Genomic DNA, 230,686 nt, shown 5'->3' with positions numbered 1-230,686 from the left:
AAGCCAACCCCGGCCAGCAGCGCAAGGCCGACGACGTCGATCCAGGCCAGACCGTCGTCGAGCTTGGCCTTGGTGGTCTTTGTGACTAGCCAGGTGGCACCAAAGACGCCAATGAACTTTCCAGCAATCAAGGCCACCACAATGCCGATGGCCACCGAATCAGTGAAGGCGCTCTTGAGGCCGGCCACCCCGCCCAGTGCAACGCCGGCGGAGAAGAATGCGAACACGGGTACGGCCAAACCGGCTGAAACGGGGCGGATGGCATGCTCAAACTTCTCGGCCATGCCAGGTCCGTTTTCAGGCGTTTTGTCCTTGCGGAGCACGGGAACCATGAAGCCCAGCAGCACACCAGCCACTGTGGCGTGAACGCCGGAGGCATGGACAAGCGCCCAAGTGGCGAACGCCAGAGGCAGCAGGAAGTACCAGGCGCTGATGCGTTTTTGCACCAACCAGGCGAAGACCAGCAGCGGCAGCAAGGCTAGGGCCAGGAACTGGAACTGCATTTCACCTGGGTAGAACACAGCAATGATGGCGATGGCGATGAGGTCATCCACCACGGCCAATGTCAGCAAGAAGGTGCGCAGGGCGCTGGGCAGGTGGGTGCTGATGACAGCCAGGACCGCCAGTGCAAAGGCAATGTCGGTGGCTGTGGGGATGGCCCAACCTCTGAGTACTTCCGGCCCGGCTTGGAGGTTGATGAGGACGAAAAGCACGGCGGGCATGATCACGCCGCCCACGGCGGCAGCAATGGGAACGAGCGCGCGGGAGGGGCTGCGCAGATCGCCGGCAACGAATTCGCGCTTGAGTTCAAGCCCGGCAACAAAGAAGAAGATTGCCAGCAGGCCGTCGGACGCCCAGCCGCCCAGGCTGAGGTTCAGGTGCAGGCTTTCCGGGCCGATCCGGAAGTCCCGCAAATCAAAGTAGCCGTTGGCCCACGGTGAATTGGCCCAAATTAGGGCGACCACCGTGGCGATGAGCAAAAGGGCTCCGCCGACTGTTTCGGAGCGGAGAATGGTGCTGATGCGCACGGATTCGGAATAGCTTCCCCGGCTGAAGATGCGGGAGTTCTTTGTGGATTTCATGGGTGCGGCGGCCTTCCGTTGGGTCCAGCAGTGGCGGGACCACTTTTGGGTTCATCAAAGTCATTGCCGACCAGACTTCCCGGCGCACCTGATTCCCAGTCTACCTTGGCCCGGCACTGGGGTGGTCCTGTAGTTGTGAAGGGCCATCCCTGCCCAAAGGGATAGGACTAGCCGAAAGGATGGGATTAATTAGCCGCTTGGCGGTTGGAAATAGCCGTTTGGGATCTGATTGTCCGTGTGGTCTTGGGTTTAGATGAGAATACTGCCTACTGGGGGCGTGAATTTTGGGGGAGGAAATACTCGTGAAAAAAGTTATGAAGGCAGCCGTCGCGGCTGGTGCAGCAGGTGCATTGATGTTGGGTGGAGCTGGGACGTTTGCCCTGTGGAACGCAACTGATGACCTTGACGATGCAGGCACCGTCACCACAGGGCACTTGACCATGACGACAGTTCCGGCATCGGGCGCTTGGGAGGACATCAGTGTTCCCGCCACTCCTGTTGCTTTCGACGCCATTTCCGAGACGATTGTTCCCGGTGACACTGTGAAGTTCACTCGGGATGTCACCATCTCTGCAGAGGGCAAGAACCTCTCGGGCGAATTGGTAATTGGCAACACAGCCGCGGCAATTCCGGCTGACCTGGCTGGTCACGTGACGGTCGCGGTTGCGGCTACTACATCAGGCCCGAACATCTCTGTGGTTGGAAATACCATTACGTTTTCCAAGCCCGGTACCTACACCGTGCCTGTGACCATCACGGTGGCTTTTGCCAAGGGCAATCTCACAGATGCGAAGACGCCTGCTGTCACCATGGACGAGGCAATCGACCTGCCGGCGCTTTCGCTGACATTGAACCAGACCCGGGCATAGTCGGGTCGAGTAACCCGTTTTTGTCACTTGCGTAAAACTCTGCTGACAGCCTTGGCTGCGGCCGTGCTGGTGGTGCTCCTTGCAAGCGCCCAAGGCACGGCCGCGCTCTTGCGCGCCGAAAGCCAGCTCACACCCGGAACCATCACCACCGGAAAGCTCGCTCTACAAGCCGGCAACGGGAACAGCAGCTCCACAGACTTTGTATTCGCGGATTTGAGCACCAAACCCCTGGTGCCCGGGGGATACCTGCAGGCCCCGCTGACCATCAGCAACACTGGCACCGTAGACCTCAACTTCAGTCTTGCCGGTGCAATTTCAGCACCTTCTTCGCCCACACCGGCTGACACCGCTCTGGCCTCCGCCGTGGACTTGACCATCCATGCGGTGGCTGACACTGCAGCATGCCAGCCCGACGCACTCACCCCTGGTCCAGCCTTGTACCAAGGCAAGCTGAGCCCAACGGCATCGTTCTCGCCCAGGCACCTGGCGGCGCAGGGCGCCAGCTCGGAGCAGACACTGTGCGTGCGCATCAGCCTGCCCTCAGGCACTGACTCCAGTGCCGCTGGGGGGAAACTGAAGCTGGTACTTTCCTGGCGGGGTGATCAAGCATGAGCGGCCGACGCAGGGCCACCGCCCCAGAACGCACGGGCGTGCTGTGGTGGTCCGGGCAGATTGCAGCATGGCTGATCCTGCTGACCATCCTGAGTGTTGCGGCCATGATGATAGTGATTCCCCGCATTGCCGGGGCCACGGCTTACACAGTCCTCACAGCATCCATGGAGCCGGGGTTGCCGCCGGGAAGCCTGGCTGTGATCCGGCCACAGGATCCGGCCACACTGCGCACCGGTGACGTGATTACCTTTCAAGCCGAATCGGGAAAGGCATCAGTCATTACGCACAGGATTGTAGGCGTGGGGTCCACGCTGGGTGGAGAACTGCGCTTCACCACCCGCGGCGATGCCAACTCCGCCAACGATCCGCAGGTGCTGCCCGAGCAAGTCCGTGGCAGTCTCTGGTACAAAGTGCCGCTGCTGGGCCACGTCAATAGTGCGCTGAACGGTTCGCAACGCCAGTGGCTGACGATCTCCGCCATTGCCGGACTGCTGGGCTACTCCACTTTTATGGCCGTCAGTGCCTTGCGTGATCGCTTCCAAAGGAGCAGGACTCTATGACCTCCACCCGTGATTCACCCGGCCGTCTTGACTTGACTGGGCCCGCCCGCAGGACGGTACTGGCAACAGCTGTGGCGCTCGCCGCGACCATCTGCACCCTAGGTTCGCCAGCGTCTGCGCAGGACCCACGCGACGCCGTCGTACCTGCTGTGATGCCGGCCAGCCAGAAGACCAACCTTGCCTATAGCTCCGACGGGGTGGAATATTCGGCGAGTTTTCCCGTGCTGTTCACCGCGGCGACCAAGCTGGTGCCGGGGGAGGGTGTTGCCGAAAGCCTGTGGATCCGCAATGACAACGCCATGGCCGTCAAAGTGTGGCTGGCTGTCCCTGCTTCCGACGGAATTGAGCAGGTCCACCTGCGGGTTGGGCTGAAGCCGCAGCCAGTGGTGACGTTGGAGCCCGGTGCGAGCAGTGAATTGCAAGCGCACGTGTGGCTGCCGGAATCGGCTGGCAATGATGCTCAGGCCCGGCTGCTGCCTGTCCGTTTACAAGTGAATGTTGGCGAGGTGGCTGAGACTGTCTTGGGCGAGGCCGTCTTGGGTGAGACCGGAGCAACCTCAAGCATTTGGCCTGTGGGGCTGGCAGTGCTGATGGGTGGCGTGGGTGCGCTGGTGGCGTCCCGGAAACGATCGGACCGTCCCGTGGCTCTCACCGCTCCCACTGGTTCCTCGGCTCCCGCAGCGGGAGGAAGCTCATGAGCCGGGGGACCGTTGAGCAATCTGGCTGGTCGGTGCGGGTGAAGGCGTTGCTCTCCTTGGGGCTGCTGGCCGGCGTCGGGGCTGTTTCCACCTTGGCCGCCTGGACAGGCACTGCAACCGCCACCTCCGACATAACAGCCGCCACCGTCTTCATTGCTGCGGGGGCAGACCCGAACGCTACTAGCGCCAGTTACACGATCCCGATCGCCACAGCCAACTGGTTCCCGGGAATGAGCCAAGCAGCCATGGTGACAGTGAAAAACACCGGTACCTCGAATGTCAGCTACAACGTGCAGGGGGCTGCACCCGGTGCATTCGGAACTGCGATGGCAGTTGGAGTATCTGTTGGCGGCACCTTAGTCAATGGTTCAGCGACAGGCGGGACTTGTTCTGTGGCGTCGGCCTACACAAAGGCTGGGGGATCGAATTTCCCGACCTCGGCCCCGCACCCCCTGGGCAACCTTAGTGCCGGGGGGTGGGCCACGTTCTGCGTATCTACCCTGTTACCACTGGGCTCCGGTTCAATATTGCAGGGTCAGTCCACCGCCATCACACTAACTTTCACAGCAAGTACGGTGCCCTGACATGACCAGACAAGTATTACGAGTTTCTGCCTGGGAACGCTGCCTGCTGAATGCTGGCGCGGCGCTGGGCCTGCTGTGCCTGGTGCTGGCCGGGCTGGCACTGGTTCTGGGACTCAAGCCGTTGATTGCTATCTCCGGATCCATGAGCCCGGGCATTCCTGTTGGCTCGCTGGCACTTGCCGTACCCACGCCAGCAGCAGAAGTTGCGCCGGGGCAAGTGGTTTCAGTTGTTGCGTCCAACGGAACCCGCATCACCCACCGCGTGGTCTCCGCAGATCCTGTGACTGGGCTGGTGCTCAAGGGGGACGCCAACCCCGTGGCAGACTTGCAGCCGTATTCCTTTGGACCTGCGGACCGGGTGGTGTTTTCCGTTCCGTTCCTTGGCTACGTGGCCAGCTGGCTCAGCTCACCATGGGTGTTTGGCGTGGGCGGGCTGCTGTGTGCGTATCTTCTATATGTGGCTTTCTTCAGGTCCGACGCCGGACGGTCCAGGAACTTGCCTGCGGAGGGCTCAGCTTCGGACAGCGTTCCGGTTGCCGGGGCGGGCGGGCCGGGAACGCGGCGCAGTAAATGGCTGGGCGCCGGGGCGATCGTTGCGGCGCTCGCCGTAGTGATCCCGCTGGGTGTGGTGAACCGAGTTGAAGCTACACAGGCGGCGTGGACGGCTAGTGCCGTGGCAAGTGCCGGGCTGTCCGCAGCGACAGTAGTGCCCGTGGGCAACGTGCACTGTGGGAATCCACCGACGGACATTGCCACACTTCGGTTTACTTGGGCGCCCTCAGCCCCATTGCCCACCGGCTACAAGATTGAGGCCATCGAAACGAACAGCAGTGGCGTGGTCAAGGCCGGTGGCATGTACAAGGAGATGTCCATCGGCGCCACTGAATCGTCGTTTGAAACGACGATTGGTCAAGGTACTACCGGGTTGTTGGGAACATTGCTCGGTGCCCTTCTTGGAATGACCAGCTACTTCACCATCAAGATAACAACACAATATGGCAGCGAATGGGAGGGAGCGCCTGTCTCGTTCACCAAGATCAAGGCGACAACTCCCATAGTGCTTGGATTGATCGGAGAATACAGGCTGACGTGTTCCCCTAACCCGGGGTGAAGTGGTGCTTAGACATACTCGCGTGGCAACGCAGAAACCCCATGATCCCATTTTCGCCACTCCTCGGCAGTGGGCGAGCAAGGGAACGTGGGCAAACTATGCCTATGACACGTGGTCCGGTCAATCCTTAGTGTGTTGGTCCGTACTTGCGCCGGACATAAAGGGGTCCTCCCAAGTGTTTGAGAGGACCCCTTCAGTGCGCCACTCTCCGGGGACAGCCGTTGGTGGCGGGCTTTTCTTGGCGGCTAGTGCCGTCCGGCTACCCTGCGGTTTCGCCAGAGCGCTACGCCGCCGAGTCCAAGGAACATGATCGCCACGGCGAGTGTGGGAACCACCACTAGGCCGGTGTATGCCAAACCGCCCTGAGCCTTGGCCACTTTGTTGGTCACAGCCTTTGCGGGGGTGGTGACGCGAGTGGTGGCCGGTTTGGTGACGCTAGTGTTGGCAGGTTTGGTTGCCACGGTTGTCGCTGGACTTGTTGCAGGTGTAGTTGCGACTGTTGTGGCGGGTGTAGTCGCCGCTGTTGTCGCGGTGGTTGTGGCCGGCGTTGTTGCCACCGTGGTCGCCGGTGTGGTTGCCGAGGTCGTTGCCGGCGTAGTTGCGGGGGTTGTGGCTGGCGTGGTCGCTGCGGTCGTCGCGGGAGTTGTGGCTGGCGTGGTTGTCGCCGGGGTGGTTGATGGCGGCGCAGTGGTGGCCTGGCTGGTGGGGCACACCACCGTCTCCAGGACCACTGTGAATGTTGCCGTGCCAATGCCCGCATTGGGCGTCCAGCCGGGAGCTGCGCCGAGCTGAGTATCCGCGCCCGGAGCTGCTGTAACAATCACTGTGGCTCCGTTGGCCGCCACGCCCTGGACCGTGTAGACGATCCCCGAGGTGCTGGCCGGGGTGACGGAAGGGATGCTCAGCTGGCCAAACTGGTCGCAAACGGCCTGGACAACCACCGGCGCAACTGGCAACGCCGTCACAATGGTGGGTTGGATTGTGCAGTCAGGGACTGTGAGGACCACCGTGTACAAACCCAGCCCGGTACCGGCGTCAACCACCCAGCCGTTGCCCGCCAACAAGACGGTTCCAACGGAGGGAGTTGCCACCACTGTGACGGTGCTGCCAGCAGCAATGGCACCCTGATATGAGTAGCTGATGGCGGCAGTGTTGGCGGGCAGCTGCAGCGCAGGCAGGGTGGCAACGCCCGGAGCGCTGCACACCGCCTGCACAACGATCGGGACAGCAGGGGCCATGGAGACCTTGCCAGGAATGACGCAGCCGTTATTGAAAACAGCCTGACCCTCAACCGTCCAGTTCTGGCCTGCAGGGTTGTAGTCATTCGGCGGGTAGATGTCTCCCCACCTTCCGGCGGGATTCGTGGCGGGGTAGATGGGTCCCACATCGTCGATGTGTCCGGAATTGAAGAAACCGTTCACGCTGGTCTCCAAGGACTCGTACGGGTTGCCTGTGCTCGCCGAGGCATGACAGAAGGCAACTTTCTTCTCGTCATTGGGTGCGGCGGCAGCTCCGGCTGCCATGACTCCCAAGCCGGCAAGGCCCAGCGCAATGATGGCCGCGGAGGACATGATCTTGGTCCACAGTTTGGGCGTGCTTGAACGCTGATCCGTGGCAGGTTGACGTGGTTGCGAGTTGTTCTTCATGGCTCCCCAGCTCTCCGATGACGCTCGTGGCACCACTCGACTGCGGCGTTATCAGGGAATGAATCTGCCTGCAGTCCCAAAGCCAAATCAGCATCGTAGGTGGTGGGGAAGTCGTGTCCCCGTCCGGAAAATGAATCAATGTGGAGGCAATCTGCCCCCAGATCTTCATTGATGTTTTCTGGCCCCAACGCTGAAATCTCTCCAGATGTGGAATTCGAAGACTATGGTTCGGTAAAACCACGGGCTAGAGTGGCCGCCACTCTAAGGCTGGCCACGGATTACTTGGTTTTTGCGGCAGCACTCGCTTCTTGGCTGCAACCACTTGGGTTCCAGAGACCGGATTGCCTGCAAACCGGGGAACTTTCCTTGCTGGGGTACTTGCAAGCCATCTGAGTAGCCTGCTGAGCAGGCTGTTTGGCCCGCACAAAAAAGGGCACTTAAACAGCCACGGCGCACAACTTTCGTTGTGCGCCGTGGCTGCCAAGGGCCGTTTCTGCCGGTGAAGGTGCAGAAGTCCTCTAGATTTCTTAGGCGTGCGTGTCCAGCCATTCCTGGGCGAGGTTCGCCTGCAGGTTCAGGGCCCGGCCAATCACGGGCTCGGCAGCCGAGGCAATCTTTGCACCCAGGAACGGGACACCTGACGTGACCTCGCCGGTGAGCTCCACCACTGTGGAAGTGCCGCTGGCCGTCAGCTTCTGCAAGGCCGTAACATCGACGGGGGCACCGGCAACGGTGAGCTTAATGGTGTTGGTGCGGGCGCCGTCGGACGCCGGAGCGCTCCAGGACTCCTCCTGCGTCACAGTCAACGTTGCGCCAACAAACTTCTTGACGATGTCCGGCATGCGCGTGGTGGGCAGGGTGCGCACGGTCTTGGTGGTGAACGCAGCCGAGGTGGGGCCGCTGATGGTGAACGACTTCAGCTCCCCGCCCACGGTCTCGCTGACATGCTTGACGAAATCGGCGTTGGTAAAGACATCTGTCACGCTCTGGGCGGTGGCAGAAAGAGTTGTTGAGGCGGCAAGCGCCATGGTTCCTCCAAAGGTGGGGGTGCGTAGGGCAGCTCCTAGGATAGCAAGCGTTGCTTTGGGATTCCTGCGCGCACCCGGCCCGGAGTAAGCTGGAGTGGTCCCTGGAACTTTTGCTAAATTCTGGGCCTTTGTGCTGTTCCCCGCCTGATTTGGGGCCGTCAAAGCGCGGCGGTTGCTGTCCATCCGCCATTCGTCAATCCGCCAATAGTCAAGGAGAAAATCACCCATGAGTCTTGCAGGGTTGCGAAGCGCGCTGTCCCAGGATCCACTGTTCGCCCGAGTGCGCAGCTACGCCGCCAGCGACCCCGCCACGCGCAGCACCGACATCGCATTCAGCGCCCCCGCCGGCATGCGGGCAGTGCTACTGGCCGAAGTGGCGGACGGCTTAGCCTCCCTTGCCGACTCCGACGGCGTGGTCCTTGCCGTGACAGCCACCGGGCGCGAGGCCGGAGACACCGTGGCCGCCCTGAACTCCTACCTCCCGGCCGGTGCCGTGGCAGAATTCCCCAGCTGGGAGACGCTCCCGCACGAACGCCTCTCACCGCGCTCAGACACCGTGGGCCGCCGTCTAGCCGTGCTGCGCCGTCTTGCCCATCCCGAGCTCGACGCCGGACCCGCCTTGCGCGTGGTGGTGGCGCCCATCCGTGCGGTTGTGCAACCCTTGGTGGCTGGCTTGGGCGAGCTGGTTCCCGTACATGTGCGCGTGGGCGAGGACGTGCCCTTCACCGAGCTGATCAGACGGCTTGCCGACGCCGCCTACGCCCGCGTGGACATGGTCACGCACCGCGGCGAGTTTGCCGTGCGCGGCGGCATTTTGGATGTTTTCCCGCCCACCGAAAACCACCCCATCCGCATTGAATTCTTTGGCGATGAGGTGGAGGCCATGCGCTGGTTCAGCGTGGCCGACCAGCGCTCCCTGACCTCCGTCAAGGGCGATGTCAGCCACCCCACCGAGCTCTACGCCCCACCCTGCCGGGAAATCCTCATCACCCCGGCCGTCATGAGCCGGGCCGCGAAACTCAAGGACAGCATGCCGGGCGCGGCCGCCATGTTGGAGAAGATTGCCGGCGGCATTGCCGTGGAAGGCATGGAATCCCTGGCCCCGGCCTTGGTGGATGGCATGGTGCCGCTGACCTCGCTGCTGCCTGCTGACTCGATCACCGTAGTGCTGGATCCGGAAAAGGTCAGTGCCCGAGCCCACGACCTCGAATCCACCAATGAGGAATTCCTCGAGGCCGCCTGGTCCACCGCATCCGACGGCGGGAACGCGCCCCTGGACCTGGGCTCGGCCGATCTGGGTGCGCACGGCGTTGACCTGGCCCAGGCCGGCTTCAAGTCGCTGGCGCAAACCCGCAGCGGCGCCCTGGACCACGGGGTGAGCTGGTGGTCCATCAGTGCCCTGGCTCAGGATGAAGAACTTGACGTGTCCACGGACGTGCTCAACTTGCACGCGCGAGAACCGCGCGGCTACCGCGGCGACGTGGCGGAAATGATGGAGTTCCTTGGCGCCCGCGTGAAGGACCAGTGGCGGGTTGTGGTGGCCACCCAGGGCCCCGGGCCGGCCCAACGCCTGGCCGAGCTATTCCACGAAGCCAACATCCCGGCGTCGCGCGTTGATTCCTTGGATCACGAACCCCAGCCGGGCATCATCGAGGTGACAACCGCTGATACCGGGCGCGGCTTTGTGCTGGATTCGCTCAAGCTGGGCCTGCTGACAGAGGCGGACCTGCTGGGGCGGGCGTCGGCCGTGTCCACGAGGGACATGCGCAAGCTGCCCTCCAAACGGCGCAACGCCGTGGACCCGCTGCAGCTGAGCGCTGGCGACTACGTGGTCCACGAGCAGCACGGTGTGGGCAAGTTTGTGGAGCTGATCCAACGCAAGGTGGCAGGTGCCGGCGTTGGCGGTTCGGCGGGGCTGCGCGAATACTTGGTGCTTGAGTATGCGCCGTCCAAGCGCGGGGCACCGGGGGACAAGCTGTTTGTGCCCACAGACCAGCTGGACCAGGTAACGGCATATGTTGGCGGGGACGCTCCGGCGCTGTCCAAGATGGGCGGCTCTGACTGGGCTGCCACCAAGTCCAAGGCCCGCAAGGCAGTCAAGGAAATTGCCGGTGAGCTGATCAGGCTGTACTCGGCGCGCATGGCCTCCAAGGGGCATGCGTTTGGGCCGGACACGCCCTGGCAGGCCGAGCTGGAGGAGGCGTTCCCGTATGTTGAGACGCCTGACCAGCTGGTGGCCATCAATGAGGTGAAGGCCGACATGGAGAAGGAAGTTCCCATGGACCGGCTCATCTCCGGTGACGTGGGCTACGGCAAGACCGAGATCGCGGTGCGGGCCGCGTTCAAGGCTGTGCAGGACGGCAAGCAGGTGGCTGTTCTAGTGCCCACCACCTTGTTGGCGCAGCAGCACTTCGAAACATTCAACGAGCGCTTCTCCGGCTTCCCCGTGCGTGTTGCTGCGCTTTCCCGCTTCCAAACAGCCAAGGAATCGAAGGAGATCGTGGAAGGCGTCCGCACCGGTTCGGTGGACGTGGTCATTGGTACACACCGGCTGCTTTCCAAGGACTTTGGCTTCAAGGACCTGGGCCTGGTGATTGTTGATGAGGAACAGCGCTTTGGTGTGGAGCACAAGGAAGCGCTGAAGAAGATGCGCACCAACGTGGATGTGCTGGCCATGAGTGCCACGCCCATTCCGCGAACACTGGAAATGTCCATGACGGGCATTCGTGAGACCTCCACATTGGCCACCCCGCCGGAGGAGCGCCACCCCGTGCTCACCTACGTTGGCGGCTACACGGACAAGCAGGTGGGTGCTGCCATTCGGCGCGAGCTCATGCGCGAAGGCCAGGTCTTTTATGTGCACAACCGGGTTAAATCGATTGAGCGCACGGCAGCCCACATTCAGCAACTGGTGCCGGATGCCCGCGTGGCTGTGGCGCACGGGCAGATGAGTGAATCCCGGCTTGAACAAATCATTGTTGACTTCTGGGAGAAGCGCTTTGACGTGCTGGTGTGCACCACCATCATTGAAACCGGCCTGGACATCTCCAATGCCAACACGCTGATTGTGGAGCAGGCCGAAAACTACGGCCTGTCCCAGCTGCACCAGCTGCGCGGCCGCGTGGGTCGTGGCAGGGAGCGGGCCTATGCTTACTTCCTGTACCCGGCAGACAAACCGCTGGGTGAGGTTGCCCTGGAGCGGCTCAAAGCCGTTGCCGCGCACAACGAGTTGGGTGCCGGCATGGCTCTGGCCATGAAAGACCTGGAGATTCGCGGCGCCGGAAACCTGCTGGGCGGGGAACAATCCGGTCATATTCAAGGTGTTGGCTTTGACCTGTACATCCGCCTGGTGGGCGAGGCTGTGGCTGATTACCGCGGCGATGGCGAGGAGCGGGTGGCGGAGATGAAGATTGAGCTGCCCGTCAACGCCCACCTGCCGCACGACTACGTGCCGGGGGAGCGGCTTCGTCTGGAGGCCTACCGGAAGCTTGCCGCGGCCGTGACGCTTGAGGCCATCGCCGAGGTTGAGGCCGAACTCATTGACAGGTACGGCGACTTGCCGCCAGCGGCCGTCAACCTCATTGCCGTGGCACATTTCAAGGTCCTGGCACGGGCTGCCGGGCTCACCGACGTGGCGCTGCAGGGCAACTTCATCAAGTTTGCCCCGGCGGATCTGCCCGAGTCCAAGGAGATGCGCCTGACCCGCATGTACCCGGGATCCATGGTGAAGCCGGCGCTGAACTCGATCCTGATCCCCAAGCCGAAGACTGCACGCATTGGCGGCCGGGATCTGGCCGACGCCGAGGTCCTCAAGTGGGCGCAAGGGGTGTTGGAGGCGATCTTCGAGACGGTGCCGGCGGCATAGCTCTTTTCAACTGGCCCGCGGCTTTTGCTATGCGCCCCGTCAACCCTTGGGCGGGCGCATAACTGGACAACGCCGCGGCAGGTGAGGTCCGCCGTCGTTCCTTAAAAAACTGACCCGCAGTAGTGGTCGAAAAACACCGCGAAATCGCGATTTTTCGACCACTACTGCGGGTCAGTTGAAAGCAGTTACTCTCCGGCGGAGTCGGAACGGCCCAAAAAGGTCTGCGGGATGACCAAGGACAAGAAGCACAGGCCGATGCCCACTCCAGCCGGTACGAACGCGTGGGCAAAGCTTTCCAGGCTCCAGAAGGAGAAGGCAAAGATTCCGCCAAGGAACAAGGCGAAGAAGATGACGAACAAGACGACTGACTGCACGGTGCTGTTCTCACCGCGGTAACGGGTGTTGGACACGTTTCCTCCTGACCCCAAAATGGGGAACTGAGTGGATGCACCGGCTGTCCGGTGCGCTGATCTACCCACGATCTTAGTACGGATTAGTACGAAGCAGTGCTTGCCCCACCGGTGACGATCGCAATACCGGAGCTGGTGCCAATGCGGGTGGCGCCGGCGGCAATCATTTCCAGTGCCTTTTCACGGGTGCGGACCCCGCCGGAGGCCTTCACTCCCAGGTCCGGGCCCACTGTTTGGCGCATGAGGGCGACGTCGGATGCGGAGGCACCGCCGCCGTTGAACCCTGTGGAGGTTTTCACGAAATCGGCACCAGCCTCAACGGCTGCTTCGCACGCGAGGATCTTCTCGGCGTCGCTGAGCAATGAGGTTTCAATGATGACCTTCAGCAGTGAATCCTCGGCATGGACCACCTCGGCAACAGCTGAAATGTCCGAGACCAGCGCATCCTTGTCCAGGGCCCTGGCCGAGGCGATGTTGATGACCATGTCCACCTCTTCGGCGCCATCCATGGTGGCTCCGCGGGCCTCAAAAACCTTGACGTCCGTGTTGTGTGTGCCCAGCGGGAAGCCCACCACGGTGCACGTCAAAACACCTGTGCCCAGCAGAGCCTTCTTGGCTGTTTCCACCCAGACCGGGTTGACGCAGACGGACTTGAAGTGGTGCTCTGCCGCCTCCTTGCACAGCCGCAGAATATCCGCGCGGCTGGCCTCGGGCGCCAAGAGGGTGTGGTCAATGTACCGGGCCAAATCGTCTGTGGCGTTGGGTTCTGCCAAGGGGCTGGTGGCTGTCATGATGCAAACCTTCCTACGTGCTGGGTGATTACCCAATGGTGCCACATTCGAGGCTCAATGGCTGCTGACTGCCCGGGGCCGCGCGTGCTCAGCGCAGCCGGTAGCCGCGCTTGACCACTGTCTCCACAATGGTGGGGTCGGGCAAGGCTGCGCGCAGGCGGCTGATGGTCATGTGAAGGGCGTGTTCGGCGTCTCCCAGTCCCAGCTCTGCCGCCAAATCAGCCTGCGAGAGCACGGCCCCGCTGGCACTCATGAGTGAGCGCAGCAGTTGCAGCGGGGCCGGGGCCAGTGGGATGGGGATTCCGTCCACGGTGAGTGACTGCCCGCGCACCTCCAGCACCGTCCCCTCGCTCTCCCGGCGCAGCACAGCAGTTTGCTCCAAATGGTCACAGACGGTCTTGATCAGGGCACCCATCCGGAACCTTTCCGGCACCAGGGGAGTGATGCCGGCCTGTTGGAGGGGCGCTGCAGTGACTGGCCCGACGGCGGCACTGACCACGTGCCCCAGCCCGGTCCTGTCCCCGCGCAGGGCCGCGAGGAACTCCGGGGCCCGCCCCAATTGTTCGGCGGTGCTCAGCACGGCGTCCACGGCGGGAGCGCTGGTGAACGTAATGACATCGAGTTCCCGGTTGATCACGGCCTCGATGAGTTGGGGAAGCTTGTCCCCGTCCTCGGCATTGACCCACCGGTAGGGAGTCACCGTGAGCACTGTTGCACCGGCGTCGCGCAGGCGTGCAAGGGCGGCAACATCCGTGTAGCCGTGCACCTGCACGGCCACTGTTTTGCCCCTGACGCCGTCGGAAATCACCAGTTCGGTGAGGGTTGCCGTGGTTTCGTCCGCGCTGATGCCTTGATCATCCAGGCCGGCAGCACGGACAGCGCCGCGGGCCTTGGGTCCGCGCACGTAGATGGCGGCCTTGGCCAGGGCGGCCAGGAGCTCCTCGCCCTGCCCGGCGGCGTCGGCGGCCTCGCACCAGCGGCGCATCCCATAAGCAGTGGTGACCATGACAATGTCCGGGGCCGCCTCAATCACGGCAGACGTTTCCGCGCGCAGGGCGTCGTCGTCCTCCACCGGGGCAATCTTGAGGGCCGGGGCGTGCAACACCTGCGCGCCCCGGCGCTCCAAGGCCTCGATCAGGTCCCCGGCGCGGCGATGTGCTGTGACGCCGATCCGGAATCCGCGCAATGGCTGGGCGGGGCGGGTCTGCGGTGTTTGGCTCATGGGTTCCTTAGAAGCTGCTGGCCAATGGGCATTGGCGGGGAAGTCTTAGCAATGGTACCGAGAGTGGCATTTATTGCGGTCTGTATAACGCCGTGTTTGCAAGCGGCACAGCTCACCGGGATACAGTGAAGGCACTACTAACAGTTGGGCGATCTGGGCCCGGCCGAACCCGGGGGAGTTCTCTTGGCCGTCGAGCCTGCAGTGGAGCCACGCCTCCAGACAAAACCACGCAACGCCGCCCTTGACGGCATACGCGGCCTCGCCATCAGCGCAGTGATCGCATCGCACTTTGTTCCGGGCGGATTCAAGGGCGGCGCATACGGTGTTCTGGTCTTCTTTGTACTCAGCGGATACCTCATCACCACCTTGCTCCTGAAGGAACATGAGCGCAGCGGCCGGATTGACCTCAAGGCGTTCTACGCCCGGCGCGCGTTGCGGCTGCTTCCGGCCCTGTACGTTTTTTTGGTGGTGGCCCTGGGCATGTCCCTGCTGTTTGGCAGGGAACTGCGCATGGATCCGGGCGGTTCCCTGGTGGGCTCCGTGCTGGCGTTCTTCTACGTCTTCAACTGGGTGGATTTTGCCGGCCTTCAGATTCCGCATTCGATGACCCCGCTCTGGACGTTGTCCGTGGAAGAACAGTTTTACTTGGTGTGGCCGCTGCTGCTGGTCTTGATGCTCGGGGCGCCATTGTTGAAGAAGCACCTGCAGGGCATAGTCCTGGCGGCCGCCGTGCTCTTTACAGGACTGGGCATTGCGGCGTACCTGGTGTTCGGCCTCATGTCCTACTACCGAAGCTGGACCTGGATTGCCCCGCTGCTTCTTGGCGTGTCCCTGGCCATCGCCCAACACCGCACCCAAGGCCGCCTTGGCACCGAGCTGGCCCGGCTGGCACCCATCGCCTGGGCCCTGCTGATCCTGGTGGCGGCATACCCGCCCACACTGGACAGCGTGGTGACCCACGCCGTGGTGGTCCCGCTGTTGAGCGTGGCCAGCTGCATCATCATTGCCCGCAGCGTGGACGGCGCCACCAGCCTCTCCACGCGGGTTCTGTCCTTGCCGGTGCTGGGCTATTTGGGCAGGCGCTCCTACGGGCTGTACCTGTGGAACCTGATTGCCCTGGAAACGCTGGAACACTTCATCCACCACCCCGCCCTGCTCATTGCCTGCGCGCTCGCAGCCACCTTTGCCGTTGCTGAGGCGTCCTACCGTTGGGTAGAGATGCCGGCCCTGCGCCTCAAGCACAGATTTGAGCGCGTGCAACTGGCCTAACGTGCCCGGGGGACGGACCTCAGGCCGACTGCAAACTGGCATCTTCGAGAAAATCCGAGACTGCCAAGCCGTTGCTCTGGGCAAGGTCCACCACATCGCCAATGACGATCACCGCCGGGTTGCTGCACGCCGAGGACGCACTCACAATTCTGCCCAGTGTTGCGATGGTGGTGCGCTGGGTGTGGCTGAATCCGCGTTCGACGACGGCCACCGGAGTGCCGGAGGCCAGCCCGGCCATGCGCAAACCCGCCACCAGGGAGGGCAGTGTGCCGATCCCCATGAGCACCACAATGGTCCCGCCCAAGCCAGCCAAATGCCTGTATTCCTTGCCCGTCAGGGGCGCGTGGCCGGACACCACTGTAAACAAATGGCTGACATTGCGGTGCGTCACGGGGATGCCTGCCGCTCCGGGAACGGCAATGGCGCTGGACACCCCGGGGACCACCGTGACGGGGATGCCCGCAGCCACGGCTGCTGACATTTCCTCACCGCCGCGGCCAAACACAAACGGGTCCCCGCCCTTGAGCCGCACCACGTGCAGGCCGCCCCGGGCGCCGTCGATCATCCTCGCCGTGATGTCCTCCTGGGAAACTTTGTGGTGTCCCGGCGTCTTGCCCACGTCCACAAAGGTGGCGCGCGGCGCCAAGGTTGCCAGATCCTCCGTGGGTCCCAGCCTGTCAAAATAGACCACATCCGCCTCAGCCAGCACCTTGGCTGCACGGAGCGTGAGCAGATCTGCGGGGCCGGGGCCGCCGCCAACGAGGGTGATGCGTCCAGTACGCCGTGTGCGTGGCATGGGCCCTGCCTTCAATTGGTGAGCGCGTCTGCGCCGCGGACGGGAATGTGGGTGGCTATCAACACCGGACCGTTTTCTTGAGTTTTCTCCAGTTCGGTGGCGGGGCGGATCTGGCCACGTTCCGGGACAAACACAATGGATTCGTCCAGGGACTCCGGGGCGTTGACAAAGGAGCGGAAGCGGCGCAAACGCTCGGGGTCCGCCAAGGTGGCTGCCCATTCGTCCTGGTAGTTGTCCACGTGGGCCGCCATGGCCGCCTCGAGGTCTGCTGCGATGCCGAGGGAATCATTGACCACCACGTCCACCACATGGGCCAGGCCGCCCGGGAGCTCCTCCTGCCAGCGGGCAGTGCGCTGGAGCCTGTCCGCCGTGCGGATGTAATACATGAGGTACCGATCGATGTAGCGCACCAGGGTGTCCCCGTCCAGGTCCTTGGCCAGCAGCTGGGCGTGCGCCGGGGTGGCCCCGCCGTTGCCGCCAACGTACAGGTTCCAGCCGTCGGCTGTGGCGATGATGCCCACATCCTTGCCGCGTGCCTCGGCGCATTCGCGGGCACAGCCGGAGACGCCCAGCTTGATCTTGTGCGGGCTGCGCAGGCCCCGGTACCGCAGTTCCAACTCGATGGCCATGGCCACCGAATCCTGCACCCCGAACCGGCACCAGGTGGAACCGACACAGGATTTCACTGTGCGCAGGGACTTCCCGTACGCCTGCCCGGACTCCATGCCGGCGTCGATCAGGATCTTCCAAATCTGTGGCAGCTGCTCCAGCCGGGCCCCGAACAGGTCGATCCGCTGCCCGCCGGTGATTTTGGTGTACAGACCAAAGTCCTGGGCCACCTTGGCGATCACGGCCAGCTTGTCCGGGGTGATCTCACCGCCGGGAATGCGCGGCACCACCGAGTAGCTGCCGTCCTTTTGCATGTTGGCCAGCGCGCGGTCGTTGGTGTCCTGGAGGGTGCCGCGGCCGGCGTCGAGCACGTATTCGCCGTGCTGGCTGGCCAGAATGTTGGCCACTGTAGGCTTGCAAATGTCACAGCCGCGGCCTGCTTGGGCGGTTTCATCGATGCCGAAGCGGGCCAAAATCTCGGGGAAGCTCTTGAGCTCCAGGGCACGGACGGCCTCAAAGAGTTCCGGTCGGGACATGGCAAAGTGCTCGCACAGGGCCTTGGAGACCGCGATTCCGGACTTGGCCAGCTCGCCCTCCATGAGCTTTTTCAGCAGGGGCACGCAGGAACCGCATTGGGTGCCGGCCCGCGTGCAGGCCTTCAGGCCGGGCAGGTCCTGAACCGGGTCCTGCCCCTGGCACGTGCCGCAGCCGTTGACGGCGTCGCGGATGCCACCGGCCGTGACGTTGTTGCACGAACACAGGATGGCGTCGTCGGGAAGTTCGACGACGGGTGCGTCGCCTCCGCCTGCCGCCGACAGGAACGCTCCGGGTTCCGCCGGCAGCTCCCGGCCCAGCAGGGGGCGCAGGCTGGTGTAGGGGCTGGCGTCGCCAACAAAGATGCCGCCCAACAGGATCTTCGCATCGGAGCTGGTGACAATCTTTTGGTAGACGCCGCGGGCGGGATCGGCGTACACCACCTCCAGGCTGCCTTCGGAGCGGGCAAACGCGTCACCAAAACTGGCCACGTCCACGCCGGAGAGCTTGAGCTTGGTGGCAGTGTCAAAGCCGGGGAAGGTGGCGTCGCCGCCGTGCAGCCTGTCCGCCACGATCTCCGCCATGGTGTTGGCCGGGGCCACCAGGCCAAGGCACATGCCGCCAAAGTTGGCCACCTCACCGATCGCCCAAACGCGGGGGACTGTGGTTTTGCAACCGTCGGAAATGACCACTCCGCCGCGTGGGCCCAGCTCAAAACCGTGGTGGGCGGTGCCGTCATCCCCCCGGGCCAATTCGTCGCGGGGGCGCACGCCCACGGCCACCACCACCAGATCGGCGGGCACCACCGAGTCGTCGGCCATCAGAACACCGGTGACCTGGCCGCCGTCGTCCGTCTGAATCGCCTCCGGGTACACCCCGGCCGTGGTGTTCATGCCCTTGGCCGCCACCAAACGGCCCAAGGCCTGGCCGGCGCCCTCATCCAGCTGGGCGTTCATGAGCCACTTGCCGCCGTTGATGACCACCGAGGCGGCGCCAAGCTTGATGAGCCCCGCGGCGGCCTCCAACCCCAGCAGGCCGCCGCCAATGACGGCCGTGTTCACGGTACGGCCCAGCTTCGCACCGAGCAGGGCCAGCTGTTGGTTGAGGGTCCACACATCCTCAAGGGTGCGGTAAACATGGGTGTGTTCGGCGCCCGGAATGCTCAAACGGGTGGCGTCGGAGCCCGTGGCCAGGACCAGTTCGTCGTAGGGGTAGTGGGTCAGCACGCCGCCCGCCATGGTCTTCACCGTCTGGGTCTCCGGATCGATGGCGGCAACCTCAGCACCGCGAACCAAGGTCACGGCGGGGTGCTCCCACAGGGCAGGATCGCCCAGGGTCAGGTCCGTGTCCACGGCTGTCAGTGCCTGGCTAAGGGCCACCCGGTCATAGGGGGCGTGTGCCTCCTCGGTCAGGACCGTGAGATGCCAACCGGACAGTCCGCGGGCATGCATGGCTTCGGCAAAACGATGGGCGGCCGGGCCGCCGCCAACAACTACTATCCTGCGAAAAGCGTTTGCTGCCTGGGGGCTCGGGGTGTTCTGCGCGTTGGGCTGCGTCATGGCTGTGGCCTTTCCTCGGTTGGCCTAGTGCTGGCACCAACGTGTAGTCCCATGGTAGAAAACCGGCATTGCCTCGCCGTTTCGCTTATGTAACAGACAGTTAACGTCCACCTACCGGCCACCCCAAGCAGGCGGTGACACGGGATTTACGTCCCCGTCATGTGCGCGGCGGCGCGGCGAAACATGGCCTCCCTAGTGTGAAAGCTACGCAGTTTGGCCCTCCCAGCGAAGGAACGCTCATGGAAACAGTCATGGAAATGCCAGCCACCGGCTACGCGCCGCTTGCGGCTGACCCCGCGTGGGTCCGGGTCTGCCGGCTCGATGATCTGGCCGATTCCTGGGGCGAGGCAGCCCTGGTCAAGGGGCAGCAGCTAGCCCTGTTCCGGGTGGGTCGCGGGGACGTCTTTGCCGTGTCTCAGGCCGATCCGGCCACCCGCGCCCACGTCATGTCCCGCGGGATGGTGGGCTCGCGCGGGCGTACCCACACCATTGCCTCCCCGCTGCACAAGGAGGTCTACTCCCTGGCCACGGGGGAGTGCTTTGGCCGCCCCGAGCTGCACCTTGGCACGTATCCCGTGCGGGTGGTGGACGGCGTGGTTGAGGTTTCGGTTTAGAGCGGTTCCAGCCCCAGCTCCACGGTCGCCATGGTGAAGTGTGGGGCTCGGTCCCGCAGCGAACCGGCGATTTTGGCTCTCCTGGTACTTCGGCGAGGGCGAAAATCCCGAGTCCAGGTCAATGCTGTGGGCTTTTCGGATTCCAAACAGCAGCTAATGCGATTTCCTGATTCCAAACAGCAGCTAATGCGGGTTGCGGACCGTCACACCCGCATTAGCTGCCGATTGGAACCGAGATGATGCTCATCCCCCACCACCATCCCGGGAGGCGGATTCTTCGATTGACCACGCCGTGGGTCTCGTTCAAGGACGCTGACGGGACACACCTGGTGTCGTTCTTGGCGAGCTGCGTCAAGAACTGACCCAGGCTAAGGTGTCGGTTTAGAGCGGTTCCAGCCCCAGCGACGCCTTGACATCGCGGACGACGGCGGCCAGCGCACGTTCAGCTTCCTGCTGGGCTGCCGGGAGCTGATCACGCCCGGCGACGGGCACAATGACCTCCAGGTAGCACTTGAGCTTTGGCTCGGTGCCGCTGGGCCGCACGATGACCCGGGTGCCGTTCTCGCTCAGGTAACTCACGCCGTCGGTCGCGGGAAGTTGGGGTGTCCCCACTGACAGATCGGTGAACTGGGCAATGGCCGAGCCGTCAAAGCTGGCCGGCGGCTGGGCCCGGAGCCTGGCCATCATGCTCTCAATCTCGGCAGGATCCTCCACCCGGATGCTGATTTGGTTGCTGGCGTGCAGGCCGTGGGCCAGGGCCAGATCATCCAGTACGTCCAAGAGCGTCCTGCCAACAGCCTTGAGTCCGGCGGCCATTTCAGCCACCAGCAGCCCGGCGGAGATGCCGTCCTTGTCTCGGACCACCTCCGGCGCCACACAGTAACCCAGGGCTTCCTCGTAGCCGTAGCTCAGGCCCGGCACGCGGGAAATCCACTTGAAACCGGTCAAGGTCTCGACGTGCTCATAGCCTGCTTCGCCAGCAATCCTGGCCAGGAGCCGTGAGGAAACAATGGAATTCGCAAACACGGGGGTTGCCGCGCCTGTGCCCTCGTCTCCGGCAATTCCTGTGCTCCCAACATGGCCGCCGCGGGCCACCACATGGGCGCCAAGCAGTGCGCCCACCTGGTCGCCATGCAGCTGACGCCACTGACCGCTGGAGGGGTCCTTGACTCCCACGGAAACCCTGTCGGCGTCGGGATCGTTGGCCAGAACCACATCCGCACCCACCTTTTCCGCCAGCGCAAAAGCCAAATCCATGGCGCCTGGCTCCTCCGGGTTGGGGAAGGAGACGGTGGGGAAGAAGGGGTCGGGTGCGGATTGCTCGGCCACGGCATGAATGTCCGTGAAGCCGGCACCGCGCAGCACCGCCAGCGCGGTCTCATGCCCCACCCCGTGCAGGGAGGTGTGCACTATGCGCAGTTCACGGTGCGGGAATGCGTCGCGGTCGGTAAATGCGGTGATGGTGTGCTCGTAGCTTTCCAGCAGCTGATGCGCCACCACGGTCCAGCCGCTTTCTGCCAACTCAATGGCTGAGGTGTCGCCCATCTCGGCCGTGTTTGACGCCGCGTCGATGTGCGCTGCGATTTGCGAATCGTGGGGCGCCACGATCTGGACGCCGCGGGCCTCCGGGGCCACCGCACGCCCACCCAGGTACACCTTGTAGCCGTTGTCCGCCGGCGGGTTGTGGCTGGCCGTAACCATGACGCCGGCCTCGCAGTCCATAGCCCGCACAGCATAGGCGAGGACGGGCGTTGGCAGGGCGGCGGGCAGCAGGAACGTTTCGATACCTGCGGCGGTAAAAATGGCCGCCGTCTCCTGGGCAAACACTTCCGAGTTGTGGCGGGCGTCAAATCCCACAACAGCCCTGGGCTGGTAGGCGGTCGGCTGGGAGGCGGGCTCGCCCGCGGAGGAGGTTCCGGCGTCGTCCATCTCAGCCTGGGACATCTCAGCCTGGGCCAGCTCAGCCTGGGCCAGGGACAGCAGGTGGGCCGCCACCCCGGCAGCAGCCCGGCGCACTACAATCCGGTTCATCCGGTTCGGGCCCGGACCCATGGCGGCCCGCAGCCCGGCCGTGCCAAATTGCAGATGGCCGGTAAAGCTGTCCGCCAGTTCCAGGGGCTCCTCGGCGATCCAGCTGTGCAGCTGGGCCGTCGTGGCGGGATCGGGATCGTGGCTGGCCCACTGCAGCGCAGCAGCCTTCAGGGCCTGCGTCTCGAGTGCGGCTTTGGACGTCGAGGTGGTGTCATCTACATGTCTCACCCCATAAATGTAGCCGCACTCGTTGGGGATGACGCTACATTTTGGCGATAATGTCTGCCAGCAAGGCCGAAATTCGGGGGCCAGCCGCCGCGCCAGCCTCGATAACTTCCGCATGGCTCAAGGGAACCGGGCTGATGCCGGCCGCCAGATTGGTCACCAAGGAGATGCCAAACACTTCCATGCCCGCTGCGCGCGCGGCGATGGCCTCCAACGCGGTGGACATGCCCACCAAATCAGCACCAATGCGCTTGGCGTACTGGACCTCAGCCGGAGTTTCGTAGTGCGGGCCGGTGAACTGTGCGTACACGCCCTCGGCCAGCGAGGGATCCACTTCACGGGCCAGTGCTCGCAGGCGCGTGGAGTAAAGGTCGGTCAGGTCCACAAACGTGGCGCCTTCCAGCGGTGAGGACGCCGTGAGGTTGATGTGGTCGCTGATCAACACGGGAGTGCCCGGCGTCCAATCCTCATTGAGCCCGCCGCAACCGTTGGTCAGCACCAAGGTGGTGGCGCCGCAGGCAGCCGCCGTGCGCACGCCATGGACCACCGCGCGCACACCCTTGCCCTCATAGAAATGGGTCCGGGCGCCCAGCACCAGCACGTTTTTGCCGGCCGGGGTGCGGATGGAGGTCAGCGTGGCCACATGGCCCACGACGGCGGGCGCCGAGAAACCGGGCACCTCTGCGGCGTCCACGGCGGCTGTTACTTCGCCGATGAGTCCTGCCGCCTCACCCCAGCCTGAACCCAGTACTACGGCGATGTCGTGGTGGGTAACGCCCGTGTGTTCGGCAATGTACGCTGCGGCCTCGCGGGCCAGTTCGGTGGGATCTGTGTCCGCCGGAAAAAGTTGATTAGTCACGAAACCAACATACCGGCACCGCGGGCCTCCGTACACAAGCTCGAATAACTTGGTGCATGGCGCAAGCTAGGGAAGAATGAACAATTGTGACGAGCCAACAAGATGTCTTTCAGCCCTTTGCCCTTCCCAGCCTAGCCATCCTCGGTGGTGGACCAGGCGGTTATGAAGCCGCGATGGTGGCCGCCTCGATGGGTGCAACCGTGACCATTGTGGAGCGCGCCGGATTGGGTGGTGCGGCAGTCCTCACCGATGTGGTCCCGTCCAAGTCGCTGATTGCCGTGGCCGAGGCCATGAACCGCAGCGTGGATTCCACCGAGCTGGGTGTGAGCTTCGAGACACCCGAGGGCAACCCGAAGACCGTCATGCGTGCGGATCTGAAGAACATCAACGAACGCGTCATGCGTCTTGCCCGGGAACAGTCAACGGACATCCGCAACGGGCTCGAGGCCTTGGGCGTGAAGATTGTGATCGGCACCGGCCGGCTGTTGGACAACCGCACCATTGAAGTTGACCGCGGCGAGTCCAAGGAAATCATCAAGGCCGACGCCATCCTGGTCTCTGTGGGCGCCCACCCGCGTGAACTTGCCACGGCCCAGCCCGACGGCGAACGCATCCTGAACTGGACCCAGATTTACGATCTGGAAGAGCTCCCCGAAGAACTCATTGTGGTGGGCTCCGGCGTCACGGGTGCCGAGTTCGCCTCAGCCTTCAACGGCCTGGGCTCCAAGGTCACCTTGATTTCCAGCCGTGAGCAGGTGCTGCCGGGTGAGGACTCGGACGCCGCCGCCGTGCTGGAGGACGTTTTTGCCCGCCGCGGCCTGCGCGTGCTGTCCCAGTCCCGCGCCGAGGCTGTGGAACGCACGGCCGACGGCGTGGTGGTCACCCTGGGCGACGGCAGCAAGGTCACCGGATCGCACTGCCTGGTCTGCGTGGGGTCCATCCCGAACACCACCGACATTGGTTTGGAGGCCGCCGGGGTTGAAGTCACCTCCAGCGGCCACATCAAGGTCGACGGCGTTTCCCGCACCAGTGCGCCCAACGTTTACGCGGCCGGCGACTGCACGGGCGTGTTCGCCTTGGCCTCGGTTGCTGCCATGCAGGGCCGCATCGCCGTGGCCCACTTGGGCGGCGACGGTGTGCGCCCCCTGAAACTGACGCAGGTTTCCTCCAACATTTTCACATCCCCCGAAATTGCCTCGGTGGGAGTCTCGGAAGCCGATCTGGCCTCCGGCAAGTACCAGGGAGACGTCATCAAGCTCTCCCTGCATACCAACGCCCGGGCCAAGATGCGCGGCGTCAACGACGGATTCATCAAGATCATTGCGCGCAAGGGCTCCGGCACAGTCATTGGTGGCGTTGTGGTGGGCGCTGGCGCGTGTGAGCTGATCTTCCCGATCGCCCTGGCCGTCACGCAAAAGCTGCACGTGGACGACGTCGCCAACACCTTCACGGTGTACCCGTCGCTTTCGGGCTCCATCGCCGAAGCGGCCCGCCGCCTCCACGTCCACATGTAACGTCCTTCCCAACCTCGCAAGCTCGGCCAGGGTTTGATCTAAGCTCCCCGCCTCAACTGACCCGCAGTGGTGGTCGAAAAACACCGCGAAATCGCGTTTTTTCGACCACTACTGCGGGTCAGTTGCGATTTTTACACGGGGCGTGAACTGCCCGTTTTTGCGCCTAGAACATGTGGTTTGTGGCACAAGTGGGCTAGCGTAGCTTCATGACTAAATCACCCATAGCTGGGGCCGGGGCAGCTGCCCCGGCCCGGCGAGAGACCTTCTCTTCGCGCAAGCTCTTCATACTCTCGGCGATCGGCTCCGCCGTCGGGCTGGGCAATATCTGGCGCTTCCCTTATGTCGCCTACGAAAACGGTGGGGGCGCCTTCCTGGTTCCCTACCTGGTTGCACTGCTGTGCGCCGGCATACCCCTGCTGTTCCTGGACTACTCGATTGGGCACCGCTTCCGCGGCTCAGCCCCGCTGTCGTACCGCAGGCTGCACCGTGCCGCCGAGCCGCTGGGCTGGTGGCAGGTGCTGATCTGCTTCGTCATCGCCATCTACTATGCGGCGATCATTGCCTGGGCAGCCATGTACACCTGGTTTTCCGTGACCCAGGCTTGGGGGGATGACGCAGAGGGGTTCTTCTTCACCAACTACCTCCAGTCAGCCCCCGAGGCTGGCTTGTCCTTTGACTACGTATCCAATGTCTTCTTCCCGATGCTGGCCGTGTGGATCGTGGCCATTGTGATCATGGTGGCCGGTGTTAACAAGGGCATCTCACGCGCCAATGCCGTGTTCCTGCCGCTGCTGGTGGTCATGTTCGTGATCCTCGTGGTGCAGTCACTCTTCCTCGAAGGCGCCATGGAAGGCCTCAACGCTTTCTTCACCCCGGAATGGGCTGCTCTGAAGAACCCGAGTGTGTGGGCCGCGGCCTTCGGGCACATCTTCTTCTCCCTCTCAGTGGCCTTTGGCATCATGGTCACCTACTCCTCGTACCTCAAGCGCAAGACCGACCTGACCGGATCGGGCATGGTGGTGGCCTTCGCCAACTCCGGCTTTGAAATCCTTGCCGGCATTGGCGTTTTTGCTGCCCTTGGCTTCATGGCCGTGGCATCCGGAACGGCCGTGGACGAGGTCGCCTCCGGCGGCATCGGACTGGCGTTCGTGGCCTTCCCCACCATTGTTTCCGAAGCACCCTTCGGTGCAGTGTTGGGAGTCCTGTTCTTCGGCTCACTGGTCTTTGCCGGCTTGACCTCGTTGATCTCCATCCTGGAAGTCATCGTGGCGGCGTTCCAGGACAAGCTCGGGTGGAGCCGCAAGGTAGCCACTTTGGCCGTCACCATTCCGATCGCCCTGATTTCGCTGATTCTTTTCCCGACCACCACGGGCATCCACTTGCTGGACACCTCGGACGCGTTCGTGAACCAGTTCGGCATCCTCGCCTGTGCCCTGGTCACAGTTATCGTCGTCTCGGCCGGGCTCAGTAGCCTCCCGCGCCTGCAGAAGCACCTGAACAAGACCTCAACCATCAAGATGGGCGTCGGCTGGCGCGTTGTGGTTGGCGGCATTGTGCCGGTGGCCCTGGGCTACATGCTCATCAACGAGATCCAGACCAAGAGCACCGAGCAGTACTCGGGCTATCCGGCCTGGTTCAACGGGGTGTTCGGTTGGGGCATGGCGGGTGCGCTGATTGTGGGTGCAGTGCTTCTCTCCTTGATTCCCTGGAGCGAGAAGTCCAGGCTCCACGATGCCGAGTACGACGAGTTCAACGAAGCCGCCGAACGTGACGGCGACGTTGACAACAACCGAGAGAAGGTTCAATCATGACCCCGGTAGCCATCACCATGATGATCATTGCCTTGTTGACGATTTGGGGCGGGCTGGCCTTGGCCATGTGGAACTTGGCCCGCCACCCGGAAGATGAGGATCAGCTTCCGGCCCCCGAGGAAATGCCGCACGAGCTCTAGCGGCGACGACCGCGCCAACTGACCCGCAGAAAACGCCGAAAATCACGGTAAAACCGTGAATTTTCGGCGTTTTCTGCGGGTCAGTTGTGAAGTTGTGAAGTTGTGAAGTTGTGAAGTTGGTTTTAGGCGGGGGCGAAGTGCTTCTCGATCAGCTCCTTGAGCTCTCCGTGGCAACCACCACAACCCGTTCCTGCCCGGGTAACCGCAGAGACTTCCGCAACGGTCGAGCAGCCGCGGGCGGCGGCGGCCGTGATGGTTTCCTCCGCCACACCGGCGCACCGGCACACTGTCCGGGCCGGATCCGCCGTGGCCGCAGTGTCCCTGTCGGGGCCGTCCAGACGCAGCAGGGCCGACCTGTCTGCCGGGAGTTCGGAGCCGCGTTCAAAGAGCAGCGTGAGCTCGGCGCCCGTGCGGGGCATGCCCACGCTGATGAAGCCGGCCAGCACCCCGTCGCGGGTGCTCATTTTCACGTATTTTCCGTGCTCGGGGTCAGCCCACTGGCTCACGGACAGGCCCGGAACGGGATCGAACGGCCCGGCCTGCACTTCCCCGGCGGCCGCTACATCCACGCCCCGCGCCTTGAGCATCATGACCGGGGCACGCTCGGCCGGCAGCGGCACTGCCAAAGATCCCGTCAGGAAGTCCGCGAGCCATTCGGCCTGCCGCCAGCCGGGGCCAATCAGCCCCAGCGGCCCATCACTGGCAGCACAGTCGGCGCAGTCGGAGTCCAGGCAGCGGACCTGCGCGCAGTCGCCCATGGCAAAAACGTTCGGATCGTGCAGGGCAGCGAGCCGGTGGTCCACCAGAATGCCCCGGTCCGTGGCCAGTCCAGCCCCGGCCGCCACCTCAACGCGAGGCCGCACGCCACAGGAAAGCACCAGCAGATCACCCTCAACGGGAGCACCACTTTCCTGCAGCAGGGCAGAGAACCGAAGTTCGCCGTCGTGCCCGGGGCTCAGCTGCACCCCCACAGAGCGGGCGTTCGAGATGACGGTGATGCCGCTGCTGCGCAGGGCTGCTGCCAGGGTGTGCCCGGCCCCGGCGTCGATGCTCCGCGCCAATGCGTGCGTGCCGTGGTGAACGACAGTCACGCTGGCGCCCTCATCCTGCGCCGCCAGCGCCGCCTCCAGGCCCAGAATGCCACCCCCCAACACCACCACTTTTGCCTTGCGGTCGACGGCGTCGCTCAGCTGGGCGGCGTCGGCCAGATCCCGCAGCGCCGTGACGCCCCGGGGCAGCGCAACCCGGGCGGCCGGGTCAGGGTTGAGACCGTGCAGGGGTGGCACCACGGGGCGCGCGCCGGTGGCGAACACCAATTTGCTGTAGCGAAGGGAGGTGCCGTCCGCCAACCGCACCTGTTGGCGGGCCCGGTCCAGGCGCAGCACCCGCGTGCCCAGGTGAACGTTGACGCCCGCCGCCACGAGTTCCGCGGCATCCGAGAGCGCAATGGCTGCAGCGGTGGTGCGCCCCACGCCAAGATCGGCCACCAGCACGCGGTTATAGGCGGCGGCAGATTCCTCGCCGATGACGGTGAGCGCCACAGCGCCGCTGCGGACGGCGGGGAGCAGCTGGTCTACGAACCTGGCGGCAACAGGCCCATAGCCCACAACAACTATGTGCAGGGGTGTGTTCGTCATGGCTCCTCCTTCAGTAGTGCTTCGGTGGTGCTTCAGTTTTGCGACAGTGCTGTGACGGTGACTGCGCTTGCCTTGAATTCGGGCATCCCCGACATGGGGTCGGTGGCCTGGCTGGTCAACAAATTCGCGTTCTCGTCCTGGGCAAAATGAAAGGGCAAAAAAACGGTGTCGGAGCGGATGGCAGTGCTGTGTTTGGCCTGGCACCGCACCGTTCCGCGGGTGTTGGCAACGGTGACCATGCCGCCGTCGGAAATTCCACGGGACGCCGCAGCCAGGGGATGGATGAGCAGTTGGGCGCGGGGCACGGCGCCGGCCAGCTCGGCCACGCGGCGGGTCTGGGCCCCGGATTGGTAGTGCTCCAGTAGCCGCCCCGTCACCAGGGCCAGCGTTGCACCGGTGAAAAGCGGGTCCCGCGCCGGGTTCGCGGAGGGGGAGACCGGCGTCAGCACCGCGCGGCCGTCCGGGTGGGCAAAGGCGTCCAAAAATAGCCGGGGCGTGCCCGTGCTGCCGGCGGGGTAGGGCCAGTAGGCAGGCTCACCGGAATCGAGCAGCGCATAGTCAATGCCGGAGTAGTCGGCCAGACCCCCGGCGGAAGCGGCCCGCAACTCGGTGAAGACGGTTTCGGGGTCGGCGCTGAAGATGGACGGCGCGTTGAGCCTGCAGGCCAGTTCAGCCATGATCCACAGCTCCGAACGCGCCCCCAGGGGCGGGGTCAGCGCGGCCCGACGGCGCAGCACCCGGCCCTCCAGATTGGTCATGGTGCCCTCCTCCTCGGCCCATTGCAGTACCGGCAGCACCAGATCCGCCTCCTGCGCCGTCTCCGACATGAAGAAATCACACACCACCAAAAAATCCAGGGCACGCAAGCCTTTCAGCACCTGGCTGGCGTTGGGGGCCGACACAGCCACATTGGCCCCGTGAATGAAGAAGGTGCGCACCCCGTTTGGCTTGCCCAGCGACGCCAAGAGTTCGACGGCGGGAAGTCCCGGCCCCGGGATCAGCGCCGGATCCACGCCCCACACCTTCGCCACATGCTTCCGGGCTGCGGGATCGGTGATCTTGCGGTAGCCGGGGAGCTGGTCGGCCTTTTGGCCATGTTCCCGGCCGCCCTGTCCATTGCCCTGACCCGTCAGCGTGCCGTAACCGCTGTTGGCGGAGCCGGGCAGTCCCAGGATCAGGGCCAGATTGATGGCAGCCGTGGCGGTGTCCGTGCCGTCGACGTGCTGCTCCACGCCGCGCCCGGTCAGGATGTAGCTGCCGCCGCCGCGTGCCCCTTGTGCCAACAGGCGTACTGTTTCGCGCAGCAGGTGCACGGGAACGCCGGTGATCGATTGGACTCGTTCCGGCCACCACTGGGCCACGCTGCGGGCCACGGCCTGGTAGCCCGCAGTTCTGCTGGCAACGAAGCCTGCATCCGCAAAACCGTCGTGGATGGCGATGTGGCTCAGGCCTAGCAGCAGGACCAGGTCCGTGGCCGGGACGGGCGCCAGGTGCAGGCCGGCGCCGTCGGCCGTGAAATCGGCAGTGGCCGTGCGCCGGGGGTCCACCACCACCAAGCCGCCGGCAGCGCGGGCACCCTGGAGGTGCTGGATGAACGGGGGCATGGTCTCGGCAACATTTGAACCAAGCAGCAATACGGCGTCGGCCCTGTCCAAGTCCTCGAGCGGAAACGGCAAGCCCCTGTCCAGGCCAAAGGCCCTGTTGCCGGCGGCGGCAGCCGAGGACATGCAAAACCGGCCGTTGTAGTCGATCCTTGAGGTGCCCAGGGCCAGCCGGGCAAACTTGCCCAACTGGTAGGCCTTCTCATTGGTCAGCCCGCCACCGCCAAACACACCCACGGCATCCGGGCCATGGCTTGCGCGGGTCCGCTGCACCTGGTCCGCAATCAGGTCCAGTGCCAGTGTCCACGGCACCGGGCGGTGAATTCCGTCCCGGCCCCGGAGCAGGGGAGTGGTGACCCGTTCGGGATGGCCCAGCAGGGCTGCCGCTGTCCACCCCTTGCGGCACAGCCCGCCGCGGTTGGTGGGGAAATCACGGCCCGTGATGACGGGCTCCGGCGTGGCTGGTGCCGGAGCGCCCGCTCTTGCTGGTCCTGTCGCGGCCGGCGTCACCGTCATGGCGCACTGCAGTGCGCAATAGGGACAGTGGGTGTCCGTGGCGTTCGAGGGCACCGTCACTAGACGCTTCCCAGCTTGGCGGCGGAGGAGGGGCGCAGGTACACGGCCCAGGTCACTGCCATGAGCACCAGATACCCGGCCACAAAGGCGAGGAAGGCGTTCTCGTAACCACCTGTGGCCTGGCGGGAGGCGTTGAGGACCTGCGGAACCAGGAATCCGCCGTAAGCGCCAATCGCGGAGATGATGCCCAGCGCGGCCGACGCCTTGCGGGCGGCACTCATTTTGCCGCCGTCGTCCGACTTGGACCGCAGCGCGAACACCATGGGGATCATGCGGTACGTGGAGCCGTTGCCGGCGCCTGCTGCGGCGAAGAGCACCAGGAACAGGATCAGGAACAGCCCGAAACTGCCCAGCGGGAGGGTGAGGAGCTGGGCCAGTGCCGTGAGGGCCAGGACGCCGAAGCAGGCCACTGTGACCCGGGCACCGCCCCAGCGATCGGCCAGTTTCCCGCCAAAGGGACGGGCCAGGGAACCCACCAGTGCGCCCAGGAAGGCCAACGAGATGATGGCCGGGCCAATGGGGATGCCCACGCCGGAGCCAAAGGAATCCACAATCAGTTTCGGGAAAACGGCCGCAAAGCCAATGAACGAGCCAAACGTGCCAATGTACAGCAGTGCCAGAATCCACAGGTGCGGTTCGCGCAAGGAGGCCAGCGAACCGGCAATGTCCGACTTGGCGCTGGCCAGATTGTCCATGTACCTCCAGGCACCCCACGCAGCGATCAGGATCAGCGGCACCCACATGAGCCCGGCCAGCGGGAGTCCAAGGGTGCCGGCGGCGAGGAAGGTGACTGCCAGCGGGACCATGAATTGTGCGACGGCGGCGCCCAAGTTCCCGCCCGCAGCGTTCAGTCCCAGCGCCCAACCCTTTTCACGGGCCGGGAAGAAGTAGGTGATGTTCGCCATCGAGGAGGCGAAGTTGCCCCCGCCCAGCCCGGCCAGTGCCGCAACGGCCAGCATGGTGCCAAACGGAGTGGTGGGATCGCTGAGGCACCAGGCCATGCCCAGTGTGGGTATGAGCAGGAGCAATGCCGAGATGATGGTCCAGTTGCGCCCGCCAAACTTCGCCACCATGAACGTGTACGGGATGCGCAGGGTGGCTCCCACCAGGGATGGGATGGAGATGAGCCAGAACAGTTCTGCAGAGCTGAAGGTGAAGCCTGCACCGGGCAGGAACACCACCACTATGGACCACAGCTGCCACACCACGAAGCCCAGGAACTCGCAGGCGATGGACCACCAAAGATTGCGCCTGGCAATGGCCCGGCCCGAGGTTTCCCATTGCGCCGTGTCCTCGGCGTCCCAACCGTGCAGCCACCGTCCCGGTGTGCCCGTCAGTGCCGCGCCGGTGGTTCCGGCGCTGGTTCCGGCCTGAACCATTGAGCCGTTCATGTTCTCTACAGACATGACATGCCTCCCTCTTCGCTTCGCTGTGTGATCGTCGCTGTGTTTCCAACCCTGTGTGATCAACGTTAGGGAGGCGGCGTTTCGGGGGCCGTCACCGGGTGTGAAATCGTTGTGACATTTCCCTATCCACGCGCGGCCCGGCGTTGTTAGGCTGCGTCTGCAACGCACCCGAATGTCCAAATAGTGGCGCTAGTTGTCCAATGGGTGGACGCTACCTATAGAGTTGACGGTCGCACAAAGTATCGCCAACGCCTTGTATCGGTTCACAAATGTCTGACAGGGCCCTTAGAGAAAGCCGAACCATGAGCACTCCCCAAAAAGCGGAGACAGTGGAGATTCCACAAGCGAATAGCCGAGGACGGGTCATCGTGGCCAGCCTTATTGGCACCACTGTTGAGTTCTACGACTTTTATGTTTATGCCACAGCAGCGGTCTTGGTCTTCCCGGCCCTGTTCTTCCCCAATGCCGAGGGCTCCGTTGCCCTGCTGAGCTCCTTCGCCATCTTCGGTGTGGCGTTCATTGCCAGGCCGCTGGGATCCATTGTGTTTGGCCACTTCGGTGACAAGTTTGGCCGCAAGGGCACGCTGGTGGCGTCCCTGCTGACCATGGGCATTGCCACCTTCCTCATTGGCTGTCTGCCCACGGCTTCGGTGCCGGGTTGGACTTTCTGGGCACCGGCCCTGCTGGTGGTCATGCGATTCATGCAGGGCCTGGCCCTTGGCGGCGAGTGGAGCGGTGCAGCGCTGCTGGCCACCGAAAACGCCCCCGCGGGCAAGCGAGCCATCTACGGCACGTTCCCGCAGCTGGGCGCACCCATTGGCTTCATCCTGGCCAACGGCATCTTCTTGGCCCTGAGCCTTGGCCTGACCACTGAACAGTTCACCTCGTGGGGCTGGCGCATTCCGTTCCTGCTCAGCGCCGTCATGGTCATCATTGGCCTGTACGTCCGCCTGAAGCTGGTTGAAACCCCGGCCTTCCAGAACGTGATCGACGCCGGCGAAGTGTCCAAGCTGCCCGTTGGCCGGGTCTTCAAGACCAGCTGGCGCCCCCTGATCATTGGCACCTTCGTCATGCTCGCCACGTACGTGTTGTTCTACCTCATGACAACCTTCACGCTTTCCTACGGCACAGCTCCCGCCACCCTTGAGGCCGCCAAGGCCAAGGCCCAGGCAGCCGGCAAGCCCATGAGCGCCGACGCCATCGCCGCCTGGGTTCCCGGCCTGGGCTACACCCGCAACGAGTTCCTGATCATGCTCATCATTGGCGTGGTATTCTTCGGCATCTTCACCCTGGTTTCGGGCCCGTTGGCTGAGAAGTTTGGCCGCCGCAAGACCCTGCTCTGGGTCACCGGAGGCATCCTGGTCTTCGGTCTGACCTTTGTGCCGCTGTTCGGTGCCGGCATGGTGGGCGTCATGGCCCTGTTGATCATCGGCTTCACCTTGATGGGACTCACCTTTGGCCCCATGGGTGCCCTGTTGCCTGAACTCTTCCCCACCAATGTGCGCTACACGGGATCGGCCATCAGCTACAACATGGCCAGCATCCTGGGTGCGGCCGTGGCCCCGTTCATCGCCGTTGCCTTGTGGCAGAGCGCCGATGGCAGCCCCGTGCTGGTAGGCGTGTACCTCTCCTCCATGGCAGTGCTGACCTTGATAGCCCTGTTCATCATGAAGGAAACCCGCGACCTGGACTACACCACCAACGTCAGCTGACCCCTCCTCCGATTCCAACGCTCCTGCAGTAGTGGTTGTGTTTTGGCGGACGCTCCTTCAGCAAAGGGGCACAAATGCGAAACGCTCGCTCACCAATTTCCATTGGTGAGCGAGCGTTTCGCATTTACGCCCCATATGTGAGCGAGGGTTAGTCTTGTTAGTCCTCGATGGTGGCCAGGACTGCTCCTGCGGCGACGGTGTCACCGGCTGCTGCACTGAGCCCGGTCACGGTACCTGCCTTGTGGGCCGTGAGGGGCTGCTCCATCTTCATGGCCTCCAGCACCACAATAAGGTCACCCTCGGCCACGACGTCCCCATCAGCGACAGCCACCTTCACGATGGTGCCCTGCATGGGGGAGGCCAGCGCGTTGCCGTTGGCGGCCACCGGGCCAGCACTGCGGTTGCGACCGGCCTTCTTGGCCTTCTTGGCGCCACCACCGTTGGAAACGCTGCCCACAGCGAACTGTGCCGGCAACGTCACTTCAAGCCGCTTGCCACCCACCTCGACGGTGACGCTTTGGCGCGTTCCGGCGTCGTCCGCGGCAGCGGAAACACCTGAGAGGTCGAAGGCGGGGATGGTGTTGTTGAACTCGGTCTCGATCCAGCGGGTGTGCGTGGTGAACGCGGCGCCGTTGGCCGGGGCGAAGGCGGGGTCAACGACCACTGCGCGGTGGAAGGGCAGCACGGTGGGCAGGCCGCCGACCTGCATTTCCTCCAGTGCCCGGCTGGAACGCTGGAGCGCCTGCTCGCGGGTGGCCCCGGTGACAATGAGCTTGGCCAGCATGGAGTCGAAGTTGCCGCCGATGACCTCGCCGGCGGTGATGCCGGAATCGACGCGGACACCGGGGCCCGTGGGCAGTGTCAGCGTGGTGACGGTGCCGGGGGCCGGCATGAAGCCGCGGCCCGGATCTTCGCCGTTGATGCGGAACTCGAAGGAGTGGCCGCGGACTTCGGGGTCGCCGTAGCCCAGTTCCTCGCCGCGGGCGATGCGGAACTGCTCGCGCACCAGGTCAATGCCGGTGACCTCTTCGGAGATGGTGTGCTCCACCTGGAGGCGGGTGTTGACCTCGAGGAAGGAGATGGTGCCGTCGGTGCCCACGAGGAATTCGCAGGTGCCGGCGCCAACGTAATTGGCTTCCTTCATGATGGCCTTGGACGCTTCATAAAGGCGCTTGTTCTGGTCATCGGTAAGGAACGGTGCGGGGGCTTCCTCCACCAGTTTCTGGTTGCGGCGCTGCAGGGAGCAATCCCTGGTGGAGACGACGACGACGTTGCCCGCCGCATCTGCCAGGCACTGGGTTTCCACGTGGCGGGGGGCGTCGAGGAAGCGCTCCACGAAGCACTCGCCGCGGCCAAAGGCTGCGACGGCTTCGCGGACTGCCGACTCGTACAGTTCGGGGATTTCTTCACGGGTGCGGACAACTTTAATGCCGCGTCCGCCGCCGCCATAGGCTGCCTTGATGGCCAAGGGCAGGCCGAACTCTTCAGCGAAGTCCAGGACTTCCTGGGTGGAGGCCACCGGGTTCTTGGTGCCGGGCACCAGGGGTGCGCCAACCTTTTCGGCAATGTGGCGGGCCTGGACCTTGTCACCCAGCGCGGCGATGGCTGCGGGGGAGGGGCCAATCCAAATCAGGCCGGCGTCGATAACCTTCTGGGCGAAATCGGCGTTTTCGGCCAGGAAGCCGTAGCCGGGGTGGACGGAGTCGGCACCCGACTGCTTTGCGGCGTCGAGGATCTTCTCCATGACCAGGTAGGAGTCTGCTGCGGTTGACCCGCCGAGCGCGAAGGCTTCATCGGCCATGCGCACGTGCAGTGCGTCCCGGTCCGGCTCAGCGTAGACAGCAACGGAGGTGATGCCTTCGTCGCGGGCCGCCCGGATGATGCGGACGGCAATTTCACCGCGGTTGGCGATCAGGACTTTGCTCAGCTTTTGCGCACTGGCGGACTGTGAAATGCTCACACGAGACTCCTTCTATTCTTCACAGAGCCTAGCGTGACTATGTGGAATTTCCTCACACATCATGCCTATTATGCGTGTGCGTGACGGTTCTTTTGTGGAGAACCTACAAAATGCTCTTAGTTAGTCCCCGGCCATTAGTCCCCGGCAATGAGGCGCAGTGTGGCCATGTGGTGTTCCCATGCCTGATGCCCGACGGCGGTCAGCTTCACCGAGGTGCGGGGAAACTTGCCCACAAAGGCCTTCTTGACCTCAATGAAGCCAGCCTTTTCAAGCGTGGAGAGCTGCTTGCTGAGCACGGAGCCGCTTACCTGGATGGTGTTGCGCAGGTCCTTGAAATCCATGGTTTCGGTCCTGGCCAGGGCCGCGGCAATGGAAAACCTGACGGGCTGGTGCAGCACTTCACTGAGTTCGTGGCGGGGGTGCTGGGTTCCCTGCTGTTCCTGCGGGGCTGGGCTCTCTGCTTGGGCTGGCTGCTTACTCATGCGCGCAACTCGCGGAATGCTGCGGCGACGCCGGTTGCCGCGAGGATGACTGCGGCACTGATGTAGTAGACCAGGCTGCCGTTGGCGAACGCCAGGGCTCCCGTGGCGATGGCGGCTACGTAGAGCACGAAGTACGCGATGAGCGATGTGGCGAATCGCTTGGAGAAGCCGGCCTTGGTGGTGCGCAGCATAAACGTCCAGGTAAAGGCTGTGATCATGGCCCAGGCGGCCACGCTCATGGCCAGCAGCGGTGCTCCGTAGCCGGTGTGGGCAACAATGTGAAAGCCGATCATCATCATGGAGCCGATGATGGCCAGCGAATTGAACACCATGGCGGTTGGCCAGCCGGCGGCACTGGTGGCCGTGCTGCCGATGCCTTCGGCCCGGGCGAGGAGCTCGCGGGCTTCTGCGGCCGAGGGGGAGCTGTTCTGCCGAGTCATGGACATGCCTTTCGCTGACGTTGTGTTGCCTGATGACACAACTATATGAAAGTACTTTCTATTCCGTCAAGTAGTTTCTGTGGCGTCCCTGAAATTATGCGTGAAACCCGCTGTGGGTTCTGCGCATAAATGCGTATGCGCAGAACTCACGGTGGGTTCCACGCATACGTTCATGATTTTGGCCGCTCAGGCCCACAACTCTGTGATGGAAACGCCCGTTTTGGCCAGCAGCCGCCGCAGCGTGGAAATGGACAGCCCAACCACCGTATGTGGGTCACCATCCACGCCGCTGATGAACGCCCCGGCCAGACCGTCAATCGTGAATCCGCCCGCCACCTGCAGGGGTTCGCCCGTGGCAACATAGGCGAGAATTTCGGCGTCGGACACGTCCTCAAAGTGGACCACGGCGCTGTTGATCTCGCCGTGGGCAACTGATTCGCCGCCGGCAGCGTTGATGAGCCAGTGGCCGGTGTGGAGCACACCCGACTTGCCGCGCATGAGCTGCCAGCGTTCAAGGGCGACGGCGGCCTCCCAGGGTTTGCCGTACGGCTCGCCGTCGAACTCAAAGACCGAATCGCAGCCCACCACGAGTCCGTCGGACATGTCGGCGGCTACGGCCTCGGCCTTGGCCCGGGCCAGGAGCAGCGCTGTTTCGGCGGGGGTCAACGGGCCGGCGGCGGCACTGACGGCGTCCTCATCCACGTCCGAGACAAGAATGCTGTGCGCAATTCCGGCGTCGGAGAGCAGTTTGGTGCGGGCGGGGGACTTGGAGGCCAGAACAAGGCGTGCGGGTGTGGTCATGATTCAAGCTTAGGCTCGGTTGTTGCGCGGAACGTTTGAAAGAGCGCCTGGCACTGATTTTGGCGGTTCAACAGCTGTGCCACAGATCGGAGTTACTGCTGGGAGGCGGGCACGAAGCCGTCCACCAGCCGGGAGCGGATCAGGAAACGTTTGCCCTCCGGCGCCTCGACGGAGAACCCGCTGCCCCGGCCGGCCACCACATCCACCGTCAAGTGGGTGTGCGACCAATAGTTGAACTGTTCCTTCGACATCCAAAACTCCACGGGCCCGCACCCGGGGAGCTCAAAGAGGCCCAGCAGGATGTCAGCTTCTGCCGTGATGAACTCGCCCGCCGGGTAGCACATGGGGGAAGAGCCGTCACAGCAGCCGCCGGACTGGTGGAACATGAGCGGGCCGTGGATGCCCCACAGTTTTTGCAGCAGTTCCACGGCCATGCCGCTCAGGGCAACCCGGGACTGTGTTTCGCCCGGGATGGTGATGGCGGCATCCAAAACTTGGCTCATGGTGTGGCTCGATTCGGCAATTGCATTCGACGGGCAAACTGGGACAAATGGGTGCGCCGGGCACCTGCGGAAGGTGCCCGGCGTCGTGCTTGGTAAGGCCCTAAGACGAGGCAGCTCGCTTAGTAGGCGATGACCACTCGACCGTCAATCGCACCGGCCTTCATCTCCTCCAGCACCTCGTTGATTTCGCCTAAGCTGCGGGTGGAGACGGTGGGGTGGATCAGGCCGCGGGCGTAGAAGTCGATGGCCTCGGTCATGTCCTGGCGGGTGCCCACGATGGAGCCGCGGATGGTCAGGCCCTTGAGTACCACTTCAAAGATGGGCGCCGGGAAATCGCCCGGCGGCAGACCGTTGAACACGATGGTGCCGCCGCGGCGGGTCATGCCGATGGCCTGGCCAAACGCTGCCGGGTGGACCGCCGTGACCAGCACGCCGTGGACGCCGCCGGTTTGGCGCTGGATGGCCTCCACCGGGTCCTCATCCCGGGCATTGACGGTGATTTCGGCGCCGTGCTTGCGGGCCAAGGCCAGCTTGTCCTCGGCAATGTCCACGGCTGCAACACGCAGGCCCATGGCCACGGCGTACTGGACGGCAATGTGCCCCAGCCCGCCAATGCCGGAGATGACAACCCACTGGCCCGGGCGGGCCTCAGTCATCTTCAAGCCCTTATAGACAGTGACGCCGGCACACAGTACTGGCGCAATCTCCACGGGGTCGGCGCCCTCGGGGATGCGCGGGGCGAACTCGGCATCGACCAGCATGTACTCGCCAAAGGAGCCGTCCACGCTGTAACCTCCGTTTTGCTGGGACTCGCACAGAGTTTCCCAGCCGGTGCGGCAGAATTCACAGTCGCCGCACGCGCTCCACAGCCAGGCGTTGCCCACACGGTCGCCAACCGCCAAGGAGGTGACGCCGTCGCCCAAGGCAACCACTTCACCCACGCCCTCGTGGCCGGGTACGAACGGCGGGCTGGGCTTGACGGGCCAGTCGCCCTCGGCAGCGTGCAGATCCGTGTGGCAGACGCCGCTGGCGATCAACTTCACTAGAGCTTGGCCCGGCCCGGGGGTGGGCAGCGGGTATTCCTCAATTCTGAGGGGTGCGCCGAATTCCTTGACAACTGCTGCATGCATCGTGGTCATGTGGTTCTCCAATGAACGTGGTGATGACGGGCGTGCGCCGGGCACCTAGGGCAGGTGCCCGGCGTCGAGCGTGGAAAAGGTGCAGGAGCGTTCCCGAAAAACGCCCCGTTAGTGAGCGAGCGTCGGTGAAAACAGCCCCGTTAGTGAGCGAGCGCTGGGAGGGGGTTTTAGAAGAAGCCGAGTTTGTCCTCGCTGTAGCTGACCAGCAGGTTCTTGGTCTGCTGGTAGTGGTCCAGCATCATGGCGTGGTTTTCGCGGCCGATGCCGGAGGACTTGTAACCGCCAAACGCTGCACCGGCGGGGTAGGCATGGTAGTTGTTGACCCAGACGCGCCCGGCCTGGATCTCACGGCCCGCCCGGTAGGCCACATTGCCGTTGCGTGACCAGACACCGGCGCCCAGGCCGTAGAGGGTGTCGTTGGCGATGTGCAGCGCGTCGGCGTAGTCGTCGAACTTGGTCACCGCGAGCACCGGGCCAAAGATCTCCTCCTGGAAGATGCGCATGTCATTGGTGCCTTCGAAGATGGTGGGTTTGACGTAGTAGCCGCCGGCCAGATCTCCGGGCAGGATGTTGCGCTCGCCGCCGGTGAGCAGCGTGGCGCCTTCCTGCTTGCCAATGTCCATGTAGGAGAGGATTTTCTCCATCTGGTCGTTGGAGGCCTGGGCGCCGATCTGGGTGTCGGTGTCCAGTGGGTTCCCCTGGATGATGGCCTCGGTGCGGGCCACGGCGTCGGCCATGAACGCCTCATACATGGAGGCCTGGACCAGGGCGCGTGAGGGACAGGTGCAGACCTCGCCCTGGTTGAAGGCGTAGAGCGTGAAGCCTTCAAGGGCCTTGTCGTAGAACGCGTCGTTCTTGTCCATGACGTCGTCGAAGAAGATGTTGGGGCTCTTGCCGCCGAGCTCCAGCGTGACAGGGATCAGGTTCTGCGACGCGTACTGGCTGATGAGCCGGCCCGTGGTGGTCTCACCGGTGAACGCGATTTTGCGGATGCGCTTGCTGGAGGCGAGCGGCTTGCCGGCCTCCACACCGAAGCCGTTGACCACGTTGATGACGCCGGCGGGCAGGATGTCGGAGAGGAGTTCCATCAGGACCAGGATGGAGGCGGGTGTTTGCTCCGCTGGTTTAAGCACGACGGCGTTTCCCGCTGCGAGTGCCGGGGCCAGCTTCCATACGGCCATCAGGATGGGGAAGTTCCAGGGGATGATCTGGCCCACCACACCGAGCGGCTCATGGAAGTGGTAGGCCGTGGTGTTGTCATCGAGCTGGGTCAGGCGGCCCTCCTGGGCGCGGACCACAGAGGCGAAGTAGCGGAAGTGGTCTGCCGCGAGCGGGATGTCGGCGTTGAGGGTTTCGCGCACGGCCTTGCCGTTGTCCCACGATTCGGCCACGGCCAGGAGCTCAACGTTTTCATCGATCCGGTCTGCCACCTTGTTCAGGATGGCTGCACGTTCGGCGGCCGATGTCTGCCCCCAACTCGGGGCCACCTTGTGGGCTGCGTCCAGGGCGAGTTCAATGTCCTCGGCCGTACCGCGGGCCACCTCGCAGAACACCTTGCCGGTGACGGGTGTGATGTTTTCAAAGTATTCACCCTTGACGGGGGCAACCCATTCGCCGCCAATCCAGTTTTCGTAACGGTCCTTGAAGGTGACCTTTGAGCCTGGCTGGCCGGGCTGTGCATAAACAGTCATTGTCTAAACTCCTCTGCGTGGGGGACGTCGATGTCCTTGCCCAGAACAGTACGGGGAGTCACGTTGCAAGCACGTTGCAAGGTCCGGGGCCCACTAGTCTGGGATGCTTCTATAACTGTCAAGGGTTGACCGGGTCATGCCATAGGGGACTAGCCCGGTAGCCGGCTACTGATCCCGGGAGTTTAAAGAAGAAGTGGCCAACCAATCAAGGCGGTTAGCCACCTCCCAGAAAAGAGAATACACACACGCGCTGACACGCAACATATACCCACCGTTCGCGGCCACCACCAGACAACCCCAGTGAAAGGTTCCCTGACCGCGTGACACCACCAACTCACCCGGCCCGGCTCCCGGACAACCAAATATCTCCTCACAAGAACCACCGCGGCCTAGAGGCACACACAAAAATTTGCACCAGATCCCCAGCAACTTCTTAAGCGCCGCGTGTCCGGCCAGCAGCGATCACTAAGGCAGATGACTACGATGACGTGCCGCTAAACCAATGCGAGCCACAAGGTAGATCCCGAGCCAACCGCAAAAGGCGACCAAACTCAACCGTCCGAAGACGACTTGACGAGATTTCAGAGAGTGGCTATATTTTTTCTCGTAAGAAAAAGAGAACGGAAGTTCCCCCGCCCAAAGTAGTTGAAGTTGCTTGTCTAGGGGGAAGCGCCGTTGCAGCAAATCTGGCCGTCAAGCAGTAGGAGACGGACACAAGCAACACCAGCAGTATGTGGTTGTCGACAGTTTGAGATGACCACGGCAGTACCAGCAGTACCGGACCGTCAGGCAGTAGGAGACGGACACAGCAACACCAGCAGTATGTGGTTGTCGACAGCTTGAGACGACCACAGCAGTACCAGCAGTACCGGACCGTCAAGCAGTAGGAGACGGACACAGCAACACCAGCAGTATGTGGTTGTCGACAGCTTGAGATGACCACAGCAGGACCCGGAAAGCGTGGTTGTCGACAGCTTGAGACGACCACAGCAGTACCAGCAGTACCGGACCGTCAGGCAGTAGGAGACGGACACAGCAACACCAGCAGTATGTGGTTGTCGACAGCTTGAGAAGACCACAGCAACACAAGTAATGGCAATACCAGCATTATGAGAAGTGCCCGTAGTACCGGACCGTCAAGCAGTAGGAGACGGACACAAGCAACACCAGCAGTACGTGGTTGTCGACAGCTTGAGACGACCACAGCAGTACCAGCAGTACCGGACCGTCAGGCAGTGGGAGACGGACACAGCAACACCAGCAGTATGTGGTTGTCGACAGCTTGAGACGACCACAGTAACGCACCTTATGGGGCGGGCAAAGCAAGTGCATCGGTATGCATTCCTTGCCCGCCCCGCACCTTTTTGCTATGGGTTGCGTCGCTACTCGGTCGGCCTTCTCAACAGGGGTGGGTAGGAACTGAACCCCCAATTATGGGCGTTGCCAAAGCCGCTACCTGGCGCTTGAACAGGTCCAGAGCAACGATGCTCATGTCTCCTCCAATATCGACGGTTACTGTCAGTCATGTGACGCATCGAAAGGGTTACCGCTTGGCAGGTCTGTAATGAGCCACGCCAGTGTTCATGGCGGGCAGGCTTCTTATCAAGCCAGGGCAGTAGACAGAACCGATGCTGAACCTAGCCCGGGCGGACATATCCAAGACAGCGCACTCACCCCAAGCGGAGGAGGCAATTCCATGGGTGAGTCACACCCGAACCGAGCCACAACATCAGACTGCCAGTCACTCGCAGAGCGACCAACAAAATACTTAGAGTCCATGGGGAATGAGTCTGTTGTTCTGGTGTTGGGTTCCATCGTGGCAACTGTGGTGGTCTTGGTGGCCGGCTGCGTGCTGCTGAAGAAGATGGCCGACGTCCGCACCTGGCGGATGTAGCTGGCCGTGGTTCCGGTGGCGACGGCACTCATGCTGTGGGCCAGCCTGAAGCGCTGGTGGATGTGGGACTTGAGCCGGGCGCCCGCGAAGGACCGTGCCGCGCAGATGCAGCCCGCCATCCCATCAAACTGACCCGCAGAAAACGGCGAAAAAAGCCGATTTGGTGGTGATTATCGGCGTTTTCTGCGGGTCAGTTGGAAAAAGGGAGGCTACCGCGCCAGGGCTTCCAAATGAGCCACGACGGCGGAGCGCTTGGGTGAGCGCGGCGGCAGGACACGCAGGGCGCAGCGCCAGGCTTCGACGTCGTCCGCTGCCTCGGGAAGCTGCAGGTACGTCAGCAGGACTTCGGGGCTGGCGTCGTTGAGAATGGCTTCGCGGAGCTGGATGGCCAGCCGGGTGCGCAGGCCCTCGATCTCCGGGGCCGCCGAACGCGGCATGACCTCGCCGCGGTAAATGTTCAGCGCCAGCCGGTGCGCGCCGCGGTCCAAGTAGTTGTGCACCTGCTCGGCATCCACCACGAGCGTCCGGGGCAGCCGGTACGGGCGGGATTCCGGCACAAGCGTGGGGGCCTCCGCCGCCAAAAGCTTGCGCAGGCGCACCATCTCGGCCCGGATGCTGGTCAGCGAGGTGCCCTCGGGGTAGACCTTGTCGGAGAGTTCCTCAGCGCTGAGACCCTCGGGATGCAAGGCCAGCACGGCAAGGATTTCGGTGTGGCGTTCGCTGAGGGTCAGTGCCTGGCCGGAAACATGCAACAGGCCCTGGTCGCGACCCAGGACCTGCAAGCTGTCCCGGTAGAGCGGCTTGTTGAAACTGCCGTGCTTAGGAGTCGGATGCTGCACCCGCTGTTCCAGCCGCTCGATGCGCAGCTGCGCCTGTGCTGCAGCCACGGTTGCCTGCACCAGGGACAGCGTGTTGGCACCCACGGCGTCGGGCCCGCCCGTGATGTCCACGATGCCCAAAATGGCCCCCGAATCCGGGTCGTGGACGGGAACTGCGGTGCAACTCCAGGAGTGGACGGCGGGATTGAAGTGTTCCTGGCCAACAATTTGCACGCTCCGGCCCAGCACCAGGGCCGTGCCCGGGGCGCTGGTGCCAACAACTGTTTCTGACCAGTCGGCGCCCATGGCGAAGTTGATGTGCTCGCCCTGGCGGCGGGCTGAGGGATCGCCTTCCACCCACAGCAGCCGCCCGTGCTCGTCGCCCACGGCGATCAGCAGGCCGGTGTCGCGGCTGGGTTGGACCAGCAATTTGGAGATGACGGGCATGATCGCGGCCAGCGGGTGATCGCGGCGGAATTCGGCAAGCTCCCGGCTCTCCCACACCACCGGAGGAGTGAGGCCGGCGGGCGTGCTCAGGGCATCCATGGAGCGCTGCCACGACTCGCGCACCAAGGGCCGCAAGGCTGGCAGATCGGCAAGCAGGGGGTGCGTCGGGGGCATCAACTCTCCAAAACCACAGCGTCATTGGTAGGAACAGCGTCATTGGTGGGAACAGCGCCATTGATGGGATACGGCCCGCAGATTTGCGAAGATGTGCCGCAGATCACCAGTCTAGACCAGCTGGCTGGGGACGGGTCCGCCGTCGCATCGTCACTGGACAGATAATGCCGCTTCCACGGTGGGAAGCGGCATTATCTGTCCAGTGACGCGTTGCGGTGCCAGCTAGCTAGCGCGAGGGTTCCCGATCCCCGCTCAGTTCCCGCGCATCGGCAGGGGCGTCGGTGAGCGTGGCCAGCTTGGCGCCCTCCACATCCACATCCGGCAGGATCTTATCCAGCCAGGCCGGGATCCACCAGGCAGTTTTGCCCAGCAGGTGCATGGCGGCCGGAACAATGGTCATGCGCACCACGAACGCGTCAATCAGCACGCCAAACGCCAGCGCAAAGCCCAGCGGCCGCACCATGGTCAGGTGGCTGAAAATGAAACCGGAGAACACACTGATCATGATGATCGCGGCCGCCGTCACCACCGGGGCAGCATGCTTGAACCCGGTGCGGACAGCCTGCTTGGCGTCCTGGCCGTGGACGTACGCCTCACGCATGCCGGAGGCAATAAACACCTGGTAATCCATGGCCAGCCCGAACAGCACGCCAATCAAAATAATCGGCAGGAAGCTCAGCACGGCTCCCGGGTTCTCCACACCAAAGACGCCAGAGAGCCAGCCCCACTGGTACACGGCCACCACGCCACCAAACGCAGCAACGAGCGAAAGCAGGAAACCGGCGGTTGCCAGCAGCGGCACCAGGATGGAGCGGAACACCAGGATCAGCAGAATCAAGGAAAGTCCGACGACGATGGCCAGGTAAGGCGGTAGCGCCGCTCCCAGCTTCTCCGAGACATCAACGTTGGCGGCCGTCTGGCCGGTCAGGCCAATGGTCACGTCAAGGTCGGACTTGATGGTGGAGCCCTGCTCACGCAGTTCATGGATCACCTGGACGGTGCCTTCACTGGCAGGACCCTCGGCCGGGATGACCTGGTACACGGCCGTGCGCAGGTCCTCGCTGAGCATGACTGGAACGGCGGCCTTCACATTGGGAACCTGGCGCAGCTGATCGGCAACATCGAGGTTCAGCGTGGTGGCGCTGGTCCTGTCCAAGCCCGCTGGCAAAGAGCCGACCACAATGATGGGCCCGTTCATGCCTTCGCCAAAGTTCTTGCCGGTGATGGAGTACGCCTGGTAGGCGCTGGAATCTACGGGCTCCGAACCGCCGTCGGGCAGGGCCAAGCGCAGACCTGTAGCCGGTATGGCTATGACAGCCAAGGCCAGCACAGCGCTGATGAGGGCAACCACGGGGTGCTTGGTGACCAGGCCACCCCAACCGCGGGCGCTGCGGGCAACATCTACGGCTTCATCGGCGGCAGCCTTGCCACTGGCATCCAAACCTGCCAGCTTGGCGTCGTGCGCAGCAGTAGCGGCCGCATTCTTGACCCAAACACGCTTGGAGATGAGGCGGGTGCCAATCAAGGAGAGCAAGGCAGGCGTCAGGGTCAAGGCGATGAGGACTGAAACGGCAACGGTTGCGGCCGCGGCCAAGCCCAGAATGGCAAGGAAGGGCAGTCCCGTGACCGAGAGTGCCGCCAAGGCAATGACAACCGTCAAGCCAGCAAAGGTCACTGCGTTGCCTGAGGTGCCGGTGGCCTTGGCGATGGATTCACGCATTGCCAAGCCGGCGAGGAGCTGCTGGCGGTGCCTGTTCACGATGAACAGCGAGTAGTCAATGCCAACAGCCAAGCCAAGCATCAGGGCCAGCATGGGGGAGATGGAGGACATTTCAATGACTGTTGTCAGGGCCATGGTGCCGCCCACACCAATGCCCACGCCAATAACGGCCATGAGCAGCGGCAGGCCGGCGGCAACAAAGGTGCCCAGCATGATCAACAGGACCGCTGCTGCCACGGCAATGCCCACAACCTCTGAGACTCCGAACAGCGAGGAGACGTCCTCGACAATTTCCTTGCTGTAGGAGACAGTGATTCCGCTGGAATCCAGGGTGTTGAGCTTTTCCTGGACCAGTTCACGGTTTGCAGGTGTCACGGCGTTCATTGACTCGGAGAACTGGATCTGGCCGATGGCGGCCTTGTTGTTTTCAGAAACAAAGAGCACTCCCGCTGCTGCGTCTGCCATGCGCTGGCCAGCCGTGAGCTCGGCCTTCGTGGCGGCCAGGGTGGCCTGCCCGGCGTCGAACTTGGCCTTTCCAGCCAGGTAGGCATCTTGGCCGGCCTGCCACTGGGTTTTTTGGGCGTCCAGCTGGGCCTGGCCCGCGGCGATTTGCGCGGCGGCACCGGCTGCTTCCGGAGAGCCGGCCGGCAGTGCTGCGGCTTGGGCCTTCTGCGTGTCCAACTGGGTCTGGGCTGCGTCCAGCTGGGCCTTGCCGGCGGCCAACTCCGCGGCTGCGGCATCCAGTTTGGGCTTTTCGGCAGCGGCCTGCGCCTCGCCGGCAGCCAACTGCTTGGCGCCGTCGGCCAGCTGTGCAGCGCCTTCAGCCTTCTGGGCGGTGGTCAGGAAAGGGTCAATGACGCCCTTGACGGTTGGCACGGTTGTCACTGTTTCCAGTGCCCCCGTGATGGCTTCTTCCTGGGCCTGGGTGAACGGTTCGCCGTTGGTGGTGGTGAACACCACCGCGCCGGTGCCCCCGGATGCCTCCGGCAGGTCAGCCTGCAGCTTATCTGCCATCTGCTGAGTTTCGGTGCCGGGAATCTGGAAGTTGTTGGACATGGGGCCCATGAACAGGGCCGCGGCACCGCCCACCATTCCCATGATGAGAGCCCAGGCGGCAATCACCAGCCAAGCGCGGCGGGCGGAGAACCGTCCAAGTTTATAGAGCCAGAGGGCCATGATCGTTCCATTCTCTAAGGGTGCCGGCGCGGGCGGGGCGCAGGCTGTTGTGCTGTGCGGAGCGCAGAAAAGACTAGCTGCTGAAGCCGTTGCGGATGTGGGAAATGGTGCTGTCCAAGAAGGCACGCAAATCAGCCAACGATTCGTCGGTGATGTTGGTTCCATGCTTCTGGAACCAGACTTGGAACGCCGCCCGGCAGCTGCCGGTAACGGCGCCCACTAGGGCGTAAAGGTAAAGTTCATCGGTATCCGGGGGCAGGCGGTGCCTGGCAACTTCAGTGATTTTGAGGCTGCATTCCTCCCAGGCCTGGAGCTGGAAGCGGCCCAGCTGGGGGTCCTGAGTGAGGGCGAAAGTCTCGGCCAGAATGGCCAGGTTGCGGGCGCTGCCCACGGCTGACAGGGCGATCTGGGCGGATTCGAGCACCGGTTCGTCGGCTGGCCGGGCTTCCAATTCCAAAATGACCTGGTCCAGGTAATTTTGGGTGAAGCTGGCAACGGCCGCTTCCACGGAGGAAAAGTAGTTGAAAAAGGTGCGCCGGGAGACACCGGCTGCCACGGCAACGTCGTCAACGGTGAAGGAGCTGAGGTCGCCGCTGCGCAGGAACTCGAGGGCGGCATTGGCAATCGCGTCCCGGGAGGCGGCCTTGTTCAGTTCGCGGCGGGAAGGTTGCGGATCAGCCAGCGGCTGTTGGGTGGGAAGTGCAGAAGAACTCACATCTCTACACTAAGTGCAAGTTTGCACTTAGTGCAAACTGTTTGGCGGGCGGTCGGCAGGAACCTGTCCGACACACAGTCTTCGGCGAACACAAAAATCCCGCCCAGGTGACGATCTGTTGATCGGCTCCGGGACGGGAGTTCTGTACTGCCAGCTAGCGAGCTGTTACACATCAGGTGCTGCTGCCAAACGGTTAGGCGTTGGCAGCCTGACGCTTGGGATCGACCTCGTCGGCGCTGTTGGCTGCGTTCAAGTCGGCCAGCAGGTCATCGCTGTCGTCGGCAAAGGGGTTGCCGTTGCGGGGGGCGTTGTACAGTTCCTCATTCAGGATGCCCTGGCGCTTGGAGACGATGGTGGGGACCAGCGCCTGACCGGCCACGTTCACTGCCGTGCGGCCCATGTCCAGGATGGGGTCAACGGCAAGGAGAAGTCCGACGCCGGCCAGCGGCAGTCCCAGCGTTGACAGCGTCAGCGTGAGCATGACGACGGCGCCGGTGGTGCCTGCTGTTGCCGCTGAGCCCAAAACGGAGACCAGAACAATGAGCAGGTACTGGCCCAAGTCCAACTGGATGCCGAAGAATTGTGCCACGAACACGGCCGCGATGGCCGGGTAGATTGCCGCGCAACCGTCCATCTTGGTGGTGGCGCCCAACGGCACCGCGAAGGAAGCGTAGGCGCGGGGCACGCCCAGGTTGCGTTCTGTCACGCGCTGGGTCAGCGGCAGCGTGCCGATGGAGGAGCGGGAGACGAAGGCCAGCTGAACTGCCGGCCAAACACCTGAGAAGTATTGCTTGATGGACAGGCCGTGGGTCTTGATCAGCACCGGGTAAACCACGAACAGCACCAGGGCCAGGCCCACATAGATGGCCAGGGTGAACTTGCCCAGCGAGCCAATGGTGGTCCAGCCGTAGGTGGCCACCGCTGTTCCGATCAATCCGACCGTGCCGATGGGAGCCAGGCGGATGATCCACCACAGCACCTTCTGGATGACGGCCAAGGCTGAACCGTTGAGCTTGAGGAACGGATCCGCTGCCTTGCCAACCTTCAGTGCCGCAATGCCAACCACAATGGCAATGACAAGGATTTGCAGGACGTTGAAGCTGACGCTGGTGGTCAGGGCGCCCGATTCGGCGGCCTTCGTGGACGCGCTCAGGCCCAGGAAGTTGGAGGGGAACAAGCCGATGAGGAAGGCCCACCAGTCGCCGGACTTGCCGGTGTATTCCTTGGGCGTTGCCGTTCCAGTGCCGGCACCGGGCTGGAAAAGCACTCCGAGGGCGATGCCGATGGTCACGGCAATCAAGGAGGTGATGGCGAACCAGAGCAGGGTGTTCCATGCCAAGCGGGCGGCGTTGGTGACTTCACGCAAATTGGCAATGGAGGAAACCACTGCCGTAAAGATCAACGGCACAACGGCCGCCTTGAGGATGGAGACGTAGCTGTTGCCAACGGTGCTCAGCGTTGTGACCAGGCCGTTGGGATCCGTTTTGGGATCCCCGCCGAGCTGGCGGGCAATCAAGCCCAGGATGAGGCCGGCGAGGAGGCCGGCAATGATTTGAACGCCGAAGGAGCTGGCCCACCTGGGCAGCTTCGACACTTTGTTGGTGCTCGCTGTGGAAGTCATGGTCCAACGGTAGGCGCGGGACAATATCACTATGAAATTTGTGTGTCCTCTTGTTACGCATAGCAATTTCAATTGTTACGCGCGTTACCCACGTTGCCCGAACGCCGTCCTTTTTGGCCCAAGGTCGCGGCTAGCCGTGAAGCAGCGCCATCTTGAGGGTGTCCAAACCCACTGAGCCAAGATTCAAGGCTTGGGTGTGGAAGTCGCGCAGGGAGAAGGAAGCGCCGTCGCGCTGGGCACGGGCGTCGCGGATGTCCTCCCAGAGGCGCTGGCCAATCTTGTACGACGGCGCCTGGCCGGGCCAGCCGAGGTACCTGTTGAACTCAAAGTCCAGCTGGCCGGCGGAGATGTCGAGGTTTGCGCGCAGGAACTCCAGCCCCTTCTCAGGGGTCCAGTTCCCGGTTCCCCACGGGGCAGGAATGGGCAGTTCCAGGTGGACGCCAATGTCAAAGACCACCCGTGCGGCGCGCATCCGCTGGCCATCGAGCATGCCCATCTTGTCGCCCGGATCGGCCAGGTAGCCCAAGTCATCCATGAGTCTTTCGGCGTACAGCGCCCAGCCTTCGCCGTGGCCGGACACCCAGCACACGTTCCGCCGCCACTCGTTGAGAAGCCCCGACTGGTAGATGGCCGTGGCCACCTGGAGGTGGTGGCCGGGAACGCCCTCATGATAAACAGTGGTTGTTTCGGCCCAGGTGGTGAAGGAATCCTCGCCAACGGGGACCGACCACCACATCCTGCCCGGACGGGAGAAATCTTCCGACGGGCCCGTGTAGTAAATGCCGCCGTCCTGGGTGGGTGCAATGCGGCATTCCAGGGTGCGCATGATGTCCGGGATGCTGAACTGTGTGCCGGCCAGCTCAGCCATGGCCGTGTCGGAGAGTTTCTGCATCCACGCAGTCAATGCCTCGGTGCCCTGGAGCGCGCGGGCGGGGTCGGAATTCAGTACCGCCTTGGCTTCCTCGATCGAGGCGCCCGGCTTGATCTGCTCCGCAACGGCTTCCTGTTCGGCGATGACGCGTGCCAGCTCCGCCACACCCCACGCGTACGTTTCCTCAAGGTCAATGCTTGCACCCAAGAATTGCCGGGAGGCCAGTGCATAGCGTGCCCGCCCCACGGCATCGGCCACGGGTGCCGACGGGAGCAGTTCCTCACGCAGGAAATCCACCAAAGTTCCGTAGGCGGTTCGCGCCAATTCCGCGTTGGCGAGCAGCGCGGTGGCGAGACTGGCAGGGAGGGAAGGTCCGGCGTCGTGCGGGGATGCAGAGTCCGGGGATGGGGTATTCGGGCCCGCGGGATCGAGGGCAGCCTCACGGGCCAGGGCAGCAAAGTAGCCCTCGGTCCCGGCATGCCGCTCACACTGCTCAATGACTGTCAACACCTGCCGCCGGGCGGCCACCAAACCGCGCCGTGCACCGGCCCGCAGGGATGCAAGGTAACCGTCAACGGCGCCCTGAACATTGGCCAGGCGGGCGGAAATATGCTCCCAATCGGCCACAGTGGCAGTGGGCATCAGGTCAAAAATGGCCCGAATCTCCTGCGCAGGGGAAGCAATATTGTTCAAATCCGCCAGCAACCAGCCGCTGCTGTGGAGCTCCAAATCCAGGCCCAGACGCTCATTCATGGCGTGCAGTGTCACCTGGTCCACGGAATCGGCCGGTTCCAGCGCTGCCAACGACGCCAGGGCAGCCCGCGTTGCCTGCTCAGCCGCCGCCAAACCGGCGGGGGAGTGGTCGCGATACTCACTTTCACGCCCCGGCCGGCCCAACGAGGTGGCAAAGCCCGGGTCGAGCTCCAGCAGCGTCTCGGTGTAGGCGTTGGCAAGCTGGTCAATGGCAGTGGCGGCCCTGGTGACGGGCTGTGCGGGCAAAGTCATGCCCCGAGCCTACCGCCTTGTTGCTTATCAGCTGGCAGTTAGCGCCCCGAGCGACGCCAGGCACCAGCGCCGGGTTTGGGCGGCAACTTCAGGAGTGTCCGCCGGGCCCAATGCCGACTGGGAGTTTTGGCTTCCGACTCGCCGGCGCCAGCCTGCAAGGCAAGCACGACGGCGGTAACGGCGGCGAGTTCCTCGGGCGTGGGATCGCCTTTGGTGACGGTAAGCAACGGCTCGGCCGGGATCACAGCGGGATGTTCCCGTGCTTCTTGGCGGGCAGGCTGGCACGCTTGTCACGCAGCGCGCGCAGGCCCTTGATGAGCTGGATCCGGGTGTCGGAGGGGGCGATGACGGCGTCCACGTAGCCAAGCTCGGCGGCCTGGTACGGGTTCAACAGCTCGTCCTCGTAGTTGCGCACAATCTCGGCACGGCGGGCTTCAACATCGCCACCCTCTGCTGCCACTGCTGCCAGGTCGCGGCGGTACAGGATGTTGACGGCGCCCTGGGCGCCCATGACGCCGATCTGGGCTGTGGGCCAGGCCAGGTTGAGGTCTGCGCCGAGCTTCTTGGAGCCCATCACAATGTACGCTCCGCCGTAGGCCTTGCGGGTGATGACGGTCAGCTTGGGCACGGTGGCTTCGGCGTAGGCGTAGAGCAGTTTGGCGCCGCGGCGGATGATGCCCTGGAATTCCTGGTCCTTGCCGGGCAGGAAGCCCGGCACATCCACCAAGGTGATGATGGGGATGTTGAAGGCGTCACAATTGCGGACAAAGCGGGCCGCCTTTTCCGAGGCGTTGATATCCAAGGTGCCGGCGAACTGCATGGGCTGGTTGGCCACGATGCCCACGGTGTGGCCCTCGATGCGGCCGTAGCCGATCATGACGTTGGGCGCGTACAGGGCCTGCATTTCCAGGAAATGGGCGTCGTCCACGATCTGCTCAATCACTGCACGCATGTTGTACGGGTGGTTGGCCGAGTCAGGGATCATCGAATCCAGGGCGAGGTCGCCGGCGTCGAGCTCCAATTCCTGCTCATGCTCGGTGACAGGGGCCTCTGCGAGGTTGTTGGAGGGCAGGAAGTCAAGGAGTTCGCGGACAAACTCAATAGCGTCGGCCTCGTCGGTGGCCAGGTAGGTGGAGGTGCCCGTGGTGCTGTTGTGCTGGCGCGCGCCGCCCAGGGTTTCCATGTCCACGTCCTCGCCCGTGACGGTCTTGATGACGTCGGGGCCGGTGATGAACATGTGGGAGGTCTTATCCACCATGACAACGTAGTCGGTCAGGGCGGGGGAGTACGCTGCACCGCCGGCGCACGGGCCCATGATGAGGGAGATCTGCGGGACAACGCCCGAGGCGTGCACGTTGTTGCGGAAGATGTCGGCAAACATGGCCAGCGAGGCCACGCCTTCCTGGATGCGGGCGCCGCCGCCGTCGTTGATACCAACTACCGGGCAGCCGTTGCGCAGGGCAAATTCTTGGACCTTGACAATCTTTTCGCCATTGACCTGGCTCAGCGAGCCGCCGTAGACACTGAAGTCCTGGCTGTAGACGGCGATGAGGCGGCCATCCACTGTGCCGTAACCGGAGACGACGCCGTCGCCCAGGGGCTTCTTCTTCTCCATGCCAAACGCCGTGGAGCGATGCACGGCCAGGGCGTCGAACTCGACAAAGGAGTCCGGGTCAAGGAGCAGGTCAATGCGTTCCCGGGCAGTGTTGCGGCCCTTGGCGTGCTGCTTCTCAATGGCAGCTTCCCCTGAGGGCTTTTCCGATTGGGCCATCCGGTCGCGGAAATCGGCAATTTTGCCTGCTGTCGTTGAAAGGTCGTGGCTCATTGGTACTCCGGCTCAGTAGGTGGAAGCTGGCAGCCCTCGCAGTAGGAACCGCACAAAAGGGCAAACTCTTAGTTCATTCTAGTAACGTATTCCGGCCTTGCGTGTGTAGGAACCCTACAAAGTCGACAGTTAGCAATGGCAGGTTCCTCCACCCCATGGCACCTTGCACCCCGTGATGCCTTGGCGTCTGCCCGCCAGCTGTCCGCAGCTCTCCTACAGGCTGCCAACCGCGCAGACATGAATGTCAGTGGTGCCGGATAAGATTGAGGCCATGACCGGCGCGCCACAAGCACTTAACCAGCCTGCACTGAAGGCTGCTTTGTTGCGCCCCCAGGGATCCTTCGGGCGGGTGGAGATTGTGGGCACCACCGGATCCACCAACACCGACCTGGCCGGCAGTGCTGGCGACCCACATCAGCTGTGGCCGGATTTGAGCGTTTTGATAGCCGACGCCCAAGAAGCCGGCAAGGGCCGGTTGGGCCGGACATGGGTGGTCCCAGCCGGGGCGGCCATGATTTCAAGCGTGTTCCTGCGCCCGGGTGACCGGGCGCCGTCAGCTGCGGGCAGACCCGGATCAGGCGCAGGCAGTGCACCCACTTCTGATGCACCCACTTTTGGTGCACCTGCCGCTGGCCAACCCGCAGGCGGTGCGCTCCCCTTTGACGCACATACTTCTGGCGCATCGGCTTTCGCCCTCACCGGCTACGCCTGGCTATCCATCCTGGCCGGCGTGGCACTGTGTGAAGCGCTGCGGGTGCACACCTCCGTCCCCGCGGCACTGAAGTGGCCCAATGATGTTGTGGTGAACGGGCGTAAACTTGCCGGCATTCTTGCCCAGCTGGTTCCGTTCACCACGGGTGGGCCCGGCGTGGTGGTTGGCGCAGGTGTGAATGTCAGTGCCGACGCCCACCAGCTCCCAACGGATCGTGCCACCTCGCTGCTTCTGGAAGGCGCCATCCCGGAAGCCCTGGACAGGAATGTGCTGCTTCCGGCGTATCTGAACACTTTTGCCGCCCTGTACAACGAATTTGTTGCGGCAGCCGGTGATGCGGCAGCGCCCCTTATTGGCGGTGTGGGGGGTGGGCGCAGTCTGCTGGAACTGGCAGCACAGCACATGAGCACCTTGGGCCAGGAAGTTCGGGCGGAACTGCCAGGTGGCGCAATGCTGCACGGTACTGCGACGGGGCTGGGCAACGACGGCAGTTTGTTGATCCGTGACGCCGCAGGAACATTTCATACTGTCAGCGCCGGTGACGTTATTCATCTGCGCCGCACAGAAACCGATGGCACGCTGAACTATGCGTAGTAGCTGGTTGGAGCAGGGGGAGCAGGTTCTCATCGACACCCGGCCCCATTCCCGGGTTCTGCTCTGGCCCATCACGGTGGGGTTGATGATGATCCTTGGCGCGTCCGCCACTCTGGCCAAGTTGCAGCCGGGGCCCTTCGCCGATTGGGCTCCGCAGTCCGGGCCGGCGCGCGAACCAGCCATTGTGCTGCTGGTGACGGCTGTGGTCCTGCTGTTGTTGGCCTATCCGGTGCGGCGCACGCTGAGGTGGGCCTCCACACATATTGTCCTCACCAATCAGCGGCTGGTGGTTCGCCATGGACCGCGGCGCCGAAAGGCCCACTTCCATGTCTTGGCACACATTCAGGAAGTGCGTCCCGTGCAAAATTGGCGGCAGCGGCTGGTGGGCTCGGGGGACCTGCAACTGCATATGTACCGCGGTCAGATGCGGACAATAAAGGAAGTACCTGTCGTCAAAGAGTTCAATAGTGAAACTCAACAGGCCTGGACGGCAGTATTTAGGGCATCCATTCAGCAAACACCCCAGCAAGGGGACTAGGCTATTGACGAACTTACAAGAGAAAAGGAGCTGCGCCAGCTTGGAAGAGACCACTGACCGGCCCGAGCCGCTGTTGCCTCCTGCCTCACGCAACCAAACCAAAGCCCTGGAAACTCAGCTGTTGGGCGGCGAGCGGACACTCAAACGCCGCGACGTTGCTGCCGGAGTTGGCGTATCACTGCTTTCTGCACGCAAAATTTGGCGTGCCATGGGCTTCCCCAATATTGGCGATGAAGACGTGGCCTTCACCGAGCGCGATCAAGAGGCGCTGCAGATCGTTGTCACCATGGTCCGTGAAGGCTTGTTGACGGAAGAAACAGCCATCTCCGTCACCCGTTCCATCGGTCAAATGACTGACAGGATGGCTGTCTGGCAGATTGAGGCGCTGGTTGAGGATTTGGTGGCGGAGCATGGCGTCAGTGACGCCGAGGCCCGACGCGCAGTGGTGTCCGAACTGCCAAGCCTGATTGCCCCGCTGGAAGAACTCTTGATTTATTCCTACCGACGCCAGCTCAACGCAGGCGTTCAGCGCCTGGCCGTGCGTGCCGAGTCGGGCCTGGCTGCCAGCGAGTTGGGGCGCGACGGCGATGAAGACGACGCGCCGCTGCCCCTGGCCCGAGCCGTGGGTTTTGCCGACCTGGTCAGCTACACCTCACTGTCTCGGCGCATGAATGAAAAAACCCTGGCCAAGCTGGTGCAGCGTTTTGAGAACGTTTGTGCCGAGATCATCAGTGTTGGTGGCGGCCGGCTGGTGAAGACCATTGGCGATGAGGTCCTGTTCAACTGTGAAACACCCGTTGCAGGCGCCCAAATTTCCTTGGCTCTGGCCGAGGCCATGGCGGCTGATGACTTCCTGCCCGAAGCCCGTGTGGCCATGGTCTGGGGCCGCGTCCTGTCACGCCTCGGCGATATTTATGGCCCCACCGTGAACCTCGCTGCCCGCCTGACGTCGTTGGCTGAACCGGGCACCGTGTTGGTTGACTCCGTGACAGCCTCGGCGCTGACCAACGACGACAGGTTCATCCTGACCCAGCTGCCCGTGGAGAACGTGCGCGGTTTTGGTGAAATTGCCCCCGTGCTGCTCCAGCGTGGCAAGGGCCAGGGCCTAGTAGTCGACTAAGCAGCCTTCTCCGGCGGCTCAGATGGCCCATTCCGCGACAGCCCGTGGTGGTAGTTGTTGCGGCGGGCGCGCTGAGTGGGGTCGAGCCGAAAGCTGGGGATGTACCACGGCACACCCTCGTGAAACTCGATGGTCCAGTGGCCGCGGTGCACAAGCTGGTGATGCAGGCTGCACAGAAGGGTGCCATTAGCCACTATTTGTTAGTCTGACCCCTATGAAGACACCTCGATCGGCCGCGATCTATGCCCGTATCTCGTCTGACCAGTCCGGGGAAGGCTTGGGCGTCACCCGCCAGTTGGAGGACTGCCGTGAGCTCGCCGCGAACCATGGATGGACGGTCGGGGACGAGTATGTCGATAACGACATCAGCGCCTATAAGGGCAAGCCGAGGCCCCAGTATCAGCGAATGCTCGATGATCTTGCCGAGGGCTACCGGGACGCAGTGATCGTTTACAACATGGATAGGCTTACCCGGCAGCCAATGGAGCTCGAACAGTTCTCTCGATTGTGCGAGCAAGCAGGGGTGACGCAGGTAAAGTCTGTGACGGCTGACATAGACCTCGGAAATGACGATGGTCTCTTCATGGCACGTATCCTCGCGGCCATCGCCTCCAAGGAATCTGGCCGGAAGTCTGAGCGTCTTCAGCGCAAGGCGCGCCAATTGGCGGAGCAAGGCCTGCCCAACGGCGGCCACCATCGCCCGTTTGGATACGAACAAGATCGCATGACAGTGAACGAGGCTGAGGCCGAGGTTCTACGTCAAGCAGTGGGCCGGTTCCTGGCCGGGGAATCTTCACGTTCGATCTGCGTGTGGCTCAACAATGAAGGCGTTCAGACGACGGCCGGGGGTCCCTGGCAGACGGTGACCCTTAACGCGATCTTCAAGTCCGGGCGCATTGCAGGGTTGCGGGAACACAAAGGAGTCGTGGTTGCTGACGCTCAATGGCCAGGGATTATCACGCCAGCGCAGAGGCAGCAGATTCTTGGTCACTTTGAAACGAAGAAGCGGACGAATACGCGCGCACCACGTCGATATGTGCTGTCCGGCCTATTGCGCTGCGGCAAGTGCGGAAACAAGCTGTTTTCCTCAATCCGTGTCGACACTCGCCGCTATGTTTGCCTTGCAGGTCCGGACCATGGAGGTTGTGGGCGCCTAACGATCGTGGCGTCACCGGTGGAGGAGTTCATTTGCGCTGCTGTCCTCATGCGGCTCGATACTCCCGAGATGGCAGATGCATTGACCGGCCGCCGTGCAGTGGACGAGCGGCAAAGCAGCCTGTTGGAAACTTTAGAGGCAGACCGTAGCCAGATGCAGGAGCTATCCGAGATGTGGGCAGCCAAGGATATTTCAAGCGTTGAGTGGAAGGCGGCCCGTGACCCCATTGAGGCGAGAATTAGGTCGACCGAGCGACAGCTGGCGCAGGCATCCAGTTCAAGTGCCCTGGACGGCCTGATCGGTACAGGGGAGCAGCTAATGACCGCGTGGTCGATGCTGAACCTCGACCGGCAGGCCGCGATTATCAAGGCGGTCCTGGACTACGCAACGATTCTGCCGGGTACGCTCGGAGCACGAACGATGGACCCGGCACGGATTCAGCCCGTCTGGCAACTATGACGCCGCGGCGGTACTCCGGCCGCTGTCGCGTCCGTCCGTTCCGGGCGCGGCACCCAAAAGCACGCCAACCCGCCCGAGAACACCGGGGTCGGTCACATGCACTGGGATACCCTGAGCAGCACAGCTGGCATTTAGCCATTCAGCAATCGTCATCTGATCGAACATCAGATACCCCACTGCGCCCAAATCGCAGGAGCCCCGGCCCAGTCCTCCACAGAAGAGGACGACCACTGAGTTTGCGGTGGCCCGTTGAGATAGTCCGACGCCTGTGCCAGTACATCACCTGGAGAAACACCACTTAGAGCGAGTTTGACCGGCTGGAAGCCCTGGGCGACATCATAGCGATGAAGCCCGAACACCTGAGAGGTCGGTTCCGTAAACGTTTTGGACACGTATTTCGACAGATAACCGGCAGCCTTGCGGGCCTCGGACAATGCCCCCGAACCCACAGGCAAGTCACCCAGCAGCTTAATATGAACGTGCCCACGGCCCCAAACTTCTTTGATCAGTCGGCGGTGGATGAAACGTCCGACGGCGAAATGGGCATGTAGTCCATGGTCCGTCTTATGCCATTCCGGAACCCACGCATACGGCAAGGGCGCTCCGCCAAGGTCCGCCCGAATATCTCGGAAGAATGCGCCCAAATGGGTTCGCAATTCCTGTGGGTCATGGCAGCCGGTACCGGCATAGGTCAGTGTCCCGAGACGGTTAAGTTGGTTTGCGGCACAGTAGCGTCGTAGTTTGGACCCAGCGCGCCGACCGGCTTCGGCCGCGGCGCGCTCAGGATTGGCTGCTGAACCCTTGGCAACGAACGACCGGTTGGGCTTGTACGAGGAGCGGAACCCGCCTCCGCCCTCACCGGCGTCCGGATAGAGAGAAAAGAACCAGCCGGCATCCGGAGCGATGAGCCGGCCAAGTGAAGTACTGACAGCAGAAGTGGACATTGGGACCCCAAGGAACGAAACCGACAAGGAATCGCTGAAGTCACCGCCAAGGAGAAGAAAGAGAATAGCGCTACGACGGGGCTTCAACATCCGGTCTCACTCCGGATGGGCCCTCTCTGTCTAAAACCATGAGCATATTTAGGAACGCGGGCCTACCACGCTGCTCGACCCCTCAGGAAGGCCACCTGCAATTAATGTATTCCGGCCCTGAGTTGGTCCCGCCGGGTACAGCAATGCCCCTATCTTGCCATACGAATTACACAGCTGTCACTAGCTGCCGCACGACCGTTCGTCCTCGGACGCGGAGCGTCCTGCGGGCGCTGCGTCCCTTGCCACATCCCACCCGCTACTCTGAGCACATGTACACAAGTCACCTCCCCAATGGAGAACCCGGCCCAGACCTTCTAATCGTCGACACCCCGGGAGGCATCCAACCCCACCTTGCGCTACTTGATGAACCCCGGATGACATTCTGCGGTGTGGAGACCGCCGGACCATCGAGAACCTGGTTCGGACTGACCGGATGCAAACGCTGCAGCAAGTCGGCCCGCAAAAAGGGGTTCGCAGCAGTCACTGATGTCGACGGCGACATGTGCCTTATCTAGTGTCCGAGTTATGTTGCTATTTCAAGTAAAGTCCCCGCCGCAGCTTCGCTGCGACGGGGTTGCCTCTGGTCGCGACTACTGCTTGTCGTCGGAGGTGGCCGACGCAGCATTTTCCTCACCTTCTTGTATTGTGGCCTCTGGATCTTCTTCTGCCACCAAATTGTCGCCACCAGTGTTATTGGAAAACGTAGCTTTGACCATTCTTTTCAATATGCTTTTTCCGTAGGACGAAAGCGACCAATATTCACTATCATCGGTAACGGGATGCTTACGCTTAGACGGTTGAACTAAGTCAAGTGCCATGAGATCGGCGATGAGGCTTCTAAGTTGGTTATGGGCCACCGTATTCCATTGTTTGTCTTTATCGGTTCTAATATGCATTGCGAGCGTGTTGGCCATGTCGCGAATATCCGATTCAACAATCAATTCTTTGCCCAGCCAGTGAAATGCATCAAAAAGTGTCACTGTCGCATCATCTTGCCATGCGTTGTCACCTTCATATCGATATGATGGTTTACGAGTTGTATCGAACATGGTTTGGAGCGTCTGCTGTTCCAAGTCCAGCTGATCTTTTACCGAGGCCGCTTTTGCGTCTGCGAGTTGCTGTCGAAGAGTAGCGTTCTCGGAGCTCAACCGAACGACTTCGGCTGTGACCGCCGGGCCTCCTTCGGCGCTCGATGCTCGAACCCACCCCTCGCGAGGGTTGGCTGTAATTGCCTTCATTAGGGCGACTAGGAACTTGCCGTACAAGTCCTCAGCGTTCGACCAGAAGCCAACTGGCTTTTCCTTGACCAAATTTTTGAATTCGATTAGTGCCTTTTTCGTGCCGGTACTTGTGTCAACCCTGTTCGCTGGCCAGCTTGCATTATCGTTAAGTACAAATCCAAGAATTGGAATTCCCTTGGAGGCAGCAAATTCATATTCCTTACGTGTGTAGCTGAGCCCGCCATCCGCCAATGACCCGAGTCGATGGGCAATGATCACGGCATAATAATCACTTTCCTCAATGTGCCGGGCAATTATCTTCCATTGCTGATCATCGGCGGCGCTGAACATCTCCATGCCGACCGGGATGTGCCCCATTTCAAGAACTGCTCGAATTACTTGGTCGCGTTCGTCTTTCAAATCCTCGTAAGTAGAGCTGACAAAAACCTGATACTTTGCTGAGGTGGCCAAGAATTCTCTCGTCCTTAATCGATTCACGAGGCATAAATCCTCGACCCGCAAATGGCGAATTATTAGCCAGAATACCGCATCGCCGATTCAATTCATATCGGCAGGATGAATTGGACGAACGAAGATCGTGGGTGTCCTGGTACTTGTGGGCCAGATGAGCCAGGTCATTCGGCCCCACCCAGGCAGGGTGACAAGTTGCAGGTACACAAGATGGCGATCCCAGAGCAGTCGAAGCCTGTTTGGAAAGGAATGATGGAATGGGGTAAGCATCGAGAAGGCAACCTCCTGACCTAAGGTCGCCTGAGGGGTCATATTTACAATTTGCCCCGTTGGCGATGCTGGTCTCGCCGCCGTCCTGCCACGGGATGATGTGGTGGGCGTCGCACCAACAGGCGGGGGCTGTGCAGTCAGGGAAGGTGCAGCCCATGTCGCGGGCCAGCAGGATCTTGCGTTGCGCCGCAGTGAATAAGCGTTGGGTGCGCCCCACATTGAGGATGTCCTGGCCGTTGCCCAGGACCATGGTGGTGACATCGGCGTCGCAGAGTTCCACCTTGAAGAGTTCCAGCGGCTGGGGCCCGCCATAGGGCAGAAACGCTATTCCGCCTGCACCGCCAGCTGCGGTTCGTCGCTGAAGATCGGCCTCGGTGGTGCTGATGAAAAGTTGGGATTTCAGACCGCCGTTCAGCGGCAGTTTCCCCGTGCGGGCTGCCAGTTTGACGCAGTCGATCAGCCCATCGAGGAGTTTTTGCCCGTGGCTGCGCCTGTCCGCCACCGCCGAGTCGGTGCTGTTGGGATCGATCGGGTCCAGCCCGGGGAGGTCTTGCTCGTAGCCGGGCTCGGGCACAGGGATCCCGTTGACAAGGTGCGGCCACGATTCCGGAGGGGTGCCATCCGCGCTGGCAGTTTCGCCTGACGCCCAGGCGGGGACTGGGCCCTGCGGTGGTGGCCAGTTAATGGACGGAGGTGCCTGTCCGCCTCCAAACGCCGCGGACATGGTAGAGATGAAGTCCTGCAGTTCCATTTGGCCGGGCAGCTCCTGCACGCCAGTTGTCCTGGCCGAGCCGCTGGCCGCACCGCTGTCCGCGCCAACCCCGCCGGCCGCACCGCTGGCTGCGCCAACCCCGTTGGCCGCACCGCTGGTTGCACCAACCCCGCTGTCCGCGCCACTCCCGCTGCCTGCGCCACCTCCGTTGGCGGGGGCGCTGGCAGCACCACCCGCCGCGCCCGCCGCTTCAGCTTGATCCATGAGCGGGTCCACAGTGCTGATGTCCACGGTGTTTATGTCCACGGTGTTCGTGTTCACAGAGTTGATGTCCCCATGGGTGTTGGGGTTGGTGGCCCAGCCTATGGCGGACATCAGGGTTTCGTATTGGGGGACGCTCAGGTGCCCGTCAAAGTGGACCAAACCGCGGCGGGGATGCCGGAAGAAGATGCCCTGCTTGGCCAGGAGTTCACCGTCGCTGGGTTGCTGTCCATCCGGGTCCAGAAGGTTCACTGCCCTGGTGCCGATGCGGCGCAGGAAATCCGGTGGCTCATCCTTGGCGTAGTTGGTGAGGGTGGTTTCGAGGTCGTGGGCGCTTTCCTCGGGAATTAGACCGGCAGCCGAGAGATGGCGGGCGTCGTCGGCGAAACCGGAAACCACCAGGGCCTGCTCCACGGAGAGCTCCCCGCTGAAGAACGCCGATCCCAAGATGGGCTGAGTGGGTGGGGTGATCACCGTGGTGAGGACATCTGTGACAGGAAGAAAGTGCTCGGCCAAGCGCAGGCGGCGCGAGGCCTCGGCGGCACCCAGTTTCAGGGAGCTGGTGAGCAGGGCAACGGGCTTGGTGAATCCGGCGTCGCTAAACCGGGACGCCCGGGTGCGTGCTGCGAGCTCTCCGGCCACCTGTACCTGCAGGGCTGAGAGGATATGGTCCAGCTGCTCCAAGGATTGTCCCCAGCTGATGGTCTGGGTATCGGTGAGGCCCGCCAAATCCACGCCCAGCGGCACCTCAACCAGTGGCGTCCCAAGCAACGGTGCCTCAACCGTGGATCCCTCAGGAGCGGCGGGAGAACAGGCGGGAGAATCGGCCAGCGCGGCGGCAAGGCGGAGAAGCTGGTGGATGTGCTGCCCCACCGCTCTCTGAGACCTTGTGGATCCGGGATTTCCCGGCGTCCTTGCCGTGGCTTCCATACCTTAATTTTAGGGCAAGGCACCGACATTCTTGAAAGATATATACGAGTGTGTGGATAAACTATGCCACTTACCCGTACTGTGTATGACTGAAAACCGCCCAGACGGCCGGGCTACCAAACAATCCGCTCAAATAGGGCACGCAACGTGGCCCCTCGGCCGGGATTGACGCTTGAAACCCAAGCCACGCGCCCCATCAGGTGTGCCCGGAAATTCGCCTGGCCGTCGCGGTTCTGGCCCTCGGGCCCAAGAGATACACAGTTGTGCAGCACGGCTTTCAAGGCATCGTAGTCACCCCGGGTGACGTTGGTGTGCTGGTTGACCACCACCCCTGTCACGCTCTGCCGCACCCCGGCCCTGTGCACCCGGGTCTTCAAACGGTTCAGCGAGTGGCCCTCATCGGCCACAATCCGGGCAGCCCCGCGGACAAACGCATCGGCGCGCCGGGCCAGTTCAGAACCCCCGCTGAAGGCGAGGTCGTCGGCGTAGCGGGTGTAGCAGGCGTCGAACGCGCCAGCCCATCCCGACAGTCTCGAATCCAGCCGGCGCAGCGCCAAGTTGGCCAGCATGGGCGAGGTGGGCGCGCCCTGCGGCAGGTGCGGCAAGGCCAGGGCCTTGCGCAGCGCAAAGCGGTCCGTGGGGTCGCCGCCGGGTGGCATCTCGGCGAGGACGCCAACTGGCACCGCATGCGTGCACAGCCCCGTCAGCCGGTGTGCCACCGCCTCCGTGAATCCGGCTTGGCGCAGCACGCCAAACACCTTGCCCGGGGTGACATGGGTAAAGAAGGCAGCCAAATCCAGGTTCACCACCACCTCGGCGCCGGTATGCGCCCGGGCACCACTCACGGCGCTGCGTCCGGGCACGAAACCGTGCGCGGCGTTGTGCAGCGGGATGGGTGCAAGCAGCTCGTGCAGCACCGTACGTTGGAGCGCGCGCAGCCGCGGCTGCGGAATTTCTAAAAGCCTGGGCACCTTCCCGGGACGGCTGCGCCACTGGTACCTGTAGTGCTGCAGCCGCTTGCTCGTGGCCGTGCGGTTCCACTGCCGTGGATCGGCAAACCACTCAAGTTCACCGATGCTCAGGCCCAGTAGCCCGGCCAGCCCGGCCAGCGTGTCGAGGTGGGGCACCCGGGCCTCGCGGGCCACAGCAGGTTGCACCACGTAGTGGGCCACGATGATGGGCTTGCGCGCCTTGGCGGCCTTTTCAACTGCCGTTTCAAACGCTTCGCTGTGAAGCACGACGGCGACCACCTCACGTGGGGCGTCTGCCGGGCGCCGGTGGTAGAGGCCCAGAATGTGCTCGGCCAGCGGCCCCAGCCAACGCCGTCGTGCGCCCAAAACGCTGGCCGCTGCGCTGATAAGGGAGGGCTTGGACCAGTCCTCGGCTGCCAGGAAGGCATGGGCCAGCGCCGTGGCAATCGCCTGGGGCGTGGGCCGGGGATTGCGCGCCAGAACGGCGGCGGAGAGGGTGGGGATCATGGCTGCGACGGCTTCGATGATGACCAATCTGTCTGTTTGGGCGCCGCGCTTCGCGGAGCGTAGCGGCGCGCCCAAGGCGCATGCTGGAGGTACGTCTTCGTCCCCCGGGGTAGCCCCGGAGAGGGTGGGTCACCAAGGTGACTCCCCATCTCATCGACGAAGCCGTCGCATCCTGACACACTAGCGCAGCGGACGTGTGCCGGGAGCAATGTTGCGGGTCTGTTTTTGAGTTGATGTGTGCCGCCAAAACGGTGCGGATCTGATGGCCCCGGCGTAGAATGGGTGCCATTCCTCCTCTAAAGGCGATGATTGCAATGTCCCTTGCATCCAGTCCCGCAACAACCGTTCTGCCGGTGGCCAATGGGGCCCGTTCCCGAGACTATTATGCCGAGTCCCTCGGCTTGGAATTCCGTGGGCAGTCGGCCGATGGAAACCTGATTTTTGCTCTGGAAGGCTCTGCCACCCTGGCGCTCATGGAAGATCCTGCCGCGGCCCCCTCAGTGCACACTGTCATGAGCTTCGAGGTTGCGGACATTGAGGCCTCGATTGGCGACCTGGGCACCCGCGGCGTGGTCTTTGAGGACTACGACCTGCCCGGGCTCAAAACAACTGACCACATCTGCGTCCTCGGCGCCGAAAAAGCCGCCTGGTTCAAGGACCCCGATGGCAACATCCTGTGCCTGCACGAAGGCACGCCGGCCGAACTGACCGGCAAATAGCGAGCTGACCGGCACGTGTGCGGCGCGAAGGCGCCGCCCACCCCTAACTCTTCGCTGCCCGCTTCCCACGGCCTACTGCCGCTGCCCACTGCCGCTGCCCACTGCCCGCTGCCCACTGGGCCCGCCCGCAGCCCGCTTCCTACTGCTCTCTGCCTCGCCCGACATGTTTAGCCCATCATTTGGATCAATCCGATAGGATTCTAGGGGCGCCTCCCTTTGCGTAGGCCCAGAGTCAGTTTGGACCCGCATTCTGGCTTAGGAATCGGATGAATAAAGGCTATTCATGGCATTGAGCGATCTCTTCACCAGATCAAGCAACAAAAAGCAGGTCTTCACGGCGTCGGCTGCGATTGTGCTCTCGGCCGCAGTGGTGACTGGGGCAGTGGTGTACCCGGGGTTCACCACAGCCGATGTTGACCTCAATGACGGCAGCGTCTGGGTCACCAACCGTGTTGACGGCCTGGTGGGCCACCTCAATGACCAGTCCAAGGTTCTTGACGGCGGGTTCACGGCCACCACCACGAGCTTTGATGTGGTCCAAAACGCCGACAACGTCTTCATGAGCGCCGACGGCGGCAATCTCCTGAATCCCGTGAACATCCCCATGATGGCCATGGCCTCGGAGACAAGTCTTGGCGGCGGCACGGCAGTGTCCCAGGGCACCGGCATGGTTGCCTTGACCGACGCCGGCACCGGCAAAGTGTGGGCCGTGGCCAACTCGAACGTTCCCAGTTTTAATGACAAGAGCACCGTCCCCATCCTCACGGGCCTGCGCAACCCGGTTTCCGTGACGGCCCCGGATGACACCATCTACACGGTTGACGCGGAGTCCGGTGAGCTGATTTCCACGGTGCTGGACGACGCCGGCAAGGTCGCCTCCCAGGAGCGGGCCAAAGTTGAGGGGCTGGCTGGGGCAAAGGACCTCCAAGTCACCGTGGCCGGTGGCAAGGCTGTTGCGTTCTCGCCCGAATCCGGAAAGCTGTTCCTGCCCGGCGGCAAAACCGTGGACATCCCGGACTCTGCCGGCGCACGCCTGGCCCAGCCCACGGACCAAGGCAACTTTGTGGCGCTGGAAACCTCCACTGCCTTGTTCACCCAGCCGCTGGACGGCTCTGCTGCCCAAGTATTGCAACTGGGAAGCACCGGAAAAGCCGTGGCACCCGTGGTGCAGGACGGGTGCGTCCACGCAGCCTGGTCCGGCGCCAACAAGTACGCCCTGTCCTGCGGGGGAGCGGGCGATCTTATTGACATTCCCAAGGCTGGCGGCACATCACTTTTCGTCTTCCGCAAGAACCGTGACGTGGTGGTCCTGAACGACATCAACTCTGGAAACGTCTGGCTGGTCAACCAAAACATGCTCCTGGTGAACAACTGGGATGACCTCAAAACTGACCTGAAGAACGCTGACAACGCCGACAAGGATTCAGCCGACCCCAACGTGGTCAGCACACTGCCGGACCGGACCAAACCCAACCGCCCGCCGGAAGCTCTGCCGGATGAATTTGGTGTGCGCGCAGGAAAAACAACCATCCTGCCGGTGCTGTTCAATGACTCCGACCCCGATGGTGACGTGCTCACGGTGGAGGCTCCCGCCGTCGACCCTCCCATGGGCGCCGTCCAATCCATTTATGGCGGGACCGGGCTGCAGATCAACGTTCCCCAAGAGAGCACGGGTTCGGGCCAGTTTGGCTACATCTCCAATGACGGCCGCGGCGGTACCTCCCGTGCCAGTGTCAATGTGCGCGTTGTGCCGGCTGGCGAAAACACCCCGCCCAAGGTTTTGCGTGATTCCACCATGGTGGTGGAGCTTGGCCAAACCATGAGCCAAAACGTTCTTACCGACTGGATTGACCCCGACGGGGATGACATTTTCCTCACCGGTGCCGTCTCCGACGACAAAAGCGCCGTCATCAAGACCACCCCCGACGGCGAACTGAAGTACACCGACGACGGCGAAAAAGACGGCCTGAAGTCCATGACCATCACCGTTTCCGACGGCATAGACAGCACGGAGAAGAAGGTAAAGGTCAACGTCAAGACACCCGGCACGGTGCCTCCTGTGGCCAACGCGGACTTCTTCCGCGCCGTGGTGGGCCAGCCCATTGCGCTCTCGCCGCTCAAAAATGATCAGGACCCCTCCGGCGGCACGCTGCGCCTGGCCAGTGTGTCCAAACCGGCCAATGCCACCGTCTCCAAGATTGCCGACAACGGCACCGTGACCTTCACACCCAGTGCCGCCGGGCCCGTGTACCTCGATTACCAGGTGACCAACGGCCCCATGAGCGCCACCGGCCTGATCCGCGTTGACGTGGTTCCGGCCGAGCAACAGGGCCTTCCCGTAGCCGTGAAGGACCTGGCCATGCTGCCCGCCGGCGGCTCAGTGCTGGTGGACGTGCTGGGCAATGACGAAGACCCCGCAGGCGGCGTGCTGGTCATTCAATCGGTGGAGGTTCCCCCGGGTGCGCCCGTGGCCGCCACCATCATTGAACGCAACGTCATCAAGCTGAGCGATGTGCGCGGCCTCAACAACAACTTGAGCATCAAATACACCATCTCCAACGGGGCGGGCAGTGCCGTGGGCGAGGTCTCCGTGATCAGGATTCCGGCAGCCGACAAGCTGCTGCCTCCGCGTGCCGAGGATGATTCTGCCGTGGTCCGGGTGGGGGACATTGTGAGCATTCCCGTGCTGGCCAATGACACCGACCCCAACGGTGAAGTGCTCAAGGCACCCGAGGTGACGGAGACGGGGGATCCGGAAGCGGGCAAGCTGTTCGCCGACCAAAACCAGCTGCGCTACATTGCCGGCCAGACGCCCAAGAAGGTCACTGGCATCTACAAGGTGGCCAACAGCTCCGGGCAGTTTGACTCGGCCACGGTGGACATCACCATTGTGGCCGCCGATCCCGAACACAACCTGCCACCTGCTCCCAAAAACCTTACGGGCCGCGTCATTGCGGGGGATACTGTGAAGATCCCCGTCACCCTGAACGGGATTGACCCCGACGGCGATTCCGTGGAATTGGTGGGCATCGACACGGCCCCCAAGCTCGGCACCGCTGAGACGGGCAATGGCTACATCTACTACACAGCCGGGGGCAGTTCCGCCGGCACCGACTCCTTCACCTACCGGGTGCGGGACAGGCTGGGTGCCGAGGCCATGGCCCGCGTTGACGTGGGTGTGGCCCCGCCGCTCACCATGAACCACCCGCCGGTCACCGAGGATGACTTCATCACCATGCGTCCGGGCCGCAAAGTGGCACTGGATGTGGTGCTCAATGACTCAGATCCCGACGGCGGCCAGCTGGGACTTGTCAAGGACGGCTTCAAGGGCCCCGAGGCCATGGCGCCCTCCATCACACCCAAGGGCAAGGTGGTTCTGACAGCGCCGCAGGAACCGGGCATTGCCACCACGATGTACACCGTGGCGGACAAATTCGGGGCCACGGCGACCGGCAACATTCGCATGACGGTCACCCCGGACGCCCCGCTGAAGGCGCCGCTTGCGCGCGATGACAGGGTGACTGTCAAGCAGATGCTGGGCAAAAACACCGTTGACGTGCCGGTACTGGACAACGATGCTGACCCCGACGGCGTGACCGAGGCACTAGCGGTGGCCGTGGAGTCCGCTCCCGGCAAGCCGAACACCACTGCATCCGTCACCTCCGCCGGTGCCGTGCGCGTGGTGCTCGAAGCCGGGGAACAAATGATCCCCTACACCGTCACCGACCAGGACGGGCTCAAGGCAACGGCCGTGATCTGGGTGCCGGGGCTGGACAAGCAATACCCCGTGCTGAAGAAGAATGACGTCATCCGCGTCACCGCCGGGCAAACCGCCACCATGAAGCTCGCCGACTACGTGCAGGTTCGCGAAGGCCGCAAGGCGCGCCTCACCGAAGCAGCCAAAATCTCCCTGCTGGGTGCCTCGAATGAGAACGTCATCATCGGCGACGGTGAAGGCATCACCTACGCGGCGGACATTAAGTTCTATGGCCCCGGTTCCATCACCTTTGAAGTGACCGACGGCGCCGGTCCCGATGATGCCGCGGGCCTGAAATCAACCCTGACAGTCATGACCCTGGTTGACCCGGCACCGGCCAGCCAAACTGACAAAAAGGAACCCGAAAAGAAGAAGAACACCCCTCCCACCTTCACCGGTTCCACGCTCGATGTGCCGCAGCAGGAAAAGGCCAGCCTGGACGTGGGGCCCATGGCCTTCGACATTGATCCGGGCGACAAGGACAAATTCAAGTACGCCCTGGTGGGTGGTGCGCCGGCTGGCTTCGCCGTCGACTTCAAAGGCACCGTCTTGACGGTTTCCGCCAATGATGACACCCCTGTGGGTGCTACAGGAAACCTCAAGGTGCAGGTGAGCGACGGCAGCAACGACCCTGTTGCGGCCGACGTGATACTGACGGCAACGTCCTCTTCCGAACCCTTGGCGGTGGCCAATGAGGACATTGTGGTGGACGCCCATGCGGGCCGTGCCGAGGTCGTCAAGGTCCTGACCAACGATGTGAACCCGTTCCCTGACGCTCCACTGAAAGTGATGGACACCTCGGTCGAGACGGGGAGCGCCGGAATTATTGTCACCCACGTTGACGACTCCGTCACTGTCAACACCGATCCCGACTACAAGGGAACTGTGGTGGTGCGCTACACCGTCGCGGATAAGACCAAGACCCAGGACAGGTATGTCAACGGCCGCATACGCATCACCGTCAAGGGCAAGCCCGACGCTCCGAGCAAGCCGCAAATCGTTGAAGAAAAAGATGAAGCCGTCCTGCTGACGTGGGACCCGCCGGCGGACAACGGGGCACCCATCACCAAATACGCGGTGGCCTGGGCGGGTGGGGCGCAGGACTGCCAAACCAACACCTGCACCATCACCGGACTGAACAACACCACGCCGTACAAGTTCAAGGTGACGGCCACCAACGGCGTCGGCACCTCAGCGCCGTCGCCGGAGTCGGTCACGGCGACACCGGACCGGATGCCCGACGCGCCAGCTGCACCGTCCACGGTTTTCGGTGACAAGAAGGTGGACGTCAGCTGGGTTACCCCTGTGGGCAAGTTCTCCGCCGTGACCAAATACAACGTGGAAATCTCGCCGGTTCCCGCGGGTCAAAACGGCCAAAAGACGGGCGTCACGGGGAATACCTTGCCTTGGTCGGGACTGGAAAATGGCACTGAGTACCAATTCAGGGTTCAGGCTGTCAACAACGCACCGAAACCCTCCGAGTGGGGCGCGTACTCGGCATCAGTGATTCCTGCTGGACTGCCGGGCGTTCCCGCCACGCCAACAGTTCAAACGCAGCCCGCCGTGGGCAGCAACAGTCAGGTCAGCGTCAGCTGGGGCGCATCCTTTGAAAACGGTGACGCCATCAGCAAATATGACGTTGAACGCTCAGGCGGCGGACAAGGCGCCATCACGCAAACTGTGACGGGCACAAGTGCCACATTCTCCGTGGGCACCTCCACCCAGGGCTACCAGTACCGTGTCCGTGCCACCAACAAGGCGGGTACCACTGCCTTTGGTGGAATGTCGGAACCGCAACGGGCGGTCGGTAAAATTTCCGCAGTTCCGCCCGCACCCGGTATGACGCTGGTGGGAACCGGCGGCGCCGGTGGCCAGGTCCAAGTGACGTATCAGGCGCTGGCGGAGTCACAACTCAACGGGTACGCAAGCTCCGAAGTCGAATACTGCATCACCTTGTCCACGGCGGGCCTCAGCTGCGGTGTGTCCTCTGGGGTTACGCTCGCTGCGCCCAACGGGCAAGCCGTTTTTGCCAACGTATACGTGCGGCCAGTTTCCAATACCAATGACAGGGGCCCGTCCTCGGGTGCCTCAGCGACCATGACACCGTACGGAGTGCCAAACCAAGTGGGCGTGAATGGCAGCACGGCCGGCCAGGGCGACAAGACTGTGCGCTGGAGCTGGAATGTGCCCAACAACAACGGCAGCGGAATCACCCACTTTGAAAGCAGGCTCAACGGTGCCGGCTGGGAGAGTCGTGGCATGGCCACGAGCTACTCCACGGGAACCGGCGGCTACGGTGACACGGCAACATTGAACGTGCGGGCCTGCAACGCCGGTGGTTGTGGCGCCGGCTCCGGACCCGTGACATCCAGGGCCGGTGCCGCCCCGGACCCGCCCGTGACCGAAGTGCGGGTTGAGGCTGGCACCTGGCACTCGTGCACCATGGGTCCCAACGGCGGTGGCGTGTTCACGAACAATCCAGCCACCTGCGATGGGGATGTGTCGCCCGGAGGCAACGTCAACCTAGGTGGGAACTGGCTGGACTACGCAGACGGCTGGGTGCAGGTGACAGGTTGCCGCGGCAGTTGGTATGTCATGTCAAATGGTCCTGTTGCTGGCCGCTGGGTGCGTAGCGATACCGTTGATGTGCGTGACAGCGCCGGAGGCAATATCCGCTGTTAGCAGGTGCCGGGAGCAAGGGGGAGTGTGCCGGCACGGGCACAACTCCCCATTGCTGTCAGTGCTGCCGTCGGCAACACTGACAGTGGCTCAATAGACTTTTTCCTGGTCCACAGTTTCCACAGTTTTATCCGGCTGACTCCAACAAATCGGCCGAGCTAAGGGTTTGTCATGGCTTTAAACGTTTTTGCCCGCAAGAATTCCCGCATCTTCTCCGTCTCCGCCGCGGCCGCCGTTACGGCGGCAGTGGTCACGGGGGCTTTGATCTATCCCGGATTCAGCACCGCCGATGTTGACCTCAACGACGGCGGCGTGTGGGTGACCAACCGCAGCATCAACATGATGGGCCACCTCAATGTCCCCTCCAAGGTTTTGGACGGCGGCTTCACGGCCACCTCCCAGGGCTTCAACGTGCTCCAGGACGCCGGAACAGTCTTCATGGACAACGACTCCGGCACCCTCCTGAACCAGGTGGACGTGCCGGCCATGACCCTGACCCAGGACACCGCCCTGGGCGCCGGCAAGGCAGTGTCGCTGGGCAGCGCCATCACCGTCATCACCGATGCGGCAGCCGGCAAGGTGTGGGCTGTGCCCACCTCAGCGGCAGCAACGTTTGATGAGAAGACCACCAAGCCCATCCTGACGAAAATCACCAACGCCAAGGCCGCCGTCGCCCTTTCCACGCACGACGGCGTGAGTGACGTCTTTGTCCTCGACCCGGGCAAGGCACAGCTCACCCACGCGAAAATTTCCTCCGACGGCAAGGTGGTGGACGCCGCCGAGGAAGCCATGGAGGGCGTGCCGGATTCGGGCAAGCTGGTGCTGAGCGTGGTGGGGGACAAGCCTGTGGTGCTTGACCCTGACACCGGCACGGTGTTCCTGCCCGGCAACAAGCGCGTCACGGTGCCCGATGCCAAGGGTGCCAGCTTGCAGCAGCGCAGTGATAAGTCGGATTTTGTGGCCCTGGAAACGGGCAACGCCCTGGTGCTCCAGCCGCTCAATGGTGGCTCGGCAAGCAGCACTGATGCCGGATCCCTGGGCCGTCCCGTGGCCCCTGTGCAGCAAGACGGCTGTGTCCACGCCGCCTGGAATGGCTCCAACACCTACCTTTTCCACTGCCCCGGCAGTGACTCCAAGCCCATCAGCGTGCCCAAAGCCACGGCGGCCTCGGATCTGGTGTTTAGGAAGAACCGTGACGTGGTGGTGCTCAATGACATGGCCGGCGGGGACGTGTGGCTGGTCAACCAGAACATGCTGCTGGTCAACAACTGGGATGACCTGACGGTGGATCAAAAGAACGCCGAGAACGCTGACAAGGACTCCTCGGATCCCAACGTGGTCAACACGCTGCCGGACAGGACCAAACCCAACCGGCCGCCCCTGGCCGATCCGGACCAGTTTGGGGTTCGTGCCGGCAGCACCACGCTGCTGCCTGTGCTGTACAACGATTCCGATCCCGACGGCGACGTGCTGACGGTGCGGGACAGCGCCGCCTCCATCAAGGCCGGCACCCTGCAAACCGTCTACGGCGGCACAGGCCTGCAGCTGGTGGTGCCCGAGGGTGCCCCCGCGGGAACGGAAACCTTCGGCTACACCAACGACGACGGCCGCGGCGGCACCGCCAAGGGCTCCGTCAGTGTGCGCGTGGTGCCCGACTCTGAGAACACCGAACCCATCTCCATGCGTCCCACCACCATGGTGGTGGCACAGGGGCAGACCATCAGCCAGAACGTCCTGGCTGACATGATTGACCCCGACGGCGACAGCATCTTCCTCGTCGGCGCCACCTCGGGAGAGGAAACCGGGCAGGTCAAGTTCACCCCGGACGGCGAATTGAGCTACACCGACGACGGCTCCTCCAACGGTCTGCGCACAGTGATCATTGAGGTCTCCGATACACGTTCCATCGTGGAGAAAAAAATCAACATCAGCGTGAAGCCGGCCGGGGGAGTGCCTCCCGTAGCCAACGCCGACTATGTTCGTGTGGTGGCGGGCCAAAAAGCTATTGTGGCACCCCTGAAGAATGACCAGGATCCGCTGGGCGGGGAACTGCGCCTGGCCAGTGTGGACAAGCCCGCCACCGGCAGCGTTTCCGCCATTGCTGACAACGGCACCTTCACCTTCAGCTCCGACACCCTGGGCGCCAGCTATTTGACGTACCAGGTCACCAACGGCCCGCAAAGCGCCACGGGGCTGATCCGCATTGACGTGGTCCCGGCCCAAGCAGAGCTGGCACCCGTCGCGGTTAAGGACATGGCGTTGCTGCCAGTGGGCGGGACCACACTGGTGGATGTGCTGGGCAACGACACCGATCCGGCCGGCGGCGTGCTGGTGGTTCGCGGTGTTGACGTGCCGGAGGACGCCGGCGTCTCAGTCACCGTACTCGAACACAACGTTGTCAAGATGACCGATGTTCGCGATCCCGGACTCCCTGTGACCATCCACTACTCGGTCTCCAACGGCCAGGGCACCTCAGTTGGTGCCATTTCGGTGGTGCGCATTCCTTCCGCATCAACCCTGCAGCCCCCGGTGGCGCGCCCCGACGTGGTCGATGTCCGGGTGGGCGACGTGGTTCGCATCCCCGTGCTGGCCAACGACTTTGACCCCAATGGTGACACCTTGAAGCACCCGGAAATTGTCGAAACCCCGGCCGCAGAAACAGGCAAGCTGTGGGTGGACCAAAACGCCCTGCGCCTCCTCGCTGCTGACACACCCGGCTCCGTGACAGCCATTTACAAGGTCACCAACGAGTCCGGCCAGTCGGACTCGGCCACGGTGACCATCAACATCATTGCCCAAGACCCCGAACGCAATCTGCCCCCGGCACCGAAAAACGTTGAGGGCCGGGTCATTGCCGGCGGCCAAACCAAGATTCAAATCCCGCTGGACGGCATCGACCCGGACGGCGATTCGGTGCGCCTGGCCGGGATCGACATTCCGCCCTCGCTAGGTACCGCCGTGGCAGGCAATGGGTTCATCCTTTACACGGCGGCGGGCAACGCGGCCGGGACTGACACCTTCACCTACAAGGTCAAGGACCGTCAGGGCGCGGAGGCCATCGGCACCGTTGAGGTGGGCATTGCGCCGGAGGACTCCAACAACCGGCCGCCCAAGGCTGCCGACGATTTCATCACCCTGCGCCCGGGCCGCGCCGTGGCACTCGATGTGGCGCTCAATGACAGCGATCCCGATGGCGACAAGCTCTTTGTTGTCAAGGACGGCTTCAGCGGGCCCGAAGAAATGAAGCCCTCGGTCACCGACCTGGGACGCGTGCTGCTGACCAGCCCGGCTGCCGCGGGCATCGCCACCATGGGCTACACGATCGGTGATCAGGCCGGTGCCACGGCCACCGCCAACATCCGCATGAGCGTCATCCCCGATGCGCCGTTGCGTGCGCCCATTGCCCGCGATGATGAAGTAACGGTGCAGGAAGCGCTGGGCAAAAACACCGTGAACGTGCCCGTGCTCAAGAACGACGAGGACCCGGATGGGGTTGCGGAGAATCTTGGCGTGAGCCTGACGCTGCCCAACCCGAACGTTTCCGTGAACGCCGACGGAACGCTGCGCATTGCCCTCACGGCCGTGCCGCAAATGGTGCCCTACACGGTCACCGACCAGGACAAACTGCAATCCACGGCCATCGTCTGGGTGCCCGGCTTGGATGCCCAGTACCCCGTGCTGACCAAGAATGAGGTCATCAAGGTCAACGCCGGGGAAACCGCCGTCGCCGCCCTGGGCGACTATGTGAAGGTTCGCGACGGCCGCACACCGCGGATCACGCAGGTGGACAAGATTAAGATGCTCGGCGCCGCCGGCACCGACATGGTCACCCCGGACGGTGCAGGGCTGCGCTATGCATCCGCCATTGATTTCTACGGTCCCGGATCCATCACCTTTGAGGTCACCGACGGAAGCGGCCCGGAGGATCCGGACGGGTTGAAATCGACGCTGACCATCATGACCGAGGTGACCCCCGCCCCGGCGAAGAACCTGGCCCCGAAGCTTCAGGGCACTTCCATGGTGGTGGCCCAGCTGGAATCCAGCACAGCCAATCTGAACTTGCTGGCCAGCGATCCCGAAAAGGATCCGCTGACGTTTTCCCTGGCCGGGGACAATCCGGCCGGGTTGAAGGTTAAGCTCGACGCCGGGATCCTCACGGTTGACGCGGGGAAGGAAGCGGCACTGGGCTCCACCTCGACCCTGGGAATTTCCGTGACGGACGGCCGCAACCCGCCCGCCACGGCAGCTGTCACCGTCAATGTCACCTCCTCGACCAAGCCCAAGGCCGTGGCCAATGACGATTCCGTCCCGGACGCCCACGCGGGCCGCCTGGAAACGGTGCCCGTCCTGGCCAATGATGTGAACCCATTCCCGGACACCCCCCTGAAAATTGTGGAATCGAAAATGACGACCGGCGCCGCGGGCACCAAGGTGGCTGTGGACGGGGACAAGGTCACCGTTGAGGCTCCGGAGGACTTCACCGGCAATGTGGTTATCAGCTACACGGTTGCTGATAAGACTGGCGACGACGCACGGCGGGTGGTGGGACGGGTCACCTTGAACGTGAAGGGTAAGCCCGCCGTTCCCGCCGTGCCGCTGGTTCAGGAAGTCAAGAGCCACACTGTGTTGCTGAAATGGGGCACCCCCGTTGACAACGGTTCGCCCCTGACCGGCTACACGGTTAAAAGGAGCGACGGCGTCACCCAGGAATGCGCCACCAACACCTGCTCCATCACGGGCCTGGCCAACGCCAAGCCGTACACCTTCACCGTGAATGCCAAGAACGCCGTGGGGGAGTCGGCCTTCTCCAAGGCCTCGGCATCCGCCACACCCGACACGCAGCCAGACAAACCTGCCGCTCCCGTCGTCGTGCGTGGAGACAAGCAGCTGGACGTCAGCTGGGTGACACCTGTGGGCGAATACTCGCCTGTGAAGTCCTACAATGTGCAGATCTCCCCGGTTCCGGCCGGCCAGAACCCGCAGCGCCCGGCCGTGGGCAACAAGCTCACCTGGCCCGGGCTGGTGAACGGCACCGAATACACCTTCCGGGTGCAAGCCGTGAACAGTGCGCCCAAGCCATCCGACTGGAGCGAGTACGCAGCCAAGGCCGTGAAACCGGCGGGCAAGCCGTTCACTCCGGCCGCACCCACCACTGCCTTGGTGGACACGGTGGGCAACCAAAATCAAATGCGGGTCAGCTGGACCCAGCCCAACCTCAACGGCGGTGAGCTGAAGAATTACACGCTCATCACGTATCTGGATGGGAAGCAGACCGACTCCATCACCAGCACGGCGACCAGCCAGACCGTTTCGCTGCCCAACGCGGCGGCCAGCTACACCTTCAAGGTGGCGGTGGCCACGGACGTTGAGCCCTCGGATCTTAGCCCGGCCTCCGCGCCGCGGCGTTCTGTCAGCCAGCCCGGGCAGCTTGGCCAGCCCACGATCGCCCCGGCCAACACGGGCGGCGCCGGCGATAGTGTGAGCGTCACCTTCACGCCACTGAGTGGTGCTGCCCTGGGCGGTTCCACCCCCGGGGAGATGAGCTACTTTGCCAATGTCACACCGGGCGGCAAGAACATCCCGGTGTCACCGGGCGGCACGGTTCCCGCCAGCAACGGCGCCGGTACCTCCGTCACGGTCTATGCCAAGTCCTCGGCCTTCGCCAGCGCTGGGAGCGCGTCTGCGGCGTCGAACGCGGTAACGCCCTATGGCAATCCGGGCACTGCAGGCCTCAGCGGGAGCAACGGGGCGCAGGACAGCCAGAATGTGTCCTACAGCTGGAGTTTCCCCGGTGGCGCAGTGGATGCCAAGAACGTTCAGATCCGCATCAACGGCGGCGGGTGGTCTGCCAAGGGAAGCAATGGCAGTGACTCCTTCAACACCGGGGGCTACAGCACCCAGGCTGTTATCGAGGCGCGTACGGTCAATTCCATTGGGCAGTTTGGGCCCGTCCAGACGGTGCGGCCCCAAAGTGGTGCCAAGACGCCGCCGCCACCTCCGAAGCCCACAAGCTGGACAGTCCATGCAACTCCCTACAGGAGCTGTTTGGAATCAACCACAGGAAGCGACCACTACACCGACACCGGCACAACACAAACGTGTACGTCCCAGTGGCTGCCGGCAAATACCCCAGTTGAGGTCAATTGCTGGAAGTACTGGACAGGTTCCACGAGCGGCAACCAGTGGTACCACATCACCACCGGTGGCTATGGCAGCTACAGCTATTTGTCAGTTCGCTCGACGAACGTGGCGTCGATCCCCTCGGGCATGCCGCAGTGTTAGGGGCCGTAAAGTCCCCAAATAGTGAGTAACGCCAATTAGTGGATAAACTACTTCAGGTTTCCTGCAGCCACTGCAGGGATCAACAAGATTGAAAGAGGATGAACTATGTCCATGACGCCGGAACAGGCCACGTGGTTTGCAGGAACGTTTGAAAAGCTGGTTGCCAATGTTGGCCAGGCCATCTTGGGCAAGTCCCACGTTGTCAGTTTGACCCTGGCCGCCATGCTCGCCGAGGGCCACGTCCTCTTCGAGGATGCGCCGGGCACGGGAAAGACCATGCTGGCCCGGGCCATTTCGGCAACCGTGAAGGGCACCAATTCGCGCATCCAATTCACCCCCGACCTGCTGCCCTCCGATGTTACGGGTGTCATGATCTATGACCAGAAGAGCCAGGTATTTGATTTCCACAAGGGCCCCATCTTCGCCACCATCGTGCTGGCCGATGAGATCAACCGTGCCTCGCCCAAGACCCAGTCGGCGTTGCTTGAGGTCATGGAAGAATCCCGCGTGACCATGGACGGCACCACCTATGAGACCGGCCGTCCGTTCATGGTGCTGGCAACCCAGAACCCCATTGAGCAGGCAGGCACCTACCGCCTGCCCGAGGCGCAGCTTGACCGCTTCCTGGTCAAGACCTCCATCGGCTACCCGGACCACGCCTCCACGGTACAGCTGCTCTCCGGCTCCGGGCAGCGAGACAGGACCTCGACCCTGCAGGCCATCATCACACCCACCGCCGTGGCCGAAATGGCTGATCTGGCCTCCACCACACACACGGACGCCGCTGTGCTGGAATACATTTCACGCCTGTGCGAGGAGACCCGCAACGCGCCGGAAACCCGTTTGGGCGTCTCGGTCCGTGGCGCCATTGCCATGGTTCGCATTGCCAAGGTGTGGGCAGCAGCCAAGGGCCGCAACTACGTTCTGCCCGACGACATCAAGGAGCTTGCTCCTTATGTGTGGACGCACCGTTTTGTTATGGACCCGGAAGCGGAATTTGCCGGCGCCACCCCCGAAGTTGTGCTGAGCCGGGTGCTGGCCGAAGTTGCCGCACCGCAGCAGCGCGCCTCAGCCTGACGCCAGCAACAACGCGTTTCGCAGCACGTCCAGCAACAGCACATTGAGTCAAAGGTCAATCATGAGCATGAAGTCCAGCGCTTCGAAGGTGGGGGAGTTCCTCTCCCGGCCCTTCCACAGCGAAGGCACCCCAACACGCCTGCACCCGGCGTCGTTGACGCGTGAAGCGTCCAAGGTGGCCGGTACCTATCTGGGCCCGGGGTGGGCCAAGGCCATGGGTTGGCTCAAACGCTGCGTTGGCCCGGTGCTGGCCACCATCAGCACCCTGGGTTTTGTAGTGCTGGGAACTGCTGTGCTGCTGTGGATCCTCGGGGCAAGCTATGGCTGGCAGGAAGCCAAAGTGGCTGCCCTGTTGGCCACCGTGCTGTTGCTGATTGCCATCGCCTTTGTGCTGGGCAAGTCCATGTACGCGGTCAAACTGGACTTGGCACGCACGCGCGTTGCTGTGGGCGAGCACGCAGTGGGCAGCATTGCCGTGGAAAACACCTCACCGCGCACGGTGCTGCCGGCAGCCTTGGAACTGCCGGTGGGCCTTGCCACGGCACTGTTCCATTTGCCCACGATGAAGCCGGGGGAGATCCACGAGGACCTCTTCACGATCCCCACCACCCGGCGCGCAGTCATCACCGTTGGCCCGGTCCGCTCGGTGCGTGCCGACCCGCTGCACCTGCTGCGCCGCCAGGTTCTCTGGACTGATCCCACAGACTTGTTTGTGCACCCCCGCACCACCTCCCTGGACGGGCCCGCAGCCGGGTTCCTGAAGGACCTCGAGGGCCTCACCACCAAGGACCTGTCCAACTCAGACATTGCCTTCCATGCCCTGCGTGACTACGTGCCGGGAGATGACCGCCGGCACATCCACTGGAAAACCACTGCCCGCACGGGCAAGTTGATGGTGCGCCAGTTTGAGGAAACCCGCCGCTCCCACATGGCCGTGGCCTTGTCGGTGAACACGGACGAATATGAGAACGACGACGATTTCGAGTTGGCCATTTCGGCGGCAGCCTCGCTGGGCCGCCAAGCCATCAAGGAACACCGCGAGCTCAGCGTCATCACCCAGCGCGGACCCATTCGCTGCGAAACCGGCAAGAACCTGCTCGATGACATGACCAGATTGCTGGGCTACAACCGCCGCGGCACCTCGGTGGATCTTGCCCGAACGCTCACGGATGCCGTTCCCAACGCCTCCGTGGTGTTCTTTGTGGTGGGCTCGAAGGTGACACCGGCACAATTGCGCAGCGCAGCCGCCTCCGTGCCACCGGGTGTTCGTGCCTTCGCCGTACGCTGCTTTACCGGGGCGAAATCCGCCCGCGCCAACATTGCCGACCTTACGGTCCTGACCCTGGGTGACTTGAGTGATCTGTCCATGGTGCTGAGAAAGGCCATCGCATGAACGCCCGCAGGAGCGCGGCAGCGCAGCCGCAACGTAAGCCCTCAGCCTTTTCCGGCGGGCGGCTGTGGTGGCATTTCATGATCGACGGCGCAGTGCTGACAGTGCTGCTGGGCCTTGGCGTCCTGGGCTTTGGCCCCACCTTTGGCCACGATCCCCACTACCTGCTGGCGGGCTTCGGTGCCATTGTCATCGGCTTGGCAGTGGCGGCCGCCGGGGCGCACTGGCGCCTGGGCCTGGTCACCATGATTGGTCTCGCATTCGCTGTTTACATGATCTTCGGCAGTGCCCTGGCGGCGTCGAGTACGGCAATCATGGGCTTCATTCCCAGCCTGGCTTCCCTGCGCGGACTCCTGCTGGGGATCATGCTGTCATGGAAGCAATTGCTGACCCTGGCCCCGCCCGTGGGCATCAGCGTTGAGGTCATGGTGGTTCCATACCTCAGCGCTTTTGTGGCAGCTGTGGTTGCCGGCACCCTGGCGTGGCGGCTGCGCAGCGCCTACTGGGCCATGATCCCTGTCATTGTCTTGTTCATTACCGCCATCCTCTTTGGCACAGCCCAGGTGTTCCTGCCCGTGCTGCGTGGTTCCCTGCTGAGCATCGCCGCGATCGCCTGGCTGGCCTACAGGCATGAAATGCGCCGGCGCGAAAATGCCGGCAGCATCTCCGCCAACCAGCAAGTCCACGACGCCTCCGGGGCACGAACCTCCCTGCTGCGCCGCATCGGCCTGGCCGCAGGAGTCATTCTGGTGGCTGGGGCGGTCACCATGGCTGCGGCGCCGGCACTGACCAGCAGCGCCAGCCGTGAGGTGTTGCGTGACACGGTCATTCCGCCGCCGGATCTGCACGATCTGCCCTCGCCGCTGACCAAGTTCCGCGACTACGTCAAAAATGAAAAGGAAACAGTCCTCTTTGACGTGACAGGCCTGCCCAAAAATGGCCGTGTCCGCGTTGCTGCCATGGACAACTACAACGGCGTGGTGTTCAACGTGGACCCCAACAGTTCGGCATCCTTTTCCCCCATTGGTGACCCTTCGGCACTGGGGAGCGCCAGCGATGGTGGGGGAACCGGCGTCGACCTTGTCATTGACGGGTACCAGGGCGTCTGGATTCCCAGCGTCTCCGTGGCGAACAGCCTGCGTTACCAAAGCGCCAGCGGCCCAACCCCCACCCTGTACCTGAACAAGGATTCCGGTTCGGCGCTGAATCTTGACGGCGTTGCCAAGGGCGATTCCTACAGCATGGACGTGGCGTTCCCGAGCGTTGACGGCAACAAGCTGGCGGGCTCGGACTTTGGTTCGGTGCGCCTGCCCAAACTGGAAAACGTTCCCGCGGTGGTGGGCACCAAGGCCAACGACATTGTGGGTGAAGCAGACACGCCGCTGAAGAAGGTTCAGGCCCTGGAAGGCGCCCTGCAGCGCGAGGGCAAGTTCAGCAACGGCTTGGAAGGGCAAGCCCCCTCCAATTCCGGCCACAGCGCCGCGCGCGTCACCAAGCTGCTCAGCGGCAAGGAAATGGTGGGCGACGATGAACAGTACGCCACAGCCATGGTGCTCATGGCCCGCCACCTGGGCATTCCGGCCCGCGTTGTCATGGGTTTCTACCTGGATGAGAAGGACCCCAACAATGGTGCGCCGAGTATAAAGATGAAGGGATCGGACGTTCACGCGTGGGTTGAGGTGAACTTTTCCGGTCTGGGTTGGGTGCCTTTCAATCCGACGCCGGACAAGGATCACGTGCCCAACCCGCCGGAACCGCAAAACGCGTCCAAGCCCAAGCCGCAGGTGCTCCAGCCCCCGCCGCCGCCGCAGGAACCGGCGGACCTTCCCCCGGACAGCGCTCCGGACGCCCTGGACACCGATGGCAAGAAAAACAATCAGGCCGGCATCCTTGGCCAGATTTTGATGATCATTGGTGTGGCTGCCATCCCCTTGATCATCATTGCCCTGCCGCTGGTGCTGATTGTGGCGTTGAAGACCCGGCGCCGCAAGAAGCGCCAAACCCAGGGCCTGCCCACCGACAGGGTCAGCGGTGGCTGGTCCGAGGTCCTGAGCCTGGCGACGGACCTTGGCGCTGGCATGGACACCAACGGGACCCGCCGCGAGAGTGCAGTTTTGCTCAACGACGCCTTCCCCGCCAGCTCAACAACCACTGCGTTGCTGGCCGAGCGTGCAGACGCCGCCATCTTCGGCCCGGGCCAGCCCAGCGAGGAACAAGTCGCCATGTACTGGCAAAACGTGGAACATTCGGTCAAGGGCATGAGCGAGTCGGTAGGATTCTGGAAGCGGCAACGGGCAAGGTTCTCACCGAGGTCGTTACTGGCCGATGCCCAGGCCCGGGCCAGGCGCAAGGCACTTACGCGCGATGCACAGGGCCAGGAGCAATCATGGCGTTCGCGTGGTGTGGCACTAAGCTCCAAACTGTCTCAGCTGTTCAAGAAGTCATAAGAAGTCATAAGAAGGGTACTAAGTACATGGCGCAAAAAGCGGCCGAACCCTGCCGGAATTGTGGAGCCGTGCTCTCTCCGGGAGCGGCCTTCTGCACACTGTGCGGTGCCGCGGTGAACAACCGTGCCGCCTCATCGGCACCTGCTTCGGTGCCTTTGGGTGTGCCTGGTGCAGGGTCTCTGCCGGGCATTGTGTCCGTGGGCACCACGCAGACGGGCCCTTTGGTGGCCCCGCGTGAGCGCGAGGTTGATCCCCGCATCGCTGCCGCCACAGCCTTGGTTCCGGGCGGAGCCGGACGCCGTTTGGCGGCGAAACTCATTGACGGGGTGCTCCCCGGCATTCTGCTGGGCGTGGCCGCCGGCATTGGGGCCAGCAAGATCGCCGTCACCCAGGTTGGCGAATTTGCCCAGGTGAACCTGAGCTGGCTGCTGATCCTGACAGGCATTGCCAGTGTCCTCTCGCTGGCCTATGGCATCTGGCTGTGGCTCTGGGAAGCCAAATCCGGCAAGACACCCGGCAACATCATGGTTGGCCTGCGCACCACCAACATGGACGGCGGCCCGGCCGGTGTGCTGGCCATCTTCCTGCGCAACGTGGTCATTGCCGTCAGCTCCATTGTTCCCACCCTTGGTCCGCTGCTGGTGGTCATTTCCAACACCTGGGACGCCAATGGCAAGCGGCAGGGCTGGCACGACAAACTGGCCCACACCCTGGTTTTCAACGTCAAGGCCGGCCGCGACCCCCTGGAAACCGGTGGGATAGAGGAACGGGCCAACTTTGTGCCCGCGGCCGTTCCCACCCTGTCTCCTGTCACCTCGCCGCTGGCTCAGCGCCCGGCAAGCGAAGCAGCGCGAAGCGCAGTGGGCAACAGCGCAGCTGGCAACAGCACGACTGGCAAGAGCGCAGCTGTGCCCGGACCAGCTGTGCCGGGAGTCCAAGGCCAGCAGTTCCAGGGACCCATCACCTCTGTTCCGGGCGCTGCCACCAGTGCCGCGCCGCTAGTGCAGCAGCCGCAGCAACCACCGTCTCAGCCAATTCAGTTCAGCCAGGCCTCCTCCTTTGCCCCGCCGCCGCCAGCAGTCCGGGAGACAACCACCAAACCCTACGCCGGGCAGCAGCCAATCGGGCTGCTCGATGACGACGCCGGGGACACCCGTGTGCGCCCCATCCCCGCCGCTGCGGGGCTCCGGCTGACCTTTGATGACGGCCACACCGAAGACATCACAGCCGTGGCGCTCATTGGCCGCAACCCCGCCGGATACGATGGTGAGATGATTTCTCGCCTTGTGTCAGTTCAAGACTCCAGCAGGTCCGTCTCCAAGACGCACCTGCATGTTCGGGCCAGTGGTGAGGGCCTGTGGGTTACCGACAGGAACTCCACCAACGGCAGTGCCATCACAGCCGTGGGCGGGGGCAGGACTGCGCTGAACGGAGGTACCCCGGCTTTGGCCGGCATTGGTACCCGGGTGCATTTCGGCGACAGGTCATTTGTGGTGGGGCGTCCATGAGCGCTGGTGAGGGTACCCCTGCCCTGGACAGCTTGGCCCACGGCGCCCCCGGCGTCAGCCTGAGCTTTGGCTTTGGCACCGACAGGGGGTTGCGCAGGGAACTCAACGAGGACTCGTTCCTTGCAGCCGATCCCTTATTCACGGTTGCCGACGGCATGGGCGGGCACGAGGCTGGCGAGGTGGCCAGCCGCGAATGCATCCAAACCCTGAGTGAGCAAAGTGTCCTGATGGCCAGTTCCCGCCAGGCAACGGCGTCGGACCTGGCGCACGCCTTGCACCTTGCCGATGCCAGGATCCGCGAACTCACCAACGCCCGGGCCGGCACAACTCTCTCCGGGGTGGTGCTGGTTGAAGAGCGTGGTGTGCCGTATTGGCTGGTCTTCAATGTTGGCGATTCCCGAACCTACCGGCTCAGCCAGGGAAACTTTAGCCAGGTCAGTGTGGACCATTCCGAGGTGCAGGAATTGGTGGACGCCGGTTTCATCACCCCCGAGGAAGCCCTGACCCACCCGCGGCGCCATGTGGTGACACGTGCCCTGGGTACCGGAACTGACACGGAAGCTGACTTCTGGCTGATCCCGGTCGAAGAAGGCGACAGGATTCTGGTGTGCTCCGACGGGCTCTCCGGAGAGTTGAGCGACACCCAAATTCACCGTGCCCTGAGCACCCTGCGCCACCCCCAGGACGCCGTGGATTCCTTGATCCAGGCGGCCCTGCGCTCCGGCGGGCGGGACAACATCACTGTGGTTGTTGTCGATGCCAGCAACGTCAACGGCGGTGTCGGCGGGGAAACCCTGGGCAAGGCGAGCATGGCATCCACTGTCGCAGAGGACACCCTGCCGCGCATGACGGCGGCACAGGAAGTCATTCCCGGCGCCGTGGCGGACACCCACCCCACAGAAGTTCTGGAATCCATTCCGAAGGAATTTCTGGCGCCCGGGCAAGAATTGCCCACACGCGTCAACGCACCCCTGCACGAGGAGAATCATGGTTAGCACCACGTACAGCACAGGTTCATGGTTAGGCATTGTGCGATCGGGCTCGGTGATTGTGCTTAAGGGGCACACCGAACAGGTAATCGTGAGTGCACTGTGGGAGTTCCTGGGGCAGGAGCCCACCATTCACGGTGTCCTCAACGAGGTCACACGGCAGTTCGGCACGGAGCTGACAGGGCTGCCCGACTTTGCCATTGTGGTCCAGTCCGACCGTTTGCACGCCATTTTGCGTGGCGACATGACCTTGGTGGCGCAGACTGGCGACTCCTCGGAGATGGTGTCAGGCCGGGACGTCACCACCTGGAGTGAGCGTTCGCTGCCGCTGCCCGAATCCTTTGAACTGACCCTGGCGCAACCCACAGAGCCGGCCGAACCGTCCCTGCTGCTGCCCGTGGGCGAGGCTGTCATCTTGCTGCAATCGCTGCGCATGGAGCTCGCCGAGGCAGTGCTTGCAGAGCCTGTGTTTGCCGAGGCAGCGCTTGCTGAGACGGCGCCCGCCGAGACTGATTGGTTGGATCAATTCGTTGAGTCGGAGCAGGACGCCACGGAACTGGCGCACCCCATCGCCGATCTTGCCGACGGCGGGCCCGTGCAGGACGAGGCCGACGACGTCGAGGTGAACGATGCCGAGGTGGCAGGCGCCGCGGTGCACGACGCTGGGGCGAACGATGCCGTGGTGACTGACGACATGGTGAATGGCGACGGGGCGGAAAACGCCGAGGTGGACGATGCCGAGGACGACGACGACGCCTATGCCAGCTTTGCCATGGCCGCCGAGGCCGCCGATGCTGAGTGGAACGCCCAGCTTGCCCCCATGGCGGCGCTGAACGAGGCAGACCTGAACCTGACCATCCGCCCCGACTTGTCCGAGGAAGAGTCCTCGGAGCCGGAACCTTTCCACGCTGAACCCCTCGACGATGGGCAGCCGGCCTTTCACGAATCGTTGACTGAAGACGTGGCAGTGCTCATCGACGCCGCCGAGACAGCCAGCTATGACGGCCAAGCTGAAGCCGCCGGCACGGCCCTTGCCCACGGCCTCACTTCCGAGGAGCATGCAGCCGCAGAGCCGGCTGGCAATGAGCCGGAATCCGAAGGGCACCTCGCCGGGCAAGAGACTGCCGAGGACGGATTCACCACCAACTACGACCACTTGTTCGGCCCCACAGTGGCCAGAAGTGTTGAGGACGCGGCCGTTCGTCTCGATGACGACGGCCAGGCGATTGCGCACGGCGTCCCGGAGGCGCAGCTGCCACCGCTTCCGCCCTTGCCGCCCGTGGCGGGCCTTGCCGAGGAAGTGGCTGCAGACCTCAGCGCCGCTGCCCCCGCGCAGAGCGCCCAGGAGCAATGGCAACCCGAAGGCTTGTTGATCGACTCCGTGCCGTGGGCCAAGCAGCCGGACGCCGGCTCTGAAAGCGGTGCCGGTTTTGAAGGCGGTGCCGGTTTTGAAGGCGGTGCCGGATTTGCTGCGGGCACCGAAACAGGCGCATCCGCCGATCAGCCCTACGATCCCGACCACGACGGCCATACCGTCATGCGCGGTGACGTCAGTGACGTCACCGGGGCCAGCGGCGAAGAAGCTGGCGCACCGGCGCCGCTGGAGTCGCGCCCGCCCACCGGACCCATGGTTTTGGCGCGCATGTGCCCCCACGGCCACGCCAACCCGCCGAGCCGCTCCGAGTGTTCGGACTGCGGGGCTGGAATCAACTCCGAACCACGCGAAGTGGGCCGGCCACGCCTGGGCACCATGCACATTTCCAGCGGTGAAGTGGTTGCACTGGACCATTCCTTGATCATTGGCCGCCAGCCCTCCGTCTCCCGGGTCATGGGCGGAGCCATGCCACGCCTGGTGCAGGTCAACAGTGGAAATGACGATATTTCGCGCTCCCATGTGGAGGTCCGCCTTGACGGCTGGGATGTGCTCCTGGTGGATCTGAAGGCCACCAACGGCACGGTGCTGGTCCGTGAAGGCCAGGCGCCGCGCCGGTTGAGCCAAGGTGAGCAGGCCATCTTGCTCAACGGTGACATCGCCGAGCTGGGAGACGGGATCTCCTTGCTCTTTGAAGGCCTGCTGTGAGTAGCAAGCGTGTTCCCGCCGCGCCCCCGGTGCTTCCTGGCTACAGGTTCGTCTCCGTGCTGGGCTCCGGCGGATTCTCCGATGTGTACCTCTATGAGCAGGACAGGCCGCGGCGCAAGGTTGCCGTCAAGGTCCTGACGGCCGATCTGAAGACCAGTGGGGCCAGGGCCAGTTTTGAGTCCGAGGCCAACCTCATGGCCCAGCTTTCCGCGCACCCGTACATTGTCACCATCTTTGAAGCCGAGATCACCGATTCCGGGCACTCCTACCTGGCCATGGAATACTGCTCCCGGCCCAGCCTTGACATGCAGTACCGGCAAGGCCGTTTCAGTGCTGACAAGGCCCTGGAAATTGGCATCCAGGTTGCCTCGGCCGTGGAGACAGCCCACAGGGCTGGCATTGCCCACCGGGACATCAAGCCGGCCAACATCCTGGTCACCGACTACAACAGGCCGGCGCTGACCGACTTTGGTATCTCCGGAACCATGGATGCGGTGCAGGCCGACGGCGGCGGCATGTCCATTCCGTGGTCGCCGCCGGAATCCTTTGGCTCCGGCGCCACCGACGGCATCAAGGTGGATGTTTGGGCGCTCGGCGCCACCATTTACACGTTGCTGGCCGGGCATTCGCCCTTTGTTATTCCGGGGGCGGACAATTCCCAGAGAGAATTGATTGCCCGCATCAACGCGGCCCCCCTGCCCGCCTTGGGTAGGGCAGACATCCCGGCCGAACTTGAGCTGGTCCTGGCCACCGCCATGGCCAAGTCACCGGCCTCGCGGTACAGCAGCGCCAAGGACTTTGCCCGCGCCCTGATGCGCATCCAGGCTGACATGAACCTGTCCGTCACCCCCTTTGAGGTGCAGGAAGAGATTGTTGCGGCGGATTTTCGTCCCGACGACCATTCCGAGCCCACACGAGTTCGCAGCGTCGTTTCCATTGACCCCGATGCCAGCACCTCAAATCCCACGTTTCCCTCACGTCAAGCCAACAACACCGGCGGCGGGGCGTCCGCGGCTGCTCCGCACGTCAACACCGTGCCGGGCGAGACCGGGTCCACCACCGGCCTGAACCGCAACGGCCAAACCCTGCCGTCGGCGGGCCCGGCCACCCCGGCAGGGCAAGCTGGTGCACCGTCCCTTGGTGCACCGTCGCTTGGTGCGCCGTCGGCGCAGTGGAACCACCCCGTGCTGGAATCCACGGTGCCGCGCAGCGATCAGCTCCGCCCGGCCCCCGGCGAAGCGCCGGCGTTAAGCGCACCGGCAGTGCCCAGCAAGAAACGGCTGTGGCTGGGATTGGGCTCGGGGCTGGTACTGGTGGCCGCCGTCGTGGTTGGAATCATGGTTTTCGTGGGCGGAGGGGCGCCGGCAACGGTGGATCCGCAGGCGCAAAAGACCTCGCCCCCGCCCACGGCCCTGATAGTGGGCGCGGAGGTCCCGCCCGTTAGCGACCTGGCGGCCGCACCAAAAAACGGCGGTTCCGAGTGGAGCTGGAACAACCCGGATCCGCAGGAGGGCGACAAATACTTGTGGGCCTCCGTCAGCGCCGTGGATACCGGAACGTTCAAGCCCATCACCGAGAACCGGGCGTTTGTGGTGGACGATCCCAACGGCCAGAGCTGCATATCGGTGAAGCTTGTTCGCAAGGACGGCCAAACCTCAGCGGAGTCCAAGAAGTGCTCCTAGATTCTTTTTAGTCATCAGCAATAAACCCAGGGGGCTGCCGTCATGGCGGAATTAACAATTGATTTTTGTGGCGAATGGTACGAGCCGGCGCCGGAAGAAGTTTTTCGGATTGGCCGTGAGGGCGACATTGAAGTTGATGACAACCCTTATTTGCACAGGAAGTTCCTGGAAGTCAGCAAATATGACGGCATTTGGTGGCTGACCAACGCCGGCACCATGCTCTCGGCCACGATTGCTGATGCCGCAGGCGGCATGCAGGCGTGGATGGCACCGGGCGCGCGCATCCCCTTGGTCTTTAGCCAGACAAACGTGATTTTTACCGCCGGCCCCACCACGTACGAATTCTCGGTTCACTTGGAATCGCCGTCGTTCATGTCCCAAAGCCGCGAGGACGACTCTGCCGGTTCAACCACCATTGGGCCCGTAGTCTTCACCGAGTCCCAGAAGGCGCTGATTGTGGCGCTGGCCGAGCCCATGCTGCGCCGCGGCGGGACCGGATTCAGCGCCATCCCGTCCTCCGCGCAGGCCGCCAAGCGCCTGGGCTGGGCGCTCACCCGCTTCAACCGCAAACTGGACAATGTGTGCGACAAGCTGGACCGCGTGGGTGTTGTTGGCCTGCGCGGCGGCGGCGGAAAACTGGCCACCAACCGCCGTACCAGGCTGGTGGAACATGCAGTGACCTCCCACCTGGTCACCCCCGATGACCTGCCACTGCTGGACACCCAACGAGGAATTGATGTGCAATGAGGATCCGGCTGACGCTTCGGCGTGACCCGCAGGAGGCAAAAAATCTGGCCGTCACGGTTGACGGCCTGGCCTCGGTGGGGGACATCGCCACCGAACTGTACCTGTCCGATCCCGCCCGCAAGGGGGCTGCCGCCCCGCCAAACCTTTCCCTGCTAGTGGAGGAATCCGTGGTGGGCGGGGTGCGCGGACGCACCCTGCCGCCGGAGAGCAATCTGCAAGAATCCGGGCTGCGCCCCGGCGCCACGGTGTCCCTGACGCAGGTCAGCGAAACCTTTGCCGTGCCCCAACAGGACCGCGGGCCAGCAGCTGCCACCTTGCGCGTCACGGCCGGGCCGGACCTGGGCCGCGAGTTCGCCCTGCCGCTGGGTACCAGCTATGTGGGCCGCGACTTTGACGTTGACGTTCGCCTCAGCGATCCCATGACCTCAAAACGGCACGCCCGCATCACCATTGGCGAAACGGTGGAAATTGCCGATACAGGCTCCGCCAACGGCCTCATGATGGAAGGCACCCAGATCTCCCGGGCAGTGCTGGGCTCCTCGGATGAAGTGACACTGGGGGAAACCACCATTTCCGTGGTGGGCCTGGGCCGGCGCACCCAATCCGGGCCCACGGGCCCCTTGGTGGAATTCAACCGCTCGCCCCGCGTGGTGCCGCACTTTGCCATCGAGGAACAAATCCTTCCCTCCGGCCCGCAACGGCCCCGGCGCGAACGCTTCCCGCTGGTCATGCTCATCGCCCCCGTGCTGATGGGCGGTGTCATGTTTGGCGTGACCCGGAGCCCGTTCAGCCTCATTTTCATGGCCATGATGCCGCTGATGATGATTGGCGGCTACCTGGATCAAAAAGCCAACGCCAAGCGTGAACTGAAGGATTCCATTGAGCAGTTCCGCGGGGCCATTGCCGAGTTCCGCCGCCAAATGACTGCCCGCCAGCAAGTGGAGCGGGCCGTCAGGCTGGCGGAAAGCCCGTCAACGAGCGAAACCGTTGACGCCATCTACAAGCTGGGTCCGCTGATGTGGACCCACCGCCCCGAACACTCAGCATTCCTGTCGTTGCGCTTGGGCGTGGGCCGCCAGCCCTCACGCACTCCTGTCAAGGCACCGGCGGATAGCAATACGCTGCCCGAGTACATGGCCGAAATCCAGGACGTCAAGACCGAGTTTTCCGACATCGACGCCGTGCCTGTTGTTGCCGCGTTCCGCACCAGCGGCGCCGTGGGCGTTGCCGGGCCGCGCGGGGTAGTTGACGATGTGGCCCGTGCCCTGGTGCTGCAGGCCGTGGGCCTGCATTCGCCGGCGGAACTTGCCGTAGCCGCCATGACATCCACGGAATCCAAGCAGCGGTGGGAATGGCTGCAGTGGCTCCCGCATGTTGGTTCGGTGCATTCGCCCTTGGCCGGGGAACACCTGGCCTCTGGCACCGGCGCCTCCAGCGTACTCCTGGCCGCGCTGGAAGATTTGTTGGTGAACCGCGGAGTGAACATGGCCGCCAACGGCGCCGCACACCGCGGCTCCCTGGATCGCGCCAAGGTGGAGATTCCTGCGCCCGTGGTGCCGGCCCTGCTGCTCATTATTGAAGACGACGTCAAAGTGGACCGTGCCCGCCTGAACCGGCTCACCGAATACGGTGCCGACGTGGGTGTGCACATTCTGTGGGTTGCCACCTCCATCGAGGCGCTGCCGGCCTCCTGCCGCGACTTTGTCCATGTGGCCGAAACCGCCACCACGGGCCAGGTCCGGCTGGGCCAACTGACGTATCCCGTGAGCTGTGAAAGCGTCAGCGACGAGCTGGCCGCACAGCTGGCCCGCATGCTGGCACCGGTGGTCGATTCCAGCAAGCCGGTGGATGACGACTCCGATCTGCCCCGCAGCGTCTCCTATGTTGCGCTGGCAGGCCACGATCTGGTGGAAAGCACCACAGGCATTGCGGACAGGTGGCTGGAGAACAACTCCGTGGCCTCCCGCGCCGTGAAGAACCGCAAACACCAGGGTTCCCTGCGCGCCCTGGTGGGGTCCAAGGGTGTTGAACCCATGTACCTTGACCTGAAGACCGAAGGCCCGCACGCCCTGGTGGGCGGCACCACGGGTGCCGGAAAATCCGAGTTCCTGCAGGCTTGGGTGCTGGGCATGGCTGCCGCCTACAGCCCCGACCGGCTCTCCTTCTTGTTTGTTGACTACAAGGGTGGGGCGGCCTTTGCCGACTGCGTGCAATTGCCGCACACGGTGGGCCTGGTGACGGACCTTTCCCCGCACCTGGTGCGACGCGCCCTGACCTCCCTGCGGGCGGAACTGCACCACCGCGAGCACCTGCTCAACCGCAAAAAGGCCAAGGACCTGCTCGCCATGGAGCGTGAAGCGGATCCCGAGACGCCGCCGTCGCTCATCATTGTGGTGGATGAATTTGCCGCGCTGGCCAAGGAAGTGCCGGAGTTTGTTGACGGCGTGGTGGACATTGCCGCCCGTGGCCGTTCGCTGGGCCTGCACCTGATCCTGGCCACGCAGCGCCCCTCGGGTGTCATCAAGGACAGCCTGCGCGCCAACACCAACATGCGCATTGCCCTGCGCATGGCCGATGTTGACGATTCCGTGGACATTCTGGGGGAGCCGTCCGCCGCGTACTTCAGCCCATCCATTCCCGGCCGCGGCGCCGCCAAGACCGGGCCCGGCCGGATCCAGGGGTTCCAGACCGGCTACGCCGGCGGCTGGACAACACGGACCCCGCAGCGTCCCCGCATTGACATTGTGGAGATGGACTTCGGTGCCGGAAACCCGTGGGAGCAGGAACTTGCCAGTGCCCCCGTGGCGGAGTCGGGCGGCCCCAATGACATTTCCCGCGTGGTGGCAAATATTTCCCTGGCCGCGGTGGAACTGGGCGTGAAGCCGCCGCGCAAGCCGTGGCTGAGCGAGCTGTCCGAAGTCTATGACTTCTCCAAGCTGCCTACTGCACGCACCGATGAGCAGCTGCTCCTGGGCGTCATGGACGATCCCGAACACCAGGCCCAGCCCACGGTGTTCTTTGAACCCGACAAGGACGGCAACATGGCCATCCTCGGTGCCAGCGGTTCGGGCAAGTCCGCAGCACTGCGCACCCTGGCCGTTGCCGCCGCCATTACCCCGCGCGGCGGCCCCGTGCAGGTGTATGGGATTGACGCCGCCTCCAACGGCCTGCAAATGTTGGAGGTGCTCCCGCATGTTGGCGGCATCATCAACGCCGAGGACAACGAACGGGTGGGGCGCCTGCTGCGTTACGTCCGTGGCCTGATCGAGGAACGGGCGCAGAGTTTTGCGCAGGTCAAGGCTGGCAGCATTGCCGAGTACCGCCGCCTGGCCAACAAGCCCCACGAGCCGCGGATCATTGTCATGGTGGACGGCCTGGCCGCTTTCCGTGAACTGTATGAATTCCGTGCGGGCATGAACCAGTTTGAAACCCTGCAGCAAATTGCCACCGACGGCCGTCCCATGGGTGTGCACCTTGTCATTGCCGGGGACAGCCCCAAGTCCCTGCCGGCGTCGTTGGCGTCCTCCGTGCAGCGCCTGCTGGTGCTCCGCCTGGCCACCTCCGACGACTACTCAAACCTTGGCCTGCCCCGCGACGTCCTGGGCGCTGCTTCGCCTCCCGGCCGTGGCATGATCGACGGCGGCGAAGTCCAGTTGGCCATTTTTGGCGGCACCTCCAACCTGGCCTTGCAGGCCCGGTCGGTCGCCAGCCTGGCCGAGACCATGCGCCGCCAGGGCGTGGCGCAGGCTCCGAGGGTGGAAGCCCTGCCGGAGATGCTGGACCTGAATGTGCTCCCGGCGGCAGCTCCGGGCCACGTGATCATTGGGGTGGACGACTACAACCTGGAAGCCGCGGGCCTGGAAGCCAGCGGCGCGCTCATGCTCACGGGACCGCCGTCGTCCGGGCGAACCACAGCTCTGGTCACCCTGGCCGAAGCCCTGAAACGTTCGACGCCGGGCACCCGCCGCGTGTACTTCGGCTCGCGCCGCTCCGCCATCGCCAAGCTGCCGGTGTGGGATGAATCGATTGTCACCGCAGCGGCGCTGGAACCGGAATTGCAACGCTTCATTGACCTGGTGGAAAGCGAAAGCCAGCCCGTGGCCTTCTTCATTGAGGGCCTCACGGAGTTCACCGATTCCGAGGCGGAAATGGACCTTGCCACCTTGATCAAGGCAGCCATCAAGGCCAACGCCTTTGTGGTGGGCGAGTCTGAAACGTCCACGTGGTCCGGTGCCTGGAGTTTGGCCGGGCTGTTCAAGGCCGGCCGCCGCGGCCTGCTGATGAACCCCGGGGATGTGGAGGGCGACACCTTGATGAACACCTCCCTGGGCAGGATCTACCACAACAAGTTCATCCCGGGGCGTGGTTACGTGGTGGGCCGCGGCAAGGCCTTCAAGCTGCAGGTGGCCAGCACCATGGACCACGAGCGGTAGTTCGCGCCCGCCGTGCCGGGTCCCGGGCCTTGTTGGGAGCCCGCGGCGCCCCGTTCCGCTTGTGGCGCCCCGTTAACGGGGCGCCACAAGCGGAACGGGGCGCTTTTTCGTGCGTCGGCGCGTCATTGCGTAATCGCCTACTCGTGGCAGGATAGAGGCGTGAGCAGCGAGCCAGAAGAAACCCAGCCAATCCCCGCCGACGCAGACCGGGAGCGCTACGGCGTCCTGGTGGATTTGATCCAAAAATACCGCGCGGCGTACTACAACGACGACGCCCCCTTGGCTTCCGATGCCGAGTTTGACGTGCTGTACACCGAGCTGGAGACCCTCGAGGCCCTGCATCCGGAACTGATCACCAACGATTCCCCCACCCAGACGGTCGGAGGTGAAGCGTCCGTGGCGTTCGCCGCCGTCGACCATCTGGCCCGCATGTATTCCCTGGAGGACGTTTTCTCCCTCGAGGAGCTGGAAGCCTGGTTGCGCAAGGCCGAAGCGTCGGTTCAGAAGCAGCACGGCCTGGCCCCGAAGTGGCTGACCGAGCTGAAGATTGACGGCTTGGCCGTGAATCTGCTCTACCGCGACGGCGTGCTGGTTCGCGCTGCCACGCGCGGCGACGGCTTCACGGGTGAGGACATCACCCACAATGTGGCTACCATCAAGGACATTCCGCAGCGCCTGCACGGCACCGGTTTCCCGGCCGAGGTGGAGATCCGCGGCGAAGTGTTCATCGCCTCCAAGGACTTTGCCGAGCTGAACGAGAAAATGGTGGCCGCGGGCAAGGCGCCCTTTGCCAACCCGCGGAACTCGGCGGCAGGTTCGTTGCGCCAAAAGGATCCCGCCGAGACGGCCAAGCGGCCGCTGAGCATGTACGTGCACGGCATTGGTGCCCGCGAGGGACTGGAAACCACCAGCCAGTCCGAGACCTACGCGCAGCTTATGGAGTGGGGCATGCCCACCAGCCCCTACTTCAAGGTGCTGGACACCCTCGAAGAAGTGCTGGAATTCATCGCCCACTACGGCGAGCACCGGCACGATTTGATCCACGAGATCGACGGCATTGTGGTCAAGGTTGATGATTTTGCCACCCAGCGGGCTCTTGGCAACACCTCCCGGGTGCCGCGCTGGGCCGTGGCCTACAAGTACCCGCCGGAGGAAGTCCACACCAAATTGTTGGACATTCGGGTAAATGTGGGGCGCACCGGCCGTGTGACCCCGTATGCGGTCATGGAGCCGGTGAAGGTGGCTGGTTCCACCGTGGAAATGGCCACCTTGCACAACCAGGACGTGGTCAAGGCCAAGGGCGTGCTCATTGGCGATGTTGTGGTGCTGCGCAAGGCCGGGGATGTGATTCCGGAGATCGTGGGCCCCGTGGTGGCGCTGCGCACCGGGGACGAGTACGAATTTGTCATGCCCACGCACTGCCCGTCCTGCGGTACTGAGCTGGCGCCGGCCAAGGAGGGCGACATTGACATCCGCTGCCCCAATGCCAAATCCTGCCCCGTGCAGCTGACCGAACGCGTGGCGCATCTGGCCGGCCGGGGCGGCTTCGACATTGAGGCACTGGGCTATGAGGCTGCTGCTGCCCTGACCAACGGTGCGGGCCCGGACCCGGCGGAGCACGACGGCGTGATTGCCCCGAGCGGCCCTGGCGTGATCACCAGCGAGGCGCAAATCTTCCAACTGGCCGAGAGCTACCCTGATCCTGCGCTGCGCGAGGCGCTGGCCGGGGTCACCGTGTGGCGTGAAATCCGGGCCAAGGGAGCCGGCACCGGCAAGTTCCAACTGGTCCCGTATTTCTACACCAAGGCCACGGCCAAGAAACCCTCCGTGCCGTCCAAAACCACGGAGAAGCTGTTCAAGGAACTGGACAAGGCCATGTCCCAGCCGCTGTGGCGTGTTCTGGTGGCCCTGAGCATCCGGCATGTTGGCCCCACGGCGTCGCGCGCCCTGGCCACACGCTATGGCACCATGGACGCCATCCGCACGGCCCTGAAGACTGAGGATGCGCGCGAACAGCTGGCCAACGTTGACGGGGTGGGCGCCATCATTGCCGACGCACTTATCGAGTGGTTTGCCGTGGACTGGCACCTGGAGATCGTTGATGCCTGGGCTGCCGCCGGTGTGGTCATGGCTGACGCCGTGGATGAATCCACCCCCCGCACCCTGGAGGGGTTGACCATTGTGGTGACGGGCACGCTGCCCAACTTCAGCCGGGACGAGGCCAAGGAGGCCATCATCACCCGGGGCGGCAAGGCCTCGGGTTCGGTGTCAAAAAATACCTCGTACGTGGTGGCCGGTGAAAACGCCGGCACCAAGCTGGACAAGGCCGAATCGCTGGGCCTGAAGGTCTTGGACGAGGAAGGTTTTGCCCGACTGCTGGCCGAGGGGCCGGCTGTTGAAGAATCAAGCACAGAAAACTTAGGGGAGTAGCCATGCACCAGAATCGCATTGACGAACTTTTGGAAGTGGCCTTGCGCGCGGCCGCGGCGGGGGCGGCCGTGCTGGCCGTCCGGGATCCGGCAGGGTTCGGCGCCACGGAAAAGTCCTCCGATGCTGACTGGGTGACGGCCTTTGATGTTGCCGCCGAGAACGCTGTCCGCGCCGTAATTGCCGATGTGCGTCCGCATGACGTCATCACGGGCGAGGAGCTGGCGCCGGCACTGCCTGCTGAGCCGTCGGGCTACCGGTGGAGCATCGACCCGCTCGACGGGACCATGAACTTCATCCGCAACATTGCCTACTACGGCACCTCGGTGGCTGTTGCCGGGCCCGACGGCGAATGGCTGGCCGGCGTTGTCAACGCACCCGCCCTGCGCCGGATCTACTTCGCCTCCCGCGGCGGCGGTGCCTGGCTGGATGAAACCCGGGCCGACGGCGTGTCGGCCGTGCGTCAGCTGACGGGCCCCACCGATGCCAGGGGCGGGACCCTGCTGTCCACGGCGTTGACGTATGAGCCGGCCATCCGGCGTCGTCTGGTCTCCGAACTGGATGCGCGGATGGACCACTTTGGGGACATGCGCCGCCTGGGCTCGGCCTCTTTGGAACTGTGCGCCGTGGCCGAGGGCGGTGTGGACGCCTACCTGGAGTACGGCCTCTTTGAGCATGACTTTGCCGCCGGTGGCTTGATTGCCGAAGAGGCAGGTGCCTGGGTGAGTCGCCCGGTGCTGAGCCCGGCCGTCAACGGCCTGCCCACGCGCGAGGAAGTCCTCGGGGTGTGGACAGCCGCCTGCGTGCCCGGGCTGGAAGGCCACTTCGCCCCGGAGGAGTAGCCCCGGCTTAGGTCACAGCGTTCCTTAGCGCACGGTCAACGCAGCCCCCACAACGCCTGCCGTGTTGTGCAGGAGCGCCGGGCGCACAGGGGTGTCCAAACGCAGCTGCGGCAAAAATTCCTCATGCCGCACCGAGATGCCGCCGCCCAGAATGATCAGCTCGGGGGAGAAGAGGAACTCCACATGGGCCAGATAATCCTGCAGCCGCAGGGAGTATTCCTGCCAGCTCAGGCCGTCGCGTTCGCGGGCCACGGCTGAGGTCCTGGCTTCAGCTTTTTCCCCGCCGATCTCCAGATGGCCCAGCTCAAAATTGGGCACCAGGGCCCCGTCCACCACCAGGGCCGAACCAATCCCTGTGCCCAGCGTCAGGACCAGAACCGCCCCGTGCTGTCCCTTTCCTGCCCCCATGGCCGCCTCGGCCAAACCGGCGGCATCGGCGTCGTTGATGACCAGGACGTCCCTGTTCAGGGCTGTGCCAAGCAAGTCGTTGACCTGCCGGCCTATCCATTCATCGCTGATGTTGGCCGCCGAGCAGGCTGTCCCGCGGCGGATGATGGCGGGGAAGGCAACACCCACGGCAGCGTCCGGCTCCGGCGACTGGTCCCAGCCTTGGACGTCCGCCACCACTGCTTGGAGGGCCCGTGCCACGGCGTCGGGTGTGGCGGGGTTTGGTGTGGGCAGTTGGGCCATGGGGCTGGCCAGGTTTCCGGTGTCCGTGTTGACCACACCGTACTTGATGGCGGTGCCGCCAATGTCGATGCCCAGGCGCAGGGCTTCGCGGGTTGTTGATTCCATGGAAAATCCGTTCAAGGGGCTAATGCGCGCTGCCGCCCACCCCGGATGCTGGGGTGGGCGGCAGGCTCGGGGAGGGCGTGGTTGGGCCCACGCCCGCGAGGGGCCCCTTTGATGGGTCGCTAGCGACCCATCAAAGGGGAGCGGGTGGGGACTAAACGAGCCAGGCCGTGGCGTTGGCGGGCAGCTTGCCGCCTGCCAAGGGAACGCTGCTCACGGCAACAGTTCCTTCGGGAAGCTCGACGGCGGTATCGCCAAAGTTGGTCACGACATTCCAGCCGTTGGGACGGGCAAAGTGCAGCACGTCCGCGTTGGCGTTGGCAATCCAGTCCAGTTCCTCACCCGTCTGCAACTGGCGGCGCAGGGCCAGGGCGTCGCGGTATAGGGTCAGGGTGGAGCCGTCCACGGAGTCCTGGGCGGATGCTGCGTGCTCAGCAAACCAGGCCGGCTGTGGCAGGTGCGCGGCGGCCTCGCCAAAGCCAAAGGACGTGTCAGTGCTGGTCCAGGGCAGGGGCACACGGCAGCCGTCGCGGCCCACTTCAATGCCCGTGTTACGGAAGAACGCCGGGTCCTGGCGGTCGGCGTCGGCAATGTGGGCCACCTCGTGCAGGCCCAGTTCCTCACCCTGGTAGAGATACGCCGAGCCGGGCAGCCCCAGCATGAACAGCGTTGCGGCGCGGGCGCGGCGCAGCCCCAGCTCGCGGTCCAGCTCGGATTCCTCGCCGCCGTTCAGGAGCCAGTCCTTGCCGTCCTGGGTCTTTTCCGCATCGGCCAGCTTGGGCAGGCCGTAGCGGGTGGCGTGGCGGACCACGTCGTGGTTGGAGAACACCCAGGTGGAGGAGGCGCCGGTGGCGGCGGACTCGGCCAGATTCTTGGTCACGATCGAGACGAAGGATTCGGCCTCAAAGTCTGCCATGAGCAGGTCAAAGTTGAAGGCCTGGCCCAGGCTGGTGGGGGACGCATAGCGGGCGCGGCGGGACTGGTCCACCCAGGCCTCGGCAACGGCTGTGCGCGGCGGGTTGTACTCGTTGAACAGTGCACGCCATTCGGCGTAGATTTCGTGGACCTGATCGCGGTCCCACAGCGGGTTGGAGCCGTTGTGCAGCTTCTCCAGCCTGCGCAGTTCGGCCTTGTTCGGCAGCGGCTCGGAGAGGTCCTTGGAGAGTGCATGGGCCACGTCGATGCGGAAACCGTCCACACCCCGGTCGGACCAGAAGCGCAGGGTCTTCAGGAAATCGTCACGGATTTCGCGGTTGTCCCAGTTGAAGTCGGGTTGCTCGGAGGCAAACAGGTGCAGATACCACTGTCCGTCAGGCACCTGGGTCCAGGCCGGGCCGCCAAAGATGGAGCCCCAGTCCGACGGCGGCAGCTCGCCGTTGGTGCCCTGGCCGTCGCGGAAGATGTAGCGGGCCCGGGCCGCGGAACCCTTCTCGGCGGCGAGGGCCTCCTGGAACCAGGCGTGCTGGTCCGAGGAGTGGTTCGGGACAATGTCCACAATAATCTTCATGCCGGCGTCGTGGAGGGCTGCGGCCATCTCGTCAAAGTCGGCCAAGGTGCCCAGGCGCGGGTCAACGTTGCGGTAGTCAGCAACGTCGTAGCCGCCGTCGGCCAGTTCGGAGGGGTAGAACGGGCTCAGCCATACGGCGTCCAGGCCCAGTTCCTTCAAGTACGGCACCTTGGCGGTGATGCCCTTGATGTCCCCGAGGCCGTCGGCGTTGGCGTCGTGGAAGCTGCGCGGGTAGATCTGGTACACGGCTGCCTGGCGCCACCAATGGGGATCGGCGGCCAGAGTGTCGGCGTTCAGGACGGAGAGCGGGGAAACGGTCATGGTGTATTCCTTCGTGTGGGGTGGTTTGGGAAGCGTTGAAAGATGGGGGAGCGCTATTTCACTGCGCTATTTGACTGCGCTATTTGACTGCGCTATTTCACTGCGCCGCGCATCACGCCGGACATGATCCAGCGCTGGGCGAACAGATAAACCAACAGGGTCGGCGCCAGGGCCATCAGGTACGAGGCGAAGGCCAGGGAGTAGTTGGTGTTGAACTGGCCCTGGAACAATTGCTGGACCACCGGCAGGGTTTGCAGTGCGGGGTCGGCTATCAGCATTTGGGGGAGCAGGAAGTCGTTCCAGGAACCCAGGAAGGCGAAGATGCCTACCGTGGCGCTCATCGGCGCAAGGAGGGGGAAGATGACCTTGCGGAACGTCTGCCAGGTGCTGGCGCCGTCGAGCCTTGCAGCCTCCTCCAGCTCCACCGGAATGGAACGCAGGAAGGCGATGAACAGCAGCGAGTTGAAGGAGATGCCACCCACAATGTGGATGAAGGCAACACCTAGCGGGTTGTCGAGGCCAAACATGGCCGTCTGCTTAATGAGCGGCAGGATGACCACCGGGAACGGCACAAACATGGCGGAGAGGAAGTAAATGTAGGAGAGCCGGAAGAACTTCTTGTCCCAGTTGCGCACAATGGCGTAGGCCACCATGGAGCTCGCGGCCAGGGCACCCAGCACGGAGATGACTGTGATGAACGCCGTGGACATGAAGGCGGCAGGGTAGTTGGTCAGCTCAAACGCCTGGGCGAAGTTTTCCCAATGCGGGTCCGTGGGCCAGGCAAAGCCGGTGCCGGAGGCAGCTTGTTCGGGGGATTTCAGGGCCATGCTGATGGTGAAGTACAGCGGAACCAGGATGGTCAGTGATGCCACGAGCAACAGCGACGTCATCCACCAGTTGATCTTGTAGCCTTCGCGGTTGATGCGCCGGGTCCTGACGGGGCGGGGAGCGTCCAGTTTCGCCGGACCGTGGAGTTCCGGGCGCAGAGCAGTCACTTTTGATGCGGTTGTCATTGTTGGTGTCATTAGAGTGAAACCTCCCGGCGGCGCAGGATTTGCAGCTGCAGCAGCGAAATGATGAGCGTGATGATGAAGAAGATGATCGCGTTGGCCATTTGGTACGAGTAGTCGCCGCCGGCAAAACCGGAGAAGATGCGCATGGCAACGGACTGGGTTGCCGTGCCGGGGCCGCCGCCGGTCAAGGCGACAATGACTTCATAGGTGCCCAGGTAGCCCTTGAAGCCCAGGATGATGTTGATGACAACGTAGCCTGCGATCAGTGGCAAGGAGATGCTGCGCAGCTGGCGCCAGGGCCCGGCCCCGTCAAGGGAAGCAGCCTCATAAACGTCCTCGGAAATGCTCTGCAGGCCGGCCAGATAGATGATGGTGGCACCCGGAGCTGCCTGCCAGACGGTGACAAACACGATGGCTGCCCACGCCCACTGCTCGTTGGCCAGGATGCTGGTGGCCAGGGGCGCAATGCCCAGGGCTTCGGCAATGCCGGGGAGTGTGTTGGAGAACAGGTAGTTGAACACGTAGGCGATGATGAGCCCGGAGAGCACCATGGGGATGAAGTAAATACCGCGGATGCCAGTCTTGAACTTGATTTTCGAGTTCAAGCCCAAAGCCAGCAGCAGGGCCACCACATTCACCACAACGGTTGCCATAATGGCGAAGAAGAAAGTGAACGCGTAGGACGCCAGGATTTCGGGGTCTGAAAAAATGTTTTGGAAGTTCCGCAGGCCCACCATTTTCCAGTCGCCGTAGCCGGCGTAATTGGTGAAGCTGAAGAATCCACCAATCAAGGCCGGAATGGTGCTGAAGATGGCGAAAAGGACCAGAACCGGAACGATCATCCAGTAGTAGGTGGGGTCAACCTTGCGTTTCTTGTGGTTGATCTTGAGTGCTGTGTCGCTGGCAGCTGGGGCAACTGTGCGGACGCTGGCTGGGGCAGTCATGATTTTCTCCTTTGAAAATCTAGGCGTTGCGGGCGGCAACACGGTGCCAAGAGTCGTCGAGGGTGGTCAGGAATGCGTCAGTGTTTTTGTTCAGCGCCAGCGTTTGGAAATAGTTGTTCAGGGTGATGGCCGGCGGGAAGTAGTTGGTCACGTTGAGGTAGTACTTGCCGTCCGTGATGAACGGTTGCAGCCCCGCGACTTGTTCATTGGTGGTCTTCTCCGCGTTCTTGAGAGGGGAGAAAGCAGAGAACTTGTTGTTGTACGCGTTGACCACGGCCGGCTCCATGAGGTAGCTGACAAAGCGTTTTGCCGCGTCCATCCGCGGTGTTGAGCGGGCTATGGAGAACGTCATGTCCAGGGTGACCTGGGCCTGGGTAACGCTTGGGTCCTCGCTCATGGGCAAGGGAAAGGTGCCGAGCTGGATGGCGGGGTTGATGGTGGTCAGCTCCGAGAGCGCCCAGGGGCCCTGCATGTACATCGCCGAACCGCCCTTGGCGAAGGCCGCGTTCCCGTCCGTGTAGGCACGGCTGCCGGCGTCCTTTTGCATAAACCCGAGCACCTGCAGGAACTTCTCGGTGGCAACTTTGAAGTCTTTGGTGAAGGAAACGTCCGGGTTGTTCTTCAAATCCGCAGCTGTCGTGGGCATGCGGGAGAAGAAGTCAGCCAAATCCACTGTGCCGCCCGAGACGTAGCCATAGGGTTGGCCCAGGGTCCAGGAGTCCTTGAAGGTTCCATAAATCGGGGTGATTCCGGCCGCCGTGAACGTCTGGCAGGCGGCCAGGAATTCACTCCACGTGGTGGGCACCTTCACGTTTTGCTGGGCAAACAAGTCAACGTTGTAGATGACACCGGCCGCGGCCAGGGAGAACGGCAGGGCGCTGAGTTCGCTGCCGTTGTACTGGCCAAAGGAGTTGATCAATTCCAACGCCTTGGGATCAGCCATGGACGCTGCGGGAAGATCGGCGAGGTTGGCGAAGATGCCCTTTTTGGCGAAGTCGGCTGTGGTGACCGAGTAGGCGTTGGTCACCACATCGGCGGGGTTGTCGCGAATCAGGCCGGGAACCCAGTTGCCGCCGTTGAAGTCCTGGACCACACGGATGTCGGGGTTTTTGGCTTCGAAGTCCTTGATGAGGCCGTTGAAGTAATCCACCACCTCGGGCTTGCCCTGCTGCAGGCGGATGGTGGTGACGGCGCCTGCCTTGGCATTGCTGCAGGCAGGCAGCGCCAGGGCTGCGGCGGCGACGCCTGCCACCGCCAGTATGCTGCGACGGCTGATGGCGGAGGCGCTCACAGGGCTAAGCCTGGGGCGGAGAGTGAAACGGCCTTCATCAAAAAACTCCCTTGTTCTTTTGGACTGAGATGGAACAGTTGCAACGGGTTGCGGGTTACCCAACGGTAATGATTTGCACTCTATATTTAGACTCTAAATTTATGCGCTGTTAGTATTATGTACATCACACGGCCGGACGTCAAGGGGCAACTTTTGGAACTCACAGCGAACACCCCCCAGCAGTTGCGCCAGACAAACATGAGTGCCATCTTGAGTGTCATGCGCCGCTCCGGCGCGTTGACCGGCACGGATCTCATCGAGGCCACGGGGCTGGCCCGGGCCACGGTGATAGCCGTGTGCGATGACTTGATCCAGGCAGGCTGGGTCCGTGAACTCCCCGCCCAGCGCACGGCGGTGCAAAAGGGCCGGCCCGCGAGGGTGTTTGAATTTGATGCCGCGGCAGGGGTTGTGGTGGGACTGGACTTTGGCGTTGCCAAGACCACTGCCCTGGTGGCGGATCTGCGCGGCAACATCCTGGCCAAGGCCACCGAGAGTCTGAGCGAATTCTCAGCCCCGGACGCCGAACGCCTCGCCAGCATCGACAAAGCCATCCGGACAGCCCTGGCGAGTGCGGGCGTCACCCATGAGGCCGTGCTGGTTGCCGGGCTGGGAATTGCCGCGCCCGTTGACCGGGCAGGCAACATTCCCCACAGCCAGCCCTTCTGGGAGAACTTTGACATTGGCATCCAGGAAAATCTGCGCGATCGGTACGGCTGGCCGGTGCTGCTGGGCAACGACGCCAACCTGGCGGCCATGGCCGAGCGCTGGATAGGCGTGGCGGCCGGCAGCGATGACCTGGCCGTCATGCTGGCAGGTGAACGCATTGGTTTCGGTTTGATGGAATCCGGGCGGCTGCTGCACGGTGCCTCGGGGCGCAGCGGCGAAGCGGGCCTGCTTCACCTGGTGCACGGGGTCGGAACACCGGAGGGTATTGCCGTGCTGGCCCGCGACATGGCCCTGCTCGCCTGCAAAAAGGGCCTGCCCAAAACAGTCCTGTCCACTCTGGCCGGCGACATCACCGCCGAGGCGGTCTTTGCTGCAGCGGCTGGCGGTGATGCAGTGGCTGCACGGATACTCGATGACATTGCCAAGCGCATGGCCCGGGTCATCTCCTTGATAGCCACTTTCTTTGATCCGGAGCTGGTGGTCATTGGCGGCGCCGTGGCGGAGTCCTCGGCCGTCCTGCTCAAGCCGCTGCAGGCCGAGCTGACAACGCTCATGCCCAACCCACCGAAGGTTGCTGTCTCCACGTTGGGCGACGCCATCGTGACACTCGGTGCCGTCCGCCTGGCCTTGGACTATGTGGAAAAGCATGCGCTGGAGCTGGTTCCGCGCGCGTAACCGGCGCCGTCATGCCTGCGGCGGGCGTACTGTGTTGCCATGGACGTCAGAAACGGAATCTTCCTGCCGCCGGAGGGCATAACTGTGACCGGGGCCGGGACGCTGCCGGCAGCCTTTGATGTCTCGGGGTTTGCTGTTGCAGCCATGGGGGAAGCCGCCACAGCCATAGCCCGGCTGGCCCGGCATCATGGCGGCGCCCGTGCCGACATTTCCATCGACAGGGACCTGGCCTCCCTGTGGTTTGGGCTTTCCTTCACGCCCGTCGGCTGGGAGCTGCCGCCGATCTGGGATGCCATCGCCGGGGACTACCAGTGCGCCGATGGCTGGATCCGTCTGCACACCAACGCCCCGCACCACCGCGCCGCCGCCGTGAAAGTCTTGGGGCTGGGGGCCGACGCCAACCGCGCAACCGTTGCGGCCGTCGTCGAGCATTGGACCGGGCAGGAGCTGGAGGACGCCGTGGTTGCGGCCCAGGGCTGTGCTGCGGTGATGCGCTCGCCGGAGCAGTGGCGGGACCATGCGCAGGGGCGTGCCGTGGCTGGCGAACCCTTGATTGCGTGGGGTTCTGCGCGAGCTTACGACGCCGGAACCTCCGCCCGCGTCCGGCTCGCCAGTGCCGGGCGGCCGCTGGCAGGGGTGCGGGTGCTGGATTTGACGCGGGTCATTGCCGGTCCGGTGGCAACGCGGTTCCTGGCCATGTACGGGGCGCAGGTGCTGAGAATCGACCCGCCCGACTGGGAAGAGCCGGTGCTGGAAGCGGAGATGACGCTGGGCAAGCACTGCGCCCGGCTCGATCTGAAGTCTCCCGAGGGATTCGCCAGGCTGCACGAGCTGCTGGCCGGGGCGGACATCCTCATCCACGGCTACCGCCCCGACGCGCTGGAGAACTTGGGGTTCTCGGACGACGAGCTGTCCGCCAAGTTCCCGCAGCTGGTCAACATAGCCCTGGACGCTTACGGGTGGAGCGGACCCTGGGCCAATCGCCGGGGCTTTGATTCGCTCGTGCAGATGAGCTGCGGCATCGCCTCCTCGGGGATGACTGAATTTGGCGCTAGCAAGCCGTTTCCGCTGCCCGTTCAGGCGCTGGATCATGCCACCGGCTACCTGTGTGCGGCGGCGGCCATCGACGCCTGGCGGGAGAGCCTGGGCGGCTCCGTGCGCACTGCGCGGCTGTCTCTGGCCAGAACCGCCGTGGAACTGGTGCTGACCCGGCCGTCGGATCCCGCTGCGCCGGCGCCTGTTCTTGGTACTTTTACGCAGATTCCTGAGGAAACGCGGTGGGGTCCTGGCCTGCGTTTGCCCGCTGCCATCCGGATTTCAGGGCTTGAGCCGTTCACCGATGTGCCGGCCCGGGGGTTCGGCTGGGCGCCGCCCGCCTGGCCATAGTGCCGGATTCCGGACCAGCTGGATTCGGTACCTCCTGAATTCCTGGATACCCGGAATCCAAACTGCAGCTGATGCGGGTGCCGCCGGCGTCCCCGATTCCAAACTGCAGCTGATGCGGGTGCCAGACCCGAGGACCCGCATCAGCTGCAGTTTCAATGTGGGCAGCGGTCCGGATCAGCCGCGCCAGCCGTGCTGCCGCAGTGCGCGTTTGAACATGTCGACCACATGGGCGTCGCCGCGGCGCATATCCGCCTTGTACACCTTGACCTGCAGCCATCCACGGGCAGCTGTCCGTTCATCACGGGTGCGATCAAAGAGCTGCTTTTCCGGGATCTTGTGCACCTCGCCTTCGTATTCACCGCTGGTTTTGAATTCCTCGCAGGCAAGGTCTGGCGATACTTCCGGACTGCCCGCAATGGCGTAGTTGGTGGTGAATTCGGGCAGCCCCGCACGCTGCAACATTAAACGCAACCGGGTTTCCGGCGGGGAGTCCACACCGACCCGCATCAGTTCCACGGCAGTCCTGGCGGCTTGGAGGCCCCGGATGCTGCGTTTGCCGGCGATATAGGAAGCCAGCGTTTCTGCCGGGACCACAGGCAACTTGGGTGGTTCAAAATAGCGGTCATGCTCACAGACCAGGAAGTCCGCCACGGCCACCAGATCATTCAGGCCCAACAGGGTGCCCAGATCCAGAAACGTTCGTGCGGGCGTGGTGACCGGCACGCCGTCGATCATCATGATCTCCTCGGGCTCCAACGCGTTGTTGTGGCCGATCACGTTCCGCCGCCGCGCCTGCGCCGAGTGTGCTGGCCGGGTGAGATGAATGGTCCGGATTTCATCGTCGAACCACGGCAGCGGCATGCCGTGCAGTTGAGCCGCCGTGACATGGGAGATGCAGCCTGATCCGCACAATGCCGTATAGGGGCGCACCCGGTCAAGCAACTGTTGCTTTTTGCCGCGAGGCACCCGGATCTCCCGGCTGGGGATGGACAGGTCTTGTGCCCGCAACCGGCTGCGCGTGGCGCCGGCGGCCAAGCCCTCACTGAACGTGAAGGAGCGCCGAGGGAGGCTTCCTGGGAGCTGGGGTCGGGCGACCATGCATAAAGTCTGACCCAAATTCCCGAACCGTGTGGGAAGTTATCCACAGGGCAGCGGCGGGGTCTGCTCGTGAGGGAAATCGAAACAGCAGCTAATGCGGGTGCCGCCGCTTTCCCGGAATCGAAACTACAGCTGATGCGGGTGCGCAGGCCCGAGACCCGCATCAGCTGCTGTTTGGAATTGAGGCAGGGCAGGGAATACCGGAAATTTCCGCCCCGGTAGCGGAATGCGCAAGAATTGGAACGCGGGGGCCGCTGACCCTCGTGCCGTTCGCCAGGAGTAGGAATAAGAAACGCATGAACTTGTTGGTCCGTCCCATCACCGAAGCCGATTACGACGCCGTAGCCCGGGTCACTGCCGACGCCTACCTGGGTGCCGGATACTTTGCCAGCGCGGACAATCCGTACATGCGCCACATTCTGCGGGTCCGGGAGCGGGCAGCCGTGGCGCCCATGATTGTTGCTGAGCGCGACGGTGAGGTCATTGGCTCGGCCACCCTGGCAGTTTACGGCGATGAATGGGCTGACATCGCCCTGGAAGACGAGCTGGAGTTCCGTTTGCTGGTGGTGGATCCGGCAGTGCAGCGCAGCGGCGCCGGCAGGGCCATGGTGGAGCATATCCTGGCGCAGGCACGTGCCGCAGAAGGCATCGCGGCCGTCAGCCTGACCACCGGCGATGACTGGCACAGCGCCCATGCGCTCTACCAAAAGCTTGGCTTCAGCCGTGCCCCCGAACGCGACTGGCCCATCCCGGAAAACGGCAAAATGCTGCGCGTTTACCGCATGGAACTCTAGGGGCCCGCGGCGGCCCCGCATCGCAGGCTACCGTCCGAACAGTCGAAAAGCGCAATGAACTCTGCAGGGGGGATGTCCTGCCCTTATAGTGGTGGCTCCACTATCCGGGCGCAAGGCCCCACGACACTAAAGGACATCCACGTGCGCAAAATTTACGGTTCCGGCTCCAGCTGGGAAAAGACCCTTGGCTACTCCCGCGCCGTGCAGGTCGATGACACCCTGTACATCTCCGCGACCTCGGCTGCGGGCCCCGACGGGACGGTTGTTGGCGAGGGCTTCTACGACCAGAGCGCTTACATCCTGACCAAGCTCGACGCCGTGCTGGCGGAGGCGGGATTCTCCTTTGCCGACGTGGTGCAGTCCAAGATCTACCTGACGGACATCAGCGCTTGGGAAGAGGCCGGCCGTGCCCACGGTGAGGTCTTTGGCGAGATTCGACCCACCCTGGCCCTGGTCCACGTGCTGCCGTTCCTTGACCCCGCCATGAAGGTCGAAATCGAACTCGTCGCCCAGCGCTGACGGGCCCACCATCGGGCGCGGGCCGGGCGCTTATTTGGCCAGGGTCCGCGCCAGCGCCCGGTAGTCCTTGGGCCCCATGTCCGGGAGATACGCCTTGCCAATGGCCACGCCAATGGCCGGGAGTTTGAGTGGGTCGGCAAAGGCCATGTGCATGGTTTGGTATTCGGGATTGAACTTGCTCTTGAACTTAAACAGCGAATGAAAGCCGTAGGCCGGTTCCAGGGTGTTGGCGAGAGTATCCAGGAGCAGCGTCATCGCGGAGGATTCGGCGGGCGTTTGGCCGTCAGCCAGTGGCTTGGTGGCCAGTGGCGCCCCGGACAGCGAGAGGACTTCCACGCCGTCGTCCTTCATGCGGAACGCTGCCGCCGCGATGACAAACTCCATGATGCCGGGAATGGCGTTCTCGCCCCGGCGCATGAAGTCCAGCGTGTAGCCCACTGCCTTGCCGTCGCGGTAGCTGGGCAGCCAGCTGGTGATGGCCTGCAAACTGCCGTCGTTGCCAATGGCCAGCAGCAGTCTTACTTCGGGATCCTTGAGCTCGTCCATGCCGCCCAGCGTGAAGCCCATTTCGGGCAATTCCTTCTCCGAGACCCACTGTTCGCTGATGGTGTTGATGCGGGTGGCCATCAACGCCGGCAGCTCTGCCCATGAGGACCAGAGCGTGGTGACACCTTCCCGGGTGCCGCGGTTGCTGGCCGAACGGACTTTTTGCCAGTGCTTGCCGGCCAGGTCAAAGGTGGGCGGGTGCATGAGTGTCTCCTCGCCCACGGGCATGGTGGACCAGTTCAGGGCCGCGAAGGTGGGCAGGGTGCGTCCGTGAACGCTGTAGAACACCGGAACCCAACTGTTCGCATCGCAGAAGGCAACGAATTCGCGGATGGTGGGGTCAACCCGGTGATCCAGGGCGACGGGGTCCGAGAGAATGATGGCGATGCCGTTGATCACGCGGTAGGCGACGCCGGATTCGCCGTCGTCGCTGAACCAATAAACGTTGCCCTTCCACGTACCCATGAAGCTCAGGGTGCCGCCACCGCCGCGGCGCAGCAGCTCCCGGAAACGTTGTTCGTCATCGAGGGAGCGCCCGGTCTCGGTGGCCCGCAGGAGCTTGATGCTGGCCAGCACAAACACGAGCCAAAACACCGGGCCCACCCACTGGAACAGGAACAGCACCAACGGGGCGGTGGGTTCGGCAACAGTGCCCAGCATGGGTTGCAAGCCCCCGGGAATGAAGCGCTGCACGGTGGAAGCCAGAACGGCGCCTGGGGCAACACCGCCGGGGATGGCTACGGCGGCTATCAGATAAACCAGTGCCAGCACCACGAAACTGCCTGCCACGGTGATGGTGAACCACCGAACGCTGCGCCGGGGTGCGCGGATCTGGAACTGGCGCCGGGTGATCAGCAGCAGCACGATCAAGGCTAGCGGCAGCAACAGAGCCGCCATCAGCTCCACCAGAAGCTCAGCGATCGCCAAGAGGTCGCCAGGTGTTGCGTCGGTGGAGTCCAGCGTCAGGTTCAGATCATCCGCGGATGGGGCCGTGAAGGGCAGCACGGCAATGGCTGCGTTGCTGGCAATGGCCAAGATGAGCGCAAACCGGCGGCCGCGGCGTAGTCCACCAGCCGCCACCAACAACAAGACCAGCGGCAATAACGCCAACAGCACCTGGCCCAGGCCCTGGCTGTCATCGAGGCTGGCGCCGAAGAACAAACTCACGAACGACAACGGACCCGACCCGCCGGGAGGCAGCAGCGCGGCGAGAGGCCCCAAGGCAGAGATGGCGACGACGGCCGCCACCAGGGACCGGGTCTCGGCGTGGGAACTGCGCCGGAAGCCCAGGAAGAACGGGCCCGGGCGCAGGATGGCGCCCAGGAACAGACCAAGCAGCCCGGCCATGAGCCGGTAGAAATTGTTTTGGTCCCCGTTGTACAGAAAAAACATGAGCACCGTGGCAAACGTGAACAGGCGTATGCGCCGCCGCCACAGGGTGGGGGCAAATGCGCTCGCCGTGACCAGGGCGCCCACGATGCCAATGGTGGGGTCGCCGGTGAAAATCTCGTGCGTGTATTGCGCCCAAAGTTCCCCGGCGCTGGCACCGAGCCACTGCAAGCCAATGCCCACAGCGATGCCCAGGGCACCCGTCAGCACGAAGGCCAGGGCCGTGCGGCTGCTGCCAATGAGACGCTCGGCTGCTGCCAGCGCGGTCAGGGAGAGCAGCACCACCACGGCGAGTTGGGCCGGGTTTTCGGCAACAAAGAGCGCTGTCAGGGGTGTCCACCACAAGCCCTCACCGATGGTGTTTGATACTCCGGCGGCCCACCACGGAGCGTCCTGCCCGGAGGCTGGAAATTTCCACAGGGTGCCTGCCATGGCTGCCGTGAGCACGGTGATGACCGCGAGCGCCATGCTGATGGGGGACCTGCGCAGGTAGCGCCCCAGGGCGAGCCGCAGCGCGGATGGTGGTGGGGGGATGGTGTCCGGGACGGGTTTTCCTGCTACGGACGGCTCAGTCACGGGACCTCCAAGGGGACTTTTGCATCACACTACGTGTCAACAGGGCCCCAGTCCAGAGCGGGAGGCAATGCCATGGGCCTTGACATGCGGGGTGGTTTTCGCCAGACCCGGTCTAAGATGACCACATGAATCCCACGCCGTCAGCGGACCCCGGCTTGAGCAAGAAGTCATGGCGCAGCAAGTGGCCTACCCGGCGCCGCTCCACCAACGCCGTGGTGGACAACGTTGTTTTCGTCTTCAGCGGTGTTGCTGCCCTGTGGCTGGCAGGGCTGGTGCTTCAGGAAGGTTTCGCCTGGGGCTGGTATCTGGCGCTGTTCTTTGTCCTCTTCTGGGTGGTGCTCGCCTATCTGGTGTTGCCCCGGCTGCACAGGATCCTCACCTCCATCTACGTCCCGGACTACTTCATTGGCCGGGCCCGGACCAGTGATGGTTTGCTGGGGGACCCCATCAATGTGGCAGTGGTGGGAAGCGAAGCCCAGATCCATGAGGCCATGACACATGCTGGCTGGATCCGCGCCGATGAGATCACCTTGGCCTCCAGCCGCCGCATCATCACTTCCACGCTTTTCAAGCGCAGCTACGATGAGGCACCCGTGAGCCCGCTGCTGCTGTTTGGCCGGCAACAGGACTTGGCTTACCAGCAGGAAGTGGCCGGCAACCCCGCCAAGCGCCACCATGTGCGGTTTTGGCGTTGCCCCGAAGGGTGGATGCTGCCCGGCGGTCACCAGGCAGACTGGCTGGCTGCCGGCACCTTTGACAGGGCCGTGGGTTTCTCCCTGTTCACCTTGCAGATCACCCACAAGATCGACGCCGACACTGACACCGAACGCGATCACATAGTGGCGACGCTGGCCAACAGCAATGCCGACATCGGTGTTCGGGTCATTGAGGACTTCTCCACCGGCTACCACTCCCGCAACGGTGGCGGGGACACCATTGTCACGGATGGGAACCTGCCCGTAGTGGATGTTGACAAGGTGGTTGTGCCGGCCGATGGGAATGCACTGGGCCCGGACCTTGAGGCCCGCAGGGCAGCCCGGGCAGCGCGCCGCCCGGTTTCCACGGCCCTGGGCGTGCTGCTGATGCTGATTCGGGTGGTGGTGGGTGCTGTTTCAGTGGCCATACTGTTGGGTGACCGTGCGGAGATCCTGGATGTTTCGGCCGCCAGTGTAAGCGCCGACGAGACTGCGGCCCTGGATATTTTTCTGCTCGTGATCGCGGCACTGGCTGCCCTGGGCATTGCCCTCTACCTGGTGCTGGCCTACCTGGTCTTCAGGGGGAGCAACTGGGCAAGGATTGCCGCCATGGCGTTCAGCGCGCTGCTGGTAGTGGTTTCGGCGCTCGATTTCATCGACGGCGAGTCCATCACCTTGAGCACCAACATCTTTGGGCTGCCACTGGACATTTTGGTCCTCCTGGCGCTGTCCGCGCGCAATTCCAGGCTGTGGGCGCGGAGATAGGCATCGCATGGCAGGCGGGTTTTGCCGCCTGCCATGCGAGATAAGCTAGGAGTAAGACAACTTTTGCTATTAAACAGGGGAGATCCATGGCTGCGATCAACCGTGACGACGTGGCGCATTTGGCGCAACTGGCTCACATCGAGATGAGTGACGACGAACTGGACCGCATGGCCACTGAACTGGCAGTGATTGTGGATTCGGTCAAGAGCGTCAGTGAGGCTGCCGGCGACGACGTTCCCGCCACCTCGCACCCGATTCCGCTGACCAACGTCATGCGTGAAGACGTGGTGGGTCACGTGCTGACTGTGGACGAGGCCCTTTCCGGTGCCCCGGATTCCGCCGACGGCCGTTTCAAGGTGCCCGCAATTTTGGAGGAAAGCTAAACCATGACTGCCAACGAACTGATTCGTTCCAGCGCGGCCGAAATGGCCGCAAAACTGGCCGCCAAGGAAATTACCTCCGTGGAACTGGTCCAGGCGCACCTTGACCGGATTGCCGCCGTCGACCATGGAGAACGCGGCGTCAACGCGTTCCTGTACGTGAACACCGAGGAGGCGCTCGCAGTAGCTGCCGACGTCGATGCCCGCCGCGCCGCCGGTGAGGAGCTCCACGAGCTGGCTGGCGTGCCGATCGCCATCAAGGACCTGATCGTCACCAAGGGCCAGCCCACCACGGCGGGTTCGAAGATCCTTGAGGGCTGGATGAGCCCCTACGACGCCACCGTCATCAAGAAGATCCGCGCCGCGCGCATGCCGATGCTGGGCAAGACCAACTTGGACGAATTCGCCATGGGCTCCTCCACGGAGCACTCCGCCTACGGCCCCACCCGCAACCCCTGGGACCTGGACCGGATCCCCGGCGGCTCCGGTGGTGGCTCCGCTGCCGCCGTCGCCGCCTTCGAGGCTCCGCTTGCCTTGGGCACCGACACCGGTGGCTCCATCCGCCAGCCCGGCGCCGTCACCGGCACCGTTGGTGTGAAGCCCACCTACGGCGCAGTGTCCCGCTACGGCGCCATCGCCATGGCGTCCTCGCTGGACCAGATCGGCCCGGTAAGCCGCACCGTCCTGGACTCCGCCTTGTTGCAGGAAGTCATTGGCGGGCACGACCCCCAGGACTCCACCTCGCTGACCGACGCCTCCACAGGCCTTGCCGCCGCCGCCCGCATGGGCAATGTGAAGGGCATGAAGATCGGCATCATCAAGGAGCTGCACGGCGAGGGTTACCAGACCGGCGTCGAAAACCGCTTCAACGAATCCCTGGAGCTGCTGCGCGGCGCCGGGGCCGACATTGTTGAGGTCTCCTGCCCCAACTTCGGCTACGCGCTGGGCGCCTACTACCTGATCATGCCCAGCGAGGCTTCCTCCAACCTGGCCAAGTTCGACGGCGTCCGCTTCGGTGCGCGCACCCTGCCCACTGAGGGCCCGCTCACCATTGAGCGCGTCATGGGCGCCACCCGCGCCGCCGGTTTCGGCGATGAGGTCAAGCGCCGCATCATCCTGGGCACCTACGCCCTCTCCGCCGGCTATTACGACGCCTACTACGGCTCGGCCCAGAAGGTGCGCACCCTGATCCAGCGTGACTTCGCCGCCGCGTTCGAGCAGGTTGACGTGCTGATCTCCCCGACGTCCCCCGTCACGGCCTTCAAGCTGGGCGAGAAGCTCGATGATCCGCTGGCCATGTACCTCAACGACGTCGCCACCATCCCGGCGAACATGGCCGGCGTCCCCGGCTTGACCCTGCCCGGCGGCCTGGCCGATGAAGACGGTCTGCCCGTGGGCATCCAGCTGCTGGCACCCGCCCGCGAAGACGCCCGCCTGTACCGTGTTGGTGCCGTCCTGGAATCCTTGTTGGAAGCCCAGTGGGGCGGCCCCATCCTGGATCAGGCGCCCGCACTTGCCAGCACCGCAGCCGAGGAGGCTAACTAATGCATGTTGACACCATTTTGAGCTTCGATGAAGCCATGGAAAAGTACGACCCCGTTCTGGGTTTTGAGGTTCACGTTGAATTGAACACCAAGACCAAGATGTTCTCTTCGGCACCGAACGCCTTTGGCGACGCCCCCAACACCAACGTCAACGAAGTGTGCCTGGGCCTGCCCGGCGTGCTGCCGGTGGTGAACAAGAAGGCCGTTGAGTCCTCGATCCTGATCGGTCTGGCGCTGAACTGCAAGATCGCCCCGCACAGCACCTTTGCGCGCAAGCAGTACTTCTACCCGGACACCCCGAAGAACTTCCAGACCTCCCAGTACGATGACCCCATCTGCTACGACGGCTGGATCGACATCGAACTCGAAGACGGCACAGTTTTCCACGTGGAGATTGAGCGCGCCCACATGGAAGAGGACGCCGGAAAGCTGACCCACATGGGTGGCTCCACGGGCCGCATCCAGGGCGCCGACTTCTCCTTGGTGGACTACAACCGTTCGGGTGTTCCGCTGGTGGAAATTGTCACCAAGACCATTGAGGGTGCCGGTTCCCGCGCACCCGAGTTGGCCAAAGCCTATGTTGCAGCCATCAGGGAAATCGTCAAGAACCTGGGCGTTTCAGAGGCCAAGATGGAGCACGGCAACGTCCGTTGCGACGCCAACGTCTCCCTGCGCCCGCACGGCCGGGAAAAGTTCGGCACCCGCACCGAGACCAAGAACGTGAACTCGCTGCGCGCCGTCGAGAACGCCGTGAAGTTTGAGATCCAGCGCCATGCTGCGGTTTTGGATTCCGGTGTGGCCATCACGCAGGAAACCCGCCACTGGCACGAGGACACCAAGTCCACCACCTCGGGGCGCCCCAAGTCCGACGCCGACGACTACCGTTACTTCCCGGAACCGGACCTGGTGCCCATTGTCACCACGCCCGAGTGGGTTGAGGAACTGCGCTCACGCCTGCCCGAGCCGCCCGCCGAGCGCCGCAAGCGCCTGCAGGCCGACTGGGGCTACACGGACCTGGAATTCCGCGACGTGGTCAACGCCGGCCTCATGGACGAAATTGAAGAGACGGTCGCCGCCGGTGCCTCGGCCGCCGCAGCCCGCAAGTGGTGGATGGGCGAAATCGCCCGCCGCGCCAAGCTGGCCGATGTGGACCCCGCAGCGTTGGGCGTCAGCCCCGCCGTGGTGGTTGAAATTGAGAAGCTCATTGCCTCCGGCGCCATCAACGACAAGCTGGCCCGCAAGGTGCTCGACGGCGTCCTCGAGGGTGAAGGGACGCCCGCTGAGGTTGTGGCCAAGCGCGGGCTGGCTGTTGTCTCCGACGACGGCGCCCTGCAGACTGCCATCGATGAAGCCCTGGCAGCCCAGCCCGACGTTGCGGAGAAGATCCGCGGCGGCAAGGTGCAGGCTGTTGGTGCCATTGTTGGCGGCGTCATGAAGGTGACCCGCGGACAGGCCGACGCCGGCCGCGTGCGCGAACTGATCCTCAAGACGCTCGGCGTCGAAGGGTAACGCACTCCCAACGCTCGCAAGCTCGCGTCTGGGCCCTCGGGCACGTGGGCCCAGCCCTTCCGCGTCTCTCGGCGCCCCGTTCCGCTTGTGGCGCCCCGTTAACCGGGTGCCAGAAGCGGAACGGGGCGCCGACTCGCTTCACGAAACGGCCCCCGCGCCCGTCCCCGCTTTCGCGCCCCTTCCAACAGGCGCGAAAAGCGGGGACGGGCGCATTTTTCATTGGGCCCGGCGGTTGGGCTCTGCCCCAAGTGTCAATGTGAGTAATTATGAACTGTAATAACGCTTTGCAGTCATGAAAATTCAGACAAGGATTGGGGGACACCCCTCAATCAGCTTGGAGCTACTCCCATGCCCACTCCGGCGCTTGCCACGTCCGCCCCGTCCAACCTCGCCACCCCGCCGCGTCTGCATCCCGAACTGGAATGCGGCGTGGGGGAGTGGGACAAACTCCTCTACGGGAACCATCGGATTGTGGTGTCCGTGGCGGATCTGCTCCAGGGTGGCCGCGCCGCCACCGTCACCCTGCCGTGGCGCCGCCACGATGCCACTCCGGCCGACGTTGACGTCATTGTGGTCTCCGCGGCCACGGGCTTACGGGTGCGCAATGTGGTGGCCGGGGAACGGAACCGGGCCCATGGCACGTTCACCTTTGAGCCAGTCGACGGTGCCGGCAGCTACTACTTTTACTATCTGCCGTATGCCATGGCCGGCCACGCCCACTACCCGCAGGCCCAGTACCTTCCCGCCCGTCCGACGGCGGACCCGGCCTGGGTGGCAGCTGTTTCCCCGAGCGTGTTCTCGGCTGAGCAGGGTTTGAGCGGCAGTCACGCCCCGGCCGCCGTGGCGCTCCGCTACGAGGCAGCGAGCGAGTGGGACACCTTTGCCCCCATGAACTTTACGGCCACGGATGCCGAATTGGCGGCCCTGCACGCCAGTCACGACGGCGCGGCTTTCATGCTCTTTGCCCAGGACCGCCGCCACCCCATCTCCATGAAGGGCGCCATCGCGGCACACTGGGCCATCACGGGCCCGGCAGCCGTGGCCGGAGCAGCAGCCAAGGAGCTCGCGCTCCAGGCCCAGCCAGGGGAGGATTTCATCATCGCGTTGGGGCTCCATGCCTGCGCCGAACTGGCAGGGGTCACGGTGACCATTGCCGCCCAGACCGGCGGCACCCCCATTCCTGCACGCTGCATCAACACCGCCGGGATTGACCGCCTGGGCCGGCCCTTCAGCAAGACGTTGGCTGTGGCCGACGGTTCCGTCCAGGCGCTGTTTGTGGTGGTCCCCGTTCCTGCAAATGCCGCCGGATCCAGCGTGGAGGCCGTCATCACGGTGACGAGTTCCGCAGGCACCGCGGAACTGCCCGTGTGCCTTGAGGTGGCAGAGGTAGCCGAACCGGACATTGCCGCCGGCGGCTTTGGCGACCCCCGCGAACTACGGCGCCTTGCCTGGTTGGACTCCACCCTGGCCCAGAACGACGAACTCGTGGCGCCGTTCACCGCCGTCAGCCTCGATGAATCCAGCCGCACGCTGAGCATCCTGGGCCGCGCAGTTGAGCTCGCCCCCAACGGGCTTCCGGCGCAGCTGCACTCCACCTTCACCTCTGCCGTGACGGCCATTGACGGACCTGCCCGTTCGCTCCTGCTCGAACCACTGGCCTTGCTGCCGGAGTTGGTCCAAGGCCCAGTGGTTTGGGATTTCTCGCCGCTCGCGTTCACCACCCACGGCCCGGCCAGGGTGGGATGGGAGTGCTCCTGGACCAGTCGCGACACGCCCCTGTGCGTCACGGTGGAAGGCCAATTGGAGGCCGACGGCGCCGCCGAGTTTGCCGTCCGCCTCACCGTCCCGCACGGGGCTGAGACCGTTGGGCTGGGAAACGTTGCACTCACGATGACCCTTGACCCGGCGGCCGTGCCCTACGCCATGGGGCTCGGTGTACCCGGCGGCACCCGCCCGGAAAGCATCGACTGGAGCTGGGAGGTGGCCACCAGGAACCAGGACTCCCTGTGGCTCGGGGACACCAACATCGGCGTGCAGCTGGCCCTGCGGGACGACAACTACGAGCGCCCGCTCAACACCAACTTTTACCGCGAGAAGCCACTACGCGCCCCGGACTCGTGGGCCAATCCAGGGGTGGATCCCACGGTTGCGGGCGTCACGCTCAGGGAGGCCGGCAGCGCGAACGGAAGCGCCGCCGTCGTGCTGCAAGCATTTAGTGGCGGACGGACCTTGGAAGCGGGGGAGAGTCTGAACTATGGCTACCGTCTGCTCCTGACCCCGTTCAAGCCGATCGATCCGGCCCGCCAGCTGCGCAACCGGTACTTCCATGGCCAGGGCAGTGTGGCGGACATTGCGGCGACCGGTGCCAGCGTCATCAACATTCACCACGCCACGGCCCTGGCGCCCTTCATCAACGACCCGCTGCTGCACGCCGCCGCGCTGGCTGCGTACACGGCGCAGGCGCATGCGGCCGGGCTCAAGGTCAAGGTCTACGACACGGTACGCGAGCTGACGGGGCACAGCCCGGACTTGCTGCCCATGCTGTCGCTGGGGCAGGAAATCTTCAGCGACGGGCCCGGCAAGGGGCACATCTGGCCGCAGGAGCACGCCGGCGCCAACTACGTCTCGGCCTGGTACGCGCCCACCGTGGATGACATTGCCGTGGTGACGGCGGGGGAGTCGCGCCTGCAAAACTGGTACATCCGAGGGCTCGACGAGCTGGCGCGCAGGACCGGCCTGGACGGCATCTACCTGGACGACATCGCCTACGACCGCCAGGCCATGAAACGGGTGCGCAAGGTGCTGGCCGCCCGCTGCGCAGACCCGGAAATCGACATCCATTCGGCCAACCAATTCAACGACAAGGACGGCTTCGCCTCCTCCGCCAACATGTACATGGAACAGCTGCCGTACACGGACCGCCTGTGGCTGGGCGAGTACTTTGACTACGACAACACCGACCCCGCGTACTGGCTGGTGGAGGTCTCCGGCATCCCGTTTGGCCTCATGGGCGAGATGCTGGAGGGTGGCGGAAACCCGTGGCGCGGGTTGGTGTTTGGCATGACAGGCCGGGCCCCGCGCGTGGACAACCGGGCACTGTGGCAACTGTGGGCTGAGCATGGCCTGGCGGAGGCGCCCATGGTGGGGCACTGGGCTGTTGATGTGCCCGTGCGCACCAGTCACCCCGAGGTGCTGGCCACGTCCTGGATCACGCCGTCCGGATTGGTGACAGCCCTGGCCAGCTGGGCGCCGGAAACGGTTTCGGTGACGCTGGAATTTGGTCCCGGGTTTGCGCACCTGGCTTCTGCATCTGTGGTTGCGCCGGCGGTTGCAGGCTTCCAGGAGGCCGCGGTGTTTGCGCCCGGGGCTGCCATCACGGTGGAACCGCGTCGGGGAGTTGTGCTGGTGATCGGCGGGGCAGCTTGACGTCACGGAACCCGAGGCCGCCCGCCACTCCCGGGTAGTGCTGGCACGCCTGACGCACGGCCGAAGCGCGGAGCGGGGCACATGGAAAATGACGATTGGTGATCTTTTCTAGGAATTTCCAGCAAAATCTTGCAACTTTGCCAAAGACAGTTTATCTTTGTTAAACGGTTAACAAACTGTGGTGCGCATCACAACTTGGGGATGTGGTGGTGTTCCTGACTGTGCGCAGACCGAAAACACCGACTTACTGAACGAGGAGATTCCATGAGCCAGACCACACGTCAGGCGCTGTCGGGGCGGGAGACCGGCGGCGACGCCGCCCCCACCCCCGCCGCCGCCGCGAGAGGCGGCAGGGGAAACAAGCGCAGTAAGAATGCCGCGCAAAAGTCCGGTGTGGTGGCCAAGGTGCCGTTCAGGATCCGCTGGGCCCGGGACAAGCAGATGATCCTGATGATGATTCCCGGGGTGTTGTTTCTGGCCCTGTTCTTTTACATCCCCATCCTTGGCAACGTCATCGCGTTCCAGGACTACCAGCCGTTCTTGGGCATCACCGGCAGCGACTGGGTTGGTTGGCAGAATTTCGTGGACCTGTACTTCAACCCGGACTTCTGGGTGGCGCTGCGAAACACCGTTGTCCTGGCCGTCTGGCAGCTGGTGCTCTTCTTCCCGGTGCCCCTGGGCCTGGCCCTGATTGTGGACTCCTTGATCAGCACCAAGCTCCGCCGCTGGTTCCAGTCGCTGGTTTACCTGCCGCACTTCCTGTCCTGGGTGCTGGTGATCGCGTTGTTCCAGCAAGTCCTTGGCGGCGCCGGGCTGGTCAACAACACCCTGCGTGACCTTGGTCTGGACACCATCCCGTTCATGACCAACCCGGACACGTTCCCGCTACTGGCCACCATCCAGCTTGTCTGGAAGGACGCCGGCTGGGCCATGATCATCTTCCTGGCATCGCTGGCAGCCATCGACGGTTCACTGTACGAGGCCGCCGCGGCAGACGGTGCCGGACGCTGGCGCCGCATGTGGCACATCACCTTGCCCGGCCTGCGTTCCATCATCGTGTTGCTGCTGATCTTGCGCATTGGTGACATTCTCAGCGTTGGATTTGAACAATTCCTGCTGCAGCACGACGCCGTTGGTGCTGGTGCGGCAGAGGTGCTGGACACCTTCACCTACTTTGCTGGCGTGGTTGGCGGTGGCTGGAGCATTGGTGCCGCGGCCGGCCTGGCCAAGGGCGTGGTGGGTGCCCTGCTGATTTACGCGGCCAACAAGGTGGCCCACAAGCTGGGCGAACCCGGAATCTTTCAGAAGAAGGTCGGCTAGTTGGGGCCCGCCCCGACTAGCCGAAAAAGGAGACAACCATGGCTTTAACAACTCACGAACGGCGTGCAGCCAAGCGGCGCAGCAGAGGGTTGACGTACAACCCGGGCCGGCCCATATGGAAAGAGCCGGCATCCCCGCTCTACAACTCCATCAAGGCCATCATTATCGGCGGCATCTCGCTCTCCATTGTCATCCCCATCCTGCTGGTGGTCTCCACCTCGCTGGCCGATGACAAGCAACTGATCGCAGCAGGCGGCTACGTACTATGGCCCAGCAATCCCAGCTTTGCCGCCTACCAGGCAATCTTTAGCGGCGAATTCATGCTCCGGGCCCTGGGGGTCAGCGCTTTCATCACAGCCGTTGGAACCTTCCTGGCCCTGTTCATCACCATCACCATGGCCTATGCCACCAGCCGCCCTGTCCTCTTTGGCCGCCCAGTGCTGATGCTGGTCTTGTTCACGCTCCTGTTCGCACCAGGGCTGATCCCCATGTTCTTGATGGTCAAGCAGCTGGGGCTGCTGAACACGATCTGGTCCCTGATCCTGCCCGGCACCTTCGCAGCATTCAACTTCGTGGTCATGAGGTCCTTCTTCATGAACATCCCCGTGGAGTTGCTGGAGGCTGCCCGGATCGATGGAGCCAGCGACTTCATGATCCTGCGCAAAGTTGTGCTGCCCCTGTCCAAGGCCGTCATCGCCGTCGTTGGCCTGTTCTACGCCGTTGGTTTTTGGAACGCCTTCTTCAACGCGTTGCTGTACATCAACGACCAGACGTTGTACCCGGTCCAATTGGTGCTGCGCAACTTTGTTGTCCAGGGCGGCTCCATGGCCGACGCTATCGGTGTGACGTCCTCACCACCCCCGCAGTCCATGCAGATGGCAGTTGTGGTTGTTGCGCTGCTGCCGATCCTGCTGGTTTACCCGTTCCTCCAAAAGCACTTCAACAAGGGCGTCATCACCGGTGCCATCAAAGGTTAGCTAGTTAGTTTTTACACATAATGAAAGAGGTTTAGCATGAAACGGTCTAACAGCATTGTGGGTGGCGGTGTCTCACGACGCAACTTCCTGGGACTCGCCGGCATATCAGTGGCCGCGGTGGCCCTGACGGGCACATTGTCATCATGTAGCAGCAGCAACAAGAGCGGCGGCGGGGCGGAAGCCTCCAAATCGGTCACACTGCCCACCTACAAGGAATTTACCGGTGTTACCGCGGATCTTCCGGGCAATGCCAAGGGACTCGAAGCGGGCTTCATCAACATGCCAAAACCGGTGGCCTCCACCACCGCCAAGCCGCTGACCGGCCCGGTCAGTGTCCTCTCTGAAACCTTCGAAGTGATGGCCCCGGCCATGGGAGACAACCCCTTCTGGCAGCGCCTGAACGAGGCGCTGGGCGGGGAATTCAACATGCAGATCGTCGAAGATGTGGGAGACGGTTACCCGGCCAAGTTCGCCACCATCCTGGCCAGCGACACCCTGCCCGACCTCATGTGGATCCCGCCGAACCAGGGCATCCCCAATGTGGGCCCCATGCTCGAGGCCAAATTCCAGGACCTGACCCCCTACCTCTCCGGCGACGCCGTGCTTGAGTACCCCAACCTGGCCGCACTCAAGCCGGAATCCTGGCGGACCGCCGTCGTCAATGGCAAGATCTGGGGTGCCCCCATCCCCAGCACACCCTTTGGCCAGGTCATGGTGGGCAGCCACGCCACCTGGGAAAAGGTGGGCGGCCTGAACGCCACGGACGCCGAGGAATTCTTTGACAAGCTCAAACAACTCAGCGACCCGGGCAAGAAGCAGTACGCCCTGGAGCCGGCCTATGTGAACGTTCTGCACATGATCACCGAATGGTTGGGTGCCCCGAACAGCTGGGCCGTCAACGAGGACCGAACACTGACCCACCTCTACGAGACGGATCAGTACACGGCCGGTCTGGAATACGCCGCCAAATTGTTCGCAGCGGGTGTTTTCTACCCGGATGTGAACGTCACCAACATCAAGGCCAAGATCGCCAACGGTTCCATCGGAGCAATGGTCACTTCCGGCCCGCGTGACGTTGGAACCTTCCGTGCCCTTGACCCGAACCTTGAGATCGACATCCTGGTTCCCTTCAGCTTTGATGGCACCATCACGCCTACCTACGACATGGGTTATGGCACGGTGGGGTTCACCGCGTTCAAGAAGACTGATGAGAAGCGCATCAAGGAACAGCTGGCGCTGGTCAACTGGCTCTCGGCGCCGTTTGGCACCACGGAGTACCTGCAAAAGAACTTTGGTACAGAAGGCAAGGACTTCACCTTCGACGCCGACGGGAACCCGATCCTGACCGAAGAAGGCCTCAAGAACGTCCCCGGTGTGCAGAGCGCCCTGAACATCATGTCCGCCCCGGAGCGGGTGAACTTCAACCCCGGCTTCCCGCGGGACACGAAGTACACCCATGAGACGGAGATCAAGCTGCTCGAATTTGCTTGGCGAAACCCCACTAACGGTACGTTCTCTGATACAAATGCAAAGGTGGGGCCAAAAATCACCAAGATCGTGCGCGACAAGACCATCGACATCATCACCGGCCGCGCCAAGGTTTCCGAGCATGCTGACGTGTTGAAGCGTTGGAAGGCAGAGGGCGGCGACAAGATGCGAGAAGAGTACCAAGCCCAGCTGGACCCGCAGGCCCCGGTCTTCAAGCTGCAGCCCATCAAGTAACCAGCACGCCAGATAACCCGTGGGTTGCCGGTACGCCGCCGCGGCGTGCCGGCAACCCACACCATCCCCAGTTCCAACCGGCAGCAAGGAGGCAGATGAGATGATGCGGCCCACCATTAAGACAGTGGCTGCGGAGGCAGGTGTCTCCACAGCGACGGTTTCCTACGTCCTGGCCGGACGCACCAAGGGAAACGGTTCCGGGATTTCACCGGCAACCGCCCAGCGCGTCCACGCTGCGGCAAGCAGGCTGGGCTACCGGCCCAACCAGGCGGCCCGGACCATCCGGACTGGCAAGTCCAACCTGATGATGCTCTCTTTGACCATGCTTTCGGACCCTTGGTCTTTGTCGGTCAGCAAAGCTGTTGGTGCAGCGGTTGCCCCCGCCGGCATCACCCCCATGATTCTCGCCGACACGGATTGGCGCACGGCCATCAAACGCCAAGGCGCCGACGTCATCTTCATCGATGCTGCGGAACGCCCGGGCGACGCCGAGCTCCTCGCCGAATTGGCGCTGAGCAACAACTTGGTGGTCTTCAGCGAAACCTTGGAACCGCAGGGCTTCGATGTGATCCGGTCCTTGGCCGGAGACTCCATGGACCATGCCATGGACCACCTGACAGCCAGTCACACCAAGGTGGCGGCACTGACCACCTCCGGCAGCCTGACCGCTTCCGGCCCCACGAGGTACCGGGCCTACGTGGCCGGACTTGAGCGGGCAGGCATTGAATTCCGGCAGGACTATGTGGCCACCTTCGAGAAGGACGAGGTGAGTGCCTACCAGGCGGCCGTCGCCCTGCTGCAGGTGCCCGACCCGCCCACTGCCATCTTCGCCACCTCCGACTTCGCGGCGATCGCAGCCGTTCATGCCGCCGAGCGGCTCAGGTTGGCGGTGCCCGATGATGTGGTGGTGATGGGTATTGGCAACACCATGGCCGGCGAGGTCATGACGCCTTCGCTGACCACCATTGGCCCCACCGATTTTTACGCCGGCCTGGCAGATTTCCTGGTGGAACGGGCTCAGGACCCCACCAAACCGCATCAGGTCCTGGAATTTCCTTGGCGACTTTTTGTGCGCGATTCCGCCCCGGGCGCCCCCTAATTTTCGATTTTTTGATGAACAAGAGAGAAGTTGTGTTGTGACAGATTTGGTTCAGGCCGTGCCAGACAATGAGCAGGCCGTGCGGGATATGCGTATTGGGATTGTTGGTTTTGGGTTGCGGGCGTCGCTGTGGAAGCAGGTGCACAAGCCGGGTCAGGGTTCTGCTGTGGTGATGGTGTGTGATGTTTCCGAACGGGGGCGTGCCGATGCTGCGGCGAAGATTCCCGGCGCAGTCATCACCTCCGATTTGAACGAGTTGTTGGCGGCCGGGCTGGACGCCGTGTTGGTGCTGACGCCCGACAACCGTCACGCCGAGGTGGCCGTGCAGACGCTCAAGGCTGGCATCCCCACCTTCTGTGAGAAGCCTCTGGATGTGACATTGGAGGCAGCCGACGCGATTTTGAGTACAGCGTTTGAGACCGGCACCCGGCTCTATGTGGGCCACAATATGCGCCACATGCCGGTGGTGGTTCAGATGCGTGAGTTGATCCAGTCGGGCACCATTGGTGAGGTGAAGGCTGTGTGGTGCCGCCATTTTGTGGGTAACGGTGGCGACTACTACTTCAAGGATTGGCATGCCGAGCGTGCCAACACCACGTCCCTTTTGCTGCAAAAGGGTGCCCATGACATTGATGTGATCCACTGGTTGGCCGGTGGTTACACCAAGCGGGTCTCCGCCATTGGGGACTTGGCGGTGTATGGCGATGTCACCTCGCGCAGGGACAACACGGATCGGCGCATGGGGGACTGGTTCTCACTGGAGAATTGGCCGCCCGCCGAGCAGACGGACCTGAACCCAATCATCGACGTCGAGGACATCTCCATGATGCAGATGGAGCTGGACAACGGCGCCCTGGCCTCCTACCAGCAGTGCCATTTCACCCCGGATTACTGGCGCAACTACACGGTCATTGGCACCAAGGGCAGGATTGAGAACTTTGGCGACGGCCCCGGGGACGTTATTAAGGTTTGGAACACGCGCAGCCAGAACGGCTATGTGGCCCCGGACATGGAGGTTGAGATCCGTGACGGCGACGGCGGACATGGCGGCGCTGATCCCTTGCTGATTGCGGAGTTCCTGCGCTTTGCCCGCGACGGCGGCGCCACCGAGACCTCTCCGATCGCGGCCCGCGCCTCGGTTGCTGCCGGTGTTCTGGCCACCCAGTCGTTGCGGTCCGACGGAGGCGCCCTGACAGTGCCCGAACTCCCGGCCGAGCTCGTGGCGTACTTCAACGCCGGCCAGCCGGCCCGCTAACTCAACGCCCGCTCACATCCGGGCTACTTGCGCCGAGGGCGTGCCAAGCTGGCCACGGCGTATGAAATTTCATGCGCCGCGGCCAGTTTGGCACGCCCTCACTGCGTTGGAGTGTGGTACCGGCGATTGAGCCTGTCGAAATTAGTCGCCGGTCAGCTCCGCCATGACTTCCGCCAACGCCTTGGCCACCATCATGACGGATTCGCGTTTCAGGTTTTCCGGGCGCACCAGCAAATCGATGCGCCGCTTGGTGTTGATCCCGGCCAGTGGGCGCAGGGCGACGCCGGAATTCAGGGCCGGGCTTGAGGTGTACCGGGGGAGCAGGCCAATCACATCGCCCGTGGACACGAGTGCCGCAACCGTCGAGTAGTCGTTGATCCTGTGCACCACATTCACGGGCATGCTCGCCATGGCACCCACCGCCACCAGCACATCCGCGGGGGAGTACCCGCTGCGGCTGGTGACCCAGGGATAGTTGACCACATCCGCCGGGGTCAGGGTTTCCTTCCCCGCCAAGGGGTGGTCAATCGCCAGGGCCACGTCCAGGGGTTCATGGGCCAGCGGGATGACCTTGATCTGCTGCTCGGGCCAGGGCGGGCTGTGGTCCATCCGGTGTGCAAGAACTAGGTCATACTTCGCGCACAGCGCCGGGAAGTCGTGCTGGGCCACGTCTTCATCGCTCAACCTGACCCGCGGCGCACCGCACCCCGGCAGTCCCGCCGGGGTGCCGCCGTCGTCCGCGGCATCGGTACTGCCATCCGTACGGCCGCCATCCGTCCCCGCGCCGGAAGAGGGTGCCCGCATCTGGGCCAGCCGGCTGACCAGCGGTGCGAACAACGCCTGCCCGGCGGAGTGGAAGCCGGAGATGGACACCGAACCGTGGCGGTCGCTCTGGTACGCCCCGATCGCCGCGTGCGCCTTGGCCATCGCGTTGATGACATCGGCGCCGGCATCCGCCAGTACCTGGCCGGCCTCGGTGAGGACCAGGTTGCGCCCGTCCTTGCGCGTGAGCGGGGTGTCCACCTGGCGTTGCAGCAGGGAAATTTGTTGGGATACGGCCGAGGAGGTGACGGACAAGGTCTCGGCCACGGCCTTGACGCTGCCCAGTTCGCCCAGTTCACGCAGCATTTGAAGTTGATGAAGTTCCACGCCACCACACTACCATTTAGCAAATACTTAATCGTCAGTGGAGAAATTATCGATTGTGCTAAACGGTTTTGGCGGCTGTAATGGAAAGCACACCACCACCAAAGGATTGCCCGCCATGAAAGCACTGTACAAGTCCGGAGCACACGCCGGGTTCGAACTCGTTGAACGCCCCGAACCCGAAACCGGTCTGCGGGACGTCAAAATCAAGGTTGCCACCACTGGCCTGTGCGGCACCGACCTGCACATCCTGGCCTGGGACGCCTGGGCTGCGGCCACCATCAACGCCCCCCTCATTGCGGGCCACGAGTTCTACGGTGAAGTGGTGGAAGTGGGTGCCGAGGTCAATGACGTCAAGGTGGGGGACAAGGTCTCCGGCGAAGGCCACGTGGTGTGCGGCATGTGCCGAAACTGCCGCGCGGGACGGCGCCACATGTGCATCAACACCATCTCCGTGGGCGTGCAGCGCGACGGCGCGTTTGCCGAGTACGTGGTCATCCCCGAATCCAACGTCTGGGTCCACCACGACCCCTCCATCACCCCCGAACTGGGCGCCATCTTTGACCCGCTGGGCAACGCCGTCCACACGGCGCTGAGCTTCGGCCTGGTCGGCGAGGACGTGCTCATCACGGGTGCCGGACCCATCGGCCTGATGGCCATCGCCGTCGCCCGCCACGCCGGTGCCCGCAAAATCGCCATCACAGACGTCTCCGAACCGCGCCTGGCCATGGCCGCCGCCATGGGTGCCGACCTGGCCGTCAACGTCGCCACCACCCGACTGAAGGAAGCGCAGCTGCAATTGGGCATGCGTGAAGGCTTCGACATCGGCCTGGAAATGTCCGGCCACCCCACGGCCCTGCCGGAGATGATCGACAACATGAACCACGGCGGCCGCATCGCCATGCTGGGCCTGCCGAGCTCAGCCATCGACATCAACTGGGGCAAGGTTGTCACCCACATGCTCACCCTCAAGGGCATCTACGGGCGCGAAATGTTTGAGACCTGGTACGCCATGAGCGCCATGCTCTCCTCCAACCCCGTGCTGCGCAAAGCCGTCGCCGGTGTTGTCACAGACGTCCTGCCCGCCACAGAATGGGAGCAGGCCTTCGAAATAGCCAAGTCCGGCCGCGGCGGCAAAGTTGTCCTTGACTGGTCAGTCTTCTCCTAGCACCTCCATCTTTCCCAGCACGACGCCGGGAGCCAACCTTCCGCCGTCGTCCGCACCTTCCCCCACGTACCCAAGGAGTCCCATGTACACCGCCATGAAAGATGCGCTCACCGCCGAGCTGGCAGAGATCCGCACCGCCGGCCTGTTCAAGACCGAACGCCAAATCACCTCCGCCCAGTCCAGCCACGTGCAGGCCGGCCCGCTCGACGGCGCCACAGCCCCCGTGCTGAACTTCTGCGCCAACAACTACCTTGGCCTGGCCGACCACCCCGCCATTATCGACGCCGCCAAGACAGCCATGGACGAGCGCGGCTTCGGCATGGCCAGCGTCCGCTTCATCTGCGGCACCCAGGACCTGCACCTGCAGCTGGAATCGGCAGTCTCCGCATTCCTGGGCACCGAGGACACCATCCTCTTCTCGTCCTGCTTTGACGCCAACGGTGGCGTGTTCGAGTCCCTGTTCGGGGCCCAGGATGCCATCATCTCCGACTCCCTGAACCATGCCTCCATCATTGACGGCATCCGCCTGTCCAAGGCCGCCCGCTTCCGCTACGCCAACCAGGACATGGCGGACTTGGAAACCCAGCTGCAGGCAGCGGCTGCCATGAATGATGGCGCAGGTGCCCGCCGCACCATCATCGTCACCGACGGCGTCTTCTCCATGGACGGTTTCCTGGCCCCGCTGGAAGCCATCTGCGATCTGGCCGACAAGTACGACGCCCTGGTCATGGTCGATGACTCCCACGCCGTGGGCTTCATGGGCGCCACCGGAGCAGGCACCCCCGAGCACGCAGGAGTTTCGGACCGTGTGGACATTTACACCGGCACCTTCGGCAAGGCACTGGGCGGGGCATCCGGCGGCTACGTTGCCGGCCGCGGCGAGATCGTCGCCATGCTGCGCCAAAAGGCCCGCCCGTACCTCTTCTCCAACTCGCTGGCACCGGCCATCGTGGCGGCAACCCTGAAGGCACTGGAACTGGTGGCGGGCTCCGGCGAGCTGCGCACGCGCCTGTTCGAGAATGCCAACTTGTTCCGCAGCCGCATGACCGAGGAAGGCTTCGAACTGCTGCCCGGCGAGCACGCCATTGTCCCGGTCATGTTTGGTGACGCTGTGGAAGCTGCCCGCGTGGCTGATTCCATGCTGGATCACGGCGTGTTCGTCACGGCGTTCAGCTTCCCGGTTGTTCCGCGCGGTGCAGCCCGCATCCGCGTGCAGCTCTCGGCAGCCCATAGCGCCGACGACGTCGAAGCCTGCGTCCGCGCGTTCGTCGCCGCCCGCGGGACCAAATAGGCGGCAGCTGCTTTAGACGGCGTCATGGCCGGAACTTATGCGCAGAACCCACGGTGGGTTCTGCGCATAGGTGTTTATGCGCAGAACTCGACCTGGGTTCCACGCATAGGTTCAGGACTCAGTGTCCGCAGCGGCAAAGTGCGTCCCCATGGCAAGATGAAACCATGACTTTTGCCTGGGACATCCGTGCGCGCGTGCAGTTTGAGGGCGACGCCCACGTCATTGAGGACAGCTGTGGATTCAATGGCCCCAATGCCTGGATTATTGACGGGGCCACCACCTTGCTGGAACCCCTGGGGCTGCCGGCGGCCTCGAATCCGCAGTGGCTGGCGCATGAGCTGACCGCCGTGTTGGCCAAGGCGCCCCATGACCGGCACGGGGCGCGGGCACTCATCACGGGGGCGCTGGCCGCTATTGACGCCACGGCCGCAGCCCTGGTGGGGGACGAGCATGTCAGGTTCCCCAGCGCGGCCCTGTCCGTGGCCCAGCTCAATGACTACGGCGTGGAAATCGCGAGCCTGGCTGATTGCACAGTTGTGGTGCGCACGTCCGACGGCGCCACCCACCTGGTGCGGGCCGAGCTCGCCGACGCGGGGATCAGCGCCGTCGAACCGGCCGAACGGCTGGCACAACTCAAGCTTGATAGGGAGTTGCGCAACACCCCCGGCCGGCTCTGGGTGGCACGGCGCGAGGCCGAAGCGGCGGACCACGCCCATGTGGTGCAGCTGGGTGCGCCCGAGCTCATGGTGATGGCCACCGACGGAGCCTGGCGCGCCGTCGACCTTGGCCTGGTGGCGGGACCTGCGGAATTCCTGGCCCGCACCAGCAACACCGCCGATGCGCTGGGGCTGCTGCATGAGCTGCGCGTTCACCAGGGCCGCATTGGCGAGGTGGCCGACGACGCCACCATTCTCACCCTCGTGCCAAACTCCGCCCCCCGTCTGTGACGCAGTCGTTGCTGTAAATCGAGGAAAGTAAGCGCTTTCCATAGCAACAAGTGCGTCACAGTTCGGGGACGGACGGGGCAGAAGCTAGGCCGCGACTGTCCTGAACCCCAGGTTGCCGCTGGCAGAGTCGGGGGTGTTCGAACTCCTAGCGGCCAGCCGGTAGCGGTTGCAATAGGAGTCGTGGCACAGGTAGGAACCGCCGCGCATGACGCGGCCACGTCCCACGGTGGGTCCTTCGGGATCCATCATGGTGCCCTTGGCGAGGCAGCCCTTGTAGTACTTGGGCAGGAACCAGTCGGCACACCATTCCCACACATTCCCGCTGGTTTGGTACAGCCCGTACCCGTTGGGCTCAAAGCTGTCGACGGGTGCCGTGGTGAGGAAACCGTCGTCGAGCGTGTTCTCGGTGGGGAAGGTGCCCTGCCAAATATTGCAGTTATGCACAAGTCCGCCGGCCGGATCGGTGCCGTGCAGTTCATTGCCCCACGGGTAGCGGGCTTGCTCCAGTCCGCCCCGGGCCGCGTACTCCCACTGGGCCTCGGTGGGCAGGGCCCGCCCCGCCCAGGCACAGTAAGCCAGGGCGTCCGTGTGGGAGACCTGCGTGACGGGATGGTTGGGGATGTCCTGCCACGATGACAGCGGCCCGGCCGGGTGTGCCCAGTCTGCGCCGCGCACATTCAGCCACCAGGGTGTACCAGCAGCGGGCCCTAAAATATCGGTCTTCCGAGCCTGCACGGCCAGGTGGAATACGGCCGAGGTGCCGTAAAGCTCCGATTCGCTCCGGTAGCCGGTGGCGTCAATGAACGCTGCGAAGGAGGCGTTGCTGACGGCCGTGGTGTCGATGCTGAAGGCGGACACATCAACCTGGTGGACGGGGGTTTCGCCGTCGGCCGGGTACCCCTCATCAAATGGATCACCCATGGCAAAAGTGCCCGCCGGAATGGAGACCTCTGCAAGAGCGGCGCCGGCCGTGCGCGGTGGAACACTGAGCAAAAACGTCTGCGGGGCCGCTGGGGTGTGAGCGTGAAGTTCGGGTCGGCCGGCAGGACTGCAACAACTGTTCATGGGCTCTCTTTGTGCGTGGGAATTGCAGGGGAAGTAGTGGGCAAGCTTGGAATTCCTTATAGTCTATGTGCCCGTCGCGAGTTGGCGGTGGCGGCGCACAGTGTGCCAAGATGGCGCCATGGATGCGCAGGTATTGATCATTGGTGGCGGGATTGCCGGACTGTCCCTGGCCTGGCGGTTGGCCCCGTCGGTGTCGGTGGTTGTGGTGGAGGCCGAGGCGTCCCTGGCGTTTCACAGCTCCTCGCGGTCGGCCCGACAGATGCAGCCAAGCTACGGCCCGGCACCCATCCAGGAACTGACCCGGCGCAGCATTGCCATGGTGCGTGAGATTTCCGCCAGCCTGGCTGCGCCCATTCTCAAGCCCCGGCCGCTGATCACTGTGGGCTCCGAGGCAGAGGTTCACGCCTTGGCTGCCGGGAATGCGAATTTGGTGCCGCTGGGCCACGGTGAAACCATGAAGCTCAGCCCCGACCTGCGCCCGGAGACGTTTGCGGCTGCCGTTCTGGATGACACGGCCATGGAGGTGGATGTGCCGGCGCTCGTGGAGTTCTACCGCAGCCAGGCCGAGGCCGCCGGTGCCGTGCTGCTGACGGAGGCGCCCGTCACCGCAGCAAGTGGGCTGGTCCACGGTTTTGCGGTGGTGGCGGGGGAGCACACCATCACTGCGGGCATTGTGGTGAACGCTGCCGGGGCCTGGGCTGACCGGGTTGCCGCCGTGTTTGGGGTGCGCCCCCGCGGTTTGGTCCCGCACCGGCGCAGCGTGGCCATAGTTTCCACCACGACGCCGGCCAACCCTGCCGGTCCCATGGTGGAGCCCGCCGACGAGTCCTTCTACTACCGGCCCGACGGCGGGCACCTGCTGATCTCCCCGTGCGAGTCCGTGCCCACCGAGCCCGGGGACGCTCACGTGGCGGCGGCGGACATCGCCGAACTCATCCATCGCATCAACGCCGTGACCAGCTTGGGGATTACCGGCGTCGAACGTTCATGGACGGGGCTGCGCACCCATCCGGCGGACGGCCTGCCGGTGGTGGGCTTCGACGGCTCCGTGCCTGACTTCTTTTGGCTGGCCGGACAGGGCGGTTACGGCATTCAAACCTCGGCCGCCCTGGCCACCGTGGCCGCCGGGCTTCTCACGGGGGAGCCAGCAGCAGGTGATGCCGCCCTCGCGGCGGCGCTGAGCCCGCAACGAGCCAGCCTAGACTAGGTCCTAGCTCGTGGCGCCGGAGGCCATGACACCCACACCGAGCACGGCAAGGATGCCGCTGCTGATGCGTTCAATGAGCGTGTTGACCTTGGGTTTGCGCAGCCATTTCATGGCCTTGTACGCCACAAACGCGATGATTGTCAGGTACAGGGTGCCGATCACGGCCAGGGTCAGGCCCAGGACCATGGCCATGGCCAGGGTGTTGCCGCCGTGCGGAATGAACTGTGGCACCACGGCCAAGTAGAAGAGGCCAACCTTGGGATTGAGCAGCGTGGAGACCAAACCCGAGCCAAAGGCCGCCTTGGTGCTGTAGCGCAGCGGTTGCTGGCCGTCATGTCCGGCGGCCATGCCTTCCTTGGCTGCCTTCCGGGCTTTCAAAAAGGACGATACGCCCAGGTAGAGCAGGTACAGCCCACCGGCAATCTTCAGCCACCGGAACACTTCGGCCGACTGTTCCAGGATGGCCGCCAGGCCAACGCCCACCAAGGCGGCCCACACCAGGGCACCCACGCCTGATCCGGTGGCGGCGGCAATGCCGGCGCCGGCACGGTTCAGGGAAATGCGCAGCACCAGAAAGGTGTCGGGGCCGGGAATCAGGGCGAGCATGAGGCACAGGCCGGCAAAGGCCAACAGGGAAACGGCAGTCATGAAATCCATTGTCCGCTCTGGGCGCCCCCAGCCGCAAGACGACCCCTGCCGCCGGTGTCTGCCATGCCGGACACCGGCGGTTATGCTGTTGGCTGGCAGTTTTGCTGCCGGCTAGGCCAGCGCCACCGCAAGGTGCGTGGCGATGCCGTAGCTGCCTCCCGGGTAGTCAAGTCCGCTGAAGTACTGGTTGGTGTGCGCCACTATCTGTTCACCCGTCACCGGAACCCCGCCAAATTCGGTGTCCTCGGTGGTGTGGCAGTCGCTGACCAGGACAAGGTCGTAGCCCTCGATGGCCGCGCGGTGGGCCGTGGTGCGCACACAGTAGTCGGACTGCGCGCCGGCCACGATGAGCCTGCCCACGTCCAGGCGCGCCAGCTCCGCAGCGAGTGTGGTGTCCTCGAAGGAATCCCGGTAGCTCTTGAACACCAGCGCGTCGCCCGGCTGCACGGGCAGGGAGGGGTCCAGCTCCCAGCCGCTGCTGTGCCGGGGCATGTCCGGCTCCTCGTGCTGGACGAAGATGACCGGAAGCTGCGACGCACGCGCCCGGCCAATGAGCACAGCGGTGCGGGCCAGCACCCCGGTCGTGTCAACACACTGTGCCAGCACGTCCTTTTGCAGGTCGATGATCAACAGGGCAGTTCCGGGACGCTCAAGGTGTTGGTTCACCCCAGCAGTATTGCATGGAGGAGCCCCACAGAACAGGGCCGGGTCTGCCATGCCAGACGCCCACCGCAGCGCAGGCACCCGGCCCGGCCCTCCGGCGTCGTACTCTAAGGGCATGAGTGAACTGATCACCAACATCGGTGAATTGATGACGCAGGACCACGAGCAGGGCACCCGGCGCAATGCGGCGGTGGTGCTGGAGGGGGAGCGGATTGCGTGGATTGGCGACGCCGTGCACGCGCCCGCCGCCGACACCGCCACCGACGCGCAAGGCAGGGCCGTCCTGCCGGGCTGGGTGGACTCGCACAGCCACCTGATCTTTGCCGGAGACCGGACGGCCGAATTTGAGGCGCGCATGGCGGGGGAGAGCTACAGTGCCGGTGGGATTGCCGTCTCGGTGAACGCCACCCGAGCGGCCAGCGACTACGACCTCACCCGCATGGCGATGGGTCGGGTGGCGGAGGCGGTGTCGCAGGGCACCACGTATTTGGAAACTAAAACCGGATACGGCCTGGATGTGGAGCATGAGCGGCGCAGCGCCCGGATCGCCTCCACCGTGGCCGATCAGGTCACTTTTCTGGGTGCCCATCTGGTCCCGGCGGGCATGGACGCCGACGCGTATACAGAGCTGGTGTGCACAGAGATGCTCGACGCCGTGCGGCCGTACGTGAGCTGGGCCGACGTGTTTTGTGAGCGCGGCGCCTTCAACCCGGAGCAGTCCGCAGCGGTGCTTGCTGCCTGCCGCGATGCCGGGCTGGGGCTGCGTGTTCACGGCAACCAGCTGGGCCACGGCGACGGCGTGAAGCTTGCCGTGAAGTTTGGCGCGGCCAGCGTGGACCACGTGAACTACCTCAGCGATGCCGATGTTGCCCTGCTGTCGGATTCGTGGTCCGGCTGGGATGCTGCTGCGCCTTCCGGCAGTCGTGGCGTGCGGGGGACAGTGGCCACAGTGCTGCCGGCCTGTGATTTATCAACCCGGGCGCCGCTGGCCCCCGCCAAGCAACTCGTGGATGCCGGGGTGCAGATTGCCATTGCCTCGAATTGCAATCCGGGCACCTCCTACACCTCTTCCATGGCGTTTTGTGTGACAACGGCTGTGCTGCAGATGGGTCTGAGCGTGCATCAGGCAGTTCGGGCTGCAACGTATGGGGGAGCGCTGGCCCTGGGCCGGGAATCGGGTGCCGATGAGGACGGGCAGCGGGCCGTTGGCTCACTCGCCGTGGGGCACCGGGCGGACCTGCACATGCTCAAGGCGCCCTCGGCCACCCATTTGGCGTACCGCCCCGGCATTCCCATGACGGCCGCCGTGTGGCGTGCAGGGCTCCGCGAGGTGTAGCGGCCCGTTTGCACGAACAACGCGCCCCGTTCCGCCTCTGGATGGCTGCACCATGTGAAGAACGCGCCCCGTTCCGCTTCTGGCGCCCCGTCAACCGGGTGCCAGAAGCGGAACGGGCGCCGTTGTTGCGTGCTCCGCCGCCGTTCATCTACTTCTGTGGGAGGCCCGCTTGCCGGAGCAGCAGCTGGAAGCAATCACGGTCCATCATTTCCGCCCAGGTCCACCGCACAAACCTGGCACCTTGGGCACGAATCTGGTCCTCCCGCCTCTTTTCGGCCATGATCCGTTGCTCAAGGGACAAACCGCCGCCCCAATCTTGACGAAGGTACTTTCCCAATCCGTCAAATTCTCCGGCCGTCTGTTGCTCCTTGAACCAAAAGTCCACGAATGCGTTGTTGCCCTCACGCAGCACAAACCTTTGCTGCAGAACAGGGGCAGGGAAGCCCAACTCATGCATCCGGACTCGGCTCAGTGATTCGCCGGCGGACCCGGAGAGCCCGGAGCTGAATTCGATGACTGCCGTGGCCCTTTGGCGGGCGGCCCGTGAGGGCAGGAGGCTGGCTGCAGCCAGCAGCTCGTTGACCACCAGGGGCTGGCCCTGGGGCACCTCGTTGGACCATGAACATTCCTGATTTACCCCGCCCAGGTCTCCGGGACGCGTGAAGAGGTTGGTGCCGTTGGGCTCCCGGGCCGTGTGCAGGCTGGAATCACAGACAGCGACAGCGTACGGGAACCGCAGGGAGGAGATCAGTTGCATGGTGGTGGTCAGTTTGTCCGTCAGCAGGACAGGCCCACATTGGACCACGCCGGTGCTCATCTGGCCGCGGTGACGCTCGATGGTGTTTCGGCTGCGCCCACCATCGGTCGAAGCCGTGAGGACATGCAACCTCCTGGGTGTTCCCAGTATCCACAGTCCCCACACAAGGGCTGCGCTCGCGTGGCAGAAGATCGGTGCGGCATCGGTGAGGCATTGGAATGCCAGAGCCCACAGCCCGTATCGCGAGGACGGATCCAAATCAGCCCAGTCTTTCGAGCGAACATAGATGCCACGGCGAAGGCGGACCAGTTCACCCTTGTTGGTGAGTTTGGCGAGTTCGCGCGGGTCCTGGCCGATGCGTTCAAAGTCGGCTGCCCGGATCAAGCGTGGTGTGCCCATGCCATTCAGCGTGCCATTGCGTGCGGTGGTGCAACAGGGGCAAAACCGGATCTGTGGACAACTTTTTAAGGTATCCACAGGCTGGCATCACGAGCACGGGGCGGGAACAAGTGACGATCCGCCGGGGCTCACGAAAAAGGCGCCCCGTTCCGCTTCTGGCGCCCCGTTAACGGGGTGCAGAAAGCGGAACGGGGCGCCGCAGCAGAAACGGTCGCGATGCCATGCGATGCCATGCGGTGCCATGTGCTGCGCGGGGGTCCGTGCGGGGGCGCGTCCCTGCAAAAACAAGTAACCCGCAGTAGTGGCTGAAAATAGCCCGTTTCGGGGAGATTTTCGACCACTACTGCGGGTCAGTTGCCAGGAGCTACCGCTTAGCCATGGCTGCGGCGGCGGCGAACCAAGATGGTTGCCGCTCCTGCAAACAAGGCCAGCAACGCAAAGGCCAGGATCGGGAGGACCCCGTTGGCGCCTGTGCTGGCCAGGTCATCTGCGGTTGCGGCTGTTGTGGCTGCCCCCGCGGTGGCGGGCTGGCTGGCACCGCTGCCGGTGACTGTCAGTGCAATGCTGACCTCCACTGATTTGCCCTCGGCGCTGGTGCCGGCAATGACTACCATGTGCTCGCCAGCAGGTACGTTGGCGGGCAGCTGGGTGGTCAAGGTGACTGTGCCATCTGCCGCAACCACCGAAGTGCCCAACAGGACCGGCTCCGAGTGCAGCGTGAACGTTGCCGTGGTGCCGGGCTTAAAGTTCTTCCCCGTGATGGTCAGGTTCCCGCCCGCTGCCACAGTTGCATCGCTAACGCTGCCACTGGCGGTGTTGGTGGGAACGGTCGACGGCGTGCCGCTGGCGCTCGGCGTTGCGCTCGGCGTTGCCGAAGGCGTTGCGCTCGGCGTTGCCGAAGGCGTTGCGCTCGGCGTGGCCGAAGGCGTTGCGCTCGGCGTGGCCGAAGGCGTCGCACTCGGTGTGGCCGACGGTGTTGCTGACGGCGTAGCGGTCGGAACCGTTGTGCTGCAGCTGAACTTGGCATCTGCCCAGTCAGCCCACTCGTCACCGTTCAAACCGGCAACCTTGATCTTGGCAGCGTTCAAATCGATGTAGCGGACACCCGTGACATCAACATTGAACTTGTAGCCTTCGCTGTCAACAGTCAGCTGCGGTGAGGTGGCAAGGGTCTTGCCGTCTCCCACCACTGTGAAGACCACGTTGCCGCGGTGGGCCTTGGTCAGCTTCGCATCATCAATGCCAACCACTGCACTGAAGGTGGTGCACTGGGCGCCAAGGTAGTAGCTGATGCTGGAATCGGCGTGAACGCCAAGTCCCTTCGCATAGACCTTGGTGTCAATGGTGATGGGAGTTCCGTCACCGGCGGCATCTTCACCGTTGTTCAGGTCGCGCTCAACAGGTCCCCATTCATTCACGGGCGTGCCCACGAACTGAAGGTCGGACGCGAAGCTGTCCTTGGTGGGCGCAGCAGGCGGAGCGCCCACAATGCTGACAGCCACAGAACCTGTGGCTGCTTTCCCGTTGCTGTCAGTGCCTGCAACGTTGATGGTGCCGGCACCCAAAGCTGCATCGGCGGCAACCTTGTAGGTGTAGGTGGCAACGCCAGCCGCAGTTGCTGTGGCCTTGCCCAGCACGGTGGTGCCTAGGGAGAACGTGGCCTCCGTGGCGGCCTTCAAATCACCAACGGTGACTGTGTAGGACTTGCCCTGCTCCAGAGGTCCGGCGGGGCTGACCACGGGGGCCAGAGCGATCGCGGGTGCATCATCGGAGCACGCAAACTTGGCATCTGCCCAGTCAGCCCAGTCATTTCCGTTGCTGCCGTTGGCGTCAACCACCAGGTCGATGTACTTGGCGCCCTTCAGGTCAACGTTGATCGGCAGCGCCGCCGAGGCGCCTGTCAAGATGCCGGAGTTGTAGAGTTCAGTGCCGTCGCCAAGAACCTTGAAGATCACAGATCCGCGGGTTGCCTGGAAATCATCAATGCCAATGACGGCAGTGAACCTTGAGCACTGTGCACCAACAAAGTACTTGATGGTTGACGCTGCGTGAACGCCCAGGCCCTTGGCATAGGGCTTGCCGTCAAGCATGAGGGCCGGGCCGTCCTTCTCGCCCTGCTCACCGTTGGTCAGATCCTTCTCGGCAGGTCCCCAACCGTTGGCGGGGGTGCCGATCCACTGCATGTCGGAGGCAAAGGTGTCAACGGTGGGCGGGTGCGGCATGGTGTAAACACCCAGGATGGATTCAGCCTTGCGCACACCGATCGGATCAACAGTGGTGGTGTACACGGAGTTGGCCGTGATGTTGTAGTTGCCGTCGGCGGAGGCCGGTGCCAAAACATTCCACTTGGTGATGAGCTTTGCTCCTGGTGCCAGTGTTGCGGCGGTTGCCGAGGTGGTGGGCGTTGCCGTCCAGCCCGCCGGCAGATTCAGGGAGACCGCAGCGTTGGAGACGGGTGCCGGCTCGTTGGACACCAGGGTAGTGGTGAACTCGTTGTCAGTGCCCTGTTCAATGATGGGTCCGGTTTGACCCAGCGACAGTTGGGCGCAGGCCGGGGTGGTTGTTGATACACCCAGGTCGCGGACCAGCAGATTGTCCAGAGACAGATCTGATGCTGTGGAACCTGTGCGCAGCAAACCAACGTAGCTGTCGCCACAAGCGCTGGCCGTGAATTTCTGCACCCAGCGGGTGGTTGTAAACTGTGCCGGGAACGGGGTGGACTGGGTCTGGACCGCTCCGGCTGCGCCGTCGTAGCCACCAACCCAGGAGTACTCATTGGCCTTGGTTGACTGGTAGTTGAAGGCGATTTCGTAATCGTGGCCGGGGGTGAACTTCACTGTTGCCGGAGTGGTCCGGTACACTAGGCCGCTGTTTTCCTCATGGGCGTGCAAGGAGAAGTTGCCGTTCAAAACGTCATCCATGACCTTGCCGTTCCAGCCCTTTTGAGTGAACGGTGCATGAATCGGGGCCAGGTGGGTGCGCGGGTCGGTGTTGCCGCCTGCATTGCCCTTGACGAACGGGCCCCAGCCCTGGTCAACGTTTTCAAAGTCTTCGGCAAGAACCACACCAGTGGCGCCACCCTGGCCCACGTTGGCTGCCGTGACCTTTGCGGTCTTGACCACACGAATATCATCAACCAGGACGGCAGTGGTGCCCGCACCGGTGGAGATCTTCAGAACGGGCTTGTCGCCGTCGTTCTTCACATCAACCAGAACGCTCACGCGTTGGCTGTAGGTGCGGTTCTTCTGGTCTGCGGCAACAGTGTTGAACAGGCTCGAAGAGGTGAGCGTGTTGGTGACTGCCGGAGAGCCGGAAACAGTGGCGCTGAGCGTGGTGTCACGTTTGCCGCGCGGGAACTTCTCCACGCTGGCCAGTGTTGGATCGATTTCAATCCATGCGCTGACGGAATAGGTGCCCTTGGTGAGCGCGCCCAGAGTCTGGGTGACGCTGGAAGCACCGTCCCCCAAGCGGGCGGACGTCAGGCCCTTGGCGGAACGCTCCAGGGTCACATTGCCCTGCGGGTTCCATGCGGCCAGGGTGCCGGAGTTGAAGCCGGGATCGTTGACTCCGATGCCGTAACCCCAGTTGGTGCTTGCGTTGGGGAGAACAGTTTCAGAGGCGGAAATGGCGGGCGTGGTGGCCAACGGTGTGGTGGGTACCAAAACGTAGGCCGTGTTGGCCTTCGGGTTCAAGTTGACCTTGCCCCCGGTGACGGCCACGTCGCCGACCAACTTGCGGCCCTGGTCCGTGAGCTCATAGAGCTTCAAAGTGGTCTGGTTCGCAAACTCCGGCAGCAGGGTCCATGTCTGGGCTCCACCGGCGAGGCTGTAGTTGTACAGCTTGGTCTGCTTGTTGGTGTCATTGGTGGCGGTTTCGCCGAACTCCACCATTTCGCTGGCCCACGGCAAGAGGTAGTTGTGTCCTTCAAGGACCTTCACACCCTTCTGGGTGATGATGCGGTTCTCCAGCGATGTTCCCGTCACGCTCAGGTTGTTCTCGAGCGTGATCGCCGCGGGCGTCCACGTCTTGATTTCCTGCTGCTGGAGGAACTTTACCGGGACGTTGTTGTCCCACACGTTTTTCAGGAACGCGTTGTAGTCGTTCTGGCCGGTCCAGCCCTGCCACTCAATGATGTGTTGGGTGCCCAGGCGGGGGTCCGGGTTCCAGATGTCTCGCTGGGTGTTCTGGGCGAAGCGGATGATTTCCGAGTTCCAGCCCTTGAGCGTGGATCCACCGTATTTTTCATCAACTGCCCAGTGGGACCAGGTGTTGTTGCGCACCATGGAGTTGGCGAACTCGGAGGAAACAGAGAAACCGTTGTCCATGATGTTGCGCTGGAGGCGCTCACCGATCCAGCCGGACTCGTAGTACACGTCAATGTAGTTCGCGGTCAGGTTGTCGTCGGCGGCTTCATCGAGACCGGCAATGCGCGCGTTCTGGTCACCGGAGAGGACATCGCGACGCTGGTCGATGTAGTAGGACTGTTCGAGCCAGTTCCAGCCTTTTCCGGGAGGCTGCTTGATGAAGGTGTCACTAAAGGCCTTGGATTCCGGGTACGCCTCGGTGTTGTTCATGTGCACCGTGAACGTTGCGCCGTATTCTTTGGCCTGCACCAGGAGCGAGTTCATGTCCTTGATGCCGCCGGCGCGTTCGTTCCAGTTGCCGCTGAAGTCGGTGTTGGCCGAGTCGTGGCCTTCCGAGGTGAAACCCTTCAACAGGGAGTACTGGCCCAGGCCGTCCGTGGCCAAAGCGGTGTGCTTGACGTCGTCAAGGGTGCGCAGGAACGGGTTGGTGGCCTGGCTGGCAAAGTTGAACGGGATGTTCTGAACCACGCGGTTCTTCACATCTTCCCAACCCTTGGGCTTGTATTGAACATCGCGGGAGGCGATGGCGCCGTCTTGCCAGTTGACAGTTCCATCAGCGTTGGCGTCAAGAGTGATGATGACCTTGGCCTCGGGCAGGGGCTCGGTTTCGGTGGAGTCCTTGGCTCGGTACAGCCAGGCACCGGAGGAGATACCCACCTTCTTGTTGACGCCGTCGGCCTTGACCTGGCGCCAAAAGCGGCCCTTCTCGGTGGCTGCCAGGGCGTTGTCCTCGGGGGACCAGGCGCCGTCGTACAGCGAGTTGCTCTCAAAGCCGGCGGCCAGATTGGCGTTGTTGGCAATGGCCATCATGGACGTCTTCGCGGCTGCGTCAATTGCTGTTGCGGCGTTCACGGCGGTGATGGTGTCACCGGAGATGGCGCGGTCGGTGGAGATCACTGCCGAGGCCACGGAGGCTCCGGCCTCGGTGGAGGAGAGGGTGACCAGGTCCTGATCCATGATCTGGATGCGGTTGACCCGCCCAGTGCCGGTTTCCTTGATTTCGGTGATGTTGAACGTCAGTACGTTCTTATCCACGGAGAGCCTGGCCAACATGGTCACGCCGTCCATGCCGGGCACCGTGATGTTGTAGTCGATCGACTTGCCGCTGACGTTGAGCGCGGATGTCACGGTGACGTTCTGGTCAGTGCCATTGATGCGCATTTTGGTGGCGACGGCGGTGGCGCCTGTCATGGTCTTTCCAGCGAGCGTGTATTTCAACGCCTGGGGGAACGCGGTGGAGACCTCAACGGAGAGTGTTGCCGAGGAGATCACCGCCGTTCCGTCTGCCGCGACGGCAGGAATGGCCGCAGCGAGGGGGACGATGGTGCCAGCCATGACGGCGCCGGCGATCCCTATCCCCAACCACTTGCGTTGGTGTCGAGCGAGTGACATCAAGAGCTCCTTGAATAACTTTTTGCGGTCCAAGTGGCGGTCTGCGCACTTGATTGGTGATGCGAATTTCAGCGTTTATTGGACTAAACATGATCCAGCTCACACTGTTATGGATAACATTACATGATCGTGTCCAGTGGGCACTCTCTATTTCGAGGGTGGAAATAATGTGACCCCCGGCCCGAGGTGGCTCATCCGCCGCTGGAGTACAAGTGATTGATAGTGACGTTTTCATGGTCGTTGTAATCATTATGTGCTAGGCTGGTGCACAACCCGGAGAGCTTCTGGAGGCCAGAAGAATGTGTCACCAGAAGCCGCTAAACAAGGAGAATGCGCAGCATGAGCGAAAACACCCAACTTGGCCCCTTTATGGATGCTGAGCTCACCAGCCAGCCCGAAGTATGGGCTCAGGCAATTGCCCAGGCAAAGAGTGAGAACCTGTTGCCTGCCGATGGGCAGCGCGTGGCAGTGATTGGTTGCGGTACATCGTGGTTCATGGCCCAGAGCTACGCCACAGCCCGTGAGGCGGCAGGAAAAGGCGTCACCGACGCGTTCGCCGCTTCTGAGGCATTCCTTGGCGCCGAGCGCGGCTACGACGCAGTGGTTGCCATTACCCGTTCGGGCACCACCACAGAGGTGCTGGAAATCCTCACGGCCATCAAGGGCACTGTGCGCACAGTTGCCCTGGTTGGTGACATCACCTCCCCGATCATGACCCTGGCAGACGCCATTGTGGAACTGCCGTACGCCGATGAGCAGTCAGTGGTGCAGACCCGCTTCGCCACTACGGCACTGACCTACCTGTTGACGAGCATTGGCGTTGACCTCAGCGACGCCGTCGAGGATGCCAAGGCCAGTGTTATCGCTCCCGTGGAGCAGGAACTGATCGACGCCGAGCAGTTCACCTTCCTGGGCACCGGCTGGACCGTAGGCCTGGCGCACGAGGCCGGCCTGAAGATGCGTGAAGCCGTGCAGGGCTGGACCGAGTCCTACCCGGCCAAGGAATACCGCCACGGCCCCATCTCCATCGCCGCCCCGAACCGCGTCACCTGGATGTTTGGCGAGCAGCCCGAGGGCCTGGACCGCGACATGGTCAAGACCGGCGCGCTGTACATCAACACCACCGTGCACCCGCTGGCCGAACTGGCCCGCGTCCACCGCGTCACCCTGGAGCGCGCACGTGCCCGCGGCATGAACCCGGACCTGCCGCGCAACCTCACCCGCTCGGTCATCCTGGGCGACTAGTCCCCAAGTCCTCCCGTTTCAAGCCGCTGACGCGACTTGAAACGGGGCCCTCGGGCTTGTGGGCCCAATCGCCGGTCTGGACGGATTTCTGGCTAAAATGTTAGGCACGCCACCTCCCTGCGAAGTGGCGTGCCTGATGTTTGTCCATGAACAGCGGGTCCGCACCAGATAGTGCCACCGGTATTTGCCTTCTACAAAGAAATTACCTTCATGAATACTTTGATAAACCGTGCGGGCGAATCCGAAACGCTGCCCGCCAACGCTGCCACCGACGTCCCTATGCTCGACGCCGTACTGGCCTTTGACGTGGGCGGCACCGACATGAAGGTGGGCATGATCTTGGGCGATCTAAGCCACGGTGAGGTTGAGGTGCGCGATCTGCAACGCCATCCAACACCGCTCGACGGCGCCCGCTCCGGGGAGAGCGTCTGCGCCAGGATTGTTGAGCTGACGGCCGAGTACCGGGCAGCCCACCCGGAGCTGACTATCGGCGCCGTGGGCGTCACCGTTCCGGGCATTGTGGACGAGGATGCCGGCATCGGCATCTACTCTTCCAACCTGGGCTGGCGCGACTTCCTCTTCACGGCAACGTTGGAGCAGGCCTTGGGCCTGCCCGTCGGTTTTGGCCACGACGTCAGCATGGCCGGTGAAGCTGAATTCCATTTGGGGGCAGCCGCGGGCGAAAAAGACGTGCTCATCCTGGTCATCGGCACCGGTATTGCCGGAGCGATTTTGTGTGACGGCAAGCGAATCGCCGGTGGTGGTTACGCAGGGGAGATCGGCCACGCCATGGTGCCAGGCCCGGATGGCAGCCTCGTGATCATGGAATCTCTGGGATCCGCCGGTGCCATTGCGCGCCGGTATGGAGAAGTTACGGGAGAAGCTGTGCACGGTGCACGCGAAGTCATCGCCCTCGCCGCGGCAGGGGATGTAGCGGCAAAAACCATCTGGCATGACGCCATCCACGCACTGGCCTTCAGCATTGCACAATGCGTTTCCATCCTGGGCACCGAAACAGTAGTCCTCGGCGGCGGCCTGTCCATGGCCGGCCCTGCACTCTTTGAGCCGCTGGCGGCACGTGTGGATGAACTCCTGACCTTCCACCGCCGCCCCCGCTATGTTCATGCTGCCCTGGGTGAAAATGCCGGACTCATTGGATCAGCGTTGAAGGCACGCAGCCTCAGTGCCGGATCCCTGGCGCCGGGGAAGAAGCAGGCGTGAGCGCCAACAATGTAGTCCTCACCGTCACCCCCAACCCGGCTGTTGACGTCACGTACACGGTGGATGGCGTACATCTGGGCTCCTCCCACCGTGTTCCCACCCCGCTGTACCGGGCCGGCGGCAAGGGCCTGAACGTTTCCCGCGTGGCGCACCAGCTGGGGCACCCAACGCTCGCGATTGCCACGGCTGGCGGCCCGGCGGGGGAGCAGTTGCGTGCGGACCTGCTGGCAGCCGGGATCCTGCACCACCTTGTCCCGGTAAGCGCTGCCACGAGGCGCACCATTGCCCTCGTGGACACCGCGCACGGCAACACCACCAGCATTTTCAACGAGGTGGGTCCTGCCCTGAGCGGCGCCGAATGGCAGGCGCTTGCCGCCGCCGTCGTGGATAACCTGGCCGGCGTTCAGACGGCCGACGGCGTGCGCAAGCCGGGCGTGCTGGTCGGTTCGGGCTCCCTCCCGGAGCAGGCGCCCGCCGACTTCTACCCGGCCCTGGTGGCCCTGGCCCACGCCGCGGGAGTGCCGGCCATCGTTGACACCTCCGGAAGCGGCATTCTGGCCGCGGCCAAGGCCGGTGCAGACCTGCTCAAACCCAACAACCACGAGTTGATGGAAGCCGTTGGCGAGAGCAACCTTGTCAGTGCCGCCCGCAAACTGATGGATTTGGGTGCCAAGCGCGTGCTGGTCAGTGTTGGTGAGGAAGGCATGCTCGCCTTCAGTGCCGACGCCCCCAGCCGGTACCTCCAGGCAAAATTGCCCGCACCGTTGAGCGGCAACCCCACAGGTGCCGGCGACGCAGCGGTGAGTGCTGCCGCCGTCGCCCTTGCCAACGGGGTTGAAGACTTGCGCGAGATTTTGCGCGCCGCCACCTCGTGGAGCGCAGCAGCTGTGCTCATGCCAGGCGCCGGGGAGATTTCCCCGCAGTACAACGAGCTGGCCCAACAACTCATCATCACAGACCACTAAGGAACATCTTTCATGGCTTTGACAAACACCCGCGACATCATGAACCTGGCCGCTGCGGCCGGCATTGGCCAGGGCGCGTTCAACGTGATCCACTTGGAAACCATTGAGGGATTGATTGGCGGAGCCGAGGCTGCGGGCCGCCCGGTCATCTTGCAGATCTCGGAGAACTGCGCCAAGTTCCATGGCGGACTGGAGCCGGTGGCTGCGGCAACGTTGGCGGCAGCCCGGCGAGCGAGCGTTCCGGTGGCCGTGCACCTGGACCATGCCGAGGATGAGGCGCTGGCCTACGAGGCCGTGGACTTGGGTTTTGGCTCCATCATGTATGACGGCGCGCACTTTGAGTACGAGCAAAACGTTGAGGTCACGGCCCGCGTGGCAGCCTACGCCCACGCGCGCGGCGTCTACGTTGAAGCCGAGCTGGGCAAGGTCGGCGGCAAGGATGGTGCCCATGCGCCGGGCGTGCTGACGGATCCCACCGAAGCGGCAGCCTTTGTGGCAGCAACCGGTGTGGATGCCCTGGCTGTTGCCGTGGGCTCCTCGCACGCCATGACGGAGCGCAGCGCGGCCTTGAATTTGCTGCGCATTGCCGAGTTGAAGGCAGCTTTGGATGTGCCGTTGGTGCTCCACGGCTCCTCCGGCGTGGCGGATGAGATGATCGTGGCAGCCATCGCAGCAGGCATGACCAAGATCAACGTCTCCACCCACCTGAACGGTTTCTTTACGCGCGCCGTTCGCGAGTACCTAGATGCCAACCCGGCTGTAGTAGATTCACGTAAGTACTTGGGTGCCGGACGCACGGCCCTGGTCCCTGAAGTTGCACGGTTGCTGGACTTGTTTGCCGGCGCCGGGAAATCGGATAACTAAACGCGATGGCCGCTGGCCGTCACGGGGAGAAACACATGAACAGAACTGAACGACTCACTGCAATCTTGGACATCCTGGCCGCCGACGGCCATGTGGAGGTCGATGAGATTGTGGAGAAGCTGGGCGTTTCCCCGGCAACGGCACGGCGCGATTTGGACTCCTTGGCCAACGAGCGCCTGCTGACGCGTACCCGCGGCGGTGCAACGAGTGGTTCTGTTTCTTATGACTTGCCGGGCCGGTACAACCGTGACGATTTTGCCGAGGAAAAGCAGCAGATTGCGCACGCCGCGAGTGCCCTGATCCCCAAGGGTGCAGTTATTGGGCTGTGTGGTGGAACCACCAGCACAGCGCTGGCGCAGGTGCTCTCCACCCGCGAAGACTTGATGGTGCAATCCAACAGGCCAACACTGACTGTGGTCACCAACGCCATTAACATTGCGGCGCAGCTGGCCATCAGGCCCAACTTTAAGATCATGGTCACCGGTGGCATTGTCAACCCGCGCTCCTACGAGCTGGTGGGACCCTACGCCGACTCGATTTTGCAGCGGGTGGCCCTGGACTTCGCCTTCATTGGTGTGAACGGCATTGAGCCCGGTGCCGGCCCCACCACCAATGATGAGGGCGAGGCTTCGGTGAATTCCCGCATGGCCCGGCGGGCCTCGGAGGCCTACATCCTGGCTGACGCCTCCAAGATCGGCAAGCGTGCCTTCGCCACCATGGAGGAGCACGATTTCCGCAACCTGATTACGGATTCCCGCATCACCCCGGAGCAGCTCACCGCGTTCACCGAAGCTGGCACCAACGTGATTGTGGCGCCACAACTGTAGATCCGCACAAAAAAGCTGCGGCACCCCAACCATCAGGCTGGGGCGCCGCAGCTTTTGGTGCTTGCGGCCTAGGCGAAGAATTCCTTGCCGTAGTAGCTTCCTGCCGCGGGGAGCCCTGCCGGAACGGCAAAAACACCCGATCCCACGTGGCGGATGTACTCATTGAGCCTGTCGGAACTGCCCAATTTGCGCTGTAAAGTGGCGAATTGTTCGGGGTTCTTTTGGAAACTCAGGAACATCAACCCGGCGTCCAACCGGCCCACGGCGTCGAGCCCGTCGGTGAAGTTATAGCCGCGGCGCAGGATCTTGGTGCCCCCATTGTTTTCATGGGCCACCAAGGCAATGTGGGAATCCGGTGCAATGGCCGGCGCCCCGGCAACCGTCGCGTGAAAGTCGGGCACGTCGTGTTCCCTGGTCCCTGACAGCGGTGCGCCCTCGCCTTTGGTGCGGCCAAAGATGCTCTGCTGATCCCCAATAGTGTCCTCATCCCAGGTCTCAATGAGCATGTGGATCTTGCGGGCCACCAGGTAACTTCCGCCCACCATCCACGGCTGACCGGCTTCCTCGCCCACCCACACATGCGCATCAAGATCCACGGCGTCCTTGACATTGCGGGTGCCGTCCTTGAAACCCATCAAATTCCGTGGCGTGGTTTGGTTTGCTCCGGCGGAGGCGCGCCCAAAACCTAGGACAGTCCACTTGGTCTTGACCATGGTTCGTGCCATGCGCGCCAGATTGCGCACCGCATGGTACGCCACCTGCGGATCGTTGGCACAGGCCTGGATGCACAGGTCCCCGCCGGTCAGGGCCGGGTCGAGCGACTCCCCGGCCATGGCTGGCAGCTGGGCAAAGTCGGCGGGCTTGAACGGGGCCAGGCCAAATCTGTCATCGAAGAGGGACGGCCCAAAACCCAAGGTGAGGGTCAGGCCCTGCGGCCCCATGTCGGTGGCCTCACCGGTGTCCCCGGGAATGGCCTGTTCCCGGCCCGGCTCCACCTTGCCCACGGGCGCACCGGATGTCATCTCGGCCATGGCCGCCGACCATTTGGCCAGCACCAATTGCAGCTCGGTGGGGCTCGTGGCTGTCACGTCAAAGGCCGTAAACACCAGATGGTCCTGCGGGGGAGTGTCGATCCCGCCCTGGTGCTCCCCATAAAACGGGTAGGACAGGGTGGCCCGCGCCGCCATGCGTTCCACATCGGACACGGGCTCGGTGGGTGCGGAGGCGGCGGCACCTGATGCCAGGGCGCCGGCCACCCCCAGGGCCATGCCGCCCGCACCGGCCAGGGCTGCGGATCCGCTAAAGAATTTCCGGCGCGAAACCCCAGCCGTCGGCTCCGTGGGCTCGGTCATCAGACAGTCGCCACTTTCTCGGAAATCTTCGCCAACGGTGCCTGCAGCGACTGGATCAACTGCGTGAGCTTGGCGGCGTCGGACTTCTTCAGCTCTTCCGTGTACGCCTTGAAACCACCCAGGGCACCAGCATCCTTGTACCCGGCCAGGGCGGTGTTGACGGTCTCGAACTGGGTGGTGATCTGCTCGCTCAGCGTTGCGTCAATGTCTTTCAGGGCCGGCTTCAAGTACTCAAACGCCTGCTGCGAGCCCTCAATGTTGGCGGCGAAATCGACCAGGTCCAGCTTGGAGTAGGCCTCTTCCTCACCGGTGATCTTGGAGGACTGGACTTCCTCGAGCAGGCCGCTGGCACCGTTGGCCAGTTCCTCGGGCTTGTAGGAGCCCTTGGTTTCCAGCTCGGCCGTGAGCGTCTTCAGGGTGCCCACGTTCTTCACAATGCCGGCGGCAAGGGCCTTTGACTTCTCCGTGATGGCCTTGGCCTCAAAGAGGTCCTTTTCCAGTGGGTGGAAACCTGTCCATTCGGTCCCGGGCTCGACGTCGGCCACACGCAAGTCAAGGGCGGGGTCCAGATCGGGGAAGCTCTCCGCCACCGGTTCGATGCGCTCAAAGAACGGGCGCGCCTGGGCATAAGCCTTCTGGCTGGCGGCAACATCGCCGGAGTCAACGGCCTTTTGCAGGGCTGCGACGGCCAGCACCAGGCTGTCCACCTGGCCGGAAACGTACTTGGCGTAGCCGTCGGTGCCCTCCATCAACTTTTCGCTGACACCATTGGCGGCTGCCGTTGCGGCGCCACCGCTGACGGTAAACGCCTTGGACTCGGTGACGGCGCCTGGGCAGTACAGCTGGTACTCGCCACCTGCCAGCGTCACGGTAAAGCTGACGGCCTTCAGGCCCGGAATGACGTTTTCACGTTCGCCCAGGATGCGCTTGTCGCTGAGTAGCTCCACCTCGCTGACACCGGAGGCGTCCTTGTTGGAGATGGTGAAGGTGACGGGTCCCGCAGGGGCGTTGGAGAAGTCCGGGACGCACTGCTCGTCGCCGTTGACCTTTTCAACGCTGACAGCGATCTGGGCGGCGCCATTGCTGACGGGTGCGGCGCCACCCTTGGCGGCACCGGCCTGGCCCTGGGGTGTTGCGCTGCCGCACGCGGCCAGGGAGAGGGCGAGCACTGTTGCCCCGGTGAGCAGTACTGCAGTCTTGGAGCGCAGGGTGCGGGTGGGCAAGGAAGACATGTGTGTCCTTTGGCAAGAGGGGAGGGGAGGGTGTGTGCAAAAAAAGGGGAGCACCAAGTGGCTGGCGCGCGGGGCGCCAGGGGTGGGTGGTACGGAATTAGGGTGAGGGTGCCGTGATGAGCAGCTGGCGGCGGTTGCGCCGGGCCGTGACAAGCAGCATCAGGGCGGCCACCAGGAACACTGCAGGCAGGTAGCGAGACCACAGGACGTTCTCAGCCGCAGCGGATTCAAAACTGCTCAGTTCGGTGACGGCGGCGGTGACATGCTTTTCGGGCACATGCCAGCCGCCTTCGCCCGCAACGGCAATGGTGCGGGAGGTGGCCAAGCCGCCCCCGCTCAATGTCAGGGTTGCGCCCTGGGTGTTCACGGCGTCGATCACTTGGTGGTTGACGAGCCACACGGTGATGCTGCCCTTGTGGTTCCAGCTTGCGGCGAAGGGGCCGGGGTTCTTGGCGGGGCTGATGCCCACCGGCATCCTGCCGCCGTTGAGCTCGCTCAGCATGTCTGCTGATACCTTGGCAGGCTCGGCCTCCGTCGCGTTGGAGGCGGCTGCTGTGGAGACGGTGGCGGTGCGTCCGGCATGGGACTCGGTGCCGTGGCTGGTCAGCTCGTAGCTGGCTTCGGTGCCGTCCGCGGAGGTCACCACGAGGGTTTTTCCGTCCCCTGGGGCGAGCCGCAGCGAACCCGCCGGCTGCCCCGCAGACGAACGTAACGGCGTCGTACTTGTTGCCGAGGGGGCGCTGGGAATGGCCACAGGGGCGGCCAAAACCAGCACCAGGGCGGCAACGGTGAGCGTTCCGGCAGCGATGAATTGCAGGCGCGGCAAGGAGGCGGCGCTGGGGCGCCAGGTGCGCGGCCACAGGATGAAGGCCAGCATGGGGATCAAGTACAGGGCCCAGCCCAGCAGCTCCACCACGCGGGGATCGTTCGGGATGCCGAACACGCCGGTGAGGATGGCTGCCCGGGCGCTGCCGTGGGGGGCCAGCCAGGCGAGGTTGACGGTGATGTCCTGGCCGATGTTGATCCAGCCGGCTTCGTGGGCGGTGCGCAGGGACTTCATGACGAGCCCGGCGGCGACGAACACCAGGAACACGCCCGTGGCCTTGAAGAACTTGGCGAGGTTGAGCTTGATGGCCCCGCGGAACAGCAGGAACCCCACACCGGAGGCGATGGCCAGGCCCAGCAGCGCACCCAGCCCGGCGCTCAGCGGGTTCAACGATGACTGGAAAGCGGCCACCATGAAGACAGCCGTTTCAATACCCTCGCGCAGCACTGCCAAAAAGGCCATGCCGGCCAAGGCAAACACCGAGCCGCCCTTCAAGGCAGAGCCGGCATGGGCCTCCAGGGTGGATTTCATGGAGCGCGAATTCTTGCTCATCCACAGGATCATGAAGGTCACAATCACCACCGCCACGGCGCCGATGACCGTTTCCATGGCTTCTTGCTGCTGCTGGGGGAGTGCCGCGGAGATCAGTTCCAAGGTGATGCCCACCAGGGCGCTCAGGAGTACTGCTGCGCCAACACCGAGCCACATGGGCTTGAGGGGCTGGCCATTGCGGCGCAGAAAAGCAGCAATCATGCCCACTATCAGTGCGGCCTCAAGACCTTCACGCAGGCCGATGACAAGTGTTGCAAGCACCCAAATACTCCGGTGTTCCAAAGACGTAAAAAGCTGAGGTGTGCCTCAGCTCTCGGGCAAGGCTACCCTAAGGTTGCCGTCTGATGCCAATTAGGCCAGCGAAGTGTTGCGTAATGGTCCGGGGCGGCTCACCAAATGTGGTCCGGGGCGTCCAGCACCGTCTTGGACGGATCGGCCTGGGTCCACTGCGCAAAGTTGCTGTCCAGGGCGTACTGCTGCCCGGTCCGGATGAGTGTGCGGACCTCGGCGTTCTCCGGATTGTTCAAGGACTCAAAGTACTCCACCGACCAGTGGAACCAGCGCATGCAAAACAAACGCATCGTCAACCCGTGCGTGACCAGCAAGGTGTTGGGGGCGTAGTCCGGCTTGGACCAATGCCTGTACAGGGTCTCCATGAAGGAGGACACCCTGTCGTACACATCCGAGCCCGATTCGCCCTCACGGAACCGGTAGAAGAAGTGGCCGTAGGCGTTGCGAAGTTCCTTTTGATCGGCAATCTCCGCCGGGTTTTGAAAGTTGGCCCAGTCCTGTTCACGCAGCCGCGGCTCCTCGATGGTCCGTTCCACCAGGTCACCCAAGTTCAGGGCTTCAAGCGTTTGATAGGCCCGCAGGTAGGGGGAGACGTAGACGCACACCTTTTGCCCGTCCAATTGCCGCCGCACCCTTTCCCCGGCCGCCCTGGCCTGGGCCACGCCCAGCTCGGTCAGCGGGATCCGGTAATCGGGAATCCTGTTGTACAGCGTTTGGTCAACATTGGCTGCCGACTGTCCGTGGCGGATCATGATGATCTTGCGTGGCGCGCTCATGCCCTAGAGCCTATCCCCACGTCCTCTCCAGCCTCGCAAGCCCAACCTCGCAAGCTCGGCAAACTACTTCGGCGGAACCCTTAAGTCCTGCTTTTCGGGAGCGTACACTGTGAGCATGCCAGCTCGACCCGGTGAATATGCGCCAGCCCTTGCACGTGCACAAGAGCATGCAAATCGCTGGATTGATTCCCTGCCCAGCCGCCCCATCGGGCCCCGGCAGGACGCCGAGCAGTTGCTTGCCCGCTTCTCGATGCCCCTGCAGGAACTGCCCATCGATGCGGCCGCCGTCGTGGACGAATTGGCCCGGCTCGCAGAACCGGGCCTCATGGCGATTCCTGCCGGGCGCTTCTTTGGCTGGGTCATGGGCGGGACGCTCCCGGCCGCCATGGCTGCGGACTGGCTTGTCAGCGCCTGGGACCAAAACGCCGCACTGCGTTATGCCACGCCAGCAACTGCTGCGGCGGAAGAGATCGCGGGTCGGTGGCTCCTGGACCTGCTGGGACTTCCCGCCGGTGCGGATGTGGGGTTCACCACCGGCGCCACCGGATCAAATTTTGTGGGGCTGGCCGCTGCCAGGCAATTCGTCCTGGATGGGGTGGGTTGGGACGTCGCGGCCGAGGGTTTGAGCGGATCCCCGCGCATCAACGTTTTTGTCGGCCGGGACCGCCACGCCTCCGTGGACTTGGTGCTGAAGTACCTGGGACTGGGCAGGCCCATCGAGGTTGCCGCCGACGCGCAGGGGTGTCTGATTCCCGGCGCACTGGCCGAGACTATGGATGCTGTATCGGGTCCGGCCATTGTGTGCCTTCAGGCCGGAAATCTGCATTCGGGGGCCAGTGACCCTTTCACGGAGGCCGCTGCCCTTGCCCACGGCCGTGGTGCCTGGGTGCATGTGGACGGGGCATTTGGCTTGTGGGCGGCGGCGAGCCGCACACACCGCCATCTGGTGGAAGGATTGGCGGATTGCGACTCGTGGGCCACGGATGCCCACAAGACCCTCAATGTGCCCTATGACTGCGGTGTGGCCATTGTTTCGCGTCCGCAGGTGGTGCGTTCAGTCTTTGGTGTGCACACCAGCTACTTGGTCAGGGACGACCACGGACCGGGTGACCCGTTTGAGAAGGTGCCCGAATTTTCCCGCCGTGCCCGTGGCGTGCCGGTCTGGGCGGCGCTGCGTTCCTTGGGTACTTCAGGGGTTGAAGACCTGGTTGACGGCCTGGTGGCGCGGGCCCAGTCCTTCGCCCAAGCGCTCGCTGCCATGCCCGGCGTCGAGGTGGTCAACGAGGTGGTCTTCACCCAGGTGTGCGTTGGTTTTGGCTCCGATGAACGGACCCGGCGCATCACCGAGCACATTATTGCCGACGGCACGGCATGGATGTCGGGCTCGCATTGGGCCGGCAGGGACATCTTGCGCATTTCGGTCAGCAACTTCTCCACCGACGAGCACGATGTGCAAGCCGCGCTGGCAGCAGTCGAACGTGCCATGGCCGCCTGCGACCTCCGCTGAACCAACCTAGGGCCGCGGCCGCGGCCACGCCGTCTGGCTGAACGCAGCCGGCGGGGGCATGATGGAGTGCATGAGCGAACGCCCGTCCACAGCTGCCAGGCACGACGCCGGACCAGCCGTCCCAGCCCCAACATCCCCAGGTGCCGTGCCCGGCGTCGAGCATCAAGGGGCAGACCATCAGGGGTGGGGCGTGAAGTCGCGGCGGCGGCTGATCACCGAGGTGCTGCTGGTGCTGGGTGTCTCAGTGGGGCAGTCTGCCGTGTACTCGGTGGTGTCGCTGCTGGAGAAGATGAGCCGCGCGCCCATTGCGCAGGGCACCTCAACGCTGAACGTGGTGCGCAACAACCGCGAATTCTTTGACCTGACGTATCAGCTGCTGGACATCTTCTTTGCGCTGGTGCCCGTCATGCTGGTCTTTTACCTGCTGGCCGAGCCCGGGAAGTCGGTGTTTCGGAGCATCGGGCTGGATTGGCGCCATCCCTTCCGCGACGGGTTCGGGGCGCTGGCGCTGCTGGTCATCATCGGCGTGCCGTCGCTGGGGATCTACGCGGCCGGGCGGGCCATGGGCATCACCACCGAGATCATTCCCAGCGCCTTGAACCAGTATTGGTGGACCATTCCCGTGCTGGTGCTCTCCGCCATTCGTGCCGGCGTGCTGGAGGAAGTCATCCTCAACGGGTATCTGCTGGGCCGGCTGGAGAAGATCGGGCTCGGGCCCTGGGCGGCGATCACGCTCAGCGCGCTGCTGCGCGGCAGTTACCACCTGTATCAAGGCTTTGGCCCGTTCCTTGGCAACGTCCTGATGGGCCTGCTGTTTGGCTGGGTGTACAAAAAGTACGGCCGGGTGGCGCCGCTGGTGGTGGCCCACGCCCTGGTGGACATCGCCGCGTTCACGCTGGGTCCGGCCCTGGGCTTCGGAGGCTAGCCAGGCGCCGAGCCCCCATGGCGCAAACGTAAACGGCACCCGCCCACAAGGGGAGGGTGCCTCCCCAGCCGCTCCCTCACCTCGGCCAGGGGACCCTGAGGGCTGGGGCCCCCATTGTGATTCGACAGAAACGCTAGATGGTGACCGGGCCGTGAGCTGTCTCGAAGGTGACGCTCATGATGCCGGGGGTGCCGCGCGGGGCGATCCACTCCACGGCGACGTCATCCAGGGGGGCCTCGACGGGTTCGCCCAGCCACTCGGTGACGCGTTCGGCGCTGCCGGCGATGGTCAGCGAGGAGAGCCTCACCGTGGATTCGCGTGCCAGCGACGGGTGCAAGCTGGGATCGCCCTCCCATTTGAGCATGTACGGCACCTGGGGGTCGGCAATGAGGCCCTTGATACCAATCTGCTGCCACACCAATTCTTGGCCGTCGGGGAACTTCCTGTTGCCGGGGACGGCGCTGCGGCCCAGGCGTTCCTCGAAGGGGGTGAGATCGTCAACGGCGACGCACCACCCCATCCAGCCTCCTCCGGCCGCTGACCGCGCCTTGACGGCCTGGCCGAACGGCGCCTTGTCCGAAGCGGGGTGATTAAGGCACTCAACAATTTCCACATAATGGTGGTCGGTGAGGGGAATAATCATATTGCGGGTGCCGAAGCGCGGATGAATTCCTCCGCGCACTGCATCGACCCCGAGGGCGGTCGCGATTCGCTCCGTAGTGGCAGCCAATCCGTCTGATTCACTGGCGTAAGAAACATGATCCATTCGCATGACTTCATCTTGGCACTTTGTGATCGGTGTCTCGACTTAGCGTTGCCTAAGGCACATGGGACGTACCATCTCAAGGGTGTTTGGTGTCCCCGCGGGTGGGGCAGAATTGGGGTGTGACTGATACTGGAAACGCCCCGCTGACCCTGCCCACCGCCGCTGCCCTTGCTGAACGAATCAGCGCAGGGATCGCTGCCGAGTTGGGAGTCCGCCCGGCCCAGGTTCGCGCTGCGATTGGCCTGATGGACGACGGCGCCAGCGTCCCCTTTATTGCCCGGTACAGAAAAGAAGTCACCGGCACCCTGGATGACACCCAGCTCCGCGACCTTGAGGAGCGGCTGCGCTACCTGCGCGAACTGGAGGCCCGGCGCCTGACAGTGCTGGAGACCATCCACGGGCTCGGCAAGCTCACTCCCGCCCTGCGCCGCACCATCGATGCCGCCGCCACCAAGTCGGAGTTGGAAGATCTCTACCTGCCGTACAAATCCACGCGCAAAACCAAGGCCGACGCCGCCCGTGAGGCTGGTTTGGAGCCCCTGCTGGACGCCTTGCTGGCCGATCCCTCCCGCTTCCCGTCCGTGGAGGCGGACACCTTCGTTGATGCGGCCCGCGGTGTTGCCTCGGCGGATGACGCCTTGGCCGGAGCGCGGGCCATTCTCATTGAACGTGCCGGCCAGGACGCTGCGCTGGTGGGGGAGTTGCGCGAGCGGCTCTGGAAAACTGGGCGCCTGCGCTCAACTGTCAAAACGGGCAAGGATGCGGCGGGCGAAAAGTTCAAGGACTACTTTGACTTCTCCCAACCCCCGCACACGCTGCCCAGCCACCGTGTCCTGGCGCTGCTGCGCGGCGAAAAAGACGGCGTGCTGGGCCTGGATTTGGCCGAGGCCGACACCCGTGACGCCGACGCCGCCGCCCTGGCACGTTCCCGCTACGAAAATGCCGTGGCGCACTCCCTGGGCATCGCCGAATCCGGCCGGGCAGCGGACAGCTGGCTCATGACCAGCGCCCGACTTGCCTGGCGCACGCGCATCCTGACCCGCCTTTCGGTTGACCTGCGCGTGCGGCTGTTCCAAAGCGCCGAGGAGGAATCGGTGCGCGTCTTCGCGGCAAACCTCCGAGACGTCTTGTTGGCGGCACCGGCCGGAAACCGCGCAACCCTGGGTCTGGATCCGGGACTGCGCACCGGCGTCAAGGTTGCCGTGGTGGATGGCACCGGCAAGGTTGCCGCAACGGAAACCATCTACCCGCACGCGCCCGCCCGGAAATGGAACGAATCCCTTGCCACCCTCGTGGCCCTGGCCAACAAGCATGGCGTTGAGCTGATTGCCATTGGCAACGGAACAGCCAGCCGGGAGACGGACAAATTGGCCGCCGAACTTGTCGCCGAGCTCAAGCGCACAGCCCCGGACCGCCAAGTCATCAAGCTTGTTGTCTCCGAAGCGGGAGCCTCGGTGTACTCGGCGTCGGCCCTGGCCAGTGCCGAACTGCCCGGCATGGATGTGTCCTTGCGTGGGGCCGTGTCCATCGCCCGCCGGTTGCAGGATCCGCTGGCGGAACTGGTGAAGATCGATCCCAAATCCATTGGCGTGGGCCAGTACCAGCACGACCTCACCCCGGCCAAACTGGAACGGTCCCTGGACGCGGTGGTGGAAGACTGCGTGAACGCCGTGGGCGTGGACCTGAACACCGCCTCCCCGGCACTGCTGGCGAGGGTGGCCGGCGTCGGACCGCTGTTGAGCGAGAACATTGTGGCGCACAGGAACGAGCACGGCCCGTTCAACAAGCGCCGCGAACTGCTCAAGGTGGCCCGGCTTGGTCCCAAGGCGTTTGAACAATGTGCGGGATTCCTGCGCATCACCGGGGGAGCGGAACCGTTGGATGCCTCCAGCGTGCACCCCGAAGCGTACGGCGTGGCCCGCAAGATCCTTGCCACGGTGGGTGCCACATCAGCCGAGATTTCTGCCGGCGTTGGGGCTGTGTCCTCGGTCAACCCGGCCGACTTCGTGGACGGCACCTTTGGCCTGCCCACAGTTGCCGACATTGTGACCGAACTGCAGAAGCCTGGCCGCGATCCCCGGCCCCGCTTTGAAACAGCCGCGTTCACGGACGGCATTGAGAAGATCACCGATCTTCGCCCCGGCATGATCCTGGAAGGAACCGTCTCCAATGTAGCGGCGTTTGGCGCGTTCGTGGACATTGGCGTGCACCAGGACGGGCTGGTGCACGTCTCGGCCATGAGCAACTCCTTCGTCTCGGACCCTCATACTGTGGTCAAGTCCGGCCAGGTGGTCCGCGTAAAGGTTCTGGAAGTGGAGCCCGAACGCAAGCGCATTTCCCTCACGCTGCGTCTGGATGACGCCGCCGATACGTCTTCGAGGAAGTTCGACGCCGACTCCCGCACCCCCGCCGCCCGCACCCCCGGGCGGCTAACTCCCAAGCAGGGTGCGGCAGAGTCACGGGGTGCGGGGCAGAGGCGCACCCCGGGTCAGGACTCCGCCCGACAAGGCGGCGACCGTCCAGCACGCCCCGCAACGCCTCAACCATCGGCCAACACCGCCATGGCCGAGGCTCTGCGCCGCGCGGGCCTGGGAAAGTAGTTCCAGGTCCTGGCAATTCGGTGAGTGCGCAGCTGATGCGACGTGTGGGGCTCCAAGTCTCATCAGCTGCGCACTCACGGTGGTGGAATGGTTCATAAATTCAGCCGGTGCCACTTTTTGGCGCATATTTCAAGCAGATCTTCGGCCAAGGTCATAAACTCGTCACAATCTTGCGGCGCCTGAAGGGATCTTCCACACTGGATGTAGGTCATGAGTGTCAGCGACAAGCCCCGGCTCGCTGACCGGCAACCCTCCTTCCGCGGTGGGGTGCCCCGGGTGAAGACCTGGCACTGAGCCGCCCGGTTCCAGTGCAAGCGCGGGCCATCGAGTCGAAAGCCCTTCACGCATGCTGCGTTGGAGGGTTTTTTACCGCAGGCCTCTAGTGTGAAGGAATTCAACCATGAGCAACGGTTGGTCATTTGAAACCCGTCAGATCCACGCAGGCCAGGAGCCGGACGTCACCACAGGGGCACGCGCCCTGCCGATCTACCAGACAACATCCTTTGTTTTTCCCTCGGCCGAGAGCGCCGCTGCCCGGTTCGCGTTGGCAGAGCTGGAACCGATTTACACCCGCATCGGCAACCCCACCCAGGACGCCGTCGAACAGCGCATTGCCAGTCTGGAAGGCGGCGTGGCAGCACTCCTGCTCGCCTCGGGCCAGGCGGCAACCACGTTCGCCATCTTGAACCTGGCAGAAGCAGGCGACCACATTGTTTCCAGCCCCAGCATCTACGGCGGCACCTACAATCTGTTTGCCCACAGCCTGAAGAAGCTCGGCATCGAGGTCACGTTCGTCTCCGACCCCGACAACCTGGATGAATGGCGTGCTGCGGTCCGTCCCAACACCAAGGCCTTCTTCGGTGAGGTTGTGTCAAACCCGCGCCAAGACGTGCTGGACATTGAGAACATCAGCGCCATCGCCCACGAGGCAGGGGTGCCGCTGCTGGTGGACAACACCCTGGCAACCCCGTACCTGATCCGACCGCTGGAATGGGGTGCCGACATTGTCATCCACTCCGCCACCAAGTACCTGGGCGGCCACGGCAGTGCCATCGCCGGAGTGATTGTCGACGGCGGCAAGTTCGACTTCGCCACCAACCCGGAGAAGTTCCCCGGCTTCAACACCCCGGATGTCACCTACAACGGTTTGGTGTACGCCCGCGATTTGGGTGTGGGCAGCGCCTTGGGCGCCAACCTGGCCTACATCCTCAAGGCACGCGTGCAGTTGCTGCGCGACCTTGGCTCGGCCGTGGCACCGTTCAACGCCTTCCTCATTGCCCAGGGCATCGAAACCCTGAGCTTGCGTGTGGAGCGCCACGTGAGCAACGCGGTTGCCGTTGCCGAATGGCTCGAGACGAACGAGAACGTGGAGGCTGTGGCCTACGCAGGCATCCCCTCCAGCCCCTGGTTCGAGCGTGGCCGCAAGTACGGTCCCAAGGGCACCGGCGCCGTCATCGCCTTTGACATCTTGGGCGGCGCCGAGGCTGGCAAGCGATTCGTGGACGGCCTGGAACTGCACTCACATGTGGCCAACATTGGCGACGTGCGCTCCCTGGTCATCCACCCGGCGTCGACCACCCATGCACAGCTTTCACCGGAGCAGCAGTTGGCTGCCGGTGTGCGCCCGGGACTGGTCCGACTCTCGGTGGGCCTTGAGAATATTGCTGACATCCTGGCCGATCTCGAAGCCGGATTCCGCGCGGCAAAACAAGCGTGATTTCGGTGGGACACACGGAGGAAAAAAGTATGCTTGCCACGGGGTCTGCCTCCGTGGCGGCCACCGCGGTGGGTGAAGAATTTTCCGCGGCCGTAGGACGGGGCGGCGGTGTGCTGCGTTCCCTTGAGATCGGCGCATTGCCGCTGGAAGCGGGGGGCTCGCTGCCCTCGGTGACCATGGCCTTTGAATGCTGGGGCACGCTGAATGAGGCCGGCGACAATGCCGTGCTCATACAGCACGCCCTGACCGGCAGCACCCACGTGAGCCGCGGCGATTCAGAGGAAGACGGCTGGTGGGAAGGCTTGGTGGGGCCCGGGGACGTCATCGACACCAACAAGTACTTTGTGGTGTGCGCCAACATGCTGGGCGGCTGCTACGGCACCACCGGCCCGTCCAGCATCGCCAGCGACGGAAAACCTTACGGGTCCCGTTTCCCCTTCGTCACCATCCGCGACTCGGTCCACGCCGAGGCGCGCCTGGCCGACAAGCTCGGCATCAAGCTGTGGCACGCCGTCGTGGGTGGTTCCATGGGCGGTGCGCGTGCCTTGGAGTGGGCGGCAAGCTATCCGGAGCGGGTGCGCCGCTGCGCCGTGGTGGCTGCCTGCGCGGCCAGCACGGCTGAGCAAATTGCCTTTGCCCAGACGCAGACGCTCGCCATCCGCCAGGACCCGAACTTTGCCGGCGGGGACTATTACGACGGCGCAGCCCCCACCTCAGGCTTGGGGCTGGCGCGTCGGATTGCCCACATCAACTACCGTTCAGAAACTGAGATGGAGTCACGTTTTGGCCGTCAGGCCCAAAGCGGCGAGGACACCATCAGCCATGATCGGCTGGCGGTTTTGGGCGCCAGCGGCAGCAGGTACCAGGTGGAGAGCTATCTTGACCACCAGGCCCGCAAACTGGTGGGGCGCTTTGATGCCAACAGCTACATTGCCATTACTGAGGCGTTGATGAGCCACGATGTCAGCCGGGGCCGTGGCACCCTGTCGCAAGCCTTGGCAGCCACAGCTTCGGTGGAGTTTCTGGTGGCCGCGGTCAGCAGTGACCGCCTGTACTTCCCAGCCCAGTCTGACGCCCTGGCGGCTGCGCTGCCCGGGGATGTGGCTGTCCACCACATTGACTCAGCCATTGGCCATGACGGTTTCCTCACCGAGGTGGCCGTCGTGGGGGAGCTCCTGCGGGAGTCCTTCTTCACCGTCTAGCTCCAAAGAGCAACTGGCCCGCAGAAAACGCCGAAAATTCGCGCTTTTAGCGCGATTTTCGGCGTTTTCTGCGGGCCAGTTTTCTGCTGCTTAGAAATTCTTGAAAATGGCCTCGCGGTGGACGGCGTACTGTTCTGCGGTGACCTGGCCATTGCGGCGCGCCGTGTCCAAGGCGTCCAGTTGGCGCTTCAACTCAGCCTCCGCCTTCATGCGTTCATTGGCGAAACCTGTTGTTTGGTGGCCATGGGATGTGTCGTAGTTGCGCAGTGGGACACCATTGAGCAGGGTCCCCACATAGGGGGCACTGCCCGGCTGGTGGGCAACGCCAGCCCTGCCCGTTGGATTTGCCGGGTTGTAGATGTTATCCCGGGAGGCGCGACGTTTGCGGTTGGCTGACCTGGTGAAAATGCTGAGCAGGATCACACCCACAACTGCCAGCATGAACAGCGGTGAAAAGCCGGAGGAGCTGCTGGACGAGGCAGCAACAATACTCGTCGCCAATGGTTCGAGCATGATGGGCACAACGCACCTCTTCTACGATTAGGCCGCTGAATCCAGCGCCTCTTCTCATCCTAGTCCGCTTGCTGCCGGGCTGCCCGCTTAGCCACTGCTGTTGAGCTACTTGGTGGTTTCGGGAAGCCCGGCGCCAGGAATAGTGCCAACATCAGGACCAAAAACTGGCCCCGGGGTGGGGCGCTTGGGGGATATGCCGTCGCCGGAGGACTGATGGCGCAGCCTGCGCAACACCCAAGGGAACAAGAACTCCCTAGCCCACACGAAGTCTTCAACGCGCGCCGTCTGCCACTTCTGGGCCGGCAGCGGCTTGGGCCGTTGCGGAACCAGCGAGTGGGGGACGTTGAGGGCGTTCAAGGCCATGATCGCGATGGTGTGGTGGCCCAGCGGGGCAAAGTGCAGCCGGTCCCCGGCCCACATTTGAGGGTCCGACAGTTGGCGCAGGGACCACATGTCGGCCACCACGGCGTCATGCCTGGAGGCGATGGTGCGCAGATTCTCGTTGTAAATGGCCACCCGTCCACGCACCATGCCGAGCACGGGGGTTTCCCTAATATCCGGGCCGTTGAAGAGCAGCACGGTTGCTCCGGCGGCCGTCATCTTTCCCACCGCCACATCCAGCGATTCGGCCAGGGCATCGGGATCAGAGCCCGGCCGGATCAGGTCGTTGCCGCCAGCTGAAATGCTGATGAGATCCGGTTTGAGTTCCAGCGCCGGCTCCAGTTGTTGGCCCAGGATCTGCCCCAGCAGCCTGCCGCGGACGGCCAGGTTGGCGTAGCGGAAATCTTCGTGATCGCGGCTCAGCTCCTCGGCCAGCCTGTCGGCCCAGCCGCGGGAGCCGCCGGGGCTGCTCGGGTCGGGATCCCCAATGCCCTCGGTAAAGGAGTCGCCCATGGCCACGTAGCGGTTCCACGGGTGGCGAGGAGTGGACTGTACGGTGTTGGCCGTTGACTGGAGATTCTGTGCCGTAGATTCTTTCACCATCCCATCCTGCCCCGTGGGTGGCCAGTTCCGCCACCCATGTTTTTTGGACCCGGTGCGCCTCATGGAAAGATGAAGCAATGAGCGAATCCCCCACAGTCCTATGGTCACGTCCCGAATCCGAGCGCAGCGGCACACCCCTGCTGGTCATCCTTCACGGTTACGGTGCCGATGAGGCCGATCTCTTTTCACTCGCCGGTCAGCTGCCGGCCGAGTTCACCGTGGCCTCGGTGCGTGGCCCCCTGCAGGCAGGTCCGGGCTACTCCTGGTTCCCGCTGCGCAACGACTTGAGCTACTCGGTGGCTTCTGTGAGAACTGCTGCGACGGCTCTTGAGGAGTGGATTGACTCGATGCGCGCCAACCACAGCTCCGTGAGCTTGTTGGGCTTCTCCCAGGGCATGTGCATGGCCACAACCCTGTTGCGGCACAGGCCTGCCGACTATGCGGCAGTGGTGGGGCTTTCGGGTTTTGTGGTTGATGCCGAAGGCGATGCGTTCTTTGACGATTCCGCCGTGGCTGCCCTCAAGCCGGAGGTTTTCTGGGGCCGCGACCAGGCTGACCCGGTCATTCCGGAGACGGCCATTGAGTCCACCAATGTGTGGATGCGGGCCAACGTTCAGCTGACGAAGGTTCTCTACACGGGGATCTGGCACGGCATCAACGCCCAGGAGATCTCCCATGTGGGCGAGTTCCTGCAGTACAAGGTTTTGGCCGCCAAGTAGGCGCACCACTTAAAGTACGACGGCGGGCACCTAAGCCTGGGTGCCCGCCGTGGTGCTTGGGTGCTGGACTATCCGCCCGTGGTGATGCGAACAGTTTCTCCGTTAACGGTCACGGTGTCGCCGTGGTGCAATTGGCGGCCGCGGCGCTCGTCGATCTCGCCGTTGACCTTCACCAAGCCGGCCTTGATGAGGTCGGCGGCTTCCACGCCGTCCTCAACCAGGCTGGCCAGTTTGAGCAGTTGTCCCAGTCGGATCATGTCGTCGCGGATGGGGATGTCAATGATCTCGTGTGAACTCATGGCTTAATTGTGCCGCATGGATGGCAATGCCGCTGCGCAGGCGGGTAGCTTGGAGCCAGGGTCTTTCATCACAAGGAGAATCAGCCATGCCATCCACACCTGCCATTCTGCTCAGCGGCTACACCGAAGAAGGCTATGGTGCCGGACCGGGGCTGTCCTTGTTTGAGGTGCTGGCCGACGGCACCGTGGGGGAGCTGCTCCGAAAAAGCTCTGCTGTGCTAAATCCTTCCTTTCTCAGTGCCGGCGGCTGGCTTCTGCTGGCTGTTGAAGAACTGCCGGAGGGCAACGTCATTGCCGTTGATCCGCTAACCCTGGACGTGCTGGGCCGCGCGCCAACCCTGGGGGCCGATCCCTGCCACGTTGCCCTTGTCGATGGTCAGGTCTGGGTGGCCAACTACTCCTCGGGCACAGCGACCGTGCTGGCACTGGATGGCTTGCTCGGAAATGATGCCTCCGCCCCGCAACTTTTGTCACATTCAGGCAGTGGCCCCGTGGTGGAGCGCCAAGGCGAATCCCACGCCCATCAGGTCACTCCCACGCCGTGGGGCAGCGTGTTGGTGGCAGACCTTGGGGCTGACCGGGTGGATGAATACGCCCAGGCCGGCGATACGCGCACCTTGCTGCGATCGGCGCAACTGCCGCCGGGAACGGGTCCGCGCCATGTGGCCCTCAAAGGCGATTTTCTGCTGGTGGCCGGTGAACTCGATGGATGCGTGCACGTGTTGCAAAGGACCCCGAGCCGCGCAACAAGCCCAACCGCCCGGGATGACTACTTTTGGCACTGGCTCTTCAAAACCCCGTTGGCACCAACAGTTGCGGAAGTCCAGGCCGCGGAGCAGTTTTATCCCTCACACATCCAGCTCTCCGAGGATGGCAGTAAGTTGTATGCGGCTGTCCGCGGCCCTGACACACTGGTGACGCTGGATGTGACGGGCCTGGCTGGCTCTGGCACGGATGAGGACGCCGACAACGAGGCAGCACCCACGCCGCCACGTTTCCTGGCCGAGATTTCATCTGCCGGCACCTGGCCGCGGCACTTTGCCGTGGGCCACAACAAGATCTATGTGGCCAATCAGCTCTCCAACAATGTGGCCGTCTTTGAGCTGGGGCCCGACGGCGTACCGGTTGCCGGTGCTGTGCAATCCCTGGATTACGGCAGCCCCACCTGCATTTTGCTCGCCTAGAGCCAGACCTTCATGCGCCACAACGTCCGGGGCAGCCTTGCGGAAGTTCCCCGGCTAGTCTGATGTGCTCCGAGGAATCTTGCCTTGGACATCATCGTGAATGCGTTCCATCTTTGTGTCGAGCCGGCTGGCCACGACAGCTGCTTCCTGGAGTTCCGCGAGTATGGATGCCGGTATGGCGTGATCGTATTTGTAGTAGATCTTGTGTTCGAGACTTGCCCAGAAGTCCATGGCCACGGTGCGGATCTGTAATTCAACATGCATGTTCTGAATGGATTCCGACAGGAAGATCGGCACCCGGACGATGAGGTGAAGGCTCTTATATCCGTTGGGTTTGGGGTTGGCGATGTAATCCTTAGTCGCCACTACAGTGATGTCCTGCTGCGAGCTGATCATCTTGGCAAGCCAGTAGGCGTCCGACTGGAAACTGCACACAATCCGAACACCAGCCACATCGAGCACGTTCTTGCTCAGCGACTCAAAGCTTAGGGGTATTTCTCGGCGCCGCGCCTTGTCCAAAAGGCTTTCGGGAGACTTGAGACGAGAACTGACGTGTTCTATTGGACTGTAGTCGTGCAGATGCTCGAACTCAGTTTTGAGGATGTTGATCTTTGTCATGATCTCCTCTATCGCGAACTGATAGTTGAGCAGGAAGCGTGCCAACCCATCACGCAGCGCTTTCCCTTCAGCCATTCGGTGAATGGCCTCTGGATCATCGCTGTCGAACCATTCGTTAAGTTCGATCATTCAAGAGTCTCCTGATACTGCCTCGGTTTGGGTCTTCGTCGATGGGTAGCTCATCAGCTGTTGGAAGCCGAAGGTCCGGCGAAACCCTGGACCGACCGAAGAGGACCCCCTCGCCCGGAGGGCCTTGTGCTCGCCGGGCGCGGAGTCCCTTTCCTACAGTTTATGGCAACGGTGTCGTTGCCTGACCGTTAATGGCGCGCAGATGTGTCAATCAGAACATGCAGCCCGGAATAATTCACCCAAACACTAACCCACCGGTAGCATTGTCCACGGACGGACCGCACCCAGCGGCCTCGTAATTAATAGGAGTAAACAGTGGCGCCTCAGTCCAAGCTTGACCAGGTCATTTCACTCGCGAAACGTCGCGGCTTTGTTTTTCAGGCCGGTGAGATTTACGGCGGTTCACGGTCGGCCTGGGATTACGGCCCCCTCGGCGTTGAGCTGAAGGAAAACATCAAGCGCGAATGGTGGCAGTCGTTTGTGCGCGGGCGCGAGGACATGGTGGGACTGGATTCCTCCATCATCTTGCCCAAGGCCGTCTGGGAAGCCTCAGGCCACGTGGCAACATTCACCGACCCGCTGGTCGAGTGCACCCAGTGCCACAAGCGCCACCGCCAGGACCACCTCACCGAAGCCTTTGAGGCCAAGAAGGGCCGCCAGCCGGAAAACGGCATGGATGACATCGTGTGCCCCGACTGTGGCACCAAGGGCCAGTGGACCGAGCCGCAGCTCTTCTCCGGCCTGATGAAGACGTTCCTGGGCCCGGTCGACAGTGAGGCCGGCATGGCCTACATGCGCCCGGAAACCGCGCAGGGCATCTTTGTGAACTTCAACAACGTGCTCACCACGTCCCGCAAGAAGCCCCCGTTCGGCATTGGCCAGATCGGCAAGGCCTTCCGGAACGAGATCACACCCGGAAACTTCATCTTCCGCACCCGTGAATTCGAGCAGATGGAAATCGAGTTCTTTGTGCCCGGCGAAGACGCCGAGAAGTGGTTCAAGGAATGGGTTGAACTGTGCTGGGACTGGTTCATCGATTTGGGCATCAACCCGGAGAACATGCGCCGCTTTGACGTCCCCGAGGACGAGCGCGCCCACTACTCCGCCGGCACCATCGACTTTGAGTACAACTTCGGTTTCCAGGGCTCCAAGTGGGGCGAGCTCATGGGCGTCGCCAACCGCACCGACTACGACCTGGGCTCGCACACCAAGGGCTCCGGCACGGACCTGAGCTACTTCAACCAGGCCACGGGCGAGCGGTTCACCCCCTACGTCATTGAGCCTTCCTTCGGCCTGACCCGTTCCATGATGGCGTTCCTGGTGGACGCATTCGTTGAGGACGAGGCACCCAACGCCAAGGGCGGCGTGGACAAGCGCACTGTCCTGAAGCTGGATCCGCGACTGGCCCCCGTCAAGGCTGCGGTCCTGCCGCTGAGCCGCAACGAGGACCTGTCCCCGAAGGCCAAGGAGCTTGCCAACACCCTGCGCAAGCACTGGAACATCGAGTTCGACGACGCCGGCGCCATTGGCCGCCGCTACCGCCGCCAGGACGAGATCGGCACCCCGTTCTGCATCACCGTTGACTTTGAAACCCTCGAGGACAACGCCGTGACCATCCGTGAGCGCGACACCATGAGCCAGGAGCGCGTGCCCCTGGATCAGGTGCAGGCGTACCTGGCCACCCGCCTCCTGGGTGCCTAAGCATGGCTGAGCTGACATACCGGCCCTGGCGCGACGGCGACGACCTGACTCTTTTGGAGATTTGGGGAGACGCTGACTCCGCCCCGGCCGGGCAGTTCCGGGCCGCGCTGGCGCCGGAGCAGGACGCCAATCCGTGGCGGCGCACCATCGTGGCCGAAGACCAGGGCATCCCGGTCGCTGCCGGCGTCGTGTACTCCACCAAACTTCACCCGGCCCGATTGTGGGCCTACGTGGAGGTTGCCAAGGACCACCGCCGTGCCGGCGTTGCTGCCACCTTGCTGACCATGCTGCGCCGTGAAGCCCAAGGCGCGCTTGAGGCTGGCTTGGTCAGTACGACGGCGTTGCGCACCAAGGTTGCCCCGGAGACTTCCGGGGCTGCGTTTGCGCAGGCCATGGGCTTGGGCGTGCTGCAGCGCAACAGGGTCATTGAGGTGGGCCCCGGCGCACTCAAGCTCCCCAGCTTTGGTGAAGGCACCGAGGAGGAGGCCACTGCCCGTCTTCAGGACCTGGCCACGGGTTCCGTTGAGCTGACGGATGTTGTGGGCCGCTACTACGAGTCCGTGAACCAGTGGGATCCAACCGGACCCCTGAGCCCCGGTGTTGTACAGCGGATGTTCCTGGATGACCTCACGGGTGCCCACGGTGCCCTGGTGCTGCGGGCCGAGCCGGCCAGCGCCTTTGGTGCCGATGTTGCCCCCAGCAAGAAGGGCAAGATCCAGGCCTTCGCCTTGAGCTACTCGCAAGGCAGCATCGAGACAAACGAGGACATTCCCGCCAGCGCCTCCGAGGTGTTCGTGGGTGTGGAGCCAACGTTGGGCCATGATGAAGCCGTGCAGGCGGTCTACGACCTCCTGGCACTCATCACGCACCAGTACCCCGTGCTGCTTGAATTGGATGACTCCATGGAAGCCCTTGCGGCCGTGGTCAATCCGATGATTGCCGTGGGCGCTGCCAAGGTTCGCGGCAACGAAACACTCGTCGTCGGGGAGTAGCACCAATCGTTCCGCCGCCGGACTCACCTCCGGCGGCGGACCGGCCCCGGCGCTCTCGCGAGGTGGGGGCTGGTGCCCGCACCGCGCCACACACGACTCCGTCGGTGTGTCCGCGGCGGCGCCCACCACACCGCCAGCCCCCACCGTCGCTGCGCGCCGGGGTCTGTGACGCAGTTGTTGCACCAATTTCATCGAAATTCGGTGTTTTCCGTGTAACAACTGCGTCACAGATCCCCGGGACGGCTCGTTGAGATACTCGATAAACACCTCCAGACGCACGCAACCACAGAAGGGGCGCACGCCGCCTATGGGACACTCGCATTCGCACGGTGACACTGACGATTCATTGCTGAGCCGGGCCGAGCTGCGCAGCCGCAATGCTGTGCGGCGCCGGGCTGTGGTTCTGCTGAGCTGGATACTGGCGCCACTGGCGGTGCTCACACTGGTGGCCATGGCGTTCATGTGGCCCGGAGGTGGCAACGAGACGCCGGCTGCCGGGAACCCGTATGCCGCCGCGCCGGGGGCGAGCATCGAGACCGGGGTTGTGCAGCGCACAGCCACCCAGGACTGTCCCGGCAGCGCCGCAGGCATGCCGGCGAGTAGCTGCTTCATCGCCTACACGTCGGTGGACGGAGGCGCCGAGGTGCCAGTTGTGGTCAGCCCCGACATTATCCAGGCCCGCGGCGTGAACGCCGGTGACAAGATCACCTTCCTGAACCTTTCCGAACTGCCGGGCATGACCGGGAACCAGAATCCCGGCACCCAGTACGTGTTCATGGATTTTGTCCGCACCATGCCCATGGGACTGCTTGCTGCACTGTACGCGGTGGTGGTCATAGCCGTGGCCAGGTGGCGCGGGCTGCGGGCCATCGTAGGACTGGGCGGGGCCTTTGCCGTGCTGGCCTGGTTCATTCTGCCCGCCCTGGCCCAGGGACAGCCGCCGCTGCTGGTGGCTTTGGTGGGATCCTCGGCCATTATGTTTGGCGTGCTCTACTTTGCCCATGGTTTCTCCGCCCGCACATCCACGGCATTGTTGGGAACATTGTTTGGGCTGGCCGTCACCGCGGGAATGGCCTACTGGGCGGTGGACGCGGCGGCACTGACCGGCACCTCAGATCACAACTCGTATCAGTTGTTGAGCCTCACCCAGGGAATGTCACTGTCCGGGATGATCCTGTGCGGGCTGGTCATTTCCGGCTTGGGCGTGCTGAACGACGTCACCATCACCCAGTCCTCGGCCGTCTGGGAACTGTACGAACTTGCCCCGCACACCAGCACCCGCGAGCTGTTCACCTCCGCCATGCGCATTGGGCGCGACCATATCGCCTCCACCGTTTACACCATCGCCTTCGCCTACGCAGGAAGCGCCCTGCCGGTGCTGCTGATGGTTTCCCTCTATGATCAGCCCCTGATGAACGCATTGACCAGTGCCGAACTTGCCGAGGAAGTGGTGCGCATTCTGGTGGGCTCCATTGGCTTGGTGCTGGCAGTGCCCGTGACGACGGCTGTGGCGGTTGCCGTGGTGAAATCAACGGGGCGGAAGGCCGCGATGGACAAAACCGCGGTGGACAAGGCCGCGACAACGTCTGAGCCTGTGGACATGCCTGTGGGCTGACCGCCGTGAAGGCGCTCAGCCCACAGGAAAAGCTACGCCGAGACAGCTTCCCTGGCAGGCGCCACGGCAGGCTGAGCCTCGTCCGGATCGATGGGATGCAGCTCGGTGCGCGGGGGCTTGATCTTGTCGATCATCATGAGCACGATCAGGGACCCTACGCCCCAGAAACCCAACGTGAGCAGGTGATGCCCTACCGTGTCGGCGCCAAAGTACAGGATTGAGCGGACGGATTCCACCGCCGCGGGCATGGGCAGGATCCCATGAAGAACCCGGAAAATCTCCGGCTCCATGTAGACCGACAGGCCGCCACCGGAGGCAGGAACGCCGACGAGCATCATGAGCCCGATCACCGGAATGATGGAGAGCATTCCGATGAGACGCTCAACTACAGCGGAGAACATGGCCACGGCGAAGACCGCGATGGCGCCAACACCCCACAGTTGCCAGAAATGGCCGTCAACGCTGCCCGTGATGGGTCCGGCAATCAGCCACAGGACTGCTGAAATAAACACCGACCATGCCGCGACAATGGGCACGAGCTTGGGCAACGGGCGGGACTTCGGGGCGGCGTTCGCGCCGACGATGATGATCATGAAGCCGGCCAGAATCCAACCCATGGCGATGTACATGCTCACCGAGCCCATCGTGTCATTTGAATGCAGTGGCGCAATTTCATCGCCCACCATGTCCACCTTCAGTCCAGCGGCAACCTGTCCAAAGACAGCTGTGACCACCTGCTGTGCGCTGGAGCCGCCAGCCTGATTGGTCACCAGCGTTGCTGCCGGCTTCTCTGCCGAGGGGAGCACGAAGGCCGCCGTGACTGTGCGGTCCTGTACCTGGGCATGTGCCTCCTCGGTGGAATCAACGGCCCTCAGCTCAAACAGGCCGGGCATGTTCTCATCAAGTCCGTCTACTGCCTGCTGCGCTTGAGCGACGGTGGTCCCCACGATCGCGATGGGCATGTTTTGCGGCATCGGAGCGGACATGGCGCCGAGCATCACTGAAATCATCATGGTGACCATTCCCAAGGGGAACAGGAGCAGTGCGCCGTAGCGCCAGAAACGGCTCTTGGGGCGGGGTCCGCCGTGCAGCGAGGGAATGCTCGGCTTGGGACCGGTGGCGTTGGGATTGCTGCGCCGTTTGCGGGCATCAACTGCCAGAGTCAACATCAAGGCAAGGACTCCGCCGATGATCAGGACCAGCAGGTGAGGCCAAACCCCTGCACCGTCAAAGTACAGGGCCGAGCGCAGGGCCTCGCCAATGGCCGGGGTGGGCAGGATTGAATGCAGGAAGGTAAAGAACCCGGGCATGGTGTAAACGGACATGCTCATATTGGAGGCTGGCATGCCCAGCACCGTGAGGAAGAGCATGGCAGCAATTGTTGCCATCGGGCCGAGGAAGCGGGTGAGGAGCAGTTGCACGGAACCAATGGCGAAAACGCCCAGCCACGCGATGCCCAGCACGGCCATCGCGTGTCCCTGCACCACCCCAAGTATCGGCCCGGTGACGGTCCAGACCAAGGCCGCGACCAGTGCCGCCCAGCCGGCCAGCAACGGGATGGCACGGCGGAAGCGCAAAAGTTCGGGGGAATTGGAGAGCACCATGCTGAAGGGCAGATAGCCGGCCATGACCAAGGCGGTGGCCAGGAACATGGCACCCAAACCGGCGGCGTCGGTGGCCGGCAGTGGGACTAGATCCTCGGTCTGTAATGTCAAACCCTCGGCCAATACGTGCGGGGCCAGCATCGCTTTGACCACTGAGGCCTGGGAGGAACCAGCGGCACTGGCGGTGAACACGGTGGCGGAGCCGTCGGCGATGTAGACGGCTCCGGAGACGTCCCGGTCTATGACCAGCTGGCGGGCGGACGCGGCGGAGTCGACGTTACGGACATTCACGGCATCCGGGTTCGAGGCGACAAGCGCGCCAACGAACTGATCGGCCTGCGCTGAGGAGCCGATGACGGCGATCGGCATGTTATTCGGTGAGGGTGCGTGCATGGTGCCCAAGTAACCGGTGACCATCATGCCGACCATGATCAGGGGCATCATGAACATGGCCACGTAGCGCCCGATCGTCTCGGCCTTGGCCCGCTTCGCGGCGGCAGCTTCGGCAGCGTCTTCAGGGGAGAGTTCGACGGCGTCGAGGTCCGGGGAATCCCCGCCCGGGGGATTCTCGATGTGGGTGTGGGACTTTTTACTCAAGCTCTTGCTCCTGTGGGTGGCGTGAAAAGTGGCGGTGATGGGCCTCAGATGTTAAATTTACGCCACGTGGCGTAAAAATGCGAATAGGCTAGGCGGAGACCGCAACGACGGGGCGAACACGGTACCGTTGGGAGTTGAGGAAAGGGGCCGCATGGGGCTGCACAGCGACAAGGCACGCGAAACGTTGTTGGATGCCGCCGAGGAACTCTTTGCCCTCCACGGCATTGACGCGGTATCCAACCGGCGGATCACCGAGCATGCCGGCACCGCCAACCACTCCGCCATCGCCTACCACTTTGGTGGCCGTGACGAGCTCCTGCGGGCATTGCTAAATCGCCATCTGGAGGAGATGGACAGGCGCCGGGTGGCCCTGGTTGCCGGACTTGCTCCTGACGCCACAGTGCGGGACCTGCTGGCCGCCCTGATCCTGCCCTGGATAGATCATCTGGCCTCGCTGCCAGTCCCCAGTTGGCGCGCCCGCTTCCTGTTCCAGGTGCGCTCCATTCCCTCGATGGGCGATGAGCTCGCAGGATCGGCCGTGCGCAACCCCGAAGTGGAGGAGCTGATCCGCCGCCTCCAAGCAGCCTTGGGGGACATTCCGCCGCGCGTTGTGCAGGGCCGTTCCATGATCCTGGGACCCATGGTTTTGGGCGTTTGCGCCGAATACGAGCAACGAATCCAGGACGGCACCCAAGAACCCAACTGGGCCGGTGTGGGCTACTTCTTCATCGACTCATGCACGGGCATGCTCGCCGCGCCCGTCACGCACCCCGACGATTTCCTCACGCTGCCCACCACACCCTATTTGCTCTAGGGCGCCCGCCACGGAGCCATGCTGAAACGCCGCGCCACCACGTCCCTGGGCCATTGGGCGCCGAACACCGCCCGGACCAGCTGGTGGCGTATGTCCAGGTACGACGCCGGGCCCGGGCGTCCCAGCACCATGTTCAGCCACGCCTGGGCCGAGGCTTGGGCTGCCGCGGCCAGGCGCGCATGTTCAAACGCTTCCAGTCGGCGCCCCGTGCGTTCCCCGCGCAGGGCGGCCACCATGATGGGGGCCAGGGCTGCGGCGTCCAGCCAGCCCAGATTCATGCCCTGGCCTCCGATGGGGCTGATCTCATGGGCGGCGTCGCCAATCAGCGCAACCCTTCCGGCCACCATGCGGGTGGCCAGCCGGGAGCGCACACCGAACGCGCTGAGCATGCTGTTTTCTGCCGCAGGCACCACCACGCCAGTGCGTTCGGCAATCAGCCCGGCCAGTTCCGCCGCGCCAGCGCCATCCAGCAGGGTGTCGGTGTGCACCACCCAGCGGCGCAGCCCGCCCGGCAGCGGAAACGACTCCACAATGCCGCCGGGTTCCAAATACAGCACGGCCGCTGAACCGTCGGATCCCGTGTCCGGAAAGTCACCCATCAAGTAGGTGTCGGGGTAGTTGCGCCCCCGTGTAGCGATGCCCAACTCTCGCCGCAGCATGGACTTGGCCCCGTCGGCACCCACCACCAGCCGGGCGGTGAAAGTCTGGTTCTCAACCCCTCCCGACCCTGCCCCGGCACTCGGGGCGGCTGTCAGCGTGACATGCGTTCCGGCGTCGTGCACGGCTGTGACTGCCAGGCCACGGAGCAAGGCGCCCGGGCACAGTTCGGCCACCCGCCCCTCAAGCAGGGCCTCGGTCCGTGCCTGCGGCAGGGCAAGGATGAACGGGTATGCATTGCCGATGCGATCGAAGCGCAGTTCGCTCACGTCCTTCCCGGCGCTGCGGGCCGCGCCGGCGGTGATGTGAACGCCGGCGCGGATCAATGCGGGGCCGATCCCCACCTGGGCGAGGGCGGCAAGGCCCGGGGGATGGATGCCTATGGCGCGCGAATGGTCGCTGCGTTCGGTGCGCTGCTCCAGGATGCGCACGTCCACACCCTGCTGGAGCAGGAGCGCGCCCAAATGTAGGCCCACCGGCCCGGCCCCCACAATCAGCACGTCAAGCATGGCGCTGCGCATCAGTTTCCGGGGTGTGGAGCAACAAATTCCGGTAGGGCCGCTCGGAGGCGACAACCCAGTTCGGGGGAGCCTGGGCGCGCAACTCGTCCGCTGTGTAACTGCGCCGGATGGAGGTGAGCCCGTCGCGGCGAATGAACGACCCCGGGAAGAAGGGCAGCGTCCCGGCCGCGAACAGGGCGTAGGCAAGGGGGCTGCGGGCAATGTCGCTGTGGATCACGGCCACCGTGGCCAGGTCGGCGGAGTCAGCCAACAACCCTGCAAACTCCTCCGCGGTGAGGTGGTGGAGTATGTGGTTGGAAATGACCACGTCGAACACGGCACCTTCGGCGGCCAGTTCGGAGCTGAAGGCCTTCCTGAACGAGAGGCGCGGCGCCGGCGTCTGGGCCTGGGCAAACGTAAAGGCCCGATCGTCCGGGTCAATGGCGGTGACTTCCAGCCACAAGCCGTCCGCCGCAGCCCAACGGGCCAGGCTGCGCGCTACGTCGCCGCCTCCACAGCCGATGTCGAGCAGGGTGGTTTTGCCCGTAGCGGAGAGCAGCGGCCGGATGCGGTGCCGGTAGTTGCTGCGCCAGCCCGAAACCACCGCGTTGATCCGCGGAAACTGGGCGTAGGTCCGTTGGAGTTTGCCAGGATCACAGTCCGGCTTGTCCATTTCCTCCACCACGTGTTGGTCCCGGGTGCGCAAGAACCGGCCGGAACTAGACCCTGACAACGTGGTCAAACTGGTTCCCTGCGCCCTGGCCGTCAAGGCTGGGCAGTTCTGAGACCTTGGTGAACAGCGATGTTTCCACCGTGAGTCCCGGGCCAAAGGCCATGCCGCAAATGCTCTCCCGTTCCTCCATGGAGGGTTGGTCCAGAATGTGTTTGAGCACAAAGAGCACGGTGGCGCTGCTCATGTTGCCGAAGTTGCGCAGGGTTTCCCTGGCCGGAACAAGTTGTTCGTCGCTGAGTTCCAGCTTGGCCTGGACCTTGTCCAGGATGCTCCGCCCGCCGGGGTGGATGGCCCAGTGCGCGATGTCGCCGTAGGGGATTCCCGCCAACGCGGGCGCCCTGGCAAGTAACGGCTCCAGTGCGCCCACAATGTGGTCATCAATGATCCTGGGAACATACGTGTCCAGCACCATTTCAAAGCCGTGGTCACCAATGTTCCAGGCCATGGAGTCTTCCCCCACGGGGGTGAGAACAGTTTCAAAATGGTCCAGTTCCAGAACGGGGCCGGAGTAGGGCAGTTCACGGGCGCTAACAATGGCAGCTCCGGCGCCATCTGCAAACAAGGAGGAACCCATGATGGTGTCGGGATCGTTGGAGGTCCGCACATGCAGCGAACAGAGTTCCACCGAAACCACCAGCACCACGGCGTTCGGATCCGCTTCACAAAACGCCTTGGCCGCCCGCAATGCAGGGAACGCCGCGTAACAGCCCATGAATCCCAGGTGGTAGCGCTGCACCGAAGGGTTGAGCCCCAGGGCACGGACAATCTTGTAGTCGGGGCCCGGGTTGAAGAAACCTGTGCAGGAAACTGTCACGACGTGCGTGATGTCTGCGGCGCCCAGCTCGCGGCAGGCCGCAAGTGCCTTGGCTGCGGCTTCAATGAACAAGGCCGTGGCCTCTGCCGCAAACAAGTCGTTGCGTTGCTTGGTGGTGGGGTTCAGCAGCAGCCCGGTTGCGCCGTCGTAAAACATGGGGTCGGGGCTGTGGAAGTCCAGGCTCATTTCGGCAACCGCCGTGTGTCTGGTGTCGATGGCTGCCGAATCAAAGCAGGTGCGCACCAGGCGTTGGCCCAGCCGGGTCAGCCCCGGCTGGGCGGCAAACACGTCCCGGGCCTGATGCTGGATCAAGATGGTGGCTGGAACTGCAGTTTCTAGGGCTCGCAACGTGACTGTCATAGTCCATTCTTAGGGCGGCCCGTGCTTGTGCACAATGGGGGCAGTACAAAAGACGCGACTATCTAAGGACTATGACGGAGTGCTGGCTAGATCCATTTGCGGTTCTTGAAGATGCCAAAAAGCACCACGCTGACCCCGAACATGGCTATCAGGGCCAGGGGGTAGCCCCACTCCCAATGCAGTTCTGGCATGGAATCAAAGTTCATGCCGTAGACGGTGCCCACCAGGGTGGGGGCGAACAAGATGGCAGCCCAGGCCGAGATCTTTTTGACCTCTTCATTCTGGTCATTGCTCGCCTCCGCCAGGTGCTTCATTTCCTCGTTCTGGCGCTGCGCCACCAGCGTGGCGTTAACGGTCAGGATGTCCCGGAGCATGAACCGGAATCCGTCAATCTTCTCGTTGACCTGTTTGACGTGGTCATCCACGTCGCGCAGGTACTGCTGCAGATCTTCGTTGATGCCGTACTTGGTGAAGCCGCCGGCCAGCGATTCCAGAATTCCCACCATGGGCTTGGTGGAACGCTGGAATTCAATGACTTCGCGGGAGAGCTCGTAGATGCGTCGTGACACTTGAGGATCACCACTGAACACTTCGGTCTCAATCTCGTCAATGTCATTCTCAAGACCCGTCACCACGGGCGCAAAGCCGTCCACCACGGTGTCCAAAATGGCGTACAGCACAGCCTCAGGGCCCAGCCGCAGCAGTGTTTGGTCCTGTTCCATGCGACGGCGCACGGTGGCCAGATCGGGGGAGTGGCCGTGCCGGACGGTGATGATGAAGTTGGGGCCAACAAAAATGTGCAGCTCACCAAACTCCACCTCCTCCTGTGATTCCAGGTAGCGGGTGGCCCGCAGCACCGCGAAGAGGGTGGTTCCGTAGCGTTCAATCTTGGAGCGCTGGTGGGCCATGACAGCGTCCTCCACGGCCAGCTCGTGCAGGTCAAATTCGGCGGCCAGTTCCTGCAGCTCCGCCTCTTCAGGGCGGACCAAGCCAATCCAGGCCATGGATCCGGGGGCCTTGTTCAGCTCCCGAAAAGTATCGGGCAGTGTGCTGGGGGAGGAAATTCGCTTGCCGTGAAGGTAAATGCCGGCGTCAACCATGCTGTTGCTCTTTTGCGGGAGGACGCGTTCGACGTCGTTGCCCGCCCTGCCAGCCGTGCCTGGGCCGGCCGGGGCAGGGGATTCGCGGGGCTTGAGGGGGACAAGGTTTTGCAGGCGCAAGGCAGTGCGGCGGGTGTTCATGGGGATTCCAAACATCAGTGAGGGAAAGGGCCAGTCATGCATGGCCAGCCTCGATGTGCCGCCGCATAGTGCGCATGTGCGTCAAAGCGCGAAAGCGCAGTGCAGAATGCCTTAGGCGGGGTAGGAGTGGGCCATGGAATACATACTTGGGGGTTCGGCCATCATGGCACTGACCACCTCTTTCCACGGCTTGCGCCCTCCCGGGCGTTTGAAACTCTCAAGGCTGAGAATATCAGCAAAGTATGCGTGCGCCTGTCCGGGCATTTTTTGCCGTTGCCCGAGCCTGCCCCTATTGGGCCAGGCGCCCCGAATAAGTAAAGAGAATGGCGGCAGCAACGTCCTCAACGGGCGTCTCCGGGGTGAACAGCAGCCATTCCAGCCCGCCCATGAGCGTTGCCCCGAAAATGCCGCCGGCCATCAACAAGCGGGTGGCCTCCGGAGTCTCCGCCGGAACCAGGGGGGCAAGCGCCGTGCCAATCTCGGAAACCCCTTCACGGCGCAGCCCGCTGACGGTGTGCTGCCAGACCCTGTCGGTGCGGAAAATTTCCGCAGCCATCAACTTTGCCAAGGCCCGGTTCTCCGCAATCAACGTCAGCATCTGCATGACCATGGCCTCGATGGCGCCAAAGCCGCTTGCTTGCTCGCGGGCCGTGCGCAGAGTTGCTGACAGCGAGCTGACCCCCGCCGTCAGCAACTCCTCAAACAGCTTGTCCTTGGAGGCAAAGTTGTAATACACGCTGCCCTTGGCCACCCCTGCCCGTTCGGCCACCTCTTCCATGGTGGTGCCAGAAATCCCGTGCAGCGCACCCAATTCCAGTGCGGCAGCCAGAATGGCCTGTTTAGTGGCAGATATGCGGGGCACGGGGGTTCCTTAGTTTTCTTGGGCTGGCACGGGCGTGGCTGGTACGTGGGCCGGAGGCCAACGCGGTTACTTACATCTCCAGCTCAGGATGCAGGCGCTTGATGGAGAAGACACGCTGGCGGCCGGCACAGAACGAGCTGACAGCCACCGATCCCAGTGCAAGTGCAGCAAGGAATGCCACCGAGATCCACAGCCGGGAGTCTATTCCACCAGTCATCAGCTCCCTAAGTCCACTCACCACATACGTGGCCGGCATGAAGGGGTGAAGTGCCTGGAAGAAACCGGGCGTGGTTTCCACCGGGTAGGTTCCACCGGAGGAGCTCAGCTGCAGCATCAGGAGCACCAGGCTGACCACACGCCCTGTAGCCGTGCCAAAAACAATGATGAACATTTGCTGCAAAGCAAGGAACGCCACGGTTGTCAGGTAGATGAACGCAGCCATGGCCACGGGGTAGACCGGTTTCATGTCCAGGCCCCACAGCAGCACGGCCATCATGATCAACACTTGGCCCAAGCCAATGGCCAAGGCAGGCAGCAGGCCCGTCAAAACGCTCCGCAGGCCATTGGCTCCGGCGGCCAGGGCCCTGGTGGGCAAGGCGCGCAGCAACAGCCAGGAAATCAAGGCGCCCACAAAGGTGGCCAGCGCAATGAAGAACGGGGCAAAACCCTCACCAAAACTCTTGGACTCATTGGACCACTGCGAGTTCACGGCCACGGGGGCCGCCAAAACCTGCGACTTTTTCTCCAGCAGATCGGCTGAATCGTTGGGGATGGCCTTGCCGCCGTCGTCCAGTTTGTCAGTGAGCTGCTGGCTGCCGGCGGCGAGCTTCTCGGCGCCTGCGGACAGTGTAGTTCCACCCTCCAGCAGCGTCCCGGTGCCTGTTGACAGCTCAGAGGTGCCGTTGCTCAACGTGCCTGCACCGGTGGCCAGCGCCGCGGCGCCGTCCTTGGCAGTGCCGGCGCCCGTGGAGAGGGCTGCCGCTCCGCCGGAAACCTTGGCGGCACCGTCAGCCACATCGGTAGAACCCGTTGCCGCGCTTTGGACGCCCTTGGCCAGCGTGGCCGCACCCGTATTCAGCGTGGTGGCGCCCTTGGCGAGCTTGTCGGCACCTGCCGCCGCATCGCTGACACCCGTGGAGAGCTTGGTGACGCCTACAGAAACCGCATCCGCACCGGCGGACAGCTTGGCAGCGCCCGCGGACAGGGGAGTGGTCCCATCGGATGAGAGTGCTTGCGCACCTGCCGCCAAGGTGCCGGCACCTGCCGCTACGGGGGAGGCAGCATCGGACTGGAGTTGCTTCAGGCTGTCCAGCAGTGCGCTCGCTGGGGTTCCCGGCGGCAGACTTTCAGTACTGGCGATCAGTTTGGCCAGCTGGGCTGAGGTTTGGGCGGCACCGGCAGCCACAGCATCGGCACTCGTGGCCAAAGTGTTTGCTGATCCGGACAGTTTGGCTGCGCTCGCGGACAGGGTTCCCGCACTGGACGACAGGGAGGCCGCGCCCTGGTCCAATTTCTGCGCATCCGGGATGGAACCGGTCAAACTGGTGGCCAGCTGGCCGGTTCCGACCGCAAGGGTGTTGCTGCCGGCTGCCAGCTGGGTGGCACCGGTGTTCAGCTGTCCCATCCCTGCCGCCAGCGAACCGGCTCCCGCCGAAAGAGATGACGCCCCGGTGTTCAAGGTTGCTGCCCCGCCGGCCAGCGTGTTGACGCCGTTGGAGAGGGCAGAGGCGCCGTCGGAGAGCGCAAGCGCACCATTGTTCAGGGTCACCGAGCCGCTGGCCAACGCCTTCATGCCAACCACCAGCTTCCCGGCACCGTCCTTGGCCGTGCCGATGCCCTCGGTGACTTCAGCGGAACCATCGGCCGCGGCACGCAGCCCGGCTCCGGCGTCGTGCAAGCCCACCAGCAGTGTGGAGGAGGTTTGCTCGCCCAGCTGCTCGGAGACGGCGTCACGGACCTGGGCCATGGCCTGCTTGCCCAAGACGCTGGAGAGGAAGTTGTTGGAATCGTTGAACTGGACATCCAGCATGGTCTGGGCTGGCTTGTCGGTGCCCACAGAGACGGCGTTGGCGGAGAATTCGCTGGGGATGGTCAGGGCGAAGTAGTACTTGCCACTGGCCACGCCCTGCGCGGCACCGTCGGAGTCCGTCTGCTCCCACTTCAGGTCCATGCCATCGAGCAGCTTGGTGGTCAGGTCCTGGCCGGCATGCACGGATTCGCCGCCATTGGTGGCACCCACGTCTTGGTTGACCAAGGCCACGGGTAGCCCATCCATGTGCTTGTCCGGTGCTTGGAACGCCCACAGGTACAGGGCGCCGTAGATCAGCGGAATGAACAGCATCACGGCAACGGCAATCTTGGGCATCTTGCCGCGCTTGAACCGGCTCAGTTCAGTGCCGGAGGATAAAAAGGCAAACATTTAGACGGTCTCCTCGATCAATTCTTGCTGTGATGGTGTTACTGATTCTGCGGATTCCTGGGGTCCGGGGGCGCTTTGGTGGGTGCTGATGTCCACCACGTTCGGCGCGATGTCCAGTTGGTCCCAGAGCTGCGCGTCCAGGGAAGAGGCGGAAACCACCACGTCCGTGCCAGCGCCGGCAAGGTGGGCCAGACGGTCCCAGATGATGGTGCGGGAGTCACTGTTGCGGATTTGTTCCAGATCATCCACCAAGAGGACGGCGGGGTTGCTCATCATGGCCAGGGCAATGCGAAGCAGGAACGCCTGCGTGTCGCTCAGATCCCAGATGACGGTGTTGGCATGGGGAATGGGCTCGCCGCCAAAGGTGGGGGCGCAGATTTCTGCCACGTCCACATCGTTGAGTTTGCGCACCCGGGACCACCAGGGGGAGATCCACGCGAGGCGTTCTTTCAGGGCCGCGCCTACTGTGACCGACTCCTCGAGCTCGTCAATGCCGTCGAAACCGGCAACCGAACTGATCTTTTGGACTGCGCGCAGTTTCTGGGGCAGTTCATGTCCGCCCACCTGGAGGCTTCCTTCCTGGTGCTTCATGCGGCCAGCCAAGGTCAGCAGCAGTGATGTCCGCCCGCTTCCGGCGTCGCCGCGGAGCACGTTGAGGCCGCCGTCAAGTTCAAAGGTGAGAGGGCCGTAAACAGGGCCGCGGCCTGCTGACAGCGCAAGGTTGTTGGCGTGAATCTGCACAGGGGTTCCTTCGTGTGAGGCAATTTTTTCGGTGTTCCGCCCGGGATCGTGCTGATCCCGGACGGAACTGAATTCGTGGCGAATTACGAATCTGAACTCGGATCCGGCCAGCCGTTGTTGTTGAGGTTAATCCGGTTCATCGCAATTCTTTGTACTGACCAGTCAGTCTAGCAATAATGTGAGGGCAGAATTTACTCGTGGCGGCGTGAGCTTGTTCACTGAGAGGAGGGATCGAGTCTGGGGGCGGCCGCCAAGATGAGAGCGCAGATACTGCGACTTCAAGCGCCGCAACTCGCACTATCTGCGCACTCGGGAGTGGACGGAATCGGTGCGCTCGGGAGCGGGCGGCGGCTCGGGAGTCGAGGGTGATGCATCGCTCGCCGGAGCGCGGGCGCTTAATTTGCACGGATTTGAGAGAATTGAACGGTGACTGTTACAGATATCCCCACCAGCGACACCAAACTGGACCTCCCGCCCCTGAAACTTGGCAACATCACCGTGAACACCCCGGTAGTGCTTGCCCCCATGGCCGGGATCACCAACACCGCCTTCCGCCGCCTCTGCCGCGAGCACGGTGGTGGCGTTTTTGTCTCCGAAATGGTCACCTCACGTGCCCTGGTGGAGCGCACACCCGAGTCCATGCGCCTGATCAGCCATGACGAGGATGAGAAGATTCGCTCCGTTCAGCTGTATGGCGTGGACCCCGAAACAGTGGGCAAGGCCGTGCGTATGCTGGTCGAGGAAGACCATGCGGACCACATTGACTTGAACTTTGGCTGCCCCGTGGCCAAGGTAACCCGCCGTGGTGGCGGCGCGGCGCTGCCGTGGAAGATCGATCTGTTCACCGCCATTGTGCAGACGGCTGTCCGGGAGGCCTCCAAGGGTGGCATCCCCTTGACCATCAAGATGCGCAAGGGCATCGACGATGACCACCTAACCTATTTGGAAGCCGGCCGCATAGCCCGCGACTCCGGTGTTGCCGCAGTGGCCTTGCACGGGCGCACGGCCAACCAGTTCTACTCGGGCAAAGCCGACTGGGATGCTATTGCGCGGTTGCGCGAGGCACTGCCGGATGTTCCCGTGTTGGGCAATGGTGACATTTGGAGCGCCGAGGATGCTATTGCCATGGTCCGCCAGACAGGTGTGGACGGCGTGGTGGTGGGCCGCGGCTGCCAGGGGCGTCCCTGGTTGTTTGCCGATTTGATGGCGGCCTTTGAGGGCAGCGACACCCGGCACAAGCCCGGGCTGGCCGAGGTTTCCGCAGCTGTGTACCGCCATGCAGAACTCCTCGTTGACACGTTCGACGACGAAAACAAGGCCCTGCGCGACATCCGCAAGCACATGGCCTGGTACTTCAAGGGCTACGTTGTGGGCGGCGAGCTCCGCGCGCAACTGTCTGCAGTGCCCACCCTTGAAGTTTTGCGCGGACTGCTCGATACGCTCGACATGGACTCCCCATACCCGGGCGTCGACGCCGAGGGCCCCCGTGGCCGCGCCGGCACTCCCAAGCGCACGGCACTGCCCGAGGGTTGGCTCAATGAGCGCACCCTGAGCGGCTCGCAAAAAGTGGAGCTCGTGGGCGCAGAACTGGACGTCTCCGGCGGCTAACGCGCTTCGCCCGCGCTTCGCCCGCGCTTCGCCCTGGCGGCGGGGCTGGCATTTCCTCGGCGAATATCCGACCCGTCGGCCGCGGGCGGCCTTTGGGGTCTCCTTTACGTCGCCTTCGAAAACACCAGCCCCGCCGCCAGCCCCCACCGTCGCTGCGCGTGTGACGAGTTGGCCACGCCGCCAGCCCCCACCGTTGCTGCGCGCGTGACGTGAGCGCCCTCAGCCCTGTGCACAATGTCCCTGAGTACGGTGGAGTTGGCCCTAAACTTGGGAACATGTCCTCAGATTCGCAGTCAGTGTACTTGCCCCATGATGAGCAACGGTGGGTGCAAGAGGCACCAAAAACCAGTTTCCGCACCGTGTTTGAGCGGGACAGGGCCCGGGTGCTGCACTCGTCCGCGCTACGCCGCCTCGGTGCCAAGACGCAGGTGGTGGCCCCGGACACCGATGACTTTGTCCGCACCCGCCTCACCCACAGCCTGGAAGTGGCCCAGATTGGCCGAGAACTTGGCCGCGTGCTGGGCTGCGACCCGGACGTTGTCGACACCGCCTGCCTCGCGCACGATCTTGGCCACCCGCCCTTTGGGCACAATGGCGAATCCGTGCTGAACGATCTCTCCCACACCATTGGCGGCTTCGAGGGCAACGCGCAGACGCTGCGCCTTTTGACCCGGCTTGAGTCCAAGGTGCTCACCTCCACCGGCGGCTCTGCAGGCCTGAACCTGAGCAGGGCTTCCTTGGATGCGGCGTCCAAGTACCCGTGGCTTGCTACGGATGCGCCCTTGATTGACGGCCTGCGGACCAGCAAGTTTGGCGCCTATGCCGACGATCTTCCCGTCTTCGCCTGGCTGCGGGAGGGAGCGCCCCAGGGCAAGAGCTGCATTGAGGCGCAGGTCATGGACCTCTCCGATGACATCTCCTACTCGGTCCATGACGTGGAGGATGCCATTGTGGCCGGCCACGTGCAGCTCAAATGGCTGGCCAACCAGGACCAGCGCAAAAGAGTTCTGGGCTACACCCAACAGTGGTACCTGCCAACAGTGGACACAGCAGAGATCGATGCTGCCCTGCAGAGGCTTGAGGCCACCGATGTGTGGGTTCGCCACGCTGACGGCAGCCGTGCGTCCATGGCGGCCCTGAAGGACATGACAAGCCAGCTGATCGGCCGCTTCTGCCAGAGCGCGGTGGGCGCCACCCAGGCCATCTATGGGACGCACCGCCTCGCGCGCTACGCAGCCGACGTCGTCGTACCTCATGAGACCGCCTTGGAAATTGCTGTCATGAAGGGCCTGGCCACCACCTTCGTCATGACCACCGACCACCGCCAGCCCATCTACCAGCGCCAGCAGGATGTGCTCAGCGAGCTGGTGGCGGTGCTTGATGCCACGGGAGATGCCCATCTGGAGACCATGTTCGCCTCTGATTGGCGGGACGCGGACGACGACGATGCCCGGCTTCGGGTGGTCATCGACCAGATCGCGTCGCTAACGGATGTATCGGCCCTGGCACTGCACGAGCGTCTGGTAGGGACCGAACGCACACTGCTGTAGGTAAGGGGCAGGCCGGCGCTCACGTAAACTGGCCGTGTGGCTGGGCTAATTAAACGAGAAGACATTGACGAGGTGCGAACACGCACCGACCTCAAGGAAATTGTTGACGCCTACGTCACCTTAAAATCTGCCGGAATTGGTTCATACAAGGGACTTTGTCCTTTTCACGATGAGCGCAGCCCGTCTTTCCATGTACGCCCGCAAATGGGATATTTCCATTGTTTTGGCTGCCAGGAGAGCGGCGATGTGATTTCCTTCATCCAAAAGATGGATCACATCTCCTTTTCCGAAGCTGTAGAGAAATTGGCCGGCCGCATCGGCTACGAACTGCGCTACGAGGACGGCGGCACGGGGCCGCGCCGCGAGGATGTGGGCAAGCGCCAGCGCCTCCTTGACGCACACAAGATCGCCGGCGAATTCTTCCGTGAGCAGTTGCTCACCCCTGCCGCAGCCACGGGCCGTGCATTTTTGTCCGAGCGCGGCTTTGACCGCGAGGCCGCGGAACGGTTTGGTGTGGGCTTCGCCCCGCAAGGCTGGGATGCCCTGCTCAAGCACCTTTCGGCCAAGGGTTTCACCCAGGAGGAACTCAAGCTCACAGGCATGTTCTCCGAGGGCAATCGCGGAATCTATGACCGTTTCCGGGGCCGCCTCATCTGGCCCATCCGCGACATTGCCGGGGACACTGTTGGTTTTGGTGCCCGGAAACTCTTTGACGACGACCAGGGCCCCAAATACCTCAACACCCCGGAAACCACCCTCTACAAGAAGTCCCAGGTGCTGTACGGGATTGACCTGGCCAAGAAGAGCATTGCCTCCAAACGCCAGCTGGTGGTGGTGGAGGGCTACACCGACGTCATGGCGTGCCACCTGGCCGGTGTGGACACGGCCGTGGCCACGTGTGGAACGGCGTTTGGTGCCGACCATATCAAGGTTGCCCGGCGCCTGCTCTCCGACGACGGCACGGGCGGGGAGGTGGTGTTCACCTTCGACGGCGACGCTGCCGGCCAGAAGGCAGCCCTGAAAGCCTTCGATGAGGACCAACGTTTTATTGCCCAAACTTTCGTGGCAGTGGAGCCAAGCGGGGCGGACCCCTGCGAGCTTCGCCAACGCAAGGGGGATGAGGCAGTTCATGCCTTGATCCGCTCGCGCAGGCCCTTGTTTGAATTCGCCATCCGCACCACTCTCGCGAAGTTTGACTTGAGCACGGTGGAGGGACGGGTCAACGGCCTGCGGGCCTCGGCGCCGGTCGTGGCAGATATCCGCGACGGCTCCACCCGAATGGGGTACAGCCAAGAGCTGGCAGGCTGGCTGGGCATGGCCGACCCGAACGAGGTTCTCCGGGCCGTCAAGACGGCCGAGCGCCGGGCCCACAGCCAGCCGGACGCCAAGGCGGGGGTGCGTGCGCCCGGCCAAGCGCATGCGCAGCCCGCCGGCCAGGGGCAGCCAAACACGCAGGGGCGTTCCGACGTCGGGCAGCAGCGCGGATCCGCATCCCACGGGGGACAGGGGCAGCTTGCCGACGACCAAGCAGAGCCGCAGCAAGCTGCAGACGCCAGGCCTGCCCTGGTGCGCCCGGATCCGCGCGACCCCCAGGGGCGCATGGAGCGGGAGGCGCTGGAAGTGGTATTGCAGCATCCCGGGCTGTTGACGGCGGGGAACTGGCAGCATTTTGCCGCCACCGAGTTTATGGTTCCGGCCTACAAAGCCGTCCAGCAGGGCATTGCCCTGGCGGGGGAGTCCGCGGAGGCTTCCTCCCAGTGGCTTGAGGCTGTGCGCTCCAACGTTCCGCCGGAGCTGGAATCGCTGGTTGCCGAGTTGGCGCTGAGTCCTCTGCCCGCCACGCGGGAAGACACGTTGATGCGCTACTGCCGCGATATTTTGCGCAGGCTCTTTGAACTGCAGATCACCCGGCTCAAGGAGGAGCGCCTGGGGGCCTTGCAGCGCATGGATCCTGCCCTTGACCCGGAGAGCTACCAGCTTCTACAGCGCGAGCTGATGGAGTTGGAAACAGCCCGCAGGCAGCTGCGCGGGGACGGCTAAGTCCCCAAGAAACACTCGATTTCACATCCTGCCCGTGGTTTGTTACTGTTGTTCCTGCGCGATCCTCTGTAGCTCAATTGGCAGAGCATTCGACTGTTAATCGAAGGGTTACTGGTTCAAGTCCAGTCAGAGGAGCCAAAACATTTTTTGTCTCCGGTCTTGTTGTGAGGCCGGAGACAAAAAATATGGTTGCGCAGGCACAAATAATCGGTTTTGATTTTTACTGATTGTTTCTGCTAAGATTTGATCTGCTTCATTCCTCTGTAGCTCAATTGGCAGAGCATTCGACTGTTAATCGAAGGGTTACTGGTTCAAGTCCAGTCAGAGGAGCTTGCAAGAAAATCCCCGTACTCACGTGAGTACGGGGATTTTCCTTTAAGCAGTGAAAAATCTTGATGGCCCCAGCCCCGCCGGATGGCCCCGCCGCGGCTAAAATTGAGTCAGGCGCGGTTCAGCCCCACCTGTTCAGAAAGAACTCTTCCCGAAAAGATAGGGAGAAGGGCCATGTGGATTCGCATCCTGGCTGCTGTGGCGGTGTTCGTCTCAGCGCTCATTCACCTTGAACAATGGATTGTTGTGTTCCAGGATGAGCCCATTGTGGGACCGGCCATGCTGGTCAATTTCGCTGGCGGGGTGGTGATCACCTTCCTGCTGTTGTTCTGGCGCCATTGGGCGCCGCTGGTCCTGACCGTCCTCTTTGGGGCATCCACGCTGGGCGCGTTCCTGATTTCCACCACCCCGGCGGGACTCTTTGGGGTGCACGAGCGCTGGACCGGCTGGATCATCTTCACCGCGGCAGCTGTGGAAATTGCCGCCATCATTCTGGGCTTGGCAGGCCTGGCGATGGAACGACGTCGTCCCCTGGCACCGCGGCAGGCGAAAGCGTCGGCGTCGAGCCAGTGACCGGGGCGGAGGCGCCCTGGCTGTAGGCCGTCAAAAAGCTGTCCCGAAACTCACTCATGGGCATGACCGGGGCCGACGGATCCGGCAAGGCGCCCTCATCCCAGCCCCATGAGGAGATCCGGCCCAGGACCGATTTGTCGTGGGCAATGATGGAGATGGGCACGTCGTGGCTGGCGCCCTGGCCTGACACTGCCGCTGCGGGCTGGTGGTCGCCCAGCACTATTAGCACCAGGTTCGGATCAGGGTGGTTTCTGACAAAGGAAAACAGCGCAGCCAGGGAGTATTCGATCGACTTCCCATACAGTGTCTTCACCAGCTCTGGGTTGCTGACCACCGATTCGGGGCTTGGGCCCAGGGCAGCCATAGGGTTGAAGATTGAGCCGTCCCCCACCTGGCCCCACGGCACCAGACTCGGCAGCGGAGTCCACGGAGTATGACTGGAGACCAAATCCAGTTCAGCCATAACAGGTGTGCGGGGTTGCTTCGCCAACTCCAACCGTGCGAACGCCGAAAGGACATATTGATCCGGCATGGTGGCGTAGCTGAACTTCGGCCCCCGGTATCCCACATTTCTGGAGTCATAGAGGGCATCGAAGTGATAGAAGGCTTGGCCCTGCGGCCAATCGAGAGTATTGGCCGGTACATCAAAAACCGTCCGCCACCCGGCCTGGGAGAACGCCCCGCTCAAGGTCATTCTGTCCGTGGTCAGTAGTTGGTTGTAGCGCTGCTGGCTGTCCACCCAAAGCCCTGACTGCAGGGTGGAATGGGCCAGCCAACTGGCGCCGCCAAACGTGGGGGACGTAAGGAAAGCGCTGAGGGAGGAAAAGCCCGCCGCTTCCAGCTCCTTGGTGCCGGCCTTCAGCACGGCCTTCACGCCGGGGGAGATGGCCGGGTCGGAAAGGGCGGAGCGGCCGTAGCTCTCCACGAACACCAACATGACGTCTTTTCCCCGCAGGCCTTCCAACAAGCCGTCACGGGGGCCGTCATCGAGCGGGTCCAGGATAATTTGGGCGGCAAAGTCCTTCCTGTCGGCGAGGTCGAGCTGCAACTGGCGGAGTTGTCCGGACACCAGCGGCACAGGGCTGGTGGAGGCCAGCGGAACATCCGGGCTCCACTGCAGGCCTGTCACAGCAAGCAGGACCCAGACAAAACCGATGGCTGCAGCGGCGCGGGCAGAGAGGCGGCGGTTGTGCGACGCGGCACGGCTCAGGCGCAGGGCCGCAAGCGGCAGCAGGACCAGTGCGGCAACGGCAAGCGCAATTGCCGCCACAACAACTGCCAGCGCGCCAGCCTGACCAATCGAATCGCCCAGCACGCCGGCACCCGGTCCCAGATAAAACCAGTCATTGACCGGATCAAACGCCCGCCCAAAAACGGCCACAAAAGCCATGTTCAGGGCTTTGAGGATGAGTAAACACCCCAGAAAAATTCCGCAGCCAACGGCAATTGCCTGCCCCCACCGGCGCGGCAACAGCAGGGCGGTAAGAACTATCAGTAGCCCGGCGGCAGGGATGCTGACAAAAGCCACGGGCGTCATTTGAGTGGGATCCGCTGGCAGAACCAGCACGCACCAGATCACCACGATGGCAGCTGCAGTCCGGACTCCGGACGGAACCACCACCTTGCCCCCGTGCTCTTTCCGGTGGCGCCACAACCACCAGCTTTCACGGCCAAAGGACTCAGCCAACAACACCAGGGCGGTGAGCAGGGCCGCCGCTGCCAAGGGGCGGGGGAGAACATCGGCAGCAGCCACCGTGAGGACCACCCCCTGGACCACGGCAACCACCTTGGACCAGTACCGGGCCGGGGCGCTGGCCCGCAGCCACGGCAGGAACCAGCCAGTGGCGACAAACGCATACCGTGCAAGGCCAATGAGGAGCACCCAGACACCCACCAAAGGTGCCACATAGACGCTCAGCGCAAAGATGAGAAAAGCGTCAACTTCCATGTCAAAACGTGCGCCAAGGGCCGACGTCGTGCCTGTTCGCCTGGCGACCCAGCCATCGGTGGCATCCAGGAGGATGGTCAGGGCGGCAAACACAATCAGCAGGGCCACCGGGACGTCCCCGCTGAAGGAATCAGCCACGAGCGCGGCTGCTCCGCCAGTTAGCAGGGCCCGGAGTTGCGTGATCCAGTCGGCCGGGCCAAAGCCGCCACTGCCACGGCGGGTGATGCCGTTGGCCAGCAACGCGCACACGGTGACGGCGTACACCACCCCGATGCCCCAGCCGAGGCCACCCAGGCCGCCGGAGCTGGCCAGCACGGCGAGCAGCGCCAGCTGGGAAACCAGCCCGGCCATGGGGCCCAAGAGATGCCATCGCACGGCGCCTCCAATGTGAGATCCGCAACAGTATTAGGATAGGTGCAATTGACGGGTATAGCCCGTGGATCTGAGCCGGGGATGTGAGTTCTGTGGACCATGACGCATTCGCCTTCTGGCTTTGTGGGCCCGGGCGTAGTGAAATTCGCGCGGAAAAGCTGCCCGCGCCGGGGCCGGGGGAGGTCCTGGTGCGGACCCTGTTCACGGGCGTGAGCAGGGCCAGCGAGTCCCTGGTCTACCGCGGGGGAGTTCCTGCCAGCCAGCACACCTTGATGCGTGCGCCCTTCCAAGCGGGTGATTTTCCCTGGCCGGTTAAATACGGCTACCTCAATGTGGGGGTCGTCGAACGTGGACCCGACGCCCTGTTGGGACGCACGGTCTTCGCCTTGTTTCCGCATCAGAGTGCCTATGTTGTGCCGGTTCCTGCAGTCCACGTGGTGCCCGACGGCGTGCCTGCCAGGCGGGCTGTGCTCGCCGGCACCGTGGAGACGGCTATCAATGCGCTGTGGGACGCGGCACCGCTGGTGGGGGACAGGATTGCCGTGGTGGGGGCGGGCATGGTGGGTTGCTGTGTTGCCCGCTTGTTGAGCCGCATTCCGGGAATTCAGGTGACTATTGTTGACACCGATCCGGCAAAACAAACCGTGGCACAAGCGATGGGGGCAGGATTCTCCCTAGCATCGGATGCCGTGAACACCACAGCCGGTTGTGACCTTGTCTTTCACACGAGCGGGACCTCAGCTGGCCTCCAGCTCTCCCTTGAGCTGCTTGCCCCGGAGGGCGAGGTGGTGGACCTGAGCTGGTACGGCGACGACGGCGTGACGCTGGCGCTCGGGGCCAACTTCCACTCCCTGCGGCTGGCCATCCGCTCCAGCCAGGTGGGGGCCGTGGCCCCGTCCCGCCGGCGCAACCGCACCGCCGGGCAGCGGCTGGACCTTGCCCTGGAGTTGCTCAAAGACCCGGCCTTCGACGCAGTCTTGACGGGCACATCGCCCTTTGCGCAGCTCCCTGAGGTCATGGCGGCGCTGGCTGACGGGCGGCTGCCGGCGCTGTGCCACACCATCAGCTACAACGGTGTGGGCCACCAACCGCTTTCGGCACAGGAGTAGGTGAGACGCATGTTCAGTGTGAACGTCCGCGACCACATGATGGTTGCCCACAGCTTCAGCGGTGCAGCGTTTGGCCCTGCCCAGCGCCTGCACGGGGCCACGTACATCATCGATGCCACGTTCAAGCGCGATGCCTTGGACGAAAACAACACGGTGCTGGATATTGGGGTGGCGGCGGCGGAACTACGCACCATCGCAGCCGCGCTGGGCTACAGCAATTTGGACGACGATCCCGAGTTTGCCGGAATCAACACGACCACCGAGGTGCTGGCGAAGGCCATTGCCGACAGACTGGCGGATCGCGTGCGCGCTGGCGCTTTTGGCCCGGCGGCACTGCAGCTGGCCAGCATCGCCGTCACCCTGCACGAGTCGCACGTTGCCTGGGCCAGCTACGAGCGTCCGCTGTGACACCAGCACGTCAGGCCCGCCCCAGAGTGCACTTTGTGGTCCCGGCAGGCATTGACAGCCCGAGCCGGCCCAGCGGCGGCAACGTCTACGACCGGCGGATGAGTCGCAGGCTGGGGGTCCTGGGATGGCAGGTGGTGGAGCATCCGATGCCCGGAGGCTGGCCCCACCCGGCACCCGCTGATTACGCCGCGCTAACAGGCCTGCTGGATGGTCTTGCCGACGGTTCCCTGGTCTTGATTGATGGGCTGATCGCCCTCTGCTCACCTGCGCTGGCGGAACAAGCAACCAGGCTGCGCCTGGTGGTTCTTGTCCATATGTTACTGACGGAAGGAGACAGCCATGGCCTCGGCAGTGCTGTGGAGGGTTCGGTGCTGTCCAGCGCCCTTGGGGTCATAACCACCAGCCACTGGACCAAGAACCAGGTGGTGGCGAGGTATGGGCTTCCCCCGGAGCACGTTTCCGTGGTTGAACCCGGTGCGGACGTCGCCGCGGTGGCGGATGGGACGGCCAGCGGCGGCGCATTGCTGTGTGTTGCTGCCGTCACCGAGGCCAAAGGCTACGACGTCCTGCTCCACGCCCTGGTGAGCATCTCCGCCCTTGACTGGACGTGCCGCTGCGCAGGAGCCCTGGACCTTGAGAAGAACTTCACCGAAAATCTGCGCCGGCAGGCGGTGGCCGGAGGCATTGCCAGCCGGGTCCAATTCCTGGGCGCGCTGGCATCAACAGAGCTGGCCGCCGAGTACGCGTCCGCGGATGTGCTGGTGCTGGCATCCCGGGGCGAAACGTACGGCATGGTGGTGGCCGAGGCGCTGGCACGGGGGATACCCGTGATCGCCACGAGCGTTGGGGGCGTGCCGGAGGCGCTGGGTACGGGCTCCCGCGCACCAGGGCTGCTGGTGCCGAGCAATGACCCCGTTGCCCTTGCCGCTGCCCTGCGAGCCTGGCTGGGCGACGCTGCGCTTCGGGCGAGGCTGCGCTCGGCCGCCCGCGAAAGCCGGCAAACCGTCGGCGAGTGGGGATCTGCAGCTGCCACGTTTTCTGAGGTGCTGGGACGCCTTGCCACGAGGGCCCCAGCCAGGAACAGGTTCTGAGATGGTGGGACGGGCGGGAGTGTGGAGGTGGTTGGAGCCGCTGGCGGGGGCAGCCGTGCTCGCGGCGCTGGTCTGGAAAATGGGGGCCGGGCCATTCCTTGACGGCTTCAAGGCAGTCAATGTGCAGGCCCTGGTTGCGGCGGCAGCCATCACCCTTGCCACCACCGTGTGCTGTGCCTGGCGCTGGCGCCTGGTTGCACGGGGACTGGGGTTTGAGATTCCGCTAGGCGGCGCCATTGCCGCCTACTACCGATCGCAGTTTCTGAATTCCGTTCTTCCCGGCGGCGTACTCGGGGATGTGCATCGCGGCGTGAAGCACGGCCAGGAGTCGGGGCAGGCGGGCCGCGGGCTTCGGGCAGTTGTGTGGGAGCGTGCCGCAGGGCAAACAGTGCAGCTGATTCTGGCCGTGGGGCTTCTTGCACTGCTCCCATCAGCCGTCCACCAACTCAGCGCATTCCTGGCCGTGGTGCTTCTGGCGGTGGTGTCCGCAACCCTGTTCGCGCTGCACTGGCGCTCCGTGGCGGGAACCCGGTGGTGGGCCCGGGCCCTGCGAGCTTCGGCCGCCGATATCCGCAGCGGTGTGCTTAATTGGAGCACTGCGCCCGGGGTGGTGGTGGCATCCGTGGCAGCCGTGGGAGGCTACACGGCCATCTTTCTGATCGCAGCCCGCACCGCAGGCATCACGGCTCCGCTGGGCCAACTCCTGCCGCTGGCCGTGTTGGTGCTGCTGGCCATGTCGGTGCCGGCCAACATTGCCGGATGGGGTCCCCGCGAAGGTGCGGCCGCCTGGGCGTTTGGTGCAGCCGGCCTGGGAGCAGCGCAGGGCGTCAGTGCCGCCGTCGTCTATGGCGTTTTGACGTTTGCCTCCGTAGTGCCGGGGGCGGTCGTTTTGGCTGTGGGATGGGTGCGCAGCCCCGACAAGCAGGGGGAGCCCCATGCGTGAGCGCCCGTACACGCTGCTCAGTTGTTGCATGTCCATTGATGGTTACATCAACGACGCCTCCGCGGAGCGGTTGCTGCTCTCCAACGACGCAGATTTTGACCGGGTGGATGCCGTGCGGGCCTCCTGCGACGCCATCATGGTGGGTGCCGGCACCATCAGGGCAGACGATCCGCGCTTGCTGGTCCGCAGCCCCAGCAGGCGAGAGACACGGGCGGAACGGGGGCTGGCGCCGTCGCCCATGAAGGTCACGGTGAGTAACGCAGCCCGGCTGGACCCGTCCGCGAGCTTCTTCACCACGGGGGATGCCCGCAAGCTGGTTTACTGCACCTCTGAGAACGTGGACGACGCGCGGAACCGTCTGGGCATGCTGGCCACCATCGTCGACGGCGGTCCGCAGGTGCGGATGGCGCAGCTGAGCGTGGACCTGCATGCCAGAGGCGTGGGCCGGCTCATGGTGGAGGGCGGGGAAAGCGTGCACACGCAATTCTTGGAAGAAGGGCTGGCCGACGAGCTTCAGCTGGTGGTGGCGCCGTTTTTCGTGGGTGACTCCCGGGCGCCCAGGCTGACCGGCGACGGGCATTTTCCCTGGAACTCGCTCAGGCCAGCCCGGCTGGTGACGGCGCTGCCCTTAGGCGACGCCGTGCTGTTGCGCTACGCGCTGTCCCCGCGGTTCATCGACGAAGCAACATCCCCCTGACGCCCCACCTCCCCAACGCCCGCTCACTAAAGGGGCGTTTTTCACGAACGCTCGCGCAGTGGGACGCTAGATCTTGGGTACCATGCGCGGCCGCACAATGAGCCACAGGGCGGCCATGGCCAGCAAACTGCAGATGCCCATGATGGTGGCCATGCTCGTCGCCGCCACACCCACCAGGCCCACCACGGGCGTGATCATCCCGGCGAAGCCAAAGGTTGCCGCGCCCAGCAGCGAGGCTGCCGTGCCTGCCTGCCTCCCGTTGCGGGCCAGACCCATGACCTGGACGGAGGGGAACATGAAACCCGTGGCGCAGATGAAGAACCAGAGCGGAACCATGATGCCCCACAGGCCCAGGCCAAGCTGATCGCAAATAACAATGGCGGCGGCGGAGGCCACTTGGGCGAGGGTTGCCCCGGCAATGACCCATTGCGGCCCCGTGTGGCGCATGATCCTCGAAGCTATTTGCACGCCAGCCACCACACCTAGGGAGTTCACGGCAAACAAGTAGCCGTATTGCTGGGGTGTGAATCCGTACGTGTTTTGGAACAGGAAAGTGGAGGCCGAGAGATACGTGAAAAGGGCGGCAAAATTCAGCCCGCCCACAAAGAGCGTTCCAACAAATATCCTGTCGCTGAACACTGCCTTGTACCTGCTGGCGACACTCACGCCATCGGAATGGCGCTTTTCAGGTGGCAGGGTCTCAATGATGAAGACAAACGCGGCAATGACCACCAAGGTGCCGTAGCCGGCCAGGAACCAGAAGATGCCGGGCCAATCCATGACGCGCAGCAGCTGGGAGCCGATGACGGGGGCCAGAATGGGTGCCATGCCGTTCACCAGCGACATGCGCGAGAGCATACGGACCAGCTGGTAGCCACCGAAGAGGTCACGGATCATGGCCATCGCCACCACTCCGCCGCCTGCCGCGCCAATGCCCTGGAGCACGCGGAACACGCCCAGCATGGTGATGTCCGTGGACATGGCGGCACCAATGGATGCTCCCACATGCAGCGCGGTGGCCAGGATCAGCGGCATCCGCCGACCAAACTTGTCACTGAAGGGGCCCACCACCAGCTGCCCGGCGGCGAATCCAATGGTCGTGGCTGTCAGGGTCAGCTGCACGGCTGCGGCACTGACTCCCAGCTCATGCCCAATGATGGGGAATGCTGGCAGATACAGGTCAATCGTGAAGGGTCCCAGCGCCGTTAGCAGTCCCAAGACCAAAACGTAGACCAGTTTCTGTCGGCGGGACAGGGCATCGCCGGGATGGGCTGTGATGGTCAAGGCTGGAGTCCTTATGGTTCTGGGGGTGTGTGCGTGAATGTGGGCAGCTCCAGATCCGGATAGCCCACTGACTCATGCTAGTGCTTTTGACACCCGGCAAATACGGTGGCCGTTGTTGACGTGCCAGCCCGGAGGAGACAAGCCGTAGCGGTGTTCTTCGCCATGACGCGTTCGAGCAAGTTTGGCTACAGGAACGCCGGGTGCCTGATGGATGGTAATTTTGACATTACGGTAGTGCCTCCTAGCGGGGGTGGTACAAAGACTTCGGGTTTGCGCCTACTTTCCATGGGCAGCAAAAACTCACATTACGGAGGCGGTTCCAGTGACGGATGTGCAAAAGGACGTGCATATCACGGCGGATGAAAGCCCTAAGGCACAAGAATCTTCCCTGATCGAAGCGCTCAAAACTGCCTCGAGGCTGGTGCCACGGCAGATCAACGACGAAATTGCGTTGGCCAAGCTGGAACTGGAACACAAGAAAGCCCGCGTGGGCGGTGTCGCGATTGCCGCCGGCCTTGCTTTGGCCTTCACCGCACTTCTGGTTATTGCCTTGGTGGTGGCTGCCATTGCCGGCTTGGCCACCCTTATGCCGTTGTGGCTTTCGGCGCTTCTTGTCAGCGCAGCGTTTCTGCTCATTATTGGATTCAGCGGATTGATTGGTTACCGCAAATTCAAGACCTTGCTGCCATTGTTGCCGGAGCAGGCATGGCGTGGAATTCGCCACGACCTGGGCATTGCCAAGGAAGGTCGCGACTTTGACCCGGCAACACTTGATCCGCAGCCCCTGACCAAGGAAGAAAAGAAGGCCCTCAAGGCTGAAGCTGAAGAAGCGGCGGCGAAGGCTAAGGCGGAACGGGCAGCCAAGGAAGCCGAGCACGGTCCCAAGGCCAACGAAAACGAGCTCATTGAACGCACCACCGCCCGACGCGCCCACCTGATGACCGTGCGTGAGGAACTGGTGGACCAGGCAGATGTGAAGAAACAAGCCAACTACTTGATCGACAATGCCAAGGGCCGGGCCAAGGACGTCATGAACTTGGCCGCGGCCGGTGCCTCGGAACAGGCTGGGCACGTCGTGGAAACTGTCAAGGAACGATGGAAACCACTGGCTGTTCTGGCCGTGTCTGCCGGGGCTTGCGCCTTGTTGCTGCGAAAGTTGTTAAAGAAGTAGTTTCACCCCACAAATGTTCATAACCACACTTGATGCCGGTTGCGCGGCCCGACACACTTATCGCCAGGGGAGGTGACCCGCGATGTCCACCAGTTCCAACGCCAAAGCCGGGAACGTGAACGCCATCGTCACCATCCCCAATATCATCACCGTGGTCAGGTTCCTGGGGACGCCTTTGTTTGTGTGGCTGGTCCTTGCGCGGCACGAGTATGGCTGGGGTGTTTTTGTCCTCGCCCTCATGGGTTGCACCGACTGGATTGATGGGTTCGTCGCCCGGAAACTCAACCAGACCACACAACTTGGCCGCATCATGGACCCCCTGGCCGACCGGGTGGCGTTGGTGGCTGTCAGCATCACCCTGGTCGTTGCCGATATCCTGCCCCTGTGGCTGCTCTTGCTGTTGGTGATTCCCGACGTCGTACTGCTGAGCGTTACGCTGTACTTCTTCCGGGGAGATGCAGATCTGAAGGTCACCATGCTGGGCAAGACGCGCACGGCGGCGCTGATGATTGGCACGCCGATGCTGTTGCTGGCCAAGGCCTTGGAATCGGATTTCACCTTCATTCTCGCTTGGGTTTTTCTTGGCGCCGGAATGGTGATGCACGTTATCGCTTTCAGCCAGTACATGGTGGCGGTTATGGCTAAACACCGTGAACTTCACCTGCCCGGCAAGCCAGTCCAGGGCCGCCCGTGATGTGGCTTGCCGTGGTGTGCGCAGTAGCCGGGGCTTTCTTTCTCGCTTTTGGGGCGCAACGCCAAGGCAGTGCCGTGCAAAACAACACGGGCGGGCTTGCCCTGGGCGGCGCCAGCTTCCTGCGCCTTCTGAAGAACCCGCGTTGGGTGTTCGGACTGGTGCTGCTCGGGGCGGGTATGGCTCTGAACGTTGTTGCCCTGACTCTGGGGACGCTGACGGTGGTGCAGCCCATCGGCGCCATAGCCCTGGTGATTACCACCATTGTGAACTCGCGGGATCAAGGCATCAGGCTCAACCGGGCAACGGTTGTGGCCATCACCTGTTGTGTTGCTGGCAGCGCCTTGTTCGTCCTGATGGCCGTGAACGTCGTGGCGGAGAACACCCACGTCAACACCACCCAGGAACTGACGGTGGTGCTGTTGCTGGCAGCCGTCATCATCCTGTTTGGCGGGGCGCTGGTGCTGTTCAAGCACCGCTTGAAAGCGTTCTTTTACATCCTGGGCTCCGGTGTGTTGTTTGGTTTTGTTGCCGTGCTGACACGCATCATTTCCAAACAGATTTTTGACCCCAACGGGCTGTTCCTGCTCAATGTGCAGTGGTACTCGGTGATTGCTATTGCCGCCGCTGGCGGGCTGGGAAGCTGGTTTGTGCAGAGCGCCTATGCCAGTGGGCCGCCGGATTTGGTGATTGCCGGACTAACCGTGATTGACCCCATTGTGGGCATTGCCATTGGCATCGCCATTTTAGGTGAGCTTCGTGACGATGTCCCCCCAGTGGTGGCAATTGCCATGGCTGGGGCGGCGATACTTGCTATCGTGGGGGTGATCGCGTTGTCCCGGCACCACCCTGACGTGGTGAAGCAGCGTGCAGCTGCAAAGAAGGAACAACGTAAGTAACGTGCCAGCCCTCGGGCCATCTAAGAAGCCACCAGGAGTTTTATCCGTGTCATCCACCCCGAGTGAAAGCTCGCTAAAACCGCTCACCATTTTGATAGCAGCAGATACCTATCCTCCGCATATCAATGGCGCAGCTCAGTTTGGATTCCGGTTGGCGACGGGTATGAGTGCCAGGGGCCATGAAGTACACGTGATGGCATGCCGCCCGGACGGCGGACCCATGTTTTCTGAACAACGCCCGGAGGCCACTGTGCACCGCCTGCGGTCCCGGCCCGTTCCCACCCACGAATATTTCAGGGTCAGCCTGCCATGGGAGATCAAGAAGGACATTGCGGCTCTCTTTGATGTGATTCGCCCCGATGTGGTGCATGTTCAAAGCCACTACATGATCGGCGAGCATGTGGTCTACGAGGCGAAGCGTCGTGGTGTGCGGATTGTGGCCACCAACCACTTCATGCCCGAAAACCTGAACCCCTTCTTGCCGTTCCCGCAGTGGTTCAAGAACATCGTGGGCCGTGTTTCATGGCGCGACATGGGCAAGGTCATGAGCAAGGCGGACGTTGTTACCACGCCCACCCCCTTGGCTGCCAAAGCCATGCACCAGCACGCGTTCCTGCGCAAGGTTCTGCCGCTCTCCAACGGCATTGAGGTGGGCAACTACGAACTCGCCGAGGGTGAGCTTAAGCCGTCGAACCCGTACCCCACAGTGGCCTTCGTGGGGCGCCTTGCCGAAGAAAAGCACATTGACGTCCTCATTGATGCGATCGCCAAGACTCCAGCCGAGCTCAATCTGCACCTGGTGGTGGTTGGCGGTGGCGAGGTTAAGAGCGCGTTGCGGGCGCAGGCCGAGAAGTTGGGGCTCTCCCCACGCGTTAAGTTCACCGGCCTGATCAGTGATGAGGAATTGCGTGAGGTCTACCTCAAGGCCGATTTATTCGTCATGCCTGGCACGGCAGAACTACAGTCTCTGGTGACGTTGGAAGCCATGAGCGCCTCAACACCTGTGGTGCTGGCCAATGCCATGGCCCTGCCGCACTTGGTTGAAGACGGTGTCAACGGCTACTTGTTCATGCCGAACAACAGTGACGACCTGGCCGAGAAGATCACCACGATCATGCGCCTGGCTCCCGAGGACAGGGACGCCATGGGTGCTGCCAGCCACGACATGGTGGCACGTCATGGTTTGAAAAAGACCCTGGACACCTTTGAAGACATTTATCGTGGCGGAAGCTACGAGGATCACGCGGTTTAGCTCAAGACCCATTAGTATTGTGAGAGTGCTTTTCCTTAGGTTGTGCAGTTACCGAAGGAGGGGCACCTTGCATGGGGCCATAGCTCAGCTGGTTAGAGCGCGGGACTCATAATCCTAAGGTCCTCGGTTCAAGTCCGAGTGGCCCTACACGCAATACCCCCGGAATCTCCATGATTCCGGGGGTATTTTGCTTTAAACTCAGGCTCGACGGCGGCCACTTGGGTGCTCATTCCGGTGGGAGTTTTGGTGGGAGTTTCCTCGGTGAATGTTGCCCGCGTCACGCGAATGCGGTATGTTACTCATCAGTAACAAGTTTGGTGCTGGGCCGAACCGTTGACTATTCAATGATGAGAACAAGCAAAGGATTACCCGTGTCCAAGGCAGCTGTTGACCTAAACAATCTTCCCTACGCCGATGGTGACTTCTATGGATTTGAGCAGATGCTCTCCGCGAAGGAACGCGAACGCCTCCAGGATCTCCGGGACTTCCTGGACAAGGAAGTCAAGCCGATTGCCACCGATTGCTGGAACCGCGGCGAGTTCCCCATGGAGCTCATCCCCAAGTTGGCGGAGTTGGACATCATGAGCCCCGTTCACCGCCAAGGGTATTCAAGCCTCTTTGCCGGGTTGAGCCATGCAGAGTTCACACGGGCTGATGCCTCGATCGCCACGTTCATGGGCGTCCATGACGGCCTGTTCACCGGTTCCATTGAAGCCCTGGCGTCGGAAGAACAAAAAGCTGCCTGGCTGCCAGACATCTACGCCATGAAAAAGATCGGCGCCTTTGGTTTGACCGAGCCCCTCGGTGGCTCAGATGTTGCCGGCGGCACCCGCACCACGGCGGTGCGAGACGGCGACAACTGGATCCTGAACGGTGCCAAGCGCTGGATTGGCAACGCAACCTTCTCGGACTGGGTTGTTATCTATGCCCGCGACATTGCAGACAACCAGGTCAAGGCCTTCATGGTTGACACCAAACTGCCCGGCTACGGCGCCACCAAGATTGAGAACAAGACGGCCCTGCGCACGGTTCAAAACGCTGACATCACCTTGGAAAATGTGGTGGTTCCACACGAGTTCAAGCTTGCTGGCGGCAATAGTTTCCGCGACACCAACAAGGTTCTCAAGGTAACCCGCCTTGCTGTGGCGTGGCAGGCAGTTGGCCAACAGATGGCGGCATTTGATGTGGCCCGCCGCTATGCCATTGAACGCCAGCAGTTTGGCCGCCCCATCGCCTCCTTCCAAATGGTTCAGGACCAGCTCGTGAAGATGCTGGGCAACACCGTCGCCTCGACAGGCATGATGGTTCGCTTGTCCCAGCTGGAGGATCTGGGCCAGGCCAAGGACGAGCAATCAGCACTTGCAAAGGCCTTCACCACTGCGCGCATGCGGGAAACGGTGGCCATGGGCCGGAGCCTCTTTGGCGGCAACGGCATCGTCACCGACTATGAGATGGCAAAGATCTTCGCCGACGCCGAGGCCATCTACTCCTATGAGGGCACCTATGAGATCAACACCTTGGTCACGGGCCGCGCCATCACGGGCATCTCCGCGATCGTCTGATCCCCACGCCCTCCCAACCTCGCAAGCTCGGCCAGGGAACCCTCGGGCGCGTGGGCCCATCACGCCCTCCCAACCTCGCAAGCTCGGCCAGGGAACCCTCGGGCGCGTGGGCCCTGTCTCCAACTGGCCCGCAGAAAACGCCGAAAAACGCACGAAAACCGTCAATTTTCGCCGTTTTCTGCGGGTCAGTTGATGAGGGGGAGCAGGACTGACGGGCGCAGGTCAAAGATGAACTGCAGTGGATCGAGGTATGTTTCGCCGCGTCGCACGCCCCAGTGCAGGCAGCTGTCCGCTGGAGCCGGCGCCCCATCACAATGGGTTGGACCCTCCACAACACCCAACTCCTGTCCGCGGATCACGGAATCGCCAACTTTCACCTCCGAGACCACGGGCTCAAAACTCAGCCGCAAGCCGTTGTCAACGGTTATGGTCAGCACTGGCCTATTAGCCACGACGCCGGCGAAGGTCACCACGCCGGAGGTGGGTGCCAGTACGGGCGAGCCCCGTGGGGCCGCCAAGTCAACACCCCGGTGCCCGCTCAGCCACGGCTTCGCCGGCTGGTCAAAGGCACGAAGCACCCCGGGTTTGCCTGCCAGCGGCCAACCCCAGGCGATTGAGGCTGGCAGGGGAGTGGCCGCCGTCGAACGTGAAAATGACAGCGACGGGGCGGCCAGGCTGGCGCCCGGCAGCAGCACAACCAGAACAAGAAGGAATGTGCCCACAATCTGCGTCCGGCCACGCCCAAATATGTTGCTCATCTCTCAAGCGTGCACCCGAAAAGTGAGGTTGAAGCCAGCTGGCTGCACGATGTGGACAAGACGATCTTCAGGGTGGGCTGTTGAGGACTAATTGTGGTCAGTCATCGTTACGCCTCTGTAGTAACATTGAAGCAGCAGTGTGCTGTGTGTGCACTGACTACGCGCACTCCTCCCTGACGAGGCATCCTAAGAGTGATCTTGGATCCTGCTGACGGATTGTGGCCATACGGTCCGCCTCACGGCGGTTTATGGCATACACAATGGGTGCTAGGAGCAGCGTCCAGGCGGGTATCCCCGTCCGGGCCAGCAAGCTAAACAACCGTAAAATTACAAGAAGGAGCGCCGGCATGCCCGTCGTAACTATGCGCCAGCTGCTTGACAGCGGCGTCCACTTTGGACACCAGACCCGTCGTTGGAACCCGAAGATGAAGCGATTCATCCTCACGGAGCGCAACGGCATCTACATCATCGACTTGCAGCAGTCACTGTCTTTCATTGACCGCGCCTACGAGTTCGTAAAGTCCACCGTTGCACACGGCGGCACCGTACTCTTCGTTGGTACCAAGAAGCAGGCTCAGGAAGCAATTGCTGAGCAGGCTACTCGCGTTGGCATGCCTTACGTGAACCAGCGCTGGTTGGGCGGTATGCTCACCAACTTCCAGACGGTTTCCAAGCGTATCTCCCGCATGAAGGAACTCGAAGAGATCAACTTCGAGGACGTTGCATCCTCCGGTCACACCAAGAAGGAGCTCCTGCTCCTCAAGCGTGAACTGACCAAGCTGCAGACCAACCTCGGTGGTATCCGCAACCTGACCAAGGCACCCTCCGTGCTCTGGATCGTTGACACCCCGAAGGAACACCTCGCCATCGACGAGGCACACAAGCTCAAGATCCCCGTTGTAGCCATCTTGGACTCCAACTGCAACCCTGACGAAGTCGATTTCCCGATCCCGGGCAACGACGACGCCATCCGCTCCGTTGCACTGTTGACCCGCGTTATCGCTGATGCTGTTGCAGAAGGCCTGATCGCCCGCAACAACAAGGCAACCGGCAACGAAGAAGCTCCGGCTGAGCCCTTGGCTGAGTGGGAGCGCGAGCTCCTCGAAGGCGACAAGGCTGTTGCAGCCCCCGCCGAAGCCGTTGTTGAAGCTCCGGCCGAAGCTGCTGTTGAAGCCGTAGTTGAAGCTCCGGCCGAAGCTGCTGCAGAAGCTGCAACCGAGAAGTAAAAAACTTTTCCTCGCGGACTTACCTTAGGGAGCAATCGCTAAGGGCCGCCACCTAGGAACCAGATACTGGCAGGATCGCGCCGCTCACAAAGCACAGCGGTCCTGCCAGAACTGGCCTACTGCTTATTTACATACTTAAACATTTACACTGAGGGGTTCACATGGCGAACTACACCGCCGCTGATATTAAGGCTCTGCGCGAGCGCACGGGCGCTGGCATGATGGACGTCAAGAAGGCTCTCGACGAGGCCAACGGCGACGCCGAGAAGGCCATGGAGCTCATCCGCATCAAGGGCCTCAAGGGTGCTACCAAGCGCGAAGGCCGCTCAACTGCTGAAGGCCTCGTTGCCGCAGCTGTTGACGGTGGCGTTGGCGTCATGGTTGAGGTCGCCTGCGAAACTGACTTCGTTGCCAAGGCTGCTCCCTTCATCGAATTCGCCAACACGGTTCTGGCCACGGCCGTCTCCTCCGGCGCAGCCGATGTTGAGGCACTGCTGGCTGTTGACGTTGACGGCAAGCCCATGTCCGAGGCTGTCATTGCAGCCGGCGCACTCTTGGGTGAAAAGGTTGCCATTCGCCGCCTTGCACGCATTGAGGGTGCAACTGTTGACGCTTACCTGCACAAGACCTCCAAGGACCTTCCGGCCCAGGTTGGCGTGCTGTTCGCTATTGACGGCGACAACCAGGAAGTTGCCCACGACGTAGCCGTGCACATTGCTGCCATGTCCCCGACGTTTGTCTCCCGCGACGAAGTTGCTGCAGAGACCGTTGAGAACGAGCGCCGCATCGCTGGCGAAACCGCAAAGGCTGAAGGCAAGCCCGAAGCAGCCATGACCAAGATCGTTGAAGGCCGTTTGACTGGCTTCTTCAAGGAACTCGTTCTGGTTGACCAGCCTTTCGCTAAGGACTCCAAGAAGAGTGTTGGCGTTGTTCTGGAAGAAGCAGGCGTCAAGCCTGTTGCTTTCGCACGCTTCCGCGTCGGAGCATAAGACACTTTTGTCGTATAGCTAGATGTGACGAAGAAGGGGTGACCGCAATCTGCGGTTGCCCCTTCTTTGCATGTAACGTCAGATAAGATTTTAGACGCAGCTCTTCGCTAGGCCCTGCACCCAGACCCAGTTTAAGTTGCAACGTACCGGCACCCACGGAAGGCACCATGACCACGAATATTTCCCAGACCGCGCCAAGCAGCACAGCACCCGCAGCGGGAGCTGGCAAGCGCCGTCGTGTGTTGCTAAAGCTCTCCGGCGAAGTCTTCGGCGCTGGCAAATTGGGTGTGGATCCGGACACCATCCGCGGCATCGCCCAGCAGATCGCCAGCACCGTTGACACCGTGGAGGTGGCCATTGTTGTGGGCGGCGGCAACTTCTTCCGCGGAGCGGAATTGTCCGCCTCGGGCATGGACCGCTCACGCGCCGACTACATGGGCATGCTGGGTACTGTCATGAACTGCCTGGCATTGCAGGACTTCCTGGAACAAGCCGGCGTAGACACCCGGGTGCAGAGCGCCATCACCATGGGACAGGTCGCCGAGGCCTACATTCCCCGGCGCGCCATCCGCCACCTCGAGAAGAGCCGCGTAGTCATCTTCGGCGCCGGCGCCGGCTTGCCCTACTTCTCCACCGACACCGTGGCCGCCCAGCGTGCCTTGGAAGTCCACGCCGACGTAGTGCTGATGGCCAAAAACGGCGTCGACGGCGTCTACACGGCGGACCCCAAAAAGGACCCCACGGCCGTAAAATTGGACCACCTCAGCTATGACGAGGCCATGGCCCGTGACATCCGTGTCATGGATCAAACGGCCTTTAGCCTGTGCAAGGACAACAACGTGACCATGCTGGTTTTCGGCATGGAAGGTGAGGGCAATGTGGCCCGCGCAATCCTTGGCGAAGAGCTGGGAACTCTGGTCACCCCGTAATAGCGCAAACAGGCCGTGTGGGTGGGTGCAGCTAATCTGTAGCTCACGGTAGGATGGTCTCAGAATTGCCGCGCGCAAATGCCGCGGAAGTGTTGTGTAGTCATTTATTGAGGGAGAGACGCGTGATCGAAGATACTTTGCTCGAGGCCGAAGAAAAGATGGACAAGGCCATAGAGGTTGCCAAAGAGGACTTCTCCGCTGTGCGTACAGGCCGTGCCAACCCCGCCATGTTCCACAAGGTCATGGTGGATTACTATGGTTCACCGACGCCTTTGCAGCAGCTGGCAGCATTTGCCGTGCCGGAAGCGCGCACCTTGCTCATCACACCTTTTGACAAAACCTCCATGCACGACATCGAGCGTGCCCTGAGCTCATCCGAGGTGGGTGCCAACCCGTCCAACGACGGCAACGTTATCCGCATTATGATGCCGGAACTAACCGCAGAGCGTCGCAAGGAATACGTCAAGGTGGTCCGCACCAAGGGTGAAGACGCCAAGATTTCGGTGCGGAACATCCGCCGCAAGGCCAAGGAACAGCTGGACAAGCTGGTCAAGGACGGCGACGCCGGTGAAGATGAGGGTTCGCGTGCCGAGAAGGAACTGGACGCCATGACCAAGTCGCACACGGACAACATCGATGAGCTGCTCAAACGCAAGGAAGTCGAGCTTCTCGAGGTCTAATGACTGACCCCAAGCGTGCGCAGGCCGGTCCCGTTTCGGGGCCGGCCGCGTCAAATCCAGAGGTCGAACTCCCTGGCCAGCCTAACGACTACCAATTTCCCTCTCGGAAGGCGCGTCGTCACGCTGAGCTGACAGGCATGATTCCCATCATTGTGCCCAAAACTGCTGTGCCTAACGCCACCGTGCCCAAAACTGCTGTGCCGCAGGGCCCTGCCACGGCTGGCCAGAAGGATGGGACGCTCGACGGCGGAACAGATTCCAGCAAGGCACCCACCGACACGCTGGTTGCCGAAGCCCCGGCTGCCGCGGTTGACGCTGTGCCGGCGAAGACTGCGCCCATCCTGCCCGCCAGGGTCGAGGCGGGGGCCACTGCCACGCACCCCGGTTTTGAGTCCGAGGCAGACGATGAAGCTGGCGACGAGGCTGAAATTGACGAGCTTTCAGAGCTTGCGCCGCGCCCGGTCTCAGCACTGGCGGTGACGGGACTTCCCGTTGTGCCTCTTACGCACGCACCCTTGGCTGCCATGCCGGATGAAGCCACGGCGGCCAAGGCTCCCAGAACGCCCAAGGCGGGCCGGGATCTGCCCGCTGCCATCGCAGTTGGCGTGACCTTGCTACTGGTGGTCATTGGCTCCCTGCTGTTCTATCCGCTGGCTTTTGTTGCGGTTGCTACCGCGTTTGCCTGCGTGGGTGTGTGGGAAGTGACCCGGGCGGTAGCTGGAAAAGGAATCAAAGCCCCCATGACTCCTGTCATGATCGGCGCCTTGGCCATGCCGGCATCCGCCTACTTTGCCGGTCCAGAGGGTTTGTTGTTCGCACTCGTGGCAAGCGCGGGAGCCACAGTTTTGTGGCGTTCACTGGATCCTGAACCAGGCGCCGTGAAGAGCATTCTGTCCGGTGTCTTCGCGCTGATGTGGATCCCATTCCTGCTCAGCTTTGTCTTCCTGATGATGCGTGGGGAAAATGGTCCGGTCCTTGGTTTGACCACCGACTTGTCCGCCATCAACCCCGGTGTTATCCAGGTGATCATCATGCTGCTGCTGGTGGTTGCCAATGACACCTTTGGGTACCTGGTGGGTGTCATGTTCGGCAAGCACCCCATGGCGCCCAAGATCAGTCCCAAGAAGTCCTGGGAGGGCTTTGCTGGTTCCCTTGGCGGGGCAACCCTGGTGGCTATCCCGGCCACAGTATTCTTGCTTGACCAGCATTGGTGGGTGGGTTTCGCTCTGGCCATCGGAATGGTCTTTGCTGGAACCGGCGGAGACTTTGCCGAGTCCATGGTTAAACGTGAATTGGGCATAAAGGACATGAGTAATTTGTTGCCTGGGCACGGCGGTGTAATGGATAGATTGGATTCAATCTTATTCGCAGCCCCTGTTGCCTACGCCACGTTTAGTGTTTTAGGCCAGTTCTAGAAAACCGAATTCATAGGGCTTGCACCACTTGGTACAGGCCGTAGAGAAATGTTCAAGGAATGACAGTGACAGTGGATGAGAAAACCCGGACCAACTCCAGATTTAAATTGGTGGGTCCCAAGGAAATCGGCTATAACGTCAAGCAAGTTGACGTGTTCCTGGAGCGTGCCAGGGCATATTTCCTGAGCACAGATACGCACGGCAACGCCATTACCAGCCTTGATGTGCGAACGGCAAGCTTCGACCCCGCACGTGGGGGCTACAGCGCGCAGGCCGTGGATGCGGCCATGGACAGGATCGAAGACGAATTTGTGCTGCGCGAAAAGGAATTGCTGATCGGTGCAGAGGGCGAAAAAGCATGGATGATGAAGATCGGCAAGACCGCTTCAGTGTTGCGCGCCCGCTTGCATCGTCCCGACGGTGATCGATTCCGCCGCCCGTCCAAAAAAAGCGCGCAAAGCTACAACATCAACGACGTGGACGTGCTGTGCCGGGAACTGCTTGTTTACATTGAGGACAACGGGGAACTTAGCGTGGACATAGTGCGCCGTGCCGTCTTCGCCCCCGAAAAGGGCAGTGACGGCTACGAGGAAAGCCAAGTTGATGCATTCCTGGACCGCGTCGTGGAGCTCATGGCATCCATCGACCCGCTGCCAGCAAAGTAGCCTCTTTTTACAACTGGCCCGCAGAAAACGCCGAAAATCGCGGTAAAACCGCGCATTTTCGGCGTTTTCTGCGGGCCAGTTGTCGGTTGGGGGAGTCAGCTGCTTTGGGTGCGCGGGTTCTCCACGTCCAGCGGCCGCTCTGGCACATGAAGTTTGCTCATGAAGCGTGAAACCGTTGTGCTGCGCCGGTGTTGGGTGGCCCGTGACACCACCACCATGACCAGGAACGCTGTGGGTACGCTCCAAGCCGCGGGCTGGGTCAGGACGCTGCGCCATGGCGCATCGATAGGCAGCTGAGCCCCCACAATCATGGCCGTTGCGCACAGCACCCCACCGGTCAGCATGCCGGCAACGGCACCCGCATCCGTGAGACCACGCCACCAAATACCCAGCAGCAGCAAGGGGCAGATGGTTGAGGCCGTGAAGGCAAAGACCAGGCCCACACTGCCAGCCAGTGCCAGTGAATCCGTCACCATGGCCACGGCAAAAGGCACCACGGCGGCAAAAATGGCCGCAATCCTAAATCCCCGCACACTTCCGCCCAAGAAGTCCTGGCTGATGACGCCAGCCAGGGAAACCACCAACCCCGAGGTCGTGGAAAGGAACGCTGCAAAGGCGCCAGAGACCACCAACGCCGTCAAAAGGTCCCCGCCCAGGCCGCCAATCAACCTCCCCGGCAGGAGCAATACGGTGGCGTCGGGAGACCCCGTCGCGGCCAACTCGGGCAGGAACACCCTGCCCAAAACCCCATAGATGGTGGGGAAGAAGTAAAAAATGGAGAGCAGCCCCAAAACTATCAGGGTGGTGCGGCGGGCGGCTGCGCCGTCGGGGTTTGTGTAAAAACGCACCAACACATGCGGCAGGCCCAAGGTGCCCAAGAGCAAGGCAACCATGAGGGAAATGGTTCCGTAGGCTGAGTCAAGGCTGGGGGGATTCGACGGCGGGAAGAGTTCCGTGCCGGCCGGAATAGTAGGCCCGGATTGCTGGCCAGTGACTCCGGATAGCATCAGCACAATGAAGATGGCCGGCACTGCAATGGCCGTGAGTTTGAGCCAGTACTGGAAGGCTTGCACAAACGTCATGGAGCGCATACCGCCGGTGGCCACTGTCAGACACACCACGACCACCACCGCGCCGGCGCCCACCCAGGACGGCAAACCGGTGGTGGTGCGAATGGTCAGCGCTGCACCGTGCAATTGCGGGACAATGTAAAACCAGCCCACGGCAACCACCAGCAAACTGGTGACATGGCGGGCGGTGGAGGATTCCAGCCTGGCTTGGGCGAAATCCGGGACGGTGTAGGCGCCGGAGCGGCGCAGGGGAGCGGCCACGAAGAACAGCAACATCAGGTAACCGGCTGTGTAGCCAATGGGGAACCAGAGGGCGTCCAGCCCGGAGATGACGATGAGCCCGGCTATGCCCAGGAAACTTGCGGCGGAGAGATACTCCCCGCCGATCGCCGAGGCATTCCACCACGGGCGCACAGTGCGTGAAGCAACATAGAAGTCGCTGGTGGTTCTTGATACTCGCAGACCGTAGAACCCGATCAGCGCTGTACTGACTGAGACCAAGATGAGTGCGGAATAGCCAATGGCTGGATTCACTTCTCATCCACCAAATCGCGGTACCGGTCTTCATTCTTGGTGGCAGCCCGGATGTAAAGCCACGCGCAGGTGCCAATCAGTGGGTACACGCCCACGGCCAGGATGAGCCAGGGGGCGGGGATGCCCAGAACGCGCCAGTCGGTGAACGTTGGCAACCAGAGCACCAATGCCCAGCAGAGCAGGAGGGCGGCCACGAACCCAGCCGCCACCACCAAAGCTAGCCGCAATTGGGAACGGATCAACGAGCGCACCATGACCTCGCCCACTGCCGTTTGCTCTGCCACTTCCTGGGAGACGCTGGTGCCGGAGGGGATGTGGTGGGCCAGCGTGCGCGGCGCGGAAACCCTGACACGGCCCTGGGCTGGTGGGCGGGGCGGTTGCACATTCATTGGCCGGGCCGCACGCGCGTTGCTTGCAAGTGTTCACGCAGAACTGGCACATGACGCCGGCTGACAGGCAATACATCATTGGCCACCGAGACCGTGGGCTTGGCAGCACCCAGCTTCAGGGCCGTCACAAATTGCATGCACACCAGGTATGACCTGTGAATTCGAAGGAACCCGGAATCTGCCCAGCGCTGTTCCAGGTCTGCCAGCGGAACACGGATCAAGTAGCTGGCCTCTGCCGTGTGCAGGCGTGCGTAGTCACCCTGGGCCTGAACAAATCGGACCTCATCGAGCCTGATGAGCCGGCTGACACCGCCCTGGTCCACGGTGATCATTTCCACCTCCTCGACGGGTGCGGGATGGGCCACCAGATCCACCACCCTGTCCACCGTGCGGGTGAGACGTTCCGTGCGCAGCGGTTTGAGGAGGTAGTCCACAGCTGCCAGTTCAAACGCTTCCAGAGCCCTGTCGTCGTCGGCCGTCACAAAGACCACTACCGGCGGGTTGCTGCGCCGGCCAATCACCTGGGCCAGCTCCAGACCCGACAATCCGGGCATGTGGATGTCCAGAAAAACAGCGTCAACGTCGTGGTGTTCCAGCAGTTCCAGTGCTTCGGCGCCGTTCATTGCCTTGTAGATCTTGCCAATGCGGGGGTCGCGATTCAGCAGGAAAGCCAGCTCATCCACAGCCGGCAGCTCGTCGTCAGCGACAAGAACGTTAATCATGGGCTAAGCCTAGCCGCCGAGGGGCCCCAGCCGAGCGAAGCGAGGAATGGGGGATGCGGTTGGGTATCAGGCGTCGTGCCCGGGCTGGTTCTTGGGCACCGTCATGGTGATCAGCATGCCGTGGCCAATGCCAGTGTCCACGGTCAGTCCATGCTCATCGCCGTAGACTTGCCGCAGCCGGGCATCAACATTGCGCAGACCCACGTGGGTGCCATCGTGCTGCCCGGCCAGCACCAGCCGCAGTTGCTCCGGGTCCATCCCCACGCCGTCGTCCTCGATGGTCACCTCGGTGAAGGCGCCAAGGTCCCTGGCGCAAATCTGCACCAGCCCCTTGCCCACCTTCGCCTCAAGGCCATGACGGACCGCGTTCTCCACCAGCGGCTGCAGGCTCAGGAAGGGAATCACGGTGCTGAGGACCTCCGGGGCAATTTGCAGACTCACCTGGAGTCTGTCGCCAAAACGGGCGTTTTCCAGCAGCAAGTACCTGTCGATGCAGCGCAGTTCCTCGGCAAGGGTAGTGAAATCCCCGTGCCGGCGGAACGAATACCGGGTGAAATCAGCGAACTCCACCACCAAGTCCCGGGCTCGTTGGGGATCGGTGTTGATGAAGGAGGCGATGGCGTTCAGTGAGTTGTAGATGAAATGCGGGCTGATTTGTGCCCGCAACGCCCGGACTTCGGCCTCTGCCAGTAGCGTGCGTGAGGAGCTGAGTTCGGCCAGTTCCAGCTGGGCCGACACCCAGGCCGCCACCTCATTGGTGGCACGGACCAGGCCTGCCGTGGGTGTTTTGGACAATATGATCACGCAACCCACAGCCCGCGAGTCCACTGTCAACGGGCAAATAACGGCGGCCTTGAGATCAGAGTCTTCACGGGGCAGCCCCAGTGATTCACGCAGCGGCTGATCCAGCCTAGCCACTTGGGTGCGGCCATTGCTCAGGGCTTTTGCCACCAAATCCATGACGACAGCGGAATCGGGCTGTTTTGCCGCGGATCCGGCACCGTCCCACGCCAGCAGGCGGGAGTCGTCCGTCATGGCAAATGCGGCGCAATTGAGCAGCGAGCGCAGCTGTTTGCTGGCTTTCAAGGCCCCTGCAGGTTCCAGACCGTTCCGCAGCTGGGCACCTGCGGCGGCGGCTGAATGCAGTGCGGCAAACGTTGCGTGCTCGGCTTCGGTGCCCAGCTCCCTGTGCGAACGAGAGAGACGGAATCCTAGTGCGGCCACAATGGCGATGGCGGCGATCACCACCGCAATTGCGGTGATGAGCAGCAGCGTTGACTCACTCAGCACAGGAGTTGACATGGACTAAAGACTAGCTTCTCTCGGCTTCCGAAGCCTTTATGGGGTGGGGAAGTCTGTTGAAACTGCCGTTGGGCGCAGCAGTCATGCCGTTCACCGCGGAGGCCACCAAAGCCCTCGGAAATGTGACCCGTTGCACTCCATAGTGAAAGGGATCACATCACTCAAGGAGGAATGATGGGTAATTCTGCCCACGCAAGTAACGAGTTTCCGGTGGACTTCATAGCCGAGCAGAACTCGGAGGAGTTCAAGGCGCTCAAGAAGTCCCACCGAAGCTTTGTTTTCCCCGTTGCCATTGGTTTTTTGGTTTGGTACTTCGCCTACGTCCTGCTGGCTGCCTACGCCCATGACTTCATGTCCATCAAAGTCTGGGACAACATCAACATTGGCTTGATTCTGGGCCTGCTGCAGTTCGTCACCACTTTCGGCATCACCACTTGGTATGTCACTTACGCCAACCGCAAACTCGATCCCCAGGCGGCAGTGATTCGCCAACGGCTGGAAGCACAGATCGAGTCAGCCAACCAGCCCAAAGAAAAGGAAGAGGTCTAAGCCGTGAGCCTGTCCTCCACGCTTCACAGCGTTGCCCCGCTGGCCCAGTCGCTCAGCGACCAGACCAAGGAAAACTCGTGGATCAACATCTTGATCTTCGTTGGATTCGTGGCTGTCACCATGATTGTGGTGTTCCGGGCCAGCCGAAACAACAACACGGCCGCTGACTACTACGCGGCCGGCCGCTCCTTCTCCGGCGGGCAGAACGGTACAGCCATTGCTGGCGACTACCTTTCCGCTGCCTCCTTCTTGGGCATCACCGGCGCCATCGCCGTCAACGGCTACGACGGCTTCCTGTACTCGATCGGCTTCCTGGTGGCGTGGCTGGTGGCCCTGCTCCTGGTGGCCGAACTCCTGCGCAATACAGGCAAGTTCACCATGGCGGACGTGCTCTCCTTCCGCCTGAAGCAGCGCCCCGTTCGCATCGCGGCAGCCACCACCACGTTGGTAGTGTGCTTCTTCTACCTGCTGGCCCAGATGGCCGGAGCCGGCGGGCTCGTCTCGCTGCTCCTCGGACTGGACAGCAGCAACAAGGCCGGGCAGAACGTGGTCATCGCTGTTGTAGGCGTCCTGATGATTGTCTATGTATTAATCGGTGGCATGAAGGGCACCACATGGGTGCAGATCATCAAGGCGTTCCTGCTCATTATTGGTGCCGGCATCATGACGATCATTGTGCTGGCCATGCACGGCTTCAACCTCTCAACCCTGATGGAAGCCGCCGTTCAGACCTCCATTGCCGAGGGCGGTGCCGGGGAGGCGCTACTCAACCCAGGCGCCCAGTACGGTAAAGCTCCGCTGGACTTCATCTCCTTGGCACTGGCACTGGTGTTGGGAACGGCGGCCCTGCCGCACGTGCTCATGCGCTTCTACACAGTTCCCACGGCCAAGGAAGCCCGCAAGTCTGTGGTGTGGGCAATATGGCTCATCGGCGGCTTCTACGTCTTCACGCTGGTACTTGGTTATGGTGCCGGCGCCTTGATCGGCAAGGAAGCCATCCTGGCAGCACCCGGCGGCGTCAATGCAGCCGCACCGCTGCTGGCCTTCGTGATCGGCGGACCGCTGCTACTTGGGTTTATCTCAGCCGTGGCATTCGCCACGATCCTGGCCGTGGTTGCCGGACTAACCATCACCGCGGCGGCATCCTTTGCCCATGACATTTACTCCAACGTCATCGTCAAGGGCGAGCCCAAGCCGGAGATGGAAGTCAAGGTTGCCCGTCGCACAGTCATTGTCATCGGTGTGGTGGCAATAGGCGGCGGCATTTTGGCCAACGGCCAGAACATCGCCTTCCTGGTGGCCCTGGCATTCGCCGTGGCAGCCTCGGCCAACCTGCCCACCATTGTCTACTCGCTGTTCTGGAAGAAGTTCACCACCCAGGGCGCACTGTGGAGCATGTACGGCGGACTCGCCTCAGCCATCATCTTGATCGCATTCTCGCCAGTGGTTTCCGGCAGCCCCAAGGCCATGATCCCCGGCGCCGACTTCGCCTGGTTCCCGCTGGCCAACCCGGGCATCGTCTCCATCCCGCTGGCATTCTTCCTGGGCTGGTTGGGCACGGTACTGGATAAGAACACCGAGGATCCGCGCATCCAGGCGGAGATGGATGTCCGGTCACTGACGGGTGTTGGTGCCGAGAAGGCGTCCGACCACTAGTCCCCACGCCCTCCCGAAGCGCAGCCGCTGGCGCGTCTGCGCTTCGGGTCCCTCGGGCGCGGGGGCCCAGCAGCTCCTCCCCAGCAAGAGGCCCCGTCCTTTCGTCACTTACGACGAAACGACGGGGCCTCTTGCGTGCAGCCACACGGGGGCTCGTGGATGCTAGTGGTGGTGGTCTTGATTCTTCAGCTGCTCAATATTGCTGGGAACCGAAGGGCTGTCAGGGGTGTCGCTGTGTCCGGAGTGGGGGACGGCGAGTTCACCGGCCGTGGAGGCTGCCATTCCCACTGTAGTTAGGGCGGCGACCAAGACTGAGGCTGCGAAAAGCGTGCCAACCACTGCCGCCGCTGTTGGTTCCTTCCGGGTTCTGGGTTCCTGCCGCAGGGCCGCGTTCCGCCGCCAGCCAAGGACGGCTATGACGGACAATTCCAAAGCCAGCAGCGAAGCCAAGGTGATGTCAAAGGTTCGGCTGGCTTCAGGCATCCGCCACACACCCAGCAGCAGTCCGGTCAGGTGGAATAGGGCGGCTATCGAGACAACGAGCCGCAGCGTGTCCGCTCGCCTCATGGTGCCGCTTCTGAAGGAAACGAAGCCGTATGTCAGTGCCCCCAGTCCGTAAACAGCCGAGGCGATGCCTGCCGCCCACTGCCACGGTGCGGTGGCCAGCAATCCGCGTCCTGCCTCGGTGCTGGCGGCTTCCCCGCTGATTGTTTCCCCGCCCATGCCCGGAAGCAAGCTTGATGCTGCAGCGCTTGCCAACGCGGCGATGCCCAGCAGTGCCAAACTTGTATAAAGCGAAGAAAGTTCAGTGCCCGTCCGGGTGTTGCCCTCAAGCCGTCGCCGGCCGCTGGGTAGAACCCTGGCGGGACCCCGCCCGGCAACGGGCGGGGCTCCCAGATGCTGGGCGGTTGTCATGCTCAGGCGATTCGTGCTGCGACGGCGCGGTCCTGGGAGAGACCAACTGCCAGCAGAACAAATGCGCTGCCCAGGTGAAGGACGTTGCCAGCGCCGTTGAGGGCAATGATGTTCAACGCGGTTCCGGGAAGGAACAACCCGACGATTCCCACCAGCAGGTAAACGGCTCCCACAGTGGAGTTCATGGCCTTGGCGGCACGGACATTTGAGAGCCCGGCCAGCAGCAGTGCTGCACCGATGGCCAGGTGGATGATGTTGTGCAGGGGGTTGACCTCAAAGACGATCACGTTCCTGCCCTCAGTGGCGAAGAAGCCGATCCCGCTGGTCACGAAGAAACCCCAGATGCCGACTACGAGGTAAACGGCGCCGAAAACGGTGGCCAGCAATCTGTTCGGTGAAGTGCGCATGATGATTAGTCCTTTTCCTGACGACGAAGAAAGTATTTTCTTACGTCCTGTCCCGAGAGGGCTCCCTACGAACCCATGACAGTAGTTCGGAGTGTGCAGGATTGCGGATTGGGTGCAGGGGAACTATTTTCCCAGTTCCCTTTGCAGCAGGGGAGTAAGCCGGAAAGGAACCAGCTCATTCATGGCCAGGGAAGTTTCCGTGCGTTCCACGCCGTCGCACGCCAAGATCTTTCCATTGATCCGGAAAAGGTCCTCCGCACCCTTGGATACCACGCGCACCAGCAAATCTTCCCGCCCGCTGAGGCCGTGCACCTCCACGACTTCGGGAATGGAGGCCAGGGATGAGGCCAGATCGCCCAACTTTTGTTGCTGCACATGCACAGAAATAAAGGCAGTCAAGGGGTACCCCAAGGCTGCCGTGCTGACCCGGTGGTCAAAGTTCAAAAAGGCGTTCCGCTTCTCCATGGATGCCAAGCGGGCCTGGACAGTATTGCGCGACAAACCAAGGGTGGCGGCCATTGCCACCACTGTTTGGCGCGGATCCGCCACCATGGCCAAAAGTATGCGGGCGTCTGTTCCGTCTAAAGTATGCATAATGCGCAGGTTAGCACGATCGCACCAGCGTAAACAGGGCATAATGATCAGGTTTCGAAAAGGACATTGCGCCACCTGACCTCCGTGAGTAGGGTCACAGTGAGGGTAGTAATGGCGCTGCCCCACCGCGCGCGAACAATTTTTCAGGCGGTTTGTGAGCCTGCAAAAAATCTAGGGAGGCGAACCACCGTGCTGGATACTTCGGCAAACACCGGGTCACCAACAGATTCAGTGATTCACCAACTCATAACGGCAACCGGCACCCGAGTTCCGGATGAGGTCCTCGCCCCGTTCGCGGCCGGCGTCGATAATGAACAATTACTCAAGCTGTACCAAGACATGGTGGTCATCAGGCGCATCGACTTTGAGGCCACGGCCCTGCAACGTCAGGGTCAGCTGGCCCTGTGGCCACCCATGCTAGGCCAGGAAGCGGCCCAAATTGGCTCAGTCCGGGCCTTGGTGGCTGAGGACTTCATCTTCCCCACGTACCGTGAAAACGGTGTTGCCTACTGCCGTGGCGCCAACCTTACCGGGATCATGAGCACCTGGCGTGGCAGCGCCAACACCGGCTGGGACCCCCATGAAATTAACATGGCCACGCCCCAAATCATTATTGGTGCACAAACGCTGCACGCCACCGGGTATGCCATGGGCCTGACCATGGAGGGCAAGGAATCACTGGCCATCGCCTACTTGGGAGACGGCGCAACCAGTCAGGGAGACGTCCACGAGGCCATGGTTTTTGCCGCCAGTTTCCAGGCACCGGTGGTCTTCTTCTGCCAAAACAACCACTGGGCCATCTCAGAACCCGTGGGTCTGCAAGCCCATGTTCCCCTTGCTGGCCGCGCACCCGGCTACGGCATCCCCAGCCTGCGCGTCGACGGCAACGACGTCCTGGCCGTCCTCGCCGCAACGCAGTGGGCAGCAGCGCGTGCCCGCAGTGGCGGCGGACCCAGTTTCATCGAGGCCGTCACCTACCGTATGGGCCCCCACACCACAGCCGATGACCCCACCCGCTACCGGGAGACGTCCGAATTGGAGGAGTGGCGCGGCAAGGATCCCATCGCCCGGGTGCGCGCACTCCTGACCAACAATGGAACGCTCGACGCCGGCGCTGAAGCCGAGGTTGCAGCCAAGGCCGACGCCGTGGCCGCCGAACTACGAGCAGGCTGCATAGGCATGCCAGATCCGGAACCAATGACACTTTTTGACAACGTTTATACCGGTGAGCACGCCATCCTGGACCGCCAGCGCGATCACTACTCACGGTATCTGGCCGGCTTTGCCGGGGCCCCTGCAGGCAACTCCAGCGCGGAAGGAAAACTGTCATGAGCACTCTTACACTGACTCAAGCCATCAACGCCGGACTGCGCAGGGCCATGGACGACGACCCGAAAGTGGTCCTTCTGGGCGAGGATATTGGCACATTAGGCGGCGTTTTCCGGGTAACCGACGGCCTGATGAAAGACTTTGGCTCCCACCGGGTCATCGACACCCCGCTGGCAGAAAGCGCCATCATTGGTACTGCCGTGGGGCTGGCCTACAAGGGTTTCCGGCCAGTGTGCGAGATCCAGTTCGACGGCTTCATCTACCCCGGCTTTGACCAAATCGTCTCCCAGGTAGCCAAGTTGCACATGCGCACCCATGGACAGGTGCGGATGCCGTTGACCATTCGCGTCCCCTTTGGTGGGGGCATCGGGTCCCCGGAACACCACTCCGAATCGCCTGAAGCCTATTTTGTGCACACCTCTGGGCTGCGCGTTGTCAGCGCCTCCAACCCGCAGGACGCCTACACACTGCTGCGCCAGGCCATTGCCAGCGATGACCCCGTGCTGTTCTTTGAACCCAAACGCCGCTACCACAGCAAAGGCGACGTGGACCTGGACGCGGACCTGGCACTGGCCCCCGCCATGGGCGCCGCCCGCGTGGTTTCCTCTGGCACCGACGTCACCCTGGTGACCTACGGCCCGCTGGTTGCGACGGCCTTGGACGCCGCCCGTGCCGCGGCCGACGACGGCATCTCCGTCGAGGTGATCGACCTGCGTTCCCTTTCGCCCATCGACTACGGCCCGCTGGAGGAATCCGTGCGCCGCACCGGACGCCTTGTCATCACGCATGAGGCCTCCGAAACTCTGGGCCTTGGCGCCGAAATTGCTGCAGCCATGACCGAGCGCTGCTTCAATTACCTTGAGGCGGCCCCCGTGCGGATCACCGGATTCGATATCCCGTACCCGCCGTCCAAGCTTGAAAAGCACCATCTGCCCGATCTTGACCGAATGCTCGACGGCGTGGACCGCGCCTTGGGCCGTCCCAACTCCCTCACGGGGCTGGAAGGATGACAATGATTGCTGAATTCAAGCTTCCAGACCTGGGCGAAGGTCTCACCGAATCCGAGATCGTCAGCTGGCACGTGGCCGTTGGCGACACCGTAACCCTCAACCAAGTCCTCGGTGAAGTGGAAACGGCCAAGGCCGTGGTGGAACTGCCCTCGCCTTACGCCGGCGTTGTCACGGCCATTACCCACGAACCCGGCACCATGGTTGAAGTGGGCGAGGTGATCATCGCCTTCGACGTGGCGGGGCCAGCAATCGGCGCCGGCGAAAGACGCGATAGGGCCCCGGGAGCGGCTTCGGGCGCCGGCGAAGCGGGCGGGGGGCCTATCGCGACTGGAGCTGGCGCCGAGCCTGACGCAGCCGCCGCGCCGAAGCGGGTTCCTACGCTGGTGGGGTACGGGGCCGATCCGGAGTCGTCCAAGCGGCCCACCCGGCGGGCGCGGGTGTTCGGCACCGCCGCAGCGGTTACAGCCGGGGCCTCCGGCGCCCGCGTCCAGGGGGACAGGCCCAGGTCCACTCCTCCTGTGCGGAAGTTGGCGCGGGACTTGGGCATTGAGCTTGCCTCGCTGGTGGGTTCGGGGGAGCGGGGGCTGATCACCCGTGAGGACGTCCTCGCCTTCGCCGGGGACCATGCCAACGGATCCGGCGCAGCGGTGGAGGCGCCGGCGTCGTACACGCCCCAGGGTGGAATTACAGATGCGCGGGAGGTGCGCACACCCATCAAGGGGGTCCGCAAGTTCATGGCGGCGGCGATGGTGGAGAGCGCCTTCACAGCGCCGCACGTCACCGAATTCCTGACCATTGACGTCACCGCCGGCATGGACTTCCTGGATAAGTTGCGCGGATTGAAGGAGTTTGCCGGGCTGAAGGTGACGCCGTTGACGCTCGCGGCGAAGGCTGTGAGCCTGGCGGTGGCACGGCATCCGGCACTGAATACGCACTGGGATGCGGCAAACCAGGAAGTGGTGGCGTACAACTACCTCAACCTTGGCATTGCCGCAGCCACGCCACGGGGGCTGCTGGTGCCCAACATCAAAGACGCACACGAGTTGGGGCTGCGCGGATTGGCTGTTGCCTTGGGTGAACTGGCGGAGACTGCCAGGGCTGGGAAAACGCCGCCCGCGGATCTGGCCGGCGGCACCTTCTCCGTCACCAACATTGGCGTTTTTGGCATTGATGCCGGGACGCCCATCCTGAATCCGGGTGAGGCGGGCATTTTGGCCCTGGGGGCCGTGCGCCGGACACCGTGGGAATACCAGGGGGAAATTGCGCTGCGACAGGTCATGACACTGAGTTTGTCCTTTGACCACAGGCTGGTCGACGGCGCACAAGGCTCACGTTTCCTGGCTGATGTGGGTGCCATGATGGCCGACCCGGCCATGGGGCTGGTGATGGGTTGAACTGCGCCCCGAATGAAACATGATTGCTATGGCTACGCGGCGGGAGCGGACGTATATTTGTAAGTGACCCCCACGTTGGGAGCCAACTCTAGAGGAGGTTGGTATCGATGAAGAGGTGGAATCGCTGGCAGGACTACGTTGTAGTGGCAGCCGGTCTTTACGCTGCATTGTCTACAATGTGGACGTCGCAGCAGAACAGTTCCATGGTCATGATGATTGGTTGCGGCGTACTGCTGATGGCTACGGGCGTTTGGAACCTCATGAGCCCCGGGCAGCCCGTGGCCGAATGGGTTCAGATTGTCCTTGGCGCGTTGCTGTTTGTCTCCCCCTGGGTGGCAGGCTACACAGCACATTCGGCAGCAACATGGACGTCTTGGATCGCCGGAGGCGTGGCTGTGATTGCGGCAGTCATGGCGCTGCAGCCCAGCATGCATGAGCACGCTGAGGGCCATCACGGAGGCATGGCAGCGCACTAAGTTTCTTGCCAACTCATCGTGAACAAAAAGCGCCGGGTTCCCGGCGCTTTTTGCGTGCGGGGAGTTCATTGAGTGCTCCCGGTATGCTTCAGCCTGCCGCAGCCACGACGGCAGCAGGCGCCCTTTCCCGGTTTCTGACGAAGCCGAGGCGAAGGCTGATCACAGCAATCCACAGTATGACCAGCAGGAACGGCCAGAGGAAGTAGTCCTCGTTCTCGGGAAGGCCGGTTGCCGCAAGAACAGCAATGCTCGTGACGCCGATCGCCATGCCGGCCCAGCTCAGCACCCGTCCCAGAGTGCGCGTCTGCAGCGCCGCGGCGGAGGCGAACAGCACAAACACTCCCAATGTCAGAAGTTGCACCAAGTGTCCGGCTCCATCCACGCCGACTAGGGCTCGGGCGAGTTCCGGTGGGATGTCGTCCCGGAGGACGAACACATCAATCACAATCGCCATGGAAGTGAGATTGGCCATGATCGCGGCGATCCCTCCCACGAGCGCCGTCGTCGCAAGCCACCCGGCGTGCCGCAGCTGCGAGCACAAGTAGCCAACGAACACTGTGAAGGCCATCTGCGCCAAAACCAACACAGCAAACGCCGCATTGGCCCACGGATTCTGGGCGATTCTCTGTTGCTCATCCAGAATCAGTTGTCCGGGGGATCCCGAACCGGTGGCACCCTCACCTACCAACGCGCTGCCAACGTTGGCCAGCGCCACGTAGGCCACTCCGCTAAACGCTCCGAATCTATCCATGGCCTTCATGGCTCTTCCCTTCCAGTGCATGCTGCCCCGCGCGTGTTTCCAAACGCTGACGTCGATCGGCCCCTGTACGCGGCCATACGTGTCGCGTACTTGAGAATCCGCTGCATGATGTCTCCTTTCATGGAGTTGATAGCTATCAGTGTTGATCACAGGAGGACTTCAGCGCGTCTACCCACGGTCGCCATTCCGCTGTACATCAGCAGGGTGATGCCGCGCGGTCACCAGCTACGTCGCAGGGCGTAGCCACGGTCGGTCCACTCGATGAGGTTGACCATGGCTTTTCAGCGTCAGAATGGATACTGTCCACTCATGGAAGACATGCGAAGCCGCGGGCGGTGCCGCGTTGACGGCCGGTGAGTCGGATGGACGCTTGCGAGTTGTCCTTGTCGACGACGAAGCCCTGATCAGGGCGGGACTTGCCCTGCTGTTGGAATCTGAGCCCGACATGGTCGTTGTCGGGGAGGCTGGCGACGGCCGCGCAGGTGTGGAAATGGTCGCGGGACTTCATCCCGATGTCGTGGTGATGGATGTTCGCATGCCCGTCATGGACGGCGTGATGGCGACCCGTATTCTCACGTCCGAAGAGTTCAATGCTGGGGGCCGGGAGGCGATACCGGTGCTGATACTCACCACCTTCAACGACGATGTTGCAGTCCACGCCGCCCTCCGTGCCGGCGCATCTGGCTTCATCCTTAAGAACTCGGCGCCGCGCACCCTGGCATCAGCCATCCGCGCCCTTGCCGAGGGAGCGGGCTGGCTTGACCCGAACGTCACCCACAAGCTCCTCGAAGAATTTTCCAACAGACCGGAGCCCTTTCTCCCCACCCCTGCAGAGTTGGATATGCTGACACACCGTGAACGGGAAGTGCTCGCCGCGATTGCTCGCGGAATGAACAACGCCGACGTCGCCGGAAAGCTATTTATGAGCGAGGCGACCGTGAAAACGCACGTGCACCGTATTCTCATGAAACTTGGAGTCGCGGACCGCGCGCAGGCTGTCGCGGCGGCGTACCGGTTGGGCCTGGTCAAGCCGGACGGGCGGGGGTGAACACATTCCTGTCTGGGAGGCTGTCTCCGATTACTACCGCGGTCCCTACTGAACCCGCAGATGTATGCCATTGCCATGCGGAGGATGGATGACGGGCTCCTGTGCGCGGGCGCAGACTAGAGATACAGACAAAACCTTTGTCTGGCAACCCGTTGTGAGGTGGGCCATGGTCCGAAAGTATCCGACCATCAAGGGTGTACGCCATGGTCCGGCGGCGCTGCATCGGTCACCTGGCTTCAACAGGGCCGATTACACAGTCATCGCATTGGCATTCTGCATCGAGCTGGCCAGCTTTCTTCCTGCTACCTCTGGTTCGCTCTCGGGAGCCCTCGCCGTGGCAGCTGTCGTTTACGTGGCGGGCGGATTTGTACCCCTCCTGTGGCGGCATCGCGCCCCGTTGATGGTTTTTGCCGGGCTTTTGCTGCATCAAGTGATCTTCGAGTTCTTCTTCACTCCGAACTATTTCAATTTCTCGGAAATTTTCCTCGTCCCGTACATGCCCGTAGTGGCAGTCCTGCTGGCGCTGTCCGCGGTGGCATCTGACAGGTCGCTGCGGCAGTCCCTGGCTGCCTGCGTCGCGGCAGTGGCCCTTCCTGTCCTGACTGGGTCACGCGGCAGGCCCTTCGATCAAGATCTCTGGTTCATCGCTACGGCAGCTGTGTATATCGGAGGGGCCTGGGCCTTCGGCCGTTTTGTTGCTCGAAACCGTCTTCGCATTAGTTCTTTGGAGGAAGAGCAACGAAAGGCCGAAGTCGCGATAGCCCACGAACGCGCCCATGTCGCCGCGGAACTGCATGATATCGTCTCCCATGCCGTGACCGTGATGATGCTGCACGCCGCCGGTGGACGCAAAGTCATAGATTCCGATCCCCAACGTGCCGCCCAAGCCCTGGATGTCATCGAGGCCGTTGGCACTGAGGCGACGGCGGAACTTGCCCGTCTTTTGAAACTGATGAAGCCTCGCGGTGAGACGGCAAACGACGAACAGCAAAGCCCGCTGCCGACCCTAGGCGACCTTGATTGGCTGCTTGAGCCTGTCCGGTTGGCGGGGGTGCACGTAGATGTAAAGGCAACGGGGCAGGCCAGGAAACTTGACCCCAGCGTAGGTCACGCGGCTTACCGGGTGGTGCAGGAGTCGCTGACGAACATCACCAAGCACGCCGGATCTGGAACGAGTGCGCTCATAGAGCTTCAGTGGGAACCTCACGCGCTCACTCTCAACATTTTCGACGACGGAGCCGGAAAGCCCGAAAGCCCTCATGACGGCAGTCCGGGTTATGGGCTCATCGGGCTAAAGGAGAGAGTGGAAATCGCCGGGGGGAGTATCAAATGGGGGCCGAGAGACAGCGGGTTTTTCCTGCGCGCCAGCCTTCCTTTGTCGCCTTAGCCCGCGGGGTACGGTCAGGAACCAGTCAGCGCTGCCCAAGCCATGGATTCGAGCACTGTCCTTGCCGTTGACGGTGCCGTTGGCCCGTCCGCACTGCGCCCGTGAACGCGCAGGCTGTGGGGTGTGGAGTTGATGAGGCCAAAAACGGCTTGGGCTTGCAACCGGCGCACAGCATCCTTGCGTTCTGGGTACATTGTGCCCAGCACCTGGACCCACAACTCCACGTAGGCGCGCTGCAGGGACCGCACTTGGAGGCGGTCGGCGTCGCTGAGTGAATCGAGGTCCCGGTCCTGGACACGGATCACATCCGGCTGGCTCAGGGCAAAGTCAACGTGGAAGGCAACCAGGGCGCGCAGGGAGGCTTCGGCGTCGGGCGTGGAAGCAAGCACGGCCTGCCCTCCCGCCAGCAAGTCTTCGCTAATACCAATCAGCAGCGCACCGAGCAACGCCTGCTTCCCGCTGAAGTGCCTGTACACGGCGGGCCCACTCACTCCCGCAGCTGCCCCCAAATCCTCAATGGACACGCCGCTGAAACCACGCTGGGCAAACAAGGTGGCGGCGGATTTGAGCAGCACTGAGCGGCGGTTGGCCTTGGCCTGAATGCGACTGGTGGTTGCTTGCTCCATCAGAATCCTTCCTGTGCTGGACATCACAGAATTGACGGACTAACCTGAAACTCAGTTAGTGATTATTAACTAAGTGTAGCGGATGAGGGGTCGATGGAGACTTTGCAGAGCGGGGTGGAGCCGGCGGGGGAGACCTTCGCCCGCAACGATGCCCAGCAGCGGGAATTGGTGGCACAGCTGCGCCAACTGCTGCGTGAGACTGCTCGCGGCGGCCCCGAAAAATCACGCGAACGCCATCTATCCCGCGGCAAGCTGCTGCCGCGCGAGCGGGTTGACCAGCTGCTGGATGAGGGCAGCCCCTTCCTTGAGGTGGCGCCGCTTGCTGCGCACGGCATGTACGACGGCGCGTCCCCCGGGGCGGGTGTCATCGCCGGGATCGGGCTGGTGCAGGGCCGCCACGTCATGATCGTCTGCAATGACGCCACGGTCAAGGGCGGCACCTACTACCCGCTCACGGTGAAGAAACACCTGCGGGCACAGGAAATTGCCTTGGAGAACCGGTTGCCGTGCATTTATCTGGTGGACTCCGGGGGCGCCTTCTTGCCCAAGCAGGACGAGGTGTTCCCGGACAAGGAGCACTTTGGCCGGATCTTCTTCAATCAGGCGCAAATGTCGGCGCGGAAAATTCCGCAGATTGCCGCCGTTCTGGGCTCCTGCACGGCCGGCGGGGCCTATATGCCGGCCATGAGCGATGAAACCGTCATAGTGCGCAACCAAGGCACGATCTTTCTGGGCGGGCCGCCGCTGGTGAAGGCCGCCATCGGCGAGATTGTCACTGCCGAGGAACTCGGTGGCGGTGAGGTCCACGCAGGCATTTCCGGGGTGGTGGACCATTTGGCGGAGAATGACGAGCACGCCCTGTCCATTGTGCGCGACATTGTGGCCACACTCCCGCCCAACCCTGCCCCTGCCTGGGCGGTGGGGGAGAGCCGGGCACCGCTTGCGGACCCGGAGGAGCTGTATGGGGCCGTGCCCACCGACCTGAACACTCCCTATGACATTCGCGAGGTCATCGCCCGGTTGGTGGACGGCAGCAAATTCCACGAGTTCAAGAAGAACTACGGCACCACCCTTGTCACCGGATTCGCCACCCTGCACGGACACCCGGTGGGAATAGTGGCCAACAACGGCGTGCTGTTCAGCGAATCGGCCCTCAAGGGTGCCCACTTCATTGAACTGTGCGATCAACGCGGCATCCCGCTGATCTTTCTGCAAAACCTCAACGGCTTCATGGTGGGAAAGGACTACGAGCACGGCGGGATCGCCAAGCACGGCGCAAAAATGGTGACGGCCGTAGCCACGGCCCGTGTGCCGAAGCTGACGGTGATTGTGGGCGGTTCCTTCGGTGCGGGCAACTATTCCATGTGCGGGCGGGCCTACAGCCCCCGTTTCCTGTGGATGTGGCCGGCCGCCCGGATCTCGGTCATGGGCGGCAACCAGGCCGCGTCGGTGCTGGCCACGGTGAAACGCGAGCAGCACGAACAGCGCGGGGATGATTGGCCGGCCGAGGCGGAAAAAGCGTTCAAGGCCCCCATCCTGGCCCAGTACGAGGACCAGGGCAGCCCCTACTATTCCACCGCCCGCCTGTGGGACGACGGCGTGATTGACCCGGCGGACACCCGCACTGTCTTGGGCCTGGCCCTGGACGTCTGCGCCCGGACCCCGCTGCCGGAGACCTCCTTCGGCCTCTTCAGAATGTGAGCCACGCATGAAACCCTCCTTTGACGCTCCCATGCTCACATCGGTGTTGGTGGCCAACCGCGGCGAAATTGCCTGCCGCGTGATCCGCACCCTCAAGGCGCTGGGCATCCGCTCGGTGGCCGTCTATTCCGAGCCCGACGCCGGGGCCCGCCACGTGCGCGAGGCCGACGTCGCGCTGTGCATTGGACCGGCCGCCGCAGCGGAAAGCTACCTGAACATCGAGGCCGTCGTGGCTGCCTGCCGCGCATCCGGCGCCCAGGCAGTCCACCCCGGCTATGGGTTCCTGTCCGAGAACCTGGGGTTTGCGCAGGCGCTCGCAGCGGCCGGCGTCACGTTCATCGGCCCCAACGTTGAAGCTTTGAACGTGATGGGCGACAAAATCCGCTCCAAAAACCATGTCTCCGCCGCAGGTGTTCCCGTGGTGCCGGGGATTTCCAAGCCCGGGCTCACGGATGCTGAGCTGATTGCTGCTGCGGAGCGGATTGGCTATCCGCTGCTCATCAAACCTTCGGCTGGCGGCGGCGGCAAGGGCATGCACAGCGTGTTCAGCCACGAGGATCTGCCCGCAGCTCTGGCCACCGCCCGCCGGGTTGCGGCCAGCGCGTTTGGTGATGACACCTTGTTCCTGGAGCGTCTGGTGGCCAATCCCCGGCACATTGAGGTGCAAATTCTCGCTGACACCTTCGGCAACGTGGTGCACCTGGGCGAGCGCGAGTGTTCCCTGCAGCGCCGCCACCAAAAGGTTATTGAGGAAGCGCCGTCGCCCCTGCTGGAATCCTTGGACGACGGCGGTGCCACGCGAGACCGCATCGGCGCCGCGGCCTGCGCTGCGGCTGCCAGTGTGAACTACACAGGGGCCGGCACCGTGGAGTTTTTAGTCTCGGATGACCGTCCGGACGAATTCTTCTTCATGGAGATGAACACCCGCCTGCAGGTGGAACACCCGGTGACCGAAATGGTGGCCCGGGTGGAGGGGGAGCCCCTGGACTTGGTGGCCTGGCAGCTGCGCATAGCCGCCGGGGAGCGGCTCACCTTCACCCAGGAGTCAGTGACACTTGTGGGCCATGCCGTGGAGGCAAGGATCTACGCCGAAAACCCCGCCCAGGGATTCCTGCCGTCGGCCGGGACTGTGGCAGCACTGGATGAATCTGTCGCTTTGCGGGACGGGGTTCGCGTTGACAGCTCCCTGCTGCCCGGACTGGAGATTTTATCAAACTACGATCCCATGCTCTCCAAGGTCATCGCGTGGGGCACGGACAGAGCCCAGGCACTTGACCGCCTGGATGCCGCCTTGCGGGACTATGTGGTGTTGGGGGTGTCCACCAACGTGGAGTATCTGCGCCTGCTCCTGGCAGACCCTGACGTCCGGGCCGGGCGCCTCGACACCACCTTGATCGAGCGGAAACTGCCGGACATGGCCTTCCGGGCCCTAGACGCCAGCGACTACGCCGCCGCGGCCCTGTTTGTCCGTATTCCGGAGGCCCCGGCTGCGGACCGGCATTCCCTCGGCGGCTATCCGACGCGTCGGCCGCGGGCGGCCTTTGGCGTCTCCTTTACGCCGACTACGGAAACGCCGGCTCCTCCGCCGGGGCGTCCGCCGGGAGGCCCATGGGGCCGCGGCGACGGGTGGCGGCTGGGCGATCCGGCACCGTGGCGCATGGCCTTCGCCGGCCCCGGGCGCACAGGGGTGGTGACGGTCAGCGGCAGCCAGAGCGGCGGCGGCACTGATGGGTCCGGCGTCGTACATGTCAGTGGACTGGGAGAGCAGCCGCAGGAGGTGCGCGGCGACGAACGCGACTACCAGCTGGCCACGGACGGCCATGAGGTGTTTCTAGGCAGCGGCGGGTGGGGTGCGGCCATGGAACTGCTGGACCGCGATCAGGCCGTGGCACGCATGCTGGCCAGCCTGGAACGTGAGGACGCCGCAGCCGATCCGCACGTACGCAGCCCCATGCCCGGCACCGTGACTGTCCTGAACGTCAGTACTGGGGACCGGGTGGCGGCCGGCGCCGTGCTGCTCGGCGTGGAGGCCATGAAGATGGAACACCAGCTGGTGGCAGCCATCGCCGGCACAGCCCACATCAGTGTGGCCGTGGGGGCGCTGGTGAAAGCCAATCAAATTGTGGCCACAGTGATCCCCGACGAACCGCTTGCAACTACACCCAGCCCTGAAGGGGAATAACGTGCCAAATTTTGAGCTCAATGACGAGCACCAGGACCTCAGCGACATGGTCAGGGACTTCGCCGACAATGAGGTGGCCCCCGTGGCTGCCAAACACGATGAGGACCATTCCTTCCCCTATGAAGTGGTGGCCAAGATGGGGGAGCTGGGACTCTTTGGCCTGCCGTTCCCGGAAGAGTTCGGCGGCATGGGCGGGGACTACTTTGCCCTTGCGCTGGCTCTGGAGCAGCTGGGGAGGGTGGACCAGTCGGTGGCCATCACGCTCGAAGCTGGTGTTTCGCTCGGCGCCATGCCCGTCTACCGCTTTGGCACGCAGGCACAAAAGGAGCAATGGCTGCCATCGCTCACCACAGGGACGGCGCTCGCAGGCTTTGGACTGACCGAGCCCGACGCCGGATCGGACGCCGGGGGCACGGCCACCAAGGCGCGCCTGGAGAACGGTGAATGGGTGATCGACGGCTCCAAGCAGTTCATCACCAACTCCGGCACGTCCATCACGAAGTTCGTCACAGTCACCGCCGTGACGGGCACCGCCGAGCGCAAGGACGGTTCGGTGAAGAAGGAAATTTCCACCATCCTGGTGCCCAATGGCACGCCGGGATTCACTGTGGAGAAGCCGTACAGCAAGGTGGGCTGGAATGCCTCGGACACCCACCCGCTGACGTTTGCCAATGCGCGGGTGCCGGAGGAGAACCTGCTGGGCGAGCGGGGCCGCGGCTACGCCAACTTCCTGTCCATTCTGGACGAGGGCAGGATCGCCATCGCGGCCCTTGCCACGGGCAGCGCCCAGGGCTGTGTTGACGAGGCCACCCGCTACGCCAAGGAGCGCAGCGCCTTTGGCCACAACATTGGCCACTACCAGGGCATCTCCTTCAAGATTGCCCGCATGCAGGCCCGCGCCCATCTGGCCCGGCTGGCCTATTACGACGCTGCTGCACGCATGCTTGCCGGCAAGCCCTTCAAGACGGAGGCCGCCATAGCTAAGATGACAGCAAGTGAGGCAGCCATGGACAACGCCCGGGATGCCACTCAAGTCTTTGGCGGCTACGGGTTCATCAACGAATTCCCCGTGGCCCGCCACTACCGGGATTCCAAAATCCTGGAGATCGGGGAAGGCACCACAGAAGTCCAGCTGATGCTCATCGCCCGGGAACTAGGTCTCTAAACTGCAGGAAAGGTAGCTTCCCATGATCAACAAAGTAGTTGCATCCCCGGCCGCGGCCATCCACGACATCCACAACGGTGCATCTCTGGCCGTGGGCGGTTTTGGGCTGTGCGGTATCCCGGTGGCACTCATCGCAGCCCTGCACAGTGCCGGGACGTCCGGGCTGGAAACCATCTCCAACAATTGCGGCGTGGACGACTGGGGTCTGGGCATCCTGCTCCGCGACGGTCGCATCCGGCGCACCATTTCCTCTTATGTGGGGGAGAACAAGGAGTTCGCCCGGCAATTTTTGGCCGGGGAACTGGAAGTTGAACTCACCCCGCAAGGCACGCTGGCCGAGAAGCTCCGGGCAGGCGGCGCCGGCATCCCGGCGTTCTACACTGCGGCCGGGGTGGGAACCCAAGTCAGCGGGGGTGGTTTGCCGCGCAAGTACGACGGCGCCGGCGGAGTCGCCATTGCTTCGCCACCCAAGGAGGTGCGCACCTTCAGGGACGCCGAGTTTGTCCTGGAGGAATCCCTGACCCCGGACTTCGCGCTGGTGCACGCGTGGAAGGGCGACCGCCACGGCAACCTGGTCTTCCATGCAACAGCCATGAACTTCAACCCGCTCTGCGCCATGGCAGGTCGCATCACCATCGCCGAGGTTGAGGAACTCGTGGAACCCGGCGAGCTGGACCCCGAACACGTGCACGTCCCCGGCATCTTCGTCCAACGCGTAGTCCACGTCCCGGCAGGCACCCCGGGCAGCGAGAAGCGCATCGAAAAACGGACCGTTTCAAGCGGACAGGAGGCATGACCATGGCACTTTCGCGCAATGAGCTCGCTGCCCGGGTGGCACAGGAACTTCACAACGGGCAGTACGTGAACTTGGGGATTGGCATGCCCACGCTGATACCGAACTTCATCCCTGCGGGAGTGGAGGTGGTGCTGCACTCGGAGAACGGGATACTGGGCACGGGCCCCTATCCTGCCGAAGCCGACGTCGACCCCGACCTGATCAATGCCGGCAAGGAGACAGTGACCGTGAACAAGGGGGCTGCCTTCTTCGACTCGGCGCTTTCTTTTGGGATGGTGCGCGGGGGGCACGTCGATGTGGCCGTGCTGGGTGCCATGCAGGTTGCCGAGAATGGCGACCTCGCCAACTGGATGATTCCGGGCAAGATGGTCAAGGGCATGGGTGGGGCCATGGATCTGGTGTTTGGAGCCAAGAAACTGATCGTCATGATGGAACACGTGGACAGGGACGGCAACCCAAAGATCCTGCGGGAGTGTACGCTGCCGTTGACAGGGAAACGCTGCGTTGACCTCATCGTCACCGATCTGGCCGTCATTGAGGTGACACCGGACGGGCTGGTGCTCAAGGAATTGGCACCCGAGGTCAGTGTGGCCGAGATTGTGGCGGCCACGGGTGCGCCACTGAATGTGGAGATGCATGATGTGGACAATGTATGAATGAGGGTCACGCAGGATTCCCGCGCGCACAAGCCCCGGCAGTGGTCACCCAGCGGGGGCTGTACTTTGAAGAACTTTCAGTCGGCACTGTTTACCAGCACAGGCCCGGGCGCACCATGACGGAAACGGACAACGTCCTTTTCACCACCATGACCATGAACACCCAGGGCCTGCACCTGGATGCGGCATGGAGCGCCGGGCAACCCTTTGGCCAGCGCCTCATGAACTCCATGTTCACCCTGGCCACCATGGTGGGCCAATCCGTGGCCCAGCTGACCCAGGGCACAATAGTGGCACAGCTGGGTATGAACGACATCTCTTTCCCGCACCCGCTCTTCCATGGGGACACCCTGTACACGGAGACTGTGGTGACTGAAAAACGGCTCTCAGCCTCACGGCCCGGCCAAGGTATTGTGACAATGGAACACACCGGACGGAACCAATCCGGCGTCGTGGTCGGAATTGCCAGCAGGACAGCACTGTTCCTGCTGATGCCCACGCACTAGCCAGCCCCGGTGACAGCCTAGAGAAGGAGCCCACCATTTCCGTGCGCAAAGAATTCACCATGGGACCGGCGCTGCTCTTCGCCCCGGCGGACAGGCCCGAGAGATTCGCCAAGGCCGCTGACCGGGCCGACGCCGTCATTCTGGACCTGGAAGATGCCGTGGCGCCCGCGGCCAAGGCCCAGGCCCGCCAGAACCTGGCCACCAGCGGGCTGGACCCGGCAACCACCATGGTGCGCATCAATGCCCTGGATACGGAGGAAAGCCGGCTGGACTTGGCGGCCTTGGCACTGGGCAACTTCAACACCATCATGGTGGCCAAATCATCGCGTCCCGAAGCCATTGCTGCGCTCGCGGACTACAACGTGGTGGTCCTGTGTGAGACTGCCGCGGGCATTCTCGCGGCACCGGCACTGGCGGAACTGCCCAATGTTGTGGCCCTGATGTGGGGCGCGGAGGATCTGGTGGCATCCCTGGGCGGGACATCCAGCCGCTTCGCGTCCGGGCCGCGCGCAGGGGCGTACCGGGCGGTGGCAACTCAGGCACGCTCTCAGCTGCTCCTTGCGGCGGGTGCTTTTGGAAAGGTTGCGATCGATTCCATTTACGCCGACTTTGCCGACCTGGACGGTCTGGCGGCTGAGTCAGAGGACGCGGTTGCCAGCGGCTTTGGTGCCAAGGCCTGCATCCACCCGTCCCAGGTTGCGGTGATTCGTGCTGCCTACCGGCCCGATCCGGCGTACGTTGCCGCGGCGCAGGAACTTTTGGCTGCTGCCCGCGCCGCCGGAACCGGTGTTTTTGCCTTCAACGGCCAGATGGTGGACGGCCCCATTTTGCTGCACGCCCAGCAGACTCTGCGCCGCGCCGGCCTCTAACCCACCCAACACCCCGACGCTCGCTCACATAAGGGGCTTAAATACCAAACGCTCCTGCACCAAATGAACTGGGCCCCGAAAGTTGGACTCGGTAAATTAGAGTCTACGCAGCCAGTGCCTGAGCCCGATATTCCATTGGGCTCAGGCACTGCAGCGTTAACGAGATGCGGTCTGTGTTGTACCAGCGGATG

Annotated in this window: 175 protein-coding genes, 3 tRNA genes and 1 riboswitch (1 of these 179 cut by a window edge); of the genes, 104 read left to right on the top strand and 74 right to left on the bottom strand. The window is 63.2% G+C overall.

All coding sequences use genetic code 11. The features are described from left to right. Window positions 1-1,082, bottom strand: partial view of a Na+/H+ antiporter NhaA gene (nhaA, locus tag CVS28_RS02995; RefSeq protein ID WP_103480583.1) — the 5' portion only. The gene continues 226 nt to the left of window position 1, outside the view; 1,082 of the gene's 1,308 nt are visible here — the first part of the coding sequence; it begins with the start codon at window positions 1,080-1,082; the stop codon falls past the left edge of the window. Between the two features lie 302 nt (window positions 1,083-1,384). Between nhaA and CVS28_RS02990 the strand changes: the two genes are divergently transcribed. The 6 genes from CVS28_RS02990 to CVS28_RS02970 are packed head-to-tail and all read left to right on the top strand — an operon-like array spanning window position 1,385 to window position 5,516. Next, window positions 1,385-1,951 (top strand): alternate-type signal peptide domain-containing protein, encoded by a 567-nt coding sequence (locus CVS28_RS02990; protein WP_133159028.1) that lies wholly within the window; start codon window positions 1,385-1,387, stop codon window positions 1,949-1,951. A 27-nt stretch (window positions 1,952-1,978) separates the two neighbouring features. Beyond that, a complete protein-coding gene (locus tag CVS28_RS02985; protein WP_133159027.1) occupies window positions 1,979-2,563 on the top strand; it encodes a hypothetical protein in 585 nt (194 codons plus the stop codon). Next, window positions 2,560-3,123, top strand: coding sequence for a signal peptidase I (locus tag CVS28_RS02980; RefSeq protein WP_103480580.1), 564 nt, complete (start codon window positions 2,560-2,562; stop codon window positions 3,121-3,123). Before CVS28_RS02985 ends, CVS28_RS02980 begins: the two co-directional genes overlap by 4 nt. Next, window positions 3,120-3,821 carry an LPXTG cell wall anchor domain-containing protein gene (locus CVS28_RS02975; RefSeq protein ID WP_103480579.1) on the top strand — a complete coding sequence of 234 codons (702 nt, stop codon included), beginning with the start codon at window positions 3,120-3,122 and terminating at the stop codon, window positions 3,819-3,821. The genes CVS28_RS02980 and CVS28_RS02975 overlap by 4 nt, the downstream gene beginning before the upstream one ends. Beyond that, window positions 3,818-4,405: a hypothetical protein gene (locus tag CVS28_RS19575; RefSeq protein WP_165788037.1), complete on the top strand. Its 588-nt coding sequence runs from the start codon at window positions 3,818-3,820 to the stop codon at window positions 4,403-4,405. Before CVS28_RS02975 ends, CVS28_RS19575 begins: the two co-directional genes overlap by 4 nt. A 1-nt stretch (window position 4,406) precedes the next feature. Further along, window positions 4,407-5,516, top strand: a complete 1,110-nt coding sequence (locus CVS28_RS02970) for a signal peptidase I (RefSeq protein ID WP_103480578.1) — start codon at window positions 4,407-4,409, stop codon at window positions 5,514-5,516. A gap of 245 nt (window positions 5,517-5,761) precedes the next feature. On the opposite strand, the gene CVS28_RS02965 is transcribed toward CVS28_RS02970, so the two are convergent. Together CVS28_RS02965 and CVS28_RS02960 are read right to left on the bottom strand one after the other, a co-directional pair. After that, a complete protein-coding gene (locus tag CVS28_RS02965; protein WP_103480577.1) occupies window positions 5,762-7,162 on the bottom strand; it encodes a hypothetical protein in 1,401 nt (466 codons plus the stop codon). A gap of 527 nt (window positions 7,163-7,689) precedes the next feature. Beyond that, on the bottom strand, window positions 7,690-8,190 hold the full coding sequence (locus CVS28_RS02960) for a DUF2505 domain-containing protein (RefSeq protein ID WP_103464339.1): 501 nt from the start codon (window positions 8,188-8,190) through the stop codon (window positions 7,690-7,692). A 226-nt stretch (window positions 8,191-8,416) separates the two neighbouring features. Between CVS28_RS02960 and mfd the strand changes: the two genes are divergently transcribed. After that, on the top strand, window positions 8,417-12,055 hold the full coding sequence (gene mfd / locus CVS28_RS02955; RefSeq protein ID WP_103480576.1) for a transcription-repair coupling factor: 3,639 nt from the start codon (window positions 8,417-8,419) through the stop codon (window positions 12,053-12,055). Window positions 12,056-12,240: 185 nt separating this feature from the next. Here the strand turns inward: mfd and CVS28_RS02950 are convergent, their stop codons facing one another. The 3 genes from CVS28_RS02950 to CVS28_RS02940 all read right to left on the bottom strand — a co-directional run bounded on the left by CVS28_RS02950 (window position 12,241) and on the right by CVS28_RS02940 (window position 14,478). Continuing rightward, window positions 12,241-12,465 (bottom strand): hypothetical protein, encoded by a 225-nt coding sequence (locus CVS28_RS02950; RefSeq protein ID WP_243399660.1) that lies wholly within the window; start codon window positions 12,463-12,465, stop codon window positions 12,241-12,243. Between the two features lie 83 nt (window positions 12,466-12,548). After that, a complete protein-coding gene (gene deoC / locus CVS28_RS02945) occupies window positions 12,549-13,256 on the bottom strand; it encodes a deoxyribose-phosphate aldolase (RefSeq protein WP_103480575.1) in 708 nt (235 codons plus the stop codon). Between the two features lie 88 nt (window positions 13,257-13,344). Beyond that, window positions 13,345-14,478 carry a uroporphyrinogen-III synthase gene (locus tag CVS28_RS02940; protein ID WP_103480574.1) on the bottom strand — a complete coding sequence of 378 codons (1,134 nt, stop codon included), beginning with the start codon at window positions 14,476-14,478 and terminating at the stop codon, window positions 13,345-13,347. 183 nt (window positions 14,479-14,661) lie between these two features. On the opposite strand from CVS28_RS02940, the gene CVS28_RS02935 reads away from it, so the two are divergent. Then, window positions 14,662-15,747, top strand: coding sequence for an acyltransferase family protein (locus tag CVS28_RS02935; protein ID WP_165788036.1), 1,086 nt, complete (start codon window positions 14,662-14,664; stop codon window positions 15,745-15,747). A 19-nt stretch (window positions 15,748-15,766) separates the two neighbouring features. On the opposite strand, the gene cobA is transcribed toward CVS28_RS02935, so the two are convergent. Further along, window positions 15,767-16,543, bottom strand: a complete 777-nt coding sequence (gene cobA / locus CVS28_RS02930) for a uroporphyrinogen-III C-methyltransferase (protein WP_103480572.1) — start codon at window positions 16,541-16,543, stop codon at window positions 15,767-15,769. A gap of 11 nt (window positions 16,544-16,554) precedes the next feature. Beyond that, on the bottom strand, window positions 16,555-19,245 hold the full coding sequence (gene nirB / locus CVS28_RS02925) for a nitrite reductase large subunit NirB (protein ID WP_103480571.1): 2,691 nt from the start codon (window positions 19,243-19,245) through the stop codon (window positions 16,555-16,557). Window positions 19,246-19,484: 239 nt separating this feature from the next. Here nirB and nirD point away from each other — a divergent pair, with 239 nt between their 5' ends. Beyond that, window positions 19,485-19,859 carry a nitrite reductase small subunit NirD gene (gene nirD, locus CVS28_RS02920; protein ID WP_103480570.1) on the top strand — a complete coding sequence of 125 codons (375 nt, stop codon included), beginning with the start codon at window positions 19,485-19,487 and terminating at the stop codon, window positions 19,857-19,859. A gap of 381 nt (window positions 19,860-20,240) precedes the next feature. Here the strand turns inward: nirD and CVS28_RS02915 are convergent, their stop codons facing one another. Next, window positions 20,241-22,118 carry a phospho-sugar mutase gene (locus CVS28_RS02915; protein WP_423716374.1) on the bottom strand — a complete coding sequence of 626 codons (1,878 nt, stop codon included), beginning with the start codon at window positions 22,116-22,118 and terminating at the stop codon, window positions 20,241-20,243. Between the two features lie 34 nt (window positions 22,119-22,152). Continuing rightward, window positions 22,153-22,974, bottom strand: coding sequence for a purine-nucleoside phosphorylase (locus tag CVS28_RS02910; RefSeq protein ID WP_103464349.1), 822 nt, complete (start codon window positions 22,972-22,974; stop codon window positions 22,153-22,155). A gap of 86 nt (window positions 22,975-23,060) precedes the next feature. On the opposite strand from CVS28_RS02910, the gene CVS28_RS02905 reads away from it, so the two are divergent. From CVS28_RS02905 to CVS28_RS02895, 3 genes are all read left to right on the top strand, one after another. Further along, window positions 23,061-24,488, top strand: coding sequence for an NAD(P)H-quinone dehydrogenase (locus CVS28_RS02905; protein ID WP_103464350.1), 1,428 nt, complete (start codon window positions 23,061-23,063; stop codon window positions 24,486-24,488). A gap of 206 nt (window positions 24,489-24,694) precedes the next feature. Further along, a complete protein-coding gene (locus CVS28_RS02900; protein ID WP_103464351.1) occupies window positions 24,695-26,299 on the top strand; it encodes a sodium-dependent transporter in 1,605 nt (534 codons plus the stop codon). Then, window positions 26,296-26,439 carry a methionine/alanine import family NSS transporter small subunit gene (locus CVS28_RS02895; protein WP_103464352.1) on the top strand — a complete coding sequence of 48 codons (144 nt, stop codon included), beginning with the start codon at window positions 26,296-26,298 and terminating at the stop codon, window positions 26,437-26,439. The genes CVS28_RS02900 and CVS28_RS02895 overlap by 4 nt, the downstream gene beginning before the upstream one ends. 122 nt (window positions 26,440-26,561) lie before the next feature. Here the strand turns inward: CVS28_RS02895 and CVS28_RS02890 are convergent, their stop codons facing one another. The 3 genes from CVS28_RS02890 to CVS28_RS02880 are packed head-to-tail and all read right to left on the bottom strand — an operon-like array spanning window position 26,562 to window position 31,659. Beyond that, window positions 26,562-28,076, bottom strand: a complete 1,515-nt coding sequence (locus tag CVS28_RS02890) for an FAD-dependent oxidoreductase (protein WP_103464353.1) — start codon at window positions 28,074-28,076, stop codon at window positions 26,562-26,564. A gap of 32 nt (window positions 28,077-28,108) precedes the next feature. Then, a complete protein-coding gene (locus tag CVS28_RS02885) occupies window positions 28,109-30,193 on the bottom strand; it encodes a molybdopterin oxidoreductase family protein (protein WP_103480568.1) in 2,085 nt (694 codons plus the stop codon). Between the two features lie 59 nt (window positions 30,194-30,252). Continuing rightward, the gene (locus CVS28_RS02880; protein WP_103480567.1) at window positions 30,253-31,659 is read right to left on the bottom strand and encodes an MFS transporter; all 1,407 of its coding nucleotides are present in this window, start codon (window positions 31,657-31,659) and stop codon (window positions 30,253-30,255) included. 302 nt (window positions 31,660-31,961) lie between these two features. Between CVS28_RS02880 and CVS28_RS02875 the strand changes: the two genes are divergently transcribed. After that, entirely contained in the window at window positions 31,962-33,371 is a 1,410-nt protein-coding gene (locus tag CVS28_RS02875) for an MFS transporter (RefSeq protein WP_103464355.1), read from the top strand. Between the two features lie 157 nt (window positions 33,372-33,528). Here CVS28_RS02875 and CVS28_RS02870 read toward each other — a convergent pair whose 3' ends face one another. The 14 genes from CVS28_RS02870 to CVS28_RS02805 form a co-directional block, all read right to left on the bottom strand. Continuing rightward, window positions 33,529-35,331 carry an acetyl/propionyl/methylcrotonyl-CoA carboxylase subunit alpha gene (locus tag CVS28_RS02870; RefSeq protein ID WP_103480566.1) on the bottom strand — a complete coding sequence of 601 codons (1,803 nt, stop codon included), beginning with the start codon at window positions 35,329-35,331 and terminating at the stop codon, window positions 33,529-33,531. Between the two features lie 134 nt (window positions 35,332-35,465). Further along, window positions 35,466-35,813 carry a winged helix-turn-helix domain-containing protein gene (locus CVS28_RS02865; protein ID WP_103480565.1) on the bottom strand — a complete coding sequence of 116 codons (348 nt, stop codon included), beginning with the start codon at window positions 35,811-35,813 and terminating at the stop codon, window positions 35,466-35,468. Further along, a complete protein-coding gene (locus tag CVS28_RS02860; protein ID WP_103480564.1) occupies window positions 35,810-36,253 on the bottom strand; it encodes a hypothetical protein in 444 nt (147 codons plus the stop codon). Before CVS28_RS02860 ends, CVS28_RS02865 begins: the two co-directional genes overlap by 4 nt. A 186-nt stretch (window positions 36,254-36,439) precedes the next feature. Further along, a complete protein-coding gene (locus CVS28_RS02855) occupies window positions 36,440-37,054 on the bottom strand; it encodes a Maf family protein (protein WP_103480563.1) in 615 nt (204 codons plus the stop codon). 92 nt (window positions 37,055-37,146) lie between these two features. Next, window positions 37,147-37,557 carry a DUF779 domain-containing protein gene (locus CVS28_RS02850; protein ID WP_103480562.1) on the bottom strand — a complete coding sequence of 137 codons (411 nt, stop codon included), beginning with the start codon at window positions 37,555-37,557 and terminating at the stop codon, window positions 37,147-37,149. 119 nt (window positions 37,558-37,676) lie between these two features. Then, complete coding sequence (adhP, locus tag CVS28_RS02845) at window positions 37,677-38,687, bottom strand: alcohol dehydrogenase AdhP (RefSeq protein ID WP_103464431.1); 1,011 nt, start codon at window positions 38,685-38,687, stop codon at window positions 37,677-37,679. A 176-nt stretch (window positions 38,688-38,863) separates the two neighbouring features. Continuing rightward, window positions 38,864-40,387, bottom strand: coding sequence for an acetaldehyde dehydrogenase ExaC (exaC, locus tag CVS28_RS02840; RefSeq protein ID WP_103464361.1), 1,524 nt, complete (start codon window positions 40,385-40,387; stop codon window positions 38,864-38,866). A 2,103-nt stretch (window positions 40,388-42,490) separates the two neighbouring features. Beyond that, on the bottom strand, window positions 42,491-43,720 hold the full coding sequence (locus CVS28_RS02835) for a sigma-54-dependent transcriptional regulator family protein (protein WP_103480561.1): 1,230 nt from the start codon (window positions 43,718-43,720) through the stop codon (window positions 42,491-42,493). A 226-nt stretch (window positions 43,721-43,946) separates the two neighbouring features. After that, window positions 43,947-46,616, bottom strand: a complete 2,670-nt coding sequence (locus CVS28_RS02830) for an MMPL family transporter (protein WP_103480560.1) — start codon at window positions 46,614-46,616, stop codon at window positions 43,947-43,949. A gap of 73 nt (window positions 46,617-46,689) precedes the next feature. Continuing rightward, window positions 46,690-47,331, bottom strand: coding sequence for a TetR/AcrR family transcriptional regulator (locus CVS28_RS02825; RefSeq protein ID WP_243399659.1), 642 nt, complete (start codon window positions 47,329-47,331; stop codon window positions 46,690-46,692). Window positions 47,332-47,524: 193 nt separating this feature from the next. After that, window positions 47,525-48,952 carry a dicarboxylate/amino acid:cation symporter gene (locus tag CVS28_RS02820; protein WP_103480559.1) on the bottom strand — a complete coding sequence of 476 codons (1,428 nt, stop codon included), beginning with the start codon at window positions 48,950-48,952 and terminating at the stop codon, window positions 47,525-47,527. Between the two features lie 130 nt (window positions 48,953-49,082). Further along, complete coding sequence (locus CVS28_RS02815) at window positions 49,083-50,828, bottom strand: DUF885 domain-containing protein (RefSeq protein ID WP_103480558.1); 1,746 nt, start codon at window positions 50,826-50,828, stop codon at window positions 49,083-49,085. Between the two features lie 38 nt (window positions 50,829-50,866). Next, window positions 50,867-51,073, bottom strand: a complete 207-nt coding sequence (locus CVS28_RS02810; RefSeq protein WP_243399658.1) for an acyl-CoA carboxylase subunit epsilon — start codon at window positions 51,071-51,073, stop codon at window positions 50,867-50,869. Continuing rightward, window positions 51,070-52,653 carry an acyl-CoA carboxylase subunit beta gene (locus CVS28_RS02805; RefSeq protein WP_103480557.1) on the bottom strand — a complete coding sequence of 528 codons (1,584 nt, stop codon included), beginning with the start codon at window positions 52,651-52,653 and terminating at the stop codon, window positions 51,070-51,072. The genes CVS28_RS02810 and CVS28_RS02805 overlap by 4 nt, the downstream gene beginning before the upstream one ends. Before the next feature lie 271 nt (window positions 52,654-52,924). On the opposite strand from CVS28_RS02805, the gene CVS28_RS02800 reads away from it, so the two are divergent. The 4 genes from CVS28_RS02800 to CVS28_RS02785 all read left to right on the top strand — a co-directional run bounded on the left by CVS28_RS02800 (window position 52,925) and on the right by CVS28_RS02785 (window position 57,232). Continuing rightward, window positions 52,925-53,959 (top strand): biotin--[acetyl-CoA-carboxylase] ligase, encoded by a 1,035-nt coding sequence (locus CVS28_RS02800; protein WP_165788035.1) that lies wholly within the window; start codon window positions 52,925-52,927, stop codon window positions 53,957-53,959. Continuing rightward, the gene (locus tag CVS28_RS02795) at window positions 53,952-54,497 is read left to right on the top strand and encodes a PH domain-containing protein (RefSeq protein WP_103480555.1); all 546 of its coding nucleotides are present in this window, start codon (window positions 53,952-53,954) and stop codon (window positions 54,495-54,497) included. The genes CVS28_RS02800 and CVS28_RS02795 overlap by 8 nt, the downstream gene beginning before the upstream one ends. Window positions 54,498-54,537: 40 nt before the next feature. Further along, complete coding sequence (locus CVS28_RS02790) at window positions 54,538-55,617, top strand: adenylate/guanylate cyclase domain-containing protein (protein ID WP_243399657.1); 1,080 nt, start codon at window positions 54,538-54,540, stop codon at window positions 55,615-55,617. Window positions 55,618-55,831: 214 nt separating this feature from the next. Continuing rightward, entirely contained in the window at window positions 55,832-57,232 is a 1,401-nt protein-coding gene (locus CVS28_RS02785) for a recombinase family protein (protein WP_103480554.1), read from the top strand. 164 nt (window positions 57,233-57,396) lie between these two features. Here the strand turns inward: CVS28_RS02785 and CVS28_RS02780 are convergent, their stop codons facing one another. The 4 genes from CVS28_RS02780 to CVS28_RS02765 form a co-directional block, all read right to left on the bottom strand. After that, window positions 57,397-58,176, bottom strand: coding sequence for a rolling circle replication-associated protein (locus CVS28_RS02780; protein WP_103480678.1), 780 nt, complete (start codon window positions 58,174-58,176; stop codon window positions 57,397-57,399). 680 nt (window positions 58,177-58,856) lie between these two features. Continuing rightward, a complete protein-coding gene (locus CVS28_RS02775; protein ID WP_165788034.1) occupies window positions 58,857-59,957 on the bottom strand; it encodes a DUF4062 domain-containing protein in 1,101 nt (366 codons plus the stop codon). Further along, window positions 59,866-62,130 carry an HNH endonuclease signature motif containing protein gene (locus CVS28_RS02770; protein WP_103480552.1) on the bottom strand — a complete coding sequence of 755 codons (2,265 nt, stop codon included), beginning with the start codon at window positions 62,128-62,130 and terminating at the stop codon, window positions 59,866-59,868. The genes CVS28_RS02775 and CVS28_RS02770 overlap by 92 nt, the downstream gene beginning before the upstream one ends. 113 nt (window positions 62,131-62,243) lie before the next feature. Further along, window positions 62,244-63,683: a reverse transcriptase family protein gene (locus tag CVS28_RS02765; protein ID WP_103480551.1), complete on the bottom strand. Its 1,440-nt coding sequence runs from the start codon at window positions 63,681-63,683 to the stop codon at window positions 62,244-62,246. A gap of 239 nt (window positions 63,684-63,922) precedes the next feature. Between CVS28_RS02765 and CVS28_RS02760 the strand changes: the two genes are divergently transcribed. The 14 genes from CVS28_RS02760 (at window position 63,923) to CVS28_RS02695 (ending at window position 96,667) form a co-directional block, all read left to right on the top strand. After that, window positions 63,923-64,327 carry a VOC family protein gene (locus CVS28_RS02760; protein ID WP_103480550.1) on the top strand — a complete coding sequence of 135 codons (405 nt, stop codon included), beginning with the start codon at window positions 63,923-63,925 and terminating at the stop codon, window positions 64,325-64,327. A gap of 283 nt (window positions 64,328-64,610) precedes the next feature. Continuing rightward, a complete protein-coding gene (locus tag CVS28_RS02755; RefSeq protein ID WP_103480549.1) occupies window positions 64,611-70,766 on the top strand; it encodes an Ig-like domain-containing protein in 6,156 nt (2,051 codons plus the stop codon). Window positions 70,767-70,934: 168 nt separating this feature from the next. Continuing rightward, window positions 70,935-77,045, top strand: a complete 6,111-nt coding sequence (locus CVS28_RS02750) for an Ig-like domain-containing protein (RefSeq protein ID WP_103480548.1) — start codon at window positions 70,935-70,937, stop codon at window positions 77,043-77,045. Window positions 77,046-77,150: 105 nt separating this feature from the next. Continuing rightward, a complete protein-coding gene (locus tag CVS28_RS02745; RefSeq protein WP_103464376.1) occupies window positions 77,151-78,122 on the top strand; it encodes an AAA family ATPase in 972 nt (323 codons plus the stop codon). A gap of 61 nt (window positions 78,123-78,183) precedes the next feature. Continuing rightward, window positions 78,184-79,515, top strand: coding sequence for a DUF58 domain-containing protein (locus CVS28_RS02740; protein WP_103480547.1), 1,332 nt, complete (start codon window positions 78,184-78,186; stop codon window positions 79,513-79,515). Beyond that, window positions 79,512-81,959 carry a transglutaminase domain-containing protein gene (locus CVS28_RS02735; RefSeq protein WP_243399656.1) on the top strand — a complete coding sequence of 816 codons (2,448 nt, stop codon included), beginning with the start codon at window positions 79,512-79,514 and terminating at the stop codon, window positions 81,957-81,959. The genes CVS28_RS02740 and CVS28_RS02735 overlap by 4 nt, the downstream gene beginning before the upstream one ends. Then, window positions 81,899-83,467: an RDD family protein gene (locus tag CVS28_RS02730; protein ID WP_103480546.1), complete on the top strand. Its 1,569-nt coding sequence runs from the start codon at window positions 81,899-81,901 to the stop codon at window positions 83,465-83,467. The genes CVS28_RS02735 and CVS28_RS02730 overlap by 61 nt, the downstream gene beginning before the upstream one ends. Continuing rightward, complete coding sequence (locus CVS28_RS02725) at window positions 83,464-84,462, top strand: PP2C family protein-serine/threonine phosphatase (RefSeq protein ID WP_103480545.1); 999 nt, start codon at window positions 83,464-83,466, stop codon at window positions 84,460-84,462. The genes CVS28_RS02730 and CVS28_RS02725 overlap by 4 nt, the downstream gene beginning before the upstream one ends. After that, the gene (locus CVS28_RS02720; RefSeq protein ID WP_103480544.1) at window positions 84,455-86,536 is read left to right on the top strand and encodes an FHA domain-containing protein; all 2,082 of its coding nucleotides are present in this window, start codon (window positions 84,455-84,457) and stop codon (window positions 86,534-86,536) included. The genes CVS28_RS02725 and CVS28_RS02720 overlap by 8 nt, the downstream gene beginning before the upstream one ends. After that, a complete protein-coding gene (locus CVS28_RS02715) occupies window positions 86,533-88,218 on the top strand; it encodes a serine/threonine-protein kinase (protein ID WP_103480543.1) in 1,686 nt (561 codons plus the stop codon). Before CVS28_RS02720 ends, CVS28_RS02715 begins: the two co-directional genes overlap by 4 nt. 42 nt (window positions 88,219-88,260) lie before the next feature. Further along, entirely contained in the window at window positions 88,261-88,965 is a 705-nt protein-coding gene (locus CVS28_RS02710) for an FHA domain-containing protein (RefSeq protein ID WP_103480542.1), read from the top strand. Continuing rightward, window positions 88,962-93,398 (top strand): FtsK/SpoIIIE domain-containing protein, encoded by a 4,437-nt coding sequence (locus tag CVS28_RS02705; RefSeq protein ID WP_103480541.1) that lies wholly within the window; start codon window positions 88,962-88,964, stop codon window positions 93,396-93,398. The genes CVS28_RS02710 and CVS28_RS02705 overlap by 4 nt, the downstream gene beginning before the upstream one ends. A 132-nt stretch (window positions 93,399-93,530) precedes the next feature. Beyond that, complete coding sequence (gene ligA, locus CVS28_RS02700; RefSeq protein WP_103464436.1) at window positions 93,531-95,828, top strand: NAD-dependent DNA ligase LigA; 2,298 nt, start codon at window positions 93,531-93,533, stop codon at window positions 95,826-95,828. A gap of 2 nt (window positions 95,829-95,830) precedes the next feature. Then, the gene (locus CVS28_RS02695) at window positions 95,831-96,667 is read left to right on the top strand and encodes an inositol monophosphatase family protein (RefSeq protein WP_103480540.1); all 837 of its coding nucleotides are present in this window, start codon (window positions 95,831-95,833) and stop codon (window positions 96,665-96,667) included. Between the two features lie 24 nt (window positions 96,668-96,691). Here the strand turns inward: CVS28_RS02695 and ppgK are convergent, their stop codons facing one another. The 5 genes from ppgK to CVS28_RS02670 all read right to left on the bottom strand — a co-directional run bounded on the left by ppgK (window position 96,692) and on the right by CVS28_RS02670 (window position 102,535). Further along, the gene (ppgK, locus tag CVS28_RS02690; protein WP_103480539.1) at window positions 96,692-97,462 is read right to left on the bottom strand and encodes a polyphosphate--glucose phosphotransferase; all 771 of its coding nucleotides are present in this window, start codon (window positions 97,460-97,462) and stop codon (window positions 96,692-96,694) included. A gap of 151 nt (window positions 97,463-97,613) precedes the next feature. Further along, the gene (locus tag CVS28_RS02685) at window positions 97,614-99,287 is read right to left on the bottom strand and encodes a glycoside hydrolase family 13 protein (RefSeq protein WP_103480538.1); all 1,674 of its coding nucleotides are present in this window, start codon (window positions 99,285-99,287) and stop codon (window positions 97,614-97,616) included. A gap of 92 nt (window positions 99,288-99,379) precedes the next feature. Further along, entirely contained in the window at window positions 99,380-100,300 is a 921-nt protein-coding gene (locus CVS28_RS02680) for a carbohydrate ABC transporter permease (protein ID WP_103464386.1), read from the bottom strand. Window positions 100,301-100,311: 11 nt separating this feature from the next. Further along, window positions 100,312-101,244 carry a carbohydrate ABC transporter permease gene (locus CVS28_RS02675; RefSeq protein WP_103480537.1) on the bottom strand — a complete coding sequence of 311 codons (933 nt, stop codon included), beginning with the start codon at window positions 101,242-101,244 and terminating at the stop codon, window positions 100,312-100,314. 19 nt (window positions 101,245-101,263) lie between these two features. After that, window positions 101,264-102,535 (bottom strand): ABC transporter substrate-binding protein, encoded by a 1,272-nt coding sequence (locus tag CVS28_RS02670; RefSeq protein WP_103480536.1) that lies wholly within the window; start codon window positions 102,533-102,535, stop codon window positions 101,264-101,266. 156 nt (window positions 102,536-102,691) lie between these two features. Between CVS28_RS02670 and CVS28_RS02665 the strand changes: the two genes are divergently transcribed. Together CVS28_RS02665 and CVS28_RS02660 are read left to right on the top strand one after the other, a co-directional pair. Next, window positions 102,692-103,915, top strand: a complete 1,224-nt coding sequence (locus CVS28_RS02665; protein WP_103480535.1) for an ROK family transcriptional regulator — start codon at window positions 102,692-102,694, stop codon at window positions 103,913-103,915. 39 nt (window positions 103,916-103,954) lie between these two features. Continuing rightward, on the top strand, window positions 103,955-105,301 hold the full coding sequence (locus CVS28_RS02660) for a CoA transferase (protein WP_103480534.1): 1,347 nt from the start codon (window positions 103,955-103,957) through the stop codon (window positions 105,299-105,301). Window positions 105,302-105,475: 174 nt separating this feature from the next. Here CVS28_RS02660 and CVS28_RS20070 read toward each other — a convergent pair whose 3' ends face one another. Next, a complete protein-coding gene (locus CVS28_RS20070) occupies window positions 105,476-106,399 on the bottom strand; it encodes a hypothetical protein (protein ID WP_243399654.1) in 924 nt (307 codons plus the stop codon). Window positions 106,400-106,695: 296 nt separating this feature from the next. Here CVS28_RS20070 and CVS28_RS02650 point away from each other — a divergent pair, with 296 nt between their 5' ends. Together CVS28_RS02650 and CVS28_RS02645 are read left to right on the top strand one after the other, a co-directional pair. Beyond that, entirely contained in the window at window positions 106,696-107,193 is a 498-nt protein-coding gene (locus CVS28_RS02650) for a GNAT family N-acetyltransferase (protein WP_103480533.1), read from the top strand. 141 nt (window positions 107,194-107,334) lie between these two features. Next, complete coding sequence (locus CVS28_RS02645) at window positions 107,335-107,712, top strand: RidA family protein (RefSeq protein ID WP_103480532.1); 378 nt, start codon at window positions 107,335-107,337, stop codon at window positions 107,710-107,712. 30 nt (window positions 107,713-107,742) lie between these two features. Here CVS28_RS02645 and CVS28_RS02640 read toward each other — a convergent pair whose 3' ends face one another. Further along, entirely contained in the window at window positions 107,743-110,223 is a 2,481-nt protein-coding gene (locus tag CVS28_RS02640; protein WP_243399653.1) for a bifunctional lysylphosphatidylglycerol flippase/synthetase MprF, read from the bottom strand. Between the two features lie 125 nt (window positions 110,224-110,348). Between CVS28_RS02640 and CVS28_RS02635 the strand changes: the two genes are divergently transcribed. The 10 genes from CVS28_RS02635 (at window position 110,349) to CVS28_RS02590 (ending at window position 124,915) form a co-directional block, all read left to right on the top strand. Next, a complete protein-coding gene (locus CVS28_RS02635; protein WP_103480531.1) occupies window positions 110,349-111,683 on the top strand; it encodes an LssY C-terminal domain-containing protein in 1,335 nt (444 codons plus the stop codon). Window positions 111,684-111,769: 86 nt separating this feature from the next. After that, a complete protein-coding gene (gene gatC / locus CVS28_RS02630) occupies window positions 111,770-112,066 on the top strand; it encodes an Asp-tRNA(Asn)/Glu-tRNA(Gln) amidotransferase subunit GatC (protein ID WP_103464394.1) in 297 nt (98 codons plus the stop codon). Window positions 112,067-112,069: 3 nt separating this feature from the next. Then, window positions 112,070-113,608 carry an Asp-tRNA(Asn)/Glu-tRNA(Gln) amidotransferase subunit GatA gene (gatA, locus tag CVS28_RS02625; RefSeq protein ID WP_103480530.1) on the top strand — a complete coding sequence of 513 codons (1,539 nt, stop codon included), beginning with the start codon at window positions 112,070-112,072 and terminating at the stop codon, window positions 113,606-113,608. Then, window positions 113,608-115,116, top strand: a complete 1,509-nt coding sequence (gene gatB, locus CVS28_RS02620; protein WP_103464396.1) for an Asp-tRNA(Asn)/Glu-tRNA(Gln) amidotransferase subunit GatB — start codon at window positions 113,608-113,610, stop codon at window positions 115,114-115,116. The genes gatA and gatB overlap by 1 nt, the downstream gene beginning before the upstream one ends. Before the next feature lie 348 nt (window positions 115,117-115,464). Continuing rightward, a complete protein-coding gene (locus CVS28_RS02615; protein ID WP_103480529.1) occupies window positions 115,465-118,542 on the top strand; it encodes a glycoside hydrolase domain-containing protein in 3,078 nt (1,025 codons plus the stop codon). Between the two features lie 441 nt (window positions 118,543-118,983). Then, window positions 118,984-119,862 carry an ABC transporter permease gene (locus CVS28_RS02610; RefSeq protein ID WP_243400048.1) on the top strand — a complete coding sequence of 293 codons (879 nt, stop codon included), beginning with the start codon at window positions 118,984-118,986 and terminating at the stop codon, window positions 119,860-119,862. Window positions 119,863-119,900: 38 nt separating this feature from the next. After that, complete coding sequence (locus CVS28_RS02605) at window positions 119,901-120,839, top strand: carbohydrate ABC transporter permease (RefSeq protein ID WP_103480527.1); 939 nt, start codon at window positions 119,901-119,903, stop codon at window positions 120,837-120,839. Between the two features lie 36 nt (window positions 120,840-120,875). Continuing rightward, complete coding sequence (locus CVS28_RS02600) at window positions 120,876-122,561, top strand: twin-arginine translocation signal domain-containing protein (protein ID WP_103480526.1); 1,686 nt, start codon at window positions 120,876-120,878, stop codon at window positions 122,559-122,561. A 100-nt stretch (window positions 122,562-122,661) separates the two neighbouring features. Beyond that, on the top strand, window positions 122,662-123,660 hold the full coding sequence (locus CVS28_RS02595) for a LacI family DNA-binding transcriptional regulator (RefSeq protein ID WP_103464400.1): 999 nt from the start codon (window positions 122,662-122,664) through the stop codon (window positions 123,658-123,660). An 88-nt stretch (window positions 123,661-123,748) separates the two neighbouring features. Further along, window positions 123,749-124,915, top strand: a complete 1,167-nt coding sequence (locus tag CVS28_RS02590; protein WP_103480674.1) for a Gfo/Idh/MocA family protein — start codon at window positions 123,749-123,751, stop codon at window positions 124,913-124,915. 141 nt (window positions 124,916-125,056) lie between these two features. On the opposite strand, the gene CVS28_RS02585 is transcribed toward CVS28_RS02590, so the two are convergent. Continuing rightward, window positions 125,057-126,064: a LysR family transcriptional regulator gene (locus CVS28_RS02585; protein WP_103464401.1), complete on the bottom strand. Its 1,008-nt coding sequence runs from the start codon at window positions 126,062-126,064 to the stop codon at window positions 125,057-125,059. Window positions 126,065-126,179: 115 nt separating this feature from the next. On the opposite strand from CVS28_RS02585, the gene tdh reads away from it, so the two are divergent. The 3 genes from tdh (at window position 126,180) to CVS28_RS02570 (ending at window position 129,467) form a co-directional block, all read left to right on the top strand. Next, window positions 126,180-127,229, top strand: a complete 1,050-nt coding sequence (gene tdh / locus CVS28_RS02580; RefSeq protein WP_103464402.1) for an L-threonine 3-dehydrogenase — start codon at window positions 126,180-126,182, stop codon at window positions 127,227-127,229. Between the two features lie 82 nt (window positions 127,230-127,311). After that, complete coding sequence (locus tag CVS28_RS02575; protein ID WP_103464403.1) at window positions 127,312-128,520, top strand: glycine C-acetyltransferase; 1,209 nt, start codon at window positions 127,312-127,314, stop codon at window positions 128,518-128,520. Between the two features lie 164 nt (window positions 128,521-128,684). Next, on the top strand, window positions 128,685-129,467 hold the full coding sequence (locus tag CVS28_RS02570) for a hypothetical protein (RefSeq protein WP_103480525.1): 783 nt from the start codon (window positions 128,685-128,687) through the stop codon (window positions 129,465-129,467). An 84-nt stretch (window positions 129,468-129,551) separates the two neighbouring features. Here the strand turns inward: CVS28_RS02570 and CVS28_RS02565 are convergent, their stop codons facing one another. Next, complete coding sequence (locus CVS28_RS02565) at window positions 129,552-130,532, bottom strand: formylglycine-generating enzyme family protein (RefSeq protein ID WP_103480524.1); 981 nt, start codon at window positions 130,530-130,532, stop codon at window positions 129,552-129,554. Window positions 130,533-130,650: 118 nt separating this feature from the next. Here CVS28_RS02565 and CVS28_RS02560 point away from each other — a divergent pair, with 118 nt between their 5' ends. Continuing rightward, window positions 130,651-131,739 (top strand): NAD(P)/FAD-dependent oxidoreductase, encoded by a 1,089-nt coding sequence (locus tag CVS28_RS02560; RefSeq protein WP_103464406.1) that lies wholly within the window; start codon window positions 130,651-130,653, stop codon window positions 131,737-131,739. 3 nt (window positions 131,740-131,742) lie between these two features. On the opposite strand, the gene CVS28_RS02555 is transcribed toward CVS28_RS02560, so the two are convergent. Continuing rightward, on the bottom strand, window positions 131,743-132,387 hold the full coding sequence (locus CVS28_RS02555) for a LysE family translocator (RefSeq protein ID WP_103464440.1): 645 nt from the start codon (window positions 132,385-132,387) through the stop codon (window positions 131,743-131,745). A 111-nt stretch (window positions 132,388-132,498) separates the two neighbouring features. Beyond that, window positions 132,499-133,053 (bottom strand): isochorismatase family protein, encoded by a 555-nt coding sequence (locus tag CVS28_RS02550; protein WP_243399652.1) that lies wholly within the window; start codon window positions 133,051-133,053, stop codon window positions 132,499-132,501. A gap of 112 nt (window positions 133,054-133,165) precedes the next feature. On the opposite strand from CVS28_RS02550, the gene CVS28_RS02545 reads away from it, so the two are divergent. After that, complete coding sequence (locus CVS28_RS02545; protein WP_103480673.1) at window positions 133,166-134,386, top strand: amidohydrolase family protein; 1,221 nt, start codon at window positions 133,166-133,168, stop codon at window positions 134,384-134,386. A 148-nt stretch (window positions 134,387-134,534) separates the two neighbouring features. On the opposite strand, the gene CVS28_RS02540 is transcribed toward CVS28_RS02545, so the two are convergent. After that, entirely contained in the window at window positions 134,535-135,542 is a 1,008-nt protein-coding gene (locus tag CVS28_RS02540; protein ID WP_103480523.1) for a type IV toxin-antitoxin system AbiEi family antitoxin domain-containing protein, read from the bottom strand. A 371-nt stretch (window positions 135,543-135,913) separates the two neighbouring features. Then, window positions 135,914-141,298: an endo-alpha-N-acetylgalactosaminidase family protein gene (locus tag CVS28_RS02535; protein ID WP_103480522.1), complete on the bottom strand. Its 5,385-nt coding sequence runs from the start codon at window positions 141,296-141,298 to the stop codon at window positions 135,914-135,916. A gap of 339 nt (window positions 141,299-141,637) precedes the next feature. Here CVS28_RS02535 and CVS28_RS02530 point away from each other — a divergent pair, with 339 nt between their 5' ends. From CVS28_RS02530 to CVS28_RS02510, 5 genes are all read left to right on the top strand, one after another. Continuing rightward, window positions 141,638-142,543 carry an SIS domain-containing protein gene (locus tag CVS28_RS02530; RefSeq protein WP_103480672.1) on the top strand — a complete coding sequence of 302 codons (906 nt, stop codon included), beginning with the start codon at window positions 141,638-141,640 and terminating at the stop codon, window positions 142,541-142,543. Window positions 142,544-142,753: 210 nt separating this feature from the next. Further along, a complete protein-coding gene (locus CVS28_RS02525) occupies window positions 142,754-143,764 on the top strand; it encodes an ROK family protein (RefSeq protein WP_243399651.1) in 1,011 nt (336 codons plus the stop codon). After that, entirely contained in the window at window positions 143,761-144,729 is a 969-nt protein-coding gene (locus CVS28_RS02520) for a 1-phosphofructokinase family hexose kinase (protein WP_103480521.1), read from the top strand. The genes CVS28_RS02525 and CVS28_RS02520 overlap by 4 nt, the downstream gene beginning before the upstream one ends. A 12-nt stretch (window positions 144,730-144,741) precedes the next feature. Next, a complete protein-coding gene (locus tag CVS28_RS02515) occupies window positions 144,742-145,593 on the top strand; it encodes a class II fructose-bisphosphate aldolase (protein ID WP_103480520.1) in 852 nt (283 codons plus the stop codon). A 35-nt stretch (window positions 145,594-145,628) separates the two neighbouring features. Continuing rightward, window positions 145,629-146,420, top strand: coding sequence for a DeoR/GlpR family DNA-binding transcription regulator (locus CVS28_RS02510; RefSeq protein ID WP_103467438.1), 792 nt, complete (start codon window positions 145,629-145,631; stop codon window positions 146,418-146,420). Window positions 146,421-146,488: 68 nt separating this feature from the next. Here the strand turns inward: CVS28_RS02510 and efeB are convergent, their stop codons facing one another. The 4 genes from efeB to CVS28_RS02490 all read right to left on the bottom strand — a co-directional run bounded on the left by efeB (window position 146,489) and on the right by CVS28_RS02490 (window position 151,449). Further along, window positions 146,489-147,772: an iron uptake transporter deferrochelatase/peroxidase subunit gene (efeB, locus tag CVS28_RS02505; RefSeq protein WP_103480519.1), complete on the bottom strand. Its 1,284-nt coding sequence runs from the start codon at window positions 147,770-147,772 to the stop codon at window positions 146,489-146,491. After that, window positions 147,772-149,004 (bottom strand): iron uptake system protein EfeO, encoded by a 1,233-nt coding sequence (gene efeO, locus CVS28_RS02500; RefSeq protein ID WP_103480518.1) that lies wholly within the window; start codon window positions 149,002-149,004, stop codon window positions 147,772-147,774. Before efeO ends, efeB begins: the two co-directional genes overlap by 1 nt. Before the next feature lie 97 nt (window positions 149,005-149,101). Further along, window positions 149,102-150,643 carry an iron uptake transporter permease EfeU gene (efeU, locus tag CVS28_RS02495; RefSeq protein WP_103480517.1) on the bottom strand — a complete coding sequence of 514 codons (1,542 nt, stop codon included), beginning with the start codon at window positions 150,641-150,643 and terminating at the stop codon, window positions 149,102-149,104. A gap of 128 nt (window positions 150,644-150,771) precedes the next feature. Beyond that, entirely contained in the window at window positions 150,772-151,449 is a 678-nt protein-coding gene (locus tag CVS28_RS02490) for a histidine phosphatase family protein (protein ID WP_103467434.1), read from the bottom strand. A 115-nt stretch (window positions 151,450-151,564) separates the two neighbouring features. Between CVS28_RS02490 and CVS28_RS02485 the strand changes: the two genes are divergently transcribed. Together CVS28_RS02485 and CVS28_RS02480 are read left to right on the top strand one after the other, a co-directional pair. After that, window positions 151,565-152,956: a pyridoxal phosphate-dependent decarboxylase family protein gene (locus CVS28_RS02485; RefSeq protein ID WP_103480670.1), complete on the top strand. Its 1,392-nt coding sequence runs from the start codon at window positions 151,565-151,567 to the stop codon at window positions 152,954-152,956. Between the two features lie 70 nt (window positions 152,957-153,026). After that, window positions 153,027-153,881 carry a CPBP family intramembrane glutamic endopeptidase gene (locus CVS28_RS02480; RefSeq protein WP_103480516.1) on the top strand — a complete coding sequence of 285 codons (855 nt, stop codon included), beginning with the start codon at window positions 153,027-153,029 and terminating at the stop codon, window positions 153,879-153,881. A gap of 133 nt (window positions 153,882-154,014) precedes the next feature. Here CVS28_RS02480 and CVS28_RS02475 read toward each other — a convergent pair whose 3' ends face one another. Next, window positions 154,015-154,653: a VOC family protein gene (locus CVS28_RS02475; RefSeq protein ID WP_103467432.1), complete on the bottom strand. Its 639-nt coding sequence runs from the start codon at window positions 154,651-154,653 to the stop codon at window positions 154,015-154,017. A 113-nt stretch (window positions 154,654-154,766) separates the two neighbouring features. Between CVS28_RS02475 and CVS28_RS02470 the strand changes: the two genes are divergently transcribed. The 3 genes from CVS28_RS02470 (at window position 154,767) to metX (ending at window position 160,166) form a co-directional block, all read left to right on the top strand. Beyond that, window positions 154,767-157,247 carry a Tex family protein gene (locus tag CVS28_RS02470; RefSeq protein WP_103480669.1) on the top strand — a complete coding sequence of 827 codons (2,481 nt, stop codon included), beginning with the start codon at window positions 154,767-154,769 and terminating at the stop codon, window positions 157,245-157,247. A gap of 206 nt (window positions 157,248-157,453) precedes the next feature. Further along, a riboswitch (SAM riboswitch) is annotated at window positions 157,454-157,570 on the top strand. Window positions 157,571-157,647: 77 nt separating this feature from the next. Further along, complete coding sequence (locus CVS28_RS02465; protein ID WP_103467431.1) at window positions 157,648-158,964, top strand: bifunctional o-acetylhomoserine/o-acetylserine sulfhydrylase; 1,317 nt, start codon at window positions 157,648-157,650, stop codon at window positions 158,962-158,964. Window positions 158,965-158,993: 29 nt separating this feature from the next. Continuing rightward, the gene (gene metX / locus CVS28_RS02460) at window positions 158,994-160,166 is read left to right on the top strand and encodes a homoserine O-acetyltransferase MetX (protein ID WP_103480515.1); all 1,173 of its coding nucleotides are present in this window, start codon (window positions 158,994-158,996) and stop codon (window positions 160,164-160,166) included. A gap of 90 nt (window positions 160,167-160,256) precedes the next feature. Here metX and CVS28_RS02455 read toward each other — a convergent pair whose 3' ends face one another. Beyond that, on the bottom strand, window positions 160,257-160,679 hold the full coding sequence (locus CVS28_RS02455) for a hypothetical protein (protein WP_133159026.1): 423 nt from the start codon (window positions 160,677-160,679) through the stop codon (window positions 160,257-160,259). 105 nt (window positions 160,680-160,784) lie between these two features. Further along, complete coding sequence (locus CVS28_RS02450; RefSeq protein ID WP_103467429.1) at window positions 160,785-161,663, bottom strand: SGNH/GDSL hydrolase family protein; 879 nt, start codon at window positions 161,661-161,663, stop codon at window positions 160,785-160,787. A 77-nt stretch (window positions 161,664-161,740) separates the two neighbouring features. Between CVS28_RS02450 and CVS28_RS02445 the strand changes: the two genes are divergently transcribed. Continuing rightward, entirely contained in the window at window positions 161,741-162,382 is a 642-nt protein-coding gene (locus tag CVS28_RS02445) for an alpha/beta hydrolase (RefSeq protein WP_103480513.1), read from the top strand. Between the two features lie 68 nt (window positions 162,383-162,450). On the opposite strand, the gene CVS28_RS02440 is transcribed toward CVS28_RS02445, so the two are convergent. Further along, on the bottom strand, window positions 162,451-162,681 hold the full coding sequence (locus CVS28_RS02440) for an RNA-binding S4 domain-containing protein (protein ID WP_103467427.1): 231 nt from the start codon (window positions 162,679-162,681) through the stop codon (window positions 162,451-162,453). Window positions 162,682-162,767: 86 nt separating this feature from the next. Between CVS28_RS02440 and CVS28_RS02435 the strand changes: the two genes are divergently transcribed. Beyond that, a complete protein-coding gene (locus tag CVS28_RS02435; protein ID WP_165788032.1) occupies window positions 162,768-163,865 on the top strand; it encodes a lactonase family protein in 1,098 nt (365 codons plus the stop codon). 54 nt (window positions 163,866-163,919) lie between these two features. Here CVS28_RS02435 and CVS28_RS02430 read toward each other — a convergent pair whose 3' ends face one another. Beyond that, the gene (locus CVS28_RS02430; RefSeq protein ID WP_103480511.1) at window positions 163,920-164,612 is read right to left on the bottom strand and encodes a GTP pyrophosphokinase; all 693 of its coding nucleotides are present in this window, start codon (window positions 164,610-164,612) and stop codon (window positions 163,920-163,922) included. Window positions 164,613-164,927: 315 nt separating this feature from the next. Here CVS28_RS02430 and CVS28_RS02425 point away from each other — a divergent pair, with 315 nt between their 5' ends. The 3 genes from CVS28_RS02425 (at window position 164,928) to CVS28_RS02415 (ending at window position 168,920) form a co-directional block, all read left to right on the top strand. Beyond that, a complete protein-coding gene (locus CVS28_RS02425; RefSeq protein ID WP_103467425.1) occupies window positions 164,928-166,313 on the top strand; it encodes a glycine--tRNA ligase in 1,386 nt (461 codons plus the stop codon). 2 nt (window positions 166,314-166,315) lie between these two features. Then, window positions 166,316-167,305, top strand: coding sequence for a GNAT family N-acetyltransferase (locus CVS28_RS02420; RefSeq protein ID WP_103467424.1), 990 nt, complete (start codon window positions 166,316-166,318; stop codon window positions 167,303-167,305). Between the two features lie 307 nt (window positions 167,306-167,612). Beyond that, window positions 167,613-168,920: a YibE/F family protein gene (locus CVS28_RS02415; RefSeq protein ID WP_103480510.1), complete on the top strand. Its 1,308-nt coding sequence runs from the start codon at window positions 167,613-167,615 to the stop codon at window positions 168,918-168,920. Between the two features lie 32 nt (window positions 168,921-168,952). Here CVS28_RS02415 and CVS28_RS02410 read toward each other — a convergent pair whose 3' ends face one another. Further along, on the bottom strand, window positions 168,953-171,121 hold the full coding sequence (locus tag CVS28_RS02410; RefSeq protein ID WP_207797152.1) for an ABC transporter permease: 2,169 nt from the start codon (window positions 171,119-171,121) through the stop codon (window positions 168,953-168,955). 151 nt (window positions 171,122-171,272) lie between these two features. Here CVS28_RS02410 and CVS28_RS02405 point away from each other — a divergent pair, with 151 nt between their 5' ends. Further along, window positions 171,273-171,935, top strand: a complete 663-nt coding sequence (locus CVS28_RS02405) for a TetR/AcrR family transcriptional regulator (RefSeq protein WP_103467422.1) — start codon at window positions 171,273-171,275, stop codon at window positions 171,933-171,935. Here the strand turns inward: CVS28_RS02405 and CVS28_RS02400 are convergent. The 7 genes from CVS28_RS02400 to CVS28_RS02370 form a co-directional block, all read right to left on the bottom strand. Beyond that, complete coding sequence (locus tag CVS28_RS02400; protein WP_165788031.1) at window positions 171,932-173,101, bottom strand: FAD-dependent oxidoreductase; 1,170 nt, start codon at window positions 173,099-173,101, stop codon at window positions 171,932-171,934. The genes CVS28_RS02405 and CVS28_RS02400 overlap by 4 nt on opposite strands. Continuing rightward, window positions 173,094-173,834 carry a class I SAM-dependent methyltransferase gene (locus CVS28_RS02395; protein ID WP_103480508.1) on the bottom strand — a complete coding sequence of 247 codons (741 nt, stop codon included), beginning with the start codon at window positions 173,832-173,834 and terminating at the stop codon, window positions 173,094-173,096. Before CVS28_RS02395 ends, CVS28_RS02400 begins: the two co-directional genes overlap by 8 nt. Then, on the bottom strand, window positions 173,812-174,999 hold the full coding sequence (locus CVS28_RS02390) for a type III polyketide synthase (RefSeq protein WP_103467419.1): 1,188 nt from the start codon (window positions 174,997-174,999) through the stop codon (window positions 173,812-173,814). The genes CVS28_RS02395 and CVS28_RS02390 overlap by 23 nt, the downstream gene beginning before the upstream one ends. A gap of 86 nt (window positions 175,000-175,085) precedes the next feature. Beyond that, window positions 175,086-176,240, bottom strand: coding sequence for a magnesium and cobalt transport protein CorA (locus tag CVS28_RS02385; RefSeq protein ID WP_103467446.1), 1,155 nt, complete (start codon window positions 176,238-176,240; stop codon window positions 175,086-175,088). 289 nt (window positions 176,241-176,529) lie between these two features. Next, a complete protein-coding gene (locus CVS28_RS02380) occupies window positions 176,530-177,102 on the bottom strand; it encodes a TetR/AcrR family transcriptional regulator (protein ID WP_103467418.1) in 573 nt (190 codons plus the stop codon). A gap of 70 nt (window positions 177,103-177,172) precedes the next feature. Continuing rightward, entirely contained in the window at window positions 177,173-179,521 is a 2,349-nt protein-coding gene (locus CVS28_RS02375) for a YhgE/Pip family protein (protein ID WP_103480507.1), read from the bottom strand. Further along, window positions 179,522-180,262 (bottom strand): ATP-binding cassette domain-containing protein, encoded by a 741-nt coding sequence (locus CVS28_RS02370; protein WP_165788030.1) that lies wholly within the window; start codon window positions 180,260-180,262, stop codon window positions 179,522-179,524. It abuts the gene before it with no gap. A 426-nt stretch (window positions 180,263-180,688) separates the two neighbouring features. Here CVS28_RS02370 and dusB point away from each other — a divergent pair, with 426 nt between their 5' ends. The 6 genes from dusB (at window position 180,689) to CVS28_RS02340 (ending at window position 186,363) form a co-directional block, all read left to right on the top strand. Continuing rightward, window positions 180,689-181,870: a tRNA dihydrouridine synthase DusB gene (dusB, locus tag CVS28_RS02365; RefSeq protein ID WP_207767580.1), complete on the top strand. Its 1,182-nt coding sequence runs from the start codon at window positions 180,689-180,691 to the stop codon at window positions 181,868-181,870. A gap of 275 nt (window positions 181,871-182,145) precedes the next feature. Further along, on the top strand, window positions 182,146-183,420 hold the full coding sequence (locus CVS28_RS02360; protein ID WP_103467415.1) for a deoxyguanosinetriphosphate triphosphohydrolase: 1,275 nt from the start codon (window positions 182,146-182,148) through the stop codon (window positions 183,418-183,420). Window positions 183,421-183,456: 36 nt separating this feature from the next. Next, window positions 183,457-185,460 (top strand): DNA primase, encoded by a 2,004-nt coding sequence (gene dnaG / locus CVS28_RS02355; RefSeq protein ID WP_103480505.1) that lies wholly within the window; start codon window positions 183,457-183,459, stop codon window positions 185,458-185,460. A 62-nt stretch (window positions 185,461-185,522) separates the two neighbouring features. Further along, a tRNA-Asn gene (locus CVS28_RS02350) sits at window positions 185,523-185,598 on the top strand. Between the two features lie 119 nt (window positions 185,599-185,717). Further along, window positions 185,718-185,790: transfer RNA gene (locus tag CVS28_RS02345), tRNA-Asn, on the top strand. A gap of 174 nt (window positions 185,791-185,964) precedes the next feature. Continuing rightward, window positions 185,965-186,363, top strand: a complete 399-nt coding sequence (locus CVS28_RS02340; protein WP_207797151.1) for a hypothetical protein — start codon at window positions 185,965-185,967, stop codon at window positions 186,361-186,363. Here the strand turns inward: CVS28_RS02340 and CVS28_RS02335 are convergent. Beyond that, window positions 186,278-188,686 (bottom strand): CDP-alcohol phosphatidyltransferase family protein, encoded by a 2,409-nt coding sequence (locus CVS28_RS02335; protein WP_207797150.1) that lies wholly within the window; start codon window positions 188,684-188,686, stop codon window positions 186,278-186,280. The two genes, CVS28_RS02340 and CVS28_RS02335, sit on opposite strands and share 86 nt — an antisense overlap. A gap of 80 nt (window positions 188,687-188,766) precedes the next feature. Between CVS28_RS02335 and CVS28_RS02330 the strand changes: the two genes are divergently transcribed. Genes CVS28_RS02330 through CVS28_RS02310 form a run of 5 tightly spaced genes read left to right on the top strand, consistent with a single transcriptional unit; the run spans window position 188,767 to window position 192,931 of the window. After that, on the top strand, window positions 188,767-189,792 hold the full coding sequence (locus CVS28_RS02330) for a zinc-dependent alcohol dehydrogenase (protein WP_341476398.1): 1,026 nt from the start codon (window positions 188,767-188,769) through the stop codon (window positions 189,790-189,792). 9 nt (window positions 189,793-189,801) lie between these two features. Beyond that, window positions 189,802-190,200, top strand: a complete 399-nt coding sequence (locus CVS28_RS02325; protein WP_103467412.1) for a 6-pyruvoyl trahydropterin synthase family protein — start codon at window positions 189,802-189,804, stop codon at window positions 190,198-190,200. Continuing rightward, window positions 190,197-191,291, top strand: coding sequence for a glycosyltransferase family 4 protein (locus CVS28_RS02320; protein WP_243399650.1), 1,095 nt, complete (start codon window positions 190,197-190,199; stop codon window positions 191,289-191,291). Before CVS28_RS02325 ends, CVS28_RS02320 begins: the two co-directional genes overlap by 4 nt. 1 nt (window position 191,292) lies before the next feature. Beyond that, the gene (locus CVS28_RS02315) at window positions 191,293-192,234 is read left to right on the top strand and encodes a lysylphosphatidylglycerol synthase transmembrane domain-containing protein (RefSeq protein ID WP_103467411.1); all 942 of its coding nucleotides are present in this window, start codon (window positions 191,293-191,295) and stop codon (window positions 192,232-192,234) included. Then, window positions 192,227-192,931, top strand: coding sequence for a RibD family protein (locus tag CVS28_RS02310; protein ID WP_103480503.1), 705 nt, complete (start codon window positions 192,227-192,229; stop codon window positions 192,929-192,931). Before CVS28_RS02315 ends, CVS28_RS02310 begins: the two co-directional genes overlap by 8 nt. A 66-nt stretch (window positions 192,932-192,997) precedes the next feature. Here CVS28_RS02310 and CVS28_RS02305 read toward each other — a convergent pair whose 3' ends face one another. Continuing rightward, window positions 192,998-194,215 carry a multidrug effflux MFS transporter gene (locus tag CVS28_RS02305; protein WP_103467491.1) on the bottom strand — a complete coding sequence of 406 codons (1,218 nt, stop codon included), beginning with the start codon at window positions 194,213-194,215 and terminating at the stop codon, window positions 192,998-193,000. A gap of 322 nt (window positions 194,216-194,537) precedes the next feature. Between CVS28_RS02305 and CVS28_RS02300 the strand changes: the two genes are divergently transcribed. The 6 genes from CVS28_RS02300 (at window position 194,538) to CVS28_RS02275 (ending at window position 199,790) form a co-directional block, all read left to right on the top strand. Beyond that, the gene (locus CVS28_RS02300) at window positions 194,538-195,386 is read left to right on the top strand and encodes a phage holin family protein (RefSeq protein ID WP_243399649.1); all 849 of its coding nucleotides are present in this window, start codon (window positions 194,538-194,540) and stop codon (window positions 195,384-195,386) included. 82 nt (window positions 195,387-195,468) lie between these two features. After that, on the top strand, window positions 195,469-196,080 hold the full coding sequence (locus CVS28_RS02295) for a CDP-alcohol phosphatidyltransferase family protein (protein ID WP_103480502.1): 612 nt from the start codon (window positions 195,469-195,471) through the stop codon (window positions 196,078-196,080). Next, window positions 196,077-196,976, top strand: a complete 900-nt coding sequence (locus CVS28_RS02290) for a DMT family transporter (protein ID WP_103467493.1) — start codon at window positions 196,077-196,079, stop codon at window positions 196,974-196,976. The genes CVS28_RS02295 and CVS28_RS02290 overlap by 4 nt, the downstream gene beginning before the upstream one ends. 46 nt (window positions 196,977-197,022) lie before the next feature. Next, on the top strand, window positions 197,023-198,228 hold the full coding sequence (locus tag CVS28_RS02285) for a glycosyltransferase (protein WP_103467494.1): 1,206 nt from the start codon (window positions 197,023-197,025) through the stop codon (window positions 198,226-198,228). 73 nt (window positions 198,229-198,301) lie between these two features. Next, window positions 198,302-198,375 (top strand) — tRNA-Ile (locus CVS28_RS02280). 200 nt (window positions 198,376-198,575) lie between these two features. After that, window positions 198,576-199,790 carry an acyl-CoA dehydrogenase family protein gene (locus CVS28_RS02275; RefSeq protein WP_103480665.1) on the top strand — a complete coding sequence of 405 codons (1,215 nt, stop codon included), beginning with the start codon at window positions 198,576-198,578 and terminating at the stop codon, window positions 199,788-199,790. A gap of 185 nt (window positions 199,791-199,975) precedes the next feature. Here the strand turns inward: CVS28_RS02275 and CVS28_RS02270 are convergent, their stop codons facing one another. Next, window positions 199,976-200,548, bottom strand: coding sequence for a M23 family metallopeptidase (locus tag CVS28_RS02270; RefSeq protein WP_103480501.1), 573 nt, complete (start codon window positions 200,546-200,548; stop codon window positions 199,976-199,978). Window positions 200,549-200,895: 347 nt separating this feature from the next. On the opposite strand from CVS28_RS02270, the gene rpsB reads away from it, so the two are divergent. The 6 genes from rpsB to CVS28_RS02240 all read left to right on the top strand — a co-directional run bounded on the left by rpsB (window position 200,896) and on the right by CVS28_RS02240 (window position 206,452). After that, the gene (rpsB, locus tag CVS28_RS02265) at window positions 200,896-201,774 is read left to right on the top strand and encodes a 30S ribosomal protein S2 (RefSeq protein WP_103467496.1); all 879 of its coding nucleotides are present in this window, start codon (window positions 200,896-200,898) and stop codon (window positions 201,772-201,774) included. Window positions 201,775-201,935: 161 nt separating this feature from the next. Further along, the gene (gene tsf / locus CVS28_RS02260) at window positions 201,936-202,763 is read left to right on the top strand and encodes a translation elongation factor Ts (RefSeq protein ID WP_103467497.1); all 828 of its coding nucleotides are present in this window, start codon (window positions 201,936-201,938) and stop codon (window positions 202,761-202,763) included. A 167-nt stretch (window positions 202,764-202,930) separates the two neighbouring features. Beyond that, complete coding sequence (gene pyrH, locus CVS28_RS02255; protein WP_103467498.1) at window positions 202,931-203,692, top strand: UMP kinase; 762 nt, start codon at window positions 202,931-202,933, stop codon at window positions 203,690-203,692. Between the two features lie 122 nt (window positions 203,693-203,814). After that, window positions 203,815-204,372: a ribosome recycling factor gene (frr, locus tag CVS28_RS02250; RefSeq protein ID WP_103467499.1), complete on the top strand. Its 558-nt coding sequence runs from the start codon at window positions 203,815-203,817 to the stop codon at window positions 204,370-204,372. Then, on the top strand, window positions 204,372-205,787 hold the full coding sequence (locus tag CVS28_RS20065) for a phosphatidate cytidylyltransferase (protein WP_243399648.1): 1,416 nt from the start codon (window positions 204,372-204,374) through the stop codon (window positions 205,785-205,787). Before frr ends, CVS28_RS20065 begins: the two co-directional genes overlap by 1 nt. 65 nt (window positions 205,788-205,852) lie before the next feature. After that, entirely contained in the window at window positions 205,853-206,452 is a 600-nt protein-coding gene (locus CVS28_RS02240) for a DivIVA domain-containing protein (protein ID WP_370739536.1), read from the top strand. 95 nt (window positions 206,453-206,547) lie between these two features. Here CVS28_RS02240 and CVS28_RS02235 read toward each other — a convergent pair whose 3' ends face one another. The 4 genes from CVS28_RS02235 to CVS28_RS02220 form a co-directional block, all read right to left on the bottom strand. Beyond that, on the bottom strand, window positions 206,548-208,056 hold the full coding sequence (locus CVS28_RS02235) for a sodium/solute symporter (protein ID WP_103480500.1): 1,509 nt from the start codon (window positions 208,054-208,056) through the stop codon (window positions 206,548-206,550). Beyond that, window positions 208,053-208,445, bottom strand: coding sequence for a hypothetical protein (locus tag CVS28_RS02230; RefSeq protein WP_103480499.1), 393 nt, complete (start codon window positions 208,443-208,445; stop codon window positions 208,053-208,055). The genes CVS28_RS02235 and CVS28_RS02230 overlap by 4 nt, the downstream gene beginning before the upstream one ends. Beyond that, window positions 208,442-209,167, bottom strand: a complete 726-nt coding sequence (locus tag CVS28_RS02225) for a LytR/AlgR family response regulator transcription factor (RefSeq protein WP_103467503.1) — start codon at window positions 209,165-209,167, stop codon at window positions 208,442-208,444. Before CVS28_RS02225 ends, CVS28_RS02230 begins: the two co-directional genes overlap by 4 nt. 66 nt (window positions 209,168-209,233) lie before the next feature. Further along, window positions 209,234-210,454, bottom strand: coding sequence for a GAF domain-containing sensor histidine kinase (locus tag CVS28_RS02220; protein WP_370739537.1), 1,221 nt, complete (start codon window positions 210,452-210,454; stop codon window positions 209,234-209,236). A gap of 189 nt (window positions 210,455-210,643) precedes the next feature. Between CVS28_RS02220 and CVS28_RS02215 the strand changes: the two genes are divergently transcribed. Then, entirely contained in the window at window positions 210,644-211,018 is a 375-nt protein-coding gene (locus CVS28_RS02215; protein ID WP_103467523.1) for a DUF485 domain-containing protein, read from the top strand. A 39-nt stretch (window positions 211,019-211,057) separates the two neighbouring features. After that, window positions 211,058-212,674, top strand: a complete 1,617-nt coding sequence (locus CVS28_RS02210; RefSeq protein WP_103467524.1) for a solute symporter family protein — start codon at window positions 211,058-211,060, stop codon at window positions 212,672-212,674. A 162-nt stretch (window positions 212,675-212,836) separates the two neighbouring features. Here CVS28_RS02210 and CVS28_RS02205 read toward each other — a convergent pair whose 3' ends face one another. The 3 genes from CVS28_RS02205 to CVS28_RS02195 all read right to left on the bottom strand — a co-directional run bounded on the left by CVS28_RS02205 (window position 212,837) and on the right by CVS28_RS02195 (window position 214,590). After that, window positions 212,837-213,589, bottom strand: a complete 753-nt coding sequence (locus CVS28_RS02205; RefSeq protein ID WP_103480497.1) for a hypothetical protein — start codon at window positions 213,587-213,589, stop codon at window positions 212,837-212,839. Window positions 213,590-213,591: 2 nt separating this feature from the next. Further along, the gene (locus tag CVS28_RS02200) at window positions 213,592-213,996 is read right to left on the bottom strand and encodes a DUF4383 domain-containing protein (protein WP_103467506.1); all 405 of its coding nucleotides are present in this window, start codon (window positions 213,994-213,996) and stop codon (window positions 213,592-213,594) included. Between the two features lie 123 nt (window positions 213,997-214,119). Continuing rightward, window positions 214,120-214,590 (bottom strand): Lrp/AsnC family transcriptional regulator, encoded by a 471-nt coding sequence (locus CVS28_RS02195; RefSeq protein ID WP_103480496.1) that lies wholly within the window; start codon window positions 214,588-214,590, stop codon window positions 214,120-214,122. Window positions 214,591-214,779: 189 nt separating this feature from the next. Between CVS28_RS02195 and pdhA the strand changes: the two genes are divergently transcribed. The 4 genes from pdhA (at window position 214,780) to CVS28_RS02175 (ending at window position 218,799) form a co-directional block, all read left to right on the top strand. Next, on the top strand, window positions 214,780-215,922 hold the full coding sequence (gene pdhA / locus CVS28_RS02190; RefSeq protein WP_243399646.1) for a pyruvate dehydrogenase (acetyl-transferring) E1 component subunit alpha: 1,143 nt from the start codon (window positions 214,780-214,782) through the stop codon (window positions 215,920-215,922). Next, on the top strand, window positions 215,919-216,929 hold the full coding sequence (locus CVS28_RS02185) for an alpha-ketoacid dehydrogenase subunit beta (protein ID WP_103467509.1): 1,011 nt from the start codon (window positions 215,919-215,921) through the stop codon (window positions 216,927-216,929). Before pdhA ends, CVS28_RS02185 begins: the two co-directional genes overlap by 4 nt. Before the next feature lie 2 nt (window positions 216,930-216,931). After that, on the top strand, window positions 216,932-218,323 hold the full coding sequence (locus tag CVS28_RS02180; RefSeq protein WP_103480494.1) for a dihydrolipoamide acetyltransferase family protein: 1,392 nt from the start codon (window positions 216,932-216,934) through the stop codon (window positions 218,321-218,323). 107 nt (window positions 218,324-218,430) lie between these two features. Next, a complete protein-coding gene (locus CVS28_RS02175; RefSeq protein ID WP_103467511.1) occupies window positions 218,431-218,799 on the top strand; it encodes an SPW repeat protein in 369 nt (122 codons plus the stop codon). A gap of 88 nt (window positions 218,800-218,887) precedes the next feature. On the opposite strand, the gene CVS28_RS02170 is transcribed toward CVS28_RS02175, so the two are convergent. Further along, a complete protein-coding gene (locus tag CVS28_RS02170; RefSeq protein WP_103480493.1) occupies window positions 218,888-219,559 on the bottom strand; it encodes a hypothetical protein in 672 nt (223 codons plus the stop codon). A 292-nt stretch (window positions 219,560-219,851) separates the two neighbouring features. Here CVS28_RS02170 and CVS28_RS02165 point away from each other — a divergent pair, with 292 nt between their 5' ends. After that, a complete protein-coding gene (locus CVS28_RS02165; RefSeq protein ID WP_103480492.1) occupies window positions 219,852-220,607 on the top strand; it encodes a response regulator transcription factor in 756 nt (251 codons plus the stop codon). 166 nt (window positions 220,608-220,773) lie between these two features. Next, complete coding sequence (locus CVS28_RS02160) at window positions 220,774-221,994, top strand: sensor histidine kinase (RefSeq protein WP_165788029.1); 1,221 nt, start codon at window positions 220,774-220,776, stop codon at window positions 221,992-221,994. A gap of 14 nt (window positions 221,995-222,008) precedes the next feature. Here the strand turns inward: CVS28_RS02160 and CVS28_RS02155 are convergent, their stop codons facing one another. After that, window positions 222,009-222,620 (bottom strand): SACE_7040 family transcriptional regulator, encoded by a 612-nt coding sequence (locus CVS28_RS02155; RefSeq protein WP_243399645.1) that lies wholly within the window; start codon window positions 222,618-222,620, stop codon window positions 222,009-222,011. 93 nt (window positions 222,621-222,713) lie between these two features. On the opposite strand from CVS28_RS02155, the gene CVS28_RS02150 reads away from it, so the two are divergent. Genes CVS28_RS02150 through CVS28_RS02120 form a run of 7 tightly spaced genes read left to right on the top strand, consistent with a single transcriptional unit; the run spans window position 222,714 to window position 230,495 of the window. Then, window positions 222,714-224,321, top strand: coding sequence for a carboxyl transferase domain-containing protein (locus CVS28_RS02150; protein WP_103480489.1), 1,608 nt, complete (start codon window positions 222,714-222,716; stop codon window positions 224,319-224,321). A 7-nt stretch (window positions 224,322-224,328) separates the two neighbouring features. Then, the gene (locus tag CVS28_RS02145) at window positions 224,329-226,503 is read left to right on the top strand and encodes an acetyl/propionyl/methylcrotonyl-CoA carboxylase subunit alpha (protein ID WP_103480488.1); all 2,175 of its coding nucleotides are present in this window, start codon (window positions 224,329-224,331) and stop codon (window positions 226,501-226,503) included. A gap of 1 nt (window position 226,504) precedes the next feature. Then, window positions 226,505-227,668: an acyl-CoA dehydrogenase family protein gene (locus tag CVS28_RS02140; RefSeq protein WP_103467517.1), complete on the top strand. Its 1,164-nt coding sequence runs from the start codon at window positions 226,505-226,507 to the stop codon at window positions 227,666-227,668. A gap of 22 nt (window positions 227,669-227,690) precedes the next feature. After that, complete coding sequence (locus tag CVS28_RS02135) at window positions 227,691-228,464, top strand: CoA transferase subunit A (protein ID WP_103480487.1); 774 nt, start codon at window positions 227,691-227,693, stop codon at window positions 228,462-228,464. 2 nt (window positions 228,465-228,466) lie between these two features. Then, the gene (locus tag CVS28_RS02130) at window positions 228,467-229,120 is read left to right on the top strand and encodes a CoA transferase subunit B (RefSeq protein ID WP_103467526.1); all 654 of its coding nucleotides are present in this window, start codon (window positions 228,467-228,469) and stop codon (window positions 229,118-229,120) included. Then, window positions 229,117-229,626: a MaoC family dehydratase gene (locus CVS28_RS02125; protein ID WP_103467519.1), complete on the top strand. Its 510-nt coding sequence runs from the start codon at window positions 229,117-229,119 to the stop codon at window positions 229,624-229,626. The genes CVS28_RS02130 and CVS28_RS02125 overlap by 4 nt, the downstream gene beginning before the upstream one ends. Window positions 229,627-229,685: 59 nt before the next feature. After that, complete coding sequence (locus tag CVS28_RS02120) at window positions 229,686-230,495, top strand: HpcH/HpaI aldolase/citrate lyase family protein (protein ID WP_103480664.1); 810 nt, start codon at window positions 229,686-229,688, stop codon at window positions 230,493-230,495. Window positions 230,496-230,598: 103 nt separating this feature from the next. On the opposite strand, the gene CVS28_RS02115 is transcribed toward CVS28_RS02120, so the two are convergent. Further along, window positions 230,599-230,685, bottom strand: a complete 87-nt coding sequence (locus tag CVS28_RS02115) for an IS3 family transposase (protein ID WP_279325054.1) — start codon at window positions 230,683-230,685, stop codon at window positions 230,599-230,601. Window position 230,686 lies beyond the last annotated feature (1 nt).

Source organism: Arthrobacter glacialis, from assembly GCF_002909415.1.
GTDB lineage: Bacteria > Actinomycetota > Actinomycetes > Actinomycetales > Micrococcaceae > Specibacter > Specibacter glacialis.
Note: the sequence above shows the minus strand (reverse complement) of the source record. Positions and strands in the feature narration are given on the sequence as shown.

What these genes read in the sequence shown, in the direction of transcription:
- CVS28_RS02175 (WP_103467511.1), top strand. Translation starts at nt 218,431, where the DNA reads ATGAAGAGGTGGAATCGCTGGCAGGACTACGTTGTAGTGGCAGCCGGT.
- CVS28_RS02270 (WP_103480501.1), bottom strand. Translation starts at nt 200,548, where the DNA reads ATGAGCAACATATTTGGGCGTGGCCGGACGCAGATTGTGGGCACATTC.
- exaC (WP_103464361.1), bottom strand. Translation starts at nt 40,387, where the DNA reads ATGACTGTTTATGCACAGCCCGGCCAGCCAGGCTCAAAGGTCACCTTC.
- CVS28_RS02875 (WP_103464355.1), top strand. Translation starts at nt 31,962, where the DNA reads ATGAGCACTCCCCAAAAAGCGGAGACAGTGGAGATTCCACAAGCGAAT.
- CVS28_RS02745 (WP_103464376.1), top strand. Translation starts at nt 77,151, where the DNA reads ATGTCCATGACGCCGGAACAGGCCACGTGGTTTGCAGGAACGTTTGAA.
- CVS28_RS02705 (WP_103480541.1), top strand. Translation starts at nt 88,962, where the DNA reads ATGAGGATCCGGCTGACGCTTCGGCGTGACCCGCAGGAGGCAAAAAAT.
- CVS28_RS20070 (WP_243399654.1), bottom strand. Translation starts at nt 106,399, where the DNA reads ATGGTCGCCCGACCCCAGCTCCCAGGAAGCCTCCCTCGGCGCTCCTTC.
- CVS28_RS02570 (WP_103480525.1), top strand. Translation starts at nt 128,685, where the DNA reads ATGACTTTTGCCTGGGACATCCGTGCGCGCGTGCAGTTTGAGGGCGAC.
- CVS28_RS02515 (WP_103480520.1), top strand. Translation starts at nt 144,742, where the DNA reads ATGGCTTTGACAAACACCCGCGACATCATGAACCTGGCCGCTGCGGCC.
- CVS28_RS19575 (WP_165788037.1), top strand. Translation starts at nt 3,818, where the DNA reads ATGAGCCGGGGGACCGTTGAGCAATCTGGCTGGTCGGTGCGGGTGAAG.
- CVS28_RS02880 (WP_103480567.1), bottom strand. Translation starts at nt 31,659, where the DNA reads ATGTCTGTAGAGAACATGAACGGCTCAATGGTTCAGGCCGGAACCAGC.
- nirB (WP_103480571.1), bottom strand. Translation starts at nt 19,245, where the DNA reads ATGACGCAGCCCAACGCGCAGAACACCCCGAGCCCCCAGGCAGCAAAC.
- gatA (WP_103480530.1), top strand. Translation starts at nt 112,070, where the DNA reads ATGACTGCCAACGAACTGATTCGTTCCAGCGCGGCCGAAATGGCCGCA.
- CVS28_RS02155 (WP_243399645.1), bottom strand. Translation starts at nt 222,620, where the DNA reads ATGGAGCAAGCAACCACCAGTCGCATTCAGGCCAAGGCCAACCGCCGC.
- CVS28_RS02815 (WP_103480558.1), bottom strand. Translation starts at nt 50,828, where the DNA reads ATGACTTTGCCCGCACAGCCCGTCACCAGGGCCGCCACTGCCATTGAC.
- CVS28_RS02565 (WP_103480524.1), bottom strand. Translation starts at nt 130,532, where the DNA reads ATGAACAGTTGTTGCAGTCCTGCCGGCCGACCCGAACTTCACGCTCAC.
- CVS28_RS02435 (WP_165788032.1), top strand. Translation starts at nt 162,768, where the DNA reads ATGCCATCCACACCTGCCATTCTGCTCAGCGGCTACACCGAAGAAGGC.
- CVS28_RS02610 (WP_243400048.1), top strand. Translation starts at nt 118,984, where the DNA reads ATGATCCTGATGATGATTCCCGGGGTGTTGTTTCTGGCCCTGTTCTTT.
- CVS28_RS02730 (WP_103480546.1), top strand. Translation starts at nt 81,899, where the DNA reads ATGGCGTTCGCGTGGTGTGGCACTAAGCTCCAAACTGTCTCAGCTGTT.
- CVS28_RS02600 (WP_103480526.1), top strand. Translation starts at nt 120,876, where the DNA reads ATGAAACGGTCTAACAGCATTGTGGGTGGCGGTGTCTCACGACGCAAC.
- CVS28_RS02720 (WP_103480544.1), top strand. Translation starts at nt 84,455, where the DNA reads ATGGTTAGCACCACGTACAGCACAGGTTCATGGTTAGGCATTGTGCGA.
- CVS28_RS02130 (WP_103467526.1), top strand. Translation starts at nt 228,467, where the DNA reads ATGGCACTTTCGCGCAATGAGCTCGCTGCCCGGGTGGCACAGGAACTT.
- CVS28_RS02200 (WP_103467506.1), bottom strand. Translation starts at nt 213,996, where the DNA reads ATGCGCACTTCACCGAACAGATTGCTGGCCACCGTTTTCGGCGCCGTT.
- CVS28_RS02800 (WP_165788035.1), top strand. Translation starts at nt 52,925, where the DNA reads ATGACCGGCGCGCCACAAGCACTTAACCAGCCTGCACTGAAGGCTGCT.
- CVS28_RS02275 (WP_103480665.1), top strand. Translation starts at nt 198,576, where the DNA reads ATGAGAACAAGCAAAGGATTACCCGTGTCCAAGGCAGCTGTTGACCTA.
- tdh (WP_103464402.1), top strand. Translation starts at nt 126,180, where the DNA reads ATGAAAGCACTGTACAAGTCCGGAGCACACGCCGGGTTCGAACTCGTT.
- CVS28_RS02685 (WP_103480538.1), bottom strand. Translation starts at nt 99,287, where the DNA reads ATGACCGTTTCCCCGCTCTCCGTCCTGAACGCCGACACTCTGGCCGCC.
- CVS28_RS02480 (WP_103480516.1), top strand. Translation starts at nt 153,027, where the DNA reads ATGAGCGAACGCCCGTCCACAGCTGCCAGGCACGACGCCGGACCAGCC.
- ppgK (WP_103480539.1), bottom strand. Translation starts at nt 97,462, where the DNA reads ATGGAATCAACAACCCGCGAAGCCCTGCGCCTGGGCATCGACATTGGC.
- CVS28_RS02405 (WP_103467422.1), top strand. Translation starts at nt 171,273, where the DNA reads ATGGGGCTGCACAGCGACAAGGCACGCGAAACGTTGTTGGATGCCGCC.
- nirD (WP_103480570.1), top strand. Translation starts at nt 19,485, where the DNA reads ATGGAAACAGTCATGGAAATGCCAGCCACCGGCTACGCGCCGCTTGCG.
- CVS28_RS02420 (WP_103467424.1), top strand. Translation starts at nt 166,316, where the DNA reads ATGGCTGAGCTGACATACCGGCCCTGGCGCGACGGCGACGACCTGACT.
- CVS28_RS02160 (WP_165788029.1), top strand. Translation starts at nt 220,774, where the DNA reads ATGGTCCGAAAGTATCCGACCATCAAGGGTGTACGCCATGGTCCGGCG.
- CVS28_RS02770 (WP_103480552.1), bottom strand. Translation starts at nt 62,130, where the DNA reads ATGGAAGCCACGGCAAGGACGCCGGGAAATCCCGGATCCACAAGGTCT.
- CVS28_RS02315 (WP_103467411.1), top strand. Translation starts at nt 191,293, where the DNA reads ATGGTGGGACGGGCGGGAGTGTGGAGGTGGTTGGAGCCGCTGGCGGGG.
- mfd (WP_103480576.1), top strand. Translation starts at nt 8,417, where the DNA reads ATGAGTCTTGCAGGGTTGCGAAGCGCGCTGTCCCAGGATCCACTGTTC.
- CVS28_RS02965 (WP_103480577.1), bottom strand. Translation starts at nt 7,162, where the DNA reads ATGAAGAACAACTCGCAACCACGTCAACCTGCCACGGATCAGCGTTCA.
- CVS28_RS02860 (WP_103480564.1), bottom strand. Translation starts at nt 36,253, where the DNA reads ATGACTCGGCAGAACAGCTCCCCCTCGGCCGCAGAAGCCCGCGAGCTC.
- CVS28_RS02125 (WP_103467519.1), top strand. Translation starts at nt 229,117, where the DNA reads ATGAATGAGGGTCACGCAGGATTCCCGCGCGCACAAGCCCCGGCAGTG.
- CVS28_RS02635 (WP_103480531.1), top strand. Translation starts at nt 110,349, where the DNA reads ATGAATCCCACGCCGTCAGCGGACCCCGGCTTGAGCAAGAAGTCATGG.
- gatC (WP_103464394.1), top strand. Translation starts at nt 111,770, where the DNA reads ATGGCTGCGATCAACCGTGACGACGTGGCGCATTTGGCGCAACTGGCT.
- deoC (WP_103480575.1), bottom strand. Translation starts at nt 13,256, where the DNA reads ATGACAGCCACCAGCCCCTTGGCAGAACCCAACGCCACAGACGATTTG.
- CVS28_RS02545 (WP_103480673.1), top strand. Translation starts at nt 133,166, where the DNA reads ATGAGTGAACTGATCACCAACATCGGTGAATTGATGACGCAGGACCAC.
- CVS28_RS02560 (WP_103464406.1), top strand. Translation starts at nt 130,651, where the DNA reads ATGGATGCGCAGGTATTGATCATTGGTGGCGGGATTGCCGGACTGTCC.
- CVS28_RS02485 (WP_103480670.1), top strand. Translation starts at nt 151,565, where the DNA reads ATGCCAGCTCGACCCGGTGAATATGCGCCAGCCCTTGCACGTGCACAA.
- CVS28_RS02885 (WP_103480568.1), bottom strand. Translation starts at nt 30,193, where the DNA reads ATGACGGTGACGCCGGCCGCGACAGGACCAGCAAGAGCGGGCGCTCCG.
- CVS28_RS02390 (WP_103467419.1), bottom strand. Translation starts at nt 174,999, where the DNA reads ATGACAGTCACGTTGCGAGCCCTAGAAACTGCAGTTCCAGCCACCATC.
- CVS28_RS02340 (WP_207797151.1), top strand. Translation starts at nt 185,965, where the DNA reads ATGTGGATTCGCATCCTGGCTGCTGTGGCGGTGTTCGTCTCAGCGCTC.
- CVS28_RS02165 (WP_103480492.1), top strand. Translation starts at nt 219,852, where the DNA reads ATGGATACTGTCCACTCATGGAAGACATGCGAAGCCGCGGGCGGTGCC.
- CVS28_RS02725 (WP_103480545.1), top strand. Translation starts at nt 83,464, where the DNA reads ATGAGCGCTGGTGAGGGTACCCCTGCCCTGGACAGCTTGGCCCACGGC.
- tsf (WP_103467497.1), top strand. Translation starts at nt 201,936, where the DNA reads ATGGCGAACTACACCGCCGCTGATATTAAGGCTCTGCGCGAGCGCACG.
- CVS28_RS02230 (WP_103480499.1), bottom strand. Translation starts at nt 208,445, where the DNA reads ATGAATGTGCAACCGCCCCGCCCACCAGCCCAGGGCCGTGTCAGGGTT.
- CVS28_RS02555 (WP_103464440.1), bottom strand. Translation starts at nt 132,387, where the DNA reads ATGACTGCCGTTTCCCTGTTGGCCTTTGCCGGCCTGTGCCTCATGCTC.
- CVS28_RS02195 (WP_103480496.1), bottom strand. Translation starts at nt 214,590, where the DNA reads ATGCATACTTTAGACGGAACAGACGCCCGCATACTTTTGGCCATGGTG.
- CVS28_RS02375 (WP_103480507.1), bottom strand. Translation starts at nt 179,521, where the DNA reads ATGTTTGCCTTTTTATCCTCCGGCACTGAACTGAGCCGGTTCAAGCGC.
- efeO (WP_103480518.1), bottom strand. Translation starts at nt 149,004, where the DNA reads ATGTCTTCCTTGCCCACCCGCACCCTGCGCTCCAAGACTGCAGTACTG.
- CVS28_RS02785 (WP_103480554.1), top strand. Translation starts at nt 55,832, where the DNA reads ATGAAGACACCTCGATCGGCCGCGATCTATGCCCGTATCTCGTCTGAC.
- CVS28_RS02795 (WP_103480555.1), top strand. Translation starts at nt 53,952, where the DNA reads ATGCGTAGTAGCTGGTTGGAGCAGGGGGAGCAGGTTCTCATCGACACC.
- CVS28_RS02590 (WP_103480674.1), top strand. Translation starts at nt 123,749, where the DNA reads ATGCGTATTGGGATTGTTGGTTTTGGGTTGCGGGCGTCGCTGTGGAAG.
- CVS28_RS02735 (WP_243399656.1), top strand. Translation starts at nt 79,512, where the DNA reads ATGAACGCCCGCAGGAGCGCGGCAGCGCAGCCGCAACGTAAGCCCTCA.
- pyrH (WP_103467498.1), top strand. Translation starts at nt 202,931, where the DNA reads ATGACCACGAATATTTCCCAGACCGCGCCAAGCAGCACAGCACCCGCA.
- CVS28_RS02535 (WP_103480522.1), bottom strand. Translation starts at nt 141,298, where the DNA reads ATGTCACTCGCTCGACACCAACGCAAGTGGTTGGGGATAGGGATCGCC.
- CVS28_RS02310 (WP_103480503.1), top strand. Translation starts at nt 192,227, where the DNA reads ATGCGTGAGCGCCCGTACACGCTGCTCAGTTGTTGCATGTCCATTGAT.
- CVS28_RS02695 (WP_103480540.1), top strand. Translation starts at nt 95,831, where the DNA reads ATGCACCAGAATCGCATTGACGAACTTTTGGAAGTGGCCTTGCGCGCG.
- CVS28_RS02855 (WP_103480563.1), bottom strand. Translation starts at nt 37,054, where the DNA reads ATGACCACACCCGCACGCCTTGTTCTGGCCTCCAAGTCCCCCGCCCGC.
- rpsB (WP_103467496.1), top strand. Translation starts at nt 200,896, where the DNA reads ATGCCCGTCGTAACTATGCGCCAGCTGCTTGACAGCGGCGTCCACTTT.
- CVS28_RS02475 (WP_103467432.1), bottom strand. Translation starts at nt 154,653, where the DNA reads ATGCGAATGGATCATGTTTCTTACGCCAGTGAATCAGACGGATTGGCT.
- metX (WP_103480515.1), top strand. Translation starts at nt 158,994, where the DNA reads ATGCTTGCCACGGGGTCTGCCTCCGTGGCGGCCACCGCGGTGGGTGAA.
- CVS28_RS02525 (WP_243399651.1), top strand. Translation starts at nt 142,754, where the DNA reads ATGAATACTTTGATAAACCGTGCGGGCGAATCCGAAACGCTGCCCGCC.
- adhP (WP_103464431.1), bottom strand. Translation starts at nt 38,687, where the DNA reads ATGCATGCAGCAGTTGTCAAGGAATTCGGCGCACCCCTCAGAATTGAG.
- CVS28_RS02490 (WP_103467434.1), bottom strand. Translation starts at nt 151,449, where the DNA reads ATGAGCGCGCCACGCAAGATCATCATGATCCGCCACGGACAGTCGGCA.
- CVS28_RS02710 (WP_103480542.1), top strand. Translation starts at nt 88,261, where the DNA reads ATGGCGGAATTAACAATTGATTTTTGTGGCGAATGGTACGAGCCGGCG.
- CVS28_RS02890 (WP_103464353.1), bottom strand. Translation starts at nt 28,076, where the DNA reads ATGACGAACACACCCCTGCACATAGTTGTTGTGGGCTATGGGCCTGTT.
- CVS28_RS02400 (WP_165788031.1), bottom strand. Translation starts at nt 173,101, where the DNA reads ATGCTTGACGTGCTGATTGTGGGGGCCGGGCCGGTGGGCCTACATTTG.
- CVS28_RS02530 (WP_103480672.1), top strand. Translation starts at nt 141,638, where the DNA reads ATGAGCGAAAACACCCAACTTGGCCCCTTTATGGATGCTGAGCTCACC.
- CVS28_RS02295 (WP_103480502.1), top strand. Translation starts at nt 195,469, where the DNA reads ATGTCCACCAGTTCCAACGCCAAAGCCGGGAACGTGAACGCCATCGTC.
- CVS28_RS02970 (WP_103480578.1), top strand. Translation starts at nt 4,407, where the DNA reads ATGACCAGACAAGTATTACGAGTTTCTGCCTGGGAACGCTGCCTGCTG.
- CVS28_RS02360 (WP_103467415.1), top strand. Translation starts at nt 182,146, where the DNA reads ATGTCCTCAGATTCGCAGTCAGTGTACTTGCCCCATGATGAGCAACGG.
- CVS28_RS02980 (WP_103480580.1), top strand. Translation starts at nt 2,560, where the DNA reads ATGAGCGGCCGACGCAGGGCCACCGCCCCAGAACGCACGGGCGTGCTG.
- CVS28_RS02665 (WP_103480535.1), top strand. Translation starts at nt 102,692, where the DNA reads ATGTACATCACACGGCCGGACGTCAAGGGGCAACTTTTGGAACTCACA.
- CVS28_RS02960 (WP_103464339.1), bottom strand. Translation starts at nt 8,190, where the DNA reads ATGGCGCTTGCCGCCTCAACAACTCTTTCTGCCACCGCCCAGAGCGTG.
- CVS28_RS02780 (WP_103480678.1), bottom strand. Translation starts at nt 58,176, where the DNA reads ATGTCCACTTCTGCTGTCAGTACTTCACTTGGCCGGCTCATCGCTCCG.
- CVS28_RS02445 (WP_103480513.1), top strand. Translation starts at nt 161,741, where the DNA reads ATGAGCGAATCCCCCACAGTCCTATGGTCACGTCCCGAATCCGAGCGC.
- CVS28_RS02180 (WP_103480494.1), top strand. Translation starts at nt 216,932, where the DNA reads ATGATTGCTGAATTCAAGCTTCCAGACCTGGGCGAAGGTCTCACCGAA.
- CVS28_RS02865 (WP_103480565.1), bottom strand. Translation starts at nt 35,813, where the DNA reads ATGAGTAAGCAGCCAGCCCAAGCAGAGAGCCCAGCCCCGCAGGAACAG.
- CVS28_RS02820 (WP_103480559.1), bottom strand. Translation starts at nt 48,952, where the DNA reads ATGACTTCCACAGCGAGCACCAACAAAGTGTCGAAGCTGCCCAGGTGG.
- CVS28_RS02605 (WP_103480527.1), top strand. Translation starts at nt 119,901, where the DNA reads ATGGCTTTAACAACTCACGAACGGCGTGCAGCCAAGCGGCGCAGCAGA.
- CVS28_RS02660 (WP_103480534.1), top strand. Translation starts at nt 103,955, where the DNA reads ATGGACGTCAGAAACGGAATCTTCCTGCCGCCGGAGGGCATAACTGTG.
- CVS28_RS02615 (WP_103480529.1), top strand. Translation starts at nt 115,465, where the DNA reads ATGCCCACTCCGGCGCTTGCCACGTCCGCCCCGTCCAACCTCGCCACC.
- CVS28_RS02415 (WP_103480510.1), top strand. Translation starts at nt 167,613, where the DNA reads ATGGGACACTCGCATTCGCACGGTGACACTGACGATTCATTGCTGAGC.
- CVS28_RS02750 (WP_103480548.1), top strand. Translation starts at nt 70,935, where the DNA reads ATGGCTTTAAACGTTTTTGCCCGCAAGAATTCCCGCATCTTCTCCGTC.
- CVS28_RS02595 (WP_103464400.1), top strand. Translation starts at nt 122,662, where the DNA reads ATGATGCGGCCCACCATTAAGACAGTGGCTGCGGAGGCAGGTGTCTCC.
- CVS28_RS02325 (WP_103467412.1), top strand. Translation starts at nt 189,802, where the DNA reads ATGTTCAGTGTGAACGTCCGCGACCACATGATGGTTGCCCACAGCTTC.
- CVS28_RS02895 (WP_103464352.1), top strand. Translation starts at nt 26,296, where the DNA reads ATGACCCCGGTAGCCATCACCATGATGATCATTGCCTTGTTGACGATT.
- CVS28_RS02170 (WP_103480493.1), bottom strand. Translation starts at nt 219,559, where the DNA reads ATGAAGGCCATGGATAGATTCGGAGCGTTTAGCGGAGTGGCCTACGTG.
- CVS28_RS02185 (WP_103467509.1), top strand. Translation starts at nt 215,919, where the DNA reads ATGAGCACTCTTACACTGACTCAAGCCATCAACGCCGGACTGCGCAGG.
- CVS28_RS02830 (WP_103480560.1), bottom strand. Translation starts at nt 46,616, where the DNA reads ATGGCCCTCTGGCTCTATAAACTTGGACGGTTCTCCGCCCGCCGCGCT.
- CVS28_RS02940 (WP_103480574.1), bottom strand. Translation starts at nt 14,478, where the DNA reads ATGAGCCAAACACCGCAGACCCGCCCCGCCCAGCCATTGCGCGGATTC.
- CVS28_RS02385 (WP_103467446.1), bottom strand. Translation starts at nt 176,240, where the DNA reads ATGAACACCCGCCGCACTGCCTTGCGCCTGCAAAACCTTGTCCCCCTC.
- CVS28_RS02510 (WP_103467438.1), top strand. Translation starts at nt 145,629, where the DNA reads ATGAACAGAACTGAACGACTCACTGCAATCTTGGACATCCTGGCCGCC.
- CVS28_RS02205 (WP_103480497.1), bottom strand. Translation starts at nt 213,589, where the DNA reads ATGACAACCGCCCAGCATCTGGGAGCCCCGCCCGTTGCCGGGCGGGGT.
- CVS28_RS02760 (WP_103480550.1), top strand. Translation starts at nt 63,923, where the DNA reads ATGTCCCTTGCATCCAGTCCCGCAACAACCGTTCTGCCGGTGGCCAAT.
- CVS28_RS02680 (WP_103464386.1), bottom strand. Translation starts at nt 100,300, where the DNA reads ATGACAACCGCATCAAAAGTGACTGCTCTGCGCCCGGAACTCCACGGT.
- CVS28_RS20065 (WP_243399648.1), top strand. Translation starts at nt 204,372, where the DNA reads ATGACTGACCCCAAGCGTGCGCAGGCCGGTCCCGTTTCGGGGCCGGCC.
- CVS28_RS02850 (WP_103480562.1), bottom strand. Translation starts at nt 37,557, where the DNA reads ATGAGCCAAGTTTTGGATGCCGCCATCACCATCCCGGGCGAAACACAG.
- CVS28_RS02440 (WP_103467427.1), bottom strand. Translation starts at nt 162,681, where the DNA reads ATGAGTTCACACGAGATCATTGACATCCCCATCCGCGACGACATGATC.
- CVS28_RS02215 (WP_103467523.1), top strand. Translation starts at nt 210,644, where the DNA reads ATGGGTAATTCTGCCCACGCAAGTAACGAGTTTCCGGTGGACTTCATA.
- CVS28_RS02120 (WP_103480664.1), top strand. Translation starts at nt 229,686, where the DNA reads ATGGGACCGGCGCTGCTCTTCGCCCCGGCGGACAGGCCCGAGAGATTC.
- CVS28_RS02150 (WP_103480489.1), top strand. Translation starts at nt 222,714, where the DNA reads ATGGAGACTTTGCAGAGCGGGGTGGAGCCGGCGGGGGAGACCTTCGCC.
- CVS28_RS02540 (WP_103480523.1), bottom strand. Translation starts at nt 135,542, where the DNA reads ATGGGCACACCACGCTTGATCCGGGCAGCCGACTTTGAACGCATCGGC.
- CVS28_RS02975 (WP_103480579.1), top strand. Translation starts at nt 3,120, where the DNA reads ATGACCTCCACCCGTGATTCACCCGGCCGTCTTGACTTGACTGGGCCC.
- CVS28_RS02805 (WP_103480557.1), bottom strand. Translation starts at nt 52,653, where the DNA reads ATGAGCCACGACCTTTCAACGACAGCAGGCAAAATTGCCGATTTCCGC.
- CVS28_RS02740 (WP_103480547.1), top strand. Translation starts at nt 78,184, where the DNA reads ATGAGCATGAAGTCCAGCGCTTCGAAGGTGGGGGAGTTCCTCTCCCGG.
- CVS28_RS02900 (WP_103464351.1), top strand. Translation starts at nt 24,695, where the DNA reads ATGACTAAATCACCCATAGCTGGGGCCGGGGCAGCTGCCCCGGCCCGG.
- CVS28_RS02675 (WP_103480537.1), bottom strand. Translation starts at nt 101,244, where the DNA reads ATGACTGCCCCAGCCAGCGTCCGCACAGTTGCCCCAGCTGCCAGCGAC.
- CVS28_RS02430 (WP_103480511.1), bottom strand. Translation starts at nt 164,612, where the DNA reads ATGATCGAACTTAACGAATGGTTCGACAGCGATGATCCAGAGGCCATT.
- CVS28_RS02650 (WP_103480533.1), top strand. Translation starts at nt 106,696, where the DNA reads ATGAACTTGTTGGTCCGTCCCATCACCGAAGCCGATTACGACGCCGTA.
- cobA (WP_103480572.1), bottom strand. Translation starts at nt 16,543, where the DNA reads ATGCCACGCACACGGCGTACTGGACGCATCACCCTCGTTGGCGGCGGC.
- CVS28_RS02225 (WP_103467503.1), bottom strand. Translation starts at nt 209,167, where the DNA reads ATGATTAACGTTCTTGTCGCTGACGACGAGCTGCCGGCTGTGGATGAG.
- gatB (WP_103464396.1), top strand. Translation starts at nt 113,608, where the DNA reads ATGCATGTTGACACCATTTTGAGCTTCGATGAAGCCATGGAAAAGTAC.
- CVS28_RS02450 (WP_103467429.1), bottom strand. Translation starts at nt 161,663, where the DNA reads ATGGTGAAAGAATCTACGGCACAGAATCTCCAGTCAACGGCCAACACC.
- efeB (WP_103480519.1), bottom strand. Translation starts at nt 147,772, where the DNA reads ATGACCGAGCCCACGGAGCCGACGGCTGGGGTTTCGCGCCGGAAATTC.
- CVS28_RS02135 (WP_103480487.1), top strand. Translation starts at nt 227,691, where the DNA reads ATGATCAACAAAGTAGTTGCATCCCCGGCCGCGGCCATCCACGACATC.
- CVS28_RS02835 (WP_103480561.1), bottom strand. Translation starts at nt 43,720, where the DNA reads ATGCCCCCGACGCACCCCCTGCTTGCCGATCTGCCAGCCTTGCGGCCC.
- CVS28_RS02145 (WP_103480488.1), top strand. Translation starts at nt 224,329, where the DNA reads ATGAAACCCTCCTTTGACGCTCCCATGCTCACATCGGTGTTGGTGGCC.
- CVS28_RS02575 (WP_103464403.1), top strand. Translation starts at nt 127,312, where the DNA reads ATGTACACCGCCATGAAAGATGCGCTCACCGCCGAGCTGGCAGAGATC.
- CVS28_RS02465 (WP_103467431.1), top strand. Translation starts at nt 157,648, where the DNA reads ATGAGCAACGGTTGGTCATTTGAAACCCGTCAGATCCACGCAGGCCAG.
- CVS28_RS02455 (WP_133159026.1), bottom strand. Translation starts at nt 160,679, where the DNA reads ATGCTCGAACCATTGGCGACGAGTATTGTTGCTGCCTCGTCCAGCAGC.
- CVS28_RS02755 (WP_103480549.1), top strand. Translation starts at nt 64,611, where the DNA reads ATGGCATTGAGCGATCTCTTCACCAGATCAAGCAACAAAAAGCAGGTC.